Consider the following 225,867-nt stretch of genomic DNA (forward strand, 5'->3'; position numbering starts at 1 on the left):
AAGGGAGCCAGGCGCGCCATCTGCGCGTCGGTCAGCCAGAAGAGATCGCTCATGTCACCGCTCCGTTTTCGGAGGCGTGAATCACGAAGCGCAACAGAAATCAATGCATCCTGACCCTAGGGTGCTGGCCTGCGCCGCGTGTGCCCACAGGGGGCATGGGCACCCCGGTTTCTATCGGGCCGTGCTTCGGCATCACACGGCACCCCGGATCGGCACGACATTTTCGGCGGGTTCTTTGCCGTGGCAGAATGCGGCCCAATCCGCCATCATGGCGCGGCGGCGTTCTACCATGTCGCTACGTTGGTAAGCACGTTCGACCGCCGACCCAACGCAGTGGGCAAGGGCCATTTCTGCCATGTCGCGGTCGTAGCCCCGTTCTGCCGTCCAAACGCGGAAGGTCGAACGCAGCCCGTGGGGCACCGCAGGACGCCCGCTATCGGGGTCAAGCCACCCTTTCCGCCCCGCCTTCACTTCGGCTTCCTGCATCCGCCGCATAGTCGCTGACAGGGCCATATCGGACAGGGCACCGCCCCGAACGGCGGGGAACACATAGGGCGACCCGGACACGCGCGGAACCGCCTTCAACAATGCAACGGCGGCGTCGGACAACGGCACGCGGTGGTCGCGCTCCATCTTCATGCGTGCGCCCGGTATCTTCCACATGCGGGCTTCAAGGTCGATTTCATCCCAAGTTGCGCCGCGCACTTCCCCCGACCGCGACGCACACAGCACGGCGAATTCTAGGCACCGCGTCGCCATGCCGTCGCGCTTGCGCATTTCGGCAAACCACTTCGGGAAATCGGCTTGCGTGAGCGCGGGCTGTTTCGTGACCTTCGATACCTTGGAAGGCTTCGGCAGAAGTTCTTTCAGGTTGCCAGCCCAACGCGCCGGGTTGTCGCCCGTCCGGTAGCCCGACACGGTTGCCCATGACAGGACGCTTTCAATACGACCGCGAAGGCGTGTTGCGGTATCGGTCTTCGTTTCCCACAGCGTGCCGCCCGCTTCGTTCACCGCCTGATTGAGAACGCGAAGCACGTCTTGGTGCGTGATGTGGGCAACGTCCATATCGCCGATCTTCGGCACGGCGTAGGTGTCCAAACTGCTACGCCAATCCTTGCGGTGCTTTTCGTTGCTGAATTCGCTTTCCTTGCGGGCGTGGGCTTTGGCGATTGCATCCTTGAACAACATGGTTTTGCCGCCGTCGTCGTATTTCTCTTTCAGCTTGCGGCGCTGTTCGGCGCGTTCTTCGATGGGGTCGCGGCCTTCGCGCACCATGACGCGCAACCGTTCGACTTCTTCGCGTGCCTTCTTCAACGAAAGTTCGTCTATCGGGCCAAGCCCCATGCCACGGGTCCGACCGCCAAGCGTGAACTTGAACACCCATGATTTCGTGCCCCACTTCGACACTTGCAGGTATAGCCCCTTGCCGTCGGCATAGTGCCCCGGCTTCGCCAATGCAGCGACCTGTTTTGCGTTCAAGCGCCCCTTGTCGTATGCCATGCCGCCACAATCCTACTCAATTTCTACTAATGAAATATCGTAGAACCATCGGGCTTTCGCAAGAGTCACCGGGAAGATTTCTTCCGTTAACCCATTGACTCTAAATGTTAACACGGGGAAACGCGGGAACCATCAAGAGGCCAGCATGGCCGCTACCGCCGGAGCCATAAATCCCTGAAACGTCTGGGATTAAAAAGGCAAGCCCCCGCAAGGGGGCTTCTTTTTTTGGCACAAACCAAATGCAGGCGAACAACTTGGCTCGCCCTGTTTGACTGCATTTTCCAACCCAGCCCTGGCTTTACGTTTCCTTCCTTCGCAGCACTTCAGGAAGCCTCCACCCGTGTCGCGGCGAAGCGGTTTACATGCTGCCTGCCGCGACGAAACCCACGCAGCCGACCGAGAAGCGCCGGCTCTGGGGCTGGTCGCCCTGCCGCCGCAGTGGGGTGGCGGGCGACCGGTGGCAGTAATCTAGTCCGGCAACTTGACCGGGCCGAGTTCCGGCCACAAGTCGCCCGGGCCGGGATTCGCGTCATGGCTGGTTCCGCCCAGATGCGTCATCACCCCCCAGACCGCGTTCAGCGCCGTTTGCACAGCCCCCTCGACCCATGCCGGGGTCCAGCTGATACCGTCGCCCGCCATGAAGATACCGCGCTGCTCGGCCGGCATGTCGGCCTGCATGAAATGCCCGTACATGCGGTGATTGTAACGGTAATGCCCCGGCAGCGCGCCCTTGAACGCGCCGAGGAAATTCTCGTCGCTTTCCCAACTGACGCAGATCGGGTTGCCGCGGATATGGCTGCGGATATCGGCACCGGGATAGACCTTGTCCAAAGCCTCCAGCGCCAGTTCGACCCGCTTTTCTGGGTTCAGCGGCAGCACCTTCAGCGCGTCCGTCATCCAAGAGTAGCTGAGGCATATCACGCCGGGTTTGTCGGGGCCATTGTCGAAGAAATAGGTGCCGCGCGTCAGCCGGTCGGTCAGCGTCATCGACAGGACCGGACGGCCAGTTTCGGGGTCGACATCGTTCCAGAACGGCCGGTCGACCATCACGAACGTCTTGGCCGCCTGCATATAGCGGGTCCGATCCAGCGCCATCCACAGCTTCTGATCGAAAACCGCCTCGTCCACCGCGACCGAGGTGGTCAGCAGGTGGCTTTGGCAGGTCACCAGCACCGCGGGATAGCTGCGCTGCACACCCCATTGGTCGGTGACGGTGAAGCCCTCGCCTTCGCGCGCGATGCGGGCCGCGCGCCCCAGCGTCGCGCCGCCGTTCAGGCTGGCGAGCGTCGTGCCTTCGGGCCAATGCGCTGATACGGCAGGCTGACGCCACAACCGGTGCAGCACGTTTTCGACCCCGCCAACGATGAAGCGCTGGTGGTCGTCCAGTTCCAGCAGGTTGACGCGCAGGATCTCCAGCATGGAATTCGGGAAATCGCTGTCCCAGCCGCCGGTGCCGAAACCGACCTGACCGAAGACCTCGCGATGCCGGAAGCTCAGCTTCTGGAACGCTTTCGAGGAGACGACGAAATCATAGAAGGTGCGTTCGTCCCATTTCTCGACCAGCGGATCCCAGATCTGCTTCAGCCGCGCCGCGTCGCGATCGCGCACGGCCTGTTGCAGCGCTGCGAAATCGACATGTTCCTGCAATGCGTCGCGATAGGCGGCGGCGACCTCGTGATACAGCTGCGGCAGATCGTCCAGCGTGCGGGCAAAGCGGGTGTCACCTTCCAGGTCGATCACCGTGGATCCGGCGGCCTCGGTCAGCGGGTTCGGAAACGGCTGGCTGTCCATGCCGACAAGGTCGACATAGTGGTAGAAGCTGGTGGAGGAGACGGGGAACCGCATGCCGCCCAGTTCGGCCACGACATCCTCGGTTCCTTCGAAGGTTTCGGACCGCAGCCGGCCGCCGAACTTGGCCGATTCGTAGATGATCGGGCGCAGGCCCATCTTCATCAGTTCATACCCGGCAATGATCCCAGCAGCCCCCGCGCCGATGATCGCCACCTCGGTGCCATGATGCGCGGAAGGGATCTGGCCCAACCCGTCCGGGTGTCGCAGCCAATCGTCATAAGCGAATGGAAAATCTGGTCCAAAGGCGGTGACTGGTCTGCTATTGCTCATGACATGCTTTCTCCCTGACGGCCGCAGTCTTAGCGCGCCCGAGGCGAGAGGATAAGACCGGATGGTGAAATTGGGGGCAGGACGTGAAGCTTGCATTGTGGCAAACCGCGCCAACAGATGGCCGGATCGAACAGGCATTCAACGCATTATCGGCACAGCTGAAGGCAGCGGCAGCGGCGGGCGCCACGCTGCTGGTCGCGCCAGAGCTGTTCCTGCCCGGCTATGACCGCCCCGACCTGCACCGCGATCTGGCCCAACCCCGCGACGGCGACTGGATGAAGCGGCTGTCAGAAATGGCGCGCGAGACCGCTTGCGGCATCTGCCTTGGCTGGGCCGAACGCGACGGCGAGGCCGTCTATAACGCCGCCACCCTGATCGGCCCGGATGGCGAGGTGCTGTCACATTACCGCAAGATCCAGCTTTACGGCCCGATGGAAGCGCAGAGTTTTCAGCGCGGCGACCAGCTTGGTCCCGTGGTCAAGCTGGCGGAATGGCCGGTGGCGACCCTGGTTTGCTATGACATCGAATTTCCGGGCCACGCGGCGGCGCTGGCGGCAGCGGGGACGCGGCTGATCCTGGTGCCAACAGCCAATCCGCTGGGTTATGAGCATGTCCAGCGGTTGCTGGTGCCGGCTCGTGCCCATGAAAACCGTGCTGTGGTGGCCTACGCGAATTATTATGGCGCGGAAGGAAACACCGTCTTCGGCGGCCTTTCGGTAATCGCCGGGCCGGACGGTCAGCCATTGGCCACGGCCGGCGCGCGGGGCGAGGCGCTGCTGATCGTGGACCTGGCGGCAGTCGACGCCATCCCGGCCGACAACTGGTCGGCCCTTGCGCAGGAATATCGGGACGTCACCCAAAGTTGATTGGGACGGCTGCGCGGATGACGGGCGGCCCAATCGCCGGGCCTGCGGCAGGACCGCCCCGGATGATCTCTGCCACGCCCCCAAACAATGCCGAAAGAAAGCTGCCGGCGACCGCATGTCACGCCGCGAAGGGTGTTGAAAAAACCGGCAATCCCCCGGATCATGCCCGCAACAAGGCAAATCATATTCAAGGGGGCCCAGATGCCGACCAGCATGAGCGGGAAACGGGACAAGCGAATCGACAGCGCGCGCAAGATTGCCGCCGCAGGTGGGGCGTCGCTCGACCCGGAAGTCCTGCTCAAAAGGGCCAGCAAGGACGATCTGGAACAATACAGCCCCGAGATGCTGGCCCTGACCGCCGCACATGCCCAAAGCGAGATCGCCAAATGGGACGGCGGCAAGCCTCGCGTCAGCATCGAAACCCTGCCTGGGGTCGAGCCGGGCGGCAACAGCGTTTCGGCCATCGCCATCACCGAAAGCAACGTACCGTTTCTTTTCGATTCGATCATGGGCGAGGTGACCAGCACCCATCGCGATATCCATCTGGCTGTGCACCCGATTCTGGTCGCTGCGCCGGGCCAGCCGATGACGCTGTTCGATCCCGACGAGGAAAGCGACCCCGCCCACCGCGTCAGCCATATCCAGATCCATCTGTCCGAACTGACACCGGCAGAAGCCACCGCGCTGAAGGCCCGCATCGACGAGGTGCTGGAACAGGTGCATCAGGCGGTGCAGGACTGGCCAGAGATGACCGCGCTTCTGGATCAGGCCATGCGCGAGATGGAGGCCCATGACGCCGGCCGCCGCAAGGCCGAACAGGACGAGGCCCTGGCCTTCCTGCGCTGGCTGCGCGACAATAACTTCACCTTCCTCGGCATGCGCGAATTCACCTATTCCGGCAAGGGCGACAAGGCCCGGGTCGAGCGTGGCAAGGGCAAGGGTCTGGGGATCCTGTCGAACCCCGATGTGCGGGTGCTGCGGCAGGGCAAGGACAGCGTTCTGACCACACCAGAGATCCTGGCCTTCCTCGACGGGCCGGAATTCCTGCTGGTGACCAAGGCCAATGTGAAATCGGTCGTCCATCGCCGCGCCTATATGGATTATATCGGCGTCAAGCGCTTCGATGCGGATGGCAATGTGACGGGCGAGCTGCGCGTCGTCGGGCTGTTCACCTCGACCGCCTATACCCGACAGGCGGCAGATATTCCGCTGCTGCGCGACAAGCTGGCCAAGGTGATCGACCATTTCGGATATGATCCGCAGAGCCATTCCGGCAAGATGCTGGCCAATACGCTGGAATCTTATCCGCGCGACGACCTGTTCCAGATCGATTCAGGGCTGCTGGCGCGGTTCAGCGAACAGATCAACGATCTCGGCGATCGCCCGAGGGTGCGGGTTCTGGCGCGCGCCGATCAGTTCGACCGCTTCGTCTCGGTCATCGTCTTCGTCCCGCGCGAGCAGTATAATTCCGACGTGCGTGAACGCATCGGCGAATATCTGAAGACCGTCTATGACGGGCGCGTCTCGGCCTATTACCCGGCCTTCCCCGAAGGCGGGCTGGCGCGGGTGCATTTCATCATCGGGCGTTCTGGCGGCAAGACCCCGCGCATCCCGCAAGCCAAGCACGAGGCGGCCGTGCGCAGCATCGTCACCCGCTGGGAGGACCGCTTCGATCTGCTGGCCCGCAAGGATGGGGTCGAGCTGGACACCAGCACTGCCTTTCAGTCGGTCTTCCCCCCGTCAGAGGCCTATGCCGATCTGCCCGATATCGTCGCCGTCCGCCCCGAGGACCCGATCCGCATCGCCTTCTATCATCTGCCACGCGAGGTCGAGCGCCCCGGCTCGGTCGAGTTGAAGATCTTCCATGCCGGCAGCCCGGTTTCCCTGTCGCGGCGGGTGCCCGTGCTGGAAAATCTGGGTTTCCGCGTCATCAGCGAACAGACCCATGACCTGACCGTGCGCGAAGACGGACAGCCGCCGCGCCCGGTGGTGCTGCACGATATGGAGCTGGTGACCCGAGACGGCCGACCGATCGAGCTGGACAAGATCGGTGCCCGGCTGGAGGAAGCCTTTCTGGGCGTCTGGAACGGCGTCATCGAGGACGGCACCTTCAACCGGCTGATCGTGCTCGCCGGACTGACGGCGCGCGAGGTCAACGTGCTGCGCGCCTATGCCCGCTATCTGCGGCAGGCCGGTATCACCTATTCGCAGGATTATATCTCCGACACGCTGAACAAATATCCGGCCATCGCCGCCGACCTGTTCCGTCTGTTCAAGGCCCGGATGGACCCGACGCTGGCCGAACGCACCCGTGACCGCAAATGCCAGACCCTTATGGCCGCCATCGAGGATGCGCTGGCATCGGTGCCCAGCCTCGATGACGACCGCATCCTGCGCCGCTATGCCAATGTCATCCAGTCGACGCTGCGCACCAACTATTTCCAGCAAGACGCCGCCGGCAATCCGCCGCCTGTGCTGGCATTCAAGCTGGACCCCCAAGCGCTGGAAGGCCTGCCCGAACCCCGCCCCTACCGCGAGATTTTCGTCTATGGCACCCAGGTCGAGGGCGTTCATCTGCGCTTTGGCCCGATTGCGCGTGGCGGGCTTCGCTGGTCCGACCGCGCACAGGATTATCGGACCGAGGTGCTGGGTCTGGTCAAGGCCCAGCAGGTCAAGAACGCCGTCATCGTCCCGGTCGGCGCCAAGGGCGGTTTCTATCCCAAACAACTGCCCGAAGGCGGCAGCCGGGACGAGATCTTCAACGCCGGCAAGGATGCCTACAAGACCTTCATCCGCACGCTGCTGTCGGTGACCGACAACATCGTCGGCCCCGATATCGTGCCGCCGCCCGACACCCTGCGCATCGACGGTGACGACCCCTATTTCGTGGTCGCCGCCGACAAGGGTACGGCGACCTTTTCCGACACCGCAAACGGCCTTGCGCAGGAAGCCGGGTTCTGGCTGGACGACGCCTTTGCCTCGGGCGGGTCGGCTGGCTATGACCACAAGAAAATGGGCATTACCGCACGCGGCGCTTGGGAAGCGGTGAAGCGCCATTTCCGCGAAATGGACATCGACATCCAGACGACCCCCTTCACCGTCGCAGGTGTGGGCGACATGTCGGGCGACGTCTTTGGCAACGGCATGTTGCTGTCGGAACAGATCCGGTTGATCGCGGCCTTCGATCACCGCGACATCTTCATCGATCCCGATCCCGACACCGCAAAATCCTTCGCCGAACGCAAGCGCATGTTCGATCTGCCGCGATCCAGCTGGCAGGACTATGACCGCAAGGCGATGTCACCGGGCGGCATGATCATCTCGCGCGCGGAAAAGCTGGTTACGCTGACGCCCGAGGCGCAGGCCGCCATCGGTCTGGACAAGGCGCAGGCCACGCCGTTCGAGATCATGACCGCGATCCTGAAGGCACCGGTCGATCTGCTGTGGTTCGGCGGCATCGGCACCTATCTGCGCGGCAGCCTTGAGACCGATGCCGAGGTCGGCGACCGCGCCAATGACCCGATCCGCATCACCGCCACCGAGGCCGGCGCCCGCGTCATCGGCGAAGGCGCAAACCTTGGCGTGACGCAAAAGGGGCGGATCGAATTCGGGCTGAATGGCGGGCGCTGCAACTCGGACGCGATCGACAACTCGGCCGGGGTGAACTCCTCGGATGTCGAGGTGAACATCAAGATCGCGCTGGCGCCGGCGATGCATGAAGGCCGCCTGCCGCGCCCGAAACGCAACAAGCTGCTGGCCTCGATGACCGATCAGGTTGCCGATCTGGTGCTGCGCAACAACTACCAGCAGACGCTGGCGCTGTCGCTGACCGAAATGCGCGGCGCGGCCAACCGCACCCTGCTGGGCCGGCTGATGACCCGACTGGAAGAACAGGGCCACCTGAACCGTAAGGTCGAAACGCTGCCCAACGATCAGCTTCTGGGCGAACGCTATCAGGTCGGCAAGCCGCTGACGCGGGCCGAGATCGGCGTGCTGCTGTCCTATGCCAAGCTGGTGCTGTTCGACGAGCTGGTGGCCAGCGACCTGCCCGACGATCCCTATTTCGTCGCCACGCTGGAAAATTACTTTCCGGCGAAGATGCGCAAGGCCTATGCCGGCGACATTCACGACCACCGGCTGCGCCGCGAAATCATTGCAACCGTGCTGGCGAACGAGGCGATCAATCGCGGCGGCCCGGATTTCGTTGCCACACTGACCGATGCGACGGGCCATATCGCCGCCGATGTCGTCAAGGCGGCGGTTGTTGCGCTGGAGGGGCTGGGCCTGCCCCGTGTCTATGCCGAGATCGACGCGCTCGACAACAAGATCCCCGGCGCGTTGCAGAACCGGCTGTATCAGGAGGTCGGGCGTGCTTTCGCCCAGGTCACCGAACGCCTGCTGCGCACCGGCCTGACCGATGCGCCCGTTGCCGATGCCGTGGCCCGGCTGCGCGATGGCATGACCAAGCTGCGCAGCCGCCTGCGGGCCGCCCTGCCCCCGCATGTCGCCGACGAGATCCAGACCGAGATCACCGAGTTCGTCGAGGGTGGCGTCCCCGCGACCCTGACGGGCGAGCTTGCCGATCTGATGCTGACCCCGCTGGTCCCCGAGATCATGGAAATCTCGGCCGAAACCGGCATCGCGCTTGATCGCACAGCGCAGGCCTATTTCGCGGTGACCGAGGCGCTGCGGATCGACCGCCTGCTGATGGCGGCCGAGCGGATCCAGACCACCGAACAGTTCGAGGCGATGGCCCTGTCGCGCGGTCTTTCCCAGATCAGCAACGCGCAACGCGCGCTGACCGCTGCCCTGCTGCGCGGACAGAAGGGCGGTCGCGGGGCGGCGTCGTCGTCGTGGCAGGACAGCGATACCCGCATCGCCAGCGCTGGCGCGCAGCTTGAACTGCTGGTCGAAAAAGGCGAGCCGAACGTGGCCCGGATCACCGTCGCCGCCGGCCTGCTGGAGGATCTGGCAAAGCTCTATGCGGCTGCAAGCTAGGACGGTGAAAACAACAGGACCGGCGCTGACGCGCCGGTCCATCTGGTTGTCTTTCGCCCCGGTATCGGGGTTCGCGTGTCAGACCGCGCCGCTGCGCGGGCGGATCGTCAGGTCCTCATCCGGCGGATCCGTTTCCAGCCGGGCAAGGATCGGGCAATCGGCACGTTGATCGCCCCGGCAGGACGCAACCAGATCGGTCAGCGTCGCCACCATGTCCTGCATGTCGCGGATCTTTTCTTGCAGCGTGCCGATATGGTCGCTGGCAATCCGCTTGACCTCGGCGCTCTGACGGGACTTGTCGCGCCACAACCCCAGCAGGTCCGAGATCTCGGCCACGGAAAAGCCCAGATCGCGCGCCCGGCGGATGAAGCGCAGCATATGCACCTCGGTTTCAGCATAGTCGCGATAGCCAGAGCTGCGGCGCGCGGCGGGCGGGATCAATCCGATCTGTTCGTAATAGCGGATCATCTTGGCGGAAACGCCCGAGGAACTGGCGGCCTGACCGATATTCATGCGTGATCTCCTTGCTGGTGCCGCCCGCGCGCCTTGCAGCGGGCGGCCGGGTCTTCATTCGGGGGCGCGAAAGCGGCGCAGGCGCAGGGCATTGCCCAGCACGAAGACCGATGACAGCGCCATCGCCCCGGCCGCAAAGACCGGCGAAAGCAGGATGCCAAGGGCCGGATACAGCACGCCGGCAGCGACCGGAATCAGCGCCACGTTATAGGCGAAGGCCCAGAACAGGTTCTGCCGGATATTGCCAATGGTTGCCCGCGACAGCGCGATGGCGGTGGGCACGCCCGTCAGGCTGCCCGACATCAGCACCACATCGGCGGCCTCGATGGCGATGTCGGTGCCGGTACCGATGGCAAGGCCGACATCGGCCTCGGCAAGTGCCGGGGCGTCGTTGATGCCGTCACCGACGAAGGCGACCTTGCCATATTGGTCCTTCAGGCGGCGAATGGCGTCAACCTTGCCATCGGGCAGCACCTCGGCCACCACCTCGTCAATGCCAAGCCGGGCGGCGATGGCCTGCGCGGTGCGGGCATTGTCGCCGGTAATCATCACCACTTTCAGGCCCAGATCGTGCAGCGCCCGGATCGCGGCGGGGGTGCTGTCCTTGATCGGGTCGGCCACGGCAACAATCGCCGCCAATCGGCCGCCGATGGCGGCGTAGAGCGGCGATTTTCCTTCAGCCGCCAGCCGTTCGGCAGTGCCGGCGAAGGGCGCCACATCATGGCCCAGCTGCACCATGAAACGATCTGCACCGATCTCAACCGGCTGATCGCCCACAATGGCCGTCACCCCGAAACCGGTCACGGATTCGAAGCCTGAAACCGGCGGCAGGGCGATGCCCTCGGCCTCGGCCGCTTCGACGATGGCGCGGGCGATGGGATGTTCGGACTTCGCCTCGACCGCGGCCAACCGGCCCAGCACTTCGGCGCGGTCGAAACCGGTCGCGAGGTCGAGATCGGTCAGCGCAGGCCGCCCTTCGGTCAGGGTGCCGGTCTTGTCCAAGGCCACGACGCGCGCATCCTTCAGCAGTTGCAGCGCCTCGCCCCGGCGGAACAGCACACCCAACTCGGCCCCCCGCCCCGTGCCGACCATGATCGAGGTCGGCGTCGCCAGCCCCATCGCACAGGGGCACGCGATGATCAGCACAGCGACCGCATTGACCAGTGCAAAGCCAAGCGCCGGCGACGGCCCGAATACCAGCCACACCACGAAGGTCAGCGCGGCCACCACCATGACGGCGGGCACGAACCACATCGTCACCCGGTCAACCAGGGCCTGGATCGGCAGTTTCGAACCCTGCGCCTCCTCGACCATGCGGATGATCTGGGCCAGCACCGTGTCGCCGCCGACCGCCGTCGCGCGGAAGGCGAAGGCACCCTTCTGGTTCACCGTGCCGCCCGTCACCTGCGCACCGGGGGCTTTGGCGACCGGCACCGGCTCTCCGGTAATCATCGATTCATCGACATAGCTTTCGCCCTCGACCAGCTCGCCATCCACGGGGATACGCTCGCCCGGGCGGACTTCGATGATGTCGCCCGCGTGCACTTCGGCGATATCCACATCCACGCCCCTGCCGTCGCGGCGGACACGCGCGGTCCGGGCCTGCAGACCCACCAGCCGCTTGATCGCCTCGGACGTGCGGCCCTTGGCGCGCGCCTCCAGCAGGCGGCCCAGCAGGATCAGCGTGACGATGACGGCGGCGGCCTCGAAATAGACATTGACGGTGCCGGGCGGCAGCAGGCCGGGCGCGAAGGTCGCGACCAGCGAATAGCCATAGGCAGCCAGCGAACCTACCGCGACCAGCGAATTCATGTCGGGCGTGCCGCGCAACAGCGCCGGCAGACCCTTCTTGTAGAAGCGGATGCCCGGGCCGAACATGACCAGCGTGGTCAGCGCGAATTGCAGGTACCAGCTGTTCTGGATGCCGATGGTCGTGGCGACAAGACGGTGCATTCCGGGGATCAGATGCGAACCCATCTCCAGCACGAAGACCGGCAGGGTCAGCACCAGCGCCGTGATGAAATCGCGTTTCAGCGCGCGTTCCTCGGCATCCTTTCGCGCGGCGGCCTCGGCCCGTTCAGCCTCGCCCTGATCGGCGATGGGGGCGGCTTCATAGCCGGCCTTCCGGATCGCCGCGATCAGGCTGGCCGCATCGGCCGTGCCGTGCACTGTCGCGCGTTCCGTCGCCAGATTGACCACCGCATCACTGACGCCCGGCACCTCTTTCAGCGCGCGTTCGACGCGACCCACGCAGGACGCGCAGGTCATCCCCCCCACCGAAAGCTCGATCGCCCCCAAGGAGGCCGGCACCGAATAACCGGCGTTTTCGATGGCGGCGACGAGTTGCGGGCGATCCAGCGCCGGGCCGGAAATCGCCGCGCGTTCGGTCGCGAGGTTGACCACCGCGTTACTGACACCCGGAAGGTCTTTCAGCGCACGCTCGACACGGCCCACGCAGGATGCGCAGGTCATGCCTTCGATCGGCAGGGATATGGTGGCAAGTTGGTTGCCGGCGGTTCGGGCGGGCGCATTCATGGCCGCTTCCTTTCCTTCAAATACAAGGTCCGCACTGGGATATGGGGCTTCCAACGATGGGAAGGTCAAGACTGAAAAGGGGCGGAAGGCAAAAAACATTCCCATGACTGGAACATTGCTTGCCCTTCATATGGGACGGCGGTGTCAAAATGAAAAGGCCGGTGTGAGCCGGCCTTTTCGTGCAGTTATGGGCAGCGCCCCTTCAATCGGGGCCGCGCAACAAGTGTAAGCCCGCCGATCAGGACTGTGTGGCGGGGAAGCCCGCCGCATCCAGCGCCTTCAGCACGGCTTCCGGCGCCGCGGACGTCTCGACCGAGACGCTGCGGTTTGCTGGATCGGTCGCGATCCGCGCGTTTTCGTCCAGCGTCGTGATCGTCGCGCTGACCGCACGGGCGCAGCCGCCGCAGGTCATTTTCTCGATATGCAGTTTCATCGAATTCTCCTGATTCCAGTTCAGGCAGCCGATATGGGGCTTCCCACCGTTGGAAGGTCAAGAGCCAGAGCGAGGATTTGTGTCACGCCCATGGGCAATGCAAAGCCGGCGCCGCAGAACGCGGCGCCGGCAATAGTTAGCCGATAACGGCATCTGCAATCAGCAGCGCGGACGAAACGCCCCGCTCAGTGACTGTGCCCGGACGGCGCCGCGGGCTGCATGAAGCTGCAGACCTCCTCGCCCGTCCAGTCGATGCCAACGGTCGGGTGTTCGATCCCATAAGTGTCCTTCAGGATCGCTTCGACCTGCGCCACCATCGCGCCCAGATCGGCGCCCGCCTGCGGTTGAATTTTCAAGGTCGCCAGCGTCCGGCCCGAGGTGATCTGCCAGATATGGACATGGCTCACGGCCTCGACCCCCGGAACATTGTTCAGCAGATGCGTGGTGATCTTGTCCGTATCAGCATTGGCGGGCGCGCCTTCCAGCAGAATATCAAGGGTGTTCTTCAAAAGAGCCCAGCCACTGCGCAGGATCAGCAGCGAAACGAAGACCGACAGGATCGGGTCGATCGGCGTCCAGCCGGTAAACCAGATCACCACAGCTGCCACGATCGCGCCGACCGAGCCGAGCAGGTCGCCCATGACATGCAGCACGGCACCCTTGACGTTCACATGTTCGCTGTCGCCGCGCGTCAGCAGCCACAGGACGAACAGATTCACCAGCATGCCGATGAAAGCAATCACGAACATCGAACCGGCAAGGACCGGCTGCGGCTCGCGGAAGCGCTCGACAGCTTCGAACAGGATGAAGCCCACGATTCCGAACAGGGTCAGCGCGTTGATCAGGCCGGCGATCACCTCGAACCGGGCATAGCCGAAGCTGCGCCGGCGATCTGCGGGGCGCCGGCCAATGCGGAATGCCGCATAGGCCAGCCCGAGCGCGAAGGCATCGGTCAGCATATGCCCCGCATCCGCCAGCAGCGCCAGCGAGCCCGAGATAATGCCCCCCGCCGCCTCGACCAGCATGAAGCCGAAGATGATGAAGAACGAGATCAGGATCTTCTTCTCGTTTGCCGCAGTGACCTCTGGCACATGCGAATGATCGTGATCATGGTCGTGGTTATGGCCGTGCGCATGATTATGCCCGGCATGGGCCGCGTGATCGTGGTCGTCATGTGCAGAATTCTGGGTCATGTCGTATTTCCTGTCGCCAATTTAACAGTTGAATAGCTATTCAACTGTTTTCTGTCAACACGCCCGCCGACATGGCTGCGCGGAAAGGGGGCCGTCAGTCGCCGTGGTGGTCCTCGACGATGTGATTAGCCATGTCGATCAGCACATGGCTGACATGGTGGTCGGCGATTCCATAGAAAATCTGCTTTGATTGCCGGACGCCGTTCACCAGCCGTGCGGCGCGCAGAAGCCGCAGATGGTGGCTGACCAGCGACAGCGACAGGTCCAGCCGCTCGGCGATCTCGCTGACCGGGATCGGGCCGTCCAGACAGCACAGCACGATCCGAAGGCGCGAGGGATCGCCCAGCAGGCGGAAGGTCTCGGCCAGAATCGCGATCTGGTTCTGGGACAGGTCGGGGGCATCTCCATGCAGGATCTCGTTATCGTCAGGCATGCTTTAAAGTCCCATGGTCGCAGGTTGTGGACGGCTTGGCTGGGCGCGCCGCCGGGCCGATCAAAGCTATCAATGCGACACACCGATGACAACGACGCAGCGCGGAAGGCGGGGGCTATAACACCGGTCGGCCTATCCGCGTCGGTGGCGGATTGATGCGCGGCCGGGTTGAACAGCGCGTCAATGCGGACGCGTCCGGTGAACCAGTCTGCTGGCCCTTCGCCGTCGATGCAACGCGCTGCTCAGACCAGCCGGGGGCGCAGCAGGATAGGCGCGTCGGGGCGCAGGGTGATCTGCGGCCGCAGTCGAGGCGCGGCACCATCCGGCGCATCCAGTCGAAAAAGCGCGTAAACATTGCTGATGACGCGGCTGGCGATCAGGTTGGCCAGATGCAGACCGATGCAGCGATGCGGGCCAAGACCGAATGGCAGATAGGCGTGGCGCGGGCGCGTCTCGACCCGCTCGGGCAGGAAACGGGCGGGATCAAAGCGTTCGGGATCGGGCCAATAGGCCGGGTTGCGGTGCAGCAGCCAGGGCGAGACCAGCACCGTGCCGCCAGCAGGGACGCGGTAAGGGCCAATCTGGTCCGCCGCAACAGCCCGCCGCTCGATGACCCAGATCGAGGGGTAGAGCCGCAGCGCCTCGGCAAACAGGTGCTGCGGCTCGGAAGCCTCGAACCCCTGCCCGGCGTTACTGGCGACCAACCAGAACATCCAGGCAAGTGCATTGGCCGTGGTTTCGTGCCCTGCCAGCAGCAGGGTGACGGCGGCATCGCGCAATTCGGTATCGGTCAGCGCCTTGGCACCCTCGGCCTCATGCGCGGCCAGCAGACGCGACAGCACGTCATCAGGACGGTCGGAAGACTGGCGACGGGCCCGGATCATCTCGGTCACGATGGCGTCTATCAGATTCCGTGCTGCCTTGAAATCGCGCCGGTGGAAGGCAGCCGAGATCATTGAGGGATCGAATGGCGCCTGCAGCCGGCGCCAGGTGTCGTTCAGCAGCACCGACAGCGCAGACTCGACCCGCGTCGCGTCGATCTCGGTCGAGAACAGCAGCCGGACGGCCATCGCGATGACCAGATCCATCATCTCGGCCACGATGTCGATCTGGCCGCCACCCTCCACAACCTGCCCCCAGCGGGTCAGCATCGGCTGGATATGAGCGTCGATCAGTGCACTGTAATCGGCGACAGCGCGAGGCTGGAAGACCGGCGCCAACAGCTTGCGGTGACGCGCCCAGGCCTCGCTGTTCCCCGACATCAGGCTGTCGCCGCATGTGGCCGCGATCAGCGCGGCGCTGCGCGTGTTCTTGTGGTAATTGGCCGCCTGCCTCGACAGGACATGCTCGATTGCCTCGGGCTGGTTCAGCAGGTGGGCCGTGATATGGGCAAAGCGAAACCGGACGATGTCGCCATGCGCCCGCACCGCATCCGTCATCAGCGCCAGCGGGTCACGCTGAAATGCCGCCAGCGATCCGGTCAGCAGCCGGCCGCGCGGACCGGGGGCGCGGCTCATGTCGGATAGCCCCAGGTCTCGAAACTGCGCCGCCAGCGGCTGGCGACCAGGGCGCGGCTGGAGGCGTCCAGTTCGACAAAGCTGTTCTTTTCATAGCCGCGCAACCCGGCAAGATAAGCCTCCAGATCAGGCCGCATCCGGTCAAACCCGTCCAGCCCCAACCGGTGGTAGACAGTGCGGATCTGCCCCACCGGATCGGCCTCCAGCGCATCAAAGCGCAGCTCGCAGAAGCGGCCTTCGGGGATCAGGGGCAGATCCTCGAAATAGGCGTCATACATGGTTTCGTGACGGGTCAGGATGCCCTCGTCTATGGCGTCCAGATCGGGGCGCTGCAGATAGGTGTACCAGCCCGCGGTGTCGAAGAAATGCCGCTGCGACTGGAAAACCCGGTAGGGGTCGCGGTGGATGTGGACAAAGCGGGCATCGGGGAAGATTTCCAGAATGGTGCGGATGCGCGCCGTATGGGGCGGCGATTTCAGCAGCAGCGCCCGACCGTCGTTCAGCGAAAGCTTCTTGCAGAATGTCAGGAAGGCATCTTTCCAGGCGGCGACCTCGGCCGGGTCGACGCCGCGAAAGCTAAGCTGGCGTTCGTAATGATCCTGCCGGGCCGGAAAGCTGATGCCCAGATACAGCGAACACAGGCTCATCAGCAGGGGCGCGAATTCGTCCTCCTGCGGCGAGGCGAAGCTGAGCGCCATGTTGTCCATCGGGCGCTTGGGCGGGACCAGCCAGGAAAACAGCCGCGTCATCAGGTTTTCGGTGGTCAGGAAGGTCAGCGGGTTCACCACCCTATAGGTATTTGCAAACTGGAACTGCGCCCGGTCGCAGGCCAGCAGGTCATGCAGATGCGTGGTGCCGCTGCGCCAATGGCCGAGGATGAACAAGGGCGGCTGCGCGATCTGCACTCTGTCCACGGCGCGACCATGGCGCAGCTTCTCGATCGCGGCAAATGCGGAATTGGGCAGGCTGGCGGCGGTGATGAACGCGGCGCGGTGCAGATAGGCGGGCGAGACGCGGAACCCGTTCTGGGCCAGTAGCGTCATCCATTTCCCGAAAGTGATGCCGGTCAGGTAATTGTGCCCAACGCTCCACCGATGCTTGAGTTTTGCACTCATTACTGTTCTTTCTCGACAAAACCCGCCTTTCGATCACGTGCTATCACCAGTCCGCCGAGTTACGAAACCGCCAAATGACCATTCCCTCGCATGTCCAGGAAATGCTGCGCCGCGTCCGCGCACGCTTTCAGAGCGAACCGCTGGAACAGCGCATGTTGCCCAGCGACGAGGAATTCACCACCCTGCGCCCGGTCCGCCAGGCCAGTGCCGCCTCTGTCGCGCGGTATTGGGCGCGGCTGACGGGCACGGCCTCGGCGGCCGATCAAGCGGTTCTGGCCGATCCCGACACCATGGCCGCACCCGAGGTTTATTCGGCCAATATCGAAAACTTCATCGGCACCGTGAAACTGCCGGTCGGCATCATCGGCCCGATGCGGGTGAACGGGCTGAACGCCAAGGGCGATTTCCATGTGCCCATGGCCACGACCGAGGCCGCGCTGGTGGCCTCTTATGCGCGGGGGGCTTACGTCGCCACCAAGGCCGGCGGCATCAGCACCGCGCTGCTGTATGAAGGCGTGATCCGCAGCCCGGCCTTCGTCTTCGGCGGGCTGTTCGATGCAGGCCGCTTCGTCGAATGGGTGGTCTGCCATATCGAGGAATTGAAGCGCGCCGCCGAGGCGACCACCCGCCACGGCAAGCTGACCGCGCTGGAACCGATCATCGACAATGACGTGGTTTTCCTGATCTGCCGCTATTCCACCGGCGACGCGGCTGGGCAAAACATGGTCACCATCGCCACCAATGCGCTGTGCGAGGCGATCCTTGCCGATTGCCCGGTCAAGGTCCGCGCCTGGTATATCGAAGGCAATTTCTCGGGCGACAAGAAGGCCTCTTTCCTTGGCATGATCACCGGGCGGGGCCGCAAGATCAGCGCCTCGGTCACGCTGCCGGGTTCGGTGGTGGAAAAGCACCTGGGAACCAGCGTTCAGGCGATGCTGGATTATGGCCGTGTCGCCAATCTGGGCGCGCATCTGTCGGGTCAGATCGGCGCGCAGGCACATTTCGCCAACGGGCTTGCGGCGCTGTATCTGGCGACCGGGCAGGATGCAGCCTGCGTGGCCGAAAGCGCGGTCGGCATCACCCGGATGGAGCCAAGGGGCGAGGATCTGTTCGTCAGCGTGACGATGCCCAATATCCTTGTCGGTTCGGTCGGCGGCGGCACCGGCCTGCCCAGCCAAAGCGCCGGGCTGAACATCCTTGGCCTGAAGGGCGCGGGTAAGGCCGCCGCCCTGGCCGAGGTCGCCGCCGCCACCTGCCTGTGCGGCGAAATCTCCATCGTCGCGGCCATTGCGGCGGGGGATTTCACCCGCGCCCATGAAAACCTGGCACGCCACAGATGAACCTTGGCGCCCTTTGGACCTATCAGGCAGAGCGTTTCCCGCTGGCCAAGACCGCGCCGCTGCTGGGGGTTTTCTCCGCCGCCAGCATCTCTGCCTCGGCCCAGATGGCGGGGCGCGCGCTGCCGCATTGGACCGCCTTTCTGGCCGGTTTCGTGATCGCCATGACACTGTTCTTCCAGATGCGCGCCTGCGACGAATGGAAGGATCTGGAGGACGACCGCCTCTATCGCCCCGACCGACCAATCCCGCGCGGGCTGGTGTCCTTGCGGCTGATCCTGACGCTCGGCGTGGCCAGCATGGCGCTGACGGCACTGGCGGCGGGGCTGTGGCATCCGCCGGTTTTGTGGATGCTGGTGCTGGTCTGGGTGTGGCTGGCGGCAATGACGCTGGAATTCGGCGTACCCACATGGCTGAAGGCGCGGCCGGTGCTGTATCTGCTCAGCCATATGGCGATCATGCCGCTGATCGACCTGCTGCTGACCGCGCTGGAATGGATGCCGCACGGGCGCGCGCCGTCCGGGCTGTGGCTGTTTCTGGCGCTGTCCTTCGTCAATGGCTGCGTGCTGGAGATCGGCCGAAAGCTGTGGGCAGCGGAACATGAAATCGAGGGCGTCGACAGCTATTCCCGCCTGTGGGGCCCCGCCCGCGCGGCGGCGATCTGGGTGCTTGCGGTCGCACTGTCGGCGCTGTTGCTGCTGGGCGTCGGTGCGCGCACCGGGGCACCGGGGATTAGCGCCCTCGTCGCGATGACGGGCCTTGCCGCCTGTGCATGGGCCGCGCGGCGCTATGCCGTCGCACCCAGTCCGGCGGCGCAAAGCCGGGTCGATATGCTGGCGGGGCTGTGGGTGTTTCTGTGCTATGCCACGGCAGGCTTCGCCCCCTTCCTTGCCCGGGCACTGACATGAGCTTCATCATCCCACAGAACGCGGCCAGCGATGCCGCCCTGGTCGGCGGCAAGGCCGCCAGCCTGCACCGGCTGGCCGCTGCCGGCTTCGCGCCGCCCGATTTCTTCGTGATCCGGCCAGCGGCCTTTTCCAAAGGCGCACCCGACCCCGCCCTTGCGCAAGCGCTCGCCCCAGCATTGGCAGCGCTCGGCCCCGGCCCTTATGCCGTGCGCAGCTCCGCGCGGGCCGAGGATGGCGCCGAATACAGCCATGCCGGCCAGTTCGACACCTGCCTGAATGTCGCCGCCCCTGAGGTGATCGCCGCCGCCGCGCAGGTCTGGGCCTCGGGCTTTGCCGACAGCGTCCAGACCTATCGCGACCGCCACGCGGGCGGCGCGGCCGAGGCGCCCGCCATCATCGTTCAGCGCATGATCGACGCGCAGGCGGCGGGGGTGGCATTTTCGGCCAATCCGGTTTCGGGCCTGCGGGGCGAGGTGGTGATCTCGGCCGTCGCGGGTCTGGGCGAAAAGCTGGTCGCGGGCGAGGTCGATGGCGAAAGCTGGGTCATCGGCGCCACCCCAACTGCCCCCGACGTGCCAACCGTGCTGACACCCAAGCAAGCGGCGGCGATTGCCGACCTCGCCCGCCGAGCCGAGGCGACATTCGGCGCGCCGCAAGACATCGAATGGGCAATCGACGCGGACGGTCTGCACATCCTGCAAAGCCGACCGATCACCACCCCCCTGCGCCCCCTGCCCGCCCCCGACGACCACCTGACGATCTTCGACAATTCTAATATCGTCGAAAGCTATCCCGGCATGGTCAGCCCGCTGACCTACAGCTTTGCCATGCATGTCTATGACCGGGTTTATCGCGCCTTCGTGGACCTGCTGGGCGTGCCTGCGGCCACCGTTGCGGGCCATGCCGACATCTTCGCCAACATGCTGGGACGGGTCGACGGGCGGGTCTATTACAACCTCGGCAACTGGTATCGGGCGCTGGCGCTGCTGCCGGGGTTTGCGCTGAACCGGGGTTATATGGAAACCATGATGGGCCTGTCGGAACCTCTGCCGCAGGCGCTGACGGCCAGTATCGGGCCGCCGCCCGCCAAGGGTCTTGCGCGGGCGCTGGAATATCTGCGGGTGGCGCGGGTCGGGGCTGGGCTGATCTGGCAGGCGCTACGTCTGCCGCGCACTCGGGCGCGATTTTACACCCGGCTGAATGCAGCGCTTGGCAGCGATCTGGACCTTGAAACTGCCGGTCCGACCGCACTTGCCGCCCAGTATCGCCGGATCGAGGGCGATCTGCTGGACCGCTGGGACGCCCCACTGGTCAATGACTTCCTGTGCATGATCGGGTTCGGGGCATCGCGCAAGCTGCTGGAAAAATGGCTGGGGCCGCAAGGGCTGGTGCTGCATAATGACGTGATGATCGGCCAAGGTGACATCATCTCGGCCGAGCCGGCGCGGCGTATTGCCGAAATGGGCGCGATGGTGCGCGACGCCGGACTGACCGAGGCCTTAGCTGCTGAGGGGGCGCAGGCGCTGGATGGCCACCCCCGGATCGCCGCCGAGTTGGAGGCCTATCTGCAAAAATTCGGCGACCGCTGCACCGAAGAGCTGAAGCTGGAAAGCATCCCGCTGATGCAGGAGCCCGCCTCGCTGCTGGCCGCAATCGCCGCCAGCGCCGCACAAGTCCCTCGCGCCCGTCACGCGGCCGCCGATCCTGACTGGCCGGCGCTGTTCCCGAATAACCCGCTGCGCCGCCGGGTGGCGCGCGGGTTGACCAACTGGACCAAAGCCCGCGTCCGCGACCGCGAAAACCTGCGCTTCGAACGGACCCGCATTTTTGGCTATGCTAGGCGGGTGTTTCTGGCGCTAGGCCGCGAATTCCACGCCCGCGGCCTGCTGGACGATCCGCGCGACATCTTCTGGCTGACCACGCCCGAGGTGCTGGGCGCCATTGAAGGTTTTGGCTTGTCTTCCGACCTTCGCGCCATCGCGGCGATGCGCAAGGCCGAAGACGCGGCCTCGGCCCGGCGTCCCGACCCGCCCGAACGGATCGAGATGCGCGGCCCCGCCATCGCGCCCGTCTGGTCGGGGACCGCCTCACCCACCAGCGAGGCGCGGGTCCAGACCGGCACCGGCTGCTCGGCCGGGCAAGCGACCGCCAAGGCGCGCATCATCCGCGACCCGCGCCGCGAAACTCTTGCCCCCGGCGATATTCTGGTCGCGCGGCACACCGATCCGGGCTGGATCGCGGTGTTTTCCAACGCCTCAGCCATCGTCGTCGAACGCGGATCGCTGCTGTCGCATTCGGCCATCGTCGCGCGGGAACTCGGCATCCCCTGCGTCGTCGGGCTGAAAGGCGCGACCGACTGGATCACCGATGGCGAGCACATCACCGTCGACGGCGCGACCGGCAAGGTGGAGCGGGTTGATGCCTAGATCCGATATTGAGGCGCGGGCGAAGTTCGACCACATCCGCTATGCCCAGCTTTGGGAAGATGCCGATGTGCTGACCGAAGCGCTTGGCGATTGTCGGGGCGGCACGCTGGTGTCGATCTGCTCCGCCGGGGACAATGCACTGGCGATGCTGGTGCTGGACCCCGCCCGCGTCGTCGTGGTCGACCTGTCGCCAGCCCAGATCGCCTGCCTGCATCTGCGCATCGGCGCCTTTCGGGCGCTGGATCACGCCAAGTTTCTGGAACTGATGGGCGCCCGCCCCAGTCAGCGCCGCAAGGCGCTTCTGGCGCGCGCAACCGCCGATCTCGACCCCGAGACCCGCGCCTTCTGGGCCGCCCTGTCGGATGAGGTCGCAGCCCACGGCGCCGGCGGTATCGGCAAGTTCGAGCGTTATTTCCGCATCTTCCGCACACGGCTGCTGCCGCTGGTCCATTCGCGCCGCACCATCGAAGACACCTTTGTCTCACGCCCCCGCCCGGAACGCGAGGCGTTCCTTGACCGACGCTTCAACAACTGGCGCTGGCGGCTGCTGGTCAAACTGTTCTTCTCGCGCTTCGTGATGGGCCGGATGGGCCGCGACAAGGCGTTTTTCGATCATGTCGACGGCAGCCCCGCCCAGCATGTCGCCCGCCGCATCCGTCATGCCGGCGTCGATCTGGATCCGGCCCAAAACCCCTATCTGCACTGGATCCTGAAGGGCACCCATGGCGATGCCCTGCCAATGACGTGGCGGGCCGAGCATTATCAGACCATCCGCGACCGGCTGGACCGGATCGAGATCCGGCCCGGTTCGCTGGAGGCCTTCGTTTCAACCGGAGAGCGTGCGGACGGCTATAACCTCTCGGACATTTTCGAATACATGCCGCCGCAGGTTTTCACGCAGGTTTATGGCAGCATCCTGAACGCTTCGGCGCCCGGCGCTCGGCTGGTCTATTGGAACATGATGGCGCCGCGCCGGGTGCCGCCCGAATACGCCCATCGGGTGCGGACCCTGCACGAGATCGAGGATCGGTTGAAGGCACAGGACAAGGCCTTCTTCTATTCCGATTTCGTCGTCGAGGAGGTCCGGGGGTGAGCGCGCCCCTGCAGATCGCCATCGCGCTCGGCTCTGTCGTGGTGCTGCTGGCGCTGATGGCACTGGTGCGCCGCATCGCCGCCGCCCATGACATCGGCCCCGAGATGCAGCGCAAGCTGGTCCATATCGGCACCGGCCTTTATGCACTGACGCTGCCCTGGCTGTTTCCCGACCGCTGGCCGGTCTATCTGCTGGTCGCGGTGACGCTGGTGGTGATGCTGGTGCTGCGGCTGCCAAAACTGGCGACCGCCGGCATCGGCGCGACGCTGCACGGGGTCGAACGCCAGTCCTACGGCGATCTCATGCTGGCCATCGCGGTCGGCATGTGCCTGTTCCTGTCGGGCGAACAGCCCTGGCTTTACGTCCTGCCCATCGCCATCCTGACACTGGCCGATGCGGCCGCGGCGCTGGCGGGCAGCAGCTATGGCCGCAAGTTCTTTGTCGTCGAGGATGGCCGCAAAAGCATCGAGGGCAGCGTGGTCTTCTTCACGCTCAGCTTCCTGATCTCGCTGGTCTGCCTGATGCTGATGACGCCCCTGCCGCCGGTGAACATGCTGCTGCTGTCAGCCATGGTCGCGGGCTTTGGCACCATGGTCGAGGCGACCAGCTGGCAGGGTTTCGACAACCTGTTCCTGCCGGTCGGGCTGCTGATCTTTCTGTTCACCCATGGCCACAAAGACCCGCTGTCGCTGGCAGTGCTGGCGGCGGGGTTTGCGCTGTCGGTGATCGCCTTCCTGACAGTCGCCGGTCGACTTGGGCTGACGCGGCACAGCGCACGGGTCTATGTGATCGCGCTGTTCCTGCTGGTCGCGGCCACGGCTTTCCACAATGCAGTGATCCCGCTGCTGGTGCTGTTCATCCATGCCTGGGCGCGCAGCACCAACCCCGGCACCGCCCGCTTCCCCGATCTGGACGTGGTGGCGGCGGTGGCGCTGATCAGTTTCGGCTCGCTGGTGCTCGGGCAGGCTTTGGGCTGGAATGCGGTGTCCTTCTACGGCATCGCGATGATGGGGCTGGCGACCGGGCTGGCAGCGCTGGCGCTGACACCGCAGCCGGTCTGGGCGCGCGTGGCTGGGCTGGCCGCGATTATCGCAGTGTTGTGCCTGCTGCGCCTGTGGGCGATGGCGGCAAATCCGCCCGCCGCAAACTGGTCCGGCCCGCTGAGGGGCGTGGTGCTGGCCAGTCTCGCGCTGTGCGCATTTGTTCCCAGCCTGTGGCCCCAGCTTTTCCGCGACCGCCGGATGGCGAAACTGTCGATGCTGGCGCTGATCCTGCCGCTGAGCGCCTATCTCTACGCCATTGCCAAAGCCGGAGGCTGACATGGACCCGATCATCATCCGGGCCGAAGGCGCGCGCGTCACCCTTTATCCCGACGGCCCCGACTGGCAGGGCGCGCCAGCGGCCACTTTGGGCAATTTCTCCAGCAAGGACGCCGCCGGCGGTCGCGTTGTGCTGGCACAGGCGCTGACGCAGGCGCGCGCGCTTGGCATCCGCCAGCTGATCGGCCCGATGGAGGGCGACACATGGCACAGCTATCGCTTCATCACCGAAAGCGACGACAGCCCGCCCTTCCTGCTGGAACCCACCAACAAACCGCATGAGCCTGCACTGTTCACCGAGGCGGGCTTTCAGCCCATCGGCCGCTATTTCTCGGCCCGGGTGGCGCTGAACCAGACCGCCGATAACCCGCCACCCGCGCCGGAAGGCTTCACCATCACCCCATGGTCGGGCGCCGATCCCGAAGCGCTGTTCGGGCAGGTCTTCGACCTGTCGGTCGAGGCCTTCAGCCGCAATGCCTTCTACAAGCCGATCTCTCGGCAGGCCTTCCTTGCGATGTATATGCCCGTGGTCCCGCTGATGAAGCGAGAGCTGATCTTCTTCGCCACCACGCCAAAGGGTCGGCTTATGGGCTTCCTGTTCGGTATCCCCAACTATGCCGAGGGGCCGCAGACGAAGACCGTGATCCTGAAAACCTATGCCAGCCTGATGCCCGGCGCGGGCCGGCATCTGGCCCATGCTTTTCACAGCGCCGCAAGAGCGCTGGGTTACGACACAGCGATTCACGCGCTGATCCATGAAGACAACCTCTCGGCGCTGCGCAGCGCGGTCGAGGGGGCGCAGGTCTTCCGGCGCTATACCCTGTTCGGCCTGCGACTGGCATGACCGGCCTGCTGGATCATTTTGCCCGGGCCGCCGCCCGCTTTCCCGACCGGATCGCCATCGTCGACGGGCGCGGCCACGAGACCAGCTTCGCCGAATTGAAGGCCCGTGCCGATAGCTTTGCGGCGCGCTGGCGGGATCAGGGCATCGGACCCGGCCACCGGGTGCTGATCGCGCGCGCGGTCGATGCCGATCTTTATGCCAGCCTCGCGGCGCTCTGGGCATTGGGCGCGGTGGCGGTGCTGCCGGAACCCGCGATGGGGCTGGCCGGGCTGCGCCACGCCGCCCGTGTCACCCGGCCCAAGGCCTTCTGCACCGGCGGCTGGTACCGCGCGCTTGGCCTGCTGCTGTCCGAGCTGTGGCGCGTGCCGACCCTCGCATCCCGGCCCGGCTCCGCCGCCATCAGCCATGGGCCGGCATCGCCGGGCGACATCGCGCTGATCTCCTTCACCTCGGGCAGCACCGGCCAGCCCAAGGCGATCCCCCGCAGCCACGGCTTTCTGATGGCGCAGTACGACGCCATCGCGCCCCTGCTGCGCAGCGAAAGGGCCGAGCGTGATCTGGTCGCCTTTCCTGTTTTCACCCTGATCAATATCGCCGCCGGCCAGACCTCGATCCTGCCGAACTGGAAAATGTCGCGTCTGGCCACCCTGCCCCCGCACGCCCTGCGCGACTGGATGGTTCGCCAGCGCGTCACCCGCGCACTGATCCCGCCCGCGCTGTGCGAAAGGCTGGCCGAGGCCGGGCTGTCCGGCGGTCTGCACCAGATCTTCACCGGCGGCGGCCCGGTCTTTCCCGACCTGCTGGCCCGCCTTCAACGCCCGGACGGCCCCCGGATCACCTGCGTCTACGGCTCGACCGAGGCTGAACCCATCGCCCATCTGGACGCGGCCGAGATCACTACCGCCGATCATGCCGCCATGTCGCAGGGGCAAGGCCTGCTGGTCGGCCGCCCGGTCCCCAACCTGCAACTGCGCATCCGCGACCACGAAATCCAGGTCGCCGGTGCTCATGTCAATCCGGGCTATCTGGACCCCACCCACGACGCCGGCAACAAGCTGCGAGAGGGCGACACCATCTGGCACCGCACCGGCGATGCCGGGCGGCTGGACGATCAGGGACGGCTGTGGCTGCTTGGCAGGATCGGGTCGCAGGTGACAATCGCGGGCGCGCCGCGCTTCCCCTTTCAGATCGAGACCGCGGCCCGGCAATGGCCCGGTGTCACTCAGGCCGCGCTGCTGGACCACGGCGGCACGCCGGTGCTGGCGCTTTCCGGTCAACGGGACCGGCTGCCGCAATGGCGAGATGCGGCCAGCGGGATAGGCATCGGCGATATACGGCATTTCGACCGGCTGCCAATGGATCGCCGGCACGCATCGAAGATCGACCTGCAGGCTCTGCGCGAGATGCTTAACGGGCGCTGAACCGCCGCCGAAAATCTGCTCTGGAACTTGGCCACGCGGCCCGCCACTATCGGCCCGATCACCCGACCGCGCCTCGGTCCGGAAAGGTCATTTCTGTTGTCCGCCCTGCGCGAAAGGAACGCCCATGCCCATCCGCGTCACCGTCTGGAACGAGAATATCCACGAACAGGAAAACAAGGTCGTCGCCGACAACTATCCTCTGGGCATCCATGGCACCATCGCCGCCGTCCTGAACGCCGATCCGGCCTTTGCCGCCACCACCGCAACGCTTCAGGAACCCGAACACGGGCTGACAGCCGAACGGCTTGCCCAGACCGATGTGTTGTTCTGGTGGGGGCATGCCGCGCATGGCGATGTCGATGACGCCGTGGTCGAACGTGTCTGCGAAGCGGTCTGGTCAGGCATGGGCATGGTCTTCCTGCATTCGGCGCATTTTTCCAAGCCGTTCAAGAGGTTGATGGGCACAGCCTGCAACCTGACCTGGCGCGAGGCGGGCGAGCGTGAACGGCTGTGGCTGACCTCGGTCAGCCACCCCATCGCCGCCGGCCTGCCCGACCATTTCGAGCTGGAAAACGAGGAAATGTATGGCGAGCCCTTCGGCGTGCCCGAACCGCTGGAAACCGTCTTCATCAGCTGGTTCTCGGGCGGCGAGGTCTTCCGTTCCGGCCTCACCTACAAGCGCGGAGCGGGCAATGTCTTCTATTTCCGCCCCGGCCACGAAACCTATCCGACCTATCACGACGCCAATGTCCAGACGGTGCTGAAGAATGCCGCGAAATGGGCCTTTAACCCGGCGGCCCGCATCGCCGATCCGGGCGCCGCCCCGAACGTCCCCGTGACCGAAGCACTGGAGCCGATCGAGGAACGCGGCCCGCGCCTGCATCACGACGGCGAGGAGGGTTACCGCTGATGAAGAAGGTCCGGCTTCTGATCCTCGGCACCGGCGGCATGGCGCGCAACCACGCCGAAGGTTTCGGCCAGATCCCCGGCGTCGAAATCGTCGGCGGCGTCGATACCCGCTCGGCCCAGCTTGACGCCTTCCGCGGCGATTTCGGCATCCCGAACGGCTTTGCCTCGGTGGACGAGGCCCTTGATTGGGGGCAGTTCGATGCCGTCACCAACGTGACCCCCGACGCCGCCCATCATTCGACGACGATGCCGCTGCTGGCGGCGGGCAAGCATGTGCTTTGCGAAAAGCCGCTGGCCACCAATGCGCCCGATGCCCGCGACATGGCCGAAGCCGCGCAGGCGGCGGGCGTGGTGAACATGGTTCATCTCAGCTATCGCAACATCCCGGCGCTGCAAAAAGCCGCCGCCATGGTGCGCGACGGGGCCATCGGCACCGTCCGGCATTTCGAGGCCTCTTATCTGCAAAGCTGGCTGACCCAGCCCGCCTGGGGTGAATGGCGCAGCGAAAGCCAATGGCTCTGGCGGCTGTCGACCGCGCATGGTTCCAAAGGTGTGCTGGGCGATGTCGGCATCCATATCCTCGATTTCGCGACCTTTATCGCCGGGCAGGACGCGGCCGAGGTCTCTTGCAGGCTGGCGACCTTCGACAAGGCACCGGGCGGGCGGATCGGGGAATATGTGCTGGACGCCAACGATTCCGCCACCATGCAGATCCGGCTGACCAACGGCGCGATTGGCACTGTCGCCGCCACCCGCTTTGCCAGCGGCCATCTGAACGACCTGCGGCTGCGGATCTATGGCGATCTGGGCGGGTTAGAGGTCGGGTTCGAAGCCGGCCAAAGCCGTTTGCGCGCCTGCCTGGCACCCGATCTGCAAACCGCCGAATGGCACGAGGTCGAGACCCCGCCGGTGATCCCCATCTATGCGCGCTTCATCGCCGCCATTCGCGGCGAAGGCCCGGCCGAGCCCGATTTCGCCCGTGGCGCTGCGCTGCAAAACCTGCTGGACCGGGCCGAGGAATCAGACCGCGAGGGCGGCCGCAGCCTGTCGGTTATCGGCTGAATTGCCCCGCATCGGCATGCGTGGTGTTCGAAAGGCTTGCGGATCTGCCCCGCGCAACATCCAAGGCGGCGCGAAATGGCGGCACTCGCGGCTTATTCAAACAGAGGCAAACTGGCGCGCGATGGCCATCACCGCCATCGCCGGCAGGGTCAGAATGTCATGGACCTGCGCAACCCGTTCAGGCGTGTAATAGCCCTCCTCGTGCAGGATATTGACGGTCGCGACCATGGTGCCGCCCAGGATGATCGGCAGGTTTACCACCGAACCGCAGCCAAGCCGCCCGATCAATTCCGCATCGGGAAAAACCGTGGCGATCTCGGCCAGCGTATTGGCGACGAAGCTTTCATGGCGACCATGGACCTGTTCGAACCAGCGGTCGATCTCGATCGGCTTGGTGCCCGAGGTCGGATAGTTCACCGGATCGTCGGTATAGGCGCGCCGCGCCAGCATGGCCTGCATATCCGCCGTCATCACGGTAAACAGCTTGGCGCCCACCACATCCTTGGTCAGGACACAAAGCGCGTCGAAAGCCTGCGCTTCGGTCGTGGCGGCCGACAGGCTGCGTTCGAATTGGTGCAGGGCGTGCTGTGCGTCGGTCATGGCTGGTCCTTGCGGTCGGGGTTACCGCCCGAGGCGGCGTAAAGGGATTGGCTGTAAGGGTCGGTGAAGCTGCCATCATGCAGCGCGGTTGCAGGCGCGATTTCGACCACCCGGCCCTTCTGCATGATCGCCATCCGGTCGCACATGAAACTGACCACCGGCAGGTTATGGGTGACCATCAGATAGGTCAGCCCCTGCTGGCGGCGCAGCTTTTTCAGCAGGTTCAGGATCTCTGCCTGCACCGACACATCCAGCGCCGAGGTCGGTTCATCCAGCAGCATCACCTTGGGTTCCAGCATCAGCGCGCGGGCAATGGCCACACGCTGGCGCTGTCCGCCAGAAAGCTGGTGCGGAAAGCGGAACCGGAACCGCTGGTCAAGCCCGACGGCGGCCAGCATCTCGGCCACCCGCGCGCTACGATTGCCAAACCCGTGGACCAGCAGCGGCTCGGACAGCACGGCATCGACGGTTTTGCGCGGGTGAAGCGAACCGTAGGGGTCCTGGAACACCATCTGGCAACGGGTGGCGAAATCGCGGTCGACCTGATGGCCGCGCGCGGCGCCCAGGACCGAAATCGCCCCGGTCCAATCCGGTGCCAGCCCGGCAATCGCACGCAGGATCGTCGACTTGCCAGAGCCGCTCTCGCCCACCAGCGCAAAGCTTTCGCCCTCGGCAACCTCGATATTGACGCCCTGGACGACTTTGGTCGTGCCATAGGATACGTCAAGATTTTGCAGGGAAATCGCGGTCACGCTCATGTTCCACCCCATGCGCTGCGGTCCAGAACCGGAAGCTCTTCGCGGGTTTCCTCCATCCGGGGGACTGCGGCCAGAAGGCCGCGCGTATAGGGATGGCTGGCCTTGTGTAGGTCGCGGGCGGCGCAGGCCCCAACCACCTCGCCGGCATGCATGACCAGAATGCGATCGCAATAGCGCGCCACCAGATCCAGATCATGCGAGATCAGGATCAGCGCCATTCCCTTTTCGCGCACCAATTCGTCGATCAGATCCAGCACCTGCGCCTGCACCGACACGTCCAAGGCCGAGGTCGGTTCATCCGCGATCAGCAGATCGGGGCGTGGGATCAGCATCATGGCGATCATGATGCGCTGCCCCATGCCGCCAGAAACCTCGTGCGGGTACAGGTCCATCACCCGCTCGGGGTCATGGATGCGCACCGAATGCAGCATCTCGATCACGCGCGCGCGGACATCGCGACGCGGCAGGCGTTCGTGGGTGACAAGCGCCTCGGCGATCTGGTCGCCGACGGTCATCACCGGGTTCAACGAGAATTTCGGATCCTGCATGATCATCGAGATGCGGGCACCGCGCAATTGCCGCATCCCGCGTTCGGTCCGGGCCTGCAGGTCGATCCCGTCAAAGACCATGCGGTCGGCCTGCTGGCGGCCCGGTCGGCGGATCAGGCGCAGGATGGCGCGGCCGGTCATGGACTTGCCCGACCCGCTTTCGCCAACGATACCCAACCGCTCGCGTCCCAGCGAAAGCGACAGCCCTTTGACCACCTCGACCCGGCCCGAGGCAGTCGGGAAGCTGACGCGCAGGTTTTCGATTTCCAGAAGCGCGGTCATGACTTGCCTCCTTGCTTCGGATCAAGAACGTCGCGCAGCCCGTCGCCGAGGAAACAGAAACCCAGCGAGACGATGATGATCGCAAAGCCCGGCATCGTCGCCACCCACCATTGATCCAGAATGAAAGTCCGCCCGCGCGAGATCATCGCCCCCCATTCCGGAAGGGGCGGCTGCGCGCCAAGACCCAGAAAGCCCAGACCGGCGGCGGTCAGGATGATCCCGGCCATGTCCAGCGTCACCCGCACGATCATCGACGAGGTGCACAGCGGCAGCACATGCCGGACGATGATCCGCCCATGCGATGCCCCCAGCAGCCGGGTGGCGGCGATGAATTCGGCATTGCGGAAGGTCAGCGTCTCGGCCCGTGCGATCCGCGCATAGGCCGGCCAAGAGGTAATGGCGATGGCGATGATGGCATTTTCGATCCCCGGCCCAAGGGCGGCCACGAATGCCAGCGCCAGGATCAGCTTGGGCATCGACAGGAATACGTCGGTCAGCCCCATCAACAGCCGGTCGACCCAGCCGCCGAAATAGCCGGCGATCGCCCCTATCAGCAGCCCCAGCGGGGCGGCGATCACCGCCACCAGCACCACGATCATCAGCGTGATCCGGGCGCCATAGACGACGCGGCTGAAGATATCGCGCCCCAGCTCGTCCGTGCCCATCCAATGCGCCGCCGAAGGCGGCAGCAGCCGCGCGCCCAGATCCTGCCCCAGCGGGCTGTAAGGCGCGATCCACGGCGCGAAGGCCGCCGTCACCAGCAGCGTCAGCAGGATCAGCGCGCCCACCACCGCCAGCGGATTGCGCATCAGCATCCGCGCCATGCGATAGCTGCGCCCAAGGCTCGCCTGAAGACGCGAAGCCGGAGAATCGTCCAGAAGCCAGCTTTTTGCCGTGCCCATCGTCGCCCCCTATCGGCTGCGCGGATCAAGGATGCGATACAGCACATCCGAGAACCGGTTGATCAGAATGAAGACCGCGCCGATGACCAGCGTCGCGCCCAGAACGGCGTTCATATCGGCATTCAGCAGCGCCACGGTCAGGTAATTGCCGATGCCGGGCCAGCTGAAGACCGTCTCGATCATCACCGAACCTTCCAGCAGTGCAGCGTAGGACAGCCCGATCACGGTGATCAGCGGAACCCGGATCGGCCGGAAGGCGTGGGTCCAGATCACCCGCCATTCGGGCACACCCTTGACGCGGGCGGTGGTGACGTATTCCTGCCCCAGCTGGTCCAGCATGAAGCTGCGCGTCATCCGCGCGATATAGGCCAGCGAGAAGAAGCCCAGAATCGCCGCCGGCAGGAGCAGGTGATCCAGCGCATTGAAAAACACCTCCCAGTCGCCGGCAAGCGCCGCGTCGACCAGCATCAACCCGGTGCGCGGCTCGACCAGGCCCTCATAGAAGATGTCGACCCGGCCCGGCCCCGCGACCCAGCCAAGCCCGGCATAGAAGACCGCCAGCCCGACCAGCCCCAGCCAGAATGCCGGCACCGAATAGCCCAGCAGCGCCACAACCCGGATCACCTGATCGATCCAGGTGCCCTGCCGGGCCGCCGCCCAGACCCCCAGCGGCACGCCAATCGCCACACCGATGATGATGCCAAGCGTGGCCATTTCCAGCGTCGCCGGAAAGACCACGGCCAGATCCTCGGCCACCGGGCGATTGGTCGAGACGGAACGGCCCAGATCGCCCCGGAATACGTCGCCGATATAGTGCAGGAATTGAACCGGCAGCGACTGGTCCAGCCCCATGGCCGCCCGCGCTGCGTCATATTGTTCCTGCGTGGCGCGGTCGCCTACCACCGCCAGCACAGGGTCGATCGGGATCACGCGACCGATGAAAAAGGTGATGGCCATCAGGCCGATGAATGTCAGCAAGGTGATGACGACAAAGCCGCCAATCGCGCCTGCGCCGCGCCAAATCCGGGTCGTCCCCGTGGCCATGCTGTCTACCTCCTGTTCGTCGCGCGCCTCCTCGGGCCGCACCTGCATAGAGCAATTTCTGAATTATACAAAAATTTTTTTTTGCTATGTAAAAATTTTTTTGTATGCTGCTGATAGCAATCGGGGGGGGGGGACGACGATGCCAGCCGCAAGATCCAAGGCAGAGCCACGGCTTGGCCATGTCATCCGCAAACGGCGAAAGCAGTTGCAGATGACGCTTCAGGCGCTCAGCGACGGCTCGGGCGTTTCCATCGGCTATCTTAGCCAGGTGGAACGCGACAATGCGACCCCGACACTGGGCACGCTGGCCCAGATCGCCGACGCCCTTGGGGTGGGGCTGGAATATTTCATCGCCGCGCCAAAGCCTGCGGACGGGCTGACGCGCGCCGGACAGCGACCTCGCTTCGCGCTGCCCAACTCGACGCTCAGCTATGAAACTCTCGTCGCCGGTTTTCCGGGGGCAGAGCTTTCCGGCTATGTGCTGACCGTGCCGCCGGGCTATGCGTCTGAAACCGTCAGCCACGAGGGCGAGGAGCTGGTCTTCGTCCTAGAAGGAGAGATCGACCAGGTCCTTGATGGGCAGAGCTTCCGCCTGAGGCCGGGTGACAGCCTGCATTACAGCGGCCAGACCCCGCATTCATGGGCCAATCCGACTGATCGGACTGCCCGCATCCTGTGGACCGGCACGCTGGAGGTTCTGGCCCGCGCCGGCGTCGTGCCTGAGCAGGCCGAATAAAACAATCACACGCCCAACCTTTCCGCACAAAAAAGGGAGACAGACATGAAGCACTTCACGAGTTCCGTCCTCGCCAGTTTTCTGGCACTGCCATTGGCCAGTGCCGGGCTGGCCGCCACGCCCGACGGCGTTCTGGTGGTGGCGCAGAATATCGACGATATCGTCGCCATCGACCCGGCGCAGGCCTATGAGTTCACGTCCGGGGAACTGGTAACCAACCTTTATGACCGGCTGGTCCAGTATGACGCGGCCGATACCACGGTCCTGGCGGGCGGTCTGGCTTCGGAATGGCAGGCCGACGCGGAAGCGAAAACCATCACCTTCACGCTGCGCGACGGCGCGACCTTCGCCTCGGGCAACCCGGTGACCGCCGATGACGTGATCTATTCCTTCACGCGGGTGATCCAGCTGAACCTGACGCCGGCCTTTATCCTGACGCAGCTGGGCTGGACCCCCGACAATATCGCCCAGATGGTCACCGGCAGCGGCAATACCGTCACCGTGAAATACGAAGGCGATTTCTCGCCCGCCTTCGTGCTGAACGTGCTGGCCTCGCGCCCGGCGTCGATCGTCGACAGTGTTCTGGTCAAAGAACACGAATCGGACGGCGATATGGGCAATGCCTGGCTGAACGAAAATGCCGCCGGCTCCGGCCCGTTCATGCTGGACCGTTACACGCCCGCACAGATGGTGCGGATGACCGCGAACAAGGAATATTTCAACGGTGCGCCCGCCATCGACAGCGTCATCATCCGCCATGTCGCCGAAGCCGCGACCCAGCAATTGCTGCTGGAAAAGGGTGACATCGACCTCGCCCGCAACCTGACGCCCGATCAGATCGCCTCGATCAGCAGCGATGAGATCAAGGTCGAGACCTATCCTCAGGCCGCTGTCCATTTCCTGTCCTTCAACCAGAAGACCGAAAGCCTGACGCCCCCCGCCGTCTGGGAGGCCGCGCGTTATCTGGTGAATTATCAAGGCATGGCCGATACCATCCTGAAAGGGCAGATGGAGGTGCATCAGGCCTTCTGGCCCAAGGGCTTCCCCGGCTCGTTCGACGAAACGCCCTTCACCTATGATCCAGAAAAGGCGCGCCAGATCCTGGCCGATGCCGGTGTCGAGACCCCGATCACGGTGACACTGGACGTTATCAACGCGGCCCCCTTCACCGATATGGCGCAGTCGCTTCAGGCCAGCTTTGCCGATGCCGGCATCAATTTCGAGATCCTGCCCGGCACCGGCAGCCAGGTCATCACCAAGTATCGCGAGCGCAGCCATCAGGCGATGCTGCTGTATTGGGGGCCGGACTTCATGGACCCGCATTCGAATGCCAAGGCCTTCGCCTATAACTCGAACAATGCCGATGACGCCTATGCCGCCACGACCACCTGGCGCAATGCCTGGGCGGTGCCCGAGGACATGAACGCCGAAACCATGGCCGCCCTGTCCGAGGCCGACCCGGACAAGCGCCTGGCCACCTATCAGGACCTGCAGAAGAAGGTGCAGGAATCCTCGCCCATCGTCATCATGTTCCAGGCCGCCTATCAGGTGGCGATGAACAGCGCCGTCACAGGTTATGTGAACGGCGCGACCTCGGATTTTGTCTATTATCGCCTCGTCGAGAAAAACTGATCCGAGCCTCGGGCCGCCGTCCTCCCCCGGCGGCCCGACCCTTTTTTCCCTGCAGCGGAGCCACCATGCCCGACTTCCCCCGCACCACCCGCCGCCTTGCCGCACTGCGCGACCGCATGGCTGCAACCGGCACCGATCTTGTCGTCCTCGGCCCGTCCAGCCATATGGGCTGGGCCTCGGGCGTGCATCCTCATGGCGACGAACGCCCGGTCATGCTGCTGATCAGCCGGGACCATGCCGGCTTCCTGATGCCGTCGCTGAATGCCGACGCGGCCCGGAAGGACACCGACCTGCCCTTCTACGCATGGCGTGATGACGAGGGGCCAGAGGCCGCGCTTGCAGCGCTGCTGGCCGATTGCGGCGCGACCGGTCCCGGCCTGTCGGTGGTGCTGGACGAAACCATGCGCGCCGATTTCGCGCTGCGCCTGCTGGACGCGCTGGATACGCCCCGCCGCCGCTTTACCGACGACACCGTGGGCCTGTTGCGCGCGGCGAAGGATGCCGAGGAATACGCCGCGATCAAGGCCGCGCACCAATTGAACGACGCCGCCGTCACCGCCGCCTTCGCCGCACTGAAAGAAGGCGTGACCGAGCGCGAGATCCAGGCGCTGATCGAGGCATTTTACACCGATCACGGCGCGCAGCTTGAATTCTGCTCGATCTGTTTCGGGGCGTCTTCGGCCTTCCCGCATCACTATTCCGGCGACACCCGTCTGACCGCCGACACGGCGGTGATGATTGACACCGGCTGCCGGCTGGACGGCTACCCCTCGGACATGACGCGTTCAGGATTTTTCGGCACACCTTCAGAAACTTACGAGGAAGTCTTCGCGACGGTCGAGCGTGCTGTGCAGGCCGCCCTTGCAGCAGCAAAGCCCGGCACCCCCGCCCGCGATGTCGACAAGGCTGCCCGCGACGTGATCGCCGCTGCGGGTTACGGCGACAGGTTCCTGCACCGCACCGGCCACGGGCTTGGCATCGACATCCACGAGCCGCCTTACATCGCCGCCAGTTCCGACGCCGTGCTGGCCGAAGGCAATGTCTTCTCGATCGAGCCGGGCATCTACCTGCAAGGTGCGTTCGGTGTCCGGCTGGAGGAAATCGTCATCCTGCGCGCCGACGGTCCAGAGATCTTTTCGGACCTGCCGCGCGACATGATCCGCGCCTGACAGCCGCCTGCCATGACAGATCAGGCCGGCCCCCTGATCCGGGGCCGGCTTTTGTCATTCCGCTGCCCTCAACGGCGCGGATGCAGACCGCACATGAAAAAGGGCGGGGTTGCCCCGCCCTTTCAATGCCTTGCCGGTCGGCTGCGATCAGACGACGCGATCCAGCCAGTGGCGCGGATCGGGGGCGCGGCCGAACTGGATGTCTGTCAGCGCCTTCTTCAGGCGTGCGGTGACCGGGCCGGGTTCACCGCCGCGCACGGTCAGGTCAAAGCCCTTGCCCTTTACCTTGCCGATCGGCGCGACAGCGGCCGCGGTGCCGCAGGCGAAGACCTCGACCAACCGACCCGAGGCCGCGTCGGCCTTCCACTGGTCGATGCCGTAACGCTCCTCGCGCACGGTCAGGCCCATGTCATTCGCCAGCGAAATCAGCGAATTACGGGTAATACCCGGCAAAATCGTGCCCGACAGAGGCGGGGTTTGCAGGCTGCCGTCTTCAAAGACGAAGAAGATATTCATGCCCGCCAATTCCTCGACCCAACGGCGTTCAACTGCGTCCAGGAAGACCACCTGCTCGCAACCCTCACGGGCCGCCTCGGCCTGCGCGGCCAGGGCACCGGCATAGTTGCCGCCGCATTTCGCCGCCCCCGTGCCGCCCGGTGCGGCGCGGGTGTAGTTTTCGGACACCCACAGCGACACGCCCGCCGCGTCGCCCTTGAAATAGGACGCCACCGGCGAGGCGATCACGCTGAACAGGAAGCTGTTGGACGGATGGGTGCCAATTGCCATTTCGGTGCCGATCATGAAGGGCCGCAGATACAGCGAGGCCCCTTCCTGAGAGGGCACCCAGTCCTGATCCGCATGAACCAGCGCGCGGACGGCATTGACGAACAGGTCTTCGGGGATCTGCGCCATGGCCAAACGCTCGGCCGAGGCGTTGAACCGGCTGGCATTGGCGCCAGGGCGAAACAGGGTGACGCCGCCGTCGGGCAGCCGGTAAGCCTTCATGCCTTCGAAGATCTCGCCGGCATAATGCAGAACCATGGTGCCCGGGCTCAAGCCCAGATCCTGCAAGGGCGAGACGCGCGCGTCATGCCAGCCCTTGTCTTGCGTATAGCGGATCGTGACCATGTGGTCGGTCAGGTATTTGCCGAAGCCCGGATTGGCCAGGATCGCCTTGCGGTCCTGTTCGCTGACCGGCTTGTCCGTCCGCTGAACGGCGATTTCGGTTTGCTGAAGCGTGTCCATTCTTGCCATCCCATTCCCAGCGCGATGCGGGACCGCAGCGCGCCTAGTGTTTCCTCTGCAGATGTTGCCGCCGCAGGTTCATCCGCCCCCGGCACCGCCTGCCCGGCACGCCCCTCGCGCACCGCCTGCATATCCGTCTTAGCACCATGAAAGACGCTTCGCATCAGCAGAAGCGATCTATTCACGCATGGCGAGCGACCGCCTACCGAGGGGCCTCCATTCAAATTCATGGCAACGAATTCCGTTGCGCAGCGTTGACCCCCGACCTGCCAACCCAAGGAGGAAGACATGTCCATTGCACGCGTCACCGAAATCTCTGCCACGTCGGAAAAAGGGTTCGAGGATGCCATCCGCCAAGGCCTGACCCGCGCCAACGAGACCCTGCGCAACGTCAAAAGCGCCTGGGTCAAGGAACAAAGCGTCGATTGCCAGGGCGGCAATATTTCGGCTTATCGGGTCAATATGATGGTCACCTTTGTGCTTGACGACTGACCACAGCAGCCCGGGCTGGCACTATTCCCCGGCCCGGGCGGCCCCGCGCGACAATATGTCTTTATATATACAATTCATGTTGTTATGATCAATATATAGAATTCTGCGTAAACTCTGCACCGCACAAGCTGGGCTTGAATGGCTCGTCAGGCTACATCGCGACCGACGTTCTTGCCGAGGCTTTCCATGTCCCTACCGGCTCTTCTGCTGCTGACCCTCATGTCCGATGGCGACACCCGCCTGACGCTAAGCCCGGCGGACTCGGCTCAGGCCTGCGCGGCCACGCGCGAGGTTCTGGTGCAAGTCCTGATCGAGGCGGGCAAGCCGCCGCTTCTGGCCCTGTGCGGTACCAGCGCCCTGCAGCTTTCGCCATATGTCCACGGCGTCCCGCCCGAGGCCGAGACCCATCGCTACCGCGTCGAGATCCCAAGCAGTGGCGGCTTCAGCGTCACCCCATTGGCGGCACAGACGCCATGCGCGCCCGTCCCCGACGCTGACCCAGTCGTCCATTGCACCCGTTCGTCACAGCGGGTGCTGTCGGACGATTAACCAGTCCTTTGCGCTTCCGGCATTTCGGAAGTAGGCTTTCACCGCGCACAGGCCCCTGTTCCGGAAACTGACCATGACCCCAAAGATCATTTCTGCGGCGAAAGCCTCGGTAATGCTGCGCTACCTGCCCGATGCAGTGCTGGAACGCCTGCTGGAGGGTGCGACGCCCCGCCAGTTCGACGCGGGCGAGACCATCTTTCTGCAGGGTGAGCCGGCGAATTCGGTCTATCTCATTGTCGACGGCTGGGTGAAGCTGTACCGCATCTCGCGCAGCGGGGCCGAGGCGGTGGTCTCGATCCTGAAAAGCGGCCAGAGTTTCGCCGAAGCGGTCGCACTGCGTGATGAGCACTACCCGGTCTCGTCCGAGGCGATCACGGGCAGTACGCTGGTCCAGATCGATGGCAACCGGATACGACGACAGATCGCGGAAGACCCGCAATTGGCGCTGAGCCTGCTTGCCGCAAGCTATGTCCACCTGCACGGGTTGGTCGAACAGGTTGAACAGCTTAAGGCGCGTTCGGGCGTGCAACGGCTGGCGGAATTTCTGGTCGATCTGGCGGGCGGGCATGACAACGGCGCCCGCGTGGCGTTGCCGTATAACAAGACCCTCATCGCGGGCCATCTGGGCATCCAGCCCGAAAGCCTGTCGCGGGCCTTTGCCCGCCTGCGCGACCATGGCGTGCGCATCGATGGCAACCACGCCATAATCGAAGACCTCGACAAGCTGCGCGAGTTGTCCAGTCAGGACAAGGGCCAGCCCTGGACCCGCTAGGCCGCTAGGTAAAGCCCGGCCGCGGCCAGAAGAAACAGCGACAGCGCGAAGGCCAAGCCGCGCAAAATCTGTGGGGCCTCGGCCAGTTCCAGATAGTCCTTCAGGATGATCCGCGCCTTCAGTCCGGCAATCGCCAGCACCATCAGGCCGGCCAGCCAGGTGGCACCGTTCGGCAGCAGCGGCTGGCCAAGCGCCACTGCGGTTGCAGCCAGGCTCAGCCCCATCAGCCAGATCCATGCGCGTTCCAGCATGCTCGCCCTCATTGCAGCAGGTAGATGATCGGGAACAGCAGCACCCAGACCAGATCCACCATGTGCCAGAACTGCGCCCCCGCCTGTACGCCGTCGGGCTGCGGTCGGATTGCCACCAGCAGCAGGATCACCATCCCGGCGGCAACATGGGCAGCGTGAAAACCTGTCAGCAGAAAATAGAAGGTGAAGAAGGCGTTCGTCTCAACCCCGATACCCTTGCTGATCGCGTCGGCATATTCGACGGACTTCAGTCCAAGGAAAATCACCCCGAGACCCGCAGCCCCCAGCAGCCAGCGCCGCGCCGGAGCCTCCGCCCCCTGCCGGATCGCCGCCACCGCCCGCGCAGCGCCATAGCCCGAACTGACCAGCACCACGGTGTTGATCCCTGCCGCCGCGCGATGCAACTGGTCCTGAGATTGCGCGAACAGCGCGGGATCGCCCAGCCGCAGCACCAGCAGGATCAGCAGGCAGACGCAGAAAACCGCCAACTCGCTGACGATCAGCACCCACATGATCAGCTCACCCGGCAGGTCCGCCAGCGGGGATCGCGGCTGGCTCATGCGCCGACCAGTTGGCGATAGATGCGGGGCAGCGCCTCGATCAGCTTGTCGGGATGGGGGATCAGCGCGTAGCCCCCCTGCCCGAAAATGCGCGGGAACCAGCTTTTGCCGTCTCGATCGACGGTAATGCCGAACACCGCCGCGCCCGCGCGCCGGGCTTCGCGCACGGCGCGGGCGCTGTCTTCGATCCCGTGCCGGCCTTCGTAATGATCCAGGTCATTGGGCTTGCCATCGGTGACAATCAGCAGCAACCGCCGCTGCCGCGCCTGCCGCGCCAGCCCGGCCGAGGCATGCCGGATCCCCGCCCCCAACCGGGTATAGAATTGCGGCCGAAGCGCACATAGGCGGCGCTCGACCGCCGCGCCCATCGGCTCGTCGAAACGCTTGCAGTCGGTGACGAAAACCCGGTCCCGCTTCAGCGAGGAAAAGGCCTGCACCGCGAAATCGTCACCGCAGGCATCCAGCCCCCAGGCAAGGGCCGCCAATGCCTCGCGTTCAATGTCGATCACCGACCGCCCTGTCACCGCGCTTTCGGTCGAGCGCGACACGTCAAGCAGGATCGAGACGGCAAGGTCGCGCGCAACCGGCCGCGACTGCCGCCAGATCCGGTCGCTGCCCTGCCCTGTCGCATGCAGGTCGACCCGCGCGCGAACCGCAAGATCGTCGTCCAGATCGTCGCCATCGCGGTGACCAGAGGTGACGACCCGACCCGGCCGCAGGGCTTCGAACTGGCGGCGAACGGCACGGATGCGCGCGCGCGCAGGCGGGTCGTCCAACGGCGCGGTATCCTCGGCCTCGACACCCGGGTTGACCAGAACCCGAACGTGATCGGGCAGATAGGTGCCGCGCCGGGCATCCCATTCGGGATAGGTGAACGCCCCCGCCAGCGCCTCTCGATCGGCATCTTCGGGCGACAGGTCCAGATGCAGCTTCAGCCGCGTGGCCGGCGCCTTGCTGATCTGACCCAGCCCCAACTCCTCCTGATCGTCCGCGGCCTTCTTGGCATCATCATTGTCGTCGTCCTCGATCCGGCGGTTGAGGTTCAGGAACTCGGCCCAGGACAGGATCGCTTCGAACTTGTGCAGGATCAGGCTGTCATTGCGCCGCGCCTGATCGGTCGCGCGCCGGCGGGCGCGGATAACGCGATCACCATGGCTTTCCTCGGGCGCGCCCTCGGCGTCGCGGCTTTCGACCCGGTCGGCGGCCGAGGTGCCTGCAACCTCGATCTCGGGCCAAAGGACCACCGGCCGGAAGGGACGATAGTCGCGGGGCGCGCGCAGCGCCGAAGGATCATCCATCACTGCCGCCAGCTCGGACGCGCGCGGCGACAGCGGCGCATCCGCCCCCAACTGCCGGCGCACCAATTCCTCCATCGCCGCCTCGTCGGGCGGCAAACGGGGCGCGGGACGCTGCGCCAACACCACCGAGGCCAGGTCGTCATAAAGCCCGCGCAAACCCGGCGCATCAGCCAATGTTGCATCCACCATGCGGCGCGCGCCCGCCAGCCGCGCCAAGTCGGCGCGCAACGGATCCTCATGGGCAGAAATGCCCAAGGCGTGGGCCGCGCAGGCGGCCAGCCACAGATACAGTACCCCATTCGCCTCGGTCGTCGGGAAGACCGCCAGCGATTGCGGCAGGCGCAAGGCCTCGCCGTCGAAACTGGCGCGCGGCAACGCCTCGGCCTCGGTCCCCAGCCGGCGACGCCAGCCGATCCGGTGCTTGCTGACCCGGTCAGCCGCCCCCCGCAGCTCTACCGAGGGATCACCGCCGAGCCCACGGAACAGAACCGAAATCCTGCCCGCCACATCGGCCAACGCGACCCGCGCCTCGGGATATTCAGGGGCGGCATCCAGCCGGCTGGCATAGGCATGCCACAGCTTGCCGACCGATTCCTCCGGCTCCCACGGCTCGATCTCGCGCCATTCCTGCGCCATCGCGGCACCTTTCATTCTGGCGAAAATATCCTGGGGGTCCGGGGGCAAAGCCCCCGGGCTGCCCGCCACTCTCATCCCGTCAACCGAAAACGGCGACGACCAGATCCAGCAATCCCCGTTTTACATCGGCATCATCGGTCAGGGGCTCTATCATCGCCGCTTCGATGGCACGATTGACCGGCATGCCGCCCGCGATCAGGGTCGCCGCATAGACCACCAATCGGGTCGAGACGCCCTCTTCCAGATCCTGCCCCTTCAGCGCGCGCAGCTTGCCCGCCAACCGGACAAGCGCCGCGCTGCGGTCGCGGTCCAGACCGGATTCGCGGGTGACGATCTCGATCTCCTGCGCGGGCGGCGGAAAATCGAACTCCATCGCCACGAAGCGCTGCCGGGTCGAGGGTTTCAGCGTCTTCAGGATATTCTGGTAGCCAGGGTTATAGCTGGCAACCAGCATGAAGCCCGGCGCGGCGGCCAGTTCCTCGCCAGTGCGGTCGATGGGCAGGATGCGGCGGTCGTCGGTCAGTGGGTGCAAAACGACGGTGACGTCCTTGCGCGCCTCGACCACCTCGTCGAGGTAACAGATCGCACCCTCACGCACGGCGCGGGTCAGCGGGCCATCGACCCAGACAGTTTCGCCACCCTTCAGCAGATAGCGCCCGATCAGGTCAGCCGCAGACAGGTCGTCATGGCAGGCCACGGTGTACAGCCTGCGCCCCAGCCGTGCCGCCATATGGCTGACGAAACGCGTCTTGCCGCTGCCCGTCGGGCCTTTCAGCAGCACCGGCATATCGGCGCGCGCGGCGGCCTCGAAGACGGCGATCTCGTCGGATTGGGGAAGGTAGAAGGGGGCGTCCGCCCCCTCCATGCTCAATTGGTTGGTGATGGCGTTCATGGCTTACTCTGCCGCCTCGATATGACCATCCTTGTGGCTCTGGACCGGACCGGCCGTGACCACTTCGCGGCGTGGGACCATGACCGACCAGATGAACAGCACCGCCCCCAACACCACCGCGACACCGGCACCGAAGCGCATCCAGTAGAACAGCGGCAGCGCGTCCTGGACATCCATGTAATAGTTGCCCTCGACCCGCTGCAGATGGGTCTGGATGGTGCCGGCAAAGGTCAGCACGAAGGTCATGAACAGCATCCCCCCCGACATCAGCCAGAACGAGGCCATGTTCAGCACCTGGTTATAGGGGTCGCGATTGCGCATGATCGGCATCGCATAGGTGATGATGGCGAGGATCAGGCAGACATAGGCACCATAGAAAGCCAGGTGGCCATGCGCCGCGGTGATCTGGGTGCCGTGAGTATAGTAATTCACCCCGTGCAGCGTGTGCAGGAAGCCCCAGACACCACCGCCGAAGAACGCCAGCACCGAGCAGCCCAGCGACCACAGCAGCGCCGCCTTGTTGGGGTGATCGCGCCGTCCCTTCCAGACCATGACGAAGGCAAAGGACATCATGGCAAAGAAGGGTACGATCTCGAAGCTGGAAAAGATCGAGCCGATCCACTGCCAATAGGCCGGCAGACCAATCCAGTAGTAATGGTGCCCGGTCCCGAGGATCCCCGAGAACAGCGCCGTGGCGACGATGACATACAGCCATTTTTCCACCACCTCACGGTCAACGCCGGTCAGTTTCAGCATCAGGAAGGCCAGGATCGAGGCCATGATCAACTCCCAAACGCCTTCCACCCACAGGTGAACGACCCACCACCAGTATTGCTTGTCCAGCACCAGGTTCGAGGGGTTGTAGAAGGCGAACAGCCACAGCAGCGCCAGCGCCCAAAGCCCCAGCAGCAGCACGTTGGAAATCGCCGTCTTGCGGCCCTGCAACACGGTCATGGTGACGTTGTACAGGAAGATCAGCGCAGCAACCGTGATGCCGATCTTGACCCAGGTCGGCTGTTCCAGAAACTCGCGTCCCTGCTTGCCCAGCAACCAGTTGCCCTGGAACAGATCGAACAGATAGGTCACCACGACGCCCGCGGTGCCAAGGATCAGGATCCCCAGCTGCAGATAGGCCAGCTTGGGCGAATAGATCTCGCGCTCGGCCTCTTCCGGGATCATGTAATAGGCCGAGCCGAAGAAGCCCAGCAGCAGCCAGACGATCAGGCTGTTGGAATGCAGCATCCGGGCGATGTTGAAGGGCAAAAGCTCGGACAGGAAATTCGGGCTGACATAGATCCAGCCCATGATCAGCCCCATCGTGACCTGAACGGCGAACAAGGCCATGGCGGTCACGAAGTAAGCCATGGCAATGCGTTGCGTGTGATATTTCATGTCAGCGCTCCTCAGCCCGCCTCATTGGGCGGCCAGCCCTGGGTGTTGATCTTGCTGGTCCAGATCAGGAAATTCGCAAGATCCTGATATTCCTCATCGCTCAGGTTGAACTGCGGCATCTGGCGGCGGCCTTCGATGCCGGTGGGCATGGCGTCCATCCAGGACTTCAGTGCCTCGGTCGCGGCGGCGGGATCATCCTGTACGCCCCAGCGGACCATCACATTGCCCACCTCTGGCGCGAAATAGGCGCCTTCGCCCAGAATGGTGTGACAGTTCACGCAGGCATGTTTTTCCCAGATATGCTTGCCCGCTGCGACACTTTCGTTCAGCCCGGCTTTGTCGATTGCGGTGTTGGCGGCGTAAAGGTGGCTGTGCACATTCAGGACGCCGAAGATCGCGATGAAGAACAGCGACCCACCGTAAAAGACATTTCGGGCCATGCTCTTGGTCATGATGTCGCTCATGCCGACGGTCCCTTCGTTGAAATTGCGGATAAAACGGGAATGGACCCGCGCGCCTCACGAAACCTTGAGGGAAGTCAACTGTGGCGTGTTTCGCGTCTCAGCCGTGCAGGATTTCCAGTTGGCAGCCGTGAAAGCGCGTCAGCGCCAGTCGGATAGCGGCCGGGTCCATCACGCAGAACGCCGTGGAAAGCCCATCTGCCAAGGCCGCGCGTGGCGCGCTGACAGCGACAGTGCCATGCGGCAACCGCGCCCCCCGGGGGTCGAGGATATGGGACCGCTCCCCCCTTGGCCCGATTCGCGTGCCCATGGCCGAGGAGGTCGCCAGCGCGCGGTCACGCAGCACCATCCGGCGCAGCAGTACCCCGTCGGGACCGGCAACGCCGGCCTGCCAGCTGCGCGCGCCAAGGGCGCGCTGCTCGCCGCTGTCGATCAGCAGATCGGCCAGATCATGCGCTGCGGCAATCTGCGCCAGTCGGTCGGCAGCCCAACCCTGCGCGACACCGTTGAATGTCAGCGCCATACCCCGGCGACCAAGCCGGACACGCGCCTTGTCCCAGGACACCTGCCGCCAGTCCACCAAGCCCCGCGCGGTATCCTCGGGCTGGCCCTGCGCCCGCGCCAGCCAAAGCGGCTGGACCGAGGGATCGAACGCCCCCCCGGTCGCCACATACAGCCGGTCCGACAGATCCAGCAGCGCCAGCATGGCGGCGCCCGGATGTCGCAACAGCCCGGTCCGATTCAGGCGCGCCAGCTCGGATTCGCGATGCAGCGAGAATGCGGCCTCTGTCTGGCGCAAGGCGCGTTCGGCCTCGGCGAAGAAGGAACGCGCCTGAACGGGGCCCGCGCCCTCAAGCCGCAGGGTGATCGCCGCGCCCATTGCGGTGCCGCGCCATATCTGCGCAGGGGCGGCGGCCAAGGCCGGCCAGGCCAGGGCGGAAGCCGAAAGGGTCAGAAAGCGGCGGCGGGTGGTCGTCATGCCTCAGCCCTGCCATCGCCGCGCGGCCCGAAAAAGATCGGCCACAGCGCCGACACGTAAAGCGCGAAGGCCACGACCCAGATCCCGCCCGAGGCGATGACCCCGAACAGCCACATCCCATCCCAGGCCGAGGCCCCCCAACGCAGCGCCACCGCCAGCGGCAACAGCGCATAGCCAAGCGCCACCGCTGCGGGCGCGATCAGCGGCCGCCCGGAATGGCCGATGCTGGCGCGGCTCATCACCGCCAGCGTCATCCCCCCGATGGCGCCGATCCCGAGGATATGCAGCGCCCCGATCTCGGACCCGATCCCCAGCAGTGACAGCCCCCAGGTAAACAGTCCCAGCGCCAGCATGGCATAGCCCGCATGCAGCGCCCAGACGATCGGCTGGTGCCGCATCGACCAGCCGCGCCAACCGATCAGCCGCGCCGCCACCACCGGCCCGGCCAGCACCGCAAGCGCCCCGACAAGCGCATCGGGCAGGCCGATCACAACCGCAATCGCCGTCGCCAGCGGCAGTGCAACGCCCGCGATTTCCAACGGCTTTCGGGTGATGGGCAACACATCCTCGCGCCCCTCACGAAGCAAGGCGTTGCGGGTGAAGGCCGGCGTCACCCGCCCGCCCAGCACCGCGATCATGGCGCTGATGGTCAACAGTCCGCCGCGCAGGCCCTGCCACTCGGTCCCGGTCAGACCCATCCATTGCAGATGCACCATCAGGTTCGAGACCCAGACGAGACTTAGCAGCAGCAGGAACATCATGTTCTGCGGTTTTGGTCGCGCCATCAACTGGGTCAGCACCTTCGCCGCCAGCACCGGCAGGAACGCCAGATCGACCACAGCCACCAGCCAGGCGGGAAGGATCCCCGACAGACAGACCACGACCCGGCCCGCCAGCCACAGCCCGAAGACCATGGCGATGAAGCGTTCCGGCGCGGCCTTGGCGCCGGTCCAGTTCGGCACCGCGGTCAGAAAGAAGCCGCCAAGCGCCGCCGTCGCATAGCCGAAGACCATCTCATGCGCGTGCCACATCTGCGGCGGCATGGTCAGGCCCAGCTGCCCCGGATCGCCGCCCGCGCCGCCGATCGCCAGCCACAGCACCCAGACCAGCATGGACAGCACCGCCCACAGCCCCGCCGCCCAGAAGAACACCCGCCAGCCGGCGCGGAACAGCAATTGAGGTTTCATGTCGGGGCCTCCTCGGCGGGTTTCGGGGCAGCGCCCCGTGCGCGGCGCCTCAGCACCGGGCAGGTATGATCGTCATTCATGATGACCTGACAGCGCAGGCACAGCACACATTCATTGGGATTGATCCGCCCCAGCGGGTCGATGGCGCCGACGGTGCATTTCGTCTCGCACAGGCGGCATTCGCGGCCGCATTGGGGGCGGCGCTTAAGCCAGTCAAAGACCTTCAGCTTGGCTGGAATCGCCAGCCCCGCCCCCAGCGGACAAAGATAGCGGCAATAGAACCGCTCGATGAACAGACCCGCGAACAGGATCGCGGCCACGAACAGAAGGAATGGCCACGCGCGCATGAAGCGCATGGAAATCGCGGTCTTGAACGGCTCGACCTCGGCCGCGATCAGCGCCCTTTCCATGCTGTAGAAGCTGAGCGCGATCAGCCCCACGAACAGCGTATACTTGATGACCCAAAGCCGTTCATGCAGCGCCTGCGGCACCGCGATCTGGCGAACGCCCAACCGGATGGCGAGGTTATTGGTCAGTTCCTGCAAGGCGCCAAAGGGGCACAGCCAACCGCAATAGACGCCGCGTCCCCAGAACAGCAGACCAAGCGCCACGGCAGACCACAGCATGAAGATCACCGGCGCGATCAGGAATGTTTCCCACTGGAAACCGGACAGCAGCGCATTCAGGAAGGCCATGACCTGCACCACCGACAGCTGGCCATTCAGCCCCCAGCCCAGCACAAACAGCGTCGTCAGCAGATAAGAGATGCGCACCCGCCGCCACAGCTTCGGCCTGCGGACCAGCCATTCCTGCCCCAGCAGGATCAGCCCCAGCACCCCCAGCATCGCCGCCACGATGCCGATGGCGAGTTTCTTTTGCAGCCAGAACTCCAGCCAAAGCGGCTCCTCTGCCGGCTGGGCAATCTGGAACACCTGCGGCAAGGTGATGCGCGCCACGATGGGCAGTTGCAGATCAGCGCCCGCCGCAGCGGGCCGCGCAGCCGTCACCACCAGATCGAAGGGTTGGCGCGGATCGATGCCGCCAGCCGCCGGATCAGCATTGACCCTGAACAGGCTGATCTCCCTGAACTCCGGCGCGCCTTCTATGGCCAGCCCCTCAATCAGGGTGAAATCAGCGTCAGTCGGGCGCAGGCGGGTGTTGCCCTGCGCCAGCTCGATCCGCTCGAACTCTCCGGTGCGCCGCCACTCGGTCCCGCGCGGCGAAAACAGCCCCCGCGACATCACCGCCAGCAGCGCCTGTCCCGGCTGAACGCTGGCGGCGGCGGTGTTGAAATCAGCCGCACCCAGCAGGTTACGCCCAACCGTGGGCGTGTCGATCAGGCCCGCATAAAGATCAAGAAAAGGCTGATCCGAGGGTGTGACCGGCTGTCTGGCACCGGCGAAGGCCTCGGCGGCGTCGGCCATGGTCACGGTGACGTGGCCGAACGCACCCATACCCAGCAGGGCCGTCCAATCGGCAGGCTGAAAACTGACCCGGTCGATGGCCCCCTGTCCCAGCCCCTGCGCCTGCGCCAGCAGCCGACCGCTGCGCAGGATGCCGTCGCGGATCACCCCGGTCGAGACCGTCGCGCGGGCGATCACGTCCGGGAAATCCGGGTCGCGCCCGGTCGTCCCGGCTTGGGCTTGCGTCAGATCGGCACCGGCGAAACCGTTGACATAGGCGCTGATATCGGCCTCGGAAATGCCCAATGTCAGCACCGGCTCGCTTTGGCGCATCAGGCGCGCACCTGCGATGCGGCCCTCGGGCGTGACAGCCACCAGCACATCCAATGGCCGACCCGAATAGCCGGTCGAACTGACCATTTCCCAAGTCGAGCCGATCATGCCGATGGCCTGCGCACCCTGACTTGCGCGCCAGCCCGGCACCGGCGCATCCTGTCGTTCCAGCCGCGGCATCTTGTCGCCCAGCCCGAACAGATCAGCCGCAAGGCCGGGATCCGGCGCGGCGGCGACAATCGCCTCGGCACCATCTGCATGATGCTGAGGGGCGGCCTGCGCCCCAGCAATCACTGGCGGCACAGCGAAAGCAAGCGCGATTGTCAGGCCATGCAGGAAGGCGCGAATTCGGGGCAACATCGGGGCATCCGTCCAAAGTCTCATCCGTTCTGCCGGTTTGGGCGCCCGCGCTCCTTAACAACAGTCAAGGCGGGGTTTCGGCGGCTCACCTAGTCGTGATGGCGGAACGACAAACGCGCGAAATCAGGTCTGGATTTACATTTGGAGAAGGCCAGCATGACACGTCAGCATATTCCGATCCGCTCGTCGCTTCTTGCGTCGGCAGCGCTTGCGCTGATCCTCGGCGTGAGCACCGGCATCGCGCAGGAGGCAGCACCCGCCGCCCCCGCGGATCAGGCAGCCCCCGCCGACCCCGCCAATATCGAAGATCACACCAGCCAGCCGCAGGATCAGTACGAGCCCTCGCTGACCGTTCTGGCGGAAGAACAGCTGCCCGCCCCCGGCGCCCCCGAAGGCGTCGAGGCCCTGACACAGGCCGAGTTCGACGAGGCGAACAAGATCTATTTCGAACGCTGCGCCGGTTGCCACGGGGTGCTGCGCAAGGGTGCGACGGGCAAGGCCCTGACGCCTGACATCACCCGCGAACTGGGCTTCGATTATCTGCAAAGCTTCATCACCTACGGCTCGCCCGCCGGGATGCCGAACTGGGGCACCTCGGGCGATCTGTCGCCGGAACAGGTTGATATGATGGCGAAATACATCATGCTCGACCCGGCCGCGCCGCCGGAATGGGGCATGGACAAGATGCAGGAAAGCTGGAAGGTCGTGGTTGCGCCCGAAGATCGCCCGACCGAGAAGCTGAACGACTGGGATCTCGACAACCTGTTCAGCGTCACCCTGCGCGATGCCGGCCAGATCGCCCTGATCGACGGCGCCACCTATGAAATCAAGAAGGTGATCGACACCGGTTATGCGGTCCATATCAGCCGGCTGTCCGCATCGGGGCGCTATCTGTTCGTCATCGGGCGCGATGCCAAGGTCGACATGATCGACCTGTGGATGGAAGATCCGTCGGTCGTGGCCACCATCAAGATCGGGGCCGAGGCGCGCAGCGTCGAGACCTCGAAAATGGAAGGCTGGGAAGACAAATACGCCATCGCAGGCGCCTATTGGCCGCCGCAATACGTCATCATGGACGGCGCCACGCTGGAGCCGCTGAAGATCGTTTCGACCCGTGGCATGATCTATGACGAACAGACCTATCACCCCGAACCGCGGGTGGCGGCGATCCTGGCCAGCCATTACCGGCCGGAGTTCATCGTCAACGTCAAGGAAACCGGGAAGATCCAACTGGTCGACTATACCGACCTGGAAAACCTGAAGATCACCGAGATCGAGGCAGAGCGCTTCCTGCATGACGGTGGCCTGGACAGCACGCGCCGCTACTTCATCACGGCGGCAAATGCGCGCGGCAAGCTGGTCGTCATCGACACCAAGGAAGGCACGCTGGAAGCCGTCACCGAAACCGGCGGCGAAACGCCGCATCCGGGCCGGGGCGCCAACTTCGTGCATCCCGCATTCGGACCGGTTTGGGCGACCTCTCACCTTGGCGACGACTCGGTCGCGCTGATCGGGACCGACCCCGAAGGTCACGCCGATCAGGCCTGGAAGATTGTCGACAGCTTCCCGGCACTTGGCGGCGGTTCGCTGTTCGTCAAGACCTATCCGGGTTCAAACCATCTTTACATCGACGCCACCCTGAACCCCGAGGCCGAAATCTCTGGCTCGGTCGCGGTGTTCGACATCGACAAGATGACCTCGGATACCGAAACAGATCCCGAATTCACCACCCTGCCGATCACCGAATGGGCGGAAATCACCGACGGCCAGCCGCGCGTGGTGCAGGGCGAATTCAACAAGGACGGGACCGAGGTCTGGTTCTCGGTCTGGAATGCCAAGGACAAGGAATCCGCCATTGTCGTCGTCGATGACCAGACGCTGGAGCTGAAACACGTCATCAAGGACCCGCGCCTGATCACGCCAACCGGCAAGTTCAACGTCAAGAACACCATGGGCGACATCTACTGATCCATTCGTCCCTCGGGGGCGCGTCCGACCGGCGCGCCCCTTTTTTCCGTTCACGGAACCCTCGCACATGACGGCAAAACCGCACCCGCTTCCCCAGACAGAAGGCGCCCCCTGGCCGCTGTGGCGGTTGGGGTTGCTGCTTTATCCCTTCGTGGCGATGGCGGTCTGGCTGAACCTGTTCATGCTGGGGCTGATGGCGACCTGGATGGGCTGGCCGAACCTCTCGCCCATCGCCGCGCTGTTTGCGGCGCTGGCGGTGGCGCTTCCGGTCGACTATCTGGCCGCGCTTTGGCTGCGCCGCCTGCTGGACCGCGCCAACGCCCCCTAAACCGCGACGGGGCCGTGTTTTTCCAGCTTTCCCCTGCACGCGCGCCATGCCAGCCTGCGCGGCATGGCTGACCTGATTCTGATCCTTGTGGCCGGGTTTCTCGGCGGGCTTCTGAACGCGATTGCGGGCGGGGGCACTTTCATCACCTTCCCGGCGCTTGTTTTCATCGGCATCCCCGAGATTGCCGCCAACGCGACCTCGACCGTGGCCGCCATGCCGGGCTATCTGTCGGCAGCCATCGGTTTTCGAAAGGACATAGCGGAGCTGGACCGCAAGCTGCTGATCCGCCTGACCCTGTGGTCGATGCTGGGCGGCGCGGTCGGGTCGGGGCTGCTGCTGATGTCGTCGAACGAGGCCTTCGCGGTGCTGATCCCCTTTCTGCTGCTGGGGGCGACGCTGGTGTTTCTGCGGGGCGCGCAGATCCGCGAATGGGCAGCGCGCCAGCGCGGCGCGGTCAAGGCATTTGGTGCCGGAACCATGATCCCGGTGGCGATCTATGGCGGGTTCTTCAATGGCGGATTGGGGATCGTGCTGCTGGCGCTGTTTTCGCTGTGGGGGATGACCAACCTGCACGCGATGAACGGGTTGAAATGCTGGCTCAGCTTCGCGCTGTCGGTGATTTCCTTCGTGATCTTCGCCATGGGCGGCAAGATCGTCTGGATCCCGGCGCTGGTGATGGGGGTCGGCACCATCCTTGGCGGGCTGGCGGGCGCACCGGTCGCGCGCCGTATCCCCATGCCCATGCTGCGCGCCCTGATCGCGGCGGTCGGCTTTGGGATGACCGCCGTCTTTCTGTTCCGGCTGCTTTAGGCCGCCGCCGCCGCGTGGTCGCGGATCCGCGCCACCATGGCGCGCAACCCGTTCGAACGCTGCGCCGAGAGGTGTTCCTCCAGCCCCAGCCGGCGCAATTCAGCCGTCGCGTCGACGCGCCCGACCTCGGCCGCGGGCAGGCCGGCGAACAGCGCATGGACCACCGCGACCAGCCCGCGCACGATCAGCGCGTCGCTGTCGCCGATGAAATCGAAGCGCCCGCCTTCGACCTTCGGCACGATCCAGACCTGGCTGGCGCAACCCTCGACCTTGCTGGCCGGCGTCTGCAGCGCCGGGTCCATCGCGGGCATGGCCTTGCCGATCTCGATCAGGTGGCGATAGCGATCCTCCCAGTCATCCAGGAACTCGAACGTCTCGACGATATCTTCGAAGGCAGCAGTGCTCATTCATCCGCCCTCCTTGGCGGTGCCTTCTGCTAGCGCGCCGCGCCGCCAAGGTCAAAGAGCCTTTGCGCCCCGCCCGCCGATCGCCTATCACTGTGCCGAGACTTAAGGTGGAGAAAACATGCGCGTAGCGACCCTTGCCCTGACCCTTGGCGCGGTGCTGGCCGCGGCCGGATGCTCGCGTTTTGGAAGCGACAGTGGCCTGAATCCGCTTGGCTGGATGGGCGGCGGATCGAGGCAGCCCACCACGCTGGAACCGGAAGGCGGCTGGAAAAGCGAACAGGAGGACGGCCGCCAGCTGGTGCCGCAGATCCTGTCAGCCGGCTTCCAGCCCCTGAACGAGGGCAAGCTTTTGATGGTGCAAGCCTTCGCGCCGGTCAAGGGTTGGTGGAACCTCGAGCTGATCAGCGCCCGCGTCCAGCCCGCCGGCCAGATGCGCCCCGATGATGACGGCATCCTGCGTCTGCGGCTGGTCGGCAACCCGCCTTTGGCCGACAGCCCCGAATCGCGAATGCCTGCCAACCCGCAGGTCGACGTGCTGAATGTGGCCCTGCCGCTGTCGACCATCCAACTGTCGCGGCTGCGCGGGATCGAGATCCAGGCCGCACAGGGCGGCGTGTCGATCAGACCCTAAAGCGGTTTCTTGAAACCGATATGGCTGGGCGCATAGCCCAGCCGTTCATAAAAGCGATGGGCATCGCTGCGGCTGGCATTGCTGGTCAGTTGCATCAGCGTGGCCCCCTGCGCGCGAGCCCGTGCCTCGGCATCGGCCATCAGCGCCGCCCCCGCCCCCTGCCCGCGCAATGACGCATCGACCCGCACCGCTTCGACCTGCGCACGCCGCGCCGCCGACAGCGACAGGCCCGACATGACCGTCAGCTGATACGTGGCGAGCACCTGCCCCCCGGCCTCGCCCACGATCAGCTGGTTGCCGCCCTCGGCCTGCATGGCGTCAAAGGCCGCCAGATAGGGATCAAGCTGCCCGGTCTCGCGCCCCCGACCCAGAACGTCATCGGCCAGCAGAGCCACCACGGCCGGCACATCGGCACGCGTCGCAGGGCGGAAGGTCAGCGCCGCGCTCATGCCAGGCGCGGAACGTCGGCGGCGGCCGCGACGAAGGCCCGGATCAGGTCGGCATCCTTCTGGCCCGGCGCGCTTTCCACGCCCGAAGACACATCGACGACGCGCGCGCCGGTCAGGCGCACAGCCTCGGCCACATTGTCGGGGGTCAATCCGCCGGCCAGCATCCAGGGCGTCAGGAACTTGCGCCCGACCAGCAGCCGCCAGTCAAAGGCCAGCCCGTTCCCGCCCGGCAGCGCCGCGCCCTTGGGGGCCTTCGCATCGACCAGCAGCATATCGGCCGCCAGACCATAATCCCAAAGCGCGTCCAGATCCTCGGGGCCGGCAACGCCCACCGCCTTCATCACCGGCAGGCCAGTACGGGCCTTGATCTCGGCCACGCGGTCGGGGCTTTCGCTGCCGTGAAGTTGCAGGATGTCCAGCGGCACGACCGCCAGAACCGCATCCAGCAGCGCGTCATCGGGATTCACGAACAGGCCGACGCGGGCCACACCCGGCGGCACTTCCAACGCCAGCGAGGCAGCGGCTTCGGGCGTCAGGTTGCGCGGCGATTTGGGGAAGAAGACAAAGCCCACAAAGGCCGCCCCGGCTTCGACCGCCGCGGCGACATGTTCGGGCCGCGTCAGCCCGCAGATCTTGACTTGGGCCATGTTCAGCGCGGCGCTGGCAGCGTCGTCCCCGATGTTGCGGGCCTGGCGTTGTCGAGAATCGCCAGCACCTCGTCGCGCGGCGCCTTATGCTGATCGCGCAGTGCGCCGACTTCACGTTCCAAGCGCGCCACCTCGGCTGTGCGGCGCGAGGCCTCGCTGCGGATATGGGCCTCTCGCAGCCATTCCCAGATGAAGCCGATGATGATGCCGAAGACGATGGCCACAAAGATCACCAGGAACAGCGGCAGGGTGATTTGCCAGCTGCCGCCGAAATACTGGTCAAGGCTGGCCGGGAAGGCCTTCAACGTCACCGTGCCGCGATTGGCAAGTGCGATGACCAGAAGGATGACGGCAAGGGCCAGGACGAATAGAAGGCGGATGAAGCGCATGGGGTTCCCTCGGATGGAGATACCTTGATGTGCCAGATCAGGCGTCGCCGTTCAACCTGTCGCGCAGCAGCTTGCCGGTCTTGAAGAAGGGAACGTGCTTTTCCTCGACCGGAACGGATTCGCCGGTGCGTGGATTTCGGCCTGTTCGCGCGTCGCGCCTTTTCACCGAAAATGCGCCGAAACCGCGCAGCTCGACCCGCTCACCGCGGGCCATTGCATCGATAACTTCGTCAAAGATCGTCGAAACGATGCGGTCCACGTCTCGTTGAATGAGATGCGGATTTTCCTCGGCGATCTTCTGGATGAGTTCAGAACGGATCATGTTACCCCCAAAGAGATGCGCGTCCATGGAGGATAAATCCAACAGGACGGGCTGTGAAAGGGGAAACGCGAAAATTTTCATTTAGTTGCAGGGAAACCGCCATGTTTCGTAATCGACATGAAAAAACCCGCCCCCGGTCGTGCCGGGGGCGGGTCGTCGAAATCGGCCTAGGGCTTATTCGCGGCTTTTCAGCGCAGCGCCCAGAATGTCGCCCAGCGAGGCGCCCGAATCAGAGCTGCCATACTGTTCGACGGCCTCTTTTTCCTCGGCGATTTCGCGGGCCTTGATCGACAGGCCCAGACGGCGCGACTTGGCGTCGACATTGGTCACGCGCACATCGACGCTGTCGCCAACACCGAAACGCTCGGGACGCTGGTCCTGACGGTCACGGGCCAGATCGCTGCGGCGGATAAACGACTTGGCGCCGTTATATTCCACCTCGATCCCACCGTCTTCGATGGCGGTCACGGTCACGGTGATCACGTCGCCGCGCTTCACGCCTTCAACGGCTTCGGCCATGGCTTCGTTTTCCAGCGCCTTGATCGACAGCGAGATACGCTCTTTCTCGACGTCGACTTCCTGCACGACCGCCTTGACGACGTCGCCCTTGCGGAAGTCCTGGATGGCGTCCTCGCCACGGGCATCCCACGAGATGTCCGACAGGTGCACCATGCCGTCGATATCGCCTTCGAGGCCGACGAACAGACCGAATTCGGTGATGTTCTTGACTTCGCCTTCGATGACGGTGCCGGTCGGGTGGGTCTCGGCGAAGACTTCCCACGGGTTGCGCTGCGTCTGTTTCAGACCCAGCGACACGCGGCGCTTGGCTTCGTCGATTTCCAGCACCATGACGTCGACTTCCTGCGAGGTCGAGACGATCTTGCCGGGGTGGACGTTCTTCTTGGTCCAGCTCATTTCCGAAACGTGGACCAGACCCTCGATGCCGGCTTCCAGTTCAACGAACGCGCCGTAATCGGTGATGTTGGTCACGCGGCCCTGATGGACCGAGCCGATCGGGAACTTGTCGGCGACGGTATCCCACGGATCGGCCTGCAGCTGCTTCATGCCCAGGCTGATGCGGTGGCTGTCGCGGTTGATCTTGATGACCTGAACCTTGACGGTCTCGCCGATCGACAGGATTTCCGAGGGGTGGTTGACGCGGCGCCAGGCCATGTCGGTGACGTGCAGCAGGCCGTCGACACCGCCCAGATCCACGAAAGCACCGTATTCGGTGATGTTCTTGACCACGCCGTCGACCACTTGGCCTTCGGTCAGGTTCGAGATCACCTCGGCGCGCTGTTCGGCGCGGCTTTCTTCCAGGATGGCGCGGCGCGAGACAACGATGTTGCCACGGCGGCGGTCCATTTTCAGGATCTGGAAGGGCTGCTTCAGACCCATCAGCGGGCCAGCGTCGCGCACGGGGCGGACATCAACCTGCGAACCGGGCAGGAACGCAACAGCACCGCCCAGATCGACGGTGAAGCCACCCTTGACGCGGCCGAAGATGGCGCCATCAACGCGCTCTTCTGCTGCATAGGCTTTTTCCAGACGATCCCAGGCTTCTTCGCGGCGAGCTTTCTCGCGCGAGATCGAGGCCTCGCCACGGGCGTTCTCGACGCGGTCCAGATAGACCTCGACTTCGTCGCCGACGGCCAGTTTGGCGTCTTCACCGGGATTTGCGAATTCTTTCAGATCGACGCGGCCTTCCATTTTGTAGCCGACATCGATGATGGCCTGGCCCGCCTCGATGGCGATAACCCGGCCTTTGACGACAGAACCCTCATCGGGGGTGTCGATTTCGAGGCTTTCGTTCAGCAGCGCCTCGAATTCTTCCATGCTTGTGCGTTCAGCCATAAGCTTTTGGTTTCCTTTTGGTTGATATACTGGCCTGACGGTTGGCTCCGCCGGTCTTTATGGTGCCTTTCGGAACGACAAAGGGTCGCAGCACGTGCCCGACCCGAAGAAAAGCGGCCTGTTCTGGCCATGTCATCCGATTGACTTGGTCGCCGCTATAATCCCAGACGGCACAAATCACAAGCCCGCAAACCGTTCCGGCCCAGCAAATACCGGCCGGATTCGCTGGTACATTCTAGACGTGGAAAATCGAGAGAGGGCGGCCACGCTGCGGTTCGGCCCTTACCTGCGCCGGGTCTGCACCTCGACAATGGCGCGCGACACCGCCTCGGTGATGCTCATGTCGGTGGTATCAAGGATCACCGCGTCATCCGCCGGGCGCAGCGGCGCTGTCGCGCGGGCGGAATCGCGGGCGTCGCGTTCGCGCAGCGCCGCCAGCGTTTCCGCCGGATCGGCCCCCAGTTCGGTCGCGCGCCGGCCGGCCCGCACCTCGTCCGAGGCGATGACATACAGCTTCAGCTCTGCCTCGGGACAGATCACCGTGCCGATGTCACGCCCGTCCAGCACCGCGCCGGGTTCCAGAACGGCAAAGCGACGCTGAAATTCGATCAGGGCGGCGCGAACTTCGGGGATCGCGGCGACCCGGCTGGCCGCCTGCCCGGCCTCGTTCGTGCGCAGGTCGGAACGCGCCAGATCCTCGGCGCTCAGCCCTTCTGCGGCAAGGATCGGATCCCCGCCTTTCGCGCCGACCGCACGGTACAGCAGCCCGGTATCCAGATGATGAAACCCGAAACGGCGCGAGATCGCCCGCGCGATCGTCCCCTTGCCAGAGGCCGCGGGTCCGTCGATGGCGATGGTGAAGGGCATATGGTCCTCGCTGCTGTTCGGGGCTGATGTGCCATGCGGGCAAAGGGCCGCGCAATGAAAAACGCCGACCCAAAGGGCCGGCGTTTCATGCGGATCAGGAAGGGATCAGTTCCCGCCCAGGGTCTTGGCGACCTCGGCGGCGAAATCTTCCTCTTTCTTCTCGATGCCGTCACCGACCATCACGCGGGCATAGCCGGTGATCTCGACGCCGGCGTCCTTCGCCGCCTCCTCGACGGTCAGGTCGGGGTTGATGACGAAGGGCTGACCCAGCAAGGTGTTTTCAGCCACGAACTTCTTCATCCGACCGGGGATGATGTTGTTCTGGATCACGGCCTCGGGCTTCGGCTTGGCGGAAGATGCGTTTTCTTCCAGCGCCTTGGCGGTCTGAACCTGCAGCTCACGCTCCAGCACTTCGGGGTCGAGCGTCGCTTCCGACAGCGAAACCGGGTTGGTCGCAGCAATGTGCATGGCGAATTGCTTGCCGATTTCCTGCGCCTTTTCGGTCGGGCCGTTCAGCGCAACCAGCACGCCGATCTTACCCATGCCGTCCGCAGCAGCGTTGTGGACGTAGGACACAACGGTATCGCCTTCCAGCACGTGCATCCGGCGCAGGGTCATGTTCTCGCCAATGCGGGCGATGGCGTCGGTGAGCACTTCCGAAACGGGCTTGCCGTTCAGATGCGTTGCGCGCAGCACTTCGACATCATTCGCGGTTTCCAGCGCAACTTCGCTGATCTCGCGGACAAGCTGCTGGAAATCGGCGTTTTTCGCCACAAAGTCGGTTTCCGAGTTGATCTCGATGGCGACACCTTTGCCACCCGAAACCTGCACGCCCACCAGCCCTTCGGCTGCGACGCGATCCGCTTTCTTGGCGGCCTTGGCCAGGCCCTTGGTGCGCAGCCAGTCGATGGCGGCTTCCATGTTGCCGTCATTCTCGGTCAGCGCTTTTTTCGCGTCCATCATGCCTGCGCCGGTCGATTCGCGCAGTTCCTTCACCATCTGAGCGGTGACAGCCATCTGGCCTCTCCTTTTATAGGGATCGGACGGGACATAGTCCCGCCCGGTGACATTTCAATGACGCGCGCAGATCAGGCGTCGGATTCGGCGGCGACGGTTTCTTCCGCCTCCAGATCCTCGGCCGGGGTCTCGGCCAGGGCGCCCAGGTCGACGCCGGCGGCGCCCATCTGTGCGGTCATACCATCCAGCGCGGCGCGGCTGGCCAGATCGCAATACAGCGAGATGGCACGAGCGGCGTCGTCATTGCCCGGAATGATATAATCTACGCCTTCGGGCGAGGTATTGGTGTCGACCACGGCCACGACCGGGATGCCCAGTTTCTTGGCTTCCAGGATGGCGAGGTCTTCCTTGTTGACGTCGATCACGAACAGCAGGTCCGGCAGACCGCCCATTTCGCGGATCCCACCCAGCGAGGCCTGCAGTTTGGCCTGCTCGCGTTCCAGCTGCAGACGCTCTTTCTTGGTCAGACCTTCTGCGCCATGCGCCATCGTCTCGTCGATCGCCTTCAGGCGGTTGATCGACTGCGAAACGGTCTTCCAGTTGGTCAGCGTGCCGCCCAGCCAGCGGTGGTTCATGTAGAACTGCGCCGATTTTTCAGCCGCATCAGCGACAGATTTCTGCGCCTGACGCTTGGTGCCCACGAACAGAACGCGGCCGCCCTTGGCAACGGTGTCGCGGATGACCTTCAGCGCCTGTTCCAGCATCGGAACGGTCTGGGTCAGGTCGACGATGTGGATGCCGTTGCGGTCGCCATAGATATAGGGCGCCATGCGCGGGTTCCAGCGTTGGGTCTGGTGGCCGTAGTGAACGCCAGCTTCAAGCAGCTGACGCATGGTAAAATCAGGAAGCGCCATGTCCATTTCCTTTCCGGTTTGCGCCTTGGCAGAGGATCTCAGGGTTGCCCCCAACCGGTGGACCGATCCGGGATTTCTCCCCGGCTGGCCCGCCTCTGCCTGTGAAGTGGGGTGCCCATAGGCCATTTCGGGACACATGACAAGCCCCACCTGCATCGGCGCATGTCAATTCCGCACGGCCGAAGCCAATGGATCAAGTTTTACCTTTATCTCGCCACAGAGGGGCCCGTCGGCGGCATGTGTTCGGCAAGGCATCAACCGAACCTTAACCCGGCTGTGCCTAGAACGGATGAAACGGACTGACACGAGGACGCAACAATGCGCTATTTCCATTTCGCCCGCAATGCGGGGGACGCCTGACATGGCAGCGCAGCTGACACTTCCGGCACGGTTGGACCTGACAGCCGCGAAACCGCTTGCGCGCGAGATATCGGCTCTTGTCGGCGATGTGGAGCTGGATGCCTCGGGGGTAACGCATCTGGGCGGACTATGCCTTCAAGTGCTGCTGGCGGCTGCGCAATCCTTTCAGATCAGCGGGCGCAGCTTCGCGATCAGTTCCGCATCCGAAGAATTTCAGGCTGCCCTGTCGATGTTCGGCGTCGATCCCGCGCAATTGCCAAGGAAGGCCACCGCATGAGCCTGAACATCCTCGCCGTCGACGACAGCCGAACCATGCGGGACATGCTGCGTATTTCGCTGACCGGCGCCGGCATGATCGTGACCACCGCCGATGACGGCATCCACGGGCTGGAGATACTGGAGCATTTGCACCCCGACGCCATCATCTCGGATGTGAATATGCCACGTCTGGACGGCTTCGCCTTCATCGAGGCTGTGCGCAAGGTCGAACGGCTGCGCGCCACGCCGATCCTGATGCTGACATCTGAAAGCGCGCCAGAGCTGAAGGCGCGCGCCCGCAATGCCGGGGCGACCGGCTGGATCGTGAAGCCCTTCGACCCGCAAAAGCTGGTCAGCTCGCTTCACATGGTTACCGGATAAGGAGGAACGGCATGTCAAATGATCCCATGGCCGAAATTCGGTCGTCCTTCTTTGTCGAATGCGAGGAACTGCTGGAATCCCTGCAAGACGCGCTGAACATCATGGATGAAGGTGCGCATGACTGCGAAACCATCAACGTGGCCTTCCGCGCGGTCCATTCGATCAAGGGTGGCGCCGGCGCCTTCGGGTTCGACAACCTGGTGGCCTTCTCGCATCGCTTCGAAACCATGATGGAGGAGATTCGCGCAGGCCGCCTCGCTCTCATACCCGACACGATCAAGCTGCTCTTTATCACAGCAGATCTGCTGCAGGATGTCATCCGCGCGACCCGCGACGGCGCCGCGGAACCCGCCGGCACGCAAGAGGTGTTGATCGCGCTGGAAGCGCTGTTGGGCGAGAACGGGCCTCCCGCAGAGGAGGAGGTCGACTTCACCCCCATGGGCCTGTCCTTCGATTTCGGCGACACGACCGAAGACACCACCTATCTGACTGACGGCGCAACGGGCTGGTCCATTGCCTTCACCCCCGAAAGCGGCCTGTACACGAGCGGCAACGAAGCTCTGCTGATTTTGCGCAGCCTGTCACAGCTGGGGGCGACCAAGGTGACTTGTGTGGTGCCGACCGATTTGCCCGCGCCGACGGAAGAGAATGCCGAAACCCCATTTCTGTCCTGGCTAGTCCACTTGCGCGGTGACGTGATAGAGGACGATATTCGTCAGGTCTTCGACTTCGTTGCCGATGTCTGCCAACTTGAGATCGAACAGATCCAAGGCGGTATCGACCTTGGCACCGATCCGCCATCGACAGCCGTCGAAGAAGAAAAGCCTCGCCCTGCGCCGGTCACGGACACGGTCGCCGCGTCGCGACCAGAGCCTGCCGTAACATGCGCGGAGGTCAGCGTCCCCGAACAAGCCGATCCGCCACCACCTGCAAACGCCTCGCTCACCCCGACGCGGCCGCTTAATCCCAGCACCGCCCCCAGCGAGCCCTTGGCAACCGTCCGGGTCGACCTGGAAAAGATCGATCAGCTGGTGAACCTTGTCGGCGAACTTGTCATCAATCAGGCGATGCTAACGCAAAGTGTCGAAAAGGCCGGGGTCGGGCATCAGCCCGACGTGATGAGCGGCCTTGAATCCTTCATGACGCTGACCCGGGACATTCAGGAAAGCGTGATGATGATCCGCGCTCAACCGGTCAAGCCGTTATTCCAGCGCATGGCCCGCATCGTCCGAGAGACGTCTGCCAGCGTCGGCAAGGAGGTCCGCCTGCGTACCGAAGGCGACAACACCGAGGTCGACAAGACTGTCATCGAACGCCTGGCCGATCCACTCACGCATATGATCCGCAATGCGGTCGACCATGGCCTGGAGCTTCCGGATAAGCGTCGCGAGGAAGGAAAGCCGGCGGAGGGGGTCATCCTTCTTTCGGCCAGCCATCGGGCGGGCCGCGTGCTGATTGAAATCGAGGATGACGGTGCGGGGATCAATCGCCCGAAGGTTCGCGAAACCGCCATTCGCAAAGGCTTGATTGCACCAGATGCACAGCTGACGGAAAACGAGATCGACAACTTGTTGTTCGTGCCGGGCTTCTCGACTGCCTCAAAGATTTCGGCCTTGTCGGGTCGCGGCGTGGGTATGGATGTCGTCAAAGCGGCGATCACCGGCCTCGGTGGCCGGATCACACTCACCAGCGCGCCGGGTGTGGGCACCAAGCTCTCGATCTCTCTTCCACTGACGCTTGCTGTCCTTGACGGGATGGTCGTCCAGGCTGCCGGCCAAACCCTGGTGGTCCCACTTTCGGCAATCATCGAGACCGCCAAGCTTGAAGCCGACAAAATCCATCACCTCGCACCGTCAGCTGAGATGATGCAGATCCGCAGTGAGTTCGTACCGCTGTTCGATCTCGGCCAGCAGCTGGGCTTTCGCGATGCCCGGATCGAGTCCGCGTCAGGCATCGTCCTGCTGATCTCACAAGAGGATGGGCGCCGCGCCGCGCTGATCGTTGACGCGATCATGGAGCAGCGCCAGGTCGTCATCAAAGGCCTTGGCCAGAGCTATGGAAACATACCCGGTGTCGCGGCCGCGACCATACTTGGCGATGGGCAAATTGCACTCATCCTCGACCCGGCGGACCTCGTGCGCGACGGCAATCTCTCCTCTCCCCGCGATCTGAAAGCAGCAGTGTAAAATCATGGCCGACCTCCCTAATACGACACCCGAAAATGACGTCGAGCTTTTGTCTTTCCGCATCAGCGAACAGGAATACTGCGTCGACATCATGTCGGTGCGCGAGATCCGCGGCTGGACCCGGGCGACGCCACTGCCCTATTCACCGCCACACGTGAAGGGCGTCATCAACTTGCGCGGCACGGTACTGCCTGTGATCGACCTGTCGGCCCGATTGGGTATGGAGCCGATCGACGGAATTGATCAAAATGTGATTGTCGTGGTCAGCGTCGGCGGCACGACCGCGGGCTTGCTGGTTGACGCCGTTTCCGACATTCTCACGGTCTCACAGGACGAGATCCAGCCTCCGCCGGACATCGGCGCCGATCCATCGGCATGCTGCATCGAGTCGCTCTTGCTGGTTGAAGGCAAGCTGATCCGCGTCCTCGACTTGAAGGTCCTGCTGCCAAACGCCCCCCGAGACGCAGCATGACAAGCGCCTCTTTCTCGCCACGAGAGGTTGCGCTGAATGATCACGATTTCGATCAGCTACGCCAGATCATCTACACTTATGCGGGCATCGTCATCGGCCCGGAAAAGCGAAGCATGATGCGCGCCCGTCTGCAAAAACGGGTTGCCGCGCTTGGGCTCGGCTCCATGGCCGAATATCTCAAGCTGGTCAGCGGTGCACGCGGCGTCGCCGAACGCGAGAAGTTCATCTCATCGCTGACCACCAACGTGACGAGCTTCTTCCGCGAAAACCATCACTTTGGCCTTCTGAAGGAAGCCATCCTGCCGCCGCTGGTCGCCGAAGACCGCCAGATCAGCATCTGGTCGGCCGGATGCAGCAGCGGCCAGGAGCCTTATTCGATCGCTATGACCATTCACGATTTCATGCCGTCTCTGGCGCCGCTTGTGCATATCACTGCGTCTGATATCGACATGCAGATCTTGGAAAAGGCCAAGCGCGCGACCTACAAGCCCGCCGAGATGGCGGGCGTTCGGCCCGGTCAACGTGCGAAATACTTCCAGCCTGCCGCAAATTCCACCACGCCTGACGACATGCAGGTCGTTTCCAGCCTCAAATCAATGATCGAGTTTCGACAGATCAACCTCAACACGCACTGGCCGATCATTCAGCACTATGACGTGATTTTCTTCAGGAACGTCGCGATCTACTTCGATGCCGATACGCAACGAACGCTGTGGCGCAAGTTTCACGGCGCCCTGCGTCCGGGTGGCTGGATGCTCATCGGGCATTCTGAGCGTGTTCCAAACGACCAGCACGACATTCTCCGTCCCAGCGGGATCACCGCATATCGCAGACCGAACTGAACCTGCAAGAGAGCGAAATGAGCCTCAAAGACCAGCTCCGAATTCTCGTCGTCGATGACATGTCGACCAGCCGCGGGATTATTATCCAAGCGCTTGAAGCCATAGGCATCAGGAATATCCAATACGCTGCAAGCGGCGCCGAGGCGCTGGCAATCATGGCGCGGCAACCTGTGCATCTGGTCCTGTCGGATTACCACATGCCGGGCATGGATGGAATCCAACTGCTTAGAGAAATCCGCACTGATGCGAAGACAAGGGCCGCGGGCTTTATCCTGATCACTGGCAAGGCGGACAAGGGAATCATCGACAGCGGCAAGGCGCTAGGATTGAACAACTTCATCAAGAAACCGTTCGGCCCCCAAGATCTGAAATCCTGCCTTGAGGCAGTGGTCGGCCGGCTATGACGAACACACCCAAGCAACTGCCACTCACGCATTTTCTACGCAATGCATCCGAACTGCTCGATGAAACTGCGAAGAACGCACTCGACCTTCAGACCCATCTTGCCAGCTTCATGGCGGCAGGACCCGACGGTCATGGCCAATCGCTGGATCTGGTCATCATGCAATCGCTTGACATGATGACGCAGACACTGGCTGATCTTTCCACGGCATTCCTTGCCACCTCGCAGCGGACAGAGGACGTGCCAGTCAGCGAGTGGGAGCAGGTGGTGGAGGGGCTGAAACTGGAATATGTCGGCCGCGCACTCACATACGGCGGCAGAGAGAACAATCCGCAGCCCAGCAATATCGAGCTTTTCTAAAAGTTCCTCATGGGTCGTGGTCGGGCGTGACAACGCGGAAAGCTGGTGCGGCGCGAACCCAGAAAGGGCGCGGCGGGGCTAAGGTTATTGCGCTGTGCAGTGTTCCGTCGATCCGATGTCAGGTGCGGATTGTGACGGCAGCGCGAAGCAGGGATGCCATATTGACGCCGCCTTGCGAGGGTGCGTCAATATGGCCCCGCAGGAAGGTCAATTCATGCAGCGGGACGCAAGCCTATCCGGCCTTGCTTATCGTTCAAGTACGGCGATTTCGCGAGGCAGTCGGCCATAGATGGCCTGCATCGTAGATCCAGACCTTGCAAGGAAGGATGGCCTTTGCCTCGGCTCTTGCCGGGGTAGGTAAAGCACGGGCCAGTTGGCACGAATTTCCAGCTAGGCTGCACCCGTACCATCGACCGCCTGCGCATCGACGGAAATCGCCACTACGTCGCTACGCGCATAGGATTCGTAATAATCGAATGGCGTCCCGGACATGTCGCGCGACATCGATTTGATCAGCAGCACGGGAAAGTTCCTGGACACTTGCAGATACCGCGCCGCCTCGGGCGGGGGGATCACGGCGGCGACTTCCCGGCGCGCCTGACAAATCAGATAGCCGGCCGAACGTAGCGTCGCGTTCAAGGATTGCGTGCCCTGCAGCACCGGCTTGCCAATCAGTGTCCTGCCCACTTCAAGCGGCATCCAGTTGGTTGAATAGACAGCCGGCAGCCCGTCCAGAAAGCGCAGCCGCTCCAGGCCAAAGCCGATCGTGCCCAACGCGAGGCCCAATGCGCTGGCGGCCGGGTCCGGCAGTGGCCCCTCGCGCCACTCCAGCACGCTGGTGGTGATGGCCACATCAGGGGCATGGGCGGCCGTTTCCAAGAAACCCTCGGTCACTTGCAGCTTCCAGCGATTGTCGGACTGATCGCTGACAAAGGCCCCGCGGCGCGGCACGATGCGGATCAATCGCCGCTGTTCCAGCACCCTGAAGGTATCGCGGACGGTGGATCGGGCGAGGTCATAGCTGCGGCACAGTTCGGACTCGCCCGGAATCCGCTCACCGCTTTTCAGGGCGCCGGACTTGATCCGCTGCTCGATGATATCCGCCAGTTGAAGGTAATAAGGCTCGGTTGAGGTACGGTCGATGATCGGCATGATTGTTATCCGTTTGTCCGAACGTACCGTACAGACAAAATCGGCGCAATGCATCCATGATAGGCAGATCCGAATTGACTCGTGCGTTTTTGTACGTACAGTACGTTCATCATATCGCAAAAAGGGTGCGGATCGGCACCCTGCATTACCCCGGACCGACATCCAAGGAGGCGCAATTGGCCAATCGTTATTCCACCAGCTATCGCATGAACCGCGTTCTGCGCGACGACCGCGCTGCATTGATCGTCCCGATTGACCACGGTCTGGTCTGGGGCCGGGTCGAGGCGCTGGAAGCGCCCGTTCAGGTGATGCGCCGCTATATTCCCATGGACATCACCGGCTTCATGGTCTCGACCGGGATCGTCAAGCAGTCCGAGGTCGAGATGGCGAAGAACTCGCATCTGGCCCGCGTTCTGGCCATCGACGCCTTCTGGCCCACCAGCGCGCCCGAAACCGGCACCGGCTGCATGGCCGCAAGCGTCGAGGATGCCGCCCGCCTTGGCGTCGATTGCGTCAAGATGCTGATGCCTTGGAACGTACCCGACGATGAAAAGATCAACTATTGCAAGCGCATCGGCAAGGTTATCGCCGATGCCGACCGCTGGGGCATCCCCACCATGCTGGAGCCGGTCTTCCTGAACACGCCGCGCAGCCCCGAGATCATCACCGCCGAGATGGAGGTGGCGCGCGTCTGCTATGACCTGGGCGCCGATATCATCAAGATCACCTTCCCCGGCCCGGACGCCACGCATGCACTATGCGAAGAATTGGACATTCCGATCGTCGTTGCCGGCGGCCCGCTCAGCGGGGATGCGGCCTCGACGGTCGATGACATCCGGCTGGCGATCGAGGCGGGCGCGCAGGGCGTGGTCGTCGGTCGCAAGATCTGGCAGCGTCCGCAGGAAGAAGCAGCCGACATGATGGCGCAGATCGCCGAAATTTCCCGCGGCAGCTTCACGCGCCGCTGGTAGGGTCGCTGGGGAAACGGGGGGCACGGATGCTGGTCTGCGGGATCGACATCGGTTCGACCAATCTGAAGGTTGGGCTGGCGGATGGCGCGGGCAGGCTGCTGCAGACTGCGACCATGCCAACGCCCCGCACGCGCGACGCAATCGGCATCGTCACCGACCCCGCCCAGCTTCTCGACGAGGTCGAGCGGCTGGTGCTGGACGTCTGGCGAAAGGCGGGGATCGGCATGCCCATCAGTGCTTTCTGCACAACCGGGATTGGCGAGGACGGGCTGCTGTTGGGCGATGACCTGACCCCGCTGAGCGCCGCCATTCCCTGGTTCGATCGCCGCGCCAGCGCGGATGCAGCCCAGGTTGCCGCCAGCGATGCCGCCACGTCGCGCGCGGGGATCGTCATGGACCCGACCCGGACCGGGGCGAAATGGCGCTGGCTGGCCCGGCACCACCCCGAAACGATGGCGCGGGCAAGATACTGGGCCGCGCTGACCGATTTTCCGCTGATCGCCTGGGGGGCCACGCCTTTCATCAGCGAGACGCTGGCGGCGCGGACCGGCTGCTATGACCCGTTCGTGCTGGGCTGGCTGGCCGATCTGCTGCGCGCCTGCGCCGCCCCGCCCTTGCCTTCGGTTGTCGCGGCCGGGCATGTCTGCGGGCGGTTGAACAATCCGCGGCTGATCGCGGCCGGGGCGGCAACAGCCGACACGCTGTTGGTCTCGGGGGGCCACGATCACGCGATTGCGGCCTCGGCGATCCTGCGCAGCGATCCCTCTGCCTGCGTCGACAGCCTCGGCACCGCCAGCGTGCTGTATGCCGAAATCCCCACCATCCCACCGCCACCATTAGACCCGCTGATCGCCCTTGCCGCACCGGTCCGGGGCGGCGCGGGTCTGGCCTGTATCGGCGTTCTGGAATTTTCCGAGGCGCTCAACGCTGCAGGAAGCCCTAACGAGGTCCGCAACTTTCTGGCGGCTTCCCCCCTGCCCGGCCAGCCTGGCCAACCACACCCCATCATCGCCGGCCATCCTGATGCGCGCAGCATCCGCGCCGTTGTCGAGGCCGCGGCGATGACCACCCGCGCCATGCTGGGCAAGGTCCCTAGCGCCGGTCCCATCTACGCGACCGGCGGATGGAGCCGCTCATCCGGCTTGTTGCAACTGCGCGCCAGCGTGCTGGGTCGGACGATCCTGACTGCGGATGAGCCGGAACTGGCCCTTGTCGGCGCGGCCCTGCTGGCCGCCGAGGCGACCGGAAGCCCCCTCGCCTATCAACCCGATCTGCGCGCCATCGAGCCGCTGCCGGCATGGCAGCGCGCATATGACGCCGCCTATCCGGTTTTTCTGGACCGCCTGCATGCGGCACACGACAATGCCGTCGCAACAATCCCGCGCAGCCCCCGAGGAACCGCATGAAGAAACTGATCAACGCCCCCGCCGATGTGGTGACGGAAATGCTTGAAGGCTTTGTGGCCGCGACACCGGACACCGCGCTGCTGGCGGACGAAACCGTCGTCGTCCGCACCGATCTGCCCGACCGCGCCGCGCGTGGCGTGGCGGTGATCTCGGGCGGGGGCAGCGGGCACGAGCCGGCCCATGCCGGCTATGTCGGGCGCGGCATGTTGACGGCGGCGGTGGCGGGGGATGTGTTCACCTCGCCCAGCACCGATGCCGTGCTGGCGGCGATCCGGCATGTCGCGGGGCCGGCGGGGGCGCTGCTGGTGGTGAAGAACTATACCGGCGACCGGCTGAATTTCGGCCTCGCGGCCGAGTTGGCCCGCGCCGAAGGCATCCCGGTCGAGGTGGTGATCGTCGCCGATGACGTGGCGCTGAAAGATACCGTTCCGCCCGACCGGCGGCGTGGCATCGCGGGCACCGTGCTGGTCCACAAGGTCGCCGGTGCCGCCGCCGAAGACGGCCGCCCGCTGGCCGAGGTGGCAGAGCTGGCACGCCGGGTGGCGGGGGCCGTCGGCTCGATGGGGGTGGCGCTTGGTGCCTGCACCTTGCCCGCCGTGGGCAAGCCGGGCTTTGAGCTCGGCCCTGACGAAATCGAGATGGGCCTTGGCATCCATGGAGAGCCGGGCGTGCGCCGGGCGAAGATCGCCGGCGCCGATGCGCTGGTAGGCGCGGTGCTGGATGTCATCGCCGAGGATCGCGGGCTGGACCCGGCGCAGCCGGTGGCGCTGCTGGTCAACGGGCTTGGCGCGACCCCGCCGATGGAGCTTTCTGTCATCCAGCGCGCCGCCCTGAACGATCTGCGCGCGCGGGGGCTGGAGGTCGCGCGGCAATGGTCCGGTACGCTGCTGAGCGCGCTGGATATGCCAGGATTCTCGCTGTCGGTGCTGCCGCTGGATGCACAACTTCTGACCTGGCTGGATGCGCCGACGACCGCGCCCGCATGGCCCGGCGCGGGGCTTCTGAATGCTGGGCAGCTGCGCCTGCCCGCCCCGCCCGCAGCCGATCCGTCCCCCGCTGACACGCCAGCCGACGCGACCGGAGCCGCCTTGCACGCCGCCGTCCTGCGCGCCACGGAGGCCCTGATCGCAGCGGAACCGGAACTGACCCGGCTCGACAGCCTCGCGGGCGATGGCGATCTGGGCCAGAGCATGCAGCGCGGATCAGAGGCAGTGCGCGCCCTGCCCGCCAGCGCATTCGCCAGCGCCGAAACCGGACTTACGGCCATCGCCGCCGCTCTGCGCAAGGCCATTGGCGGCAGTTCCGGCCCGTTTTACGCCACCGCACTGTTACGCGCGGCCCGCAGCCTGTCGGGCAAGTCCGCGCCTTCGCCCACCAATTGGGCCACCGCGTTCGACGTTGCTGTCACCGCCATCAGCGATCTGGGCGGCGCGCGTCCGGGCGACCGGACCATGGTCGATGCGCTGCGCCCCGCCGCCGAGGCGTTCAGCGCCGCCATCGCAGGCGGCGCACCGGTCGCACAGGCCTGGCATGCCGCCATCGCCGCTGCAGATCAGGGGCTGGAGGCAACTAAGGCGATGCAGCCCCGCGCCGGGCGCGCCAGCTATCTGGGTGATCGCGCCACCGGCATCCCCGATGGCGGTGCGGCCGCTGTCACCTACTGGATGAAGGCACTACCGCCCGCGCAACCCTGACAGAGGGGCGCGGCAACATGACCGGGCCGGGAATGAGGGAAACGGTTGACTCGTACCCGGCCCATAATAAAGTCCGTATTGTACGGACAAAAATGTACAGGGCGGTCTTCTGATGGAGGTCAGGAAAGCCGCCCCATCCCCGGAGGAGGATCCACGATGAAGAATACTCTTGCCCTGCATATGGCGGTGATCGCGCTGACCGGCTCGGTCGCGACCATGGCCACCGCCCAGACCCTGCCCGAACGCGTCGGCATCACCGTCGGCACGCTTGGTAACCCGTTCTTCGTGCCGCTGGTCAAGGGCGCCGAGGACGCCGTCAAAGCCGCGGCGCCGGATGCCGAGGTGACCGTGGTCAGCGCCGATTACGACCTGAACAAGCAAAGCTCGCAGATCGACAGCTTCATCGCCTCGGGCGTGACGTTGCTGGTGCTGAACGCCGTAGACAGCGAGGCTGTCGGCCCCGCCGCCAAGCGCGCCAAGGATGCCGGCATGACGGTGGTGGCGGTTGACGTCACCGCCTCGGGCGCGGATCTGGCGGTGCGGACCGACAACACCCAGGCCGGGCGCATTACCTGCGAATATCTGGCCGAAGCGATCGGGGGCGAGGGCGACTTCATCATCATCAACGGCCCGCCAGTCAGTTCCATCATCGACCGCGTCACCGGCTGCAAGGAGGCGCTTGCCAACTATCCCGACATCAACCTGCTGTCCGACAATCAGGACGGCAAGGCCAGCCGCGACGGCGGGTTCGAGGTGATGCAGGGCCTGCTGACCCGCTTCCCCGAAATCGACGCGGTGTTCGGCGCAAATGACCCGACCGCCATCGGGGCCGAGCTTGCCGCCAAGCAATTCAACCGGACCGAGATGATCATCGGCGGCGTCGACGGCTCGCCCGATTTCGTCGATGCCCTGCAGAAGGAAGGCACGCTGCTGGTCGCCTCTGCCTCGCAGGATCCTTACGGCATGTCGAAACAGGCGGCAGAGCTGGGCCTGCAGCTGATGGCTGGCGAGGCCCCAGCCGAGACCGAGATCCTGCTGGAAACCGAACTGGTCACGCGCGACAACGCCACCGGCTGGACCCCCTGGGCCACCGAATAGGGCGATGATCCGGGCGGGGGCGACTGCCGTCCCCGCCCAACCTGCATTTCGGGGACAAAGCCATGACTGCAACGGCCGCGATGACACAGCCAGCGACGCCGCGACTGGTCATGCACAACATCTCAAAGACCTTCGGGCCGATCCGGGCCCTGCAGGACGTCTCGCTGACGGTGATGCCGGGCGAGGTTCATGCGCTGATGGGCGAAAACGGCGCTGGCAAGTCAACGCTGATGCGCATACTTGCCGGGGCGATCCATGCCGATGCCGATGGCCGGATCGAGATCGACGGCCGCCCTGCACAGATCGCCGGCCCTCGCGACGCCCGCGATCTCGGCATCGCGGTGATCTATCAGGAACTGTCGCAATCGCCGAACCTGACCGTGGCCGAGAACATGTTTCTGGGCCGCGAGCGCCGCCGCGGCCCCTTCATGACCGACCGCGCCCGGCAGCGCCGCGAATGCGCGCCGGTGCTGGCGCGGCTGGGGGCCGACTTCGGGCCGGATACGCTGGTGATGAACCTTTCGCTTGGCCAACGCCAGCTGGTCGAGATCGCCCGCGCCCTGTTGCAGGACGCCCGCCTGATCGTCATGGACGAACCCACCACCGCGCTGAGCGAGCGCGAAAGCGAACACCTGTTCACCCTGATCGACGGCCTGCGCGCCGAGGGGATCGCCATCATCTATATCTCGCACCGGATGGAGGAGGTCTACCGGCTGGCCGACAGCGTCAGCGTGTTGCGCGATGGCCGCTATGTCGGCGGTCTGAGCCGGGCGGAGCTGGATGCAGAGCGGCTCGTCTCGATGATGGTCGGGCGCGAGATTTCGGGATTTTACCAGAAGCAGCACCGCCCCGCCCCGCACGAGGCCGCCGTGCTGGAGGTGCGCGACCTGACTGATGGTGACGGCATCGGCCCGGTCAGCTTCGACCTGTTCGCAGGTGAGGTGGTCGGGATTTCCGGCCTTGTCGGCTCGGGCCGAACCGAGGTGGCGCGGCTGATCTATGGCGCGGATCCCGCACGCGGCGGCAGCGTCAGCCTGGGCGGCACTGAACTGGACCACCGTCGGCCGCGCAGTTCGCTGGATGCCGGACTGGCCTATCTGACCGAGGACCGGAAGGGCAACGGCCTGTTCCTGGACATGACCGTGGCCGAAAACACCGCCATCAGCGTCCTGCATCGGCGCGGCGGTCCGGGCGGCGTCCTGCCGCCGGCCACCGTCACCGACATGGGGCGCGCACGTATCGCCGAACTGGACGTGCGCGGCGCGGGCCCGGCCACGCGGGTCGGCAACCTGTCGGGCGGCAACCAGCAGAAGGTGCTGCTGGGCCGGTTGCTGGAAACCGCCCCGCAGGTGCTGATCCTGGACGAACCAACCCGCGGCGTCGATATCGGCGCGAAATCGGAAATCTACAGCCTGATCGACCGGCTGACCGCCAGCGGAATGGCGGTGCTGATGATTTCCAGCGAACTGACCGAGCTTCTGGGCACCGCCGACCGCATCCTGGTCATGCGCGACGGCCGCATTGCGGGCGAGGTCCCCAACACCGCCACGAACCCCGCCACGCAAGAGGCGATCATGCGTCTGTCGGCCGGCACCGGCGCCCAGACCAAGAACGGAGGACAAGCATGACCACCCCCGCCCAAACCGCCGCATCCCGGCGCGAGACGATGCGAACATGGCTGCGCCTGTCGGGCATGCTGCCGGTGCTGGTGCTGCTGTGCATCGGATTCGAGCTGGCCAGCGGCCGCTTTTTGTCGGTCAACAACCTGTCGATCGTGATGCAGCAAGCCTCGATCAACGCCGTTCTGGCGGCGGGGATGACCTTCGTCATCCTGACCGGCGGGATTGACCTGTCCGTCGGTTCCATCCTGGCGCTGGCGGCGGTGGTGGCGGTGGCTGCCACGATCACGCCGGGCCTTGCCTGGGCCGCGATACCGCTGGCGCTGATGGCGGGGGCGGCCTGCGGGCTGGTCAACGGTTCACTGATCGCCTGGCTGGGGCTGCCACCTTTCATCGTCACCCTGGGGGCGCTGACCGCCGTGCGCGGGGTGGCGCGGCTGGCGGCTGGAGATTCCACGGTTTTCAACTCTGACCTTCCCTTCAGCGTCATCGGCAACGGTAACCTGTTCGGCGTGCCCTGGCTGGTGGTCATCGCCTTTCTGGTGATCCTGCTGTCCTGGGTGATCCTGCGCCGCACGGTGCTGGGGACCTGGATCTATGCCGTCGGCGGCAATGCCGAAGCCGCCGCCCTAGCCGGCATCAAGGTGCCGCTGGTGTTGCTGTTCGTCTATGCCGTCTCGGGCCTGCTGGCGGGGCTGGGCGGGGTGATGTCGGCGGCACGGCTTTACGCCGCCAACGGGCTGCAGCTTGGCCAGGCGTACGAGCTGGACGCCATCGCCGCGGTGATCCTGGGCGGGACCAGCTTTGTCGGCGGTATCGGCTCGGTCTGGGGGACGCTGATCGGGGCGCTGATTATCGCCGTGCTGTCGAACGGGCTGATCCTGCTGGGTGTGTCGGATATCTGGCAATACATCATCAAGGGCGGCGTCATCATCCTGGCTGTGGCCATCGACAAGCTGCGCACCCGCTAGGTCTGGACCATGCACGCGTCTTCCGACGGGCAGGCGACATGTGCCGCTTGCGTAAATCCCGCTGGCAGTTGACAAATAGGCAAGTCAGAACCCAAGGGAGAACGTGCATGGCGATCCGCAGCATCCTGACCAGCTATACCGGAACCGGGGGCGGCGCGGCCGCGCTGCACATGTCGGTTCTGATGGCCAAGAAATACGACGCCCGCATCACCGGCGCCGTCTGGCAGCCGCCGAATCCGCTGCGCAAACGCTCTGCCGCGTTCCTGACCCGCGACATCGACACCATCATCGACCAGATGGAGACAGAGTTCGTCGACGAACGCCGCCGCGCCTTCGAGGCCACAGTGTCCGAAGCTGGGCTGTCCGGGCGCGCCGATTTCGTCGCACTCAGCAGCACCGGGCGTACGCTGGTCGAACTGTCCCGCGCCCATGACGTCGTGGTGATGGGTGGTGCGGCTGAAGGTGGTCGGTCCGAGGATTTCTCGATCCGGCCTGACGTGATCGCGCTGCGATCAGGCCGCCCGACCATCATCGTTCCGGCAAGCTATAACGCGCCGGCGATCAACGAAACCGCGGTGGTGGCCTGGGACGGCAAGCGCGCCTCGGCACGTGCGCTGGCGGACGCGATGCATATTCTGGCGACCAAGGACAAGGTAACGCTGCTGGTCATCGGCGAAGGCCCGGTCAAGGATCGCGAGCAGATCGACGATGTCCTGCGGCTGCTGGAGCTGCACGGGATCGACGCAGCGTTCGAACAGCGCCCGGCGGCGACCGGCGGCATCGGGCGCACCATTCTGGACACCTGCACCGATCTGGGTGCGGGCATCTTGGTCATGGGCGCATACGAGCACAGCAAGTTTTCAGAAGACCTGCTGGGCGGCGTCACCCGCGACATTCTGGAAAATGCCGACCTGCCCCTGCTGATGTCGCACTAGCCGCCGGTAGAGATCAGCGTTGTCTGGGCGAGCTCCTGACACTCCGCCGGGGCCGCGCCCTCGATCCGGCGCAGCAGCAGATCGGCCAGACGCGCGCCCGCCATGCGACGCGAAAAATGCGCCGAATGGACAGGGGCGGCGATATAATCACCAAGGCGCGTACCGGACCTTTGGGCGAAACCGACCGCGCCCGCCTTTGCGCCCAGCCGGTCGCGCGTGCCGGCTTGCGCACCCAGTAGTGCCAGTTCATTCGCGCATAGAAAGGCATCCGCGCCCGCGTCCAGCAGCGGGCCGGCCGCGCGGCGGGCGGTATCAGGGGCCAGTTCGCCCAGATGGCGGAGTGCCGGGTCGGGTGCGATGCCATGATCGCGCAGCGCCTGCTCATAGCCGCGCAGCCGCTGCCGCACGAAGGTGAAGCGCGGTTCACCGTCAATCAGCGCAATGCGCCGGAACCCGTCGCGCAGCAATGCCTCGGTCCCCTGATGGGCGGCCTGTTCATTGTCGATGTCGAACCATGGATGCTCGGACAGAAGCTCGGTTCGGCCGAAGGTGACAAAGGGAAAATCGGCCTCCAGCAGATACTTCACACGCGCATCCAGCAGTTCCGTGTGGTCGAGGATGATACCATCGGCCTGCCGCGCCCGCACGACCTGACGCACCGCATCAAGCCCCGCTGCGCCCTGACCGACCGGCACCGCACGCAGTGCATATTCGGTCCCGACGAGCCGCTGATGAATGCCGTTCAGCAGCCCGACTGCACCGGAATCGCCGACCTCCTCCTCGGGCTGAAAGCCCAGGAAGGCCATGATGACAAAGGTGCGCCCGGTCCGCAGCCGCGCCCCGTCGAGGTTGCGGACATAGCCCATCCGGGCGGCGGTTTCGCGTACCTTCAGCACCATTTCGGGGCTGATCTTGTGACCGTCCTTCAGCGCCCGCGCGACCGTGGTGACCGAAACGCCCATCTCGGCGGCGATGGTTTTCAGCGTCACCGGGCCGTCGCTGTCCTTGGTCATGGTCATCCTTTCAGCCAGTCCAGCCGGGGCGCGGTCGCCGGCAGATGCGATGCACGCGCGCGTTCAGCCACGAGCACCCTCGGCCGTCCGGGCAGCAGCGTCACGCCGTTATCCGACCACACCCGGTCGCCGCCATGATCCCAGCTGACCCACAGCGCCGGGCGGTCCGTGGTCAGGGTTACCGTCGCCCGGCCATGTTCGTCCACCCCTTCGACAGCGTTGATCCGGGGGCGGCCCAGATCATATTCCTTCGGCCGCCGCGGTAAATAGTCGTTTTCTCCCAGATGCTTACCCCCATCCGTCCAGTCCATATGCAGGAAGGCGTCATCAGCCAGCGGCGCCAACCGGGCAACCTCGACCGCGCCGGCTTCGGGGATGGTCGCCTGCCAGCTGCCGACTTCCTCCACTTCGCCCGCAAACCTCGCCGCCCGGGCCGAGGCCGTCAGCTGCACCGGCGCGGGCGTATCGTTGACGGCCCAGATCACCACCTCTCCGGTCGCCGGATCGGGTTGGGCAGTCAGCATCACCGGCAGATAAAAGCGCCGCGCCAGATAGTGCAGCAGCTTCCAGCCGCCGCCATATTCCAGGCTCGACCAGCTGGCGACCGGCCAGGTGTCGTTCAGCTGCCAATACAGCACCCCCATGCAGCGGGGCTTGTTCACGCGCCAGAACTCGATTGCGGTCTTCATCGCCATGGCCTGCGCGATCTGGCTGAGAAAGCCCATCTCCTCGAACCCGTCGGGAAAGCGAAAATAGCGGGCCAGCGTTTCCACGATGCGGCCATTACCGCCGGGATTGCGCTGATGGACATCCATGACGCGGGACGACACATTGCGGTCGCGCGCCTCGGTGAAGCTGTCGATCACCCGGGCCGAGGGGAAGGACTGAAAGCCGAATTCCGAACAGAAGCGGGGGCGCACGCTTCGGTAATGTTCAAAATCCTTGGCCGAGTGCCAGACATCCCAGAAATGCATGTCGCCCGAGGCGTCGTCATGCCAGCCATCGCCGAAATTCAATGGCCCGACCGAAGGCGAGGACGGCCACCACGGCACGTCCGGGGCCTCGTCCTGAATGGCTTCTTCCAGTGCATGATTCAGCCGGTCATACATGGCCAGATAGCGGTCGCGATCGGCCTTGCTTTCGTCGAACCATCCCAGCGCCCCGACCAGCTCGTTATCGCCGCACCACAAGGCGAGGCAGGGGTGAGCGGACAGGCGACGGATCTGCTGGCGTGCCTCAACCCGAACATCGTCCAGCCAGGCGCGATCCGCCGCGGGATACAGGTTGCAGGCGAACATGAAATCCTGCCAGACCAGAAGGCCCCGTTCCGAACACATTTCATAGAACCAGTCAGGTTCGTAAGCACCGCCGCCCCAGACGCGCAGCATGTTCATATTGGCTTGAACGGCACTGTCCAGCAGGTCGGCCACGGCGTCCCGCGTGGCGCGCGAGGGCAGCGCATCGGCGGGGATCCAGTTCGCGCCGCGCATGAAGATCTCGCGACCGTTGATGCGGAAGGCAAAGCGGTGGCCGATCTCGTCGCGGTCGGTCAGTAATTCGATCTGGCGCAGGCCGATGCGCAGGGTTCGCTGCTGATCGCCAAGCCTGACCGCCAGATCATACATCTCTTGCGCGCCATGACCCGCTGGCCACCAAAGGCGCGGCTGGTCGATCTGCGCGGCAAGGGTGACGCGGTTTTGGCCGGGCCAAAGCTGCACCTCGGCGGTGACGGTCTGGCCGCCGATCATCATCGCTGCCTGCGTAGTCACGGGCCGGGCGGCATCGGCAATCAGTTCGACCTCGACCCGGACCTTTCCGTCCTGATGGTGCTGGCGGATCATCACATCGTCCAGCCGCAGGGGGTCACTGCGGCGCAGCCGGATACCCCCGTAAACCCCCAGCGGCGACAGCGCGATGTTCCAGTCCCAACCGGCATCGCATTGCGGCTTGCGCAGGAAATTGTAGTGCGCCAGCCGGTTGTTCCAGAAGATATAGGGCACCGCGAAAGGGAAAGCCGCCGCCTTTTCCGCCGCCACGGCAGAGTTCGACAGAAAGCGGATCTGCAACCGGTTCCGCCCCGCTACCAGCGCCCCGGTCACGTCCAGATCATGCCGCAGAAACCGGTTACCCGGCCGCCCGATCTCGACCCCGTTCAGCGTCACCACCGCATGACAATCCACCCCGTCGAGCACCAGCGTATGACGCCCCTCAACCGGTCCGGACAGGTCAAACTCGCGCTCGGCCAGCCATTCGCTTTCGTGGATCCAGTCGAGGCTGGCCTCGCGGTCGCGCCAATAGGGATCCTCGATCTGCCCGGCGGCCAGCAGCGCCGAATGCACATCGCCGGGAAAGTCGATGGTCAGCGGCTGATCCCCGCCATCGCGGCAAAGCTGCCAGCTTCCATTCAGCACCAGATCATCAGTCGCGAGGCTTTGATCATCCATGACGCGGGATCCATTCAGGGGCTCGTCAGGCGAGCGGAGGTTTAACGATATACCTGCCAAGGTCCGTCCTTAGCTTTAAAAAGTCAATTCAGAAGATATAACGATACACCCACCCATATGCAGCGGATTTCACGGCCTTTTCCGTCGTCTTGGGTTGTCCGCGGCAGTGAGCCGTTGACCCCCGGCTGATTCGGCGCAGCTTCACTCGGGAAAGCACACGTCCAGCAGATCGCCGCTCTGACCAGCCGGCAGCGCACCGAAGAACCGACCCCTGCCCGGCGTCAGGCGGCTGGCGGCGTAGCCCTCGGCCAGTGCGGGCGGTGCATGGCGCAGCAGCACAGAGGCCGTCAGCAACAGCGCCGCGCTTTCGACAAACCAGCGCGCCTCGGCTTCGGATACCGTGCCGGCCCATCGGTCGCGATGGGTGCGCAGCGCGGCATCAAAGGCGGGGTGTAACCCGCGCGCGGCCAGAAGCTCTGCCTCCAGCACCTCGGAGGCCAGCGGGTCCTTTGCCAGCGTGCGCAGCGCATCCAGGCAGATGACATTGGCCGAGCCTTCCCAGATTCCGTTCAGCGGTGCCTCTCGGTACAGCATCGGCAGCGGCGTATCCTCGACATATCCCATGCCGCCCAGAACCTCCATCGCCTCGGTCACGACCAGCGGGCACAGCTTGTTGGCCAGGTATTTCGCCAGCGCCACACCAATCCGGGCGAAGGCGCGATCCTGCGCCGAAGTGCCGTCGAAATGCGCCGCCACATGCAAGCCCAGCATCAGGCTGCCCGCCCAGTCCAGCGTTACATCCGCCAGCACCGCCCGCATCAGAGGCTGGTCGATCAGCCGGCGCTGAAAGGCCGAGCGATGGCGAACCCAGTGATAGGCCTGATCCAGCGCGGCGCGCATCAGGCCAGCGGGCGCAATGGCGGTGTCCAGCCGGGTGTGGTGGACCATCTTGACGATGGTGCGGATGCCGTCACCCTCCTCACCGATCCGGTGCGCCAGCGCACCCTGATATTCGATCTCGGCCGAAGCGTTGGACCGGTTTCCCAGCTTGTCCTTCAGCCGCTGGATGCGGATGGCATTGCGCCCGCCCTCCAGCCAGCGCGGGACCAGAAAGCAGGTCAGCCCCTGCCCGGTCTGCGCCAACGTCAGGAACCCGTCCGACATCGGGGCCGAGCAAAACCACTTGTGCCCGGTTAGCCGCCATGCCGCCCCATCTGCCGCCGCCCGGGTGGCATTGGCCCGCACGTCGGACCCGCCCTGCTTTTCGGTCATCGCCATGCCCAGCGTCAGCCCGGCTTTGCCGCCCGCCGCCTGTACCGAGGGATCATAGCGCCGCGACAACACGCCGGCGGCCCAATCACCCAGGCCCTCGGCCCGGCGCAGAACCGGGGTTGCGGCATAGGTCATGGTCAGCGGGCAGCAGTGACCCGGTTCAACCTGGCTGGCCAGATAGACCATGGCGGCATGGCGCAGATGGCCGTCCGCGCCGCCCTCCCAGGCAACGGAATGGTAACCCGCCGCAACCGAGGCTTCCATGAAACGGTGATAGGCGGGGTGGAAATGCACCTCGTCCAACCGGCGGCCACCGGCATCGAACAGCTCCAGTTCAGGCGCGTGACGATTGGCGTTACGCGCCGCCGCACGCATCTGCTGGCTGCCCAGCAGCGCGCCGTAGCCAGCCAGATCACCCGCATTCGTGAAATGTCCCCGCAACAACGGATCGCCCTGCCAAAGGTCGCGATCCCCCTGCGGTTCTGGCTGGTTGGCAACGTCATGTGTTCCCAGATCCGACCGCCCTTCAAGCATCATTCCCCCCTAATGCTGCCCCGCATTGTTATAGCGCCAAACGCTGCGGCCGGGGCTGCGACGTGGCGGCAGCTAGGATTGCGGCGGGTTCTCTAGCCAGTCGCCCGGCCAGTCCTCTGGCCATGCCGGCCCGGGTATGCCACGCTGACGCTCGGCCTCGGCCAGTTGCGCCTCGGCCTGGGCCAGATAGTCGCGGGTGATCGGCACCGCATCGACGCGATGCGCCAGCTGGATCTGCCAGACTACCATCCCACCTTCGCGAAACGAGGCCTCGCAACCCGCAAGATAGAACTCCCACATTCGACAGAAGGTCTCATCATACAGCGCTTTCGCCGCGCTGCGCCTCGCCATGAAGGCCTGCCGCCAGGCGCGCAGGGTTTCGGCATAATGCAGGCGCAGAACCTCGATATCGGTGACCAGCAGGCCGGATTTCTCGATCGCCTGCATCACCTCGGACAGGGCGGGGATATAGCCACCGGGAAAGATATAGCGGCGCAGGAAGGGGTTGGTCGCGCCGGGCGGGTCGACGCGCCCGATACTGTGCAGAAGCATCACCCCATCGGGGCGCAGCATGGATGCCGTCTTGCGGAAGAACCCTTCATAGTGGTTGACGCCCACATGTTCGAACATCCCGACCGAGACGATGCGGTCATAGTCGCGCCCGATCTCGCGGTAATCCTGCAGGCGAAAATCGACCTCCAGCCGCTCTGTCTCGGCACGCCGCCGGGAAACGGCCAGCTGCTCCTCCGACAGGGTGACGCCATCGACGCACGCCCCTGCGACACGCGCCAGATACAGCCCCATCCCGCCCCAGCCGCTGCCGATATCCAGCACCTCCATTCCCGGCTTCAGCCGCAGCTTGGCAGCGATGTGGCGCTTCTTCAGCAGCTGCGCCCGCGCCAGTGAGATATCGGGCCGCGGGTAATAGGCGCAGGAATATTGCATATCCGGGTCAAGAAACAGCCGGTAAAGGTCCGCCGAAAGATCATAGTGGCGCTGCACATTGCCGCGCGCCCGAATACGCGTGTTGATCTGGTGCAGACGCCGCGCGACGATGCGCATCTTCTCGAAGGCTTTCATCCAGACCGCCGGCATCAGCGGCCGTCCGGCATTGGCATAGCTCAGCATGATGAGGTCGTAGATCGAGCCCTCAACCATGTCGATCTCGCCGTCCATAAAACACTCCCCCAGCTTCAGCGCCGGGTTCGCGGCCACCGACCGTTCCGCCCGGGCAGAGTTGAAGCGCACCGTCACCGGCGGCCCCTGCCCGTCGCCGAACCGCATCTCATCGCCCTGGGCGGAAATGACAGTCAGCTGCCCCTGCCGCATGTATTTTTCCAGGAATTTGCGTAGAAGCGTGTTCATCTGGCCCCGCGATCCCGGCCCCGATGCAGGGGCCAGACTGCTTTTCCAGCCGGCATGACACAACGCCCCGCCCCCGAAGTCCAGTCCCGCGCCCGGCGCGCGCTGCGCACCCGCGAAACTCCGCTTGGTTCATTCTGGCCCAAATATCCCGGGGTGACTGGCCGCAGGCCAGGAGGGGCAGCGCCCCTGCCCCATATCCGCCCGCTAGCCACGCTAGTGGCTGGTGCCGTCCTCGAAGGTGATCTTGTTCCAGACGTTATACTTGCCCGAAGGCTTCTTCATCGGCAGACGCTTCACCTCCTGCAGCGTCTTGGCGTCATAGATGACTACCGCGCCCTCATCTTCCCACAGGGACACCAGAACCTGGCTGCCGTCCCGAGTGAATTCGGCATGGGCGAAGGTCCGGCCGGGGAAAGGCGCCAGCGTTTGCACGATTTCCAGCGTCTGCTTGTCGATGATGTGCATCTCGTCCTTGTGGGGACCGAAAAAGACATCGGCCCAGACATAGGGGCTGCTGTCATGGCTGCGCAGGAAGAATCCGGGGCCGTCGGTCTTGATCTGGCTGACCAGCGACCAGTCTTCCATGTCGATGACCGACAGCACGCCTTCGTTCAGATGCGGCGTGGCCATAACGCGGCGGCCATCCCGTTCCCAGGTGATCCCCGATCCCAGATGCGGCATGCCGGGCAAGGGCAGTTCCGCAATCTCGCGGCCCACGTCAAGATTGACGACCACGCCCTTGTCGCCTTCGCGATTGGTGCCGATCAGATGGCGGTAATCGGGGGTGAAAAAGAAATCGTCCAGCGGCTCCTCGATCTGGATGCGGCGGCGGGCGAACAGGCCCTTTTCGGCGCCCAGCGATTCCTCCATGTCCTTTTCATAGCTGTGGACGAAGCCGTCATGGAATGGCCCGGCATCCGGGTCGGTGGCGATTTCCCAGATCTCGGGCGCGTCCTTCAGCGCCAGCACGAAGGATTTGCGCGGGGGCGCCTGATAGACCGCCGAGACGCGGCTTTCCGTGCCATTCCTTGCAGTGACGGGGATTTCCTTTGCCACCGACAGGTCGGCGGTGGACAGCACGGTCAGGCTGGCGGGCAGGTAATTGGCGACGGCCAGCCATCTGCCGTCATGGCTCATGGCAATGTTGCGGCTGTTCAACCCGGCGCGGATGCGGCCGACCTCTTGCAAGGACCAGATGTCGTATTTCTGCACCCAGCCATCGCGCGACATGATGAAGACAAAACGCCCGTCGGGGCTGAATTTCGGTCCGCCGTGGACGGCAAAGGGGGTGGCGAAGCGGTCGAGAACCGCGAAGCTGTCGCCGTCCAATACGCTGACGTGATGGTCGCCGGTTTCCACGACCAGCGTGATGTTCATCGGATCGCCCGCAAAGACCGGCGCGTCTGCCGGCTTGTAATCGGGGTTCATCTGCCGGCTTTCGGCCATCTGCGCTGCCGTCCAATCCGGGACCTGCGAAAGCGGCGTCTTGAGATAATCCACCAGCGTCGCGATCTGCGCGCCCGAAAGCTGATCGGCAAAGCCCGCCATCTGGGTCGCGGGCCGGCCATCCGCAATGATCGCGTCGATCCCCTTCAGCCGCCCCAGCGTTTCCGGGATCAGCGCCGGTCCGGTGCCGCCCAGCCGGTCCTCGGCGTGGCAGGAGGCGCAGTTGTCAGCGTAATCGGCGGCGGCATCGGCCTGCGCCATCAGCGGGAATGCGGCAATAAGGCTAAAGGAAACGATGCGCCGGATCATGGCTTTTGCCCTTGAACGGAGTGACAGAGACGCGGTTCAGATCGGCACCGGTGACGCCGATCTCGGCCGCGTTCAGATAACAGGCGGGATCCTCGGCCCAGGGGTCGCCGGTCAGTTGCAGCGCGCGGATGCGGGTATTGCCGCCGCAGACCGCCTGATAAGCGCAGGCCCCGCAACGCCCCTTCAGCGGGCGCGGCCGCGTGCGCAGCGTGGCCAGGATCGGGTCGTCCCCGGTCCAGATTTCCGAGAATGGCCGTTCCTTGACAGATCCAGCGGTATAGTCGGACCAGTACGTATCCGGGTGGACCTTGCCCTGCGGGTCGATATTGCCGACGCCGAGCCCCGAGGAATTGCCGCCCCATGCCTCCAGATGGCTGCGCAGGTGGGCGACGGTTGCCGCATCAAACCGCGCCTCGGCCCAACGCAGGAAATAAACCGCATCGGCATCGTTATTGCCGGTGACGACCTCGAAGGCCTCGCCCGCTTTCACGGCGGCCCAGGCGCGATCCATCAGCAGATCCATGGCGCGGCGGGTGTGGCCGTGATCGGCATCCTCGCCCCGGTGCTTGTCGCCGCGCCCCGCATAGACAAGGTGCGACAGATAGAACTTGTCGACGCCCTCATCCCTGCACAGGTCCAGCATCGCCGGCAGGTGATGGGCATTGCCGTCGGTGATGGTGAAGCGCAGGCCCACCTTGACGCCGCGCGCCTTGCAGGCCCGTACGCCTTCCAACGCCTGAGCATAGGCCCCTTCGACGCCACGGAACCAGTCATTCACCGCACCGATCCCGTCCAGCGAGATGCCCACATAGTCAAAACCCAGATCGGCCAGCCGGTCGACATTGCCGGCATTGATCTTCGTGCCGTTGGTCGACAGCGACAAGTGGCGGAAATTCAGCCGACGCGCCTCCTCGGCCAGTTCCCAGAAGTCGAAGCGCGACATCGGCTCGCCCCCCGACAGGATCAGCGCGGGGATGCGGAAATCGGACAGATCGTGCAGCACGCCCATGGCCTGTTCGTGGGTCAGTTCGCCCGGAAAGGGACGGTCGGCCGACACGGTATAGCAATGGCGGCATTTCAGGTTGCAGCTGCGGGTCAGGTTCCAGATCACCACCGGCTTGACCGGACCGCTGCGGCGGCGCGGCGGGGTCGGGTTCAGGATCTGCTGCATGTATTGGGTCAGACGGAACATCGGGGCCTCCTTTATCAGCCGTCCTGCAGGCGCAGGCCGGTCTTTTTCAGGATCCGGGTGGAATAAAGGACATCATCGGCGCGCAGCGCATCGCCCAGAATGGTGCGCACCTGGGCGCGCTTTTCCTCGACCTCGGCGCGGCTGGCACCGTGCAGCATGGCGAACAGGTTATAGCGCCAGACCGGCGCGCGCGGACGCAGATAGCAATGGGTGACGAAATCCAATTGCCCGACCTGCGCGCCAAGGGCCGCAGCGTGGTCGTCATGGACGTCCCACACGCTCATCCCGTTGGCGGTCATGCCCAGCGCATAGTGGTTCGGCGCGACCGCAATACGGCGGATGATGCCGCGGTCCTGAAGCGCCGCAAGGCGGGCGATCACCTCGTCCTCGCTTAGCATCAGCCATGTGGCGATCTGCGCATAGGGGCGCGCGGTCAATGGCAATCCGGCCTGCGTCGCCTTGATGAGGCTGCGGTCGATGGGGTCAAGTTTGCTCATGCCATCACCCGGAAGCCGATGAAGAATTCCTGAAGTTTGGGGAATTGCCAGACGGTCAGGCCGGTCTCGGCCTCGATCCGGGTGGCGGTCTCGGCGATGCCTTCGGGCGTCGGCGTGGCCAGCACAAACCACATGTTCAGCGCGTGGTCGCGGGCATAGTTATGGGCGACCTCGGGGTGCACGTTGACCAGCCCGGCGATGCGGTCAAAATCCTCCTCGGGGGCGGACAGCGCGCAAAGGCAGAACGCCCCGCCCATCGCCGCCGCGTCGAAGAAGGGACCAAAGCGGGTGATTGCACCGATGTCGCGCAGCCGAGTCAGCCGGGCGATCAGTTCTGCCCCATCAAGGCCAAGCGCTGCCCCCGCATCCTCGAATGGCTGCGGGGTCAGCGGAAAGCCCTCCTGCAAGGCATTCAGGATGGCGCGGTCAGTGGCATCCAGCGCGTTTTCAGGCAATGTCTGACGCAGGCGACTCATGCGGCGGCCTCGGCGATCGTCGCTCCGCGTTGGCGGAAGCAGCGGGTGGAAAACAGGATGCGATGGGGGGCGCCCACCAGTTCCGGCAGCGCGCGGGCCTGATCCAGCACCGCCATCGCTTCGGGACGGGAGCGGGCATGGATCATGCAGAACAGCGGCCAATCCCAAACCCCCGGCACCCGGCGGCGCTGATAGCATAAGGTGACGCCCGGAACCGCCGCCAGCGCTGCGCCAGCTGCGGGGATGGCCGCGTCCGGCAGCTGCCAGACCACCATGGCGTTTTCGCGCCACCCCAAGGCCCGGTGCTTCACGATGACGCCGACACGGGTCAGCAGCCGGGCATTCGCCAAAGCGGCGATGCGGGACAGAACCTCGGCCTCGGTCCGGTTCAGGCTGCGGGCAAGCACCGCGAAAGGATGGGTATCCAGCGCCAGACCCAAAGACAGCGCCTGCATCAGCGCTGCATCGCCCGGCTCCATCGCCGCCAGATCGGCCGGGCGGTCGAGGCCCATGCTTTGCCGCGGCCCCTGCAATGGAAAGCCGAGATCGATGTTGAAGGCCCGCACCAGAGGCAACGACAGGACCGGCAGACCAGATGTATCCTCGATCCGGCCAAGGCTTGCGTTCAACCGCTCGGCATCAGGGGCAGTGGCCACAAACCACAGGTTCCAATCACCCTCGCGCAGATAGGAATGGTTTACGCCCGGCTCGGCGCTGACCACTGCGGCCACTTCCTCGATCCTGTGCGGCGGCACCTGCAGCGCCGCCAGTGTCGAGGCCCCCGCCGTATTTGGCCTGCAGGTCGCCCCCACCCGCGCGATCCGGCCGGTGTGCTGCAAGCGGCGCAGGCGGGCGATTACGTCGGGTTCGGTGATGCCAAGCCGGTCGGCCATGGCGGCAAAGGGACGAGAGACCAGCGGCAGATCGCGCTGGAACTCATCAAGCAGGCGCAGATCCAGATCATCCATTCTCACAACCCCGTCCGATGGGCGCGGTCGGTGAAGAAGATGCCAGACGGCGCCTTGGCCGGGATCTCTGCCAGCACTTCGCGGCTGCGTGCGTCGCGGATCTCGACCCGGTTTTCGTCGCGGACGGACAGCCAGACCTCACGTCCGCGCGGTGAGAACTCCATATGCAGCACGCCTTTGCCGGGGGTCAGCGTGTCCGTGACCTGATGGGTCAGCACATCGACGACTTGCAATTTGTCGTTGTCGGGGGGGGCGAAATTCACCCAGACCTCGCGCCGGTCAGGACGGGCAACGGCAAAGACGGGCTGGCCGGCCAGATCGGTGCGGGCGATTTCGGACAGGCTCGCGGCATCGACCCACAAAAGCTGATGCAGCCCGACAGCAGGCAGCGCAAAGACGCCATCGGCCAGCGTCCAGCCCTGCAGATGTGGCATCTTGTAAACCGGCAGGTCGGGCTGATCCTTGCCGTAATCGGGCAGGAAACGGGTAACCTCGGGCGGATCCCGCCACAGGTCGATGGCGGTAAGCCCCTTTTCGCCGAACAACCCGACGATATAGGTCCGCCCGTCGCCGGTCAGCAGCGCGTCGTAAGGGTTGGCGCCGATGCCCTCCAGCTTTGTGATCACAGGATTCGCCGGGTCGGCCGAATGGTCCAGCATCCAGACCTGGCCCGTGTCCCAGGTGGCGACGGCAAAGCGGCTGCCGGGCACATCGGCAATGCCCACGGTCTTCGAGCCCATGGGGATGTCGGCGACCAGCTCCAGCGTGGCCGTGTCAAAGACCTTGACCCCGCCGGGTTCGTAATTCGACACCGCGACCAGCCTGCCGTCGTCCGAAATCGCGCCGCCGATGGAATTGCCCCCCTGTACCACCCGCTTGACCACCGTTCGGGTGAGAAGATCCACCTTCGTCAGCCCCCCATCGCGACCGAAGACAAAGGCGAAACGTTCGTCGGGGGAATAGACCAGACTGGCATGGGACAGGTCGCCCAGCCCCTCGATCCGGCCGATGGCGGCGCGTTCGCTGCGGTCGACCACAAGCAGCGATCCCGCCTCTCGTTCCACCACAAGGCCCAGATCGCCGGTGCCGCGCAATTCGTCTGCCCAGGCCGGCAAGGCCAGCGTGAGCGCTGCACATATCGCGGCCAGACTGTTGAGCTTCATGGCTTTTCCTTTTGCAGCAGATAGTCGGCGATCCAGCGCGCCTCGTCCTCGTTCAGCAATGGACGCCAGCCGGGCATGGCACTGCCGGGCAAACCGTCGAGGATGAGCGCAGTCAAGTCATCCGGGTCGCGCCCCGCCAGCGCCGTCGGCGTGATCGGGCTGCCGAGGCCCCCGGTCAGGTGCAACCCGTGGCACGACCCGCAATCCTGCCGGACCATGTGGCGCAGTTCTTCGGCCCGTTGGGGCGGCACCGCGCCCACCTGGGCGGGCAGTGTCAGCGCCAGCAGGATTGCCACCAGCCTAGCCATGAGAGACCAGCTTTTCGGTCGGCGGCATGGTCGGGATCGGCAGGGCCGCATCTTCGGCCAGGGCGGCGACATGGCCGATCAGGAACAGCACGGGCGCGGGCATCGGATTGTCCCGGAATGCCCCGGCAATGCCGCGAAGATCGCCGCGCAGCCGACGCTCGCGCGGGGTCGATGCCTGCGACACCGCCAGCACCGGCAGATCGGAGGGCATACCGTGGGCGATCAGCCGGCGGGCGATCTCCTCCATATTGGCGGCGCCCATATAGACGGCCAGCGTAGTCTGCGGATCGGCCAACGATGCCCAGTCAAGATCAAGCGCCGCGTCCCGCGCCCGGTGCCCGGTGACAAAGCGCAGTCCCGTCGCCAGCCCGCGATGGGTCAGCGGCAGGCGCAGAGAGGCCGCAGCCCCCTGCGCGGCAGTGATGCCGGGGACATAATCGCAGGGGATGCCGGCGGCGTTCAGCGCCTCGTATTCCTCGCCGCCGCGCCCGAAGATGGTGGGATCGCCGCCTTTCAGCCGGGCAACGGTCAGACCCGCTTGGCCCAGTTCGACCAGAATCGCGTTGATGCGATCCTGCGGCACGGGGTGAAAGCCCGCAGCCTTGCCGACCGCGATGCGGCGGGTATGGGCGGGGATGCAGGCAAGGATCTCGTCCGAGACCAGCCGATCATGGACCACCACGTCGGCCGATTGGATCAACCGCAGGGCGCGCAGGGTCAGCAACTCAGGATCGCCCGGCCCGGCGCCGATCAGGTGGACATGGCCGGTTGTGCGACTGCCAGCGCTGCCCGGCCTCGAATGCGTCGCCTGCTGCATGTTCTTCATCCCCGACTCCCTGCTGAATGCTGCCGGACGGGGAACCGCAGGCCCCGCACGGATTGCGCGCCCCGGATCACCAGAACCGGCAGGCGACAACGTCGCCGTCAGACGGGGCGGTACTTGTGGGCGGGGGCGAGGCTTCGGGGCCGGATCTTGCGTGTGGTGACCGATCACTCATCGGGCAATCCTGTCTTGCTGGATCATCTCTGCCCGTTCATGCGCGAATTTCGGCATCACCGCTTTGAGTTTGGTCAACAGGTTCGAGGAAATCCCACAGCATCAGCACGATCCACACCGCAGGCGCCGACTGTTCAGCCTTACGAGGCGGCACCTTCCATGCTGAACATTGCTTATGCGCGGCATCACACGGCCCAAGCAGCCCCATATGCCGCCGATCCAGCCGTGCTGACCGGAGTATTCGCGTCGGACCGGGCCGGTGCTTTTCGGCCACCGTCGCAACAGCCTGCGCGCCCGGCAAGATCCCGGATCCTGCTGGATGGCGGCCTTGATCTGAACGAAGCTGACTAACGCGCGATCCGGGCGCGGCGCGGTTCAGTCGCGCTGGCTGCGCTCTGCCCCCATCAGGCGCGGCAGGTTTCCGAACCGGCCGATCAGCCCGAAGATCAGCGCCGACATCGCCACGAATATGACCGAGACCACCGCCAGAATCGGCGTATAGCCATAGCGCAGCGCGTTGAAGATCTTGACCGGCAAGGTCTCGACCGTGAAACCCGCAACCATATAGGCGATGATGTATTCGTTCAGGCTCAGCACGAAGGCGAAGGCATAGCCCGAGACGATATAGGGCAGCAGCAGCGGCAGGATCACGCTGCGAAACACCACCCAGCGGTTCGCCCCCATCACCCGCGCCGATTCGATCAGCGCATGGTCGATCCCGCGCAGCCCCAGCGAGATCGTCACCAACGGCAGCGTCACCAGAAAGATCCCGTGCGAGATGATGGTGGCCCAGATCTGCCCGTAACCGCCGAAGGTCATCCAGAAGATCATGAACCCAAGTGCCGAGATCACCGGCGGCAGCGCGAAGGGCGCAAGCCCCATCCCCGTCAGCAGCCGCGCCGCCAATCCCTGCCGCCCCCAGGCATACAGCGCCAGCGGCAGCGCGATCAGCACCGCCACCGCCGCCGCCAGCAGCGCGATCACCAGCGAATGGCGCAGCGGCACCAGCCACTCGCTTTGCGCGAACAGCTCGGCATACCAGCGCAGCGACAGGTCGCTGGGCGGAAAGCGCAGCGATTGCGGGCCATTCAGTGACACCGCCGCGACCACCACCAGCGGCGCCAGAAGCAGCGCGAGGATGGCGAAGATATAGGTGATTTTCAGCGTCTTGCTCATTACGCGGCCCCCTTGTCGCGCCCGGCAAGCGAGGCAAGCCCCACCAGCGCCAGCGCCACCAGCATCAGGAAGACCGACATGGCGGCGGCAAAGGGCAGGTTCGACTGATAGACGGCCTGGTCGGTGATGTGGACCGACAGCGTCCAATGTTCGGACCGGCCCAAAAGCTGCGGCAGCAGATAGGACCCCAGCGTGAAGACGAAGACCAGAATGAAGGCCCCCATGATCGCCCCCCGCAGGTTCGGCACGATCACCCCGAAAAAGGCGCTTGGCCCGGATGCACCCATGACGCGGGCGGCCTCGACGATTTCGGGGTCAAGGCGCGAGACCGGCGGGTACAGCACCAGTACCGCGAAGGGAAAACCGATATAGCACAACCCGGTGATCAGCGCGAAAAGCGACGGGGTATAGGCGCGCGGCGCGTCGATCAGGCCCAGCCAGTGGAACAGGTTGCCAATCCCCGCCGTCTGCGACAGCAACGTCGACAGCGAAAAACCGATGATGACCTCGGACAGGGCCAGCACCGACAGCAGCACGACCAGAACCAGCGTCTGCATCCTATGCCCCAGCGAGGCGAGGAAGACGGTGAAAGGGAAAGCCAGCGCCACGCAGATCGCCGCCGCCGCCAGCGACACCGACAGTGACACCGCCATCACCTTGGCGAAGAATGCCGACATGAAGCGCGCATAGCTGCCCGGATCGAAGCCCCATTCGTAAAACCCGCTGGCGTCGCGTTTCGCGACCGAAACCGCCAGCATGATCCCGAATGGGGCGAGGAAGAACAGCGTCAGCATCACCGCCGGCCACAGGCCCAGCCAGCGCGGCGCGACAGTATGCGAGGGCGCGCCGCTCATGCCACCACCACGCGTTGGCCGGGGCGGAAGGACAGCCCGACGCGGTCGCCGGGACGCAGCGCCGCCGCGCCCGTGCCGGGCGGCATCTGCGCGGTGATTTCGTGGCCGTCCACCAGCATCAGCACGTGGCGGCTTTCGCCCAGATCGCGGACAAAATTGACTTCGGCGGGGATGCCCTCTGCCTCTGAAGTCAGGATGACATGTTCGGGGCGGACCGACAGGTGGGCCGGGCCGGATGCCACACCGATCCGGTCGCCCTCGGTCACCGGGATCCGCTGGCCCAGCACCTGAATCGCGCCATCTGCGACGGTGCAGGGCATCAGGTTGGTGGTGCCGATGAAACCGGCGACGAAGGCGTTGGCGGGGTTGTGATAAACCTCCATCGGGGCGCCGGCCTGCTGGATCACGCCGTCCTTCATCACGATGACCAGATCGGCCATGGTCAGCGCCTCTTGCTGGTCATGGGTCACGACGATGGTGGTGACGCCCAGGCTTTGCTGGATCTGGCGCAGCTCGATCTGCATATGTTCGCGCAGGCTGGCATCCAGTGCTGACAGCGGTTCGTCCAGTAGGAAGACCTTGGGGTTGATCGACAGGCCGCGCGCGATTGCAACGCGCTGGCGCTGACCGCCCGAAAGCTGATGGATGCGGCGCGCGCCCATGCCGGGCAGGCGCACCAGATCCAGCAATTCCGCCGCGCGGGCGGCACGGGTCGCCTTGTCACCGCCGCGAATGGCCAGCGGATAGGCGATGTTTTCGGCCACATCCAAATGCGGGAACAGCGCCAGCGACTGAAAGACCATGCCCATTCCGCGCTTGTGGGTGGGCACGCGGGTCTGATCCTGACCGCCGACCAGCACGCGGCCGGCGCTGGGTTCCTCCAACCCCGCGATCAGCCGCAAGAGCGTGGTCTTGCCGCAGCCCGAAGGGCCCAGCAGGCAGACGAACTTGCCGCTGGGAATGTCCAGCGACACGTTGTCGAGCGCCTTGAAGCTGCCGAAATTCTTGGTCAGGCCGTCGATGCGCAGTTCGGTCATCCGGGCAATTCTCCGAAATAAGAAGCGCGCGCCGCAGCGACCGGGCCGCGGCGCGCTGAAATGGGCTTAGCCGGTGATCTTTTCCGACCACATCTGGCTGACCCAGTCGCTGCGATCGACATAGTTTTCATACAGCGGCAGGATCGGTGCCTTGTCCGAAGACACCGCCATGAATTCCTCATCCGTCAGGTCGGTCAGCTCACGCGGGACTGTTGGCGCGGTGCCGACCATGCGCGACAGCTTGGCCTGAATGGCCGGCTGAGCCATGTAGTCGATGAAGATCTGCGACTGTTCGACCGCCTGCGAGGCCTTCGACACCACCCAGGACCCACTGTCCAGAACCGCGCCTTCCTCGGGGAAGGTCGAACGCACAGGCTTGCCCTGCCCGGCCGCCAGCCCGGTTACGTCGTGGTAATACTGGCCCATCGGGATCTCGCCGGTTTCCAGTGACTGCTGGAACTGGCCCTCGTCGCGATACCACAGGCGGACATTCGGCTTCACTTCGGCCAGTTTGTCCATGACCTGCAGGATGCCTTCCTCGGTCTTCAGGATATCGGTGCCGTCGAAGAAGGTGGTGGCGGTGATTTCCAGCAGGAAGGAGTTCGTCGCCAGCGACATCAGCCCCAGCTTGTCAGCGTTGGCCGGATCCCACAGGGCCTGCCACGAGGCCGGTGCCTCGGGATAGGTTTCGGTATTGGTTACGAGCGTGATGTACCAGCTCACCGCGCCGGTGCCATACAGCGCCCCATCGGGATAGCGGTGCAGGAAATGGTCGGGCAGGTTCTCGACGTTGGGCATCGCGGCCTCGTCCAGCTTGGCCCACAACTCGGCGCGTTCGCCCTTGATCCGGGTCAGCTGCGCCATCATCGACACATCGGCCGGGGCCTGACGGGCACGCGCGGCCTGTTGCAGCTGAACCAGCCACGCCTCGCCCGTGGGTTCGGCGATGCTTTCGACGGCGATCCCGGTCGCGGCTGTGAAATCGGGATAGATATGCTTGTCGAAGCTTTCCTGGAAATAGCCGCCATAGGTGCCGACCTTCAGCGCCGTGCCCTGCGCGCGCAGGATAGAGGGAGCAGACAGCACCGCGAAACCGGCGGCAGAGGCTTTCAGAAGCTGACGTCTTTGCATTTTTTCATCTCTCTGTTGGGGGTCTTGTTATCGGCCCTGCGGCACGCCCGGAAGCGCGCAGAGCATCTCATACAGGAAATTCGCGGCAATCACAGCGGTGTTGCCGGCCGGATCGTATGGGGGCGAGACCTCGACCAGATCGCAGCCGACCAGCTTCAGCCCGGCAGTACCGCGGATGATTTCCAGCCCCTGCATGGTGGTCAGGCCACCGACTTCGACCGTCCCGGTGCCCGGCGCGAAGGCCGGATCGAGACTGTCGATATCATAGGACAGATAAACCGGCGTGTCCCCGATCTTGCTGCGGATCTGGGTCATCAGGGGCGCCAGAGACTTGTGCCAGCACTCCTCGGCCTGAATGCAGGTCCAGCCCTTGTCGCGGCCCCAGTCGAAATCCTCGGCGCTGTAACCAGTGCCGCGCAGACCGATCTGGAAGACCTTGTCATTCTGTAACAACCCCTCTTCCCAGGCGCGGCGGAAGGGGCAGCCATGGGCCGCCTTTTCGCCGAACATCTCGTCATTGGTGTCCGAATGGGCATCAACATGTATCAGCGCGACGGGGCCGTGCTTTTCGGCCATGGCGCGCAGGATCGGCCAGGTCAGCGTGTGATCGCCCCCCAGCGTCAGCGGGATCGCGCCATCGGCCAGAACGCGGCGATAATGGTCGGCGATGATCTCGACCGATTTCTTCAGATCAAACAGGTTGATCGGCACATCGCCGATATCGGCGACCTGAAGGTGGTCGAAAGGTGCCGCGCCGGTGGCCATGTTATAGGGCCGGATCATCCGGCTTTCGTCACGGATCTGGCGCGGCCCCAGCCTTGTGCCGGGCCGGTTCGAGGTGCCGATATCCATCGGGATGCCGATGAAACAGGCGTCTAGCCCCTTGGCCGTTTCAGCGGCAGGCAGGCGCATCATCGTCGCCGGGCCGCCCGTGCGGGGCATGGTATTGCCGCCGAGGGGCTGGTTGAAACGCGGATTGTTCATGTCTTCTCCTGCTGGCGGCGGCCGGTTACTGCCCTGTTTATCAGACAGTTTTCATCGCCATGAAAGACATGATGCAAAAATGGCGACTGTCAGCGGAGGGTTGCCGCAGGAAGCGACCAGCGTGGGCCGCTCTGCCCCGGTTCAGGCGGCTGTCAGGCCAGCCGCGCCGCCTCCAGCACCTGCGCGAGGACCGAGGCCGCCAGCGTGCGCGGATCGCGGACAGAGGGGATCAACCCGAAAGGCGCGGCCAGCCGGACCGCGGCCTCGGCCGGCACCCCCCGCGCCGCGAGTTCGGCGCAACGGGCGCGATGGGCGCGCAAGCTGCCCTGCGCGCCCACGTAAAGCGCGGGCGATTCCAGCGCTGCTTGCAGCAACGCCGGCTCCCAATCGTGGTCGTGGAAAAACAACGTCACTGCCGTACGCGCATCCGCCTTCAGCCCGGCCGGCCATTCCTTGCCGGACAGGATCTGTGCGCCCTCAAGCCCCGCCAGCGTCTCTGCATCGGGCGAGAAGCTTTCGACAGGATAGCCGGCAGCGGCGGCGAGCGCGGAAAACAGGCGCAATTCGGGGCCTTTGCCAAAGGCCAGAACCCGCAGCTGCGGCTGGATGTCCAGAACCAGCGGCCCCAGTTCCAGCAGCGCCGGGCGTCGCGCCTGAAGGGCGGCCCGCGCCTCGGCCAGTTTGGCGCGATCAGGCGCGGGCAGGATCGCGATGTCCAGCCCACCGCCACAGGGCAGCACCAGATCACGGAAGGGCGAACCCGCACCGTAACGCAGCGTCCGCGCGGCCCCGTCCTGCAAGGCCGCGCGGGCGTGGATCACCACGTCACGTTCGATGCAGCCAGAGGACAGGCTGCCCCAGTGCTCTCCCTCTGCGCTGATCGCCATCGCGGCACCGACGGGGCGATAGGACGGCCCCTCGACCCCGGTGATCAGCGCTAGCGCGACCCGATCCCCAGCCAACACAGGCGCCAGCGGCAACTCGGTTTCGCAGATGCTGACCAGGCGGGTGGCGCCGCCGGGCCGGGTCAGGTGAGGGGCCGGTCGGGTCATCGCGTCAGCTCGGGCAGACGGCACCGGTGTCGATCCAGGCGCGGGTCAACTGACCCAGAACGTCCTGCGTACCGGGTGCCGGGGTGCGACCCTCGCCGGGATCCCAGGCCCAGCCGACCAGACCGTCTGTCGCCATATGTTCGTAAATGGCTTCCAGATCGCGGTCACCATTGCGTGCGGGATCCTTTATCTGGGTGCAGATCTCGTTCAGCGACTTGCCATTCCACCCCATCGAGACCGGCGCGATCATCCACGGCTCATGCCCAGGGATGCTGCCCTGACCAGAGGTCAGCGCAACGTTCTGCGGGCCGTGGCAGGTGTTGCAGGTCATGCCGGGCGCGCCGAAATCGGCATCGCCCCGAACCAGAGGCGGCGAATGCGCCTGCATGTCGTCGCCCTGGGTCGGAGTGTCGCCGACGGGATGGCAGTTCACGCAACGCGGATGCGTCAGCACCTTGCCCATCTCCGTAAACATCGCCGCAGAACGTTCCGCTTCGTCAGAAATGTCCGCAAAAGCATCAGGCCCGGAAAGGCTGTCCTGCGCAAAGACCGGGGCAGCCGCGATCAGCCCCGTCGCAAGGGCGAGTGTCAGTTTGGTCATGCAATCGCTCCACTGAAGGGCAGTTGATACTGCTTGTTGCCGGTCAGGGCGCGCCAGGCGTTGCCCAAGGCGGGCGCCAGCGGCGGCACGCCCGGCTCTCCCACTCCACTCGGGTCGGCGCTGCTGGCGATGATGGCGACCTCAACCGCCGGCATCTCACCTATGCGCAGCATCGGGTAGTCGTGGAAGTTCGACTGCTCGACCTCGCCGCCTGCCCCCAGGGTGATGCGGTCATGCAGCGCGGTTCCCAGCGCATAGCCGATGCCGCCCTCCATCTGCGCGCGGATCACGTTGGGATTGACCGCGATGCCGCAATCGACCGCGCACCAGACGCGGCTGACATGGGGCACGCCGCCCCGGTCCTCGACCTCGACCACCTCGGCGACATAGGTGCCGAAGCTTTTGACATAGGCCACGCCATAGCCCCTGCCGTCACGCTGCGGACCGGTCCAGCCTGAAATCTCTTTCACCTTTTCCAGTACTCCACGTTCGCGCGTGGCCTCGGGCGGCAGCAGGTCCAGCCGGCCTTGCAGCGGATCCTTGCCAGCGGCCTGCAGAACCTCATCAAGGAACGTTTCGACCGCATAGGCAGTATGGGTGTGCCCGACCGAGCGCCACCACAGCACCGGCACCGGGCTTTCCATCCTTGCCCAGCCAATCCGCTTGGCACCCAGCACGTAAGGCAACCCGCTGGAGCCTTCAAACGAAGTCGCGTCAGGACCGCCTTGCAGCATCCCCTCCATCGGGGTGCCCATCAGGATGGACTGGTTGACGACGACATTTTCCCACCCGAGGATATTGCCTTCAGCGTCCAGCCCGGCGCGCAGCCGGTGCAGTGTCATGGGCCGGTAATAGCCGCCCTTCAGATCATCCTCGCGCGTCCAGACCAGCTTGAACGTGCCATCGCGACCGGCGGCCTTGGCGATTTCGGCGGCCTCGGCGGCAATGTGGGCAGAGCCCTGCGCCCGCCGCCCAAAGGAACCCCCGGCAAGCAGCACATTGATCGTCAGGTCTTCTTCCGGCACGCCCAGCACTGCCGCGGCCGTGCTGCGGTCAAAGCCCGGGAACTGGCTGCCGAACCACATCTCGGCCTTGCCGTCGGCCAGTTCGATCACCGCATCCAGCGGCTCCATCGGTGCATGGGCGAGGAAGGGAAAGCGGTATTCGGCCTCCAGCACCTGCGCGGCACCGTCGAACGCAGCCAGATCGCCGTCTTCTTCGACTGTCACGCCGCCTTCTTCCGCGGCGGTGACGTATTCGGCGAACAGTTCGTCGCTGCTGCGCCGTTCGGCGGCGCTGTCATCCCATTCAACGACAAGTGCGTCCCGCCCCTTCAGCGCCGCATAAGTGTTGCGGGCATAGACCGCCACGCCCGAGGGGATCTGGCGCACCATCTCGACCCCCGGCACGGCAAGCGCTTCCGCATCGTCAACGCTGGTGACGGTGGCGCCAAAACGCGGGGGATGGGCGACCACCACGGTCAACATGCCGTCGCGGTAAACATCCATGGTGAAGATGGCGGTGCCGTTCGATTTGGCCACCGTATCCAGCTTGGGCCGGTCGGTGCCGATCAGAACGAAATCCTTGGCATCCTTGACCGGAGGATCCTCGGGCAGGGGCTGGCTTGCCGCAGCTTCGCTGAGCGCGCCGAAACCCGAGGACTTGCCCGATCCGGCATGCGAGATCTGCCCGGCGGAGACCGTGATTTCAGCAGCCGGAACGCCCCATTCCTGTGCCGCAGCCGCGACCAGCATGGCCCGCGCCGCGGCGCCGGCTTTGCGCATCTGCATGAAGCTGTTGGCGATCGCAGTCGAGCCGCCGGTCCCCTGCATGCCAAAGAACAGATTGGCGTACAGCCCGTTATCGGCGGGCGCGCCCTCGGCCCGCATTTGCGCCCAATCGGCGTCCAGTTCCTCGGCCACCAGTGTGGCGAGGCCGGTATAGGGCCCCTGCCCCATTTCCAGATGCTTGATCATCACCGTTACGGTGTCGTCGGTGCCGATGCGGATAAAGGCGTTGGGCACAAACGGCCCGGTCGCAGCGGTTTGCGCGCGCGCCCGGCCCAGCGGCAGCGTCAGGCTGAGCATCAGCCCCGCGCCCGCCGCCAGAAAGCCCCGCCGAGAGGTTTGGAATGCAGTCATGGCCTAGCCCTCCAGCGTTTTCGCGGCGTCGTGGATGGCCTGCCGGATGCGCACATATGTGGCGCAACGGCAGACATTCCCGGCCATGGCGTTGTTGATATCCTCGTCCGAGGGGCTGGCGACCTGCTGCAACAGCGCCGTGGCCGACATGATCTGGCCCGACTGGCACCAGCCGCATTGGGGCACGTCGATCGCCTCCCACGCGGATTGCACGGCGGCGATTTCGGGGCCTTCCATGCCCTCGATGGTGGTGACCTCGCTGCCCTCGACCATCGAGATCGGGGTGACGCAGGACCGGCGCGGCATCCCGTCCAGCATCACCGTGCAGGCACCGCATTGGGCGATGCCGCAGCCAAACTTAGTGCCGGTAAGGCGCAATTCGTCGCGCAATGCCCAGAGAAGTGGCGTGTCTGGGTCAATGTCGAGATCGACCTCACGCCCATTAACGATAAATTTTGTCATGACCTGGCCTCAAAAAGCTGGGTGAGCATCCATGATGGGCCAGTGACAGCCACCGTCAAGGGCAGCCGCGCGCATTTGCCGCATCTGTATTGCGACTTTTGGGTTGACCGGCCACTCTCAGCGGAAATCAGCCGCCCAGAAAGGCCCGCATCAGCGGGTGGTCGGGGTCCTTCAGCCCGTCCAACACGTCAAAATGGTTTCGCCCGGCTTCCGCGATCAGCTGGATCTGCTGGCCCTTGCGGCCCCAGGCCTCGGCCAGCAGCGCCGACTGGCGCAGGAACTCCGGCCGCTCGGCAGCGCCGACCCATGCGGTGACAGGGACGCCGGGCAGCGGGTCCAGCAGCGCCGGGCTTTCGGCGGCGGCTTCCTCGGCATCCAGCCGCAACCCTTTGTTCATGGAATGGAATTGCAACGGCCGCAGGTCGTGCAACCCGCTGAGCGTGACCACATGCGCGATCCGGCTGGCGACTTCGCCCGGCAAGGGTGTATCGCCACAGACCAGCCGCGTCGCCACCTGCCCACCTGCAGAGTGTCCACAAAGCCGGATCGGGCCAGCGACCAGTCCCGCCGCCGCCACGATGGCACGCCCGACCTGCCGCGCGATGGCGCCGATCCGCGCTTCTGGTGCAAGGGTATAACCGGGGAATGCCACCGCCCAACCCTGCGCCAGCGCACCGGTCGCCAGATCGGACCAGACCGATTTGTCGAAGGCCAGCCAGAAACCGCCATGGATGATGACGGCCAGCCCTTTCGGGCGACCTTCGGGCATGAACAGATCGAATCGCTCCCGCTCATGGGGGCCATAGGGGATATCCAACTGCGCCTTGGCGTTGGCGCGAAACTCTGCCGCGCGGGCCTGCCAGCGGCCCGGATAGCTGGCGCCATCGGGAATATAGACGGAGTTCAGGAACGCATCTTCCCAGTCAATTCCCGCCGCGTCTGCCATTTTTCCCCCTGTCACTACCGGCACATCCGGCTGCTGAAAATAAGCTTCAAGTATGAAATTTCAAAATTGAAATTTTCATGCGGTTGAGCAAATATGGTTCCTGACCAAAGATCGCCGGTCAGGGGCAAAAGGCAAGCCCGCGCGGGGGAGCGCGTGTGCCGGCGGTTCATTCCTGGGAGGGAACAAGATGACGCTTCGCGCCAGCGGGCATACGGACACATTCACCCGCGACAACCTGCCGGCCCCGGACAGCTGGCCTGACCTGTTGCTGGACGGCTTCACCTATCCTGACCGGCTGAACGCGGGCGTGGAACTGACCGACGCCATGGTCGCCAAGGGCCTGGGCGATCATACCGCGCTGATCGGAAACGGTCGCCGGCGCACCTATAAGGAACTGGCCGACTGGACCAACCGCCTGGCCCACGCGCTTGTCGAGGATCTTGGCGTAAAGCCTGGAAACCGCGTATTGATCCGTTCCGCCAACAACCCCGCCATGGTTGCCTGCTGGCTGGCCGCGACCAAGGTTGGCGCGGTGGTCATCAACACCATGCCGATGCTGCGCACGGGCGAGTTGACCAAATATGTCGACAAGGCCGAGGTCGAATTCGCGCTGTGCGACACCCGCCTGATGGACGAGATGATCGCCTGCGCCAAGACCAGCAGCTTCCTGAAAAAAGTCGTGGGCTTTGACGGCACGTCGAACCACGACGCGGAACTGGACCGGCTGGCTTTGGAAAAGCCGGTGCATTTCGACGCCGCCAACACTGCGCAGGACGATGTGGCGCTGCTAGCATTCACCTCTGGTTCGACCGGGGAACCCAAGGCCACGATGCATTTCCACCGCGACCTGCTGATCATCGCCGACGCCTATGCGCGCGAGGTGCTGGCCGTCACCCCCGATGACATCTTTATCGGCTCGCCGCCTTTGGCCTTTACCTTCGGGCTGGGCGGGCTGGCGATCTTTCCCCTGCGCTTCGGGGCGGCGGCAACGCTGCTGGAAACCGCCTCGCCGCCCAACATGATCGAGATCATCGAGAAATACCGCGCCACCGTCTGCTTCACCGCCCCTACCGCCTACCGCGCCATGCTGCAGGCGATGGAAGAGGGCGCGGACCTGTCCAGCCTTCGGGCCGCCGTTTCTGCCGGGGAAACCCTGCCCGGCCCCATCTATGACGCCTGGAAGGAAAAGACCGGCAAGCCGATGCTGGACGGAATCGGGGCGACCGAGATGCTGCATATCTTCATCTCGAACCGCTTCGACGACCACCGCCCAGGCTGCACCGGCAAGCCCGTCACCGGATACGAGGCCCGCGTGCTGGCGGATGACGGCACCGAGGCCCCGCGTGGCCAGATCGGCCGGTTGGCGGTGCGCGGCCCGACCGGCTGCCGCTATCTGCGCGGCGAGAGGCAGGGCGAATATGTCCAGAACGGCTGGAACGTCACCGGCGACAGCTTCATCCAGGACGAAGACGGCTTTTTCCACTTTGCCGCCCGCAGCGACGACATCATCCTGTCCTCGGGCTACAACATCGCCGGCCCCGAGGTCGAAGCCGCCCTGCTGTCCCATGACGCGGTGTCGGAATGCGCGGTGATCGGCGCCGCCGACGAGGCCCGCGGCCAGATCGTCGAGGCCCATATCGTCCTGACCCCAGGCGCAGAAGCCGGCGAATTGCTGGTCAAACTGTTGCAGGACCACGTCAAGGCGACCATCGCACCCTATAAATACCCGCGTCGGGTGGTCTTCGTGAGCGAACTGCCAAAGACCTCGACCGGCAAGATCCAACGCTTCCGGTTGCGGCAAGACAGCTGACACGTCATCGTGGCCACAAGACAATAAAAACGGGAGGAAACACCAATGAAGAAACTGCTATCGGCTGCCGCGATTCTGGCGCTTTCGGCGGGGCTTGCCTCGGCCGAGGTCAAGGTCGGCATGATCACCACGCTGTCGGGTGGCGGCGCGGGTCTGGGGATCGACGTACGCGACGGCTTCATGCTGGCGCTGAAACAGTCGGGCCGTGACGATATCGAGGTGCTGATCGAGGATGACCAGCAAAAGCCCGATATCGCCGTGCAACTCGCCGACAAGATGATCCAGTCCGAGAAGGTCGAGGTGATGACCGGCATCATCTGGTCGAACCTCGCCATGGCGGTCGTGCCGGGCGCGGTGGCGCAGGGCGTCTTCTACCTGTCGCCCAATGCCGGGCCGTCGCAACTTGCGGGCCCGGGCTGCAACCAGAATTACTTCAACGTCGCCTGGCAGAACGACAACCTGCACGAAGGCGCGGGCGCATGGGCCAACCAGACCGGCTACAAGAACAGCTTCATCCTCGCCCCGAACTATCCGGCCGGCAAGGACGCGCTGACCGGATACAAGCGCACCTATCAGGGTGAGCTGGCGGGCGAGATTTATACCGAGCTGGGCCAGACCGATTACGCCGCCGAGATCGCCCAGATCCGCGCCAGCGATGCCGACAGCGTATTCCTGTTCCTGCCGGGTGGGATGGGGATATCGTTCCTGAAGCAATATGCCGACAGCGGCGTCGGCAAGCCGGTGATCGGGCCGGGCTTTTCCTTCGATCAGGACATTCTGGGCGCGGTCGGCGATGCGGCACTTGGCGCGGTCAACACCTCGCAATGGTCAAAGGATATCGACAACCCGACCAACGCGGCCTTCGTCGAAAGCTTCCAGGCCGAATATGACCGCCTGCCCTCGCTTTACGCCAGCCAGGGTTTTGACACCGCGAACCTGCTGATCTCTGCACTGGACAAGGCCCAGCCCTCGGATGCTGACGCCTTCCGGGCAGCGCTGAAAGCGGCGGAATTCGACAGCACGCGGGGCGAGTTCAAGTTCGGACCGAACAACCACCCGGTCCAGACCATCTATGCGCGAGAGGTGGTCAAGGAAGGCGACGTGCTGACCAACAAGATCATCGGCACCGCGATCGAAGACCACGCCGACGCCTACGCGGCCGAGTGCAAGATGTGATCTGAACGCTTCGCGGGCCGGCAGTAACCGGCCCGCGATGGCGGCATGCGAACATGTCCACAATTCTCATCATCGAGCAGATCCTGAACGGGCTGCAATTCGGCATCATGCTGTTCCTGATGGCGGCGGGCCTGACCCTGATCTTTGGGGTTATGGGGCTGATCAACCTCGCCCACGGCTCGCTTTACATGATCGGGGCCTTTGCCGCCGCCGCGGTGGCGGGCGCCACCGGATCCTTCCTTCTGGCGCTGGCGGCAGCGATGGCCGCCGCCGCCCTGATCGGGGCCATTGTCGAAATGACGGTGATCCGCCGCCTTTACGCCACCGACCATCTGGATCAGGTGCTGGCGACCTTCGCGCTGATCCTGATCTTTTCCGAAGGCACGCGCTGGATCTTTGGCTCGCTGCCGCTGTACCTGAACATCCCCAGCTGGCTGGCCGGCCCCGTCACCCTGCCCGGCGGCATCCAGTATCCGTTGTACCGGCTGACGCTGATCGCCGTCGGCCTGCTGGTCTGGCTGGGCCTGTGGTGGCTGATCGAACGCACCCGGCTTGGCATCCAGATCCGCGCCGGCGAAAACGACCGAGAGATGATCGCCGCATTGGGCATCAATATTTCAAAGCTTTACACGCTGGTCTTCGCCCTTGGCGCGGCGCTGGCGGGACTGGCCGGCGCTTTGGTGGGCACCATACAGTCGGTGCAGGTCGGCATGGGAGAGCCGGTGCTGATCCTCGCTTTCGTGGTCATCGTCATCGGCGGCATCGGGTCCATAAAGGGCGCATTCGTGGGCGCGCTGCTGGTCGGGCTGACCAGCACGCTAGGCGGGGTCTTCCTGCCTGAACTGTTCAAGCTGTTCACCGACCCCGCGACCGCACAATCGGCGGGCGCCTCGCTGGCATCCATGTCGATCTATATCCTGATGAGCCTGGTGCTGATCTGGCGCCCGACGGGCCTGTTCGGGGCGCGCGCATGATCCGGGAACGCTATCTGAACCTCGCCGTGCTGGCCGGGCTGCTGGCATTGGCGCTGTGGGCACTGGCGGGCGATCAGCCTTTCACGATCACCCTGCTGACCAAGGTGGTCATTCTGGGGCTGGCAGCCGCCGGGCTGAACATCGCGCTTGGCATTGGTGGGCTGGTCAGTCTTGGCCATGCGGTGTTTTTCGGCCTCGGCGGTTATGCGATGGGGATCCTCGCCTTCCACGCACAGAATTTCGCACCCCTGGAACTCGGCCCGCTGAGCATTGCAGGCACCAAGTCGATGCCGGTGATCTGGCTGGCGGCCATCGCCGTCTCTGCGGCTGTCGCGGTGGTGATCGGGCTTCTGTCGCTGCGCACCAGCGGGGTCTATTTCATCATGATTACATTGGCTTTCGGGCAGATGTTCTATTACTTCGCCATCTCGTGGAGCGTGTATGGCGGCGAGGACGGGCTGTCGATCTATGTCCGCAACGGCTTTCCGGGGCTGAACACGCTGGACCCGATCCAGTTCTTCGGCATCTGTCTGGCGATCCTGTGCCTTGTGCTGCTGCTCAGCGACCGGCTGGCGCGGTCGCCATTTGGGTTGGCGCTGAACGCGGCGCGTCAGGTGCCGGTGCGGGTGGAAACCGTCGGGCTGTCGCCGACGCGGCTGAAGCTGCTGGCCTTCGTGATTTCCGGCGCGATCACCGGGCTGGCGGGGGCGCTTTATGCCGATCTCAACCGTTTCGTCAGCCCCACCATGTTCAGCTGGCAACTTTCGGGAGAGCTGATGGTGCTGGTCATCCTTGGTGGCGTCGGGCGGCTGATCGGGCCGGTCGTGGGCGCGGCGATCTTCGTGGCGCTGGAACATCTGCTGGGCGGGCTGACCGAGTTCTGGCACATCTGGCTGGGCGTCATCCTGCTGCTGATCGTGCTGTTCGCGCGCGGCGGCGTGGTCGGGCTGATCTCGCCCAGAAGGGTTGGCCATGACTGAACCTGTCCTTGCCACCCGTGACCTGACCAAAAGCTTCGGCGCGCTAAAGGCCAGCGACGGCATCTCGATCGACCTGCGCCCGGGCGAGATCCACGCCATCATTGGCCCCAACGGCGCCGGGAAATCGACGCTGATTCACCAGATCTGCGGCGGCCTGCGCCCCGACAGCGGCACCGTTCACCTGCTGGGCCGCGATGTGACGGCCGAGGGCATCGCCGCCCGTGCCCGCTTGGGCCTTGGCCGGACCTTCCAGATCTCGGCGCTGGCGATGGAGGATTCGGTCCTGCAGAATGCCATGCTGGGCGCGCTTGGCCATTCCGGCCGGCCCTGGCGCTTCTGGCGCCCGGCGCTGCGCGATCCCGACCTGCGCGCGCGCGCCGAAGACAGCCTGCACCGAGTCGGCCTTGCCGATCACATGCACAAGCGAACTGCCAACCTCAGCCACGGCCAACGCCGCCAGCTGGAGGTCGCTGTGGCGCTGACGCTGGATCCCAAGGCATTCATCATGGACGAACCCATGGCCGGGCTGGGGGCGGAAGGCTCTGCCCTGCTGACCCGTTTCCTCGACGAGTTGCGCGCGCAGGCCCCGATCCTGCTGGTCGAACATGACATGGACGCGGTCTTTGCGCTGGCGGACCGGATCAGCGTGCTGGTTTATGGCCGCGTCATCGCCACCGGCACCGTCGACGAGATTCGCGCCAGCGCCGAGGTGCGCGAGGCCTATCTGGGCGAGGAGGCATGACATGCTAGACGTCGCGAACCTGACCGCCTCCTACGGGGTCAGCCGGGCGCTGTTCGGTGTCGATCTGCGCATCGGCGAAGGCGAGGTGCTGGCGCTGATGGGCCGCAACGGCATGGGCAAGACCACCACCGTCAAGGCGATCTGCCGGATGATTGCCTCGGCCGGAGACTTGCGCTTTGACGGTCAGGACCTGCACCGGCTGACCAGCGACGCCGCCGCCAGGCTGGGGATCGGTCTGGTCCCCGAAGGCCGGCGCTGCTTCCGCGACCTCAGCGTGCGCGAAAACCTGATCGTCGCCGCCCGCCCCGGCCCCTGGGACATGGACCGTGTCACCGCGCTGTTCCCCCGGCTGGGCGAACGGCAGGGCCAGAACGCGGCCTCTTTGTCGGGGGGCGAACAGCAGATGCTGGCCATCGGCCGGGCGCTGATGACCAATCCGCGCCTGCTGATCCTGGACGAGGCGACCGAGGGGCTGGCCCCCATCATCCGGCAGGAAATCTGGGCCGCCATCGCCCGGCTGAAATCAGAAACCGGCATGGCGATCTTGCTGATCGACAAATCGCTGAAGGAGTTGTCCGGCATTTCCGACCGCGCCGTGATCCTGCAACGGGGCAGCACCGTCTGGTCGGGCCCGATGGCCGAGCTGACCCCTGATATTTCCGAGAAACTGATTGGTGTATGATGAGACTGCGCGCGACGCCCACCCATTCACAGGGTTCCTGCCATGAGTGACGCCTACGATCCCGCCCGCGAGGGCGCGAAAATGTCCTTCGAAAAGGACATGAGCTATATCGACTATCTCGCGCTCGACCAGATCCTCGGCGCGCAGCACCGGCTGTCCTCGGCCCATGACGAGATGCTGTTCATCATCCAGCACCAGACCTCGGAACTGTGGATGCGGCTGGCGTTGTTCGAACTATCCGCCGCCCGGCGCGAATTGCAGCAGGGCCATTTCCGCCCCGCTTTCAAGATGCTGACCCGCGTGGCCCGGATCTTCGAACAGCTGAATAACGCTTGGGACGTGCTGCGCACCATGACGCCCAGCGAATATACGGCGTTGCGCGACGATCTAGGTGCCTCGTCCGGGTTTCAGTCACATCAATATCGGCTGATCGAGTTCATTCTGGGCAATCGCAACCGGGCGATGATGAAGGTCCATGAACACCGGCCCGAACTGCACCAGATGCTGGAAGCTGAGATCGCCGCGCCCTCGCTGTACCGGGTCGCACTGGATGCGCTTGCCGAACAGACCGGGCTTTCCTTCGATCTGTCGGACCAACCGCTTGACCAGCCCCATACCGCCGACGCCGGGGTGCTGGCGGCATGGAAGCGCGTCTATCAGCACCCGCACGACTATTGGGAGCTTTACGAACTGGCCGAAAAGCTGGTGGATCTGGAAGATTACTTCCGCCGCTGGCGTTTTAACCATGTCACCACCGTGGAACGCATCATCGGCATGAAGCGTGGCACCGGCGGCACCAGCGGCGTCGCCTATCTGCGCCGCATGCTGGAGGTCGAGCTTTTCCCCGAACTCTGGCAAGTGCGAGGTCAGCTATGACGACCCTTCCCCGCAAGCATCTGTTCGATCTGCCCGAGGGCGTGATCTATCTTGACGGCAATTCACTGGGACCGCTGCCCCGCGCCGTCGCCCCGCATCTGGCGCAGGTGGTCGGCACCCAATGGGGCCAGCACCTGATTACCGGCTGGAATGTGGACGGCTGGATGGAACAGCCCCTGCGTGTCGGCAACCTGATCGCGCCGCTGATCGGCGCGCCCGAAGGGTCCGTGATCATGGGCGATACCCTGTCGATCAAGGTCTATCAGGCGCTGTCGGCGGCGCTGGCGATGCGCCCCGACCGGCGGGTGATCCTGTCCGACAGCGGCAACTTCCCCACCGATCTTTACATGGCCGAAGGACTGATCCGTCAGTTGGATCACGGCCATGAATTGCGCGTCGTCGCCCCCGAGGCGGTCGAGGACGCCATCACCGAAGACATCGCCGCCGTGATGATCACTCAGGTCGATTACCGCAGCGGTCGCATGCACGACATGACCCGGATCACCGCCCGCGCCCAGGCAGCCGGCGCAGTGACGATCTGGGATCTGGCCCATAGCGCCGGCGCGGTGCCAGTGGATCTGGATGGATCGGGCTGCGAGTTTGCCGTCGGCTGCACCTATAAATACCTCAATGGCGGCCCCGGCGCGCCGGCTTTCATCTATATCCGCCCCGACCTGGCGGATCAGGCGCAGCCTGCCCTATCGGGCTGGATGGGCCATGACGCGCCCTTTGCCTTCGAACTGGGCTATCGCCCCGCCACCGGGATCGAGAGGATGCGCGTCGGCACGCCGCCGGTCCTGCAAATGTCGGCGCTGGAGGTCGCACTGCGGGCTTGGGAAGGCGTCGACATGGCCGATCTGCGCGCCACCCAGATCGCGCTGTCGGAACTGTTCATCGCCGAGGTTGAGGCGAAATGCCCGGGCCTGACCCTCGCCAGCCCGCGCGATCCGCAGGCGCGCGGCAGTCAGGTTTCCTTCGCTTTCGAACATGGCTATGCAGCGATGCAGGCGCTGATCGCGCGCGGCGTCATCGGCGATTTCCGCGCCCCCGATATCATGCGCTTTGGCTTCACTCCGCTGTATCTGGACGAGCACGACATCCGCCGCGCCACTGCCATCATGGCCGAGGTCATGGAGGGCAAGCTGTGGGATGACCCCGCCTATCAAAAGCGGGGCCGGGTGACCTGAACGCCCCTTGCGCTGTGCTGTCCAAGCCGGCGCAAGACGGTTTCAAACGGGCTTTCGGAAGGCCAGCCCCTAAAAGAAGCTGGCCTCGGCGGCCTCGGGGTCCAGATGGAAGGGCTGCGGATCGAACTGGGTCGCATAGGCGATGATCTGCTCGGCATCCAGCGCATGGGTGCCGCTTTGAAACGACTGCCCCACCGCGAGATCGTCCAGATACAGCGGGCCCTGCGGCGCGTTCCCGTCCATCGCGCGCCCTCAGCCCAGCTGATAGCCCGGGGTCGAGGCCGACAGCTCCTTTTCCGCCTCGTCCATGCCCTCGGCGATATCCTCGAATAGCGGCGTCGACAGATAGCGTTCGCCGGTATCGGGCAGCATCGCCAGAATTACCGTCCCCGGCTCGGCCTTTTCGGCGATCTGGATTGCGGTGGCGAAGGTCGCGCCACCGGAAATCCCGGTCAGGATGCCTTCCTGTGCCGCCAGCTTCTTCGCCCAGGCGATCGCCTCGGGGCCGGGAACAGAGGTCAGCGTGTCATAACCCGAATTGTCCAGAGCCTCCTGCAACACATAGGGGATGAAATCGGGGGTCCAGCCCTGGATCGGATGCGGCTCGAATGCGGGGTGGCTGACCGCCGGGCCGTGATCCGCGCCGCGTTCCTGCGCGACACCGCTGGCGACAAGGGCGGCGTTCGCGGGTTCGGTCAGGACCAGCTTCGTTTCGGGGCGCTCGCGGCGCAGGACGCGCGACAGCCCGGTCGCGGTGCCGCCCGTGCCGTAGCCGGTCACCACATAATCCAGCCGCTGATCCTTGAAATCGCCAAGGATTTCCTGCGCGGTCGTGGATTCGTGGATGTCGGCATTGGCCGAGGTCTCGAACTGGCGGGCCAGAAACCAGCCGTGTTTCTCGGCAAGTTCGACCGCCTTGTTATACATGCCGGTGCCCTTTTCGGCCTTGGGCGTCAGCACCACCTTGGCCCCCAGCATCCGCATCAGCCGCCGCCGCTCGACCGAGAAACTCTCGGCCATGGTCACCACCAGCGGATAACCCTTCTGCGCGCACACCAGCGCGAGGCCAATGCCGGTGTTGCCGCTGGTCGCCTCGACCACGGTTTGGCCGGGCTTCAGCGCGCCGGAACGTTCGGCGGCCTCGATGATGTTCAGCGCCAGCCGGTCCTTGACCGAGGCGCCGGGGTTGAAGAACTCGGCCTTCACATAAAGCCGCACCCCTTCGGGGCCGAGATTGTTGACGCGCACCACGGGCGTATCGCCCACTGTGTCAAGGATGCTGTCATAAAGGCGGCCGCGCCCGCTGGTCGTCCTGATGCCTTGCTGTGCCATCTGAGCTCCTTCCGATTGGGCCATATCCAGCGCAATACTTCCGCCCGCAACGGGTTCTGACAAGCAAAATCCACCGCGACCACGCGGCAGGACCGCGAGCCCCCGGCAGAGGCCAAGGAAATTCCGCCAACGGTCAAAAAGGCGGGAAATCCGACCGGAAAGGCGCAGCGGCGGCCGGCGTGGAAGGGGATTCGGAATGGCGTCCGTCCCCGTCGGACAGGCCATGATTCAATCTGCGGGCGATATATTGACCGAGAATATTGCGGTCAGGTGATCAAAGTCGAACCCGAGCCCCGCAACATCCGCCGGCCCCGCCGCGGTGCACCGCATTCATCCCGACCTGATGCACAGCGCGCTGATCGGCGAGATCCAACCCGGCATAATGAGCGGTATTTTTCTAGCGCTCCGTTATGTGGCCGAACGCTGTAAAGCCAAGGTGAAGCGCCACGTCATCAGCACCATGCGGAAGGTCTGATCCTCGCACCGCCGGAGCATCGAAGATCGCCCGCTTAAGGCTTCAGCGTTCCCGATTGTTCCTGACATGCGGCCGCTCGGGCCAGCCCGTCGACCACCGCGGTAAAGACATCGGCCTTGCGCAACCGGGCCTGCGGAAACAGCACACTGATATCCGCAGCAACGAACTGCATCAGGCTGGAACCGCCCACCAGAACCACCTCGCCAATCGCAGCGGGGGCGACCTGCGCCGAGGCGATGGTGTCGGCCATCGCCTGCCGCACCCCGTCTCGATAAGCTGCCAGCGCCTCGTCAAGGCTGGCGGCGGTGACCAGTGCCGAAAGGCCCGGCTCGACCGTTTCCAAGAGAATGCGCCCCTTGCCTTCGGGGCCGTTGGCCGCGATCTTCCCACGCTCGACCGCGAAGGCCAAATCATGGCCGGTCTCATCCTCGATCACCGCCCGGAACCGAGACATCGCAGGGCGGTCCACCGCCATGCGGGCCATGTCGGCCGCCAGCCGGCGCGTCTCTTGCGTGTACAGGAACGGGATGCGTGCCCAGGTGGCAAGATCGACATAGGGCGCACGCGGGACCGGCAGAAGTTCATCACCCATGACCCGGCGCAATTGGCCGCCAAGGCCCAGAAGGGGCATGGCATGGGTCAACGAAACAGACTGGTCGAAATCGGTCCCACCCAGCCTGATGCCGTGGCTGGCGAGGATATCCAGCTGACCCGCCCGGCTGCGGAAAACCGAGAAGTCCGAGGTGCCGCCGCCGATATCGACCACCAGCCCCAGAGCCTCGCCGGGAACAGGGCGATGACTGGCAAGCGCCGCCGCCTCGGGCTCTGCCATGAAGGCGACTTCCTCGAAACCTGCGTCCAAGTAGCAGGCGCGTAGGTCGGCCTCGGCCTGTGCGTCCTTGGAGGGGTCATTGGTGTGAAAATGAACGGGCCGTCCCGACAGGACGCGCCGCAGCGGCATGCCGGCTGTGGCCTCTGCCCTTTCGCGCAACTCTGCCAGAAAGGCCGCGATGATATCGGCCAGCGTGCGCCTGCGCCCGCCGATCAGCCGGGATTCACTCATCAACGGCAGACCAAGCGCGCTTTTCAGCGCCCGCATGTATCGCCCCTCTTGGCCGGCAATCAAGGCATCAGCGGCGGCAGCACCGATCAGCATGTCGCCCCTACCCGCGGGAAAGAACACTGCTGTGGGCAGCGTGTCGCCGCCGTCTTCCATGGGAAGCCTGGAAGCTCTGCCCGGCCAGGACAGCGCCACCGCCGAATTCGAGGTGCCAAAGTCAATTGCCAGCGTCTGCATCCCGAACCCACCTTTCGTCAAAGCCCGATCCGATAGTCGAGCCCGCCTTTGATCGCAAGACGGTCAGGCCGCAGCTTGTTCGCGCCAGCTGCATTGAGAAACGCCAAGAGCCGCCGCCCGTCCTTCGGGCAGAGGCTCTCCGCCAGATGCCACATGACGACCCCATGGAATCCCTGCCCGAAAAGCGTGGGTTTCGGGCAACCCGACCAATGCGACAGGAAGCGTGGCAGCAGCACTGGCAGGGCGCCGGCCACCGGAGGCAGCCTGCCGTCAGCGGGTCGGCCAATCAGATGTCAGATACGACCTCCTCTCCATGCCCGGGGCCTTCTCAGCAAGCCTCAAAACCGGGCCGCGCGCCCGCCAACGAAGGTTGTCTGCTCGCATCGCATCGCATCGCATCGCATCGCATCGCATCGCGGACCCGACGTTCATCCCGACACGGGGCAACAGGCATTATTTTCCAAATCCCGGCGAAGCTTTCATCCCCAAATGGGCAGCCCGAAATTATGCCTCATCGAACTGAATGCCCGTGATCTGATTTCGGCCCTCATTCTTGCTGTCGTAAAGCATCCTATCGGCGGTTTCGAACCACGCTTTCATTCGCAAGTCGGGTGCGCAGCGCCGGACCGCAACGCCGATGCTGATGGTGACCACGGGCGCACAAGACGATCCCGCATGCGGGATCGCCAATGCCTCAACCTGGCTGCGCAGCAACTCGGCCAGATGCATGGCGCCATCATAGCCCGTTCGCGGCAAGACGCAGGCAAACTCCTCGCCACCGTAACGCACGCACATGTCACCGCCGCGCCGCATCGCTGCCCCAAGCGCCTCGGCCACTGCGGCGATGCAACGATCACCTTCAAGGTGCCCATACATATCATTGAATTGCTTGAAGTAATCGATATCCATAAGAAGAATGGATAACTCTTCCCGTGACCGCGCGAGCCGTGTCATTTCCTCGGCCAGCAGGGCTTCCAGCATGCGGCGGTTGCCGAGGCCCGTCAGCGGGTCGATCAGCGCCTGATTGGCAAGTTGATCCCGCATTCGCTTCAGGCTCACGTGATTACTTACTCGGCAGCGCAGGGAAACAGGCTGGACGGGCTTGGTGACATAGTCGATCGCACCAACGGACAATCCCCTGATCTCGCATTCAACGGAATCGAGCCCGGTCGTAAAGATAACCGGAACGTTGGCCAAATCAGGGTCGAGTTTGATACGCCGGCAGGTTTCGTACCCGTCCATACCCTGCATGACCACGTCGAGGAGGATCAGATCAAGCTGCGAACACTGCGCAATTCCGATCGCTTGCTCGCCCGATCGGGCAAACAGGATTTCGTAATCATCTTCGAGTATGGCGCCGATCATCTCGATATTGGCGATCTCGTCGTCGACAATCATAATCACAGGCTTGCTGTTCATGCAGACAGACCCCTGAGGCCCTCCTCAGGGGGCGGATATGCTGCATCCAGCAGGCTCAGCGCTTCGTCATATTCAAGCCGCATGATCGCCGCACCAAGCGGATCAGCGTCCTGTTCGCGGGATGTCATCCCTATCGCCTCTGCATAGCGGACGAAGCCTTTTCTGGCTGAGAGACTTCGCCGGCAAATCTGATCGCGAAGCGCATCGCGCGCGCTGGCGGTCGCTACCGGATCAGTCGTGCACCCCATTCCAATCTGCGCACGGAGGCGACGGTCTTCTTCTGCGATCCCGTCCAGCCGGTCCACTGCCGCAATGGCAGCCCGCACAGCATCATCCAGATCAAGCAGCAGATCGGCAATCTGTGCTTCTCGCCCCGAGCGGGCAAGTTCTTCCAACTGGCGCGCGATGCTGCTGACATCGCCCAACCCCAGCGAGGCCGCCACTCCCCTCAGCCCATGGGCGAGATGCATCGCCTCATCTGTACGGCCAGCTTCAAGCTGCCCCGACAAGCGCCCGCAGATATCGGCATAGTTGTCCCTGAACCCCAGGATAAGGCGACGCAGCAGGTCGCGCTTACCATTGACCCTTACCAGGGCTGTCGAAATGTCGAATGGCCGCAGGTCATCAGGCAAATCTGGCGCGGTACCGCTCTCGAAGCTTGGAATCGCCGGTCCAGCGGTGGCCGTTCCCAGCCAGCGCTCCAATGCCTGGATAAGAACGGGCGGATCGATCGGCTTGGAGACGTGGTCATTCATCCCGGCGTCAAGGCAGCGCCTGCGATCCTCCTCATAGGCATGAGCGGTCATGGCGATGATTGGCAAGCGTTCCTTCGACCAATTCTGGCGGATCCGGCGGGTCGCGCTGACCCCGTCCATCACAGGCATCTGCACGTCCATCAGCACTGCCGCATAGCCGGTACTATCCGCTTCGAGCATTTCGCAGGCGATGCGGCCATTCTCGGCGCAATCCACCACAAGCCCTGCGGCATGAAGCAGCTCAACGGCGATTTCCCGGTTGATTTCATTGTCCTCGGCCAGCAGCACGCGGTTTCCCTGCAGGTCAAGGGGAAGCTGTGCGGCACTTGCATCCGGCCCCGCATCCATACTGGCTTGACTGTTCGCGGTCGCGAACAGCTCGCCCAACGTCATTTCCAGCCGCTCCGCATCGACCGGCTTGCTTAGGAAAGCACCAACATTTTCGCCCTCCCCTTGATGAATACATTCATCGAGATCATGTGCCGTCATCATCACAATTGCGGGCTCAGGCATGCCTGCGCAATCCCGGCGCAGGCGCCGCAGGGTATCGAACCCATTCAGATCAGGCATCTTCCAGTCGATCATCAAAAGGTCGTAGGGACGACCGGCCTCGGCCGCGCGCTGCAGCATCTCGATCGCCTTCGGGCCAGAACTCGCCAGATCGGCCTGCATGTGCATCCGCGCAAACAATTCCTGAATGATCTGGCGCGCCGCCGGATTGTCGTCGGTCACCAGAATGCGCAGCTGTCCCAGTGTAGAAATCGTGCTGGGGACGGCGGCGGCGCGGGTCCGGGCCACGCGCATCCGCACCAGAAATGTAAAGGTGCTGCCGGTGTCAGGCGTGCTTTCGACGCCGATCCAGCCCGCCATTTGTTCCACGATCTGCCGGCAGATCGCCAGCCCCAGCCCTGTCCCGCCAAAACGTCGCGTCGTCGATGCATCCGCCTGAGCGAAGGAATTGAATAGCATTCCTTGCTGTGCCTCGGTCAGGCCGATACCGGTATCCTGCACCGTACAGCGTATTCCGGCGATGCCGTCATTCAGTTCGACCATCTCGGCGGTCAGCGTGATGCGCCCTTCCTGCGTGAACTTGATCGCATTGCTGAGCAGGTTCAGGATGACCTGATTGAAACGCATGTCGTCACCGATCAGGGCCGGAGGGATATTGCTATCGATATGCACCGCGACCCTCAGCCCCTTCGCATGGGCGGATTCAGACACCATCTGCAGCTGGCTTCCGATTGCCGCGCGAAGATCGAATTCACGTTCGTCGAATTCCAGCTTGCCAGCCTCGATCTTCGAAAAATCCAGGACATCGTTGATCAACCGCAGCAACGAGACGCCAGCGCTGTTGATCTTGCCGACCTGATCCTTGTGGCGCCGTTCCAGCGGGGCGCGCTGCAGCAGATGAGAGAAGCCCAGGATGGCATTGATCGGCGTGCGGATTTCGTGGCTGATATTGGCCAGGAACATGCTTTTGGCACGGCTTGCGGCTTCTGCCTCGCGGGTGCGCTCCTCCAGCGCTGCACCTTTCTGAACAAGCTCGTCACGCAGGCCCGCCATCCGCGCAAAGGTCTGCTGCACCATGTTCACGACCCATAGCAGCACCAACATCTGAAAGACGACGATAACCGCATGCAGCAAGACCCGAGCGAGGTCACCCGAACCCGGAAAAACCGCAAACGGCAGCAGGTAGAGCAGCACCAGGTGATGCGTGGCGGTCAGCAGCGCCCCGAAAAAGATCTGGCCGCGATCGAACCACGCAATGTTAAGCGCCAGAACCGCGAAAAAGTACATATGCATGTCCATCTGCCACGGATGGCCGGTAAACAGCAGCAAAAGCAGCGCCGGCTCGGCGATCAGGGCTACAGTCGCGACATTGCGGACGGCTGGACTGATGCCAAGGCGCAGGAACATCACCTGATAGGTCACGGCAATCAGGGCCGCGCTCGCCATGGCCGCGGGTACTGACAGCGCCTTGTTCCACAGCGCGGCAAGTCCCATCAGCGGAACATGCGCCCAAAGCAGCCACACCAGAAGCGCGCCATATCGTTCGCGCAGCCTGTCCAGTTCTGCGATCATGGCAGTTTCCCTTTCGCGTCGCCCGAACAGCCCAGCAGGGCCGGCGCGGGAAGCACCAGCCAGGCCCCCTGTTTTCGCATCTCCACACCGAAATCAGGTCGGGCCGCCATGGCGACGGCAAGAAACGGCACTGCGCCAAAGCCGACCACCCCGCCATCGGCCCGAAAGACCATTTCCATCATTTCTGCGCGCCCGCTCCACGGGGCGGACAGGACGAGGTATTGCCCACCGGCACCCTTGACGAGAAAAGTCGCGACGATCAGCGCGATAAAGCCGGACGCCGCAAGAAACAGGGCGGGCAAAAACGCCTTCAGACCGCCATCATTCGTCCTGGCGATCTCGCTTCGCGATGAGATGTTGCGGAAGATGGCCGTCTCCTTCCATGCCGTTCGTTTCCGTGTTTGTTCCCAGACTCCTACTAAGAATATGTAATTGAAACGTTAGCGAGCCAACGCAAAGCCACCACGATTTTATTACGGTTTGATCTATTAACTCTTTCCGCTAACCCTATATTCCTGCCTCGATCCGGGTCGCTAGAAGGTCGTTCTCGCAACCCGCCAGCAGCCACCGGGCGCTTCGCCCAGGCTGCTATGGTTGCGCTTGCAAACCGCCCCGCAAGGTGGCGAAATATTGGTCGAGCACCGGACAGGATGACCTTTATGACTGCCCAATCCCAGACTTGGACCAGCCGCGCATCGCGCACCGAAATTTCGACGAGCTTGGGAATTATCCCGATGGTCGTGGCGTCGGCGACGAATGCGGCGCACGGTACGGTGCTGCTGGTTCATGGCCGTAACGGTGCGCCGGGGCAGGACCAGATCGCGGAAATTGCAGAAGCCTATCTGGCGCGCGGCTGGCGCGTCGCCGCGCCAGAGCTGCCCAACTCGATCGCGCTTCCCAATTCTGGCCCGCCCGAGCAGGTCACCTTCAGCCGCCACAGCCGGGCGACCGCCGAGGCCTGGGCCTGGCTGGCCGGCAAATGGCCCGACGCGCCGCGCGCGCTTGCCGGTCACAGCATAGGCGCTTTTGCCATAGCGCAGCTGGCGGGCGACGCGCCCGAGGCGCATCACCTGCTGGCTGTCTCCCCACCTGTTTCCGGCATGGTACTGCTGTCGGCGCGTGAAGCCATGGGCCCCGCCGCGATCGAGGCCGTGCAGCGCGAGGCGCCGTTATTTCTGGCCGAAATGCCCGTCGCCGATGCTTCTGCTTCGTTGGCGCGCAGCCCAGCACCGCTTGCCGTCGTGACCGGGGCCGAGGATGGGCTGGTGCGCTTGGCGGACGCCCGCGCCTATTTCAACACCGCCCCCAATGGCCGCTTTTTCGGGGCCTTGCCAAACGAACATCACTGCCCCGCCGGTCCCGCCTGCGCCCAGATGCTGCAAGCGGCACTGGCGGCGCTCGGGGCCTGAGCGTCAGGCGATTGCCGGATCCAGCCAGGGCGCGGTGAACCCCAGCGCGCGCAGGCCGCGCTGAACCTCTGCCCGGCCCGAAACGAGCCGCCACAGCAGGCCCGAGCGGTAATTCTCCAGCCCGATGACGATGGGGGCCTGGTCGATGGCCAGCCGGCTTTCCGCGACCCAGTCATGGGTCAGGTTGAAGGCGTCTACAAAACCCGCCTCGCCCCAGATGCGCCCGCCCAGATCGTCGTGCAAATAGCGCAGCACCACCATCGCCTCGGCTGGGGCAAAGGGCAGCGAGGACAGCGCTGCGGTCGGTGTAATAGTGCCGGTATCCTCGGTCGGAGAATGGGCGACATAGCCGCGCGGATCGTAGCTGGCGGTCAGGCCCCAGCAATCCGGCCCATAGCCGGCCCAGCCATGGGGGTTCAGCAGGCAGTGGTGGCGGTTGACCAAGGCGTGGGCGCGCGCCTGGATGCCGTAATCGGCATAGGCGTCGCGCAGCCCGCGCGGGTCGATGCCCAGAAACGGGTATTGCGACAAAAACAGCGGCCCGCCCCAATCGGGACCAAGCGGCAGCACTGTGCCGCCATAGTCGCGCCCGTTTCGAAAGGCGGGCGCGGTGGCCCAGCTTTGGTGATAGGACGCCGCCGGGATCGGGTGGCTGCGCGATCCGGCGGCAAGGACGAAGACCGGAAGGGCCTCGTTCCAGCCCCGGACCGGCAGGGCATTGGCAGGCCAAGGCCGGTCGGGGTGGTGGTGCCACATGAGTGCGCCGTCCTCGCGCAGATGGGCGGCCCAGTTGACACTGTCATAAAGGGCTGCGATCCGCCGGCCAAGCTCGGGTTCTTCATGGAAATAGGCGGCGGCGCCCAGCAGGCCCAGCATCAGGAAGGCAGTCTCGACCAGATCGCCGCCATCGTCACCCGGCGAGAAAGGCTGAACGCGCCCGGTGGTGCCGTTCAGGAAATGCGGAAACACGCCGTCGAAACGGTCGGCACCTTCCAGAAATCCGGTCAGCCGCGCCACCCGGTCAAGGATCTGTTGCCGGGGACGCCAGCCGCGCTCGGCGGCGACGATCTGGGCCAGCAGGCCAAAGCCGGTGCCGCCGGTGGTAACGGTTTCGTGGATGTCATAACCGTGGCTGCCGCCGCTACGCTCTCGCGCCATGCCGCTGACAGGGTGGCTCCAATCCAGAAAATACAGCGCCGTCGCTTGCGCCACGCGGTCACGCAGGGCGGCGTCATCAAGACCGCGGATCAGCTGAGCCATGTCAGCTCTGCCATCTGGGTGTCGCGGCTGTTCGGGCCGATATGCAGCTGGATCAGGCCGGGGTCGCGGACCCACTCCGCACCCTCCAGCGACGGTGCGATGGGGTAGCTGAACTGGTCGGAGGTGACGCGAAAGCGCAGCTCTCGACTTGTGCCGGGCGGCAGCGTCACCTGTTGGAAATCGATCAACCAGCGGCCCGGCCGGGTGATCCGCGCAACCGGGTCGCTGGCATAAAGCTGCACCGTCTCGACCACCTCGCACGGGCCGGAATTCGTGACATTGATCCGCAGCGTGACAGGCCGATCGGCAAGGGCACGGGGCCGCGACAGTTGCGGCATCCCGTATTCGACCTGCCCATAACTCAGCCCGAAACCGAAGGGAAAGCGCGGCGCATCGTCAGGCATATCCAGCCACCCGGTGCGGAACTTGGCAAAATGACCGGGGAAGGGCCGGCCTGTCGGCTCATGAGCGTAAGATAGTGGCACTTCGCCCGGATGGGCGGGCAGCGCCATCGCTAGCCGGCCCGAGGGATTGGCCGCACCGAACAGCAGGTCCGCCACCCCTTCCGGCCCGGCCACCCCGCCATGCCAAGCGTAAAGCAGTGCATCGGCCTGTTCGGCAACCGCGCCAAGCGCCAGCGGACGCCCGGCAAACAACACCACCACCAGCGGCTTGCCGGTCGCCGCCAGCGCCGCAATCAGCCGCCGTTGCGGCGCAGGCAAGTCCGGTGATAGCCGCGAGGAGGACTCGCCCGCATGTTCCTTGGCCTCGCCCACTGCGGCGATGATGACCTCTGCCTGCCCGGCTGTCGCCAGCGCCTCGGCCATGATCTCGGCTTCGGGGCGCGGGTCCTGCCGTACCGTTACGCCGTGGACGTTCAGGCGCTGTACCAGCCAATCCTCGTCGACGATATTCGCGCCCCAGGCAATGGCGGGCACCTGGCCGGTCAACGCCGTCACCGCCTCGCCCAGCGGCGTCACATCCTCGGCCCGGCCCGAGACGGCCCAGGTCCCCAGCATATTCGCCCGATCCGCCGCGAAAGGCCCGATCAACGCAACACGCGTTTCGGCGGCCAGCGGCAGTACACCGTCATTCTTCAACAGCACCGCCGCACTTGCGGCGGCCTTGCGGGCAAGCGCGCGCCCCCTGCCCCGTGCCGGCGGGCGCGCCGTTTTCGCCATGCCCCGGAAAGGATCGTCAAGAAGCCCCAGCCGCTGCTTGAAATCCAGCACCCGGCGGCAGGCCCGATCGACCAGCGCCGTGACCTGAGCACCCGTCAGCGAGATCCCGGCATCGGGGGCATCAACGCCGGATTTCGCCAGGGCGGGCAACTCGCGCAGATAATCTTCGCCCACCATGTCCATATCAACGCCGGCATGGATCGCGCGGGCCACGGCGACCGGCGCAGGCCCCAGCCCATGCGCCACCAGCTCTGCCACGCCGGTATAGTCCGAAACGACCAGCCCGTCGAAACCTGTCCCGGCGCGCAGCCAGCCTTCGATCAGGGGGCCGTTGGCATGCATGGGCAGCTTGTTGACGGCATTAAAGGCGACCATGACGCTGGCCGCACCGGCCTCTACCCCCGCGCTGAAAGGGGGCAGATAGGTGGCCAGCAGATCCTCCCATGCGAGCGAGACGTTGTCGTAGTCGCGCCCGCTTTCGGGGGCACCGTAAGCCACGAAATGCTTCAGGCAGGCAGCCACCCGGCCCTTGCCCGCGGGATCCTTGCCCTGAAAGCCACGCACAGCCGCCGCGGCGATGCGCGCGGCCAACAGCGGCTCCTCGCCCGGGCCTTCGGCAACGCGGCCCCAACGGGCATCACGGCTGATGTCGACCATCGGCGCATAGACCTGATGAAGGCCTTCGGCAGCAGCCTCGGCGGCGGCGAAGCGCGAAGTTGCCGCGATCAGGTCCATGTCCCAACTACAGGCGAGGCCGATATTCAGCGGGAAGACGGTGCGGTGGCCGTGGATCACATCCTCGGCGAAGAACAGCGGGATGCGCAGCCGAGACCCCGCCAGCGCGCGTTCCTGCATGGCGCGAGCGGTGGCCAGCGACTTGGTGCCAAAGATCGCGCCCACCTGGCCCGTATCCAGCCGTCCGGCCAGCGAGGTCGGCTGCCGCGCCCCGGTCATCAGCCCCTCGCCCGCGGCCATCAGGTTCAGCTGACCGATCTTTTCAGCCAGCGTCATCTGCGCCATCAGGCGCGCGACATGATCGTGGTCTTTCAATGCGCTGCCCCTTGCTGACGGTTATTCAGCCGCGTGGCGCGCGGCAAGAAATTCGGGCCGGAGAATGGGGGAAAGCTGCCCCAATCCGTCGCGGATATCCAGCGCCGCCGTATAGAAGGGCTGCCCGTCGGGGTCGCTGGGCGCGGCTTCGCCATGCAGGACCGCCAGCACCGCCGTTTGCGGCAAGTCCTCGCGCAGGACCAGGTGAAAGCGCATCACGCCTTCAATATCCAGCGCCGCCGTGGCCTCGTCCAGCAGCAGGATATCGGGCTTGGCCAGCAGGATCCGCGCCAGAACCAGCCGCTGCTTCTGCCCGCCCGACAGCGTGTTGCGCCAGTTGCGCCCCTGATAAAGGACCTGATCGAGGCAGTTGATGAATTCGCCAAGGTCCACCCGCGCCATGGCGGCGGCGACAGCAATATCAGAATGCTGTTCGGGGTGGTCGGGATAGGTCACCAGCGCCTTCAGCGACATGCGGTCGGGGATGTCGGGATCCTGCCCGGCAAAGAACATTCGCGCCCCCTCGCGCATCGCGACCCGGCCCGAGCCATAGGGCCAGATCCCCGCCACCGTCTTCAGCAGGCTGCTTTTGCCGCAACCATTCTGCCCGCGCAGACAGATCCAGTCGCCCAGATACAGCCGCAGCTGCGGCACCGACAGGAAGGCCGGCGTGTCATGGCCACGGTGATGCAAGCGCAGACCTTCCAGCGCCAGCAGCGGGCCTGCGGGCCGTTGGGTGCGTTCGAAATCGCTGATACCGGTCTCGGCATAGAAGTCCTGGCGGCGGCGGACACGCTCGACCGCCTCGGCCAGTTCGGTCAACCGTCCGGCATTGGCCTTGAGCGTGGCGATGGCGGGCATGACGTTGATGAACCACGACACGTCGCCGATCAGTTCGGCCGTCAGCTCCCCACTGGCGGCGAAATCACGAAAATTCAGGTTGCCCGCCATATAGGACGGCAGCGCCGGCAGATAGGCCAGAAGCCGCGAGGACAGGAAGTTGTAGACGCTGGTGAACATCATGACGAAGGCGCCCAGCCAGTTCTGCTTGCCCCAGGTCTGGTCGAGTTGTGCATAAAGCTGGCCGTTGATGCGGCTCTGCGCCCGCTCGCCCCGTGCCGCCGCCATCCGACCGACGCGACCCAGCATGGTGCCCCACTCGCCCCGCCACGCGCCGTCGCGACGCTGGCGCTGCACGCTCAGCCGTCCCAGCACCCGACCCAGCTTCCAGGCGACGTAAGTGATGCAGGGCACATAGATCGCGACCAGCAGCAGCGCCAGCACGGCAGAGCCGTATTCCCCCGGCGCAAGGTCGATCCGCCCGGCAAGACCGGGGCCTACCCAAGCCTCCAGCGTCTGGTTGGCCCCTGCCCCCCAGAGGTCAAGGAAAGGCACCGGCTGGCTGCGTTCCAGCAATGCGGCCGAGACGAAATAGATAGAGGTCACCGCCCCCCACAGCCCCATCGCCAGCCCGATGATGCCGCCATACAGCCCGCCCGAGCATTCATCGACACGCTGGTCGATGGCATCGGGCATGCGCGGCGTGCCATGCGGGGCCGAGCGGTCGCTGGTCAGATCCAGCGCGATCCGCCCATCGGCAAGGATCGCGTCGTTGAACTGGCCGACCAGCCAACCGCGCGCACGCCGATGCAGCGTGGTAGAGACAAAGTGGCGCAGCGCGATCCCCGCCGCCCGGGCAAGAAACAGGCCCAGATAAGCGCCGGCCGCCAACAGGATGACGCGGGCGGGATCGACCTCTGGCGCTGCATTGTGGAAATTCGCCAGCGAGGCGAGGAAATCAGCGCTCGCCACCGCAACCCAGACGCTGGCCTTGCTGAGCAGGGTAGTGATCGCAAAGACGATCACAGTCAGCAACCATGCCTCGCGCCAGCGCTCTGACACCCAATACGCCGACAGAAGACCCCAGAACCCAGTTAACCGTTGCACACACGCTGCCTTTTTTTATCGCCAGGCATAACCGCGCATCCCACAGCGACACATATTCGCCTGCGGGCCGTTCCCGGCTTATTTTCTTGTAAATTACAGCCGCTTCGCGCGATTCTGCCGCGTTACGGCCCTGCTGTAAAATCAAGCATAACAAACAAACCTATCGGCGGTAAACCGCCGATGCACGTTTTGCTTTCTGAAATGTTAATCACCTGTCAACTGTCGCAGGATGGCAACGGTGCGGTTCGCAGATTGTCGCGTCCCGACGAAATCGAAGAATCCTCGCCAGTTCCATGATCCGCATATGATGGATGTCGTGAAGATCCCTAAAGTCGGCGTGTCGAGGCGCTGGCACAGTTCAGTCCCCCAAAGGGTGCAGCCACAAATGTAATCTGGGAGATCGAACTTGCTGTTCAGCAGCTCCATCACGATCCTGACTGCCGCGTCACACCTGAACTGTGAACAATAAAGCCACGAAAAATCCGTATCTCCCTGAAGAAGGGCCAAATCTATGTAGCGTTTCAGACGATACTGTGGCCCCTTAGCAGGGAATATCCAGTTGTAATACCTGCGACATTCACGCCGAAATCTCGGTGAGGATCAAGCTGTTCAGCTGCACCTGCTAGCGCCTGCCCAAGATCAACCTTGCCATTGCTTCGTGCAGATCTATCCTTCCAAAGCGATTGAATGATGCGACGGTTACAAGCGTGACAATCACCAGATGAAAAGGTTTACAACAGCCTTTCTTTCGCTAGGATTCAAGCAAAAGCACAGCAGCGCAGGACCTCGTGACGACGCCCCCAAAACCGCCCCGGATTCATGATGTTGCGCGCCTTGCGGGGGTCTCGGTGGCGACCGTCAGCCGGGCGATGTCGAACCCTTCCATCGTCAGCGACAGCACCCTGCGCGCGGTCGAGGCCGCCATTGCAGAAACCGGCTATACGCTGAATGTGGCGGCGCGGAACCTGCGTCAACAGCAGGTCGGCGGCGTGCTGGCGCTGGTGCCGAAGCTGGCCAATCCGTTCTTCTCGGTGATTCTGTCCGGCATTGCCGACGTGCTGCGCGGCAACGGGCTGAACCTTTTGGTGCTGGATACCACGATCCAGAGTGGCATCGGCCGGCGCGAGGCGATCGGCGCCTATCTGAACCGCTCGCGTTCGGATGGGGTGATCGTGCTGGACGGGGGGCTGGACGCGGATCTGTTCCGCCAGCCGAATTGTCCGCCGGTGGTGCAGGCCTGCGAATGGATCGAAGGGTTGGAGGCCCCGCGTGTACTGGCCGACAATGCCGAAGGTGGCCGGCTGGCGATCACCCATCTGTCGGGACTCGGGCATCGCCGCATCCTGCATCTGGCCGGGCCCGAAGGCAATTCCCTGACTCGCGCCCGCCGCGACGGCGTGCTGGCGGGGTTGGCCGAGGCGGGGCTGCCCCCCGACCAGACGGTGCTGCTGAACGGCGATTTCTCATTGCAATCGGGTCGCGCCGCGGCAGCACAGATCCTGGCTTTGGCCAAACGCCCAACCGCCGTTTTCTGCGACAATGACGAAATGGCGATCGGGCTGATCAACGGATTGTCGCAGGCCGGGCTGCGGGTACCGCAGGACATCTCGGTCATAGGTTTCGACAATATCGAGATGTCGGCCTATACGCTGCCGCCGCTGACCACGATCCGCCAGCACCGTGACCGCCTGGGCCGCCACGCGGCCACGGCGCTGCTGGCGCGGATCAACGGCCAGACAGGCCCGGATGAAGAGGTTCTGCCGGTCGAGCTGCTGCTGCGATCAAGCACGGCCGCACCCGCCAGTTGACCGCCACGCCCAAGGCGCAGGTCACGTCCCCGACAGCATCCGCGAGATCCGCAGCGCATAGCGATCCGTCATCCCCGAGGTAAAATCGGCCAGCCCATGCAGCGCCTGTTCGGCGTTGCCGATGTCGCGCAGATCAAGGCCAAGCGCTCGGGCAAGCTGCTTCGAATAGGGTTCCAGCCGCTCACGGTCCCAGCCCTTCCGCGCCAGATCTTCATAGACCGGCAGGACCCCCGTCATCACATTGTCGATGACCCGGCGGCCTGAGACCTCAAGTTCGGTCTTGCGCGGCGCGGTGAAGATGCGGTCAACGGCCAGATCGGAGATGCGCCGGAAAATCGGCCCGACCGTGCTGCGTTCGATCAGACCGCCGGACATGTGCCCGGCCATGATCGCGGCATGGTTCTGCTGGAACACCTCGACGCAGCTGCGAATGGCCGCCCCGATCGCCATGGCCCGCAACACCTCGATATGCTCGGCCTCGGTCCGGTCGCCGCGCGAACGGGGCGCGGTGCCGGTCACCTCTTGCAGAAGGTCGCGTACCTGCTCATAGGGCAGCTCGCCCGTGGTAAAGGCGTCCTCCAGATCGACAATGCGGTAACAGATATCGTCGGCGGCCTCGACCGCGAAGACCAGCGGGTGGCGACGATACCAGTGCCCGCCCGCGTAGGTTTCGCGGGGAAGACCCAGGGTCGCGGCGACCTCATCAAAAAGCGCCGCTTCAGCGTTGAAGATGCCAAACTTCTTATAGGGCAACAGCGCCGGGCCAGCCGCCGCCAAGGCTTGCTGGGTGGCCGCGGTCAGCGGGTATTTGGTGAAGGCGCCCAGCGTCGCCTTGGACAGCCGCATGCCGCCGTCATTGCGATACATTTCCAGCCGCGCGATGATACGGAAACCTTGGGCGTTGCCTTCGAACTTCTCGAATTGCCGCTGCAGCACCGGGTCGAGATCGGCCAGCAACCCCTGCGGCTGGACAAAGCGCGCCGCGAACCATGCGCCGATGGCCTCTTCGCCGGAATGGCCGAATGGCGGGTTGCCGATGTCATGGGCGGCGCAGGCGGCCTGCACGATATCGGCAAGGTCATATTCCTGACCCCGCACCAGATGCCCCTCGGACACCAGCCATTGCCCGATCTCCATCCCCAAGGTGCGGCCGACGCTGCCCACCTCGACCGAATGGATCAGCCGGTGGTGGACATGATCGTTTTCGTAAAGCGGCTGGACCTGGGTCTTGTTGGCCAACCGCCGGAACGGGGCCGAGAAGATGACCCGGTCATAATCCTGCACGAAATTCGACCGGCTGGGTTTCCCTGCCGCGCCAGGGCCGTGAAGCCGCGCGTTCGACAGTAACTGGTTCCATTCCATGACATGCCTCCGCCTATTGGGCCCGCAACGGTCAAAGGCGGGCGGCCCGCCTGTGCTAAACAACCACCCACTGTGATGGAAGCCCCCCTATCAGGTTGTCACCTTAGCCACGAAGAAAATTATTTACGCCTGATTGGTAATTTTTTGCCATTTCAGATTGTGATAGGCTAAAATCTAACCGAACATGAAAATAAATTGCGTAAGGACATATCCCATGACCGACTCTCGCCTGATCCGCTATGACACCGCCGACCCGCAGGCCGGCGGCCAGAAGCGCCCCTTCGCCAAGGCGGTGCGGGCCGGGGATTACGTGCATGTCTCGGGCCAGGTGCCGACAGTTGGGGGCGAAGTCGTGGCTGGCGGCATCGTCGCCCAGACCGAACAGGTGATCGAGAATATCAAGGCTGTGCTGGCAATGGCCGGCTGTGGGCTGGAAGACGTGATCAAGGTCAACTGCTGGCTGGATGATCCGCGCGATTTTTCAAGCTTCAACGCTGTGTTTGAGAAGCACTTCATCGATAACCCGCCAGCACGCTCGACGGTGGAATCGCGGCTGATGGTGGATGCCAAGGTCGAGATCGACGCCATCGCCTGGAAGCCGCTGTGAAGGTTCTGATTCATGCCGATCCGGCCCGTGCGCTTGACTGCACGGCCGGGCTGCTGGCTGCCCGGCTGCAACGGCAGCCCGACGCGGTTCTGGGATTGGCCACAGGCGGCACGATGGAGGCCGTCTATGCCCGGCTGATCGCCGCATATAAGCGCGGCGAGGTTAGCTTTGGCCAAGCCCGCAGCTTCAACCTGGACGAATATGTCGGTGTGGCGCCGGATCACCCGGCCTCTTACTGGCACTACATGCGCGAACATCTGCTCGATCATGTCGACATCGCGCCGGGTGCGGCGCTGCTGCCGCGCGGCGATACCCCTAACCCCGAGGCCGAGGCCGCCACCTATGAACGCGCCATTGTGGAGGCCGGCGATATCGGGCTGCAATTGCTGGGGCTGGGCGCGAATGGGCATATCGGTTTCAACGAACCGACCTCCAGCCTTGCCTCGCTGACGCGGGTGAAGACGCTGACCCGCTCCACCCGCGAGGCGAATGCGCGCTTCTTCGAAGATCCCGCGCAAGTGCCCCGGCTGGCGATCACCATGGGCATCGGCACGATCCTTCGCGCGGATGAGGTGCTGCTGCTTGCTTATGGCGAGGGCAAGGCCGACGCCGCCCGCGCCATGATCGAAGGGCCGCTTTCGGCCGCCTGCCCGGCATCGGCACTGCAACTGCATCGAAAGGCAACAGTAGTGCTGGATGCCGCCGCTGCCAGCAAGCTGGCGCTGCGGGATTACTACGAAGAAGTTCACCCCGACGGGCGAGACGTCCCGATCTGATCCAGCGCCTGACGCAAGGCGCGGACTGCGCCCTGATCGGTCGCCCGCGCGCCGGGCGGCTGAAAACCGAACTCGGCGATCTGCGAAAGCGTCGGAGCAGGCTGGGGCGCAGAACCCGAGGCATGGATTTCGCTGAGCGGAAGCGCCGCCGCAAAGCGCGCCGCATTCGCCGCCGAAACGCCACCGCCCGGCATCACGGTCACCTCTGGCGCTGCATCGGCCATGGCGCGCAGCCGCGCCAGACCTTCCAGCGCCGTGCGCGCACCGCCCGAGGACAGCACACGCCGAATCCCCAGCCGCGCAGTCGCCCGCATCGCTGCAACTGGACCCGGGGTCAGGTCGATGGCGCGGTGCAGGGTCACATCCATGCCCTCTGCCGCTGCAACCTGTTCAGCCAGCACCTCCTCGTCCAGCCGGCCATCCGGCAGCGAGGCGCCGATGACGACGCCGGCAAGACCGGCGGCGCGGGCGGCGGCGATTTCGGCGCGCATAGCGGCGCGTTCCTCGGGCGACCAGACGAAATCGCCGGCACGCGGTCGGATCATCGCCAGAACCGGCAATCCGCAATCCCCCGCCAGCGCCATCAGGCCAGCCGACGGCGTCAGCCCGCCCAGGCCAAGCGCGGCGCACAGCTCGATCCGGTCGGCACCACCCGCACGGGCGGCCGCCAGGCCAGCCGCATCATCGACGCAGATTTCCAGCAGGATCCGGCTCATATCTTCCGCCTTTCAAGAAAAATCAGCAGCCACGCGCCCGTGATCCCCGCCAGCCCGCTGAGGATCGCTGCGGCAGGATAGCCCTGCAGCGCCGCCCCAAATGCGAAAATACTGGCACCAATAGCCCCGCCAGCAAACATGTTTACCGCGATCAGCGAGGCCGACAGCCCCGGCCGGTCGGCGATCAAGTCCAGCAGATAGGAAATCGGGATCGAGATGATCCCCGCTGCCCCCACCCCGGCCAAAACGCTGGCGGCATAGACATGCCAGGGCTCGGACGCGAAGGCGATGCCCAAGCAATAGCCCAAATAGATCGTGGTCGAAATCGCCAGCGCCGTGGTCAGGTGCAGAAAGCGCAGCGACCATGTCCACAGGAACATAAAGACTACCTCTAACGCCGCGACCATGCCCACGACGATGCCGACATCTTCCGACGTGCCGCCCGCCTGCCCCAGCGTGATCAGCGGCAGCACTGTCGAGTTGACGTGCAGCACCTGCGAGATCAGCGCCACCCCCAGAACCGAGGCCATAAGCCGCGGCCGCAAGATCTGCGCCATGTCGGCCAGAACCGAAACCGGCAGCCGCGACTGCGCCGGCCGGTCACTGCGCCCCGCACTCGGGGCCACTTGCGCAGTGCCGGTGCCCCCCTGCGGGATCCGTTGCAGCCGGGTGTCGGTGGGCGGCGGCGTGTCGGGTTCCAGCCACAGCACGATGGTCGCCAGACACGCGGCGGCCAGAAGCGCGGCGATCAGATAGGCCCCGATCATGCTGTCACGCCCCGCCAACGCCAGCCCCACGGCCCCCGGAACCAACACCCAGGACAGCGAAATCGCCATCCGCATCAAGGCGTTGACGATGCCGGCCTCGGCGGGATCAAAGCGGTCGGACTGGGCGCGGACATTGCCGAACAGCATCGAATTGGTGGCGTGGAACAACGCCAGCGGCCCCACTGTCGCCAGCGCGAAAACCAGCGCCGAGGGTGCCGACCAGATCGCGCCGTAACCGATGATGCCGAAGCTGGCGACGAAAATCAGCGGCTTGCGATAGCTGCGAAAGCGGTCGGACAGTGCCCCGATGGCGATGGCCATGATGACATTGGCGATGGATGCGGCAAGCGCGATGGCGGCATAGGCATTGTTGCTCAGCCCAAGCTCGCGGATACCAATGACCGATTGATAGGGCGAGGTCGCGGCCCCGGCCACACCATAAAGAAAAATTGCCGCCGCCGAGGCGCGTACCACCCGGTGACGGCGCAGGATGTCCAGCCACAAGCGCATCTGCCTAGCCCCGGAAACGGATCGAGGCCCGCGCCTCGGGGGTGAAGGCGTCGCGCGGATCGAATGGCCAGGTGCCGGCGGGGCGGTGCAGGTTTTCCAGCCGGGAAATGTCCTGATTGACCGCCCCATCGGTCAGCGCCATCAGGTTCGGGTTGGCGATGGGGGCAAGTTCCGGCGACAGATAGCCGGATTTCACCACCACCAGCCCGGCCCGTTGCGGATCAAGGCCCAGCCGGGTGAAATCGGCGATATTGTGATAGGGGCGGCGGCGCGCGGCCAGCACGGCGCGGATGCCGCCGATCTGGATAACCGCCTGACGCTCCGCCGGTGCCTCGCCCGCATCCAACCGCACGACCCGCGCCCGCACCGGCAATACCGCGCTGGAAGGATCGAGGCTGGCGCCGATGGTCAGGTCCAGTTCGGCCCCCTCGCCCGCGGCAAAGCACGCCTCGGTCGCAGGGGCGTCAGCGATACCGGCCAGAATGGCATCCTGCCAGTCCCGCGCGATCAGCGCCGCAAGTACATCGGCGCGGTCACCCACACCGCCGCCTGTCGGATTGTCGCCGCTGTCGGCGAGAATGACGGGCTGCGTCTCCGCCACCGCCGCCAAATCCAGCATCCGGTCCAGCGGGCCGGTGACGGGGCCAAAGGCAAAGCGGTGACGCGCATCCCAGAAATCGCTGGCGATGCGCAGCGCGGCCTCGCCTGTTGCCTGCAGATCTGTGCCGGTCACGATGGCGCAGGCGGTGGCGCGCGGCTCGTCCGCCCAGACATAGCCGATCATTAGATCCGTGCGCCAGATGCCCGACCCTTCCAACCCCGGCAGGGCGGCATAGAGACTGCGGGCGGGCTCATCCTCGGTCGAGGATTTCTCGCCCGGCAGCAGCAGCGGCACCGGCACACGGACGACACCGGGCCGCGCCCCGGTTTCCAGCGCTCGGATCAGCATGGCAAATGCGGACTCCATCGTCTCCGCCACGTCGATATGAGGGGCGGTGCGATAGGCGGCGAAGATGTCGATGGCGTCGACCACATTCTGCGAGACATTGCCGTGCAGGTCATAGCTGACCGCGATCGGCAGGTCCGGCCCGACAAGCGCGCGAACGGCGCCGATCCAGTCGGCCTCTGCGTCCCACATGCCTTCGACCTTCATCGCCCCGTGCATGGCCAGATAGATCCCGTCGACCGGCAGCGCGGCGACCAACCGTTGCAGAAACTCCGCCTTCAGCGCCTGATAGGCCGCGTTCGAGACCGGCCCGCCCGGAACCGCGCGCGCATGCAGCAGCGGCAGTACCTGGGCCTGATGCCGATGCAAGAAGGCAAAGTAATCATGCGCCACCAGATCCGCACCGCGCAGAACGCGGAAATCATCCACCTCCATAAGCGCCGGCGAATAGGTCGAGCATTCGGTGTGGATCCCGCCCACGGCAATACGCATCTGTGGCGTCCTTTACAGTTTGGGGTGCTGCCGAACTTGTGCCGCAAAGCGCAGCCAGTCCTTGCCGGCTTTTTGCGTCCAGGCCGCTTCGGCCACGGCCGGCAGGCGCGGGAAGACCATATCGTTGAACCAATCCACGGTGGTGAAATGTTCGCACCAGATGCAGGATTGGATACCACGCATCTGGTCGCGCAGATCTTCGGGGAAGTCGCCCTCGGCCTCGTACCCATAGGTCTGTTCCGGCGGCACTGGCCCGGCCCAGCCGGCGCCGTTTTCCAGCCAGTCAGGACCCTGCACCATATCCATGTAATAAGCCTGACCGGGCGTCATCACCACGTCATAGCCCATCCGCGCCAACTCGATCCCGACCTCGGGGTTTTCCCATGCCATCAGCAGGGTGTTTTCAGGTTCGACCCCGCCGCCATGGGCCAGTTCGTTCCAGCCGACCAGCACCTTGCCGTGCCGGTTGAGGATCTGCTTGATCCGGCGGGCAAACCAGCTTTGCAGCTCGAACGTGCCGGCCAGCCCCTCACGCTGCATCAGGACGCGGGCGCGGGGCGATTCCAGCCAGGCGTTTTTCGCCACCTCGTCGCCGCCGATATGGAAATGCTTTGAAGGGAAGATTTCGACCAACTCGCCGATGATGGTTTCCAGCACCTCGAAGGTCTCAGGGATGCCAGGATTCCACGAATTGTTGGGATAGCCCTGGACCGGCTGATAGCTGTCCGGCGTTTCGTCGGGATCGACCAGGAAGGGCAGCGCGGCCAGCACGCAGGCGGCATGGCCGGGGGTCTCGATCTCGGGCATGACCTCGATGCCCAGGGCGTCGGCGCGGGCGACGACCGCGCGCATCTGATCCTGAGTATAGAAGCCGCCGCGATCCTCTGGCCCGTCGCCAAGCTGGGGCAACATGCCGGGCCGGGCGTAACCACGCGTGGCGCCGGCATCGGTCAGTTCCGGATAGGCGCGGATCTGGGCGCGCCAGCCCTCGTCATCGGTCAGGTGCCAGTGGAAGACGTTCATCTTATACCAGGCGAGGAGGTCGACCACCCGCAGCACCTGATCGAAGGTCCAGAAATGGCGCGAGCAATCCAGATGGCTGCCGCGCCAGCCGTAACGCGGCGCGTCCTCGATGCGGCCGGTTTCGGGGAAGCGCAGCTCATGGTCGTGGAAGGCGCCGTGCAGCATCTGCGCCAGCGTGATCAGCCCGAACCGCCGACCGGCCTCGGCGCTGGCGGTGAGAGTGATGCGGTCGGGCGCGAAATCGAGGCGGTAGCCTTCGGCCGGAATGCTGGCATCCTCGGCAAAGGTCAGTTCCCGGCTGCCGGGTGCGGGGCTGATCTGAAACAGTTTTCGCGATGCAGGGAACAGGCGGGCATGCAGCGCATCGACCGACAGCATCAACCGTTGATCTGCGCGCGAGGCATCCCCGGCATGGATCAGCACCGGCGCCGGTCCGGGCTGGCCGTCGATCGCATTGGGCCAGGGGATCGCGGCAAAAGGCAATGTCAGGCGACCTTCGGGCAGGCGCGGCGGCGGCAGGACTGGCACATCGGCGCCGTGGACCAGATCGCCCACCTGCACCGGCAGGTGCTGGCCGGTTTTCAGCGTCACCCAGGCGGTCTTGGCCGCATCATTGCGGTGGAAGGGTGAACGGTTCAGCCCCTCTGCCTGAAAGCGCCAGCGCGCGCCGGGGGCCAGGCGCAGCCCCTCGGGCGGGGCGAATTCATGGAAGTTCGCGACCCGGCGGACCAGCCGCGCGCCGTCCAGCCGGTGCTCTGGCATGATCCGGGTGATCGTGGTCAGCGACAGGGTGAAATCCGCCAGTTCTTCCTCGGACAGGTTGATGAGGGTGACGGTCCAGCGGCCATCGGGCTCGGGGAGTGGGCCCCAGGCATTTTCCAGAAACAGGGTCATTGCAGGCTCTCAATAATCGTCGGATTGGCTGAAGGTGCGCGCCAGCGCAGGGATGCCGGCGGTCAGCCCACAATCAACCGGCAGCACCACGCCGGTGATTGCTGCTGCCAGCGGTGAGGCCAGAAAGCCCACTGCCTCGGCCACGTCTTCAGGGGCCACGATGCGGCCAAGCGCATAATGTTCGGCGGCCTGATCGAAGACGGCGGGATTGGCGGCAGCGCGCGATTCCCAGGCGCGGGTGCGGACGGTGCCGGGGGCGACCGCATTGGCGCGGATGCCCTTGCCGCCATATTCGACTGCGATCATCCGCGTCAGGTGGATCATCCCGGCCTTGGCCGCCGAATAGGCGGGATGGCCGAACACCCCCATGCCGTTGACCGACACGATATTGACCACCGATCCACGGTTTTCCGCCAGCTGATCCGCCAGCGCCGAGAAGACATAATAGGCCGCGTCGAGGTTCAGCGCCCGGTCGGCCTGCCAGCTGGCCGGATCGGTCGCCTGCAGGCTGACCCCTGCCGCCGCACCGGCATTGTTGACCAGCGTGCTGATGCCGCCTGCGGCCGCTGCCGCCTGTGCCAGCGCCGTGCAGCTGGCCGGCTCGGTCACGTCCACCGCCACCGCTGTGCAGGCCGGGCCGATCTCGGCCGCAACTGCCGATGCCGCCGCCAGATCGCGGTCAGCCAGCATCACCCCATCGTGATCACGCAGCAGCCGCCGCACAATGGCCTGCCCGATATCGCCCGCCGCACCGGTCACCAGTGCCAATCTTGTCGTCATGACCTTCTCCCGTTTACCCGCGGCCAATTCTGTCATGCGCCGGGGCGGCCACGAGGCCCCGGCCCCCGATCAATCCCCCAGCAACTGACGATCGTCGCCGTCGCGATGCCGGATGAGCTGTTCCTTGATCCCCCGCAGAAGCTTGGCCGAACGGCTGCGGTCCTCGTAGGCCACGAGGTTCGCCAGAATGTCGACCGCCGCCAGGAAGGCATAGCGCGTCGACGAGGCGCGGAAGATGTTCTGCCCTTCAGGCAGGTTGACACCGATCACCACATCGGCGGCCTCGGCCACGGGGGAACCGCGCTGAGTCAGCGCGATGGTGGTTACGCCACGCTCGCGCAGCAGCGAAAAGCAGCGCACCAGTTCCATGTTGCGACCGGTCAGGGACGATCCGAATACCACCGCCCCCTGCTCTGCCGCCGCGGCCAGCATCAGGTTCATGCCGTGATCGTTCGAGGCGGTGATCCGGCAGCCCAGTCGAAACAGCCTGTTATGCAGCTCGTTCACGATCATCGTCGAATTGCCACCGGCCCCGAAGGCATAGATCATCGGCGCATGCACCAGCAGTCCGGCTGCTTTCGACAGCGCCTGAAGGTCCAGGCCGCGATGCATCTCGAACAGGGCGTTCTGCGCCTTGGTCACGATATCCTCGGCCACTTCCGCCGGAGTCGAGGTGACCGATTCCGGCCGCAGGTAGCGCAGGCCGACATAAGCACTTTTGGCCAGCTGCACCTTGAAATCCGAAAACGAGGCGCAGCCCAGCCGGCGGCAGAACCGCGTCACCGTTGGCGGCGACACGCCGGCCCGGGCGGCGATTTCGGTGATCGAGGCATTGGTGGCGAAGCTTACATCTTCCAGGATCGAGGCCGCCAATTTGCGTTCCAGCGCCGATACCAGCCCCGATTCGTCGCTGAGCGCCGCGATCAGGTCCGGCGGGCCCATCGCGGCCGGTGTGTCCCCCGTAACGTCCGGTCTCTCGCTCATGCGGACCTCCCCCTTGTCATCGCGGTGACGGTGGCCAATCAGCCGAAGCGCCAATCGACAGAAATTTATTTTCGTCTACGCTTGACATCAAGCCGGATTCATCGCGAATATTCCAGAACTTTCGCAACATGACTGAAAAAATTTTCACGAAGGTACCCGATGCCCAGTGATCGTGACCCATTCAAGAACCCGTTCCCGCCGACCGATACAGATCGGCGCGCGATCTGGCAGATGCTGGTGCCGCGCGACATCGACGCCTTTGTCAGCGCCGACTGGGACGCCGTAGCCGGGGATTTCGTCACCGCGAACTTCACCGGAATCAGCGGCAATTTCCAGCCCGATCCGCAGGGCTATACGCTGGCTTTCCCGACGCTGGACGCATACCGCCGCGAATGGCTACGTCAGGCGCAGGACTTCGTGGCCGAACGCGACGCCGGCGCCTTTGCCGGCGATCCGCGCGACGGGATATTCGCCGCCACCCGGCTGGAGGAAATCGAAATCGACGGCGACGCCGCCATGGTGCGCAAGAAGTTCGACGGCCAATTGGCAAAATCCGACGGCAGTTTCGAACGGATGAACTGGCAGACCCTGTATATCTGCCGGCGCGAGGACGGGCGGTGGAAAATCGCCGGCTTTGTCGGCTATCTGCCCTACCGCACGGAATGACGATGCGTATCTTCACCGCCGCCCTGGCGACCGAGACCAACACCTTCTCGCCCATCGTCATCGACCGGCGCGGCTTCGAGGATTCGCTTTACGCCCCGCCGGGCCATCACCCTGAAACGCCCACGCTCTGCACCGCGCCGATCACTGTAGGGCGCAAGGTCTGCGCCGAAAAGGGCTGGGAACTGATCGAGGGCACAGCCGCCTGGGCCGACCCGGCCGGGCTGGTGTCGCGCGGCGCCTACGAAGGCCTGCGCGACGAGATCCTGGATCAGCTGCGCGCCGCCATGCCGGTCAATGCGGTGGTACTGGGCCTGCATGGTGCGATGGTGGCGCAGGGCTATCTCGACCCCGAAGGCGACATGCTGACCCGCATTCGCGAGATCGTCGGCCCCGACATCCTGCTTTGCGCCGAACTCGACCCGCACAGCCACCTGACCGCGAAGCGGGTCGAAGCGGCGGATTTCTTCGTCGTCTTCAAGGAGTTTCCGCATACCGACTTCGTCGACCGGGCCGAGGATCTGTGGCGCATCGCCGTCGACACGCTGGAAGGGCGTGTACGCCCGGTGATGTCGGTTTATGATTGCCGGATGATCGACGTCTTCCCGACCTCTCGTGAACCGATGCGCAGCTTTGTCAACCACATGATCGAACTGGAACAGGCCGATCCGCGCATTCTATCGCTGTCGGCCATCCATGGCTTCATGGCCGGCGACGTGCCGGAAATGGGCACGAAGACAATCGCCGTGACCGATGGCGATGCGGCTCTCGGGGCGGAACTGGCGGCGGATCTGGGCCAACGGCTTTACGCCAATCGTGGACGCCACCTGATGCCGGTTCTGGACGAACAGGCGGCCGTGGCGCAGGCCATGGCGGCGCCTGCCGGGCCGGTGGTAATTGCCGATATGTGGGACAATCCCGGCGGCGGCACGGCGGGCGATGCGACGGTGGTGCTGCACGAGTTGCTGGCGCGGGGTGCGACCAGTGTGGCCATCGGCACCATCTGGGATCCAATCGCCGTTCAATTGTGCATGGCCGCCGGCGAAGGCGCTGAAATGCCGCTTCGCTTCGGCGCAAAATCCGCGCCCCATACTGGCGCACCGGTTGATGCGCTTGTCCGCGTGCAGCGGGTGAACCCCTCGGCAGAGATGCGCTTTGGTGACAGCCTCGTGCCCTTCGGCCCCGCCGTACGCATCGCCATCCTGACCGAAACCGGCGCCGAAACCGGGATCGAGGTGATCCTGAACACCGTCCGGGCGCAAAGCTATGACCCCTCGCTGTTCACCGCGCTTGGGATCGACCCGCTGGCCCGCCGCATTCTGGTCATCAAGTCGACCAACCATTTCTACGCCGCATTCCAGCCCATCGCGACCGAGATCATCTATTGCTCGGCCGGCCGCCCCTATCCCAACGATCCCGCCACCACGCCCTACCGGCTGGTGCGCAAGGACATCTGGCCGCGCAGCCAGAACCCTTTCGGAGACGCGACATGACCTTTCCCTGGCCTGCCCCCGGCACCCCCCTTTCCGAGGTCCCGACCCCCATGCCGGTCATTGACGAGGACCGGCTGGCCGCAAATATCGCCCGTGCTCAGACCTACATGGCCGAACACGGCCTGTCCTTCCGCCCGCATATCAAGACCCACAAGCTCGCTTCGGTCGCGCAGGTGCAGCTGGATGCGGGCGCGGTCGGGATCAACTGCCAGAAATTGACCGAGGCAGAGGCCTTCGCCGATGCCGGTTTCGATGACATCCTGATCACCTATAACATCCTCGGCCCGGCGCGGCTGGCGGGCCTGCGGGCGTTGAACGACCGGGTGGCGCGGCTGACCGTCTGTGCAGACAGCGCGTTCACGGTCGAGGGCTATGCCGAAGCCTTTTCCTCGACCGCCAAACCGCTGGCGGTGATGATCGAATGCGATACCGGCGGCGGTCGGGTCGGCGTCCAGACCCCGCAGGCGGCAGCCGATCTGGCGGCCATGATCGTCGCCCAGCCCGGTATGCGCTTTCAAGGCCTGCTGACCTATCCGGCAGTGGGGGGCGCGCAGGCGGTCGAGGCCTTCCTGGCCGAGGCGATGGCCCTGCTGGACGCGCAGGGCATTGCCTGCCCGGTTCGGTCGAACGGGGGCAGCCCAGATCTGTGGAAGGCGCATCTGGTGCCCTCGGCCACGGAACATCGTGCCGGCACCTATGTCTATAATGATCGTTCGATGGCGCGTGCCGGCGAATGCGGCACGGATGATCTGGCCATGCATGTACTGGCCACGGTCGTCGCCCGCCCGACGCCCACCCGCGCGGTGCTGGATGCAGGGTCGAAAGCGCTGACCTCGGACCTGCTGGGTTTTGCCGAATTTGGCGAAATCGAGGGGCTGCCCGGCGCCCGCATCGTCTCTCTGTCCGAAGAACATGCTGTGGTCGATCTGTCGGACTGCACCGGCACGCTGCCACAGATCGGCCAGCAGGTGCGGGTGATCCCGAACCACACCTGTGTCGTCTCAAACCTGTTCGACCGCATGGTATTTCACCGCGGCGGCGTGGTCACCCGGGTCGAGCCGCTGCTGGCCCGCGGCACCGTCTGGTGAGGCCCGGCATGACGCTTTCCATCATCCGCGCCGAGCGGATTTTCGACGGCCATCGCTGGCACGAGGACGCAGCCCTGCATCTGGACGCGGGCCGCGTCACGGACATCACCCCCGCAGCCGCCGCGCCGGATGCACCACGCGCGCCCGGCTGGATCGTGCCGGGGCTCGTTGACCTGCAGGTGAACGGCGGCGGCGGCACCATGCTGAACGACGCTCCGACGCCGGAAGGCATCGCCCGGATTTGCGCCGCCCATGCCGGGTTCGGCACCACCGCGACCATGGTCACGCTGATCACCGACCAGCCCGAAGTGACGCGCAGCGCCATCGCGGCCGCGCGCGAGGCCGCAGGCCAGCCCGGCCTGCTGGGCCTGCATCTTGAAGGCCCGCATTTCGACCTCCGCCGCAAGGGCACCCACGAACCGGCACTGATCCGGCCCATGAGCGAAGACGACCTGATCACCCTGATCGAGGCCGCGCGCGCCCTTCCCCATCTGATCTGCACGCTCGCCCCTGAGGCGGCCACCACCGACCAGATCGCCGCGCTGGCTGCGGCCGGTGCGGTCGTCAGCCTCGGCCACAGCGATTGCAGCCATGAACAGGCGCGGGCGAGCTTTGACGCCGGCGCGCGCATGGCCACGCATCTGTTCAACGCCATGAGCCCGCTGACCCATCGCGCCCCCGGCCTGACCGGTGCGGCGCTGGATGATGGGCGCGTCTGGGCCGGGCTGATCGCCGATGGCATCCATGTCGACGACGCGGCGCTGCGCATCGCGCTGCGCGCCAAGGCCGGACCCGGCCGGATGTTCCTGGTCTCGGACGCGATGTCGACGATCGGCACCGACCTGCCCGGATTTCAGCTGAACGGACGGCAGATCTTCCGCCGCGACGGGCGGCTGACGCTGGCCGACGGGACGCTTGCCGGGGCGGATATCGCGCTGATCGACGCGCTCCGCCACATCCACCTGAGCCTCGGCCTGCCGCTGGAAGACGCATTGCAACTGGCGGCGCTGTTCCCCGCCCAGGCGGTGGGCGCCGGTGACATCGGGCACCTCGCCCCCGGGGCTCGCGCCGATTTCGTGGCACTGACGCCAGAGATCACCGCCGCCGCGACCTGGATCGGCGGCAGGCAGGTTGCCGCCGCATGATCCTGTGTTTCGACATTGGCGGCAGCGCCATCAAATCCGCCTATGCCTATAGCCCCGACGACGTTCGCCCGCAGGACCGGGTGCCGACGCCGGGAACCGACTTCGACGCATTCATCAGGGTGCTGAACGACGCCATCGCCGCCGCGCCGGTTTTGCCTGAACGGGTTGCCATCTCTATCGCGGGGGTGGTCGATCCTGACACCGGCGCCGCGCGGGTGGCCAATATCCCCTGCCTCAACGGACGAAAGCTGCACGCCGATCTGGAACAAGCGCTTGGCCTGCCGGTCGATCTGGCCAATGACGCCGATTGCTTTGCCCTGGCAGAGGCCACAGTCGGGGCCGGGCGCGGGCATGAGGTCGTCATGGGCGTGATCCTTGGCACCGGCATCGGCGGCGGCGTGGTGGTGCGCGGCCAATTGCTGAATCTCGCAGGGCTTTCTGGCGAATGGGGCCACGGCCCGGTCGCCCAACGCGTGCTGGGCAACCCCGAGATCACCCTGCCCGCCTTTCCCTGCGGCTGCGGTATCACCGGCTGTCTTGATGCCGTATGCGGCGCCCGTGGGCTGGAAATGCTGCACAGCCACCTGCACCCTGCCGAGAGCCGCGACACCCACGCCATCATCGCGGGTTGGCAGGCCGGAGATGCGCCCGCGGCGCGCACCATTGCGATCTGGATCGAACTGCTGGCCGGCCCCCTTGCCATGGTTCAGAACCTGTTGGGCGCTGGCGCCATGCCGGTCGGGGGCGGCCTGTCAAACGCGACCGGGCTGGTCGCCGCGCTGGATCAGGCCGTGCGCGCGCAGACCTTGCGCCGAATCGACCGCCCGCTACTGGTTCCGGCGCAGTGCCGGATCGAGCCCGGACTGGTCGGCGCAGCCGTTCTGGGGCTGTCCCGCAGCGCCGCAGAGCCCGCCGAGTGACGGCAAGCACCTCGGATATGAAAATTAATTACATCAAACCTTGCGTCAATGCGCAGAAAATCTTGACGAGACCGGGTAAAACGGTCAGTCTAGTGAAAATGAATTTCTTTGGGGTGGGAGGCTCTGAATGAAGGTCGCCATTATCGGGCTTGGGTACCGGCTGGGTTATCTGGGTCATGTTTTCACCGAGATGGACCCTGATTTTCAGATCGTGGGCTATTACGATCCTGCCCCCGCCGGACTGGCGACACTTCAGGAACATGGCATCTCGCCCGGCATCAGCCACGATTCGCCCGAGGCACTGATCAAGGCCGGTGGCTTCGATCTGCTGATGATCGGCTCGCCCAACCACCTGCACCTGGACCATATCCGCATGGGTCTGGAAGCGGGCGCGAAGATCTTTTCGGAAAAACCAATCGTCGCCAGCATCGAACAGACCTATGCACTGGCGGAGCTGATGGGCCGTTACGGACATGACCGGCTGTTGGTCGGGCTGGTGCTGCGCTATGCGCCGCTTTACCGCGACCTGCTGGCCGCGCGCGATTCGGGGCAGCTGGGCCAGATCGTCTCGGTCGAGGCGGCAGAGCATATCTTCCCCTATCACGGCGCGTTTTTCATGCGCGACTGGCGGCGTTATGAAAAATGGTCCGGCAGCTTCATGTTGGAAAAATGCTGCCACGACCTGGACCTGTATAACGGTCTGATCGGCGCGCGGCCCCACCGCGTGGCCAGCTTCGGCGGGCGCAAGACCTTCGTGCCGGCCAATGATCCGCGCCGCGACGGCATCAACGATATGAGCCTGTATCACCGCAAGCCCTCGGGCTGGAACGGGTCGGACAAGGTCTTCGACACCGATGCCGACATCATCGACTATCAAGTGGCCATCGTCGAATATGAGAACGGCGTCGGCATGAACTTCCACACCAACCTGAACGCCCCCGACCAGTTCCGCCGCTTTGCCGTCTTCGGCACCCGCGGCCAGGCTGAGGGCGATTTTATCCGCGGCTTCCTGAACGTCACCGACGTACTGTCGGAAAAACGCATCGACGAACGCCGCTATGAAGCGACTGCCCTGTCCCAGCATTACGGCGCCGACGAACAGATGGCGGCCGAGGTGGTCGACCATGTGATGAAGGACGGCCCCCTGCCCGTGTCGACCCTGCAAGCGCTGGAAGCCGGCCTGCTGGCGCTGACCATGGACGAGGCCCGCCGCAGCGGTCGGGTCATCGACATGAGCCCGATCTGGGACCGCTACGACAACGCCCTGATCCGAAAGGCTGCCTGAGCAATGACCACTTCCCGATCCGCCATGATCTTCGCCTGGGCGCTGTTGGCGCCGGCGATCCTGTATGTGCTGATCATCGTCGCTTGGCCTCTGTTCGAGACCTTCCGGCTATCGTTCACGGACGCCTCGCTGCGTAAGATCACCAATTACGTCGGCTGGCGAAACTACGAGAAGATCTTCAACGAGACCTTTCTGACTGTCATCGGGCGGACCTTCATCTGGACCTTCTTCTCGGTCCTGCTGAAAATGGTCATCGGGATGTGCGGCGCCGTGCTGCTGAACGCGGCAGTGCCGGGGCGCAACCTGTTCCGCATCCTGACCATGCCGCCATGGATCGTGCCCATGGCCATCGGCATCTTCATGTGGGGCTGGATGTATAACGGCCAGTTCGGGATGATTTCAGGCCTGCTGCAACGCTTTGGCCTGACCGATGGGCCGGTCGCCTTCCTGGCCTATGGCAACACCGCCTTCTGGGCCACGATCGTGACCGATGTCTGGATCGGGGTGCCGATGGTGACCATCTACTTCCTGGCCGCCATGCAGGCGATCCCCAAGGATCTTTACGAGGCCGCCTGGACCGATGGCGCCAGCCGCTGGACGCGCTTTCGCCGCATCACCCTGCCGCTGATGTCGCCTGCGATCATCACCATGTCGATGCTGTCGCTGATCGCCACGTTCAACAGTTTCGACATCATCTGGATCCTCACCCAGGGCGGTCCTTCGGGGCAGACCACGACCATGATCATCGACACCTATCAGGTCGCCATCGGATCCAAGAAGTACGGCGAGGGCGCGGCGCGTGCGGTGGTGATCTGCATCTTCCTGTCGCTGTTCTGCATCGCTTATTTCCGCATCACCCGGCGCCTGCACGCCACCGAGAAAGCATAAGGGGGCGATTATGGCCATGTTCCGCAACGACAACACCCCCATGATCGACCGCTATCGCTGGTGGGAGATCGCACTGATCTACTGCGGCATCTTTGCCTTCCTGTTCTTCCTGCTGTCCCCCTTCATTGAAGGTTTCCTGGTCAGCCTGAAGCCGCTGTCGCAGCTGTTTTCCTCGCCCTACCGGTTCTGGCCGGAAAACGGGTCATTCGCGGCCTATTTCTCGATGTGGGAAACCGTGCCGGGATTTGCGCGCTATATTTTCAACTCCTTCCTGATCTCGACCGTGGCCACGGTGATCGTGCTGCTGTTGGTGGTGCCGGCCTCCTATGCCTTCGCGCGCTTCCGCTTTCGCGGCATGGGGCTGGTTCTGGCGGCCTTTCTGGCGGTCAGCATGTTCTCGGGCGCGGTGCTGCTGATCCCGCTGTTCCGGCTGATGCGGACGCTGGGGCTGCTGAACACCTATTGGGCGATGATCGTTCCGGGCGCGGCCTTCCTGATCCCCTCGGCGATCTGGCTGCTGCGCACCTATATGATGCGCATCCCGCCCGAGCTGAACGAGGCGGCCTATATGGACGGTGCCAGCCAGTTCTACACCTTCCGCCGGGTGATCCTGCCGATTGCGCGCCCGGGCATCATCGTTGTCGCCATCGTCACCTTCATCGGCGCCTATTCGCAGCAGTTCATCTTTGCGCTGACCTTCAACTCCAAGACCGAATACATGCCGCTGCCGATCGGGCTTTACGCCTTCTTCGGCAAGCAAGACGTCGTCTGGAACGAGCTGATGGCCGCCAGCTTCGTGGGCATTCTGCCCGCTCTGGTCATCATCTTCTTCCTGCAACGCTATCTCGTCGGCGGGCTGACCGCAGGCGCGGTGAAACAATAAACCACTAACCAACCGGGAGTCTGCAACGTGAATAACAACCTCAAACGTAGTCTGATCGGGCTGGCTTTGGCCGGCACCACCGCTCTGCCGGCAATGGCCGCCGATATCAGCTGGATCTATTGCGGCGACCGGCTGGACGCGGCGCATGAAAAATACATCGCTGAATGGAACGCCGCCAATCCCGACGATCAGGTCAAGCCCGAGGTCGTCGGCTGGGCGCAGTGCCAGGACAAGGCCACCACGCTGGCCGCGGCCGGAAGCCCCGCCGCCATCGCCTATGTCGGCTCTCGCACGCTGAAGGAATTCGCGCTGAGCGACCTGATCGTGCCGGTGCCCATGACGGACGAGGAAAAGGCCAGCTACTATCCGAATATCGTCGACACCGTGACCTTCGACGACACGCAGTGGGGCGTGCCGATCGCGTTTTCGACCAAGGCGCTGTACTGGAACAAGGACCTGTTCACCGAAGCCGGCCTTGACCCGGAAAAGCCGCCGACCACCTGGGCCGAAGAAATCGAATTCGCCAAGACCATCAAGGAAAAGACCGGCAAGGCCGGCTATGGTCTGTCGGCCAAGACCTTCGATAACACCATGCACCAGTTCCTGCATTGGGTGTACACGAATGACGGCAAGATCACCGATGCCGAAGGCAATATCGCAATCGACAACCCGCAGGTACTGGCCGCGCTTCAGGCCTATAAGGACATCACCCCCTATTCGGTCGAAGGCCCCACGGCTTACGAACAGAACGAGATGCGGGCGATCTTCCTCGACGGTCAGGTCGGCATGTTGCAGGCCGCTGTCAGCACCGCGTTCCTTGCCAATGACACCGATATCAACTGGGGCGTCGCCGATCTGCCGCTTGGTCCCGACGCCAAGGGCAAGGGCACGCTGATGATCACCGACAGCCTGGCCGTGTTCAAGGATTCGGGCGTCGAGGACAAGGCAATCGAATTTGCCAAATACATCACTCAGCCGAAGATCCAGGAAGAATACGAAGCCGCTGGCGCCGCCGGCCTGACGCCGCTGCGCCCCGGCCCTGCGGTCGACAAGCTGCTGGCCGACGCGCCTTACTGGAAGCCCTTCGTGGACGGTATCGAATTCGGCGGCCCCGAGCCGCTGTTTACCGACTACAAAGGTCTGCAGAACGTGATGATCGAGATGGTGCAATCCGTCGTCACCGGCTCGGCCGAACCGCAGGAAGCGCTGACCAAGGCGGCCGGCGCGCTGGAAGAATATAAGTAAGGCAACCTACGGCCCGGTCGCATCTGCGGTCGGGCCATTGGTAGCGACATGGAAGGAAAATAGCTTGGGCCAGCTGACGCTTAAGAACATCGTGAAAAAATTCGGCACCATCGAGGTTGTCAAAAGCGTCTCGCTCGAGGTCGAAGACGGCGAATTCATGGTCTTCGTCGGCCCCTCGGGCTGCGGCAAGTCCACGCTGCTGCGCATGATTGCGGGGCTGGAACATACCAGCGGTGGCGACATCGTCATCGATGGCAAGCGGGTGAACGATCTCGCCCCGGTCAAGCGCGGCATTGCGATGGTGTTCCAGAGCTATGCGCTCTACCCGCATATGTCGGTCTATGAAAACATCGCCTTCCCGCTGCGGGTGGAGCGAGCACCCGAGGCCACCATCCGCGACAAGGTCGAGGAAGCGGCAAAGATCCTGCATCTCGATCAGCGGTTGGAACAGAAGCCGGGGATGCTGTCGGGCGGGCAGCGCCAGCGCGTCGCCATCGGCCGCGCCATCGTTCGCGATCCCGAGATTTTCCTGTTCGACGAACCGCTGTCGAACCTTGACGCGGCTTTGCGCGCCGACATGCGTATCGAGCTGACGCGCCTGCACAAGCAGCTGGGCGCGACGATGATCTATGTGACCCACGACCAGGTCGAGGCGATGACCATGGCCGACCGGATTGTGGTGCTGAACGCCGGCTATATCGCGCAGGTGGGCGCGCCGCTGGAACTGTATCACAAGCCCCAAAACACCTTTGTTGCAGGCTTTATCGGCAATCCGCGCATGAACATGTTGCCGGTCACCGGCACCAAGGTCTCGGCCGAAGGGGTCGAAGTGGACTTTCAGGGTCAGCGCCTGCTGATCCCCGTCGCAGGCCACAAGGCCGTGGAAGGTGCCCCCCTGACGCTGGGGATCCGGCCCGAACATATCCAGATCGGCCGGGGCGAGGCCAACATGACCGTCACGCCCAATGTTGTCGAACAGCTGGGCGCGCAAACCATCGGTTATGCCCCCCTGCCCGATCGCGAGGAGACATTCTGCTTCGTGCTGCCCGGCACGCAGACGGCGGCGGATGACAAGCCCGTCGAGGTCAGCTTCCGCGCCGCCGACTGCCACCTGTTCGACGCCGACGGCCAGGCACTGGAACGGACTGGCAGCTTCAGCTGAAGCCGCTGGTCAGGCTGATCCTGACAACACTGCGCCGGGGCGGGAATGGTCACCCCGGCCCGGCGCGGTCAGTTGTAAAATTTGTGATCGGTTTCGGCCACGGTGCTCATCATGCTGAACATGCTGATGACGGCGCTGAAGTTCTGATGATCGATCATCCCCGGTTCCAGCGTGAACCTGGCCATGCGTCCGGCGATCAGGTCCGGCTCGGCGATGGCGTTATTGCGCGCGTAGACGGGACGACTGGTATAGTCGTCGAACAGCACCACCGTCTTGCGGCGAATGCCCAGAGCCACCGCTGCAAGACAACCAAGCCGCAGCCTGCCGTCGATCAGTACCACGTCGGGGTGGCGGAAATGCGGCTCTGACCAGATCGCGGTTGCATAGCGGCTGAACTGCCGCCAATTGGCCGCATCCAGCGGCCGCCCCCATTTTCCCGTCGGGCCGACATCGACATGATAGACGACGGCCGGCGAGGGAAGCTTGCGAGCATAAATCTCCTGCTGAAGACGCAGCGCCCAGTCCTGATCGCTTTCGACGCTGAAGATCAGCTTGCTGGGCAGTGCAGATGCCTGGGCCGTGCTGCTGCCGGAGCCATATTCAACAATGACATCCGCATTCCGGTAACATTCGGTCAGAAGATTATTCTCTTCGACTGGCATGGTCGGCGCGAGCCAGTCAGCTTTCTCCATCCGAATTACGGTTCCTCCTCCTAGAACCGCCGGGTTGCGGCGAATACTGGATTTGGCATGTAACCCAGAGTATACGCAAGCAGAACCTTCATCGCGTGGGACGCCGACCATGATCTGCTCACCGCGTCACCGACAAGAACAACAAGCAGTAATCGGAAGCAGCGCCATGGCCCAGGAAAATCCACTTGCTCACTCGCTTGGTGCCGGCGCGCGTGCGGTTGATCCGGATTTCCTGAACTGGAATCTGCCCGACGGGGATGTCGGTCCGTGGCTGCATCATGCGCCGCTGCTGTTCACGCTGCTGCATCAGTTAGAGCCGGCGAATGTACTGGCGATATGCGAAGCGGATTCTGCGCTGCCGCAATTGCTGCGCGCCTTGCCGAACACACTGGACGACAGAACCCCGGTCGCCACGATCCAATTGGACCCGGCAACAGCAGAGGATGACGCCGAGCCCGACAGCGAAGTACAGGCGGACAGTGAAGGCCAGGCGAACAGGCTGAAGGCGGAACTGGAAAACCTGCCAGACAATATCTTCAATCTCATCCTGATCGACCTGCCACTCACTGCCCCCTTGATTACTGTCATACAGGGAGAGCCCCTTGCCCGCGTATCCAGCCAAGGCGCAATAATGGGCCTGCACGGTGGCGACCGCACGCCCGAGGGAAAACAGCTGGCGGTCAATATCCGGCTGACCCAACCGCACCTGACCATAGCCGACGGCGTGGGTCTGGTCGTCTTTCCGACCGCCGATGATATCCAACCCCTGCAAGCCGCCAACAGCCAATTGGGGATGCTGCGCAGCTTGGGGCGCGCCTATAGCCTGATCGGGGCAGAGCGCCGCAAGAACCAGGCCGACACTGATAACCACAAGGAAATGCTGGCCAGTTCTCGCAAGCGGCAAACGCAACTTGAGGATACCAACAAGAAGCAGACAGAGCGTCTGCTGGAACAATCCGCCAAGCTCAGCGATGCCAATCGCGCCATTAACGCACTGCCCGCCCAGCTGGATACCGCGACCGTGCAATCGGCACGCGCCAGAATCGAAAAGCTGGGCGACAAGGCGGCTGGCGGGATCGACGTACCCGCAACCGTCATCCGCCTTCTCGACGCGATTGACGCCCTGCGCGGCCAGACGGATCAGGCAACCGCCGAGCGGGACGAAACGGTGAAAGAGGCGCAGGCCGTCATCGCCCAGTTGCGGATCAAGGAAGCCGAACTGCTGAAAAGCAGCCACGCCGTCGGACGCATGACGCAAGAGCTGGCCGGGCTGGCGCTGGTTGTGGAATCCTCCACCTCGGATATGGCTGAACTGCGCAGCATCGCCGCCCGCAAGGTCGAGCTGGAGACCGAGAACCGCAAGCTGCAAACGCAGCTGGCCGAAGCCGGCACCCGGCAACGCAAACTGGAAAAGCAGGTCAACGACTTCGCTAACAGCACGTCATGGCGGATCTCTGCGCCGATCAGGGCCGTCGGAAAGATTTTGCGCCGACGCTGATCCGGTTGACGCCGGCGCGCGGGGAGTTTTTTCGCACGCCTGACCTTTCAAGATCCGCGGCGCGGCGTCAGGCAGCGCCCTCCAGATCGGTCGGGTGATCGGCCGCCAGTGCCCGGACGGTCTGGCGCATCCATGCCTCGAACCCGGTCGCGCGGGCGGGAAAGCTGTCGCGAGACTGGGTCGCGGGGTCGGCCTCGATCGCAGCGCTGATGCCGCCGCCCATCCCGTCCGCCAGGAACGAGATATTGAACCCATCCCCCGGACCCGCCGCCAGTACATGGCGCGTTGCGACCAGACCCGGAAAGCGCGGCGACGCGAAGGGCATCACGTTGATCAGCGGCGTAAAATGGAAGCGGTGGCCGGCGCCCAGCCCGCAATCGCGGGCCATTTCCTCGATCCGGTAACGGCCATGCCGGCGGTGGCGGCGCAGATCCTTGGCCAGTCGTGCCAGCAGCGCCTCCAGCGGCTCATCCGGTTGCGGGGTCACAATCAAAGGCAGGATGTTCACCACCATCGCTGGAATATTGGCGCTGACACTGCCCATACGGCTCATATAGGGCAGCCAGATCGGCAGCGGCGTCTGCGATGCCGCGCGGTCGGGATCGTGCAGCGCCAGCCAGGCGGCCGAAAGCAGCGTCAGCGTATCGGCCCAATTCAGCCGCAGCAGTGCCGCTGCCGCCTGAAGATTGCCTTCAAATTCCGCGCCGGGAATGAAGGCGGCGCGCATGGGCGGAATGCCATAATCCTCGGCCCCCTTGCGCAATACCGGCAGATCGGCGCGCAACGGAAAAAGCTGCTCCTGCCAATAGGCGCGGTCCTTCGCGCAGGCGGCGCCGGCGTGATATTCCGCATCTTCAGCCAGAAACGCCGACAGCCGGCCGAACGGAGCGCCGGGATCGTCGCCGCCGATGGCTGCCGCATACAGCCGGGCGACGCGCCCCTCAATCAGCGACATCCCGAAACCGTCAAGGATCATGTGATGGCCGCGAAAATACCAAAGCCAGCGGTCATCGCCCAGCCGCAGCAGCATCTGCGCTGCCAGCGGCTGGCGGCGCAGGTCCAGCACGGCATCGATATCTGCGCGCATGATCCGGCGCGCCTCGGCCCATGGGTCAGCCGCGCTGCGCAGGTCATGGCATGCCAACAGCGGAATGCGTGCCGGATCGACGCATTGCCGGACGCTGCCATCCGCGGCCTCTTCAAAGCGCAGCGCCAGCGTATCGGCCTCGGCCACGGTCTGATCCAGCGCGGCGATCAGTGCGCCTTCGTCCAGCTGGCCCTGTAATTCCAGACAATGGGCGACGGTGGAAACGGGCTGATCGGGGTGAAAAACAAATTCTTCCCAGAAATCCATCTGCCCCGCGGTCAGCGGGTGCCAGTCAACTTGTTCTTCACGCATTTCCAATAGCCTGTTCTGCGGAGGTGGGCGCGCTCGGCGCCAATCTGCCTACCTTGCTTGACAATTGCCTAGAAAATTACTCAGTTATTTGCGCCAGTCAATTCGATGCCTGCCCCGCCAGACCGCACCGGCAAGATTTTGCAACAATGCCTTGAGGACTTCGTGCCAATCGAATTCACCCCATTCCCGCCACAGCTGGCGGCCCATTACCGTGCGCGCGGCTATTGGATCGACCAGCCGCTGACCCGCGCGCTGGATACGCAGGCCGCCGCCCGCCCCGAGGCAATTGCCATGATCGACGGTCCGCACCAGCTGACCTATGCCGAAGTCGCGCGTCAGGCTGCCGCCATGGCCGACCGGCTGCGGCAGCAAGGGTTTGGTCCGGGCGACCGGGCGGTGGTACAGCTGCCCAATTGCACCGAATTCGTCATCGTCTTCCACGCCCTGCTGCGCGCCGGAATCGCGCCCGTGAACGCCATTTTCAGCCATCGCCAGCTGGAAATGACCAGCTATATCGACCAGTTGCGTCCTGCTTTGCTGATCGGCGACCGCGGCCACGAACTGTTTGCCGATGATCGTTTTCTGACCGCCATTGACGCCCAAGGGATCCGTCCGGCGCAGGTGATCCTGCGCGGCGAGACGCTGGCCGACTGGCTGACTGACACAACCGAACCCGCACAGCCGGCGACACCGACCGCGCCCGACGAGGTCGCCTTTTTCCAGCTTTCCGGCGGCAGCACCGGCACGCCCAAGCTGATCCCGCGCACACATAACGATTATGACTACAGCATCCGCGCCAGCGCCGAGATCTGCGGCCTGACGCCCCAGACGCGCTTTCTGTGTGCGCTGCCGGCGGCGCATAACTTTACCCTCAGCTCGCCCGGTATTCTGGGGGTGTTTCACGCCGGCGGCTGCATTGTCATGGCGCCCAGCCCGGAACCCGCCGCCTGTTTCGAGTTGATTGCCCGGTACCGGATCGACCTCGCGGCGTTGGTGCCCTCGGCGGTGCAGCTTTGGCTGACCCATGCCGAAAGCCATGGCGCGCCTGCGCCGCTGCGGCAGCTGCTGGTCGGCGGCGCAAGCTTTGCCCCCACCACTGCCGCACGCGTCCCGCCGGTACTGGGCGCGGCGCTGCAACAGGTCTTTGGCATGGCCGAGGGGCTGGTGAACTATACCCGCCTCGGCGACGATCCTGATACAACCTTCACCACCCAGGGCCGCCCGATCAGCCCCGATGACGAGATCCGCGTCCTGGATCCCGAAACGGGCCAGCCCGCCCCCGATGGCCAACCCGGCGCATTGGCGGTGCGCGGCCCCTATACCTTCCGGGGCTACTATCGCAGCCCGGCGCATAACGTACAGGCCTTTGATGCGGATGGGTTCTACCATTCGGGCGATTTGGTGGTCCGGCGCCCCGACGGCTATCTGCGCGTCGTCGGGCGGATCAAGGACCAGATCAATCGCGGTGGCGAGAAGATCGCCGCCGAGGAGGTCGAGGCCCTGCTGCTGCGCCATCCCGCCATCCGGCAGGCTGCGCTGATCGCCCTGCCCGACGCCACCATGGGCGAGCGCAGCGTGGCCTTCATCGTCAGCGCCGAGCCGCTGAAACCCACGGCGCTGCGCCGCCATCTCAGCGGCTTGGGGCTGGCCAGCTATAAGCTGCCCGACCATTTCCGCAGCCTCGACGCGCTGCCCCTTACACCCATCGGCAAGACCGACAAGCGCCGGCTGCGCGCCCTGCTGACCGAAGAAGACCACAATGAAGGAGCCCTGACATGACCCAATCGCTGGACCGCGCCTGGCTGGACGCCCAGATCGCCCTGATGGTCGAAGATGACGACGAGGTTGGCCCCGATGAAAGTCTGGTCCTGTTCGGGCTCGATTCGATCCGGGTGATGGAATTCGCCAGCCTGCTGAAGACCCACGGCATCACCGTCAGCTTCGAGGATCTGATCCGCCTGCCCACCCCCAACGCCTGGTGGACCCTGATCGAGAGCCGCCGCCCCGTCGCCGCGTGAATCTGTCTGCGCCGCGCCCACCGCGTGAGGCATGGCCGTGCCTGCAGAACGCAGTGCTGGCCCGTGCGTGTCATGCCGAGGTGTCGGCCGATCCGCCGGGTGCGGGAAAGCCTGCGCCCGGCGCGCGGCAGCGCCGCGCCCGCGATCATCTGGCGGGCCGGTTGGCCGCATCGCGCGCCTTGCGGGCGCTGACCGGCCACGCACCCGAAATTGGGCGAGGAACGGACGGCGCACCGATGTGGCCTGCAGATGTGGTCGGCGCGATCAGCCATTCGGGTGGTCGCGCGGTCGCACTGGTGGGCAGCGCATCGGATCACGCCGGGTTAGGGATCGACCTAGAAACCATCGCGCCGCACGACGGGATCGCAGCGCTTGTGCTTGGCCCTGACGAGATGGCGCGGTTGGGGGCGGTGCCGGACGCGCCGACGCTCACACTGGCCTTTTCAGCCAAGGAATCACTGTTCAAGGCACTGTATCCGCGTGTCGGGCGGATCTTCGGCTTCGATGCTGCTGCACTTCTGTCCATCGGCGAAGGCACGGGTCAGATGCGCCTGCGCCACGCGCTCGGCCCTTGGGCGGCGGGCGCGATCTTTCGCTTTCGCTGGACCGAGACGGACGGCCAGGTGTTGACCGCCCTGTCCGCGCCGGCGCTGCCTCAGGCCCGCAGCGTCGCGCCGCCATCGACGTAAAGGTCCGCCATGGTGACGTGGCCCGCCTGATCGGACAGCAGGAACATCGCCGCCTGCGCGATATCCTGCGGCGTCGCCAGCTTGCCCAGAGGAATGCCGGTGCGGAACTGCGCCGCATCACCGGCAATCACCTCGGCCGCGCCGGCCTGCGGATCGGCCCACATCCCCGTCTGCATCGGCGTGAGCGTGGAGCCCGGCGCCACCAGATTGCAGCGGATCCCTTCGGTTGCCAGTTCCAGCCCGGCGGCTCGGGTCAGCATGGCGGCAGCAGCTTTCGACGCCCCGTAGGCGCCGATCCCCAGCCTCGGCACCCCGCCAGCATTGGAGCCGATAACCACGATCGCCCCGCGCCGCTGCGGCCGCATGGCCTGCCCGAAAGACTGAAGCATGTTCAGCGTGCCGCCGGCATTGATGTCGATCAGGCGCTGCCATTCCTCGGCCGCCATCTCCAGCACCGGCGTCACGGCGAGAATGCCTGCCGCGTGGACGCCCAGCGACAGCGGGCCGTGCAGCGATGCGGCCTCGGCCGCCAGCTCAGCGGCGCGGGCGGCGTCGCGGACATCGAGCCCGCGCCAGACGACGCCCTCGGGGCCTACATCCATGGCTGCCAGCGCGGCTTCGGTATCGGTGGCCATGACGCGGGCGCCGGCAGCGACCAGTTCCGCCACCAGCGCCCGACCAATCCCGCCCGCCGCGCCGGTCACGAAGGCGCTGGCGCCGTCAAATCCGGTCAGCCTCATGCCGGCGTCCCACGGATCACCTGCAACAGCGCATCCGTTCCCAGCGGCACCCCGCAGCATGCCGCAATCCAGTCCATCGCCATATCCTGACGGGCGCGGTCGAAATCGGCCTGTGCGTCAAAGACCGGGAAGGGCTGGATGTCGCGCTGAAACGCCTCGACTGCGGTGGCGAGGCAGCCGATATGCGCGTAGATCCCGGTAATCACCAGTTGATCGCGACCGCGCGCGCGCATCAACTCGGCCAGGTTCGAGCGCTGAAACGCACTGTAGCGATGCTTGACCAGCACCTCGTCATCGGGCTGCGGGGTCAGTGCCGGCACGATCTCTTCGTGTTCGGGGATGGCGCGCATGCCCGGCCCCCAAAGATCGGCCTGAAGCCCGCGATCAGGCCGGAACTGGTTGCCCTTCTGGGCGGTGTAGAAGACCGGAATGCCGGCCGCCCGCGCCGCCCCGGCAATCGCGGCGATGTTGCGGATCACCTGCCCCAGCGGCAAGTCACCGTCACCGTAAGGGGCGCAGAAATAGCGCTGCATGTCATGGATCAGCAGCGCCATCCGCGCCGGTTCGGGCTGCCATGGCGCGCGCGGGGCGGCGATCTCGGCGGCGAGGGGCAAGGGATAGGCGGGGATGGTCGGAAGGGCCATTCGTTCCTCAGAATTCGCAGGAGGCGGGGGGCATGCCGGAATCGCCGGGCAGGCCCAGAACTTGCAGCATGGCGCCGAATTTTGCGCCGGTCTCGGCGGCCTCGGCGGCGGGATCAGATCCGGGAACGATGCCCGCGCCTGCGTAAAGCCGCGCATAGGGGCCGCAGATATCGGCGCAGCGTATGGCAACGTACCAGCTGCCATCACCCTGCGCGCCGAGGTCACACCAGCCGACGGCGCCGGCATAGAACTGGCGGTCGACGGGTTCCAGTTGCTGGATCAGCCCGGCGGCGCGGGCACAGGGCAGACCGCAGACCGGGGGGGTCGGATGCAGCATCCCCGCCAGCAGGACCGAGGGGGTTTCAGGGTCGCGCAGCACCCCTTCGATCCGGGTGCCAAGGTGCCACATGCTGCGGGTGCTGGTGATGGTCGTGCCCTCGGGACAGCCAAGATCGCGGCACAGCGGGGTCAGCGTATCAAGGATATATTCAACGACGATCGCATGTTCGCGCCGGTCCTTGTCCGAGGCCGCAAGCCCCTCGCGCGCCGCCCGGTCCTGTTCGGGGTCGGCCATGCGCCGCGCCGATCCGGCCAGCGGATGCGAAGAAATGCGCGCACCAGCCTTGTCGATCAGCAGCTCGGGCGTGGCGCCGATCAGCGCGCGGCCGGTCCATGCGCCATGTCGAGGATCGTCGGGCAGCATCACCCGGAATGCGGTGACGGTCTGGTCCTGCGCGATGCGGCGAAAGATGTCGTCCTGCGGGATCGGGCTGTCGGCCTCGACCGCGAGAGTGCGCGCCAGAACCACCTTCGACAGCGCTGCCGCATCGCGGTCCATCAACCGCAGGGCATGTGCGACCGACGCGGCGTAAAGCGTGGGCGAGGGCTCTGCCCGCATGTCGCGAAAGCCCGGCCCGCGCGGCGGCGCGACAGCGCGGGGCGGAGTGCGGCGGCTGACCTTGCGCGCCTGCCACAGGTAATCGTCGTCCTGCCGGCTGAAGGGCAGCGCGCCACCGATAACGCCCCGCCCGCCGCCTGCGCGTATCGCCCCCAGCCGGTCTGCCAGCGTATCGGCAGGCCCCCGCGGTACCGGCTGTGCAGCCCCGCCGCCGTGGATCTGGCCATGAGGGCCGGTAAAGGAAAATATCATTGGCTCACTGTGCTGCGCACAGGTCATGTCATCAAAATACTGGGTCATGGAATCTCGCGACCGCTTCCGCCCTTGGCGTCGGCTTGCGCCGAAAGTTGCAGGGAAAAGGTCGCGAGGCGGGCAAAATTCCCTGCCGAGGCTGCCGATAACAGCGTCATCTTATGCGACTGGGGTAAAGTCAACGGGTGGACAATCCGGTCGGCCGAACGGCGCCGATAAGGCGCAACAATCAGGCTCTGGCCTGCCCTGTCGCAACTGCCCAAGGATGCGGCAGCACAGCCCAGGAAGTCGGCCGGTGCAAATTTTACCAATTGATAAAAATCGAACCCGTGGCATGCTGATCCCAGCCACCGCATAACGGGAGCCAGAATCGTGACCAACTCGCCTCTGACACCAGGACTTGCCGCCGCGCGATTGCCTGCGGACACCATCCTTGCAGGTTTCGCCAATTACGACCCCGCCCTGCAGCCGCACGAGGCCGCCGTCGCCGCAGACCGCTGTTATTTCTGTTATGATGCGCCCTGCGTGACCGCCTGCCCGACCGGCATCGACATTCCCCTGTTCATCCGCCAGATCGCCACCGGCACCCCGGAAGCGGCGGCAGAGACGATCCTGTCGTCGAACATTCTGGGCGGCATGTGCGCCCGCGTCTGCCCCACCGAAACCCTGTGTGAGGGCGCCTGCGTCCGTGAAACCGCCGAAGGTAAGCCGGTCGAGATCGGCCGCCTGCAACGTTATGCCACCGATGTGGCCATGCAGGCCCCGCAACCCTTCGCGCGTGCTGCGGCTACCGGCAAGCGGGTGGCAGTGGTCGGCGCCGGCCCGGCGGGGCTGGCGGCCGCGCATCGGCTGGCCATGCTGGGCCATGACGTAACCATCATCGAGGCACGCCCCAAGCCCGGCGGGCTGAACGAATTCGGCATCGCCGCCTATAAGGCCACCGAACAATTCGCCGCGCGCGAGATCGATTGGCTGCTGGGGATCGGCGGCATCACGCTGGAATGCGGCAAGGCACTTGGCCGCAATGTGACGCTGACAGATCTGCGCGACAGTTTCGATGCCGTCTTTCTGGGCATCGGCCTGGGGGGTGTGAACGATGCCGGGCTCGGCCCCGCGAACGGGGTTCTGCGCGATGCGGTCGATTTCATCGCCGAGCTACGCCAGACCACCGATCTGGCCAGCCTGCCTGTCGGTCGCGACGTGGTCGTCATCGGCGGCGGAATGACGGCGGTGGATGCCGCCGTCCAGTCGCGCCTGCTGGGGGCCGAAAACGTCACCATCGTCTATCGGCGCGGGCAGGACCGGATGTCTGCCTCGGGCTATGAACAGGTCCACGCGACTGCCTCGGGCGTGCGGATCCGCACCAACGCCGCGCCGGTGGCGCTGCACAAGAACGGATCGGCGGCCGAAATCGAGTTCGCCTATACCGAAGACGGCCCCGCAGGCTTGCAGCACCTGGCCGAGACGTTCCGACTGCGCGCCGATCAGGTTCTATCGGCCATCGGCCAACGGCTGGCGGTCATGCCCGACGGGCTGGTCGTGGCGGGTGGCAAGCTGGCCGTAACTGGTCCCGGACGCAGCGCGCTGCCGGGCGTCTGGGCAGGCGGCGACTGCACCGAGGCGGGCGAGGATCTGACCGTCAGCGCCGTGGCACAGGGCCGCGACGCCGCCGAAGACATGCACATCTACCTGATGGGAGGGGAAAATGGCTGACCTGCGTTCGAATTTCGTGGGGATCAAGTCCCCGAACCCGTTCTGGCTGGCCTCTGCCCCGCCCACCGACAAGGAATATAACGTCCGCCGCGCTTACGAAGCCGGTTGGGGTGGTGTGGTCTGGAAGACGCTCGGCGCCGAAGGTCCGCCGGTGGTGAACGTCAACGGCCCGCGTTACGGCGTCGTCCATGGCGCTGACCGCCGGGTGCTTGGGCTAAACAATATCGAACTTATCACCGACCGCCCGCTGGAGGTGAACCTGCGCGAGATCAAGCAGGTCAAGCGCGACTGGCCCGACCGCGCGCTTGTTATCAGCCTGATGGTGCCTTGCGAGGAAGAAAGCTGGAAATCCATCCTCGCCGCTATCGAAGACACCGGCGCCGACGGGGTCGAGCTCAACTTCGGCTGCCCCCACGGGATGAGCGAGCGCGGCATGGGCAGCGCCGTCGGTCAGGTGCCGGAATATATCGAGATGGTGACGCGTTGGGTGAAGCAATACAGCCGCATGCCCTGCATCGTAAAGCTGACACCAAACATTACCGATGTACGCAAGCCCGCCGAGGCGGCGAAGCGTGGCGGGGCCGATGCGGTCAGCCTGATCAACACGATCAACAGCATTACCTCGGTCGATCTGGACCTTTTCGCGCCTGAACCGACCATTGACGGCAAGGGTGCACATGGCGGCTATTGCGGACCTGCGGTGAAGCCGATCGCGCTGAACATGGTCGCGGAAATCGCGCGTTCAGCCGAAACGCGGGGCCTGCCGATCAGCGGCATCGGCGGCGTGACGACATGGCGCGACGCGGCAGAGTTTCTGGCGCTCGGGGCAGGCAATGTGCAGGTCTGCACGGCGGCGATGACCTACGGCTTCAAGGTCGTGCAGGAAATGATCTCGGGCCTCGGCCAGTACCTTGATGAAAAGGAGATCACGCTGAACGATCTGATCGGGCGGGCAGTGCCGAATGTCACCGACTGGCAATATCTGAACCTCAATTACGTCACCAAGGCGCAGATCGATCAGGACATGTGTATCAAATGCGGCCGCTGCTATGCCGCCTGCGAGGATACCAGTCATCAGGCCATCGCCATGCTGCCGGGCCGCGTGTTCGAGGTGAAGGATGACGAATGCGTCGCCTGCAACCTGTGCGTAGATGTCTGCCCGGTCGAGGATTGCATCACCATGCGCGAACTGCCCTTGGGCGAGGTCGACCCGCGCACCGGCAGCAAGGTCGCGGCCTTCGCGAACTGGACCACGCATCCCAACAACCCGCTGGCCAAGGCCGCCGAATGACGGAAGGGCCGCGATCAGGGGGTCAGCATGCGCCGGAACAGCGTTTCCGCAAAGCTCTGCCCCTCGGCAATCGGGTCGCGGCCGTCGCCCAGCACAGCCTGCACCTGAGGGGCAAAATCGGCGTAATGCTGGGTCAGCGCCCAGATCGAGAAGATCAGGTGATGGGGATCACTTGGCGCCAGCCGCCCCGCCGCCATCCATCCCGCGATCAGCGCTGCTTTTTCATCGACCAGTTCGCGCAACGGACCATGCAGAACCTCGTGGATATGGGGGGCGCCGCGCAGCACCTCGCCGGCGAACAGCCGACTTTCGCGGGCATGGCTGCGGCTCATCGCCAGCTTGGCGCGGATATAGGCCAGCATTTCGGCAACCGGCTCTCCGCCGGGGTCGATGGCACGCAAGGGGTCCAGCCACTCCTCCAGCGCGGATCCCAGAAGCGCCAGATACACCGCCTCTTTCGAGGGGAAGTAATACAGCAGGTTCGGCTTCGACAGCGCCGCCGCCTCGGCGATCTGGTCCAGCGTCGCGCCGCGGAACCCCTCGGTCGAAAACACGTCCAAAGCCGCGGCCAGGATTGCCTTCGTATTACGCTTTCGGATGCGACTTGGCGGGGCTGCTGCAGTCATCTGGCCGGGAATGTTGACATGTATCCTCGCGCAGTTAGCGTGAATATGCGGGCAAGGTCAAAGCCCTGACCGCCAAGGACAGAGAGGACCGGATGGAAGGCTACAATATCAGGATCGACGGCGCACGGCTGTGGGACAGCCTGATGGAGATGGCGAAGATCGGCCCCGGCGTGGCGGGCGGCAATAACCGCCAGACCCTGACCGATGCCGATGCCGAAGGCCGCCGCTTGTTCAAAAGCTGGTGCGAAGATGCGGGCATGACCATGTCCGTCGACCGCATGGGCAACATGTTCATGCGCCACGAAGGCACCGAGGCGGACGCCGACCCGGTCTATATCGGCAGTCATCTGGATACCCAGCCGACGGGCGGCAAATATGACGGCGTGCTGGGCGTTTTGTCGGGTTTGGAGGTCATCCGCGCCATCCGCGACATGGGCCTGAAGACCCGGCGCCCCATCGTCGTCACCAACTGGACGAATGAGGAAGGCACGCGCTTTGCGCCCGCCATGCTGGCCTCCGGTGTCTACGCCGGCGTGCATGACGAGGATTTCGCCAACACCCGCGAGGATGCGGATGGCCAGAAATTCGGCGATGAACTGGACCGCATCGGCTGGCGCGGCGAGGAACCCGTTGGTGGTCGCCCCATGCATGCGATGTTCGAATATCACATCGAACAGGGCCCTATTCTAGAGGCAGAGGGCAAGCAGATCGGCGTCGTCACCCACGGGCAGGGCCTGTGGTGGTTGCAGGTCACGCTGACCGGGAAGGATGCGCATACGGGCAGCACGCCCATGAACATGCGGGTGAATGCGGGCCTCGGCATGGCGCGGATCATCGAGATGGTGCATCGGGTGGCGATGGATCACCAGCCGGATGCCGTGGGTGCGATAGGACAGGCCAATGTCTATCCGAACAGCCGCAACGTGATCCCCGGCAAGGCGGTGTTCACCATCGACATCCGCTCACCCCAGCTTGAGAAACTGAATGCCATGCGCGCCGAGATCGAGGCGCAAGCCCCGCAGATCGCCGCTGAATTGGGTCTTGGCATCGAGACCGAGCCGGTCGGCCATTTCGACCCGGTCACCTTCGATGAAGGGCTGGTGAATATGGTGCGCGGTGCTGCCGAACATCTGGGTTATTCCCACATGAACATCGTCAGTGGCGCGGGCCACGACGCCTGCTGGATCAACCGCGTTGCGCCGACCGTGATGATCATGTGCCCCTGCGTGGATGGGTTGTCCCATAACGAGGCTGAGGAGATCAGCCCGGAATGGGCATCCGCGGGGGCCGATGTGCTGCTGCATGCGGTGCTGGAAGCGGCAGAGGTGGTGCGGTGAGTCTTGAGAAAAAGCTAAACACGTCGCTGGAGGGTCTCTATCGAAGGACGCTGAAAGAGGCGAGGTATAATGGAAGTTACTTCCTCAAGATGCTGCATGAGCGAGGCGGCCTGGCAGCAGCCAAGGCACTGATTAACAAGACCGATCCTTCTGAGGGATTCGCGAGGCTATGGGAAATCGGCAGGCTCGACCTTACCGTCGAGGCATTTGTCCTGGAAAATCCCGAATTCCACTCCTTGTTCACAAGTGAAGAACTTGGAAAAGCACGGAAGCGGCTGACAGATCTCAAGTATACAAGGAAGGCAGACGAGGCATGACCACAGTCATCAAGAACGGAACCATCGTCACCGCCGACTTGACCTATAAGGCGGATGTGCTGGTCGAGGGCGGCAAGATCGCGGCGATTGGCGAGAACCTGTCGGGCAACACCGAACTCGACGCAACCGGTTGTTACATCATGCCGGGCGGGATCGATCCTCATACGCACTTGGAAATGCCTTTCATGGGCACCTATTCCGCCGATGATTTCGAAAGCGGCACCCGCGCGGCGCTGGCGGGGGGAACGACGATGGTGGTGGATTTCGCGCTGCCGTCACCGCAGCAGGGGCTGCTGGACGCCCTGCAGATGTGGGACAACAAATCGGGCCGCGCGCATTGCGACTACAGCTATCACATGGCGATCACATGGTGGGGCGAACAGGTCTTCAATGAGATGGAAGAGGTGGTGAAGCGCGGCATCACCAGCTTCAAGCATTTCATGGCCTACAAGGGCGCGCTGATGGTGAATGATGACGAGCTTTTCGCCAGCTTCCGCCGGGTGGGCGATCTGGGCGGGATTGCTCTGGTTCACGCAGAGAATGGCGATGTGGTGGCGGAACTCTCGGCCCGGCTGCTGGCCGATGGCAATACCGGCCCCGAGGCCCACGCCTACTCCCGCCCGGCGCAGGTCGAGGGCGAGGCCACCAACCGCGCCATCATGGTCGCCGACATGGCTGGCGTGCCGCTCTATGTCGTTCATACCAGCTGCGAGGACAGCCACGAGGCCATCCGCCGCGCACGCCAGCAGGGCAAGCGCGTTTGGGGAGAGCCGCTGATCCAGCACCTGACGCTGGATGAAAGCGAATATTTTAACACGGACTGGGACCATGCCGCGCGGCGCGTCATGTCGCCGCCCTTCCGCAACAAGCTGCATCAGGACAGCCTTTGGGCGGGGCTGCAATCGGGCAGTCTGTCGGTTGTGGCGACGGATCACTGCGCCTTCACCACCGACCAAAAGCGCACCGGCATCGGCGATTTCACCAAGATCCCGAACGGCACCGGCGGGCTGGAGGACCGGATGCCGATGCTGTGGACGCATGGGGTGAATACCGGGCGGCTGACGCCGAATGAATTTGTCGCAGTCACCTCGACCAATATCGCAAAGATCCTGAACATGTATCCGAAGAAGGGCGCCGTGCTGGTGGGCAGCGACGCCGATCTGGTCGTCTGGGACCCCGAGGCGGAAAAGACGATCAGCGCGGGGGCCCAGCAATCTTCTATTGATTACAACGTATTCGAGGGACAGCGCGTCAAGGGCCTGCCGCGTTACACGCTGACCAGAGGCGTCCTTGCCGTGACCGAAGGAAAGGTGGACAGCCGCGAAGGCCATGGCAAATTCGTCGCCCGAGAGCCGCGCGGCACGGTGAACCGGGCGCTGAGCGCGTGGAAGGAACTGACCGCGCCGAGGCCGGTGGAACGGTCTGGAATACCGGCGACGGGGGTCTGAAAATGCCGCCCATGCTTGGGGTTCTGGAAGCCGCGCTCTATGCCGATGATCTCGACGCCGCGCGCGGCTTTTATGGCGATGTGATCGGGCTCGAGTTGGTTACGGCCAAGGAAGGGCGGCATATTTTCTTCCGCTGCGACACGACTGTCGTGCTGATCTTTCGCGCTGAGGCCACCCGCGAGCCACCTGCGCCTGACACCCTGCCAGTGCCACCTCATGGTGCCATTGGGCCGGGGCATCTGTGCTTTTCGGTGCCCATGGCAGCGCTGGATGACTGGGTGGCCCGGCTGACCGGCGCGGGCGTGGCCATCGAAAGCGACTTCTTCTGGCCGAACGGCGCGCGTTCGGTTTATGTCCGCGATCCCGCCGGAAACTCGATAGAATTTGCCTCACCCAAACTATGGGATATGCCGGAATGACCACGCCCTCCGCCGCCGATCCGGTCGTTGAAGCGCGCGGGATCGACCTGACGTTCCAGACTGCTGATGGCCCGGTCCACGCTCTGAAGGGCGTCGATCTGACCATCAACCGGCGCGATTTTGTCAGCTTCATCGGGCCTTCGGGCTGCGGAAAGACGACTTTGCTGCGGACAATTGCGGCGCTGGAGACGCCGACGGGCGGAAGCTTGACCGTGAATGGGATGACGCCGGATGAGGCGCGGAAGGCGCGGGCTTATGGGTATGTCTTTCAGGCGCCGGGGCTTTATCCGTGGCGGACGATTGCGCAGAATATCTCTCTTCCCCTTGAAATCATGGGATATTCCAAGGCGGATCGGGCCGAACGTGTTGCCCGCGTGCTGGAGCTGGTCGACCTGTCGGGATTTGGCGGGAAATATCCGTGGCAGCTTTCGGGCGGGATGCAGCAAAGGGCCAGTATTGCGCGGGCGTTGTCGTTTGACGCCGACATTCTGCTGATGGATGAACCCTTTGGGGCGCTGGATGAAATCGTGCGCGACAGGTTGAACGAGGCCTTGCTGGACCTTTGGGCGCGGACCGGGAAAACCATTGTATTCGTTACACATTCCATCCCGGAGGCGGTGTATCTTTCGACGAAGATCGTGGTCATGTCGCCACGTCCGGGGCGGATTACGAGGGTCATTGACAGCCCTCTGCCACGGACCCGACCGCTGGAAATCCGCGACTCGTCCGACTTCATCGCCGTCGCGCAAGACGTCCGTGAGGGGCTGCGCGAGGGGCACAGCTATGACTAAGCCGACCCGCCGCACAATGCGTACACCGGGCGTACACCGCGCGTACACACCCTGTAGCTACGCCAATCAGGCGCGGACGGGGGCAATATGACGCTGGCCTCGGCTTCGATTATCCGCCCTGCCCGGTTGGAGGATATGGACGCTTGCGCCGCCATTCACAGCGATTGGATCGACGCGACCGACTGGATGCCGCCGCGCAGCCGGACGACCGAGGAGATGGCGCGGCACTATCGCGAGGGGGCTTTCGTCAAACGCCGCATTCTGGTCGCGGAACTGGACGAGGCAGTCGCGGGCTATCTGTCGGTGGACGCGGCGAGCGAGGAGATTACCGCGCTTTTCGTCGGGCCGCGCGGGGGCGGCATCGGCACCGCGCTGATGCAGGAAGCGCAGGCGGAACATGCGCAGCTTTGGCTGTGGACCTTTCAGCAGAACGACGGTGCACGGCGCTTCTATGCCCGGCAGGGATTTGCCGAGTTGGAGCGAAGCGAGGGCGAGAACGAGGAAGCCCTGCCCGATGTCCGGCTTGGCTGGCGCAGGGGAGAGGCCGCATGAACCGCATCCTGCCGGTGCTGACGGTTCTTCTGGCGATCATCGCGGTCTGGTATGTCGCGGCCTATTTCCTGAACCTCAACTGGGCCAACCAGCAAATTGCGCGCGAGGGGATCGAGCCGACATTTTCCGCACTGTTCCAGAACACCATGGCGCAGGAAAGGCCGGTGCTGCCCGCGCCGCATCAGGTGGCCGTCGGACTGTGGGAGGGGATTGCGGGGCAGAAGATCACCTCGAAACGCAGTCTGGTCTGGCATGGCTGGGTGACGCTTTCGGCGACGCTGGCGGGCTTTGCCATCGGCAGCCTGACCGGGATCTTGCTGGCCGCCGGGATCGTGCATAACCGCGCCATGGACCAGTCGGTGATGCCCTGGGCCATCGCCAGCCAGACGGTGCCGATCCTGGCCATTGCGCCGATGGTGATCGTGGTCATGGCCAGCGTGGGCGTGACCGGGCTGCTGCCCAAGGCGATCATCTCTGCCTGGTTGTCGTTCTTTCCGGTGCTGGTCGGCACGGTGAAGGGGCTGCGCACGCCCGATGCGATGCAACTGGACCTGATGCGGTCGTGGAACGCGTCCGCCAATCAGGTGTTCTGGCGGCTGCGGCTGCCCTCGGCCATGCCCTATCTGTTTGCCAGCCTGAAGGTCGCGATTGCGGCCAGCCTTGTGGGTGCCATCGTGGGCGAGTTGCCTGCGGGGGCGACCGCGGGGCTGGGTGCGCGGCTGCTGTCGGGCAGCTATTACGGGCAGACGGTGCAGATCTGGTCCGCGCTGTTCGCCGCCGCCGCATTGGCCGGGATACTGGTGCTGATCGTCGGCTGGATCGAGCGATTGACGCTGAAACGCATGGGGCTGGCGCGATGATGGCAGCGCTGCCCATTCTGGCGGTCTGGCTGGGGGCATGGGGCCTGAATGCCTGGCTGGCGCGGTTCGACACGCGGGCGACGCGGGTGCTGGTGGCGCTGATCTTTGGCGCATCCATCCTGATCCTGTGGGAGATGATCGTGCGGGCTTACAACGTGCCCTCGGTCATCCTGCCCGCGCCCAGCCAGATCGCCGCCAGCTTTGCCGCGAACACGCGGACGCTGTGGATCGACTTTGTTCAGACCATCCTGAAAGGCGCGCTGTCAGGCTGGCTGATCGGGGCGGCGGCGGCCATCGCCACCGCCATTGCCATCGACCGCAGCCCGTTCCTGCAAAGGGGCCTGCTGCCCATCGGCAACTTCGTCGCGGCCCTGCCGATTGTCGGCATCGCGCCGATTCTGGTCATGTGGTTCGGCTTTGACTGGCAGTCAAAGGCCGCCGTCGTGGTGGTCATGGTGTTCTTTCCGATCCTTGTGAACACCATTGCGGGGCTTGCCGCCACCGACGCCCTGCAACGCGACCTGATCGCCACATGGAGCGCAGGCTATTGGCAGTCGCTTTGGAAGCTGCGCCTGCCCGCCGCCCTGCCCTTCATCTTCAACGGCCTTAAAATTTCCACCACGCTGGCGCTGATCGGCGCTATCGTTGCCGAGTTTTTCGGCAGTCCGACGCGCGGCATGGGGTTTCGCATCTCAACCGCGGTGGGACAGTTGGACATGCCGCTTGTCTGGGCTGAAATTGTCGTGGCCGCACTGGCGGGTTCGGCCTTTTACGGCATCGTCGCGCTGATCGAGGCGCGGCTGACCTTCTGGCATCCAAGCCAGCGGACATAACCGGGGCCATGACCCCACAAACAGGGAGCTAAAGATGAAACATCTTCTGACCGGCCTTGCAGCGGCGCTGTTGCCTGCAACGGCGTTTGCGGCCGATGACGTGACCCTGCAATTGAAATGGGTGACGCAGGCGCAGTTTGCCGGCTATTACGTCGCGCTCGACAAGGGGTTCTATGAGGCGCAGGACCTGAACGTCACCATCAAGCCGGGTGGCCCGGACATTGCGCCGCCGCAGGTGATGGCGGGGGGCGGCGCCGATGTCATGGTCGACTGGATGCCGTCCGCACTTGCCGCGCGCGAAAAGGGGCTGGCGCTGGTAAATATCGCCCAACCCTTCAAGGCTTCGGGGATGATGCTGACTTGCCGCAAGGATAGCGGCGTCGCGACCCCGGAAGATTTCAAGGGCAAGACGCTTGGGGTCTGGTTCGGCGGCAACGAATATCCCTTCCTCAGCTGGATGGGGACGTTGGGCCTGCCGACGGAAGGCGGGGCGGACGGGGTCGAGGTTCTGAAGCAGGGCTTCAACGTCGATCCGCTGCTGCAAAGTCAGGCCGCCTGCATCAGCACCATGACCTATAACGAATATTGGCAGCTGATCGATGCCGGGATGACGCCTGAGGAGTTGCTGACCTTCAAATACGAAGATGAGGGCGTCGCCACGCTGGAAGACGGGCTTTATGTCATGGAGGACAAGCTGGCCGATCCGGCTTTCGTCGAGAAGATGGCCCGCTTCGTCAAGGCCAGCATGGAAGGCTGGAAATATGCCGAGGAGAACCCGGACGAGGCGGCGATGATCGTGCTGGACCATGACGAGACCGGCGCCCAGACCGAGGAGCATCAGAAGCGCATGATGTCCGAGGTTGCAAAGCTGACAGCCGGCTCGGATGGCAGTCTGGATCCGGCCGATTACGACCGCACGGTGAAGATCCTGATGGCCGGCGGCTCGGATCCGGTGATTTCAGCAGAACCCGAGGGCGCGTGGAGCCATGCCGTCACCGACGAGGCGCTGAAGCCCTGACAGGGACCGCGCGCCCCCTGCCTTGGCGCGGCATGGGGCGCGTCGTCACATTGGCGCCGCTGGCGGGTCCAGCGAGAATGCACAATGCACCGCGCGGTTCACGGCGACCGGCAGGACCGACATATGGGTCTCATCCGCATAAAGCTCGAACGAGGCGTTCAGGCCCAGATCGGACAGATGCGCCGCCATCTCACGCGCGGCTGATACGGTGCGGGTCCGCTTTTTCTGCGCCAGCCGGTCCGCTGCGCTCGCGCGGTCGCGCTGGAAGGGCGCGAGGTCACAGCCTTCCCATTCGCCCGCCGACAGATGTACCACCAGCGCCCGGCCTGTCGGATCGAAGGCTTTCAGGTGGTCCAGCAGAAAGCTGTCCTCCCATGTGATCGCGGGGCTGGCGGCGATCCAGTTGCGGAAGGCGTCGGGGCGGGTGAACATCAGCCAAAGCGCGAACAACCCGCCAAAGGAATGGCCGAAAAGCGATTGCCGTTCCCCGTCCAGCTGGACATGGGCGGCCAGAAACGGGCGGACATCTTCAAGGATGAAGCGCGCCATCTCGGCCCCGCCGCCGGTGCGGACCTCGGCGCCGCCGTCATGGAATGGCGGATAGGTCCGGCCCGGAGGCGGGCCAAGATCCCAGCTGCGGCGGAAGCTGTCATAGGCGTCATCGGTCGGATAGCCCACGGCGATCAGCGCGCCCCAGCCGACATTGGTGCCCTCGGGCCAGAAGGCCTGCGCGCGCATGATGTCGACCGCCGTGCCGATGACCGCATTGCCGTCCAGCAGCCACAGCGCTGGCCAGCCCGAAGGCGGGGCCTCGCCCGGCGGCAGCCACAGGAAGATGCGGCGGACAGCGCCGGTCACGCTGTCCGCCAGATCGAACCAACGGGTGCCGCCGCAATTGGCGACACCCTGATTGACCAGTTCCACCATGCTAGAACTGGCGGCTCAGCGTCAGGCTGGCCCGGCGACCTTCACCATAGGCGCAGCCGAGATTGTCATAGCAGAGGCCGTAATACTCCTTGTCGAAGACATTGGTGACGCCCAGATCCAGCGCGTATTGATCGGCCTCGTAACGCACGGCCAGATCGGCGGTGGTGTGCGAAGGCGTTTCGCGGCCGTTGAACTGCGTCGCATAGGCGTCCGACTGATAGCGGATCCCGCCGCCGATGGTCAGCCCCGGCAGCACCCGCGCCGCGTCCCAGTCCAGCCAGATCGAGATCTGATGATGCGGCGCCATGGCGTTTTCATTGCCCTTATTGCGCGCATCGGCAGATTCGGTGATTTCGGTGTCCAGATAGGTATATCCCAACACGCCCTGCAATTCGCCGGTCAGGCGGCCGCGCGCCTCCAGTTCCACGCCGCGCGAGCGGATCTCGCCCACCTGGGTCGCATGGGTATAGTCGATATTGCCGTTCTCGTCGAAATAGTAGTCCTTCACGTTCGTCTTGCGCAGATCGAACGCCGCCGCGCTGAGCAGCAGATCGCCCGACGCTGGCATATAGCGGACGCCGATCTCAAACTGATTGTTACGCGACGGTTTCAACGGATCGCCATCGATAGTCACCCCGGAGTTCTGGATGAAGCCCTGCGAGTAATTGACATAAGGGGCGACACCGTTGGCGAAGCGATGCGTCGCGCCGATCATACCTGTGGTCGCGGAATCCTTGCGCCGAGAGAAGGTCTTGGTCAGCCGGTTCTCGGCCTCGTTTTCCAGCCAGCTGCGGCGCAGGCCCGCCGTGATGGTCGTGCCCTGCCCCAGTTTCAGGTGGTTCTGAAGGTAGACCCCACTTTCGTTATAGGTCGTTTTGTTGCGTCCAGACAAAGCCGGGTCTGCCACGTCGAAGTCATAGGACATATCGCCCCACGGCATCGTATAGGCGCCGGTCTTGTAGTACTGCTCGGCGTCGCGCCTTGCGTGCTGATAATCCACCCCGACGGTCAGGCTGTTTTCGGCGGCACCGAAGGCGCGGCGCCATTCCAGATTGACATCGGCGCCGATGGTGCGGGCCTCCTCGACCTGACGGAAGGCGGTATAGCTGATGCCGGCCGCGCCCAGGCCGTCACGATAAAGGTGGCGATAATCGGTGTCCTGATGGGCATAGCGAAGGCGCGAATTCAGCACCAGCTCGGGCGAGAATTCATGCGTGATCTCCAGCCCCAGGGATTGCTGATCGGTCTTGAAATCGTTGTAGGGCGACCCGCGGTAGCCGAAATCATCGGGCAGCGTGCCAAGGGCGCTGTCGTAATCCTCGCCCGCAATGGGGAAGATAATGGCGGGCGTGCGGTCATCCTTCTGCACTTGCGCAAGCAGCGTAACCGAGGTGAAATCGCTGGGTGCCCAGGTCAACCCGCCCGCCAGGAAGGCCGGGTCCTGATCGGAATTGTCGACCTCGGTCGAGCCGTCGCGCCACAGCCCGGTGATACGCCCCGCCAGCGTGTTGCTGGCGTTCAGCACATTGCCGTAATCGAAGCCAACCTCGACCGAATCGTGGCTGCCATAGCCAAGCCGTGCCTCGGCCTTGCGTTCAAAAATGGGGCGCTTGGTGACCAGATTGACCATGCCGCCTGCGTCGTTCGACCCATACAGCACCCCCGCCGGACCACGCAGCACGTCGATCCGTTCCAGCATATAGGGATGCGAGGAAAACGCCGTGAAGCCGACCACCTTCTGCGGCAATCCGTCGCGATACAGCGCGCCCGATCCCAGATCGAAACCCCGGATCGAGAACTGGTCAAAGCGGTCATCCATCCCCCAGGTCGAGGCATTGACGCCGACCGTATATTTGATCGCATCCTCGACCTGCTCGGGGGCACGCCGGTCAAGCTCGGTCGAGGTGACGACGGAAATCGACTGCGGAACTTCCTCCAGCGGGACGCCGGACTTGACGCCGGTTTCGGTGCCGGGGGCCAGATAGCCGTCGATCTCGCCGGTGAAGGGCAGCGCCTGCAGGACGATTTCGGGCAGGACGATGGCATCGCCTGCCTGCTGTTCCTGCGAAAGCGCCTGCGCGGGCAGCACCACCAGCGGGATCAACGCAGTCGTGTAGCGCAACGAGCGCGAAAGCCCATGCTTGGCTGCGCGTGTGGATGATTTACGGGGCATAAGCGGGACTCCCAAGGCAAGAAATGGCAAGATCGGCGCGAGCCGGTCGATGAGTGCCTGGGGAAAGCCTTGGTGCCCGTGTCTATTGTTCATGCTCACAAAAAAGTCAACGCCGGGGCCTCGGGGGTTTCCGTTTGACTGCGTTTTCCCCCGCACGTAAATCTGCCCCGCCAGCCCCTTGCCAGCCAGATGACGAAATTTGACCAGGCGGGTGCGGCAATTCCGATCGGACGGGCAACTCTGTTGGCGATGACCATGCTGGGCGCGGCTGTGATGGCCTCGCTGGCGCTTGGCGCGCGTGAACTGGCCCTGTCCGAGGTCTGGGCGGCGCTGATGGGCGGCGGCAGCACCGAAACCGGCGCCATCGTGATGGAGATGCGGCTGTCGCGCAGCCTGACCGGGATCGCCGCCGGCGCCGCGCTGGCGGCCGCCGGGTTGGTGATGCAACAGATCACCCGGAACCCGCTGGCCGATCCGGGGATTCTGGGCGTCAATGCCGGCGCGGCGCTGGCGGTGGTACTGGCGATCTGGCTGCTGGATCTGACCCATCCGCTGACGCTGTCGGCCATCGCGGTGCTGGGCGCCGGGTTTGCGGCGCTGTCGGTCTTTATTCTGGGACGCGGCACGAAAGCCGGGGACCGCGCGGGCATCCTGCGGCTGACGCTGGCGGGCGTTGCAATCTCGGCCCTGTGCATGGCCTTCGTGTCGGCCATCGTGCTGCTGGATCAGGACACCCGCAATCTTTACCGCTTCTGGACCATCGGGTCGCTGGCGGGCGACGACGCGGGCCGGCTGGTATGGCTGTGGCCGCCGGTCGCGGCGGGGCTGATGCTTGCCGCATTGCTGGCGCGGCGCATCGACGCGCTGGCGCTTGGCGCAGAGACCGCCCGCAGCTTCGGCGTCCGCCCCGAGGCGACGGCAGCCCTTGCCCTGCTGGCGGTCGCGTTGCTGGCGGGGGGCAGCGTCGCACTGGCCGGGCCGATCGGATTTGTCGGGCTGATCGTGCCGCATCTGGCGCGCAGGCTGGTCGGGCCGTCGATCCTGCCGGGGCTGCTGACCGCTTGCCCCATGGGGGCGGCGCTTTTGCTGGGTTGCGACAGTATCGGGCGCATCGTCGCCCGCCCGGCCGAGATCCAGACCGGCATCATTCTTGCGCTGATCGGCGGCCCCGCCTTTCTGGCCCTGATCGGACGGGTGGCGCGATGAGGCGCGCGCCGGTCATCGCCGCCCTGCTGCTGGTGTTTCTGGCGGCGCTTTGCCTTGGCCGCAATCTGGTGACCATCCGTGACCTCTGGGAGGTGCTGCATCAGGGGCCAGAGGCGAAAGCGTGGTTTCTGGTCTGGGAGCTGCGCCTGCCCCGGCTGCTGACTGCCATCGGTGCGGGTGCTGCCTTCGGCATTGCAGGCGCGATCAGCCAGTCGCTGTTTCGCAACCCCCTTGCCGCGCCAGAGATGATGGGGGTGACGGCGGGCGCCTCGCTGGGTGCCGTCGCTGTGCTGCTGGCGGGGGCGAACGGCTTCGCTGTCGCCTCTGGCGCGGTCGGTGGCGCAGTGGCGGCGCCCGTCCTGCTGCTGGCGCTGGCGGGGCGTCAGCCCGAGGTCAGCCGCCTGATCCTGACCGGCATCGGCATTTCGCTGACCGCCAGCGCGATGACCGGGCTGCTGCTCAGCCGGGCCAGCGATACGGTTGCCGGCGATGCAATGCTGTGGCTGACCGGGTCGCTGAACGGGCGGCACTGGCAGCATGCGCGGCTGATATGGGCGGTCCTGCCGGTCCTGCTGCTGGTGGCGGCACTGATCGCGCGCCCGCTGGACAGGATGGAGATGGGCGACGATCTGGCGCAAAGCCTGGGTATCCCCGTCCACCTGACGCGGCCGGTTCTGGTGCTGCTGATTGCCGCGCTGATCGCGGCGGGCGTGGCGGTGGTCGGGCCGGTCGGGTTTGTTGGGCTGATGGCCGGGCCGATTGCGCGCAGGCTGGCGAATGGCGCGGGCCCTGATCTGATCGGCGCCGCGATGATCGGGGCGCTGATCATGCTGCTGGCCGATCTGATGGTCACGCTGTCTGCACCCTATGCCCTGCTGCCGGCGGGGGTCTTTACCGGGTTGATGGGCGCGCCCTGGCTGATCTGGCTGCTATGGCGCGGCGATATCGAAAGGAAAACGGCATGAGCCTTGCGGCCAGAAACCTGACACTCGGCTATGGCGGGCAACCGATCCTGCGCGATCTGGACCTGAACCTGCCGCAAGGACAGGTCACCGCCATCATCGGCCGAAATGGCTGCGGAAAATCGACCCTGCTGCGGGGCCTGGGTGGTCTGACCCGCGCCCAAGCCGGGCAGGTTCTGCTGGATGGCGACGATATTGCGACCCTGCGTCCCAAAGCCATCGCCCAGCGGATGACGCTGCTGCCCCAATCCCCCATCGCGCCCGAAGGCATTCGCGTGGCCGAACTGGTCGCCCGGGGCCGGACGCCATGGCTGCGCCCCTTTCGGCCGCCTGGACCAGAGGACCGCGCCGCCGTCACCCGCGCGATGGAGGCCGCCGCTGTCACCGATCTGCGCGATGCCCGCGTCAGCGATCTGTCCGGCGGGCAGCGTCAGCGCGTCTGGATCGCCATGGCGCTGGCGCAGGAAACCGGCTGGCTGCTGCTGGATGAGCCGACGACATTTCTTGACCTGCGCCACCAGCTCGATCTGCTGAAGCTGCTGCGGGCACTGAACCGACAGGACGGGCGCAGCGTCGTCATGGTTCTACATGACATCTCGCTTGCGGCGCGCTTTGCCGATCATGTGGTGGCGATGCGCGACGGTCTTGTGTTGGCGCAGGGCACGCCGCAATCGGTCATCGCGGACGAGATCTTGAGGCAGGTCTTCGGGCTGGAAACCAAGGTGATCGCCGACCCGCTGCACGGCGCGCCGCTGGTCCTGCCGCTTTGAGGGAGAAACGATGACACAGAACGACCTCACCCGCCGCCTGTTCCTGACACTTGCCAGCGCCGGCCTGACCCTGCCCGGCACCCTGCGCGCCGAAACCGGATGGCCGCGCCAGATCCGCCACGCGCTTGGCACCACAAAGCTGGACGAACCGCCCAAGCGCGTCGTGTCGGTCGGGTATCACGAGCAGGATTTTCTGTATGCGCTCGGCATCGCGCCTGTGGGCGTGCGTGAATGGTTCGGCGGCCACGACTTCGCGACATGGTTCTGGGCCGAGGAGACCCGCAAAACCCTGAACGCCACGCCCGAGGTCCAGAACGGATTCGAGGTGGATATCGAATGGGTCTATGCCCAGCAGCCCGATCTGATCGTCGCATCCTTCTTTAACCTGTCGCCGTCGGATTATCAGTTGCTGTCCGGCATCGCCCCGGTCATCGGCCCGCCCGAAGGCTTCCCCGTCTGGAGCGCGCCCTGGCAAGCCGAATTGCGCCTGATCGCCGAGGCCACCGGAACCGAGGCCAAGGCTCGCACGGTCATCGCCGGGATCGAACAGCAGATCAGCCAGCTGGCCGCCGCCAACCCCGAATTCGCCGGAAAGACGGCAACGATCGGCTTTTTCACCGATGGCCAATTCGTCGGATATCGCAGCGATGCCGGGGCCAATCTGCTGCTGAAACAGCTGGGGATGCACACCCCGCCAGAGTTCGACCGGCTGGTGCAGCCGAACGGGCAATTCTCGGTCAGCCCGGAGCGGATCGACCTGTTCGATATCGACGCCGTGCTGTGGCTGGTGGACCCGGAAACTGCGGCGCGCATTCAGGACATGCCGGTCTATCGACAGACGCGGCTGGCGCGCGAAAACCGCGCGATCTGGGCCGACCCGGAACTGACCGGCGCGCTTAGCTTCATGTCGCCCTTGTCGCTGCGCTATGCACTGGACCGGCTGGTTCCGCTGCTGCAAGACGCATTCGCCCGTCCCGCCCGGCCGGGTCCGACCGCGCCCGACGCCGGCTAGCTGAAACGCCAAAAGGCGCGCCGCACGCCCCAGGCGACGGCGCCGTGAAACCCCAGCGCGATCAGCGTGACCAGCGTCAGCGCCGCAAATGTCAGGTCGATGCGCATGCGGCCATTGGCGTGGATCATCACCGCGCCCAAGCCCTCGGACCCGCCGACCCATTCGCCGATCACAGCCCCAATCGGGGCATAGACCGCCGCCAGCTTCAGCCCGCTGCCCAGCATCGGCAGCGCCATGGGAATGCGGATGTGCCACATCTCGCGCCCGGCGCTGGCGCCCATGGTCCGCGCCAGATCCAGACAGGCCGGCGGGCTGCGCTGCAACCCGTCCAGAAAGGCCGAGGCGACGGGGAAAAAGCAGATCAGCGCCGTCACCGCGACCTTGGGCGCCATGCCATAGCCCAGCCACAGGGTCAGGATCGGCGCCAGCGCAAAAATCGGGATCACCTGCGAGATCAGCAGCACCGGCCGCAGCGCCGCAGCAAGGCGCGGCCAATAGGCCATCGCCACGGCCAGCCCCGCACCAAGGCCCGCGCCAAGCGCAAAGCCGGCGAGAATTTCGGCCAGCGTGGTCAGCGCCGCACTTGCCAGCACATCGCGATGGCTGAACAGCGCGCCGACGACCGCCACAGGCCCCGGCAGCAGAAAGGGTGGCAGGATCAGCCCCTGCCACAGCGCCAGCAGGCCGATGGCGACCGGGATCGCGGCGGGGATCTGGCGCGCCTTCATGCCGGCTCTCGGGCCAGCAGCCGGGCGATTAACGCCGCCTGGCAGGCCATCACCTGGGGATCGGTGGCCGGGCGCGGCGCGGGCATGTCCGGGGTTTCGGCCGGGAAAAGCCCCGCCGGTGTCAGCAGGGCGATGTGGTCGGCCAGCCGCGCGGCCTCGGCGGGGTCATGCGTGACCATCAGCACCGTGCGCCCGCCCAGCAGTTCCGCCGCGAGATCCTGCATCGCCAGCCGCATCCGCATGTCGAGCGCCGAAAAAGGCTCGTCCAACAGGACCAGCGGACGATCCTCCATTAGGGTGCGTGCCAGTGCCACGCGCTGCCGCTGGCCGCCGGACAGTTGAGCGGGGCGCTTGGCGGCGTGGTCCTGCAACCCGGTCCGGGTCAGGATGTCGTCAAGGCGGTCCGCATCGGCGCGCGTGCCCCGCAGCCGCGACCCGAGCGCCGCGTTCTGCCGCACGGTCAGCCAGGGCAGCAGCCCCGGATCCTGCGCCATCAGAGCAGCTGGCAGGGGGGTGTCGATCCGGCCGTCGAAACAGCCGTCGATGGGCAGCCCGGCGATCAGCCGCAGCAGCGTCGATTTGCCGACACCGGAATCGCCCAGAAGCGCGGTCCATCTGCCCGGTGCCAGATCCAGCCGGATCGGCGGAAACAGCGCCTGCCCCCCGATCCGCACCTGCCCGGACAAGCTGACGATGCCAACTGCGGCTGGCCCGTTCATGGCTGGCCGAGTTCCCAGAATGCCGCCTCCAGCCGGGTTGCGGTGGCGAAGCGGCCGGCAAGCTGGTTCCAGCGCGGCAGGGTTTCGGGCGCCGGACCCAGCCGGTCGGCCACCGCGCGGTCGATCAGCGCGCCAGTATCGCGGCACAGCTGCTGGTATTCGTCGCCGCCATAGGTCTCGATCCAGTCGCGATAGGGGGTGTCGGCGGCCTGCCCGAGCAGCCGCGCCCCGATTTCGCCATAGCCCAGCACGCAGGGCGCCAGCGCCGCGAGCAGGTCGAGGAAATCGCCTGAATAGCCGGCCTCGAGCACGAAGCGGGTATAGGCGAGGTTTTGGGGCGCTTCCTCGGTCGCGGCAAGCGCGGCGCGGGATATGCCCGCCGCCTCGCAGATGCTGACATGCAGCGCCATTTCGTGATGCAGCAGCGCGTGGACGGTGGCACTGGCGGCCTGCATTTCCGCCAAGGTGTCGGCCTTGACCACGGCCAGAGACCAGGCGCGAGAAAAATGCATCAGGAAAACATAATCCTGACGCAGATAGTTCAAAAACCCGGCGCGCGGCAGGCTGCCGTCACCCAGCCCTTCGACGAAGGGGTGCCGGGTATAGGCCTGCCACGGCGCCGCGCAGGCTTCGCGCCATGACGCGAAGCTGCGGCCATAGTCGGGTGCGTTCATTCCGCAGCCCCCGGATCCAGTGCCAGCGCCGAAACCGGCAGCTGGCTGTCGATCAGACCGGCCTCATGCAGGAACGCCTCGAACCGGGCATAGCGGCCGTGATCCAGCGCCGCCGGGCTGTGGGCAAAGCGCGGCAGCGTATCGCCCCAGGCCTGGGTGTTCAGCTCGTCCGAGAGATCGGGCGCCGTCGCCGCGAAGACCGCCTGCGCGTCCTTCGGGTGGTTCAGCATGTATTCGTTGCCGCGCTCGATCGCGGCGAGGAAGCGGCTGACGCGGTCGCGGTCGAGGGTTTCGGAATTGGCGATAAAGATCAGCTCATCATAGCTGGGGAGGCCTTCTTCCTCGGGGTAGAAGCAACGGCCTTCGCCGCCGGCCAGCCGCATCTGCGTCAACTCGAAGTTACGAAAGGCGCCGATGACCGCGTCGACCTGTCCGGTCAGCAATGCGGGGACCAGCGACCAGTTCACGTTCACCATTTCAATGTCTGTCAGCCCAAGATCGGCGGGCCGCAACATGGCGGCCATCACCGCCTCCTCGACACCGGCGACGGAATAGCCGACTTTGCGACCTTTCAGGTCCGCCACGGTCTGCACGGGGCCATCGGCCTTGACCAGCAGGCAGTTCAGCGGCGTCGCCACCAGCGTGCCGACACGGACCACTGGCAGGCCTTCATGGACCTGCAGATGCAGCTGCGGCTGATAGCTGACGGCCAGATCGGCCTTGCCGGCGGCGACCAGTTTGGGCGGCTCGGCCGGATCGGCGGGGGCGACGATTTCGACTTCCAACCCCTGATCGGCGAAGAAGCCCTTTTCCTGCGCCAGCACAATCGGGGCGTGATCGGGATTCACATACCAGTCGAGGATCAGCGTCAGCTTGTCCTGCGCCATGGCGGGCAGCGCGAAATTCAGACCGGCGGCCAGTACGGTCGCAAAGCGGGTGAGGGTCATCAGGTGTCTCCTTCAACGATATCGGGTGTGTCGGCCAGCAGGGCGATCTCGCCCGGCCAGACGGTGCGCAGGCGGTCGGCGGCGCGCCAGGCGCGCAGGCCGGAACGGCAGGCCAGAACGGCGCGCTGACCCGGCGCGGGCAGCGGACCGCCGGGGCCGAAATCGGCGACTGTCAGGCGGTGGGCATGGGCGGCGGCGGGGCGCGGGGCCTCTGTCTCGTCGCGCAGATCGGCCACGAAATCGTAGGGGGCGATATCGGAACTGGCGATAAAGCGATAGGCCGCCTGCGGTTCCGCAGTGCCGTCGAAACGAAAGCTGGCGCTGCGATAGTCGCGCAAGTCATGGCGCATGAGTTGCCCCAGCGGCGAGGGCGTCAGCCCCAGCACCTGCGCCAGCGCCATCTGCGCCTGAAGCGCCCCCAGCATGCCCACAACCGGCCCCAGCACCCCGGCGCTGGCGCAGGTGGCAAGGTTGTCGGGCAGATCGGGAAACACCGCGCGCAGCGACGGCGCGCCGCCGCAGAAGCCGCCGACATAGCCCGACATTCCCAGCGCCGAGGCCGAAATCAGCGGCTTGCCCATCGCAAAACACAGATCCGAGAGCATATAGCTGACGGCGAAACTGTCGGCGCAATCCAGCACCAGATCGGTCCCCGCCACCAGCGCCGGGGCATTCGCAGGCGTGACCCAGGCCACATGCGGCGTGACATGCACCTGCGGGTTCAGGGACTGCAGGAAGGCGGCGGCTGCAACGGCCTTGGGCCGGCCCAGTGCGGCGCCATAAATCGGCTGGCGGTGGAGGTTGGTCTCCTCGACGCGGTCGGGATCGACAAGCGTGATCCGCCCTATTCCGGCCCCGGCAAGATACTGGATCGCCGGCACGCCAAGCCCACCCGCGCCGATGACCAGCACATGCGCAGCCATGATCCGGGCCTGCCCTTCATTGCCCACCTCGGGCAGGATCTGCTGGCGGGCATAGCGGCTCATCCCGCCACCCGCAGCCAGTCGCGGACCCGCGCCTCGGGGTCAGGGTTCAGGGTGATATCGGTCACGGCAGCGGCGATATCGGCCCCCGCAGCAAAGGCCAGCTGCGCGCGTTCGGGCGTCATCCCGCCAATGGCAACCAGCGGCACATCACCAATCCGGGCCTTCCATTCCGTCAGCTTTTCAACGCCTTGCTGGTGCCATTTCATCTTCTTCAGGATCGTCGGCCATACCGGACCCAGCGCGATGTAATCAGGCCGCAGCGCCAGCGCGCGGTCCAGTTCGGCCTCGTCATGTGTCGAGATGCCCAGCCGCAGCCCGCCGTCGCGGATCGCCGCCAGATCGGCAAGGTCCAGATCCTCCTGCCCCAGATGGACCCAGTCGCAGCCCTCCTCCAGCGCGATCTGCCAATGGTCGTTGACCACCAGAACCGCACCCGCCGTCCGGCACAGATCGTGGGACCGGCGGATCTGGTCGCGGAGGTCCGGCAAGGGGCGATCCTTCAGGCGCAGCTGCACCAATCGCACGCCGAGCGGCAGCATCCGGGCCAGCCAGTCTGCATCGTCAAAGATCGGGTAGAAACGCGGCAGGTTCATTCGAGAAAGGCCTTTCCGATGACGGGGGTCGAGGGGGCGGCCATGTCGCGGGCATCCATCGGGTCGGCGGTGAAGGCGGCGCGCCCAGCCTCGACCGCCAGCGCCATGGCGCGGGCCATGGCGGCAGGATCGCCCGCGCGGGCCACGGCGCTGTTCAAAAGCACGGCGTCAAAGCCCATCTCCATCGCCTGCGCCGCGTGCGAGGGCAGCCCGATCCCCGCGTCGACGACCAGCGGCACATCGGGGAAATGCGCCCGCAGGCTGCGCAGACCATACGCATTGTTGATCCCCCGGCCCGAGCCGATGGGCGCGCCCCAGGGCATCAGCACCTGGCAACCGGCATCCAGCAGCCGGGCGCAGACGGTCAAGTCTTCGGTGCAATAGGGGAAGACCTCGAAACCGTCGGCCGACAGAATCGTGGCGGCTTCGATCAGGGCCACGACGTCGGGCTGCAAGGTGTCGGCATGGCCGATCACCTCCAGCTTGATCCAGCTTGTGCCGAACAGTTCACGCGCCATTTGGGCGGTGGTGACGGCTTCCTTGACGGTGTGGCAGCCGGCGGTATTGGGCAGGATGCGGGCGCCCAGACCGGAAACGAGATCCCAGAACCCCTGCCCGCCCCCCGCCTCGCGGCGCAGGCTGACGGTGGCGATGCCGGGACGGGCGGCGCGGAAGGCATCCGCCAAAATCGACGGCGAGGGATACTGCGCCGTCCCCAGCATCAGCGCGCTATCAATTTCGGTGCCATAGAAGACCGGCATCGCCTAGCCCCCCTGCATGGGGGCAAGGACCTCGATCCGGTCGCCCTCGGTGATCGGGGTGTCGGGGCGCATGGGCGCGGGCACGAAGTCGCCGTTGCGGGCGGTCGCGACCTTTGGGCCGAAGCCCTGTTCGACCAGCAGCGCGGCCATGGTCGCCGCTGCGGTCTGGCAGGGCGCACCGTTGAGGGTGATGTTCATTGCGCAACCTCGTCCATGAATTCGGGGATGGCGCCGGTTTCCAGATGCTCGGCGGCCATGGCGGCAACTGCGGGCGCCAGAAGAAACCCGTGCCGATACAGACCGTTGGCGAACAAAGTTCCACCCTGATGGCGCAGCCGGGGCAGATTGTCAGGGAAGGCCGGGCGTGCATCGGCGCCGGTTTCCAGCACCTCTGCCTCGCCAAAGGCCGGCAGCAGCGCATAGGCGGCGCTGAGCAGTTCCAGCACCGAGCGCACTGTGACCACGCCCCGCCGGTCGCTTTCGATCATCGTCGCGCCCAGCATGAAGATGCCATCGCCGCGTGGCACGATATACAGCGGGATGCGCGGATGCAGCAGCCGCACCGGGCGCGACAGCGTGACCTCGGGGCAGCGCAGGACCATCATCTCGCCGCGCACGCCGCGCAGATCGGGCAGTTGGTCGCGGGCCGCCAGACCGCGCGCGTCGATGATGTGGTCGGGTTCTGTGTCGGGCGGGGTCGCGTGCAGGGTCACACCCCGCGCCTGCAGGTTCTGGCGCAACGCCCCCAGCGCGTCACGCGGGGACAGATGCGCCTCGTCTGCATAGAACAGGCCACTGGCAAAGCGCCCGGACAGATCCGGTTCCAACGCTGCAATCTCATCAGCGTCCACCAGGCGATGGCCCCGGCTGCGCCGGGCAAAGCGGTCCAGTTCGGCCCGGTCGCGGGTTTGGGCCAGTACCAGCGTACCCCGGTGTTGCACGCCGCCGGCATGACGATCCCACCAGCCGATGGCATCAAGGCCCAAGCGCTCGACCGGCTCCTCGGCCGATTCGCCTTCGCAATAGGGCGCGAGCATGCCACCCGCCCACCAGGAACAGCCATGCGGGCCGGGGCCGATTTCGGGATCGACCAATTCGACCTGATGACCGCGTGCGGAAAGTTCGGTGGCGATGGCAAGGCCCATGACGCCGGCCCCCAGGATGCGAGTCATACTCATGTCAGTTCCTTCCATACGGCGTGAAAATGATGCACCGGGCCATGTCCGGCACCGATCCGAAGGCCGTCAGCGGCGGAAATGGCAGCGTGTACATAGGCATGGGCGCGGGCCACCGCCTGCGGCAGCCCCATGCCCTGCGCCAGCCCTGCGGCGATGGCCGCCGACAGGGTGCAGCCGGTGCCGTGGGTGTTGTGGGTGGCGATCCGGGGGGCGCGAAAGACCTCTTCCTCTGGACCGATCAAATGGTCGGTGCAGACCCTGCCTGCGGCATGACCGCCCTTCATCAGCACCCATTCCGGCCCCAAAGCCAGCAGCGCCCTGCCCTGCGCCTTGACGGCCACAGGAACCGCATGAGGGGTGCCCTTCAGCAGTGCTGCGGCCTCGGGCAGGTTCGGGGTCAGCAGCGTGGCCAGCGGCAAAAGCTCCTCGCGCAGTGCCGCGACCGCCTCGGCCGCAAGCAGCCGGTCGCCCGATTTCGCCACCATGACCGGGTCCAGTACGACCGGCAGGCCGCTGCCGCGCAGACCATCGGCCACGGCGCGGATCACCTGCGGATCGCCCAGCATGCCGATCTTGATCGCGCCAACCGCAAGATCGTCCAGCACCGCCGCGATCTGCGCCCTTACCAGTCGGGGTGATACGAGTTCGAACGCAGTCACTGCGCGCGTATTTTGCGCCGTCACCGCCGTCAGCACACTCGCCCCATAAACGCCGAGCGCCGAGAATGTCTTCAGGTCTGCCTGGATCCCGGCACCGCCGCCGCTATCGGATCCTGCGATGGTCAATGCTATCGCGGTCACGTCGCCCCCATTTGTCGACCGGCGAATGGGCTCTGGGGGAATCACGATACCGCGCGCAATCGGCAGGCGTCGCCAAGCTACCCGTTCCCTCCGCCGGTATTAACCGGATCAGGTTCGATGGGTTGGCTATTGCCTCTCAGCCCAGACCGCAGCCCGGGCACCCCAACGAGTAAGTGGCGCGCAGGCTAGGCGGAAACTTCCGCCACGGCAAGGGGTGTTTGACAGCACCGCCAGATCCTGAGCTTGGACCGCAGGGCACAAAGCACTGAAACGAAGCCCTGCTGATCGGGGCCGTTCAGCAAGGCGCGCCGGCCCGCTCAGGTCTTGGCGTTGTCAATCGCGGCTTTCGAGGTCAGCCGGCGCACGAACCGCACCCCGGTCTGTTCTCGCAGCATACGTTGGGACGCACGTCTCAGGCCGACCTCTTCCAGGATCACCTCTGCCCGGTAATGGACAGTATAGATGTCACGTCCTTCGGGCAGCGGCTTGTTGCGCAGCTTGCCGCCCAGAATGAAATGCTGGTCCTCGGGCAGCTCGTTCCAGTCCAGCCCGGCGCGGCGTATCGCCACAGGCAATGACAACTGGTCCAGATAGGGCCGCCGCTTGGGGATCGCCTCGACCCGGTCCAATTGGCGGGCAGTGTCATACCAGACATCGGCAAAGCGCCCCTGCGCGCCGGCCTGTTCTGGAAACACCACCAGACCAGAACTGAAATAGGGGATCGAGCGGTGATTCTGGCGCATCAGCCGCACGCGTTCGGTCGGGACTGGCATGTCGAACGCGCCATAAACATCGTTCCAGATGGTCTGCTTGGCCCAGACCATCGACGCCGCGACGGAACAGCTTACCGCACCGCCGCAGACGAGGTTATCCGGCGAATTGGCACGCAGGAACAAAACGTCACTGTCGACAAAGGCCGAAAACTCGCTGTCGCGAGGTTGCAGCGCCGAGATGATCTTGTTGCCATGCGGATAGGGCTCGTCCCACATGCCCTCGGTCTTCATCGGCCGGATCTCGGCCCCCATCAGCTCATGCGCCTTGAAAACCGCAGGGTGCAGTTCGTCCATCCGGTGTTCCGGGCAATAGCCGATGGCGGCGACATCATCGCCGAAGTTGGTGCGGATCGAGGCCAGCAACGTGCAGGCCATGATCTGATATTCCGGCGGCTCGACGATATAGAAGAAGGTCAGTCTGGGCATGGGATCCATGAATACGGCAAGTCTCTGAACACTTTAGGCCTTCCCGGCGACCGCACTGTCAACCGCAGGCAGGACAATAGCGTTAAAAATCCTGACGCTACATGTCGTGACGACGCACATGCAGCGCACAAAATGACAGCAATGTCTGGAAAATTTGCGCCCCGGCCCCAAGGGGTCGTTCGGGCTTGGAATGGTAGCGGAGGAGGGATTTGAACCCCCGACACAAGGATTATGATTCCTCTGCTCTAACCAGCTGAGCTACTCCGCCCCAAGCAACCCGCTTCGGGTGTGGGCGATGTATGGGAGGGCAGCGGAGGCGTCAAGAGGATTTTGGCGTTTTCTTGTCAGTTTCCATGCTTCCCGAAGGGCAGCGCGCGAAGCCGTGTCCGGTGTCCTGGCCGAAGTAGATTTAGCCTTCACCCTGCAGACCACCTGCCAGCAGCACGCCCTGTCCCGGCGAGCCGCCCCGTCCCTTCCCCGCGAGATTGCCGAATACTGCCTATTCCGGCCAGACCTGCCGCATCGCGCCTGAAGCGATCAGCGCGCCGGGGGTGATGATCGCGACCGCGCCCATATGGTTCCAGCAATCCTCGGCAGAGGTCGCATGGCGACACAGCCGGTTATCGCTCCAGTTCTCCAACAGCTTTTCGCGCAGCGCCGAATTGGCCGCACCCAGATCGCGCAGCTTGACCGGCTGGCCCAGCAACACGCCGAACTTCTTCGCGGCTTCAAAGGGCAATTCGGCATTGTAATATGCGGCATTACCGAAGGTGCGCCGCTCGTCAAAGGGCGCGCCATAGGCGGAGAGCAGGGCAAAACTGGCGACCGGCCCCATCTCCATCTGCTTGCCCGGTGCATTCACATCCAGCGCGTCGATGCGGTAGACGGCATATTCGTCCGGGGCCAGACCGTCGATATATTCGTACAGCATCCGCTCGGTCACGCCTTCGTTCCTGTCAACGATGACCACGCGCGGATCGCCGCTGGCCGTGCGCAGGATCCCGACCGAGGACCAGTTGGCCCCCTCGGCCTGCCGGATCATCTCGTCGAGATCGTCAAGTCCATTACGGAAGATCAGATCGCCCGGTCGCCAGTCCCATTCGGCTTCGCGCATGACCTCGGCCCAGTCGACCGTCTGCGCCGTCGCGCAAATGGGAAATACCAGGAACGGAAAGACACGCAGGATCGCAGGCATCGGACGCCCCCTTTTTGACTGGTCGGCCCTTACCTTAGGCACCCCAGCCCGGCGGGCAACCGCCGGGGCAGCAACACACGGGCGCGTCAGCCGCGCGCCTTCACCACCTGCAACAGCGGCATCACATCGGCCATTTCCGGCCCCGACGCCTGCCCGGTCAGCGCCTTGCGCAGCGGCATGAACAGGCCCTTGCCCTTGCGGCCGGTCTCCTGCTTCACTGCGGCGGTCCATTCGCCCCAGGTCGCATCCGTATAGGGCGGCGGCGGCAGCAGGGTCATCGCCTGGGCGATGAAATCCGCGTCCTCGGGGGCGATTTCGGGTTCGGCGCCCTTGCTGAAAATCTCCCACCACGGGCCGAGATCGTCCAGCTTGGTGATGTTATGGCTGGCCACGCGCCAGAAGCGCTCGGCCAGATCGTCCGGCACGCCCAGCGCCTTGATGCGGTCTTGCACGGCATCGAAGGGCAGCGACTGGTTGCGGTGGCGTGTCAGCGGCCACAGGTCCTCGGCATCGAATTTCGTCGGCGAGGCGCCGAAATGGGACAGGTCGAAGCTGGCGGCGATTTCGTCCATCGACAGCAGCTCAACCGGCTGCGACGACCCCAGCCGCGACATCATCGACACCAGCGCCTCGGGCGCGACGCCGGCATCGCGCAGGTCCTTGATCGCCAGCGAGCCAAGACGCTTGGACAGTTCTTCACCCTGCGCGCCGGTCAACAGGCTGTGATGGGCGAAATTCGGCACCTTGCCGCCCAGTGCCTGAATGATCTGGATCTGGGTCGCGGTATTAGTCACATGGTCCGAGCCGCGCACGATATCCGTCACGCCCATATCGCTGTCATCGACGGACGACGCGAAGGTATAAAGGACCGTCCCATCGGTGCGGATCAGCACCGGGTCGCTGACCGAGGCCGCGTCGATGGAAATATCGCCCAGAATGCCGTCCGTCCACTCGATCCGGTTCTGATCCAGCTTGAAACGCCAGTAGCCGTCGCGCCCCTCGGCACGCAGTTTTTCCTTATCGACGTCCGACAGCGCCAGCCCCGCGCGGTCATAGACCGGGGGCTTGCCCATGTTCAGCTGCTTCTTGCGTTTCAGGTCCAGCTCTGTCGGGGTTTCGAACACCTCATAAAGTTTGCCATCCGCACGAAGCTGTTCTTTCGCTTCCTCGTACCGGTCCAGCCGCTTCGACTGCTGCTCGATCCGGTCCCAGCTGATCCCCAGCCATTCCAGATCGCGCTTGATCCCGTCCATGTATTCCTGCTTGGACCGTTCGGTATCGGTATCATCAAAGCGCAGGATAAAGGTGCCGCCGGCCTTCTTCGCGATCAGATAATTGAAAAGCGCCGCGCGCAGGTTGCCGACATGGATATGCCCCGTGGGCGAGGGCGCAAAACGGGTGGTGGTCATGGCTGTGTTCCTTTGGACCCGCTTCCTCTTTCACATGGGGTCGATTTTGTCCATATCAGGGGCAGTATTCGGGGGAAGAAGATGACCGACTGGACAGACGCCACCGCACCATCAGATGACGACATCGAAGCGATTGCCCGTCAGGTGATCGAAACCCTGCCCGCAGCCTTCGCGCCCCATGCCAAGGATGTCGTCCTGCGCGTCGAGGAATTCGCCGATGACGCCATGCTGGACGAGCTGGAGATCGATGACCCGTTGGAGCTGACCGGCATCTATGACGGCATCCCGATGACCGAGAAGGCGGCGTCCTCGCCCCAGCATTTCCCCGACACGATCTGGCTGTTCCGGCGTGCCATCATCGACGAATGGGCGGAACGCGGCGATGTCACGCTGGCCGATCTGGTCGCCCATGTGACGGTCCACGAACTGGCCCATCATTTCGGCTGGTCGGATGACGATATCGCGAAAATCGACCGGTGGTGGGAATGACTCAGGCGCCCATCCTGACGGTGACGCTGAACCCGGCGCTGGATATTTCCACCGGTGCCGAAAAGGTCGTGCCGGATGTGAAGCTGCGCTGCGACGCGCCGGTCGTCGATCCGGGCGGCGGCGGCATCAATGTCAGCCGCGCGATCCGGATCGTGGGCGGGCAATCGACCGCCTTCGTGGCGCTTGGCGGCACCACCGGGCGCCGTCTGGCCGAACTGCTGGAAGCCGCGGGCCTCGACTGGCGCGAAATGCGCGCCCCGGGCGAAACCCGCCAGTCGCTGGCCGTCATGGACCGCGACGCCGCCCTGCAATACCGCTTCGTGATGCCGGGGCCGGAATGGCAATCGGGCGATGTCGGCAAGTCCATCGCCCATATCATTCAGGCCGCGCAGCCCGGCGGGCTGGTGGTGCTGTCGGGGTCGAACCCGCCCGGCGTGCCCGATGACTACGCCGCGCTTCTGGCCGCGAAGCTGGCCGATGGCGATGCCGGGCTTGTCGTCGATACATCCGGCAAGGCCCTGCGCGCCGTGGCCGATGGCGGCCACAACTTCGCACTGCTGCGCATGGACCGCGAAGAGGCCGAGGGGCTGGCCGGCCAACCCCTGCCCGAACGCGCCGATACCGCGCGCTTTGCCGCCTCGCTGGTCGAGGCCGGGGCGGCGCAGGCGGTGATCGTGGCGCGCGGCGGTGATGGCAATATCATCGCCACGCCCAAAGGCGCGTGGCACGCCGAAGCGGCGAAGGTCGATATTGTCAGCAAAGTGGGCGCGGGCGACAGTTTCGTCGCTGGCTTCACCTTGGGGCTGGCGCGCGGCCTGCCCCCCGATCAGGCGCTCGGGCTTGGGGCGGCGATGGCCTCGGCCACCTGCATGACACCTGCGACCGAACTGTGCCGGGCCGAGGATGTCGAACGGCTGTTCGCCGCCCGCGTCGTAACGGCGCTATGACGCGCGCGCCTCGTGCCTTCATCGCAGACACCACGGCGCTTGTCCTGTTCTTCACCGCGACCGGCATCCTGAACGAGCGCTTCATCGCCGGTATGAGTTGGTCAGAGGTCGCACAGGCCAGAATCCTCGGCGCGGCCCTTATGCTGCCCGTCGCACGCCCCTATGGCATCTGGCGCGACTGGGTGATGCGGCGCGCCGGACCCGGCCGGCTGTCGCGCCTGCTTTGGGACAGCGTCGCGCTTGTCAGCTTTCAGGTGCCGATCTATGGCGCGATCATCTGGATCAGCGGCGCATCCGGCGCAGGCTTCTGGCGCGGTGTGCTGGGGGCCGCCGTGATGATGCTGGCACTTGGCCGCCCCTATGGCGCGTTTCTGAACTGGATCCGCCGCCTGTTCGGCCTGCCCCCCGGCGGCAAAAAGCCGATGAGCCTCAACAGCGACTGACAGCCCGCCCAACCAAACGCCCGGCCCCAACGAACAGGGCCGGGCGGTTTCGTTAAGCGCAGCGCTGCGTTTATCCGGCGGCTTTCAGCAACTCTCGTGCCGCCAGCTTTCCAAGCGCATTGCCCGCCAGCGGACTGTCGCCGGTCAGCATCTTGCGATCCTGATGCACCTCGCCCGAAATATCGTCATTCACGATCTCGAACCCCATGCCCTTCAGCCTCTCACCGAATTTCCACGTCAGATGACCGGGCATATAACCCATGTCAGGCGTCTGCGCGTCCAGCGAATCCGGGAAAGCGCAGATCCGGTAGCCATCATACAGACCCGCGCCCTCTGCCGCGAGAAACGCCGCCGGCCCGTGGCACAGTGAGATGACGTGCTTGTCAGCACCCGCCGCCCATTCCAGCACGGCTTTCACATCCTCGCTTTCAGGCAGGCCGATCAGCGCACCGTGGCCGCCCGGGATGAAGACCGCGATATAATCCGAATCCGGTCCCAGCCTATCCGCCACCGCATCCGCGAGCTTCAACGGCTGCTTGAAGGCCCCGGCATGTTTGCGGAAGAAGCCTTTGACCTCTTCATCTTCGGACGGCATGGCCCAATGCTCGAACTTCACCGGGTTGCCGGACACCGTCGCGATGTCAAAGTCAAAGCCCGCCTTGTCCATGTGGTACATCGGCAGCAGCGTTTCGACCGGATGATTGCCGGTTGAAAACATGGTGCCGTTATCGGTCAGCAAATAACGTTCATCCGCGCCGATCACCAGAACCTTCCAGCGCCCCCCATTGTAAGGCGTCTCATAATCTGCGCCGCTCAGATCCGACTTTGGCGCGGTAAATTCGCCCAGCGAATATTCGGAGGGGAAGAACGCGTTATCCTCTGCCGGGTCTGGTTGCGGCTTCTTGCTCTTGTCGTCGGAGTTGGCCATGGCAGCCTCCTTCATCTCTGATCCGCGGTAAAACGGTCAACTCTGGGGGAATGTTCCAATCCGATTGCCGCAGCCTTGGGTTTCGTGGCATCGGTTCCGGGCACCACATGGGAAAGAACAATGCGCGCCCTGATCCAACGAGTTTCCGACGCCTCTGTCACCGTAGACGGGCGCGTTACCGGCAAGATCGGTCCGGGCCTTCTGGTGCTTGTCTGCGCCATGCAGGGCGACGATGTGCAAGCGGCGGAAAAGCTGGCGGCGCGGGTGGCCAAGCTTCGGATCTTCCGGGACGAGAACGACAAGATGAACCGCTCGCTTCTTGATACCGGCGGCGCGGCGCTGGTTGTCAGTCAGTTCACGCTGGCCGCCGATACCCGTTCAGGCAACCGTCCCGGCTTTTCGACCGCCGCAGCGCCTGAGCAAGGCGAAAGGCTGTATCTGCACTTCGCCCAGTCGCTTCGCAGCATGGGAATCGCCGTCGAGACGGGCGAATTCGGTGCCGACATGCAGGTGGCCCTGACCAATAGCGGGCCGGTCACGATCTGGATGGACACGGCCGACCGCGCCTGAAAAGCGATGCGCGACTGCGAAATACCTTTGATTGCGCCGCGAGCGATTTCCGCATAAGCCGCGCGACATGAAGAGAAAAACGGCAGAGCTGCTTCGGATCACCGCCTTTTGCGCGGTGCTTTTGCCGTTCCTGCTGTCCTCGCTGATCGCCAGCGGGTTCATGCCCACCAGGTCCGCAGATGGCGCGATCACGCTGGTGATCTGCACCGGAGGCGGCCCGGCCGAAATACTGGTCGATCCCGTCACCATGCAGCCCGTGGACCCGGCCGGCAAAGACCCACATGACGAGCACAAGCCGACCTGCGCATGGGCCGCAAGTCAAGCCGCTTTTGACGCCCCGCTGCTGCCCGTGCTGGCCCGACCGCTGCGCCGGTCATATGCGTTAAACGCCCCCTTCACTGCCACAACCCTGATCGGCGCCCGCGGCACCGGATTGCCCCCGGCCACCGGGCCACCGCTTTCCGCCTGACGGTTATTTTCCCAATACCTTCAGACTGGATCTAAAACATGACTGACCTGACCAACGGGGCCGCTGCCCCGCAATCTGCCACGCCCGCATCGGGCGGCGTGGCCAACCTTTACCGTGCCGTCTGGCGCTGGCATTTCTATGCCGGGCTGCTGGTGCTGCCCTTCATGATCTCGCTGGCGGTGACCGGTGCGATCTATCTGTATCACAACGAAATCGACCGCTGGTTCCACGCCGATTTCATGCAGGTGACGCCGGGCGACCAAGCCCTGCCGCCGACCGAGCTGGTCGCAGCCGCGTTGTCCGCCCAACCCGGCACAGCGGTCAAATACACCGACCCCGCCCGCGACGATCTGTCGACCCAGATCACCATTCAGCCCGAGACAGGCCCCCGCATGGCCGCCTATGTAAACCAGTACAACGGTGAGGTGCTGGAGGTGCGCGAGGACCGCACCACCATCGGATGGACGGTGCGTCTTCTGCATTCGTTCCGCCTGTTGGGTGCCACGCCCCGCATGATCATCGAGATCGTCGCCGGCTGGTCGATCCTGCTGGTCGCAACGGGGATCTGGCTGTGGTGGCCGCGCGGACAGAAGGGCGGCGTCGTCTCGGTCCGCGGGACGCCCCGGCGCCGTGTCTTCTGGCGCGACCTGCACGCGGTGACCGGTATTGGCATCGGTGGCTTTATCGTCTTTCTGACGCTGACAGGGCTGCCCTGGTCCTCGGTCCTGGGGGCGAAAGTGAACCAATGGGCGAACGGCCACAATTTTGGCTATCCTGCCGGGTTGCGGATCGATGTGCCGATGTCGGACGAGCATCTGGATCACGTGGCGAAAACCTCGTGGACGCTGGAACAGGCGCAGATCCCCGAGGCGACGCAACCGCACGGCGCAGCACCGATCAGCATCGACGCGGCTGTCGAGACCTTCGATCGTCTTGGCATGCATCGGGGCTATTCGGTGGCACTGCCGACCAAGCCCAGCGGCGTCTATTCCGCCTCGGTCTATCCCGATGACCTCGACCAGCAGCGCGTTGTCCACCTGGATCAGTACAGCAACGAGCCTCTGATCGACATGAGCTATGCCGATTACGGCCCGCTGGGTCGCGGCTTGGAATGGGGGATCGGCACCCATATGGGTCAGACCTTCGGGGTGGTGAACCAGATCGTCCTGCTGATTGCCTGCGCGGGCATCGTGCTGCTGTCGGTCAGCGCCGGGGTGATGTGGTGGAAGCGGCGGCCCTCGGGCAGCCTTGGCGTGCCGCCTCTGCCCGCGGACCGGCGGGTGTTCATCGGGCTGTTCGCCCTGCTGGCCATCGGCGGGGTGTTGTTCCCGCTGACCGGCCTGTCGCTGGTGGTGATGATCGGGCTGGACCTGATCTGGCAGCGGCTGAGCACGCCCGGACGGTCTGCACCGCAGGCATAGCGCCCCTTGGCCGCCCGTGTGAGGGCGGCCATTCCCACGGGCAGGCTTGACTTTTCGGGGCGCCGCCCTCATCTAGCGCCAAACCCGTGTCGCGTGCTGCCGCGTGTGCAGCCAGTCGCGCCGGGTCTACCACAGGGTCCCACCGACACGCAGGGGCACCGCCGGGCCGCCGTATCATGGTCCGCACCCCTTTAGCGGCAATTGCCGCCACGCCGCGCCCGATACGGGCGCGCGGCCGTAATGCAAGTGTTTGAATATGGATAATGAATATCGTCGCCCGCGCCGCGGGCAGAAACCGCGCCCTGGCGCCCCCCGCTCGGCCCGTCCGGCCGATGTGCAGGCGCGCCGTGCGCCCGCCCGTGAACCCGTCGCCGCAGGCCCCTTCTTCGACATGGGGATCGACGCGCGGATCAATGCCAACCTGGCCCCGATGGGCCTGACCGAGCCCACGCCCATTCAGGCGCAGGCCGTTCCGCATATCGTCGCCGGCAAGGACCTGCTGGGCCTGGCCCAGACCGGGACCGGCAAGACCGCGGCTTTCTCGCTGCCGATGCTGACCCGGCTGATCGCCCATGGCCGCAAGCCCGACCCGCGCAGCTGCCGGGCGCTGATTCTGGCGCCGACGCGCGAACTGGCCACCCAGATCGCCCAATCGGTCGAAAGCTTCGCCGAGGGTACGCCCATCCGCGCCTTCCGCGTGGTTGGCGGGGCCTCGATCAATGTGCAGATCACCCGTCTGGAACGCGGCGTCGACGTGCTGATCGCCACGCCGGGCCGGCTGATCGACCTGCTGGACCGCAATGCGGTCGACCTGTCCAAGACCGAGTATCTGGTGCTGGACGAGGCAGATCAGATGCTGGACATCGGCTTTATCCACGCGCTGCGCCGGATCGCGCGGACGCTGCCGCGCACGCGCCAGACGCTGCTGTTTTCGGCCACCATGCCGAAGCTGATGGAAGAACTGGCCGGCACCTATCTGACCGATCCGGTCCGCGTTCAGGCCAACCCGCCCGGACGCCCGGCCGACAAGATCGAACAGGGGGTGCATTTCGTCAATCAGGGCGACAAGGCCTCGCTTCTGGCGGAATACATGTCCAAGCATCCGGGCGAGCTGGCCATCGTCTTCGGCCGCACCAAATACGGGTCGGAAAAGCTGGCCAAGCTGCTGGAAAAATGGGGCTTCTCGGTCGCCGCGATCCACGGGAACAAGTCGCAGGGTCAGCGCGAGCGTGCTTTGGCCGCGTTCCGTGAAGGCAAGACCCAGGTGCTGGTCGCCACCGATGTGGCCGCGCGCGGGTTGGATATCCCCGAGGTTGCGCATGTCTATAACTTCGACCTGCCGAACGTGGCGGAAAACTATGTGCACCGCATCGGGCGCACTGCGCGTGCCGGTCGCGATGGCCGCGCCGTGGCCTTCTGCGCCCCCGGCGAGATCGGCGAATTGCGTGACATCGAAAAGGCGATCAAGGCCCAGATCCCGGTGATCGGCGGCGAGCCCCCGATCGAGCGCAAGGCACCCCCGCAGGGTCGCGGTCGCGGTGCGCCGAAGCCCCGTCAGGGTGGCGGCGATGCGCCGCAGAAGCGCGCTGCGCGTCGCCCCTCGCGCCGGCCCAAGGCCGAGCAGAAGGGCTGAGGCCTTCGGACAAATAAAAGCGCCGCCGGATCATCCCCGGCGGCGTTCTTCGTTCAAGCAAGCCGCAGGCGCAGCCGGGGCAGTGACAGCGCCGCTGCACCCCAGGCCAGCAACGCACAAAGCGCAATCGCCGGCACCATCGTGGCCGATGTGTTGTCCATGAACGGCCCCACCAGCGCGATCATCACGCCACCGGTCAGCATCTGGAAAGTCCCCCCCAGCGACGAGGCCAGCCCGGCGATATCGGGATGCGGATCAAGCGACATGACCATGGCCGTAGGCAGCACCAGCCCCAGGAAGGCATTGGCGACAAACAGCCCCGCCATGACCACCGGCAACTGGTCGATTCCCAGCCACACCACCACCGTCAGCGCCGATGCCACGACTGCAAAGCCGGTGATGGCGACCGAGATCACCCGCTCCATCCCGAAGCGTTCGGCCAGACGCGCGGCGAATTGCGAGGCGCTGAAAAAGCCGATCGCATTGGCCGCGAAGGCCAGCGAAAAGCCCGTCGGGCCAAGGCCGTATTGCGTGGTATAGACAAAGCTGGCGGTGGACAGGAACACGAAGAAGCTGGCCATGCCGAAGCCGCCGATCATCGTCAGCCCCATAAAGCGGCGATCCGTCAACAGCCTGCGCGCGCCCGCGATCATGGGCGCGATGCGGACCGGCTGACGGTTTTCCTTGGGCAGTGTTTCGGGCAGGACGAACAGGATCAGCGCCAGACTGACAACAGCCGCGCCCGCCAGAACGGCGAAGATCTCTCGCCAGCCGCCCCATGTCATCACCAGCGATCCGGTCAGCGGCGCCAGCATCGGCGAGATCGAGATGACGATCATCACCGCCGCCATCATCCGCGCCGCACCCGGACCGGTGGACACGTCACGAATGACGGCACGCGGCACCACCATCAACGTGGCCGCGCCAAGACCCTGCAACCCGCGCGCCGCGATCAGCCAGCCGATGGTAGGCGCGCGTGCGGCGGCGATGGTGGCGATCAGAAAGATCACCACGCCGATCACCAGCGGACGCTTGCGCCCGATGGCGTCGGCCATGGGGCCATAGATCATCTGGGCAATACCGAAGACGATGAAATATGAGGTCAGCGTCTGCGCGGCGCGGGCCTCGGTCGTGTTCAATTGCGCCGCCACCTCGGGCAGCGCGGGAAGATACATGTCGATCGCGAAGGGACCGACGGCGGAAAGAAGGCCCAGCACAAGGGCCATGCGAAACAGCGGGTCACGCATCGTGATCACCTGAATGTAGCAGATATGGAAAAAGACGGCGCGGAATCGCGCATGAAAGGTGAAGCCACCGCCGCCGGAATGCCCTTTTGCCCGATGCGGCATTCTGACGCAAGCCCGTTCCGGGCCGGTTTCGGTCAGGCGTGCGAATTGGGTGACAGGCCGCAGCGGGGGCTGTCTGCCCCCGCGCCCCCGAGGATATTTGCGCCAGAATGAAAGCAGCGTTGCCGCCACCTGTGCGGATTGCTATCGGGCGGGCATGGCCAAGCTTTACTTTCACTATTCGACCATGAATGCCGGCAAGAGCACGCTTCTTTTGCAGGCAAGCTATAACTATCGCGAGCGGGGTATGCAGACCTTACTGCTGATCGCCTCGCTGGACGATCGGGCCGGGCACGGGCTGATCGGGTCGCGGATCGGCATTGCGGCCGAGGCCACGGCCTTTGATTCCCACGAGGACCTGTTTGCGTTGATTGCGGGCGACGGGCGTGAACTGGCATGCGTTTTCGTGGATGAGGCCCAGTTCCTGACCCCCGATCAGGTCTGGCAACTGGCAAGGGTCGCCGATGATCTGGGTATCCCAGTCATGGCTTACGGGTTGCGGGTCGATTTCCGGGGCGAGCTGTTCCCCGGATCGGCTGCGCTGCTGGCGCTAGCCGACGACCTGCGCGAGGTGCGCACGATCTGCCATTGCGGACGCAAGGCCACGATGGTGATCCGGCGCGGCCCCGATGGCCGGGTGTTGACCGATGGCGATCAGGTTCAGGTCGGCGGCAACGAGACTTATCTGTCGCTGTGCCGCCGCCATTGGCGCGAGGCCGTCGGCGCCTGAGCCGTAAGCCTAATCACTACCGCTGGTTCTTGTCCGCATCCTGACTATCTTGTTTCTGAAGCAGGAAGCGCGGCAGGCCAACGCGGTTGGTCGCCCCATCCATCACCTCAGCATGTGAGGGCGATCGAGCGCCGTCGCCGTCGCGGCCCCCTCGGGTATGGGCTGAAAGGTCAGCGGAACATCCCGGGCCGGCTGGCGATGCCGTGGTCAAGCCAGGTCCGCATCGTCGCCAGCATATAGCTCCATCCCATCACGTTTCCGTAAGCAGATTGCAGATCTGCAGGCGTGGGCTGCCATCCGGTTTCGGTCACCTCGACCTGAGTTCGGCCGGGCGAGATTTCGGCAAATGTGAAGGTGACCCGGTTTGCGCCCTTGCCTGAGGGATGGGGCCAGTCGAAAATGATCCGTTCACTCGGCACCGCCTCGATCACGTGAACGTCGAAAGCCCCTGGAAAATCGGCAAATTCCCAGGAGACAGTGGCGCCGTCCTGCATGTCGCCGCTGGCGCCGCCCATGGTGAAATGGGCCGAGAGTTTCGTCGGGTCGGCGACCGCGTCGAAGACATCAAGGGGCGGGTGATCGAAGATCAAGAAGACGGTAAAGTCCATATCGTCTGCGGCTATCGTCATGGCGCTTCCTTTCTGTGCTGCACGTCAAAGGCGAATGGCATCGTTGCGACAGACTGCGTCATGCGATATTCCTTCGGGAAAATCCGGCCATCAAGCCCAAGAACAGGCATCCCTCATGCGCGCAGCCCTGACCGCCCTTCTGCTTTCCGCCCTGCCCCTTCAGGCGCTCGCCTTCGATACCACGGCGCGTTCCGCCTGGGTCTACGATGTGGGCACCGGCACGGTGCTGCTGGAAAAGAATGCCGATCAGGCGCTGCCGCCCGCGTCGATGTCGAAGCTGATGACGGTTTACATGCTGTTCGAGGCGGTGCGCGATGGCCGCTTGCAGATGGATACCCGCCTGCCGGTTTCGACCAAGGCGCGGCAAATGCAGGGCTCGACCATGTTCCTGAACGAACGTGACCGCCCCACTGTCGAGGAACTGGTCAAGGGCATCATCGTGCTGTCGGGCAATGATGCCTGCGTTGTCGTCGCCGAAGGCTTGGCCGGGACTGAGGAAGCCTTTGCCCGGCAGATGAACGACCGCGCTAAATCGCTGGGCATGACGCAGTCGCATTTCGCCAATTCCTCGGGCTGGCCGGATCCGAACCATGTAATGTCGGCGCATGATCTGGGCATTCTGGCCGAACATCTGGTCAATGATTTCCCGGAACTTTACAAATATTTCGCCCTGACCGAGTTCCCCTATGACGACCGCGCGCCGGCCAACCGCTTTAACCGCAACCCGCTGCTGAAGCTGGGAATCGGGGCGGACGGGCTGAAAACCGGGCACACGCAGGAAGCGGGCTACGGTCTGGTCGGGTCGGCCGTTCAGGGTGACCGCCGGGTGATCTTTGTCGTCACCGGGCTGGAAACCGAAAAGGCACGTGCCGAGGAGGCAGAGCGGATCACCGCATGGGCCTTTCGCGACTTCACCATGAAAGAGGTCGTGCCGCAGGGTGAGACCGTCGCCACGGTTCCGGTATGGCTGGGGTCGAAATCGCAGGTGGCGCTGACCACGCAGAACGGGCTGAACGTGCTGATGCCCATTGGCGCGGAATCAGGCGTGACGGCCGAGGCGGTCTTTACCGGCCCGATCGAGGCCCCCGTCGCCAAGGGCGCGCGGCTGGGCACGCTGCAGATCCAGATCCCCGGCGTTGGCCCCGCAAACGTGCCGCTGGTCGCAGCCGAAGAAATCGCCGCCGCGGGCTTTGTCGGCCGGATGAAAGGCGCCGCGATGCGCCTTGGCGGCGAGGCGTGGAACGCCGCGCGGAACTGACGGGCGCATGTTCATCAGCTTCGAAGGCATAGACGGAAGCGGAAAGTCGACGCAGGCGCGCCTGCTGGCCGAAGCCCTGCGCGCCGAGGGCCGCGAGGTGGTGCTGACACGCGAACCCGGCGGATCCGACGGAGCCGAGGCGATCCGGCGCCTGCTGGTCGAAGGCGGCACCGACCGCTGGTCGGCGGAAACCGAAATTCTGCTGTTCAACGCCGCCCGCCGCGACCACCTGGAACGCACCATCCGCCCGGCACTGCAACGCGGCGCCACCGTAATCACCGACCGCTTCGCTGATTCGACGCGGGTCTATCAGGGTGTGACGCGGGGCGATCTGACCGAAACCGTCGAGGCCCTGCACAAGCTGATGATCGGGATCGAGCCGGACCGGACTTTCGTGATCGACATCGCCCCTGTCGAAGGCTTGGCGCGCGGCGCGGCGCGCGGTGGCAGTGAAGACCGTTTCGAATCCATGGGGCTCGGCTTTCAGGAAAAGCTGCGGGCGGGCTTTGCCGAACTTGCCGCCGCTCAGCCCGCGCGCGTCCGCATCATCGACGGCAGCGGCGCGCCCGAGGACGTCGCCGCCCGCGTCCGGGCCGCACTATGAGCGACGATACACCCGAATCCGACCGCGTCCCCGGCGCCCCGCATCCGCGCCACGCCGGCGCGGTGATCGGGCACGACCACGCGGCGGAGGATTTTCTGGCCTCGGCCGATGCGCATCGGCTGCACCATGCCTGGCTGATTACCGGGCCGCGCGGGGTGGGCAAGGCGACGCTGGCCTGGCAGATCGCGCGTTGGCTGCTGGCCGATGGCGGGCCGGGCAGCCTGGCCATTCCGTCCGACGATCCGGTCACGCGTCGTGTAGCCGCCCTGTCTGAACCGCGCCTGCACCTGGTGCGGCGTGGCTTTGACGAAAAGACCGGGCGGTTGAAGGCCGAAATCGGCGTCGATGACATCCGCGCGCTGCTGTCCTTCTTCCACATGAGCGCGGCCGAGGGCGGGCGTCGTGTGGCCATTGTCGATGCCGCCGACGACATGAACGGCGCGGCTGCCAATGCGCTGCTGAAGATGCTGGAGGAACCGCCGAAGGGCGGCGTCATTCTGCTGATCGCCCACCAGCCGGCGCGGCTGCTGCCGACCATCCGTTCCCGCTGCCGCGAACTGCGGCTGGCGCCGCTCTCGCCCGAAAACATGGCCCGCGTGCTTGCCCCCCTCGGCGTCGATGCCGGGGCCGAGGCGCTGGCGGCGCTGTCGGGCGGCTCGGTGGGCGAGGCGCTGCGGCTGGATGGTCAGGACGGGCTGAAGGTCTATGCCCGGATCGTCGAGCTGTTCGCCACCCTGCCCCGCTTTGACCGCCAGAAAGCCCGCGATCTGGCCGAAGGTGCGGCCGGGCGCGCGACTGCCGACGGCGATCCCTTCGATCTGCGCATCACCCTGCTGGACCGCTTTCTGACCCGGCTCGCGCGCGCGGGCCTGATGGGCGCGCCGATACCAGAGGCCGCCAAGGGGGAGGCGGCACTGATGGCGCGGCTTTGCCCCGATGACCACGCCGCACGCATCTGGGCGGGTGCGCAGGCGGAACTGTCGGCGCGGGCGCGGACGGGCCGGGCGGTCAACCTTGACCCTGCGGCGCTGGTGATGGATATGCTGATCCAACTGGCCGGGTTGGCCCCGGCGCATGCGAAAGCCTGACCGATGCCCTATCCCGATGCCGGCAAGGCGGTCCCTGTCGTGGACAGCCATTGCCATCTCGATTTTCCCGATTTCGATGGCGAGCGTGACGCGCTGATCGACCGCGCCCGCGCCGCCGGCGTGGGTCGCATGGTCACCATCTGCACCCGGCTGCGCAGTGAGCCGACCGTTCGCGCCATTGCCGAGGCCCATGACGAGGTCTTCTATGCCGCCGGCACCCATCCGATGAGCGTGGCCGAGGAGCCCATGGCCCGCGTCGAGGAACTGGTGGCGCTTGCCGCCCATCCGAAATTCGTCGGCATCGGCGAAACCGGGCTCGATTACCACTACACCGCCGAAAGCGCCGCCGCCCAGCAGGACAGCCTGCGCATCCATATCGAGGCCGCGCGCCAAACGCGCCTGCCGCTGATCATCCATGCGCGCGACGCCGATGAAGACATGGCCCGCATCCTGACCGAGGAGTACCGCGCCGGGGCTTATACTTGCGTCATGCACTGCTTCAGCTCTGGCCCGGCGCTGGCGCAGGCGGCGCTGGATCTGGGCTTTTACCTGTCCATGTCTGGCATCGCAGCCTTCCCGCGTTCGACCAAGCTGCGGGACATTTTCAAGGCCGCCCCCGTCGACCGGATTCTGGTGGAAACCGACGCCCCCTATCTGGCGCCGCCGCCCCATCGCGGCAGGCGCAACGAACCTGCCTTCGTCACCCGTACCGCCGCCGTGGGCGCAGAGCTTTACGGGCTGAGCTATCAGGATTTCGCGGCCCAGACCTCGGCCAATTTCGACCGGTTGTTCTGGAAGGCCGCCGCATGATCCGTGTCACCATCCTGGGCAGCGGATCGTCCGGGGGGGTGCCGCGCATCGGTGGGAATTGGGGCGCCTGTGACCCCAGCAACCCCAAGAACCGCCGTCGCCGCTGCGCGATCCTGATCGACCGGATCGGCGATGAGGGCATGACGCGGGTGCTGGTCGATACCGGCCCCGATCTGGTGCCGCAGATGCTGGATGCGGGGGTGTCGACCGTTGACGCCGTGATCTGGACCCATTCCCATGCCGATCATGTGCATGGCATCGACGATCTGCGCCAGATCGCCTATAACGCCCGGGCCCGCGTGCAGGGCTATGCCGATGTGGCGACGACCGCGCAGTTGCGCAAACGCTTCAACTATATTTTTGAAACGGCGACGGGGTCGAACTATCCGCCCATCGTCGACCTGCACCTGCTTGATGGCCCGATCACCATTGATGGCGCTGGCGGCCCGATCGAAATTACCCCCTTCACCGTACCCCATGGCGAAATCGACGCGCTTGGCCTGAAGGTCGCGACCTTGGGTGGCGGCGTCGTCTATCTGCCCGATGTGCAAACCATCCCCGAGGACGCGTGGCCGATCATCGGCACGCCCGAAATCTTCATCTGCGACGCCCTGCGCCACGACCCTCATCCCAGCCACGCCCATCTGGCGCTGACGCTGGAATGGTTCCTGCGCTCCGGCACACCGCGCGGGGTGCTGACGAATATGCATATCGATCTGGATTACGCGAAGACGGATGCCGAAACGCCGGATCACGTGGTGCCGGCCTATGACGGCATGGTGCTGGAGGTGACGGATTGAGCGCGCTTTTCGATGTGGTCCTGCCGGTCTTTCTGGTTCTCGGCTTTGGCTATGTCGTTGCCTGGCGCAAATTGTTCGGGGACAGCGCCGTCGATGGCGTCATGCGCTTCGCGCAGAATTTCGCCGTGCCGGTGCTGCTGTTCCAGTCGGTGGCGAAACTGGACCTGTCGGCAGATTTCAACATCCCCATGCTGGCGGCTTTCTATGCCGGGGCTTTTGCTGCCTTCGGGCTTGGCGCGTTCGGCGCCCGCCGCCTTGGCCGCCCGCCCGAGGATGCGGTGGCCATTGGCTTCATCTGCCTGTTCTCGAACTCGCTGCTGCTGGGCGTGCCGATCACCGAACGCGCTTATGGGCCTGACGCGTTGGCGGGAAACTGGGCGATCATCTCGATCCATTCGCCGCTGCTTTACACGTTCGGCATCACCGTGATGGAGTTTACCCGCGCCCGAGGCCAGAACCTGTCGGTCGGGCGCGTGGCACTGCGGGCGCTGACCGGGGTACTGCGGACGCCTCTGGTCATCGGCATCGTCTGCGGGCTGGTGATGAATATCGCGCTTCAGGCCGGCTTGGTGCTGCCGGGCGGGTTCTGGGACGGGGTCGGCATGATGGCCAAGGCAGCACTGCCGACGGCGTTGTTCGCGCTTGGCGGTATCCTGTATCGTTACAAGCCCGAGGGCGACAGCCGCGCGATCATCCTGTGCTGCTTTGCCTCGCTGATCCTGCATCCGCTGGTGACGTTCGGCCTTGGTCACATCTTTGCGCTGGATCTGGCTGCGACGCGGTCCTCTGTGCTGACGGCCTCGATGGCGCCGGGGGTGAATGCCTATCTGTTTGCCTCGATCTATGGCGTCGCCAAACGGGTCGCAGCATCAACAGTGCTGGTGGCGACGGCGCTGTCGATCCTGACCATCTCGGGCTGGCTGATGCTGCTTCCCTAGGCGGGGGTGACTCCGCGGATCCGTTCTGACCGGCGGCGCAGCAGTTCCACCGTTACCAGCAGCGCGATGGAAAAGACCACCAGCAGCGTCGCCACCGCAAGGATCGCGGGGCTGAGCTGTTCGCGGATACCAATCCACATCTGGCGCGGGATGGTCATTTGATCGGGGCCGGCGATGAACAGGACCGCGACGACCTCGTCGAATGAGGTGACAAAGGCGAACAGCGCGCCCGAGATCACGCCGGGCAGGATCAGCGGCATCGTCACCCGGAAAAAGGTCGTACGCGGGTTTGCCCCAAGGCTTGCGGCGGCGCGGTTCAGCGACTGGTCAAAGCCCACCAGCGTCGCCGTCACGGTGATGATGACGAAGGGAATCCCCAGCGTCGCATGGGCCAGGATAACGCCAAGATAGGTATTGGCCAGACAGCCCGATTTCGACAGGACCGGCGAAAGCAGCGTATGCGCCCAAGATCCCTGCGGCACGCAGGCCGAGGAATAGAAGAAGAAAAGCCCTGTCGCGGTGATGATCAGCGGCACGATCATGGGCGAGATCAGCAGCGCCATGATCAACCGGCGAAACGGCATTTCCGGCCGCGACAGCCCAAGGGCTGCCAGCGTCCCCAGCACCGTCGCCAGCACTGTCGAGCAAACCCCGATGATGATCGAGTTCTTGGCCGCATTCACCCATTTCGCATTCGCCCACATATCGGCGAACCACGACGCGCCACGCGGGCCCTCGGGCTGGGCCATGCCGAAGGTCATCAGGCTGTCATACCAGCGCATCGAATAGCCCGCCGGATCGAAGGCAAGCATCTCGTCGGTGAAGGTGAAGAAGCGGTCTGCATTGAAGCTGAGCGGGATGATGACCACGATGGGCGCGATCAGGAAAAAGAAGATCAGCGCGCAGATGACCAGATAGGTCCAGTGCCAGACGCGCTCCAATGGGGTTGCGTATTTCGGAAGCGCCATGATCTCAGCCCAGTTTCAGATTGTCGATGCCGACCAGCCGGTCATAGATCCAGTAAAGGATCAGCACCCCCGCCAGCAGGATCGCGGCAAGCGCCGCAGCCATGGACCAGTTCAGTGTGCCGGTCATATGCTCGGCGATCATGTTGGAAATCAGCTGACCCGAGGCACCGCCGACAAGCGCCGGCGTGATGTAATAGCCAACGGCCAGAATGAAGACCAACAGCGCCCCTGCCCCCAGCCCGGGCAGCGTTTGCGGGAAATAGATGCGCCGGAAGGCGGTCCAGCTGGTCGCGCCAAGGCTTTTGGCGGCGCGGACATAGCTGGGATTGATCGTCCGCATCACCGAATAAAGCGGCAGGATCATGAAGGGCAGCAGGATATGCGTCATCGCGATGATGCTGCCAATCTGGTTATACATCATCTTCAATCGCCCGGATTCGTCGATCGCACCCATCCAGATCAGCAGGTCATTGACCACGCCCTGCTGCTGCAACAGGACCATCCAGCTGGTGGTGCGCACCAAAAGCGAGGTCCAGAACGGCAGCAGCACAAGGATCATCAGCAGGTTCGAGCGGCGCAGCGGCAGCGTGGCCAGCAGATGCGCGATCGGGAACCCCAGCAGAAAGGTCATCACCGTCACCAGCGCCGACAGCCACAGGGTGCGCATGAACAGCATGATATAGACGCGGCGGTTTTCATTGACCTGAACGATGTCACCATTCGTGTCCCTCGTCCGATCCAGCGAGGCCAGATAGAAGCTGCCCGTATAGGCGGTCGAGGAGTTGCGCATCGAGGCCCAGAGCTCTGGCTCGCCCCATTTCCCGTCAATCTCCAGCAGCGCCTCGCGGTAAGGCGGCTCGACCCCGCCGCGGACCTTGCGCCCGGTCGAGGTGAAAAGCGACCGCGTGCCCGGCATCTCGTAATTGATTCGGGTGCCGACGATGCCGATCGTCCGCGCCTCGGCAGCGGCCTGCAGATCGGCTGACAGGGCGGCAAAGGCTGCGTCATCCGGGACGGTGCCCGGCTCGGTTTCGGCAAACCAGCCCGAGATCTGCGGCATATTCGCCGCGAAGCCGTCATTATAGACGGAACGATGCAGCATCTGCCCGATTGGCACCACGAAGGTGATGACGATGAAGGCCAGCAGCGGCAGCACCAGCAGGAACGCCCGCCAGCGCGACTTGCGCGAAGCCCGCGCCAAGGCACGTTTCAGGGGCGTGCCGTCGGCGGTGGTCAGGGTGGCGTCAAGGCCACCCGCTTCGGTGACGATGGCCGCATGAGGATCAAGGGGTGATGCCATTCCAGAAATCCGAAAGGCCCGGCCGCGCGATGACGCGACCGGGCCGGGTTATCAGCCGGCGAGCCAGGCGTTGAAACGCTCGTTCAGTTCCGAATCATGATCGACCCAGAAATCGAGGTTCGAGCCGAGCGCGTTGCCCATATTCGATTCGGTCGTCGGCAGGTGCGGGGCCATCGGCTCCTCGGTGCCTTCGATATTGCCGACGGCGGCGGCAGCCGATTTGCGCGGCGGGCCATAGCTGATGAACTCAGCGGCGCGGGCCTGCGGGGCGGTGCCGGTGGAATAGGTGATGAACTGCAGCGCCTCTTCCATGTTGGGCGCGCCTTTCGGGATCACCCAACCTTCCATTTCATAGATCTGACCGTCCCAGATGATCTTGAAAGGCTTGTCGTCATTCATCGCCGCGTCGAAGATCCGGCCGTTGAAGGCATAGGCCATGGTCACTTCACCATCGGCCAGATATTGCGGCGGCTGCGCGCCGGCATCCCACCAGATCACGTCGTTCTTGATGGTGTCCAGCTTGGCGAAGGCGCGATCAACACCTTCAGGGGTGCCAAGCACGTCATAGACCTCTGCCGCAGGCACACCGTCCGCCATCAGCGCGAATTCCAGGTTGAACTTCGCGCCCTTACGCATGGTGCGCTTGCCGGGGAACTTCTCCAGATCGAAGAAATCGGCCGGGCCAGCGGGCTTGGCATCGGCAAATTTCGAATCATCATAGACCTGCACCATCGAATAGACATCGGTGGCCACGAAGCAATCGGTCACCCCACCTTCGATGAAGTCGTCGGTCGCGGCGGTCCCGTCCTCGGCTGCGGCAAGGGTCGAGGCGTCGATGGTTTCCAGCAGGCCTTCGTCGCACAGGCGCACGGCGTCGGCATATTCGACCGAAGCCACGTCGCTTGTGACGTTGCCGGCCTCGACCATGGCCTTGATCGGCGTGGCGGGGTTGTCGGCATCAGCGATGTTCACGGCAATGCCGGTTTCGGCGGTGAACGGCTTCGCATAGGCTTCCAGATGCGAGTTGCCGTAAGCGCCGCCCCAGCTGAGCAGGTTCACTTCCTGCGCCGAAGCGCCGAAGGCCATGCCGCACAGTGCCGTGGTCAGAATCAGGGTCTTTTTCATCGAAATCTCCTGTTGGGGTGAGTCGGCGCATTGGCCGTTATCATTGGGCGCGAGGATGCGCCGGGACCGGTTCCTGTCATACCGGATCGAGCGCGCGGGCATCTTGCGGATGCCAGCCCACCCGGATCTGTTCGCCGGGATTCAGACGGGTCTGCCCCAGCGTATTGCGGAATTTCATCACGAAATCGTCCTGACCGGCGACCTTCAGCCGCGCCCGCAGGATGTCGCCCATATAGACGACATCCATCACCTCTGCCGGCAGGGTATGGGCACCGTCAGGCATCATCTCGGGTTTGAACTCGATGCGTTCCGGCCGGATCGAGACGGTGGTCTGCTGGCCCACCTCGCGCACGTTCACCGCCGTGGCGTCGATCACGTCGCCATTGAACAGCCGTACGGTCGCCTTGTCGCCCTGAAGGCTGGCAATGGTGCCGCCAAGCGCGTTGTTTTCGCCGATGAAGCTGGCAACAAAGCTGTTATCCGGCCGCTCATACAGGGCAGCGGGTGGGGCCAGCTGCTGGATGCGGCCATCGTTGAAGACGGCGATCCGGTCGGACATGGTCAGCGCCTCGCCCTGATCGTGGGTCACGTAAACCACCGTGATTCCAAGACGTTCGTGCAGGGCCTTGATTTCAAACTGCATATGTTCGCGCAGTTGTTTGTCGAGCGCACCCAGAGGTTCGTCCATCAGCACCAGCTTGGGATCGAACACCAGTGCCCGCGCCAATGCGATGCGCTGCTGTTGGCCGCCTGAAAGCTGTGCCGGGCGACGACTGGCGAATGCGCCCATCTGGACCATATCCAGCGCCCGCGCGATCCGTTCCTCGCGTTCGGCCTTGGTCATGCCGCGCACTTCCAGCGGAAAGGCCAGATTCTCGCCCACGGTCATATGGGGGAACAGCGCATAGCTTTGGAACACCATGCCGATGCCGCGCTTGTGGGGCGGCATGTCGTTGATGTTGCGCCCGTCCAGCAGGATCTGCCCGCTGGTTGCCGTTTCAAATCCCGCCAGCATCATCAGGCAGGTGGTTTTGCCCGAACCGGACGGCCCGAGCATGGTCAGGAACTCTCCCCTGCCGATGGAAAGGTTCAGATCTTTGACGACAAGTGTCTGTCCGTCATAGCTTTTCTGCACGCGATCAAAGACGACATAGCCGTCGTCGCGGGTCGTGGTCGTCAAGTGCGGGCCCCCTGTCGTGGCTTGTGTTGTTATATCCGCTGTCGGCAGGTTAAGCGGGGCCGCAGCGCGATTGCAACAGCCCGCTTCATGTCGCGGGCGAGCCTTCCCGATTTTCGGGCATGACGAATCCCCCTTTTCAACCGCCGCCGAAGCGGTTATCTGCGCCACTGTCGCGATGCGGTCGTGGCGGAATTGGTAGACGCGCAGCGTTGAGGTCGCTGTTCCTTAACCGGAGTGGAAGTTCGAGTCTTCTCGACCGCACCAAAGACACCCCAATGCCCCAAGGGCAGACCGGTGTCCTTGACCCGAAATCCTCACAGAACCCGAATCGATGGCGTTAGCGCTTCGTTAACCCTTTTGGCCTAGCGTCCGCCAAGGTCCAGAATGGAGAAACGGATGCGCATTTTCCTTACCGCCATCGCACTTGCCGGCGGCATTGCCCTTGCCGGCTGCGTGAATGTGAATGACACGCCGGTGAACACCCGCCCCACGCCGGTGACCGCACAGGATCGCGGCGTGATACAGTCGGCGATCATCGACGGGCTGAAGGATCCTGGCGCGGCGCAGTTGCGCAATCTGGTGGCTTACGACCTCAGCGACGGTCAGGGCCGGGCCATCTGTGGCGAGCTGAATGGGAAGAACTCCTTTGGTGCTTACGTGGGTTACCGGCCTTTCTTCCTGCGGGTAAAGAATGGTGCGGTGGTCTCAAACTATTCGGGCGGCAGCGATCCGAATGATCTGGACACTTTCATGGCCCAAAAGGGCTGCCGCGAAGCCGCCACGGGGCAGATGATGGTTGCCGGCGCGAAGGGCGCGACGTAGGCGGGCTTCCATTTCGGGCCCTGCGCCATTACCTCGGCCTCAAAGCGCCCGAACCAGAGGTCCGCCATGTCCCTGCCCCCGCCCGAATGGGTGATCTCACCCGGCCTGACCCCCTATGCCGAGGCCGTCGCCAAGATGGAGGCGCATGTCGCCGACGTGGCCGCAGGTCGCGCCGGCGAACGGCTGTGGCTGGTCGAACATCCGCCGCTGTACACGGCGGGGACATCCGCACAGCAGGCAGACCTGCTGGACGCGCGTTTTCCGGTCCATGTGACCGGGCGCGGCGGGCAATATACCTATCACGGCCCCGGCCAGAGGGTCGTCTATACGATGCTGAACCTGAACCAGCGCGGCCGCGACGTCCGCGCATTCGTGCAGTCGCTGGAGGGCTGGGTGATCGACACGCTGGCCGAGTTCGGCGTGATGGGCGAGATGCGCTGCGGTCGCGTGGGCGTCTGGGTCTCGCGTCCCGACAAGGCGCCGCTGCTGGACGGCAGCCCGCATGAGGACAAGATCGCCGCCATCGGCATCAAGCTGCGCCGCTGGATCAGCTTCCACGGTCTGGCCATCAATGTCGAACCGGATCTGAGCCATTACGGCGGCATCGTACCCTGCGGGATCAGCGGGCATGGGGTAACCAGCCTGGTCGACCTCGGCCTGCCGGTGACGATGGACGACCTGGACAACGCACTTCAAGCGCGCTTCGCGCAGCGCTTTGACGGTTGAACGCCACAAGATCGGCCATTTCCTGAACATCCTCGCAAACCCGGACGGTTGCCGGCCAGACTGCAATGGCAGCCGGTGATCTGGCAGTGCTGCCGATGAACAGCCCGCGGCAAACCGTCTCACGCACATCCGGCGGTTCAGCCTTCCGGGCGAGGCCCGGCACTGGCCAGCAGGCCGCGGTTCAGCCCTGATTTTCGCCAGCCGGCTACCTGAGGAGCCGAGCCGGGCTTTTGATTTGACCTTCGTCATGTGAGTCATGCAATCTTGCTGCTAGTGGTCCCAGCGACCTCCCTAGGAAAGGAAGACACGATGAAAGCCAGCCTGATTGCCACGTTGACCGTGTGCGCGCTCGCCTCGCCCTCGCTCGCCCAAGACGCCGCCAAGGGCGAAAAGGAATTCAACAAGTGCAAGGCGTGCCACATGATTCAGGATGATGCCGGCACCGACATCATCAAGGGCGGCAAGACCGGCCCGAACCTTTATGGCATCGTCGGTCGTCCGATCGCGAACCAGGAAGGCTACAAATACGGCGACGGCATCCTGAAACTGGCCGAGAACAACCCCGGCGCGGTCTGGGACATCCATTCGCTGAAAGCCTATGTCACCGATCCGACCGGCTATCTGGACCAGTATTCGGGCGACGAGAAGGCGAAGTCGAAGATGACCTTCAAGCTGACCAAGAATCAGGACGACCTGCTGGCCTATCTGGTGACCGTCTCGCCCGACGCGCCCGAACAGGCTGCCGAGGGTGACGGAGCACCTGCCGCCCCGGCCCAGTAACGCGGACGATCATCCGAACAACCGCAACGCATTGCGACATTCTGTCGCAGAACCTGCCCGAGCCCCCGTGATCACGGTCGCGGGGGCTTTGTCATGCCGCGAAAAACTGCATCATTCCTGACAGTTTCCCCGCCGAGGCACATTGCCGCATCCGGCGCCCTTGTCTATGGTACGCACATCTGCCGGCCCTGCCGGCTGCCTCAGGATCAACCCAGGGAGATCGCGCAATGGCCGATGCAGCCGTTCACGAATCCGGCGGACATCATGACACGCGGGGGTTCTTTACCCGTTGGTTCATGTCCACCAATCATAAGGATATTGGTATCCTTTATCTGTTCACGGCCGGCATCGTCGGCCTGATCTCGGTTTCTTTCACCGTATACATGCGGATGGAACTGCAACACCCCGGCGTGCAGTACATGTGCGTCGAGGGCGCGCGCTTCATCGCCGATGCCAGCCGCGAATGTACCCCGGACGGCCATCTGTGGAACGTCATGATCACCTATCATGGCATCCTGATGATGTTCTTCGTCGTGATTCCGGCGCTGTTCGGCGGTTTCGGCAACTATTTTATGCCGCTGCAGCTCGGTGCGCCGGACATGGCTTTCCCGCGTCTGAACAACCTCAGCTATTGGCTGTATGTCTGCGGCGTGGCACTTGGCGTTTCGTCGCTGCTGGCCCCTGTGGGCGAAGGCTTCGGGTCGGGCGTGGGCTGGGTTCTTTACCCGCCGCTGTCGACCGTCGAGGACGGCTATTCGATGGATCTGGCGATCTTCGCCGTCCACGTCTCGGGTGCGTCGTCGATTCTGGGTGCGATCAACATCATCACCACCTTCCTGAACATGCGCGCCCCCGGCATGACACTGTTCAAGGTGCCGCTGTTCGCCTGGTCGGTCTTCATCACTGCGTGGCTGATCCTTCTGGCGCTGCCGGTTCTGGCCGGTGCCATCACCATGCTGCTGATGGACCGCAACTTCGGGACCAACTTCTTCAACCCGGCTGGCGGCGGTGACCCGATCCTGTACCAGCACATCCTGTGGTTCTTCGGTCACCCGGAAGTCTACATCATCATCCTGCCCGGCTTCGGCATCATTAGCCATGTGATTGCCACCTTCTCGCGCAAGCCGGTCTTTGGCTATCTGCCGATGGTTCTTGCGATGGCCGCAATCGGCATCCTGGGCTTCGTCGTCTGGGCCCACCACATGTACACGGTCGGCATGTCGCTGACCCAGCAAAGCTATTTCATGCTGGCCACCATGACCATCGCGGTGCCCACCGGCATCAAGGTGTTCTCTTGGATCGCGACGATGTGGGGCGGCTCGATCGAGTTCAAGACGCCAATGCTCTGGGCGTTCGGCTTCCTGTTCCTGTTCACCGTCGGCGGCGTGACCGGCGTCGTGCTGAGCCAGGCGCCGCTGGACCGGGTCTATCACGACACCTATTACGTGGTCGCCCACTTCCACTATGTGATGTCGCTGGGTGCGGTCTTCGCGATCTTCGCCGGGATCTATTACTGGATGGGCAAGATGTCGGGCCGCCATTACCCGGAATGGGCTGGCAAGCTGCATTTCTGGATGATGTTCATCGGTGCGAACCTGACCTTCTTCCCGCAGCACTTCCTGGGCCGTCAGGGCATGCCGCGTCGTTACATCGACTATCCGGACGCCTTCGCCTACTGGAACAATCTCTCGTCGATGGGCGCATACCTGTCCTTTGCCTCGTTCCTGTTCTTCATCGGCATCGTCTTCTACACGTTGTTCGCCGGCAAGCGCGTGACCGAGAACAACTATTGGAACGAGTACGCCGACACGCTGGAATGGACCCTGCCCTCGCCGCCGCCCGAACACACGTTCGAGCAGCTGCCCAAGCGCGAAGACTGGGATCACAGCCACGCCCATTGATGCGGGGCTGAGCCAGAAACCAAGCGGCCCCGGAGCGATCCGGGGCCGTTTTCATATGAGGTCCGATATTGCTGGCCCCCTTGCAGAACGTCACCGATACTCCGTCATCTTTCGTCACAACGCTGGGTAATTCCGATGCCTTATGAATGGCAGGACCGGGACGGCATGCGGGTTCTGCGCGCCTGGCCGTATCGCTCGTTGCCGCGCAAGGGGTTCGTCTGGTTCATCGGGGTGACGGCGGGGCTGTCTGCGCTGCCGCTGATCGCGCTGCTGGGTCGCCCGGTATTGTGGGGGCTGCTGCCGTTCATGCTTGCCGCCATCGCAGGTATCTGGTGGGCGATCAGCAGAAGTTATCGCAGCGGCACGACACTGGAAGTTCTTGAACTGAGGCAAGACATATTACGGCTGACCCGCAGCGATCCGGGGCGTGCGGACCGGGTTTGGCAGACAAACCCCTACTGGATCCGTGCGGTGCTGCGCCCCGGCCCGGTTGAATCCTATCTGGTGCTGACGGGAGATCATGAAACGGGGCGCGAGGTAGAACTGGGTGCGTTCCTCTCGCCCGAAGAACGCCAGGCGCTACTGCACGAGGTCAACCGCACCATCGCCGACCAGAACTCGCACCAAGCCTAGCCCGCGCTTGTCGCACGGCAGCGTCACCCCGTTACAGAGGGATGCAAGCGAGCTTCGTCAGCCGTTCACCCGAACCATCGCCCGTCGCCGCGTCGCCGGCAGAGGTGATTCGGGCTGGGGCTTTGCGCGCCCGGCCCGACCGTCTTACAGCAGCTTTTCTTTGACCATCTGCCCGACGGCACCGAAATCCATCTGGCCGGTGTAACGCGCCTTCAGCTCTGCCATCACGCGGCCCATGTCGCGCACTGATGTTGCACCCAACGAGGTCACCACCTCGTCCAGTGCGGCGCTCGTTTCCTCGGCGCTCATCTTGCGCGGCAGAAATTCCTCGATCACCTGGATCTCGGCGTTTTCCTTTTCAGCCAATTCCAGCCGCCCGCCTTCTTCATAGGCACGCGCCGATTCCTGGCGCTGTTTCACCATCTTGGCCAGAATCGCCAGCAGATCCGCATCCGACAGCCCCGCGCTCTCGCCCTCGCCGCTGCGGGCGGCGATCTCGCGGTCCTTGATGGCGGCCGAAATCAGGCGCAACGTCGACAGACGCGGGGCGTCCTTGGCCTTCATCGCGTCCTTGGTCGCGGACTGGATTTTCGTCTTCAGGTCCATGGCAATCCCCACACATTCAGAAGCTGCATCATCTAGGCTGCCGACACCGCCCGATCAAGCCCGGCTTTGCTTGACCAACCAGCGCGGTTTCACTAGGTTCCGCGCGATTACCAGATGGAGCCAGCCCATGACCGCGCCTGCCGCGAAGCCAACCGCCTGCCTTGCCCTTGCAGACGGAACGATTTTTACTGGCCGGGGCTTTGGTGCCACGGGCGAAGTCGTGGCAGAACTGGTCTTCAACACCGCCATGACCGGCTATCAGGAGATCATGACCGATCCCAGCTATGCCAGCCAGGTCGTGACCTTCACCTTCCCCCATATCGGCAATACCGGCGTCACCGAACAGGATGACGAGGCAGGCGATCCGGTCGCCAGCGGCATCGTCGTGAAATGGGACCCGACCGAGCCGTCAAACTGGCGCGCCACGGCCGAGCTGCAGGACTGGATGGCCCGCCGCGGCCGCATCGGGATTGGTGGCATCGACACGCGCCGCCTGACCCGCGCGATTCGCCAGCAGGGCAGCCCCCATGTGGTGCTGGCCCACGACCCGGACGGCAATTTCGACATTCAGGCCATGATCGCTCAGGCGCGGGCGTGGAAGGGCCTTGTCGGGCTCGATCTCGCGAAAGAGGTCACCACCCGGCAAAGCTATCGCTGGGACGCAGGGCTGTGGGAATGGCCGGGTGAATTCGCGCCGCAGGCGCAGGCGCAGCCCTTCAAGGTGGTGGCGCTGGATTACGGTGCCAAGCGCAACATCCTGCGCTCGCTGGTCGCGGTCGGTGCCGATGTGACCGTCCTGCCCGCGACCGCCACGGCCGAAGAGGTGCTGGCCCATGAACCCGAAGGCGTGTTCCTGTCGAACGGTCCCGGCGATCCCGCCGCAACTGGCGCTTATGCAGTGCCGATGATCCGCGAGCTGCTGGATCGCGACCTGCCGGTTTTCGGTATCTGCCTTGGCCACCAGATGCTGGCGCTGGCGCTTGGGGCGAAGACCGTCAAGATGGGCCATGGCCATCACGGCGCCAACCATCCCGTCCGCGATGTCGATACCGGCAAGGTCGAGATCACCTCGATGAACCACGGTTTCGCGGTCGATGCACAGACCCTGCCGGACGGCGTGCGCGAAACCCATGTCAGCCTGTTCGACGGCTCCAACTGCGGGCTAGCGGTCGATGGGCGGCCGGTCTTTTCGGTGCAATATCACCCCGAGGCCAGCCCCGGACCGCAGGATTCAGCTTATCTTTTCGAACGATTTGCCGAACAGATGCGGAACCGTCGGGCGGGCTAATCCCCAATTAACGTTAAATTAAACTCGACATGGCAGTGATGGCGAAACCAAGGGGGAATCGCCATGACTTCCACGCCTGCTGCAACCAACACCCTGGTGCCGATTCGGGCCGGTATCAAGGTTCCGCAGGCGGCAGATGTCGCCGCTGCGCTGGCGCAGCGCGATCTGCGCCCTCTGGGTCAAATCCTTCTGGAAGACGGTGCCGTCAGCCATGGGAACCTGCTCAAGGCCACGGTGATGCGGCGGCGCCAGAATGTGCGGCTGGGTCAAATCCTGCTGTCCCAAGGCTGGGTGACCGAGGCCGCGTTGACCCACGCGCTGACCCGGCAATGGCGGACCTCGGCGGTCGATCCGGTGGCGATGCCCCCCGATGCCCGGCTGATCGACCAGTTGAGCGCCAGTTTCTGCCTGAAACATGCGGTGCTGCCGTGGCGTCGCGTCGGCGGGGTCACCTTCGTGGCCACCTCACAGCCCGAGGATTTCGACAAGCTGCGCGCCAAGCTGCCCGCAGATTTTGGCCCGGTACGGATGCTTCTGGCCAGCGAAAGCGGCATCCATGCGGCGATCATCGCGTTACGGACGACCTCGTTGACGCGACAGGCCGAAACCAGTGTCCCCGCTGAAGAAAGCTGCCGCACCCGTAATGCAACGCGCGTGTCGCAGATCTCGCTGGCGCTGCTGGCAGTCATTGCGGCGGGTTCGATCCTTGCACCGGTCTGGCTGCTGGGGGCGCTGACGGTCTGGACGGCACTGACGCTGCTGGCGGGGACGGCGCTTAAGCTGGCCTCGTTCCACGCCGTCCTCCGCCGTCGGACGGAAGAAGCCGCCGATACCCGTCTGATCGCTGCCGGACTGAAACCTGCACCGCAGATGCAGGACCGGTTGCCGGTGATCTCGGTCATGGTGCCGCTGTTTCACGAAAGCGACGTTGCCGGCAAACTGGTCGGCAGGTTGTCGCGCCTGGATTACCCACGCGAACTGACCGATATCCTGCTGGTGGTCGAGGCGACCGACCCGATCACCCGCGCCGCGCTTGACGGTGCCACCCTGCCCCATTGGATCCGCGTCGTCACCGTGCCCCCTGGTCCGGTGCAGACCAAGCCGCGCGCATTGAACTATGCGCTGAACTTCTGCCGCGGCGATATCGTCGGCGTCTGGGATGCCGAGGATCGCCCCGATCCTGACCAGCTGCACAAGGTCGCCCGTGGCTTCGCCGCCGCCGCGCCCGATGTCGCCTGCCTTCAGGGTCAGCTGGACTATTTCAATCCGCGCACCAACTGGCTGGCCCGGTGTTTCACCATCGAATATGCCAGCTGGTTCCGCGCCAACCTGCCGGGGATTGCCCGGATGGGGCTGGTGGTGCCGTTGGGTGGCACCACGCTGTTCTTCCGCCGCGAAATTCTGGAAACACTGGGCGGCTGGGACGCCTGGAACGTGACCGAGGACGCCGATCTCGGCGTCCGCCTGACGCGCCACGGCTGGCGGACCGAGCTGATCGACACCACCACCGACGAGGAGGCCAATTGCCGCGCCCTGCCCTGGGTCAAGCAGCGCTCTCGCTGGCTGAAGGGCTATGCGATGACCTGGAGCGTGCATATGCGAGACCCGCTGGCCCTGTGGCGCGATCTGGGACCAAGGCGCTTCCTGGCCTTTCAGATTCAGTTTCTCGGCACCATGTCGCAATATCTGCTTGCCCCGGTTCTGTGGAGCTTCTGGCTGCTCGCCCTTGGCCTGCCCCATCCCCTGCGCGAACCGCTGGGCCAGCTCTGGGGCGGCAATGCGGTGCCGGCGCTGTTCACGCTGTTCGTGGCGTCCGAACTGATCGGCATGGCGGTGAACCTCTGGGCCGTCCGCGGGGCCAAGCATCGCCATCTGCGGATCTGGGTGCCGTTGATGCATTTTTACTATCCGCTGGGTTGCCTGGCTGGTTGGAAGGCCATCTATGAAGTGGTCGTCAACCCGTTCTACTGGGACAAGACCGCGCATGGCGTCTTCGACGAAACCGAAGACGCGACGGCCGTCCCGGTCGCCGAAGGTGTCGTCCGGGTGCCGTTGCTGGGTCAGATTGACAGCGCCCATGTACCTGCCGGGCCGCGTCCCGCGACCTTCGCCTTCGGCGATGCGCAGAACGAGGTGCCCGACCATCCAGAGGCACAACCCGCGCCGGCCCTGACTATGGTGCAGCGGCCAGCGGAGCGGCGGCGTCAGTCGGGCTAAAAGCGATTATCGCGGGGCAGTCCGCAACCTGACCTGACGCCGCCGGGGCTGATATCCTGCGCTGGCGGCAGGACCGCAAGTGCAGCAATTCAGCTGAATCGTTGCGGGCCGCTTGCGCAACCTGTCGTGATGATCGGCTCGGCCCGTTTCTCTCGGCCACCCGTCCGTTAGGGCGAGAGCCAAGCTTGCAGGCTACGCAGCAGGCGAAGGCGGGCCCGGCTTAGGCGTCGGGACCGGGCTCTGCCGCAAGCGCGGCGTCGACGATTGCACCAGACGATCTGATGATTTCGGCCAGCCGCGAGCCCAATTCAGGCAGATCGGCGCAGCCAGTTTCGCGCAGCAGGAATTCCTGCCCGCCGGCACCTAGTTCCTCCATGTTCAGTGCCTTCTCGCTTAGCAATCGGCCTGCCGCCTGCAACCGCCACAGGAAACGCTGCGCAGACGTCAGCGTCTCGATTTCGGGCTTTGGCAGCAGGCCGTGGCGGGCACCGGCACGCAGCTGCGCCTCGGGGCCGCGGGCCGGATCTGCGCCACGTAGCGCAAAGCTCTGGGCCAGCAATTCGATATCCTGCAGGCGGCCACGGCCGATCTTGGCTTCCCAGGCACCATCCGGGGCTTTGGCGGCAAAGATGCGGGCGCGCATCTCGGCCAGATCGGGCAGCACCCGCGCATCGCTGCCCCGTGCGGCCAGCACCGTCACCCGCAGCGCTTCAACTTCGTCGGCGAGCGCGGGACCATCTTCGCCGCAGGAGGCAATGACGCGGGCACGGGTCAGCGCCAGATGCTCCCAAGTCCAGGCCTCGGTCATCTGATAGTCGCGGAAGGACTGAACCGAAGTCGCCACCGGCCCCTGCCGCCCCGAGGGGCGCAGCCGCATGTCGACCTCGTAAAGCCGCCCGGTGGAGGTTTGGGCCGACAGTGCCGTGATCAGCGCTTGCGTCAGTTTTGCGTACCAGGCACGTGGCGCCAGCGGCTTGCGGCCATCAGATTCCTCGACCCCGGCCGCATCATAGATCACCAGCAGATCCAGGTCCGAGGCCGCGTTCAACCGCCGCGCCCCCAGCGAGCCCATGCCCATCACCACCGCCCCGCGCCCCGGTGGCGAGCCGTGGCGCTCTGCCAGTTGCGCCACGACCAGCGGCAGCAGCGCCGCGATGGCCGCGTCGGCGATATCGGCATATTCCTGCCCCACCTGCGCCGCGTCGGACAGCCCGCGCAGATGATGGACGCCGACCCGGAACTGCCATTCATGCGCCCAACGCCGCGCCTCGTCCAACGCGCGTTCATAGCCGCCGTCACGGGCCTGCATCCGCTGCTGCAAGCGCTGCGAAAGGTCCGCGCGCAGCCCGGCCTCGCCCGGCCAGGGGGCGAAGAAGGTGCCGCCCAGCACGGCGTCCAGCACCTCGGGGTGGCGGCCCAGATAGGCGGCAAGGCCGGGCGCGGTGGCGCAGATGTCGACAATCAGGTCGATCAGCGAAGGGTTCGCCTCGAACAGCGAAAACAGCTGCACCCCGGCGGGCAAGCCCTGCAGGAAACCGTCAAAACGCGACAGCGCTTCTTCGGGGTGCGCGGCGCGGGCCATGCGGCCCAGCAGATCGGGCTTGATGCGCTTGAAGATCTGCCGCGCCCGGTCGGTGCGCAGCGCCGCGTATGCGTCCCAGCGGTCGATAATGGCCTGCGATGCCTCGGAAATTTCCGGCATGGCGGCGCTGTCCTGGGGCGCGAAAAAGGCGTCGGTCAGGGTTTCGACCCGTTCCAGCCGCTCGCGCAAGCGTTCGGTCCAGGCGTCAAGGTCGCCCTCGCCCGTCATCTGGGCGATGTTCAGCAAGCCCTGGGGATCCTTCGGCAGATCATGGGTCTGAGTGTCATTCACCATCTGCACGCGGTGTTCGATATCGCGGTGCTGGCGGTAATGGTCGGCCAGCTCATCGGCGATCGCGGGCGGTATCCAGCCGGCCTGCGCCAGCGCCGCCAGCGCTGCCACGGTGCCTCGCTGGCGCAGGCCGGGGTCGCGGCCGCCGGCGATCAACTGCCGGGTCTGGGTGAAGAACTCGATCTCGCGGATGCCGCCCTGGCCCAGCTTCATATTGTGGCCGGGGATGGTCAGCCGCCCGCCCAGCCCCTTGTGGTCACGGATACGCAGCCGCATGTCATGGGCGTCCTGAATGGCAGCAAAGTCCAGATGCTTGCGCCAGACAAAGGGGCGCAGATCGGCAAGGAACCGTTCCCCCGCGGCAATATTGCCCGCGCAGGGCCGGGCTTTGATATAGGCGGCGCGTTCCCAGGTGCGGCCTTCGGCCTCGTAATAAGCCAGCGCGGCAGAGGCCGAGATGCAGACCGGCGTAACCGAGGCATCGGGACGCAGCCGAAGATCGGTGCGGAAAACATAGCCGTGATCGGTATTGTCCGACAGCGTCGCCGCCATCTTGCGGGTAACGCGGATCAGCGCGGCGCGGGCCTCGTGCTGGTCATCGGGTGCAAAGGCTGCGTCATCGTACAGCACGATCAGGTCGATGTCGGAGCTGTAATTCAGCTCTGCCGCGCCCATCTTGCCCATGGCCATGGCGAAGACGCCGCCGGCATCGGCATCCGTCTGCGGCAGCTTGCCCTTGGCGATTTCCGTACGCAGATGCGCGCGCAGCGCCAGATCGGTCGCACGGTCGGCCAGCTCGGTCAGTGCGCCGGTCACCTGTTCCAGCTGCCAGACTCCGCCGAGATCGGCCAGCCCCGCCAGCAGCGCCACGCGTCGCTTGGCACGGCGCAGGGCCGGACCCAGGGCATCTGCGTCCAGATCCTCGAACCCCGTGGTTTCGCGCGCAACCAATCCGGCATCGGCCTGCGCCAAGGCCCCGAGCAGCCAATCAGCCTCTTTCTGCATCAGCGACCACAGATAGGGGCTGCAGCCGGCGGAGCCGGCGATCAGATCGGGGATTCGCCCCGGCAGGTCCGCAAATGCAGCGCGCGCCTCGGCGCTGCGGTCGGGGTCATGGGGGATCGGCATGCGGGTGATGGCGGCGTTGAATTCCATGGCGTGAGTTAGGGCCATCGCCCGCGCCGCGTCAATTGGCGCAGCGGCGGCGTAAACCAACTTCTGCGCTTGGACTTTGCCGGTTCTGTTGCTACCGTTCCCTGAAGGAGCGTCATCGGCGGGAATGCATGACTGCAACCATTGGCGAAGCATCGCGCACCGCACGTCCCGGAGCGCGCAGGAATAGGGTCCGCTGATGCGGCATACGCTGACGCATGCGCCGCAGTTCTATGTCACGGCTCCGCAGCCCTGCCCCTACCTGCATGGCCGGGCGGAACGCAAACTGTTCACCGCGCTGCATCCCGGTAATGCGCAAGAGCTGAACAACGCCCTGTCGCGACAGGGCTTCCGGCGGTCGCAGAACGTGCTGTACCGGCCAAGCTGCGAAAGCTGCGTCGCCTGCATGTCGGCGCGGATCCGGGTGCGCGATTTCGCCCCCAACCGCACCCAACGCCGCGTGCGCAACCGCAATGCAGATCTGAACCGCGTCGCCACCAGCGCCTGGGCGACCGAAGAGCAGTTCGAGCTGTTCCGCCGCTATCTGGACGGTCGCCATGCCGATGGCGGTATGGCCGACATGGATATCTTCGAATTCGCCGCGATGATCGAGGAAACGCCCGTCCGCACCCGCGTCATCGAGTATCGCGGCAAAGGTATTCTGCCCGGCGATCCCATGACCGATCCCGACCTGGCCGCCGTCTGCCTGACCGACGTGTTGGATGACGGACTGTCGCTGGTCTACAGCTTCTTCGACCCGCGGCTGGAGGCGCGCAGTCTGGGAACGCATATCATCCTCGATCATATCGAGCTCGCCCGCGAGACAGGTCTGCCTTACGTCTATCTGGGCTATTGGGTGCCGGGCAGCCGCAAGATGGATTATAAGGCGCGCTTTGGGGCACTGGAAATCTACAAGGGCGGCGTCTGGCAGGATATCGGCAACCCCGCCGATCATTCGGATGAGGCCCATCCGCTGGCCGTCGATCCCATCGTCGAACAGGTTGCCCGTATCGACCTGCCCTAAGCGCGAAATATTATTGCGTCTTTCGAGAACTTTCCGTCATTTTCGATAAATTCGCCCATTGACGCTGCCGGCGCCCGCCAATAGTTTGCGGCGGCGCGGCACGCTCTGCGCTGTTATTCCTGCGCTGCGGCATAGCTGCACGATCGATAGAAGGATGGTCCGATGTCCCGAAAGATGACGGGTGCGAAAATGATCGTTGAAGCCCTGAAGGATCAGGGCGTCGATACGGTATTCGGCTATCCGGGCGGCGCGGTACTACCGATCTATGATGAGATTTTCCAGCAGAACGACATCAAGCACATTCTGGTCCGCCACGAACAGGGCGCGGTTCACATGGCCGAAGGTTATGCCCGCTCGACCGGGAAGCCCGGGGTTGTGCTGGTCACATCGGGGCCGGGCGCCACGAATGCCGTCACCGGGCTGACCGATGCATTGCTGGATTCGATCCCGCTGATCGTGCTGTCGGGGCAGGTTCCGACCTTCCTGGTGGGCACTGACGGCTTCCAGGAGGCCGATACCGTCGGCATCACGCGCCCCTGCACCAAGCATAACTGGCTGGTAAAGGATACCGAGAAGCTGGCGCAGACCATTCATCAGGCCTTCCATGTCGCCACCACGGGCCGGCCGGGTCCGGTGCTGGTCGACATCCCCAAGGATGTCCAATTCGCCGAGGCCGAATATGTCGGCCCCAAGCAGATCCCCGCCAGCCCCTATCAGCCCAAGAAGAAGGGCGATCTCGATGCGATCACCCAGCTGGTCGAGCTGATGGAGAGGGCCGAGCGCCCGATCTTCTATACCGGCGGCGGCGTCATCAATTCCGGCCCCGCCGCCAGCCAGTTGTTGCGCGAGATCGTGGATGCCACAGGCTTCCCGATCACCTCGACACTGATGGGTCTGGGCGCATACCCGGCATCCGGCAAGAACTGGCTGGGCATGCTGGGGATGCACGGCATGTACGAGGCGAACCTGGCCATGCATGGCTGCGACCTGATGATCGCGGTGGGGGCGCGTTTTGACGACCGCATCACCGGGCGGGTGGCCGACTTCAGCCCCGGATCGATCAAGGTGCAGATCGACATCGACCCCAGCAGCATCAACAAGGTCATCCATGTCGATCTGCCCATTCAGGCCGACGTCGGGCATGTGCTTGAAGACATGCTGAAGATCTGGAAGTCGCGCGGGCGCAAGACCAACAGCGCCGCCGTTCAGAAATGGTGGGCGCAGATCGAGCAGTGGAAGGCGACAAACTGCCTTGCCTATACGAACTCGGACACGATCATCAAACCGCAGCACGCCTTGCAACGGCTGGAGGCGCTGACCAAGGACCGCGACCGCTATATCGCGACCGAGGTCGGCCAGCATCAGATGTGGGCCGCGCAGTTCCTGCATTTCGAGGACCCGAACCGCTGGATGACCTCGGGCGGGCTGGGAACGATGGGCTACGGGCTGCCTGCCTCCGTCGGCGTTCAGGTCGCACATCCGGATGCGCTGGTGATCAACGTGGCGGGCGATGCCAGCTGGCTTATGAACATGCAGGAAATGGGCACCGCCGTGCAATTCCGCGCGCCAGTCAAGCAGTTCATCCTGAACAACGAACGCCTTGGCATGGTGCGCCAGTGGCAGCAGCTTCTGCATGGCGAACGTTATAGCCAGTCGTGGTCGGACAGCCTGCCCGATTTCGTCAAACTGGCCGAGGCCTTCGGCTGCAAGGGCCGGCAGGTCAGCGACCCGGCGGAATTGGACGATGCGATCCGCGAGATGATCGAATATGACGGCCCGTTCATTCTGGACGTGCTGGTCGAGAAACATGAAAACTGCTTCCCGATGATCCCATCAGGCAAGCCGCATAACGAAATGCTGCTATCGCCCGAGGCCGGTGCCTTCACCGGCGGCGGCGCGCTGGTGTAAGAGGGGGCATGAAGATGGTTCTGAATATCAAGCAAGGCGCATCCAGCCATTCAGCCTATGATCTGCGCGACCCCAATGCCCAGATCGAGGAACGCCACACGCTGGCGGTGCTGGTCGAAAACGAACCCGGCGTACTGGCCCGCGTCATCGGTCTGTTTTCGGGTCGCGGCTATAATATCGACAGCCTGACGGTTGCGGAAACCGACCACGAGGGGCACCGCTCGCGTATCACCATCGTGACGCGCGGCACGCCTTCGGTGATCGAACAGATCAAGGCACAGCTGGGCCGGATCGTGCCGGTACACGACGTGCATGACCTGACGGCGGAGGGGCCCAGCGTGGAACGCGAACTGGGCCTGTTCAAGGTTGGCGGCACCGGCGAACATCGCGTCGAGGCCCTGCGCATTGCCGAGATCTTCCGCGCCAATGTCGTCGATTCGACCCTGAAAAGCTTTGTCTTTGAAATCACCGGCACACCAGAGAAACTGGACGCCTTTGCCGATCTGATGCGGCCGCTGGGACTCAGCGATCAGGCACGGACGGGTGTGGCAGCGCTGGCGCGCGGGGCTTGATTGCCCCGGTGCTAGGTCCGGCAGGCTAGCAGGATATAATCAGTGATTGATTGCCGGCGAGTAAACCTCGTCGGCAGCGCCATCTGCCGGGACACTGCGCAAAGGCCGCGCATCGCTGCGCGAGATAACATGCAGATGCGACGCCGGGCGATTGGTTTGCCCCATCAGGGCGTCCGGCAGTTGCGGGCAGGCTTTTGGGGCGATGATGCTGACCGAGTGGGCGTGGCGCAGGTTGCCGACCGTTTCGCATTCCAGCCGCAGCAAGTCGCCCGGGACTGGCCAGTCGATCTGTTCCAGCAAGCCATCGCAGCCGCGCAAATAGGCCAGTGGCCCCTGATCTTCGCACCAGATCACCGCCTTCTGGCTGGATTCACTGCTCCAGATCACCACTCCGATCATTCCTGCCTCCTGCCGGTGAACCGTTGTTGCCTGAGCCACCGTTCAAATCTCGATTATTAGTAACTACCCTGAGCCGCTGTCGGAAGTCGGTTTTTGTTAGTTCTAACTTGGTTCCCCAAAGTGACGCGACGTCATAACAAAAAACTGTGTACAACCTACGGTCGTGCAAATGAACCCCTTTTCTGTCAGACATGTCAAGCAAACCTGCGCGGGCATCGTAGATATATGCGATAACATAGCTGAAAAGCGGCAATATTTGCGTGCTGAGCCAAGCTTGACGGCCACCGCTCCCGTGCCACTGCGCAGCTCCGACCGTATAAGTGCAGACTAAAGCGCACCGCTACAGGTCGGAGCCGCCTGCGCGACAGCGATTAACGGGTGCGCCCGGCGCGCACGTCGGCGACCGCCTTCTGAACCTGCGCCATGCGCGACGCGCGAGAGGGATGGGAACCCAGAATTTGGTTGCCAGGATCAGGCATGCGGCGGAAGAACTCTGCCCCATTCACCGGGTCGTATCCGGCATTCATGGTCACAATCGCACCCATGTAGTCGGCCTGAAGCTCCCATTCCTTGGAATAGACGCGCGAGCCGACACTTGCCCCCATCTGCTGAATGCTGCTGACCGTGCTGGAATCTGCCCCTGCGGCAGCGGCCAGCCCGCCCAGGATGATCGCCCCGGCGGTGGCCGAACTCGACTTGCGCGCCAGGTGGTTCAGGATGTGGTGGCTGGCCTCGTGGCCGACGACAAAGGCGAGCTCATCGGCATTCTGCGCCGCCGCGATCAACGAGACGGTGAAGCCGATGATCGGCCGCCCGGAATCGTCCAGGGTCTGAAACGCGTTCGGCTCCATCTGCGGGCGGTCATCGACCACGAACTGATAGTCGCAATTGATATTGGTGGTCCGCCGCGCGACGCATTCGCGTTCAACCGCCGGCTCCATCTTGCGAATCACGCTGAGGAAATTGTTCGCCGCCTGCCGGGGCGACAGCGGCGTCGTGCGCGACGGAGCCGCGACCGTGGTTTCGGCGGTGCGCTGCGTGGGCGCGGGCACTGTCGGCGTATCCGACACCACCACCGGCGCACAGGCCGACAGGGCGGCCGCAGCGGTTGCAAAGACAAGGGCAAGGCGGGCGCGGTTGCGGATCATGTTCACTCTCGACTGACGGACCGAAGCGCAGAATAGACAAGCCCCCCTTGCGAGGCAAACCACTTCGGGCCACGTTGGCCATAAGTTCACGACAGGGGATGCCATGTTCACCATCGAGCACGATTTCGACGCCACCATCATCACCCTGATCGACGAACCAGAAAGCGCGCCCTTGCAGGGCGATATCGTCATCACCGCATTTGATGACCGCGTGGTAGTCCGTCAGGACGAACCCGATACCGACCGCTACAGCGAAATCACGCTGAGCCTGCGCCAATTGGATGAATTGCGCGCGGCGCTGAACCTGCCCGAGGGCGGTTATCGGCTGGATCGCCGGAAATAGTCAGGCGACGACGCGAAAGGACTTCTCGCGCGAGGTCTCGCCCCGCACCAGTTCCAGCCGCGATTTCGGGATACCGATCGCCTTGGCCAGCAGCGCGATTACGGCGGCCGTGGCCTTGCCGCCTTCGGGAACGGTGGTGACATAGACACGGATCAAGCCGTCATCACCAATGGTGATGCGGTTCGCCGCAGCCTTGGGCGTGACCCGCACGTCGAAGCGGGTCTCGGGCACGGCCAGATGGCGAAGATCGGCGGCAGCTTTCGGCATGATGCCGTTGAAACGCGCCGGCGCGACCGCGTCAAGGCTTGGCGGCAGCGTCCCGGTTGATTAGATCACCGCCAAAAGGAGACGCCGATGACATCCGCCCCCCTGCCCGCCGCCAACTCCGCCGCGCTCGATTTCCTGCGCAGCCGCCGCTCTCATCCGCCGGCGCTGCTGACCGGGCCCGGACCCGACGACGCGGCCCTGACCGAGCTGCTGACGCTCGCCGCCCGCGCACCGGATCATGGCAAGTTGGAGCCCTGGCGTTTCATCATCCTGCGTGACGCTGCATTGGCACGGCTTGCCCCGCTGGTCGAGGCCGCCTCGGCGCGGGCGGGCAACATGCCCGAAAAGGCGAAGAAACATGGCGATGCCTTCCGCGTCCCGGTGGTGGTGGCGGTCGTCTTCACCCCGGCTGCAAGCGACAAGGTGCCGGAATGGGAACAGTTCCTGTCGACCGGAGCCGTCTGCCTGGGCCTGGTCAATGCCGCGCTGGCATCTGGTTACGGCGCAAGCTGGCTGACCGGCGTGGCCGCCGCCCCTGATTTCGCACAGGCCCAGCTGGACCTGACCGAGGGCGAACGCATCGCCGGCTTTATCCATATCGGCGCCCGCCGCGACGCCCCGCCGCCGGACCGCCCGCGCCCCGACATCGCCGCCAAGACCACGGTGCTGAAATGATCGCACTGCGCGCCCTGTTCCTGGGCATGGCCGACATGGCGCGCCCGCGCATTTTCGGATTGGTGGCGATGGGCATCGCCCTGACCATCCTGCTGTTCGTGGCGCTTCAGGCTGGGATCTTCTGGGCGCTGCGGCTGTTCGGCCCAGACAGCATCACCCTGCCCTTCTGGGGAGAGCTGACCTTCGGCTCGGCGCTCAGCTGGGGCAGTCTGGCACTGTTTCCGATCCTCGGTTTCTTCCTGATGGCCCCGGTGGCTGCCGCCTTTGCGGGGCTGTTTTCCGAACAGGTCGCCACCCGTGTCGAAGAAATCCACTATCCTGCAGCCCGCGGGGCCGAGCCAGATTTCTGGGACGGCTTGCTGGAATCGCTGGCGGTAATGGGGCTCGTGCTGCTGGTTGGCCTGGCCAGCTTGGTGCTGACGCCGTTTCTGGGGCCGCTGGCGCCGGTGCTGTTCTATGGCGCGAATGGCTGGCTTTTGGGGCGCGAGTTCTTCCATTTGGCCGCGCGCCGCCATCTTCCGGAACCCGAGGCCGGCCGACTGCGCAAGGCCCGCAGCGTCACGGTCACGGCACTGGGAATGATGATTGCCTTCGCGCTGACCATTCCGGTGGTGAATATCGCCGTGCCGGTGCTGGCGGTGGCTTCATTCACACATCTTTACCATCTGCTCAGCGCACCAGCTGGTCGAGCTGCATGATATCCTCGCGCGAGATCAGCCCGCCCAGGATGACATAGGCACAAGCCCCCCAAAGCACCGCCGAAATCAGCGTGGCCCAGGCCATCTTGCGGCCCAGTCGTGGATTTGCGGGCGCACCTGACGGTGTGCCCGGGACCACCTCGCCGGCGTCGGCCTGACTGACCTGCCCGATCGGCAGCAGCACGAACAGAGTCAGAAACCACAGGACCGCATAAAGGACGATGCCGCCAGTCAGGTTCATCGGGTCAACTCCTTCTATGGGTCCGGTGCGGGGCGCGTCTGCCACTCGCGGGCCTTTTAGGCGTCAGCGAGGGCAATTCCAAGGAAAACCGGCCGGGCATTAACCAGCCCTTAGGCATTTCCCGCCTAGTCTTGGATCATCAGGTGATTCCATGAGGGGATGGAAAATGCAGACTGAACCAAATTCGCTTCGGGCAACGGCACCACTGTGGCAAGCGAAGCTGCCCGGGCGGCCGCTTTCCGGGCTGACGGTGCTGGTGGTCGAAGATTCCCGCTTTGCCTCGGAAGCCATGCGGCTGCTGTGCCTGCGCTCCGGCGCACGGATCCGGCGGGCTGACAGCCTGCGCGCGGCGATGCGACATCTCCAGACCTATCGCCCGGCCGTGGTGATCGTCGATATGGGCCTGCCCGACGGCTGCGGGACCGAACTGATCGCGCAGGTCCGCGCGCTCGGCGCGGGCGCACCGACCATTCTGGCGATTTCTGGTGATCCCGATAAGCGCGATCAGGCCATGCGGGCCGGTGCGGCGGAGTTCATGGAAAAGCCGATTGAGAGCCTTGCATTGTTCCAGCAGGTAATCCTATCGACGCTCCCGGCAGATCTCGGCCCGCGCGGTCCGCGCTTATTGCCCGACGATGTCATTATCCCTGACGACAGCGCGCTGCGAGACGATCTCGCCCACGTGGCCGAGGTACTGGCCGGCGCGAGCGACGAAGCGGCGATCGACTATATCGCGCGCTTTCTGGCCGGGGTTGCCCGGTCGGCGCATGACGCGCCCCTGGCCGAAGCGGCGGCAGCGCTCGCCCGCGACCATCAGGCCGGCCGTGCGGTGGCAACCGATTTGACGCGGATTCGCGGCCTTGTTCATGAACGGCTTACGGCGGCGGGCACTGCCTGAACGCCGCATCCGGGCGATCCGTCATGGAATGCTCCACCATGACGGATCGCCCGGCCTCTGTTGCCCCTAAAGAGGCACCAGTTGCACACAATTTTCGTCAGTGCAGAACGACTTCAACCCGCCCGAACGGCAGCCTCTGCCCGGGCGACAACGGCCTTCGTTGCCGCAGAAAGGCTGGTTGTCTGCAGCCCATCCCCGGTAAAATTCGCCGGGTCCAGCCACGCCTGATAGGCTGCCCGGATCTCCGACCAATCCGCATCGGTCATGGCGAACCAGGCGGTATCACGGCTGCGGGACTTGATGATCATGTGGTTGCGAAAAAGGCCTTCGAAGGCAAAGCCGTAACGCCGCGCAGCGCGGCGTGAGGCCACGTTCAGTGCATTGCATTTCCATTCGATACGGCGAAAGCCGGCCTCGAAGGCCCAATCGACCATCGCCATAAGCGCTTCAGAAGCCGCCCTGCTGCGCTGCGCCGCGCGCGAGATGACGACATTGCCAATCTCGACCACACCATTCCCGGCGTCGATGCGCATGAACGAGGCATAGCCGAAGGCTTCCCCCCCGTCGGCGGGCAGAAAGGCATAGAACACGGCGTCCGAGGCCACAGCCCCTTCCATCCAACCGCGCAGTTCGTCGGCGGTGCGGAAGGGGCCATTGCTCATGTAATCCCAGATCGTCGGGTCATCTTGCGTCGCCGAATGTATGGCCGACGCATGGCGCAAGGGATCCAGCCGCGCCAGTTGGACGTAGCGACCGGGTATGATGTCAGGCCCCGGCCGCATGGGCGGGTGCCAGTCGGGTAAGAAGGAACCAAGCGGGCGGCGAAGCGCATCGGATTTCATTGTCGCAGGTTATCAATGGCGTTTTCGCCGGCAACCCCCTTGGTGTTGTAGAAAAATGCACGCGCTGGAATGAGGGCGGCTAGGAACAATCTGCCAGCCCCGCCCTGCAAGGCTTAGTAATCTTCATCCGCTGATGGTGCCGGCTGCTTCGTCGCATGCGGGAACGCCATGACCGATCATGCCGCCACTTTGTTCCCTTGGCAGTCTAGCGTTGGCTGTTCCTGCCACGTCCGGGAAAGGCAGACGACCACCACGCGCTCGGACAGGCTTTCCCAGGCTAAGGACAAGCGACACACATCAGTCGCCGCCCGCGAGGCCCGGTTTTCGGAAGCTTGGGAAAGGCGCGCCTCGGGTTACCAACCCCCGATGGCGATCGGATCGAACGATCTTGCTGCCGCATATTGCATGGCGCGTAAGGATGGCTGCATCAATTGCTTCAAACGAAAACCGCCGCCCGGCATCTGCACGGGCGGCGGTTGTGTCGGGTCACGACTGGTGGCTTATTCCTTCGGCAGCGCACGCAGGCGCAGGTCGCGAAGCTGTTCGTTGGTCGGTTCCGAAGGCGCGCCCATCATCAGATCCTCGGCGCGCTGGTTCATCGGGAACATGATGACCTCGCGGATGTTTTGTTCATCCGCCAGCAGCATGACGATGCGGTCGATACCGGCCGCGCAGCCGCCGTGCGGGGGGGCGCCGTATTTGAACGCCTTGACCATGCCGCCGAAACGCTTTTCGACCTCGTCCGCGCCGTAACCGGCCAGCTCGAAGGCCTTGAACATGATTTCCGGCTTGTGGTTGCGGATCGCACCCGAGACCAGCTCATAGCCGTTACAGGCCAGATCGTATTGATAGCCCTTCACCGCCAGCGGATCGCCGTTCAGCGCCTCCAGCCCCCCTTGCGGCATCGAGAAGGGGTTATGGCTGAAGTCGATCTTGCCCTCGTCGGTCTTCTCATACATCGGGAAATCGACGATCCAGGCGAATTTGAACTGGTCCTCAACCGTCAGGCCCAACTCGCGCCCGATCTCGTTGCGGGCGCGACCGGCGACGGCTTCGAAAGCCTCCGGCTTGCCGCCGAGGAAGAAGGCGGCGTCGCCCTCGCCCAAACCAAGCTGCACGCGGAGCGCTTCGGTCTTTTCGAGGCCGATGGCCTTGGCGATGGGGCCTGCGGCCTCGGTCGAGCCGTCTTCGGCCTTGCGCCAGAAGATATAGCCCATACCCGGCAGGCCCTGCCCCTGTGCAAATGCGTTCATGCGGTCGGCGAATTTGCGGCTGCCGCCTGTCGGCGCGGGGATGGCGCGGACCTCTGTCCCGTCCTGTTCCAGCAGTTTCGCGAAGATCGCAAAGCCGCTGTTGCGGAAGTGGTCGCTGACGACCTGCATCTCGATCGGGTTGCGCAGGTCGGGCTTGTCGCTGCCGTATTTCAGCATCGATTCCGCATAAGGGATGCGCGGCCAGTCGGCATCGACCGGGCGGCCACCGCCAAATTCCTCGAACAGACCTTGGATGACCGGCTGGACGGTGTTGAACACGTCTTCCTGATCGACAAACGACATTTCGACGTCCAGCTGATAGAAGTCCGTGGGCGAGCGGTCGGCGCGCGGGTCTTCGTCGCGGAAGCAGGGGGCGATCTGGAAATAGCGGTCAAAGCCCGCGACCATGATCAACTGCTTGAACTGCTGCGGTGCCTGCGGCAGCGCATAGAATTTGCCCGGATGCAGACGCGAAGGCACTAGGAAGTCGCGCGCGCCTTCGGGGCTGGAGGCGGTGATGATAGGGGTCTGGAACTCGGTAAATCCCTCGTCCCACATGCGGTTGCGCAGCGACCGCACGACCTTCGAACGCAGCATGATGTTGTTGTGCAGCGACTCGCGGCGCAGATCGAGGAAGCGGTAAGTCAGGCGCGTTTCCTCGGGGTAATCTTGATCGCCGAAGACCGGCAGCGGCAGCTCGTCGGCGGCACCTAGGACCTCGATCTCGGTCGCGTAGACCTCGATCTCGCCGGTGGGCAGTTTCGGGTTCACCAGCGAGGCATCGCGCAGCTTTACCCGGCCATCGACGCGGATGACGGTTTCGGCACGCAGCTTTTCCATGTCCTTGAAGGCCGGGCTGTCGCTATCGGCCAGCACCTGCGTCATGCCATAATGATCGCGCAAATCGACGAACAGCACGCCCCCATGGTCACGGACGCGATGAACCCAGCCCGACAGGCGGACGGTTTCCCCGGCATTCTTGGCGTTCAGATCGGCGCAGGTGTGGCTGCGATAGGCGTGCATGGCGGACCTCTTTCGTTCAGCCTCCGCATGAACAGCCACGGCGGCGGGAAGTCAAGGCGATGCTGGCCCCGGATGCGTCAGAACGGGCGCTGAACTGCGCCGGAGTAGAAATAGACGCCCATGCCGACGGCGAACAGGATGTTTCCGGCGATGGCGTGCAGGAACCATGCATAGGGAAAGCCGCGCCGCAGATAGCCCACGGCGAAGGCCAACCCGCCCGCGAAGGTGAAGATGGCGACGATCCAGCTCCAATACATCAGATGTGCCAGGCTGAAGATCGCGGCATTGGCCAGCACCGCCTGTTTGGGGCCGCTGAACAGGCGGCCGAAGCGGTGAAAGAACAGCACCCGGAAGATCAGTTCCTGCGGCAGCGCCGACAGGATCGGGTAGAAGACCCAGATCACCAGCATGAATCGCCAGTTCCTTCGCAGGAACCGGAACATGGCCTGTGGCTCTGTCAGGTACAGCACCACCACCGAGGCCGTGAAGGTGATCGCCGCAAAGCCCGCGACCA

Annotated in this window: 217 protein-coding genes, 2 tRNA genes and 1 riboswitch (1 of these 220 only partly in view); of the genes, 106 read left to right on the forward strand and 113 right to left on the reverse strand. The window is 64.7% G+C overall.

Annotation, left to right across the window (positions count from 1 at the left end):
• Positions 1-192 precede the first annotated feature (192 nt).
• The gene (locus G7044_RS08465; protein WP_166327985.1) at positions 193-1,500 is read right to left on the reverse strand and encodes a tyrosine-type recombinase/integrase; all 1,308 of its coding nucleotides are present in this window, start codon (positions 1,498-1,500) and stop codon (positions 193-195) included.
• A 468-nt stretch (positions 1,501-1,968) separates the two neighbouring features.
• The gene (locus tag G7044_RS08470) at positions 1,969-3,621 is read right to left on the reverse strand and encodes a flavin monoamine oxidase family protein (RefSeq protein WP_166327986.1); all 1,653 of its coding nucleotides are present in this window, start codon (positions 3,619-3,621) and stop codon (positions 1,969-1,971) included.
• A gap of 83 nt (positions 3,622-3,704) precedes the next feature.
• Here G7044_RS08470 and G7044_RS08475 point away from each other — a divergent pair, with 83 nt between their 5' ends.
• Together G7044_RS08475 and G7044_RS08480 are read left to right on the forward strand one after the other, a co-directional pair.
• Entirely contained in the window at positions 3,705-4,487 is a 783-nt protein-coding gene (locus G7044_RS08475; protein WP_166327987.1) for a nitrilase-related carbon-nitrogen hydrolase, read from the forward strand.
• Between the two features lie 201 nt (positions 4,488-4,688).
• The gene (locus G7044_RS08480; RefSeq protein WP_166327988.1) at positions 4,689-9,485 is read left to right on the forward strand and encodes an NAD-glutamate dehydrogenase; all 4,797 of its coding nucleotides are present in this window, start codon (positions 4,689-4,691) and stop codon (positions 9,483-9,485) included.
• 78 nt (positions 9,486-9,563) lie between these two features.
• Here G7044_RS08480 and cueR read toward each other — a convergent pair whose 3' ends face one another.
• The 7 genes from cueR to G7044_RS08515 form a co-directional block, all read right to left on the reverse strand.
• Positions 9,564-9,998 carry a Cu(I)-responsive transcriptional regulator gene (gene cueR / locus G7044_RS08485; protein WP_166327989.1) on the reverse strand — a complete coding sequence of 145 codons (435 nt, stop codon included), beginning with the start codon at positions 9,996-9,998 and terminating at the stop codon, positions 9,564-9,566.
• Between the two features lie 54 nt (positions 9,999-10,052).
• The gene (locus tag G7044_RS08490; protein WP_166327990.1) at positions 10,053-12,533 is read right to left on the reverse strand and encodes a heavy metal translocating P-type ATPase; all 2,481 of its coding nucleotides are present in this window, start codon (positions 12,531-12,533) and stop codon (positions 10,053-10,055) included.
• A gap of 238 nt (positions 12,534-12,771) precedes the next feature.
• Complete coding sequence (locus G7044_RS08495; protein WP_166327991.1) at positions 12,772-12,966, reverse strand: heavy-metal-associated domain-containing protein; 195 nt, start codon at positions 12,964-12,966, stop codon at positions 12,772-12,774.
• Positions 12,967-13,151: 185 nt separating this feature from the next.
• Positions 13,152-14,159, reverse strand: coding sequence for a cation diffusion facilitator family transporter (locus G7044_RS08500; RefSeq protein WP_166327992.1), 1,008 nt, complete (start codon positions 14,157-14,159; stop codon positions 13,152-13,154).
• Between the two features lie 94 nt (positions 14,160-14,253).
• Positions 14,254-14,592: an ArsR/SmtB family transcription factor gene (locus G7044_RS08505; protein ID WP_166327993.1), complete on the reverse strand. Its 339-nt coding sequence runs from the start codon at positions 14,590-14,592 to the stop codon at positions 14,254-14,256.
• 242 nt (positions 14,593-14,834) lie between these two features.
• Positions 14,835-16,109 (reverse strand): cytochrome P450, encoded by a 1,275-nt coding sequence (locus G7044_RS08510; protein WP_166327994.1) that lies wholly within the window; start codon positions 16,107-16,109, stop codon positions 14,835-14,837.
• Positions 16,106-17,224, reverse strand: a complete 1,119-nt coding sequence (locus G7044_RS08515; RefSeq protein WP_166327995.1) for a sulfotransferase family protein — start codon at positions 17,222-17,224, stop codon at positions 16,106-16,108. The genes G7044_RS08510 and G7044_RS08515 overlap by 4 nt, the downstream gene beginning before the upstream one ends.
• 74 nt (positions 17,225-17,298) lie before the next feature.
• Between G7044_RS08515 and G7044_RS08520 the strand changes: the two genes are divergently transcribed.
• The 9 genes from G7044_RS08520 (at position 17,299) to G7044_RS08560 (ending at position 28,543) form a co-directional block, all read left to right on the forward strand.
• Positions 17,299-18,564 carry a hydroxymethylglutaryl-CoA reductase gene (locus G7044_RS08520; RefSeq protein WP_166327996.1) on the forward strand — a complete coding sequence of 422 codons (1,266 nt, stop codon included), beginning with the start codon at positions 17,299-17,301 and terminating at the stop codon, positions 18,562-18,564.
• A complete protein-coding gene (locus tag G7044_RS08525; protein WP_166327997.1) occupies positions 18,561-19,469 on the forward strand; it encodes a UbiA family prenyltransferase in 909 nt (302 codons plus the stop codon). Before G7044_RS08520 ends, G7044_RS08525 begins: the two co-directional genes overlap by 4 nt.
• Positions 19,466-21,895: a PEP/pyruvate-binding domain-containing protein gene (locus G7044_RS08530; protein WP_166327998.1), complete on the forward strand. Its 2,430-nt coding sequence runs from the start codon at positions 19,466-19,468 to the stop codon at positions 21,893-21,895. Before G7044_RS08525 ends, G7044_RS08530 begins: the two co-directional genes overlap by 4 nt.
• Positions 21,888-22,988, forward strand: a complete 1,101-nt coding sequence (locus tag G7044_RS08535) for a DUF3419 family protein (protein WP_166327999.1) — start codon at positions 21,888-21,890, stop codon at positions 22,986-22,988. The genes G7044_RS08530 and G7044_RS08535 overlap by 8 nt, the downstream gene beginning before the upstream one ends.
• Complete coding sequence (locus G7044_RS08540) at positions 22,985-24,307, forward strand: hypothetical protein (RefSeq protein WP_166328000.1); 1,323 nt, start codon at positions 22,985-22,987, stop codon at positions 24,305-24,307. Before G7044_RS08535 ends, G7044_RS08540 begins: the two co-directional genes overlap by 4 nt.
• Before the next feature lies 1 nt (position 24,308).
• Positions 24,309-25,151 (forward strand): hypothetical protein, encoded by an 843-nt coding sequence (locus tag G7044_RS08545; RefSeq protein WP_166328001.1) that lies wholly within the window; start codon positions 24,309-24,311, stop codon positions 25,149-25,151.
• Positions 25,148-26,572: an AMP-binding protein gene (locus G7044_RS08550; protein WP_166328002.1), complete on the forward strand. Its 1,425-nt coding sequence runs from the start codon at positions 25,148-25,150 to the stop codon at positions 26,570-26,572. The genes G7044_RS08545 and G7044_RS08550 overlap by 4 nt, the downstream gene beginning before the upstream one ends.
• Positions 26,573-26,696: 124 nt before the next feature.
• The gene (locus tag G7044_RS08555) at positions 26,697-27,482 is read left to right on the forward strand and encodes a ThuA domain-containing protein (protein ID WP_166328003.1); all 786 of its coding nucleotides are present in this window, start codon (positions 26,697-26,699) and stop codon (positions 27,480-27,482) included.
• A complete protein-coding gene (locus tag G7044_RS08560) occupies positions 27,482-28,543 on the forward strand; it encodes a Gfo/Idh/MocA family protein (protein ID WP_166328004.1) in 1,062 nt (353 codons plus the stop codon). The genes G7044_RS08555 and G7044_RS08560 overlap by 1 nt, the downstream gene beginning before the upstream one ends.
• 96 nt (positions 28,544-28,639) lie before the next feature.
• On the opposite strand, the gene G7044_RS08565 is transcribed toward G7044_RS08560, so the two are convergent.
• Genes G7044_RS08565 through G7044_RS08585 form a run of 5 tightly spaced genes read right to left on the reverse strand, consistent with a single transcriptional unit; the run spans position 28,640 to position 32,677 of the window.
• Positions 28,640-29,143, reverse strand: coding sequence for a GAF domain-containing protein (locus G7044_RS08565; protein WP_166328005.1), 504 nt, complete (start codon positions 29,141-29,143; stop codon positions 28,640-28,642).
• Positions 29,140-29,895: an ABC transporter ATP-binding protein gene (locus tag G7044_RS08570; protein ID WP_166328480.1), complete on the reverse strand. Its 756-nt coding sequence runs from the start codon at positions 29,893-29,895 to the stop codon at positions 29,140-29,142. Before G7044_RS08570 ends, G7044_RS08565 begins: the two co-directional genes overlap by 4 nt.
• Before the next feature lie 2 nt (positions 29,896-29,897).
• On the reverse strand, positions 29,898-30,731 hold the full coding sequence (locus tag G7044_RS08575; RefSeq protein WP_166328006.1) for an ABC transporter ATP-binding protein: 834 nt from the start codon (positions 30,729-30,731) through the stop codon (positions 29,898-29,900).
• Positions 30,728-31,633 carry an ABC transporter permease gene (locus G7044_RS08580; RefSeq protein WP_166328007.1) on the reverse strand — a complete coding sequence of 302 codons (906 nt, stop codon included), beginning with the start codon at positions 31,631-31,633 and terminating at the stop codon, positions 30,728-30,730. The genes G7044_RS08575 and G7044_RS08580 overlap by 4 nt, the downstream gene beginning before the upstream one ends.
• A 9-nt stretch (positions 31,634-31,642) precedes the next feature.
• Positions 31,643-32,677 (reverse strand): ABC transporter permease, encoded by a 1,035-nt coding sequence (locus G7044_RS08585; protein ID WP_166328008.1) that lies wholly within the window; start codon positions 32,675-32,677, stop codon positions 31,643-31,645.
• A 139-nt stretch (positions 32,678-32,816) separates the two neighbouring features.
• Here G7044_RS08585 and G7044_RS08590 point away from each other — a divergent pair, with 139 nt between their 5' ends.
• The 3 genes from G7044_RS08590 (at position 32,817) to G7044_RS08600 (ending at position 36,214) form a co-directional block, all read left to right on the forward strand.
• Positions 32,817-33,413 carry a helix-turn-helix domain-containing protein gene (locus G7044_RS08590; protein WP_166328009.1) on the forward strand — a complete coding sequence of 199 codons (597 nt, stop codon included), beginning with the start codon at positions 32,817-32,819 and terminating at the stop codon, positions 33,411-33,413.
• Between the two features lie 45 nt (positions 33,414-33,458).
• Positions 33,459-35,045, forward strand: coding sequence for an ABC transporter substrate-binding protein (locus G7044_RS08595; RefSeq protein ID WP_166328010.1), 1,587 nt, complete (start codon positions 33,459-33,461; stop codon positions 35,043-35,045).
• Positions 35,046-35,110: 65 nt separating this feature from the next.
• Positions 35,111-36,214 (forward strand): M24 family metallopeptidase, encoded by a 1,104-nt coding sequence (locus tag G7044_RS08600; protein ID WP_166328011.1) that lies wholly within the window; start codon positions 35,111-35,113, stop codon positions 36,212-36,214.
• 147 nt (positions 36,215-36,361) lie between these two features.
• On the opposite strand, the gene G7044_RS08605 is transcribed toward G7044_RS08600, so the two are convergent.
• Positions 36,362-37,459, reverse strand: a complete 1,098-nt coding sequence (locus G7044_RS08605; RefSeq protein ID WP_166328012.1) for a branched-chain amino acid aminotransferase — start codon at positions 37,457-37,459, stop codon at positions 36,362-36,364.
• 288 nt (positions 37,460-37,747) lie between these two features.
• Between G7044_RS08605 and G7044_RS08610 the strand changes: the two genes are divergently transcribed.
• The 3 genes from G7044_RS08610 (at position 37,748) to G7044_RS08620 (ending at position 39,272) form a co-directional block, all read left to right on the forward strand.
• The gene (locus G7044_RS08610) at positions 37,748-37,951 is read left to right on the forward strand and encodes a dodecin family protein (RefSeq protein WP_166328013.1); all 204 of its coding nucleotides are present in this window, start codon (positions 37,748-37,750) and stop codon (positions 37,949-37,951) included.
• Positions 37,952-38,137: 186 nt separating this feature from the next.
• Positions 38,138-38,500 (forward strand): hypothetical protein, encoded by a 363-nt coding sequence (locus G7044_RS08615; protein ID WP_166328014.1) that lies wholly within the window; start codon positions 38,138-38,140, stop codon positions 38,498-38,500.
• A 73-nt stretch (positions 38,501-38,573) separates the two neighbouring features.
• Positions 38,574-39,272: a Crp/Fnr family transcriptional regulator gene (locus G7044_RS08620; RefSeq protein WP_166328015.1), complete on the forward strand. Its 699-nt coding sequence runs from the start codon at positions 38,574-38,576 to the stop codon at positions 39,270-39,272.
• On the opposite strand, the gene G7044_RS08625 is transcribed toward G7044_RS08620, so the two are convergent.
• The 9 genes from G7044_RS08625 to G7044_RS08665 form a co-directional block, all read right to left on the reverse strand.
• A complete protein-coding gene (locus G7044_RS08625) occupies positions 39,269-39,523 on the reverse strand; it encodes a cytochrome C oxidase subunit IV family protein (RefSeq protein WP_166328016.1) in 255 nt (84 codons plus the stop codon). The two genes, G7044_RS08620 and G7044_RS08625, sit on opposite strands and share 4 nt — an antisense overlap.
• An 8-nt stretch (positions 39,524-39,531) precedes the next feature.
• Complete coding sequence (locus tag G7044_RS08630; RefSeq protein ID WP_235931228.1) at positions 39,532-40,083, reverse strand: cytochrome c oxidase subunit 3; 552 nt, start codon at positions 40,081-40,083, stop codon at positions 39,532-39,534.
• Positions 40,080-42,017, reverse strand: a complete 1,938-nt coding sequence (locus G7044_RS08635; RefSeq protein WP_166328017.1) for a nitric oxide reductase activation protein NorD — start codon at positions 42,015-42,017, stop codon at positions 40,080-40,082. Before G7044_RS08635 ends, G7044_RS08630 begins: the two co-directional genes overlap by 4 nt.
• A gap of 79 nt (positions 42,018-42,096) precedes the next feature.
• Complete coding sequence (locus tag G7044_RS08640; protein WP_166328018.1) at positions 42,097-42,909, reverse strand: CbbQ/NirQ/NorQ/GpvN family protein; 813 nt, start codon at positions 42,907-42,909, stop codon at positions 42,097-42,099.
• A gap of 3 nt (positions 42,910-42,912) precedes the next feature.
• Entirely contained in the window at positions 42,913-44,301 is a 1,389-nt protein-coding gene (locus G7044_RS08645; RefSeq protein ID WP_166328019.1) for a cbb3-type cytochrome c oxidase subunit I, read from the reverse strand.
• Positions 44,302-44,312: 11 nt separating this feature from the next.
• The gene (locus G7044_RS08650; RefSeq protein WP_166328020.1) at positions 44,313-44,765 is read right to left on the reverse strand and encodes a c-type cytochrome; all 453 of its coding nucleotides are present in this window, start codon (positions 44,763-44,765) and stop codon (positions 44,313-44,315) included.
• Between the two features lie 97 nt (positions 44,766-44,862).
• A complete protein-coding gene (locus G7044_RS08655; protein ID WP_166328021.1) occupies positions 44,863-45,741 on the reverse strand; it encodes an FAD:protein FMN transferase in 879 nt (292 codons plus the stop codon).
• Positions 45,738-46,928, reverse strand: coding sequence for an NnrS family protein (locus G7044_RS08660; RefSeq protein WP_166328022.1), 1,191 nt, complete (start codon positions 46,926-46,928; stop codon positions 45,738-45,740). The genes G7044_RS08655 and G7044_RS08660 overlap by 4 nt, the downstream gene beginning before the upstream one ends.
• Positions 46,925-49,024 carry a NosR/NirI family protein gene (locus tag G7044_RS08665; RefSeq protein WP_166328023.1) on the reverse strand — a complete coding sequence of 700 codons (2,100 nt, stop codon included), beginning with the start codon at positions 49,022-49,024 and terminating at the stop codon, positions 46,925-46,927. The genes G7044_RS08660 and G7044_RS08665 overlap by 4 nt, the downstream gene beginning before the upstream one ends.
• Before the next feature lie 156 nt (positions 49,025-49,180).
• Between G7044_RS08665 and G7044_RS08670 the strand changes: the two genes are divergently transcribed.
• The 3 genes from G7044_RS08670 (at position 49,181) to G7044_RS08680 (ending at position 52,130) form a co-directional block, all read left to right on the forward strand.
• A complete protein-coding gene (locus G7044_RS08670) occupies positions 49,181-50,992 on the forward strand; it encodes a nitrite reductase (protein ID WP_166328024.1) in 1,812 nt (603 codons plus the stop codon).
• Between the two features lie 67 nt (positions 50,993-51,059).
• Positions 51,060-51,320 (forward strand): hypothetical protein, encoded by a 261-nt coding sequence (locus G7044_RS08675; RefSeq protein ID WP_166328025.1) that lies wholly within the window; start codon positions 51,060-51,062, stop codon positions 51,318-51,320.
• A 63-nt stretch (positions 51,321-51,383) separates the two neighbouring features.
• Positions 51,384-52,130 (forward strand): sulfite exporter TauE/SafE family protein, encoded by a 747-nt coding sequence (locus tag G7044_RS08680; RefSeq protein WP_166328026.1) that lies wholly within the window; start codon positions 51,384-51,386, stop codon positions 52,128-52,130.
• Here the strand turns inward: G7044_RS08680 and G7044_RS08685 are convergent.
• Positions 52,127-52,537 (reverse strand): SufE family protein, encoded by a 411-nt coding sequence (locus tag G7044_RS08685; protein ID WP_166328027.1) that lies wholly within the window; start codon positions 52,535-52,537, stop codon positions 52,127-52,129. The two genes, G7044_RS08680 and G7044_RS08685, sit on opposite strands and share 4 nt — an antisense overlap.
• 118 nt (positions 52,538-52,655) lie before the next feature.
• Between G7044_RS08685 and G7044_RS08690 the strand changes: the two genes are divergently transcribed.
• Positions 52,656-53,168 carry a hypothetical protein gene (locus G7044_RS08690; protein ID WP_166328028.1) on the forward strand — a complete coding sequence of 171 codons (513 nt, stop codon included), beginning with the start codon at positions 52,656-52,658 and terminating at the stop codon, positions 53,166-53,168.
• Here the strand turns inward: G7044_RS08690 and G7044_RS08695 are convergent.
• The 8 genes from G7044_RS08695 to rpsB form a co-directional block, all read right to left on the reverse strand.
• The gene (locus tag G7044_RS08695; RefSeq protein WP_166328029.1) at positions 53,165-53,617 is read right to left on the reverse strand and encodes a GNAT family N-acetyltransferase; all 453 of its coding nucleotides are present in this window, start codon (positions 53,615-53,617) and stop codon (positions 53,165-53,167) included. The two genes, G7044_RS08690 and G7044_RS08695, sit on opposite strands and share 4 nt — an antisense overlap.
• Positions 53,614-54,264 carry a phosphoribosylanthranilate isomerase gene (locus G7044_RS08700; protein WP_166328030.1) on the reverse strand — a complete coding sequence of 217 codons (651 nt, stop codon included), beginning with the start codon at positions 54,262-54,264 and terminating at the stop codon, positions 53,614-53,616. Before G7044_RS08700 ends, G7044_RS08695 begins: the two co-directional genes overlap by 4 nt.
• 2 nt (positions 54,265-54,266) lie before the next feature.
• Positions 54,267-54,653, reverse strand: coding sequence for a lipopolysaccharide assembly protein LapA domain-containing protein (locus G7044_RS08705; protein WP_166328031.1), 387 nt, complete (start codon positions 54,651-54,653; stop codon positions 54,267-54,269).
• Between the two features lie 37 nt (positions 54,654-54,690).
• Positions 54,691-54,975, reverse strand: coding sequence for an integration host factor subunit beta (gene ihfB, locus G7044_RS08710; RefSeq protein WP_166328484.1), 285 nt, complete (start codon positions 54,973-54,975; stop codon positions 54,691-54,693).
• Between the two features lie 174 nt (positions 54,976-55,149).
• Positions 55,150-56,829: a 30S ribosomal protein S1 gene (gene rpsA, locus G7044_RS08715; protein ID WP_166328032.1), complete on the reverse strand. Its 1,680-nt coding sequence runs from the start codon at positions 56,827-56,829 to the stop codon at positions 55,150-55,152.
• Between the two features lie 282 nt (positions 56,830-57,111).
• Positions 57,112-57,696 carry a (d)CMP kinase gene (locus G7044_RS08720; RefSeq protein WP_166328033.1) on the reverse strand — a complete coding sequence of 195 codons (585 nt, stop codon included), beginning with the start codon at positions 57,694-57,696 and terminating at the stop codon, positions 57,112-57,114.
• A gap of 105 nt (positions 57,697-57,801) precedes the next feature.
• Entirely contained in the window at positions 57,802-58,713 is a 912-nt protein-coding gene (gene tsf, locus G7044_RS08725; RefSeq protein ID WP_166328034.1) for a translation elongation factor Ts, read from the reverse strand.
• A gap of 71 nt (positions 58,714-58,784) precedes the next feature.
• Positions 58,785-59,573 (reverse strand): 30S ribosomal protein S2, encoded by a 789-nt coding sequence (rpsB, locus tag G7044_RS08730; protein WP_207630238.1) that lies wholly within the window; start codon positions 59,571-59,573, stop codon positions 58,785-58,787.
• A gap of 355 nt (positions 59,574-59,928) precedes the next feature.
• Here rpsB and G7044_RS08735 point away from each other — a divergent pair, with 355 nt between their 5' ends.
• Genes G7044_RS08735 through G7044_RS08765 form a run of 7 tightly spaced genes read left to right on the forward strand, consistent with a single transcriptional unit; the run spans position 59,929 to position 64,829 of the window.
• Entirely contained in the window at positions 59,929-60,204 is a 276-nt protein-coding gene (locus tag G7044_RS08735; protein WP_166328036.1) for an STAS domain-containing protein, read from the forward strand.
• A complete protein-coding gene (locus G7044_RS08740; RefSeq protein WP_166328037.1) occupies positions 60,201-60,566 on the forward strand; it encodes a response regulator in 366 nt (121 codons plus the stop codon). The genes G7044_RS08735 and G7044_RS08740 overlap by 4 nt, the downstream gene beginning before the upstream one ends.
• A gap of 11 nt (positions 60,567-60,577) precedes the next feature.
• Entirely contained in the window at positions 60,578-62,752 is a 2,175-nt protein-coding gene (locus tag G7044_RS08745; RefSeq protein ID WP_166328038.1) for a chemotaxis protein CheA, read from the forward strand.
• Positions 62,753-62,756: 4 nt separating this feature from the next.
• Positions 62,757-63,224 (forward strand): chemotaxis protein CheW, encoded by a 468-nt coding sequence (locus G7044_RS08750; protein WP_166328039.1) that lies wholly within the window; start codon positions 62,757-62,759, stop codon positions 63,222-63,224.
• On the forward strand, positions 63,221-64,066 hold the full coding sequence (locus tag G7044_RS08755) for a CheR family methyltransferase (protein WP_166328040.1): 846 nt from the start codon (positions 63,221-63,223) through the stop codon (positions 64,064-64,066). Before G7044_RS08750 ends, G7044_RS08755 begins: the two co-directional genes overlap by 4 nt.
• Positions 64,067-64,083: 17 nt before the next feature.
• A complete protein-coding gene (locus tag G7044_RS08760; RefSeq protein WP_166328041.1) occupies positions 64,084-64,470 on the forward strand; it encodes a response regulator in 387 nt (128 codons plus the stop codon).
• A complete protein-coding gene (locus G7044_RS08765) occupies positions 64,467-64,829 on the forward strand; it encodes a hypothetical protein (RefSeq protein ID WP_166328042.1) in 363 nt (120 codons plus the stop codon). Before G7044_RS08760 ends, G7044_RS08765 begins: the two co-directional genes overlap by 4 nt.
• A 390-nt stretch (positions 64,830-65,219) precedes the next feature.
• Here G7044_RS08765 and G7044_RS08770 read toward each other — a convergent pair whose 3' ends face one another.
• Positions 65,220-65,981, reverse strand: coding sequence for a GntR family transcriptional regulator (locus G7044_RS08770; protein ID WP_166328043.1), 762 nt, complete (start codon positions 65,979-65,981; stop codon positions 65,220-65,222).
• 176 nt (positions 65,982-66,157) lie between these two features.
• Between G7044_RS08770 and G7044_RS08775 the strand changes: the two genes are divergently transcribed.
• The 7 genes from G7044_RS08775 (at position 66,158) to G7044_RS08805 (ending at position 74,675) form a co-directional block, all read left to right on the forward strand.
• Complete coding sequence (locus tag G7044_RS08775) at positions 66,158-66,952, forward strand: class I fructose-bisphosphate aldolase (RefSeq protein WP_207630239.1); 795 nt, start codon at positions 66,158-66,160, stop codon at positions 66,950-66,952.
• A gap of 26 nt (positions 66,953-66,978) precedes the next feature.
• Complete coding sequence (locus G7044_RS08780) at positions 66,979-68,358, forward strand: FGGY family carbohydrate kinase (protein ID WP_166328044.1); 1,380 nt, start codon at positions 66,979-66,981, stop codon at positions 68,356-68,358.
• Positions 68,355-70,052: a dihydroxyacetone kinase family protein gene (locus tag G7044_RS08785; RefSeq protein WP_166328045.1), complete on the forward strand. Its 1,698-nt coding sequence runs from the start codon at positions 68,355-68,357 to the stop codon at positions 70,050-70,052. Before G7044_RS08780 ends, G7044_RS08785 begins: the two co-directional genes overlap by 4 nt.
• Positions 70,053-70,208: 156 nt before the next feature.
• The gene (locus G7044_RS08790; protein WP_207630240.1) at positions 70,209-71,150 is read left to right on the forward strand and encodes an ABC transporter substrate-binding protein; all 942 of its coding nucleotides are present in this window, start codon (positions 70,209-70,211) and stop codon (positions 71,148-71,150) included.
• Positions 71,151-71,212: 62 nt separating this feature from the next.
• Positions 71,213-72,778 carry a sugar ABC transporter ATP-binding protein gene (locus tag G7044_RS08795; protein ID WP_207630241.1) on the forward strand — a complete coding sequence of 522 codons (1,566 nt, stop codon included), beginning with the start codon at positions 71,213-71,215 and terminating at the stop codon, positions 72,776-72,778.
• The gene (locus G7044_RS08800) at positions 72,775-73,740 is read left to right on the forward strand and encodes an ABC transporter permease subunit (RefSeq protein WP_166328046.1); all 966 of its coding nucleotides are present in this window, start codon (positions 72,775-72,777) and stop codon (positions 73,738-73,740) included. The genes G7044_RS08795 and G7044_RS08800 overlap by 4 nt, the downstream gene beginning before the upstream one ends.
• A 107-nt stretch (positions 73,741-73,847) precedes the next feature.
• Complete coding sequence (locus tag G7044_RS08805) at positions 73,848-74,675, forward strand: universal stress protein (protein ID WP_166328047.1); 828 nt, start codon at positions 73,848-73,850, stop codon at positions 74,673-74,675.
• Here G7044_RS08805 and G7044_RS08810 read toward each other — a convergent pair.
• From G7044_RS08810 to cobA, 12 genes are all read right to left on the reverse strand, one after another.
• Positions 74,672-75,688 (reverse strand): LacI family DNA-binding transcriptional regulator, encoded by a 1,017-nt coding sequence (locus tag G7044_RS08810; protein WP_166328048.1) that lies wholly within the window; start codon positions 75,686-75,688, stop codon positions 74,672-74,674. The genes G7044_RS08805 and G7044_RS08810 overlap by 4 nt on opposite strands.
• A 2-nt stretch (positions 75,689-75,690) precedes the next feature.
• On the reverse strand, positions 75,691-78,132 hold the full coding sequence (locus G7044_RS08815; protein WP_166328049.1) for a beta-mannosidase: 2,442 nt from the start codon (positions 78,130-78,132) through the stop codon (positions 75,691-75,693).
• Positions 78,133-78,333: 201 nt separating this feature from the next.
• Positions 78,334-79,941 (reverse strand): acyl-CoA dehydrogenase family protein, encoded by a 1,608-nt coding sequence (locus tag G7044_RS08820; protein ID WP_166328050.1) that lies wholly within the window; start codon positions 79,939-79,941, stop codon positions 78,334-78,336.
• Between the two features lie 69 nt (positions 79,942-80,010).
• On the reverse strand, positions 80,011-81,303 hold the full coding sequence (locus G7044_RS08825) for an SAM-dependent methyltransferase (protein ID WP_166328051.1): 1,293 nt from the start codon (positions 81,301-81,303) through the stop codon (positions 80,011-80,013).
• Between the two features lie 213 nt (positions 81,304-81,516).
• Complete coding sequence (locus G7044_RS08830; RefSeq protein ID WP_166328052.1) at positions 81,517-83,058, reverse strand: nitrite reductase; 1,542 nt, start codon at positions 83,056-83,058, stop codon at positions 81,517-81,519.
• Positions 83,033-84,250, reverse strand: a complete 1,218-nt coding sequence (gene nirJ, locus G7044_RS08835) for a heme d1 biosynthesis radical SAM protein NirJ (RefSeq protein ID WP_166328053.1) — start codon at positions 84,248-84,250, stop codon at positions 83,033-83,035. Before nirJ ends, G7044_RS08830 begins: the two co-directional genes overlap by 26 nt.
• Before the next feature lie 14 nt (positions 84,251-84,264).
• Complete coding sequence (ahbB, locus tag G7044_RS08840; RefSeq protein WP_166328054.1) at positions 84,265-84,747, reverse strand: siroheme decarboxylase subunit beta; 483 nt, start codon at positions 84,745-84,747, stop codon at positions 84,265-84,267.
• Positions 84,744-85,223, reverse strand: a complete 480-nt coding sequence (locus tag G7044_RS08845) for an Lrp/AsnC family transcriptional regulator (RefSeq protein ID WP_166328055.1) — start codon at positions 85,221-85,223, stop codon at positions 84,744-84,746. The genes ahbB (G7044_RS08840) and G7044_RS08845 overlap by 4 nt, the downstream gene beginning before the upstream one ends.
• Positions 85,220-86,191 carry a siroheme decarboxylase subunit beta gene (gene ahbB / locus G7044_RS08850; RefSeq protein ID WP_166328056.1) on the reverse strand — a complete coding sequence of 324 codons (972 nt, stop codon included), beginning with the start codon at positions 86,189-86,191 and terminating at the stop codon, positions 85,220-85,222. Before ahbB (G7044_RS08850) ends, G7044_RS08845 begins: the two co-directional genes overlap by 4 nt.
• Positions 86,192-86,193: 2 nt before the next feature.
• Positions 86,194-87,354 (reverse strand): cytochrome D1 domain-containing protein, encoded by a 1,161-nt coding sequence (locus tag G7044_RS08855; protein WP_166328057.1) that lies wholly within the window; start codon positions 87,352-87,354, stop codon positions 86,194-86,196.
• The gene (locus G7044_RS08860; RefSeq protein WP_166328058.1) at positions 87,351-87,662 is read right to left on the reverse strand and encodes a c-type cytochrome; all 312 of its coding nucleotides are present in this window, start codon (positions 87,660-87,662) and stop codon (positions 87,351-87,353) included. Before G7044_RS08860 ends, G7044_RS08855 begins: the two co-directional genes overlap by 4 nt.
• Positions 87,655-88,488, reverse strand: a complete 834-nt coding sequence (cobA, locus tag G7044_RS08865; protein ID WP_166328059.1) for a uroporphyrinogen-III C-methyltransferase — start codon at positions 88,486-88,488, stop codon at positions 87,655-87,657. Before cobA ends, G7044_RS08860 begins: the two co-directional genes overlap by 8 nt.
• A gap of 147 nt (positions 88,489-88,635) precedes the next feature.
• On the opposite strand from cobA, the gene G7044_RS08870 reads away from it, so the two are divergent.
• On the forward strand, positions 88,636-89,010 hold the full coding sequence (locus G7044_RS08870; protein WP_166328060.1) for a hypothetical protein: 375 nt from the start codon (positions 88,636-88,638) through the stop codon (positions 89,008-89,010).
• Positions 89,011-89,034: 24 nt separating this feature from the next.
• Here G7044_RS08870 and G7044_RS08875 read toward each other — a convergent pair whose 3' ends face one another.
• From G7044_RS08875 to G7044_RS08920, 10 genes are all read right to left on the reverse strand, one after another.
• Positions 89,035-89,835: an ABC transporter permease gene (locus G7044_RS08875; RefSeq protein ID WP_166328061.1), complete on the reverse strand. Its 801-nt coding sequence runs from the start codon at positions 89,833-89,835 to the stop codon at positions 89,035-89,037.
• The gene (locus tag G7044_RS08880) at positions 89,835-90,689 is read right to left on the reverse strand and encodes an ABC transporter permease (RefSeq protein WP_166328062.1); all 855 of its coding nucleotides are present in this window, start codon (positions 90,687-90,689) and stop codon (positions 89,835-89,837) included. Before G7044_RS08880 ends, G7044_RS08875 begins: the two co-directional genes overlap by 1 nt.
• The gene (locus G7044_RS08885; protein WP_166328063.1) at positions 90,686-91,726 is read right to left on the reverse strand and encodes an ABC transporter ATP-binding protein; all 1,041 of its coding nucleotides are present in this window, start codon (positions 91,724-91,726) and stop codon (positions 90,686-90,688) included. The genes G7044_RS08880 and G7044_RS08885 overlap by 4 nt, the downstream gene beginning before the upstream one ends.
• A gap of 66 nt (positions 91,727-91,792) precedes the next feature.
• Complete coding sequence (locus G7044_RS08890; RefSeq protein WP_166328064.1) at positions 91,793-92,857, reverse strand: ABC transporter substrate-binding protein; 1,065 nt, start codon at positions 92,855-92,857, stop codon at positions 91,793-91,795.
• Positions 92,858-92,884: 27 nt separating this feature from the next.
• Positions 92,885-93,841: an agmatinase gene (speB, locus tag G7044_RS08895; protein WP_166328065.1), complete on the reverse strand. Its 957-nt coding sequence runs from the start codon at positions 93,839-93,841 to the stop codon at positions 92,885-92,887.
• Between the two features lie 152 nt (positions 93,842-93,993).
• On the reverse strand, positions 93,994-94,893 hold the full coding sequence (locus G7044_RS08900) for an XdhC family protein (RefSeq protein WP_166328067.1): 900 nt from the start codon (positions 94,891-94,893) through the stop codon (positions 93,994-93,996).
• A 4-nt stretch (positions 94,894-94,897) separates the two neighbouring features.
• On the reverse strand, positions 94,898-95,494 hold the full coding sequence (locus tag G7044_RS08905) for an Isoquinoline 1-oxidoreductase subunit (RefSeq protein WP_407947395.1): 597 nt from the start codon (positions 95,492-95,494) through the stop codon (positions 94,898-94,900).
• The gene (locus G7044_RS08910) at positions 95,491-97,635 is read right to left on the reverse strand and encodes a xanthine dehydrogenase family protein molybdopterin-binding subunit (RefSeq protein WP_166328069.1); all 2,145 of its coding nucleotides are present in this window, start codon (positions 97,633-97,635) and stop codon (positions 95,491-95,493) included. The genes G7044_RS08905 and G7044_RS08910 overlap by 4 nt, the downstream gene beginning before the upstream one ends.
• A 3-nt stretch (positions 97,636-97,638) precedes the next feature.
• Entirely contained in the window at positions 97,639-98,097 is a 459-nt protein-coding gene (locus G7044_RS08915; RefSeq protein WP_166328071.1) for a (2Fe-2S)-binding protein, read from the reverse strand.
• Between the two features lie 127 nt (positions 98,098-98,224).
• Positions 98,225-99,043, reverse strand: coding sequence for an alpha/beta hydrolase (locus G7044_RS08920; protein WP_166328073.1), 819 nt, complete (start codon positions 99,041-99,043; stop codon positions 98,225-98,227).
• A gap of 187 nt (positions 99,044-99,230) precedes the next feature.
• Here G7044_RS08920 and G7044_RS08925 point away from each other — a divergent pair, with 187 nt between their 5' ends.
• The 8 genes from G7044_RS08925 to kynU are packed head-to-tail and all read left to right on the forward strand — an operon-like array spanning position 99,231 to position 107,470.
• Positions 99,231-100,853 (forward strand): AMP-binding protein, encoded by a 1,623-nt coding sequence (locus G7044_RS08925; protein ID WP_166328075.1) that lies wholly within the window; start codon positions 99,231-99,233, stop codon positions 100,851-100,853.
• A gap of 45 nt (positions 100,854-100,898) precedes the next feature.
• Positions 100,899-102,029: an ABC transporter substrate-binding protein gene (locus G7044_RS08930; RefSeq protein ID WP_166328077.1), complete on the forward strand. Its 1,131-nt coding sequence runs from the start codon at positions 100,899-100,901 to the stop codon at positions 102,027-102,029.
• A 53-nt stretch (positions 102,030-102,082) separates the two neighbouring features.
• Entirely contained in the window at positions 102,083-103,003 is a 921-nt protein-coding gene (locus G7044_RS08935) for a branched-chain amino acid ABC transporter permease (protein ID WP_166328079.1), read from the forward strand.
• Positions 103,000-103,983, forward strand: a complete 984-nt coding sequence (locus G7044_RS08940; protein WP_166328081.1) for a branched-chain amino acid ABC transporter permease — start codon at positions 103,000-103,002, stop codon at positions 103,981-103,983. Before G7044_RS08935 ends, G7044_RS08940 begins: the two co-directional genes overlap by 4 nt.
• On the forward strand, positions 103,976-104,725 hold the full coding sequence (locus tag G7044_RS08945) for an ABC transporter ATP-binding protein (protein WP_166328083.1): 750 nt from the start codon (positions 103,976-103,978) through the stop codon (positions 104,723-104,725). The genes G7044_RS08940 and G7044_RS08945 overlap by 8 nt, the downstream gene beginning before the upstream one ends.
• A gap of 1 nt (position 104,726) precedes the next feature.
• Positions 104,727-105,407 (forward strand): ABC transporter ATP-binding protein, encoded by a 681-nt coding sequence (locus tag G7044_RS08950; protein ID WP_166328085.1) that lies wholly within the window; start codon positions 104,727-104,729, stop codon positions 105,405-105,407.
• Between the two features lie 42 nt (positions 105,408-105,449).
• Positions 105,450-106,283: a tryptophan 2,3-dioxygenase gene (locus G7044_RS08955; RefSeq protein ID WP_166328087.1), complete on the forward strand. Its 834-nt coding sequence runs from the start codon at positions 105,450-105,452 to the stop codon at positions 106,281-106,283.
• Positions 106,280-107,470, forward strand: a complete 1,191-nt coding sequence (gene kynU / locus G7044_RS08960; protein ID WP_166328089.1) for a kynureninase — start codon at positions 106,280-106,282, stop codon at positions 107,468-107,470. The genes G7044_RS08955 and kynU overlap by 4 nt, the downstream gene beginning before the upstream one ends.
• A gap of 69 nt (positions 107,471-107,539) precedes the next feature.
• Here kynU and G7044_RS08965 read toward each other — a convergent pair whose 3' ends face one another.
• The 7 genes from G7044_RS08965 to G7044_RS08995 form a co-directional block, all read right to left on the reverse strand.
• The gene (locus G7044_RS08965) at positions 107,540-107,713 is read right to left on the reverse strand and encodes a hotdog family protein (RefSeq protein ID WP_166328091.1); all 174 of its coding nucleotides are present in this window, start codon (positions 107,711-107,713) and stop codon (positions 107,540-107,542) included.
• A gap of 9 nt (positions 107,714-107,722) precedes the next feature.
• On the reverse strand, positions 107,723-108,802 hold the full coding sequence (locus G7044_RS08970) for a PLP-dependent cysteine synthase family protein (protein ID WP_166328093.1): 1,080 nt from the start codon (positions 108,800-108,802) through the stop codon (positions 107,723-107,725).
• A 509-nt stretch (positions 108,803-109,311) separates the two neighbouring features.
• Positions 109,312-110,574, reverse strand: a complete 1,263-nt coding sequence (locus G7044_RS08975) for an Hsp70 family protein (RefSeq protein ID WP_166328095.1) — start codon at positions 110,572-110,574, stop codon at positions 109,312-109,314.
• Positions 110,575-110,591: 17 nt separating this feature from the next.
• Entirely contained in the window at positions 110,592-110,828 is a 237-nt protein-coding gene (locus G7044_RS08980) for a hypothetical protein (RefSeq protein ID WP_166328097.1), read from the reverse strand.
• 250 nt (positions 110,829-111,078) lie between these two features.
• Positions 111,079-111,993: a diguanylate cyclase gene (locus G7044_RS08985; RefSeq protein ID WP_166328099.1), complete on the reverse strand. Its 915-nt coding sequence runs from the start codon at positions 111,991-111,993 to the stop codon at positions 111,079-111,081.
• On the reverse strand, positions 111,990-114,587 hold the full coding sequence (locus G7044_RS08990) for a response regulator (RefSeq protein ID WP_207630242.1): 2,598 nt from the start codon (positions 114,585-114,587) through the stop codon (positions 111,990-111,992). Before G7044_RS08990 ends, G7044_RS08985 begins: the two co-directional genes overlap by 4 nt.
• A 239-nt stretch (positions 114,588-114,826) precedes the next feature.
• Positions 114,827-115,132 (reverse strand): hypothetical protein, encoded by a 306-nt coding sequence (locus G7044_RS08995; RefSeq protein ID WP_166328103.1) that lies wholly within the window; start codon positions 115,130-115,132, stop codon positions 114,827-114,829.
• Between the two features lie 357 nt (positions 115,133-115,489).
• Between G7044_RS08995 and G7044_RS09000 the strand changes: the two genes are divergently transcribed.
• Positions 115,490-116,239: an alpha/beta hydrolase gene (locus G7044_RS09000; protein ID WP_166328105.1), complete on the forward strand. Its 750-nt coding sequence runs from the start codon at positions 115,490-115,492 to the stop codon at positions 116,237-116,239.
• A 3-nt stretch (positions 116,240-116,242) separates the two neighbouring features.
• On the opposite strand, the gene G7044_RS09005 is transcribed toward G7044_RS09000, so the two are convergent.
• The 4 genes from G7044_RS09005 to G7044_RS09020 all read right to left on the reverse strand — a co-directional run bounded on the left by G7044_RS09005 (position 116,243) and on the right by G7044_RS09020 (position 122,103).
• Positions 116,243-117,499 (reverse strand): glucoamylase family protein, encoded by a 1,257-nt coding sequence (locus tag G7044_RS09005; RefSeq protein ID WP_166328107.1) that lies wholly within the window; start codon positions 117,497-117,499, stop codon positions 116,243-116,245.
• Positions 117,487-119,730 carry a glycoside hydrolase family 3 N-terminal domain-containing protein gene (locus G7044_RS09010; protein WP_166328109.1) on the reverse strand — a complete coding sequence of 748 codons (2,244 nt, stop codon included), beginning with the start codon at positions 119,728-119,730 and terminating at the stop codon, positions 117,487-117,489. Before G7044_RS09010 ends, G7044_RS09005 begins: the two co-directional genes overlap by 13 nt.
• Before the next feature lie 21 nt (positions 119,731-119,751).
• The gene (locus tag G7044_RS18200; protein WP_166328111.1) at positions 119,752-121,632 is read right to left on the reverse strand and encodes an ATP-binding cassette domain-containing protein; all 1,881 of its coding nucleotides are present in this window, start codon (positions 121,630-121,632) and stop codon (positions 119,752-119,754) included.
• A 249-nt stretch (positions 121,633-121,881) separates the two neighbouring features.
• Entirely contained in the window at positions 121,882-122,103 is a 222-nt protein-coding gene (locus G7044_RS09020; RefSeq protein WP_166328113.1) for a hypothetical protein, read from the reverse strand.
• Positions 122,104-122,465: 362 nt separating this feature from the next.
• Between G7044_RS09020 and G7044_RS09025 the strand changes: the two genes are divergently transcribed.
• Entirely contained in the window at positions 122,466-123,485 is a 1,020-nt protein-coding gene (locus G7044_RS09025) for a LacI family DNA-binding transcriptional regulator (RefSeq protein ID WP_166328115.1), read from the forward strand.
• A 21-nt stretch (positions 123,486-123,506) separates the two neighbouring features.
• Here G7044_RS09025 and dgt read toward each other — a convergent pair whose 3' ends face one another.
• Entirely contained in the window at positions 123,507-124,847 is a 1,341-nt protein-coding gene (gene dgt / locus G7044_RS09030; RefSeq protein WP_166328117.1) for a dGTP triphosphohydrolase, read from the reverse strand.
• Positions 124,848-125,061: 214 nt separating this feature from the next.
• Here dgt and G7044_RS09035 point away from each other — a divergent pair, with 214 nt between their 5' ends.
• Complete coding sequence (locus G7044_RS09035) at positions 125,062-125,454, forward strand: RidA family protein (RefSeq protein WP_166328119.1); 393 nt, start codon at positions 125,062-125,064, stop codon at positions 125,452-125,454.
• Positions 125,451-126,230 carry a glucosamine-6-phosphate deaminase gene (gene nagB, locus G7044_RS09040; RefSeq protein ID WP_166328121.1) on the forward strand — a complete coding sequence of 260 codons (780 nt, stop codon included), beginning with the start codon at positions 125,451-125,453 and terminating at the stop codon, positions 126,228-126,230. The genes G7044_RS09035 and nagB overlap by 4 nt, the downstream gene beginning before the upstream one ends.
• On the opposite strand, the gene G7044_RS09045 is transcribed toward nagB, so the two are convergent.
• The 6 genes from G7044_RS09045 to G7044_RS09070 all read right to left on the reverse strand — a co-directional run bounded on the left by G7044_RS09045 (position 126,200) and on the right by G7044_RS09070 (position 133,342).
• On the reverse strand, positions 126,200-126,946 hold the full coding sequence (locus G7044_RS09045) for a copper homeostasis protein CutC (protein WP_166328123.1): 747 nt from the start codon (positions 126,944-126,946) through the stop codon (positions 126,200-126,202). The two genes, nagB and G7044_RS09045, sit on opposite strands and share 31 nt — an antisense overlap.
• The gene (locus G7044_RS09050) at positions 126,943-128,223 is read right to left on the reverse strand and encodes an MFS transporter (protein WP_166328125.1); all 1,281 of its coding nucleotides are present in this window, start codon (positions 128,221-128,223) and stop codon (positions 126,943-126,945) included. The genes G7044_RS09045 and G7044_RS09050 overlap by 4 nt, the downstream gene beginning before the upstream one ends.
• 4 nt (positions 128,224-128,227) lie before the next feature.
• Positions 128,228-129,661 carry a M81 family metallopeptidase gene (locus G7044_RS09055; RefSeq protein WP_166328127.1) on the reverse strand — a complete coding sequence of 478 codons (1,434 nt, stop codon included), beginning with the start codon at positions 129,659-129,661 and terminating at the stop codon, positions 128,228-128,230.
• Between the two features lie 12 nt (positions 129,662-129,673).
• The gene (locus G7044_RS09060) at positions 129,674-131,578 is read right to left on the reverse strand and encodes a beta-N-acetylhexosaminidase (protein WP_166328129.1); all 1,905 of its coding nucleotides are present in this window, start codon (positions 131,576-131,578) and stop codon (positions 129,674-129,676) included.
• 9 nt (positions 131,579-131,587) lie between these two features.
• The gene (locus G7044_RS09065; RefSeq protein ID WP_166328131.1) at positions 131,588-132,358 is read right to left on the reverse strand and encodes an SDR family oxidoreductase; all 771 of its coding nucleotides are present in this window, start codon (positions 132,356-132,358) and stop codon (positions 131,588-131,590) included.
• Positions 132,359-132,427: 69 nt separating this feature from the next.
• Positions 132,428-133,342 (reverse strand): MurR/RpiR family transcriptional regulator, encoded by a 915-nt coding sequence (locus G7044_RS09070; protein WP_235931229.1) that lies wholly within the window; start codon positions 133,340-133,342, stop codon positions 132,428-132,430.
• A gap of 159 nt (positions 133,343-133,501) precedes the next feature.
• On the opposite strand from G7044_RS09070, the gene G7044_RS09075 reads away from it, so the two are divergent.
• The 10 genes from G7044_RS09075 (at position 133,502) to G7044_RS09120 (ending at position 144,114) form a co-directional block, all read left to right on the forward strand.
• Positions 133,502-134,008 carry a hypothetical protein gene (locus G7044_RS09075; protein ID WP_166328133.1) on the forward strand — a complete coding sequence of 169 codons (507 nt, stop codon included), beginning with the start codon at positions 133,502-133,504 and terminating at the stop codon, positions 134,006-134,008.
• Between the two features lie 2 nt (positions 134,009-134,010).
• The gene (locus G7044_RS09080; RefSeq protein ID WP_166328135.1) at positions 134,011-135,498 is read left to right on the forward strand and encodes a M81 family metallopeptidase; all 1,488 of its coding nucleotides are present in this window, start codon (positions 134,011-134,013) and stop codon (positions 135,496-135,498) included.
• Positions 135,495-136,586: a D-TA family PLP-dependent enzyme gene (locus tag G7044_RS09085; protein WP_166328137.1), complete on the forward strand. Its 1,092-nt coding sequence runs from the start codon at positions 135,495-135,497 to the stop codon at positions 136,584-136,586. The genes G7044_RS09080 and G7044_RS09085 overlap by 4 nt, the downstream gene beginning before the upstream one ends.
• A gap of 8 nt (positions 136,587-136,594) precedes the next feature.
• On the forward strand, positions 136,595-137,731 hold the full coding sequence (gene nagA / locus G7044_RS09090; protein ID WP_166328139.1) for an N-acetylglucosamine-6-phosphate deacetylase: 1,137 nt from the start codon (positions 136,595-136,597) through the stop codon (positions 137,729-137,731).
• Positions 137,728-138,651, forward strand: a complete 924-nt coding sequence (locus tag G7044_RS09095; RefSeq protein WP_166328141.1) for an ROK family protein — start codon at positions 137,728-137,730, stop codon at positions 138,649-138,651. Before nagA ends, G7044_RS09095 begins: the two co-directional genes overlap by 4 nt.
• A 127-nt stretch (positions 138,652-138,778) precedes the next feature.
• The gene (locus tag G7044_RS09100) at positions 138,779-139,936 is read left to right on the forward strand and encodes a Gfo/Idh/MocA family protein (protein WP_166328143.1); all 1,158 of its coding nucleotides are present in this window, start codon (positions 138,779-138,781) and stop codon (positions 139,934-139,936) included.
• Between the two features lie 3 nt (positions 139,937-139,939).
• Positions 139,940-140,824: a carbohydrate ABC transporter permease gene (locus G7044_RS09105; RefSeq protein WP_166328145.1), complete on the forward strand. Its 885-nt coding sequence runs from the start codon at positions 139,940-139,942 to the stop codon at positions 140,822-140,824.
• A 10-nt stretch (positions 140,825-140,834) separates the two neighbouring features.
• Positions 140,835-141,707: a carbohydrate ABC transporter permease gene (locus tag G7044_RS09110; RefSeq protein ID WP_235931230.1), complete on the forward strand. Its 873-nt coding sequence runs from the start codon at positions 140,835-140,837 to the stop codon at positions 141,705-141,707.
• Between the two features lie 27 nt (positions 141,708-141,734).
• Positions 141,735-142,952, forward strand: a complete 1,218-nt coding sequence (locus G7044_RS09115; RefSeq protein WP_328803833.1) for an extracellular solute-binding protein — start codon at positions 141,735-141,737, stop codon at positions 142,950-142,952.
• Positions 142,953-143,016: 64 nt separating this feature from the next.
• Positions 143,017-144,114: an ABC transporter ATP-binding protein gene (locus tag G7044_RS09120; protein ID WP_166328147.1), complete on the forward strand. Its 1,098-nt coding sequence runs from the start codon at positions 143,017-143,019 to the stop codon at positions 144,112-144,114.
• A gap of 68 nt (positions 144,115-144,182) precedes the next feature.
• On the opposite strand, the gene G7044_RS09125 is transcribed toward G7044_RS09120, so the two are convergent.
• Positions 144,183-144,917 (reverse strand): hypothetical protein, encoded by a 735-nt coding sequence (locus G7044_RS09125; RefSeq protein WP_166328149.1) that lies wholly within the window; start codon positions 144,915-144,917, stop codon positions 144,183-144,185.
• A 55-nt stretch (positions 144,918-144,972) separates the two neighbouring features.
• Between G7044_RS09125 and G7044_RS09130 the strand changes: the two genes are divergently transcribed.
• Positions 144,973-146,304, forward strand: coding sequence for a hypothetical protein (locus G7044_RS09130; protein ID WP_166328151.1), 1,332 nt, complete (start codon positions 144,973-144,975; stop codon positions 146,302-146,304).
• Positions 146,305-146,371: 67 nt separating this feature from the next.
• Here the strand turns inward: G7044_RS09130 and G7044_RS09135 are convergent, their stop codons facing one another.
• Positions 146,372-147,703, reverse strand: coding sequence for a condensation domain-containing protein (locus G7044_RS09135; RefSeq protein WP_166328153.1), 1,332 nt, complete (start codon positions 147,701-147,703; stop codon positions 146,372-146,374).
• A 162-nt stretch (positions 147,704-147,865) separates the two neighbouring features.
• On the opposite strand from G7044_RS09135, the gene G7044_RS09140 reads away from it, so the two are divergent.
• The 3 genes from G7044_RS09140 to G7044_RS09150 are packed head-to-tail and all read left to right on the forward strand — an operon-like array spanning position 147,866 to position 150,410.
• The gene (locus G7044_RS09140; protein WP_328803834.1) at positions 147,866-149,482 is read left to right on the forward strand and encodes a (2,3-dihydroxybenzoyl)adenylate synthase; all 1,617 of its coding nucleotides are present in this window, start codon (positions 147,866-147,868) and stop codon (positions 149,480-149,482) included.
• Positions 149,479-149,721 (forward strand): phosphopantetheine-binding protein, encoded by a 243-nt coding sequence (locus G7044_RS09145; RefSeq protein ID WP_166328157.1) that lies wholly within the window; start codon positions 149,479-149,481, stop codon positions 149,719-149,721. Before G7044_RS09140 ends, G7044_RS09145 begins: the two co-directional genes overlap by 4 nt.
• Positions 149,722-149,774: 53 nt before the next feature.
• A complete protein-coding gene (locus G7044_RS09150; RefSeq protein WP_166328159.1) occupies positions 149,775-150,410 on the forward strand; it encodes a 4'-phosphopantetheinyl transferase family protein in 636 nt (211 codons plus the stop codon).
• On the opposite strand, the gene G7044_RS09155 is transcribed toward G7044_RS09150, so the two are convergent.
• Genes G7044_RS09155 through G7044_RS09170 form a run of 4 tightly spaced genes read right to left on the reverse strand, consistent with a single transcriptional unit; the run spans position 150,377 to position 153,324 of the window.
• On the reverse strand, positions 150,377-151,150 hold the full coding sequence (locus tag G7044_RS09155; protein WP_166328161.1) for an SDR family oxidoreductase: 774 nt from the start codon (positions 151,148-151,150) through the stop codon (positions 150,377-150,379). The genes G7044_RS09150 and G7044_RS09155 overlap by 34 nt on opposite strands.
• Positions 151,147-151,794 (reverse strand): isochorismatase family protein, encoded by a 648-nt coding sequence (locus tag G7044_RS09160; RefSeq protein WP_166328163.1) that lies wholly within the window; start codon positions 151,792-151,794, stop codon positions 151,147-151,149. The genes G7044_RS09155 and G7044_RS09160 overlap by 4 nt, the downstream gene beginning before the upstream one ends.
• A gap of 7 nt (positions 151,795-151,801) precedes the next feature.
• Entirely contained in the window at positions 151,802-152,992 is a 1,191-nt protein-coding gene (locus tag G7044_RS09165) for an isochorismate synthase (RefSeq protein ID WP_166328165.1), read from the reverse strand.
• Positions 152,989-153,324, reverse strand: coding sequence for a hypothetical protein (locus tag G7044_RS09170; RefSeq protein WP_166328167.1), 336 nt, complete (start codon positions 153,322-153,324; stop codon positions 152,989-152,991). Before G7044_RS09170 ends, G7044_RS09165 begins: the two co-directional genes overlap by 4 nt.
• On the opposite strand from G7044_RS09170, the gene G7044_RS09175 reads away from it, so the two are divergent.
• Complete coding sequence (locus G7044_RS09175) at positions 153,317-154,657, forward strand: NAD(P)-dependent oxidoreductase (RefSeq protein ID WP_166328169.1); 1,341 nt, start codon at positions 153,317-153,319, stop codon at positions 154,655-154,657. The genes G7044_RS09170 and G7044_RS09175 overlap by 8 nt on opposite strands.
• Positions 154,650-155,948 (forward strand): NAD-dependent dihydropyrimidine dehydrogenase subunit PreA, encoded by a 1,299-nt coding sequence (preA, locus tag G7044_RS09180; RefSeq protein WP_166328171.1) that lies wholly within the window; start codon positions 154,650-154,652, stop codon positions 155,946-155,948. Before G7044_RS09175 ends, preA begins: the two co-directional genes overlap by 8 nt.
• A 14-nt stretch (positions 155,949-155,962) precedes the next feature.
• On the opposite strand, the gene G7044_RS09185 is transcribed toward preA, so the two are convergent.
• Complete coding sequence (locus G7044_RS09185) at positions 155,963-156,574, reverse strand: TetR family transcriptional regulator C-terminal domain-containing protein (RefSeq protein WP_166328173.1); 612 nt, start codon at positions 156,572-156,574, stop codon at positions 155,963-155,965.
• A gap of 92 nt (positions 156,575-156,666) precedes the next feature.
• Here G7044_RS09185 and G7044_RS09190 point away from each other — a divergent pair, with 92 nt between their 5' ends.
• From G7044_RS09190 to G7044_RS09230, 9 genes are all read left to right on the forward strand, one after another.
• Positions 156,667-157,911, forward strand: coding sequence for a Zn-dependent hydrolase (locus G7044_RS09190; protein WP_166328175.1), 1,245 nt, complete (start codon positions 156,667-156,669; stop codon positions 157,909-157,911).
• The gene (locus G7044_RS09195) at positions 157,908-158,228 is read left to right on the forward strand and encodes a hypothetical protein (protein WP_166328177.1); all 321 of its coding nucleotides are present in this window, start codon (positions 157,908-157,910) and stop codon (positions 158,226-158,228) included. The genes G7044_RS09190 and G7044_RS09195 overlap by 4 nt, the downstream gene beginning before the upstream one ends.
• The gene (gene hydA, locus G7044_RS09200; protein WP_166328179.1) at positions 158,225-159,676 is read left to right on the forward strand and encodes a dihydropyrimidinase; all 1,452 of its coding nucleotides are present in this window, start codon (positions 158,225-158,227) and stop codon (positions 159,674-159,676) included. Before G7044_RS09195 ends, hydA begins: the two co-directional genes overlap by 4 nt.
• 2 nt (positions 159,677-159,678) lie before the next feature.
• The gene (locus tag G7044_RS09205; RefSeq protein ID WP_166328181.1) at positions 159,679-160,095 is read left to right on the forward strand and encodes a VOC family protein; all 417 of its coding nucleotides are present in this window, start codon (positions 159,679-159,681) and stop codon (positions 160,093-160,095) included.
• Positions 160,092-160,886 carry an ABC transporter ATP-binding protein gene (locus G7044_RS09210; protein ID WP_166328183.1) on the forward strand — a complete coding sequence of 265 codons (795 nt, stop codon included), beginning with the start codon at positions 160,092-160,094 and terminating at the stop codon, positions 160,884-160,886. Before G7044_RS09205 ends, G7044_RS09210 begins: the two co-directional genes overlap by 4 nt.
• Before the next feature lie 87 nt (positions 160,887-160,973).
• The gene (locus G7044_RS09215; RefSeq protein ID WP_166328185.1) at positions 160,974-161,438 is read left to right on the forward strand and encodes a GNAT family N-acetyltransferase; all 465 of its coding nucleotides are present in this window, start codon (positions 160,974-160,976) and stop codon (positions 161,436-161,438) included.
• Positions 161,435-162,298: an ABC transporter permease gene (locus G7044_RS09220; protein ID WP_166328187.1), complete on the forward strand. Its 864-nt coding sequence runs from the start codon at positions 161,435-161,437 to the stop codon at positions 162,296-162,298. Before G7044_RS09215 ends, G7044_RS09220 begins: the two co-directional genes overlap by 4 nt.
• Positions 162,295-163,131, forward strand: a complete 837-nt coding sequence (locus G7044_RS09225) for an ABC transporter permease (RefSeq protein WP_407947396.1) — start codon at positions 162,295-162,297, stop codon at positions 163,129-163,131. Before G7044_RS09220 ends, G7044_RS09225 begins: the two co-directional genes overlap by 4 nt.
• A 34-nt stretch (positions 163,132-163,165) precedes the next feature.
• Positions 163,166-164,149 (forward strand): ABC transporter substrate-binding protein, encoded by a 984-nt coding sequence (locus G7044_RS09230; protein WP_166328189.1) that lies wholly within the window; start codon positions 163,166-163,168, stop codon positions 164,147-164,149.
• A gap of 45 nt (positions 164,150-164,194) precedes the next feature.
• Here the strand turns inward: G7044_RS09230 and G7044_RS09235 are convergent, their stop codons facing one another.
• Both G7044_RS09235 and G7044_RS09240 read right to left on the reverse strand, forming a co-directional pair.
• A complete protein-coding gene (locus G7044_RS09235) occupies positions 164,195-165,076 on the reverse strand; it encodes an alpha/beta hydrolase (protein ID WP_166328191.1) in 882 nt (293 codons plus the stop codon).
• A 1-nt stretch (position 165,077) separates the two neighbouring features.
• A complete protein-coding gene (locus G7044_RS09240; protein ID WP_166328193.1) occupies positions 165,078-167,249 on the reverse strand; it encodes a TonB-dependent siderophore receptor in 2,172 nt (723 codons plus the stop codon).
• A 189-nt stretch (positions 167,250-167,438) separates the two neighbouring features.
• On the opposite strand from G7044_RS09240, the gene G7044_RS09245 reads away from it, so the two are divergent.
• Genes G7044_RS09245 through G7044_RS09260 form a run of 4 tightly spaced genes read left to right on the forward strand, consistent with a single transcriptional unit; the run spans position 167,439 to position 171,199 of the window.
• Positions 167,439-168,455 (forward strand): FecCD family ABC transporter permease, encoded by a 1,017-nt coding sequence (locus tag G7044_RS09245; protein ID WP_166328195.1) that lies wholly within the window; start codon positions 167,439-167,441, stop codon positions 168,453-168,455.
• Positions 168,452-169,420: a FecCD family ABC transporter permease gene (locus G7044_RS09250; protein WP_166328197.1), complete on the forward strand. Its 969-nt coding sequence runs from the start codon at positions 168,452-168,454 to the stop codon at positions 169,418-169,420. Before G7044_RS09245 ends, G7044_RS09250 begins: the two co-directional genes overlap by 4 nt.
• Positions 169,417-170,187 (forward strand): ABC transporter ATP-binding protein, encoded by a 771-nt coding sequence (locus G7044_RS09255; RefSeq protein ID WP_166328199.1) that lies wholly within the window; start codon positions 169,417-169,419, stop codon positions 170,185-170,187. Before G7044_RS09250 ends, G7044_RS09255 begins: the two co-directional genes overlap by 4 nt.
• A gap of 10 nt (positions 170,188-170,197) precedes the next feature.
• Positions 170,198-171,199 carry an ABC transporter substrate-binding protein gene (locus tag G7044_RS09260; RefSeq protein WP_166328201.1) on the forward strand — a complete coding sequence of 334 codons (1,002 nt, stop codon included), beginning with the start codon at positions 170,198-170,200 and terminating at the stop codon, positions 171,197-171,199.
• Here the strand turns inward: G7044_RS09260 and G7044_RS09265 are convergent.
• The 14 genes from G7044_RS09265 to gltX all read right to left on the reverse strand — a co-directional run bounded on the left by G7044_RS09265 (position 171,196) and on the right by gltX (position 182,388).
• Positions 171,196-171,927, reverse strand: a complete 732-nt coding sequence (locus G7044_RS09265; protein ID WP_207630243.1) for an ABC transporter permease — start codon at positions 171,925-171,927, stop codon at positions 171,196-171,198. The genes G7044_RS09260 and G7044_RS09265 overlap by 4 nt on opposite strands.
• Positions 171,924-172,646, reverse strand: coding sequence for an ABC transporter ATP-binding protein (locus tag G7044_RS09270; protein WP_166328203.1), 723 nt, complete (start codon positions 172,644-172,646; stop codon positions 171,924-171,926). Before G7044_RS09270 ends, G7044_RS09265 begins: the two co-directional genes overlap by 4 nt.
• Positions 172,643-173,320 carry a TenA family protein gene (locus G7044_RS09275; RefSeq protein ID WP_166328205.1) on the reverse strand — a complete coding sequence of 226 codons (678 nt, stop codon included), beginning with the start codon at positions 173,318-173,320 and terminating at the stop codon, positions 172,643-172,645. The genes G7044_RS09270 and G7044_RS09275 overlap by 4 nt, the downstream gene beginning before the upstream one ends.
• Positions 173,317-174,267 (reverse strand): ABC transporter substrate-binding protein, encoded by a 951-nt coding sequence (locus G7044_RS09280; protein ID WP_166328207.1) that lies wholly within the window; start codon positions 174,265-174,267, stop codon positions 173,317-173,319. Before G7044_RS09280 ends, G7044_RS09275 begins: the two co-directional genes overlap by 4 nt.
• Positions 174,267-175,253, reverse strand: coding sequence for a HesA/MoeB/ThiF family protein (locus tag G7044_RS09285; RefSeq protein ID WP_166328209.1), 987 nt, complete (start codon positions 175,251-175,253; stop codon positions 174,267-174,269). The genes G7044_RS09280 and G7044_RS09285 overlap by 1 nt, the downstream gene beginning before the upstream one ends.
• Positions 175,250-175,846, reverse strand: coding sequence for a thiamine phosphate synthase (locus tag G7044_RS09290; protein WP_166328211.1), 597 nt, complete (start codon positions 175,844-175,846; stop codon positions 175,250-175,252). Before G7044_RS09290 ends, G7044_RS09285 begins: the two co-directional genes overlap by 4 nt.
• The gene (locus G7044_RS09295) at positions 175,843-176,607 is read right to left on the reverse strand and encodes a thiazole synthase (protein ID WP_166328213.1); all 765 of its coding nucleotides are present in this window, start codon (positions 176,605-176,607) and stop codon (positions 175,843-175,845) included. Before G7044_RS09295 ends, G7044_RS09290 begins: the two co-directional genes overlap by 4 nt.
• Before the next feature lie 3 nt (positions 176,608-176,610).
• Positions 176,611-176,805: a sulfur carrier protein ThiS gene (gene thiS / locus G7044_RS09300; protein WP_166328215.1), complete on the reverse strand. Its 195-nt coding sequence runs from the start codon at positions 176,803-176,805 to the stop codon at positions 176,611-176,613.
• The gene (gene thiO, locus G7044_RS09305; RefSeq protein ID WP_166328217.1) at positions 176,802-177,785 is read right to left on the reverse strand and encodes a glycine oxidase ThiO; all 984 of its coding nucleotides are present in this window, start codon (positions 177,783-177,785) and stop codon (positions 176,802-176,804) included. Before thiO ends, thiS begins: the two co-directional genes overlap by 4 nt.
• Positions 177,782-178,585 carry a bifunctional hydroxymethylpyrimidine kinase/phosphomethylpyrimidine kinase gene (thiD, locus tag G7044_RS09310; protein WP_166328219.1) on the reverse strand — a complete coding sequence of 268 codons (804 nt, stop codon included), beginning with the start codon at positions 178,583-178,585 and terminating at the stop codon, positions 177,782-177,784. The genes thiO and thiD overlap by 4 nt, the downstream gene beginning before the upstream one ends.
• Before the next feature lie 68 nt (positions 178,586-178,653).
• A riboswitch (TPP riboswitch) is annotated at positions 178,654-178,760 on the reverse strand.
• 142 nt (positions 178,761-178,902) lie between these two features.
• Positions 178,903-179,784, reverse strand: a complete 882-nt coding sequence (locus G7044_RS09315; RefSeq protein WP_166328221.1) for a hypothetical protein — start codon at positions 179,782-179,784, stop codon at positions 178,903-178,905.
• 191 nt (positions 179,785-179,975) lie between these two features.
• Positions 179,976-180,052: transfer RNA gene (locus G7044_RS09320), tRNA-Met, on the reverse strand.
• Between the two features lie 231 nt (positions 180,053-180,283).
• Positions 180,284-180,979, reverse strand: a complete 696-nt coding sequence (locus tag G7044_RS09325) for a C40 family peptidase (RefSeq protein WP_166328223.1) — start codon at positions 180,977-180,979, stop codon at positions 180,284-180,286.
• Between the two features lie 86 nt (positions 180,980-181,065).
• Complete coding sequence (gltX, locus tag G7044_RS09330; protein WP_166328225.1) at positions 181,066-182,388, reverse strand: glutamate--tRNA ligase; 1,323 nt, start codon at positions 182,386-182,388, stop codon at positions 181,066-181,068.
• 81 nt (positions 182,389-182,469) lie between these two features.
• Here gltX and G7044_RS09335 point away from each other — a divergent pair, with 81 nt between their 5' ends.
• From G7044_RS09335 to alaE, 3 genes are read left to right on the forward strand one after another with little or no spacing between them, the layout of a single operon-like run.
• A complete protein-coding gene (locus G7044_RS09335) occupies positions 182,470-182,877 on the forward strand; it encodes a metallopeptidase family protein (protein ID WP_166328227.1) in 408 nt (135 codons plus the stop codon).
• Positions 182,874-183,824: a 1-phosphofructokinase family hexose kinase gene (locus G7044_RS09340; protein WP_166328229.1), complete on the forward strand. Its 951-nt coding sequence runs from the start codon at positions 182,874-182,876 to the stop codon at positions 183,822-183,824. The genes G7044_RS09335 and G7044_RS09340 overlap by 4 nt, the downstream gene beginning before the upstream one ends.
• Positions 183,821-184,267 (forward strand): L-alanine exporter AlaE, encoded by a 447-nt coding sequence (gene alaE / locus G7044_RS09345; protein ID WP_166328231.1) that lies wholly within the window; start codon positions 183,821-183,823, stop codon positions 184,265-184,267. The genes G7044_RS09340 and alaE overlap by 4 nt, the downstream gene beginning before the upstream one ends.
• A gap of 70 nt (positions 184,268-184,337) precedes the next feature.
• Here alaE and hchA read toward each other — a convergent pair whose 3' ends face one another.
• Complete coding sequence (gene hchA / locus G7044_RS09350; RefSeq protein WP_166328233.1) at positions 184,338-185,195, reverse strand: glyoxalase III HchA; 858 nt, start codon at positions 185,193-185,195, stop codon at positions 184,338-184,340.
• 120 nt (positions 185,196-185,315) lie between these two features.
• Between hchA and dtd the strand changes: the two genes are divergently transcribed.
• The 4 genes from dtd (at position 185,316) to G7044_RS09370 (ending at position 189,288) form a co-directional block, all read left to right on the forward strand.
• Positions 185,316-185,765 carry a D-aminoacyl-tRNA deacylase gene (gene dtd, locus G7044_RS09355; protein WP_166328235.1) on the forward strand — a complete coding sequence of 150 codons (450 nt, stop codon included), beginning with the start codon at positions 185,316-185,318 and terminating at the stop codon, positions 185,763-185,765.
• 67 nt (positions 185,766-185,832) lie between these two features.
• Entirely contained in the window at positions 185,833-186,234 is a 402-nt protein-coding gene (locus G7044_RS09360; RefSeq protein WP_166328237.1) for a DUF2946 family protein, read from the forward strand.
• A 38-nt stretch (positions 186,235-186,272) separates the two neighbouring features.
• Positions 186,273-187,655 (forward strand): PepSY-associated TM helix domain-containing protein, encoded by a 1,383-nt coding sequence (locus tag G7044_RS09365; protein ID WP_166328239.1) that lies wholly within the window; start codon positions 186,273-186,275, stop codon positions 187,653-187,655.
• Positions 187,656-188,046: 391 nt separating this feature from the next.
• Positions 188,047-189,288, forward strand: coding sequence for a DEAD/DEAH box helicase (locus tag G7044_RS09370; protein ID WP_235931242.1), 1,242 nt, complete (start codon positions 188,047-188,049; stop codon positions 189,286-189,288).
• Positions 189,289-189,341: 53 nt separating this feature from the next.
• On the opposite strand, the gene G7044_RS09375 is transcribed toward G7044_RS09370, so the two are convergent.
• Positions 189,342-190,535 (reverse strand): multidrug effflux MFS transporter, encoded by a 1,194-nt coding sequence (locus G7044_RS09375; protein ID WP_166328243.1) that lies wholly within the window; start codon positions 190,533-190,535, stop codon positions 189,342-189,344.
• A 256-nt stretch (positions 190,536-190,791) separates the two neighbouring features.
• Between G7044_RS09375 and G7044_RS09380 the strand changes: the two genes are divergently transcribed.
• Entirely contained in the window at positions 190,792-191,364 is a 573-nt protein-coding gene (locus G7044_RS09380) for a thymidine kinase (RefSeq protein ID WP_166328245.1), read from the forward strand.
• A 170-nt stretch (positions 191,365-191,534) separates the two neighbouring features.
• Here the strand turns inward: G7044_RS09380 and G7044_RS09385 are convergent, their stop codons facing one another.
• Positions 191,535-191,993, reverse strand: coding sequence for an SRPBCC domain-containing protein (locus tag G7044_RS09385; protein WP_207630244.1), 459 nt, complete (start codon positions 191,991-191,993; stop codon positions 191,535-191,537).
• 115 nt (positions 191,994-192,108) lie between these two features.
• On the opposite strand from G7044_RS09385, the gene G7044_RS09390 reads away from it, so the two are divergent.
• From G7044_RS09390 to G7044_RS09415, 6 genes are read left to right on the forward strand one after another with little or no spacing between them, the layout of a single operon-like run.
• Positions 192,109-193,251: a D-alanyl-D-alanine carboxypeptidase family protein gene (locus G7044_RS09390; RefSeq protein WP_166328247.1), complete on the forward strand. Its 1,143-nt coding sequence runs from the start codon at positions 192,109-192,111 to the stop codon at positions 193,249-193,251.
• Between the two features lie 7 nt (positions 193,252-193,258).
• Positions 193,259-193,855 carry a dTMP kinase gene (tmk, locus tag G7044_RS09395; RefSeq protein ID WP_166328249.1) on the forward strand — a complete coding sequence of 199 codons (597 nt, stop codon included), beginning with the start codon at positions 193,259-193,261 and terminating at the stop codon, positions 193,853-193,855.
• Positions 193,852-194,943 (forward strand): DNA polymerase III subunit delta', encoded by a 1,092-nt coding sequence (locus G7044_RS09400; protein ID WP_166328251.1) that lies wholly within the window; start codon positions 193,852-193,854, stop codon positions 194,941-194,943. The genes tmk and G7044_RS09400 overlap by 4 nt, the downstream gene beginning before the upstream one ends.
• 3 nt (positions 194,944-194,946) lie before the next feature.
• Positions 194,947-195,753, forward strand: coding sequence for a TatD family hydrolase (locus G7044_RS09405; RefSeq protein ID WP_166328253.1), 807 nt, complete (start codon positions 194,947-194,949; stop codon positions 195,751-195,753).
• On the forward strand, positions 195,750-196,553 hold the full coding sequence (locus tag G7044_RS09410) for an MBL fold metallo-hydrolase (RefSeq protein ID WP_166328255.1): 804 nt from the start codon (positions 195,750-195,752) through the stop codon (positions 196,551-196,553). Before G7044_RS09405 ends, G7044_RS09410 begins: the two co-directional genes overlap by 4 nt.
• Positions 196,550-197,491 carry an AEC family transporter gene (locus G7044_RS09415; protein WP_166328257.1) on the forward strand — a complete coding sequence of 314 codons (942 nt, stop codon included), beginning with the start codon at positions 196,550-196,552 and terminating at the stop codon, positions 197,489-197,491. The genes G7044_RS09410 and G7044_RS09415 overlap by 4 nt, the downstream gene beginning before the upstream one ends.
• Here the strand turns inward: G7044_RS09415 and G7044_RS09420 are convergent.
• From G7044_RS09420 to G7044_RS09435, 4 genes are all read right to left on the reverse strand, one after another.
• Entirely contained in the window at positions 197,488-198,459 is a 972-nt protein-coding gene (locus G7044_RS09420) for an ABC transporter permease (protein ID WP_166328259.1), read from the reverse strand. The two genes, G7044_RS09415 and G7044_RS09420, sit on opposite strands and share 4 nt — an antisense overlap.
• A 4-nt stretch (positions 198,460-198,463) precedes the next feature.
• Entirely contained in the window at positions 198,464-199,759 is a 1,296-nt protein-coding gene (locus tag G7044_RS09425; protein WP_166328261.1) for an ABC transporter permease, read from the reverse strand.
• A 51-nt stretch (positions 199,760-199,810) separates the two neighbouring features.
• Positions 199,811-200,884, reverse strand: coding sequence for an ABC transporter substrate-binding protein (locus G7044_RS09430; RefSeq protein ID WP_166328263.1), 1,074 nt, complete (start codon positions 200,882-200,884; stop codon positions 199,811-199,813).
• 76 nt (positions 200,885-200,960) lie between these two features.
• Positions 200,961-202,064 carry an ABC transporter ATP-binding protein gene (locus G7044_RS09435; RefSeq protein WP_166328265.1) on the reverse strand — a complete coding sequence of 368 codons (1,104 nt, stop codon included), beginning with the start codon at positions 202,062-202,064 and terminating at the stop codon, positions 200,961-200,963.
• Positions 202,065-202,241: 177 nt separating this feature from the next.
• On the opposite strand from G7044_RS09435, the gene G7044_RS09440 reads away from it, so the two are divergent.
• The 6 genes from G7044_RS09440 to G7044_RS09465 all read left to right on the forward strand — a co-directional run bounded on the left by G7044_RS09440 (position 202,242) and on the right by G7044_RS09465 (position 206,926).
• A tRNA-Leu gene (locus tag G7044_RS09440) sits at positions 202,242-202,328 on the forward strand.
• Between the two features lie 132 nt (positions 202,329-202,460).
• Positions 202,461-202,886 carry a hypothetical protein gene (locus tag G7044_RS09445; protein ID WP_166328266.1) on the forward strand — a complete coding sequence of 142 codons (426 nt, stop codon included), beginning with the start codon at positions 202,461-202,463 and terminating at the stop codon, positions 202,884-202,886.
• Positions 202,887-202,952: 66 nt separating this feature from the next.
• Complete coding sequence (gene lipB, locus G7044_RS09450; protein WP_166328268.1) at positions 202,953-203,612, forward strand: lipoyl(octanoyl) transferase LipB; 660 nt, start codon at positions 202,953-202,955, stop codon at positions 203,610-203,612.
• Positions 203,613-203,921: 309 nt separating this feature from the next.
• On the forward strand, positions 203,922-204,392 hold the full coding sequence (locus G7044_RS09455) for a c-type cytochrome (protein ID WP_166328270.1): 471 nt from the start codon (positions 203,922-203,924) through the stop codon (positions 204,390-204,392).
• Between the two features lie 227 nt (positions 204,393-204,619).
• The gene (gene ctaD / locus G7044_RS09460; RefSeq protein WP_166328272.1) at positions 204,620-206,293 is read left to right on the forward strand and encodes a cytochrome c oxidase subunit I; all 1,674 of its coding nucleotides are present in this window, start codon (positions 204,620-204,622) and stop codon (positions 206,291-206,293) included.
• A 165-nt stretch (positions 206,294-206,458) separates the two neighbouring features.
• A complete protein-coding gene (locus G7044_RS09465) occupies positions 206,459-206,926 on the forward strand; it encodes a DUF2244 domain-containing protein (RefSeq protein WP_235931231.1) in 468 nt (155 codons plus the stop codon).
• A 144-nt stretch (positions 206,927-207,070) separates the two neighbouring features.
• Here G7044_RS09465 and G7044_RS09470 read toward each other — a convergent pair whose 3' ends face one another.
• Positions 207,071-207,532 (reverse strand): GatB/YqeY domain-containing protein, encoded by a 462-nt coding sequence (locus G7044_RS09470; RefSeq protein ID WP_166328276.1) that lies wholly within the window; start codon positions 207,530-207,532, stop codon positions 207,071-207,073.
• Between the two features lie 127 nt (positions 207,533-207,659).
• Here G7044_RS09470 and carA point away from each other — a divergent pair, with 127 nt between their 5' ends.
• A complete protein-coding gene (gene carA, locus G7044_RS09475) occupies positions 207,660-208,820 on the forward strand; it encodes a glutamine-hydrolyzing carbamoyl-phosphate synthase small subunit (RefSeq protein WP_166328278.1) in 1,161 nt (386 codons plus the stop codon).
• 63 nt (positions 208,821-208,883) lie between these two features.
• The gene (locus G7044_RS09480) at positions 208,884-211,037 is read left to right on the forward strand and encodes a glycosyltransferase (protein ID WP_166328280.1); all 2,154 of its coding nucleotides are present in this window, start codon (positions 208,884-208,886) and stop codon (positions 211,035-211,037) included.
• Positions 211,038-211,257: 220 nt separating this feature from the next.
• On the opposite strand, the gene G7044_RS09485 is transcribed toward G7044_RS09480, so the two are convergent.
• Entirely contained in the window at positions 211,258-214,065 is a 2,808-nt protein-coding gene (locus tag G7044_RS09485; RefSeq protein WP_166328506.1) for a [protein-PII] uridylyltransferase family protein, read from the reverse strand.
• A 196-nt stretch (positions 214,066-214,261) separates the two neighbouring features.
• Here G7044_RS09485 and G7044_RS09490 point away from each other — a divergent pair, with 196 nt between their 5' ends.
• The 3 genes from G7044_RS09490 to ilvN all read left to right on the forward strand — a co-directional run bounded on the left by G7044_RS09490 (position 214,262) and on the right by ilvN (position 217,566).
• Positions 214,262-215,086 (forward strand): arginyltransferase, encoded by an 825-nt coding sequence (locus G7044_RS09490; RefSeq protein WP_166328283.1) that lies wholly within the window; start codon positions 214,262-214,264, stop codon positions 215,084-215,086.
• 162 nt (positions 215,087-215,248) lie between these two features.
• Positions 215,249-216,994 carry an acetolactate synthase 3 large subunit gene (locus G7044_RS09495; protein WP_166328285.1) on the forward strand — a complete coding sequence of 582 codons (1,746 nt, stop codon included), beginning with the start codon at positions 215,249-215,251 and terminating at the stop codon, positions 216,992-216,994.
• A 14-nt stretch (positions 216,995-217,008) separates the two neighbouring features.
• A complete protein-coding gene (gene ilvN, locus G7044_RS09500; RefSeq protein WP_166328508.1) occupies positions 217,009-217,566 on the forward strand; it encodes an acetolactate synthase small subunit in 558 nt (185 codons plus the stop codon).
• A gap of 39 nt (positions 217,567-217,605) precedes the next feature.
• Here the strand turns inward: ilvN and G7044_RS09505 are convergent, their stop codons facing one another.
• Positions 217,606-217,965: a hypothetical protein gene (locus tag G7044_RS09505; protein WP_166328287.1), complete on the reverse strand. Its 360-nt coding sequence runs from the start codon at positions 217,963-217,965 to the stop codon at positions 217,606-217,608.
• A gap of 371 nt (positions 217,966-218,336) precedes the next feature.
• Positions 218,337-219,113, reverse strand: a complete 777-nt coding sequence (locus tag G7044_RS09510; protein ID WP_166328289.1) for a M48 family metalloprotease — start codon at positions 219,111-219,113, stop codon at positions 218,337-218,339.
• Between the two features lie 103 nt (positions 219,114-219,216).
• On the opposite strand from G7044_RS09510, the gene G7044_RS09515 reads away from it, so the two are divergent.
• A complete protein-coding gene (locus G7044_RS09515) occupies positions 219,217-219,456 on the forward strand; it encodes a hypothetical protein (RefSeq protein WP_166328291.1) in 240 nt (79 codons plus the stop codon).
• On the opposite strand, the gene G7044_RS09520 is transcribed toward G7044_RS09515, so the two are convergent.
• Positions 219,457-219,723, reverse strand: coding sequence for a DUF167 domain-containing protein (locus G7044_RS09520; RefSeq protein ID WP_166328293.1), 267 nt, complete (start codon positions 219,721-219,723; stop codon positions 219,457-219,459). It abuts the gene before it with no gap.
• Positions 219,724-219,810: 87 nt separating this feature from the next.
• Here G7044_RS09520 and G7044_RS09525 point away from each other — a divergent pair, with 87 nt between their 5' ends.
• Together G7044_RS09525 and G7044_RS09530 are read left to right on the forward strand one after the other, a co-directional pair.
• A complete protein-coding gene (locus tag G7044_RS09525) occupies positions 219,811-220,398 on the forward strand; it encodes a nitroreductase family protein (RefSeq protein WP_166328295.1) in 588 nt (195 codons plus the stop codon).
• Complete coding sequence (locus G7044_RS09530) at positions 220,395-221,096, forward strand: EI24 domain-containing protein (RefSeq protein ID WP_207630245.1); 702 nt, start codon at positions 220,395-220,397, stop codon at positions 221,094-221,096. Before G7044_RS09525 ends, G7044_RS09530 begins: the two co-directional genes overlap by 4 nt.
• Here the strand turns inward: G7044_RS09530 and G7044_RS09535 are convergent.
• The gene (locus tag G7044_RS09535; protein ID WP_166328297.1) at positions 221,068-221,337 is read right to left on the reverse strand and encodes a DUF1467 family protein; all 270 of its coding nucleotides are present in this window, start codon (positions 221,335-221,337) and stop codon (positions 221,068-221,070) included. The genes G7044_RS09530 and G7044_RS09535 overlap by 29 nt on opposite strands.
• Positions 221,338-221,503: 166 nt before the next feature.
• Here G7044_RS09535 and G7044_RS09540 point away from each other — a divergent pair, with 166 nt between their 5' ends.
• Complete coding sequence (locus G7044_RS09540) at positions 221,504-222,235, forward strand: response regulator (protein ID WP_166328299.1); 732 nt, start codon at positions 221,504-221,506, stop codon at positions 222,233-222,235.
• A gap of 113 nt (positions 222,236-222,348) precedes the next feature.
• On the opposite strand, the gene G7044_RS09545 is transcribed toward G7044_RS09540, so the two are convergent.
• The 3 genes from G7044_RS09545 to G7044_RS09555 form a co-directional block, all read right to left on the reverse strand.
• The gene (locus G7044_RS09545) at positions 222,349-223,017 is read right to left on the reverse strand and encodes a GNAT family N-acetyltransferase (protein ID WP_235931232.1); all 669 of its coding nucleotides are present in this window, start codon (positions 223,015-223,017) and stop codon (positions 222,349-222,351) included.
• Positions 223,018-223,577: 560 nt separating this feature from the next.
• A complete protein-coding gene (gene aspS, locus G7044_RS09550; protein ID WP_166328303.1) occupies positions 223,578-225,353 on the reverse strand; it encodes an aspartate--tRNA ligase in 1,776 nt (591 codons plus the stop codon).
• Positions 225,354-225,430: 77 nt separating this feature from the next.
• Positions 225,431-225,867: the 3' portion of a CPBP family intramembrane glutamic endopeptidase gene (locus G7044_RS09555; protein ID WP_166328305.1), read on the reverse strand. The gene runs 259 nt beyond the window's last position; 437 of the gene's 696 nt are visible here — the last part of the coding sequence; its start codon lies beyond the right edge, outside the window; the stop codon is at positions 225,431-225,433.

The sequence above is a fragment of the Paracoccus xiamenensis genome, from assembly GCF_011308835.1.
In the GTDB taxonomy this organism is placed as follows: Bacteria; Pseudomonadota; Alphaproteobacteria; order Rhodobacterales; family Rhodobacteraceae; genus Paracoccus; species Paracoccus xiamenensis.

Coding starts and splice junctions, on each gene's coding strand:
- G7044_RS08465 (WP_166327985.1), bottom strand. CDS start 1,500: ATGGCATACGACAAGGGGCGCTTGAACGCAAAACAGGTCGCTGCATTG.
- G7044_RS08470 (WP_166327986.1), bottom strand. CDS start 3,621: ATGAGCAATAGCAGACCAGTCACCGCCTTTGGACCAGATTTTCCATTC.
- G7044_RS08480 (WP_166327988.1), top strand. CDS start 4,689: ATGCCGACCAGCATGAGCGGGAAACGGGACAAGCGAATCGACAGCGCG.
- cueR (WP_166327989.1), bottom strand. CDS start 9,998: ATGAATATCGGTCAGGCCGCCAGTTCCTCGGGCGTTTCCGCCAAGATG.
- G7044_RS08490 (WP_166327990.1), bottom strand. CDS start 12,533: ATGAATGCGCCCGCCCGAACCGCCGGCAACCAACTTGCCACCATATCC.
- G7044_RS08495 (WP_166327991.1), bottom strand. CDS start 12,966: ATGAAACTGCATATCGAGAAAATGACCTGCGGCGGCTGCGCCCGTGCG.
- G7044_RS08500 (WP_166327992.1), bottom strand. CDS start 14,159: ATGACCCAGAATTCTGCACATGACGACCACGATCACGCGGCCCATGCC.
- G7044_RS08505 (WP_166327993.1), bottom strand. CDS start 14,592: ATGCCTGACGATAACGAGATCCTGCATGGAGATGCCCCCGACCTGTCC.
- G7044_RS08510 (WP_166327994.1), bottom strand. CDS start 16,109: ATGAGCCGCGCCCCCGGTCCGCGCGGCCGGCTGCTGACCGGATCGCTG.
- G7044_RS08515 (WP_166327995.1), bottom strand. CDS start 17,224: ATGAGTGCAAAACTCAAGCATCGGTGGAGCGTTGGGCACAATTACCTG.
- G7044_RS08520 (WP_166327996.1), top strand. CDS start 17,299: ATGACCATTCCCTCGCATGTCCAGGAAATGCTGCGCCGCGTCCGCGCA.
- G7044_RS08525 (WP_166327997.1), top strand. CDS start 18,561: ATGAACCTTGGCGCCCTTTGGACCTATCAGGCAGAGCGTTTCCCGCTG.
- G7044_RS08530 (WP_166327998.1), top strand. CDS start 19,466: ATGAGCTTCATCATCCCACAGAACGCGGCCAGCGATGCCGCCCTGGTC.
- G7044_RS08535 (WP_166327999.1), top strand. CDS start 21,888: ATGCCTAGATCCGATATTGAGGCGCGGGCGAAGTTCGACCACATCCGC.
- G7044_RS08545 (WP_166328001.1), top strand. CDS start 24,309: ATGGACCCGATCATCATCCGGGCCGAAGGCGCGCGCGTCACCCTTTAT.
- G7044_RS08550 (WP_166328002.1), top strand. CDS start 25,148: ATGACCGGCCTGCTGGATCATTTTGCCCGGGCCGCCGCCCGCTTTCCC.
- G7044_RS08555 (WP_166328003.1), top strand. CDS start 26,697: ATGCCCATCCGCGTCACCGTCTGGAACGAGAATATCCACGAACAGGAA.
- G7044_RS08560 (WP_166328004.1), top strand. CDS start 27,482: ATGAAGAAGGTCCGGCTTCTGATCCTCGGCACCGGCGGCATGGCGCGC.
- G7044_RS08565 (WP_166328005.1), bottom strand. CDS start 29,143: ATGACCGACGCACAGCACGCCCTGCACCAATTCGAACGCAGCCTGTCG.
- G7044_RS08575 (WP_166328006.1), bottom strand. CDS start 30,731: ATGACCGCGCTTCTGGAAATCGAAAACCTGCGCGTCAGCTTCCCGACT.
- G7044_RS08580 (WP_166328007.1), bottom strand. CDS start 31,633: ATGGGCACGGCAAAAAGCTGGCTTCTGGACGATTCTCCGGCTTCGCGT.
- G7044_RS08585 (WP_166328008.1), bottom strand. CDS start 32,677: ATGGCCACGGGGACGACCCGGATTTGGCGCGGCGCAGGCGCGATTGGC.
- G7044_RS08590 (WP_166328009.1), top strand. CDS start 32,817: ATGCCAGCCGCAAGATCCAAGGCAGAGCCACGGCTTGGCCATGTCATC.
- G7044_RS08595 (WP_166328010.1), top strand. CDS start 33,459: ATGAAGCACTTCACGAGTTCCGTCCTCGCCAGTTTTCTGGCACTGCCA.
- G7044_RS08600 (WP_166328011.1), top strand. CDS start 35,111: ATGCCCGACTTCCCCCGCACCACCCGCCGCCTTGCCGCACTGCGCGAC.
- G7044_RS08605 (WP_166328012.1), bottom strand. CDS start 37,459: ATGGACACGCTTCAGCAAACCGAAATCGCCGTTCAGCGGACGGACAAG.
- G7044_RS08610 (WP_166328013.1), top strand. CDS start 37,748: ATGTCCATTGCACGCGTCACCGAAATCTCTGCCACGTCGGAAAAAGGG.
- G7044_RS08615 (WP_166328014.1), top strand. CDS start 38,138: ATGTCCCTACCGGCTCTTCTGCTGCTGACCCTCATGTCCGATGGCGAC.
- G7044_RS08620 (WP_166328015.1), top strand. CDS start 38,574: ATGACCCCAAAGATCATTTCTGCGGCGAAAGCCTCGGTAATGCTGCGC.
- G7044_RS08625 (WP_166328016.1), bottom strand. CDS start 39,523: ATGCTGGAACGCGCATGGATCTGGCTGATGGGGCTGAGCCTGGCTGCA.
- G7044_RS08630 (WP_235931228.1), bottom strand. CDS start 40,083: ATGAGCCAGCCGCGATCCCCGCTGGCGGACCTGCCGGGTGAGCTGATC.
- G7044_RS08635 (WP_166328017.1), bottom strand. CDS start 42,017: ATGGCGCAGGAATGGCGCGAGATCGAGCCGTGGGAGCCGGAGGAATCG.
- G7044_RS08640 (WP_166328018.1), bottom strand. CDS start 42,909: ATGAACGCCATCACCAACCAATTGAGCATGGAGGGGGCGGACGCCCCC.
- G7044_RS08645 (WP_166328019.1), bottom strand. CDS start 44,301: ATGAAATATCACACGCAACGCATTGCCATGGCTTACTTCGTGACCGCC.
- G7044_RS08650 (WP_166328020.1), bottom strand. CDS start 44,765: ATGAGCGACATCATGACCAAGAGCATGGCCCGAAATGTCTTTTACGGT.
- G7044_RS08655 (WP_166328021.1), bottom strand. CDS start 45,741: ATGACGACCACCCGCCGCCGCTTTCTGACCCTTTCGGCTTCCGCCCTG.
- G7044_RS08660 (WP_166328022.1), bottom strand. CDS start 46,928: ATGAAACCTCAATTGCTGTTCCGCGCCGGCTGGCGGGTGTTCTTCTGG.
- G7044_RS08665 (WP_166328023.1), bottom strand. CDS start 49,024: ATGTTGCCCCGAATTCGCGCCTTCCTGCATGGCCTGACAATCGCGCTT.
- G7044_RS08670 (WP_166328024.1), top strand. CDS start 49,181: ATGACACGTCAGCATATTCCGATCCGCTCGTCGCTTCTTGCGTCGGCA.
- G7044_RS08675 (WP_166328025.1), top strand. CDS start 51,060: ATGACGGCAAAACCGCACCCGCTTCCCCAGACAGAAGGCGCCCCCTGG.
- G7044_RS08680 (WP_166328026.1), top strand. CDS start 51,384: ATGGCTGACCTGATTCTGATCCTTGTGGCCGGGTTTCTCGGCGGGCTT.
- G7044_RS08685 (WP_166328027.1), bottom strand. CDS start 52,537: ATGAGCACTGCTGCCTTCGAAGATATCGTCGAGACGTTCGAGTTCCTG.
- G7044_RS08690 (WP_166328028.1), top strand. CDS start 52,656: ATGCGCGTAGCGACCCTTGCCCTGACCCTTGGCGCGGTGCTGGCCGCG.
- G7044_RS08695 (WP_166328029.1), bottom strand. CDS start 53,617: ATGAGCGCGGCGCTGACCTTCCGCCCTGCGACGCGTGCCGATGTGCCG.
- G7044_RS08700 (WP_166328030.1), bottom strand. CDS start 54,264: ATGGCCCAAGTCAAGATCTGCGGGCTGACGCGGCCCGAACATGTCGCC.
- G7044_RS08705 (WP_166328031.1), bottom strand. CDS start 54,653: ATGCGCTTCATCCGCCTTCTATTCGTCCTGGCCCTTGCCGTCATCCTT.
- ihfB (WP_166328484.1), bottom strand. CDS start 54,975: ATGATCCGTTCTGAACTCATCCAGAAGATCGCCGAGGAAAATCCGCAT.
- rpsA (WP_166328032.1), bottom strand. CDS start 56,829: ATGGCTGAACGCACAAGCATGGAAGAATTCGAGGCGCTGCTGAACGAA.
- G7044_RS08720 (WP_166328033.1), bottom strand. CDS start 57,696: ATGCCCTTCACCATCGCCATCGACGGACCCGCGGCCTCTGGCAAGGGG.
- tsf (WP_166328034.1), bottom strand. CDS start 58,713: ATGGCTGTCACCGCTCAGATGGTGAAGGAACTGCGCGAATCGACCGGC.
- rpsB (WP_207630238.1), bottom strand. CDS start 59,573: ATGGACATGGCGCTTCCTGATTTTACCATGCGTCAGCTGCTTGAAGCT.
- G7044_RS08735 (WP_166328036.1), top strand. CDS start 59,929: ATGGCAGCGCAGCTGACACTTCCGGCACGGTTGGACCTGACAGCCGCG.
- G7044_RS08740 (WP_166328037.1), top strand. CDS start 60,201: ATGAGCCTGAACATCCTCGCCGTCGACGACAGCCGAACCATGCGGGAC.
- G7044_RS08745 (WP_166328038.1), top strand. CDS start 60,578: ATGTCAAATGATCCCATGGCCGAAATTCGGTCGTCCTTCTTTGTCGAA.
- G7044_RS08750 (WP_166328039.1), top strand. CDS start 62,757: ATGGCCGACCTCCCTAATACGACACCCGAAAATGACGTCGAGCTTTTG.
- G7044_RS08755 (WP_166328040.1), top strand. CDS start 63,221: ATGACAAGCGCCTCTTTCTCGCCACGAGAGGTTGCGCTGAATGATCAC.
- G7044_RS08760 (WP_166328041.1), top strand. CDS start 64,084: ATGAGCCTCAAAGACCAGCTCCGAATTCTCGTCGTCGATGACATGTCG.
- G7044_RS08765 (WP_166328042.1), top strand. CDS start 64,467: ATGACGAACACACCCAAGCAACTGCCACTCACGCATTTTCTACGCAAT.
- G7044_RS08770 (WP_166328043.1), bottom strand. CDS start 65,981: ATGCCGATCATCGACCGTACCTCAACCGAGCCTTATTACCTTCAACTG.
- G7044_RS08780 (WP_166328044.1), top strand. CDS start 66,979: ATGCTGGTCTGCGGGATCGACATCGGTTCGACCAATCTGAAGGTTGGG.
- G7044_RS08785 (WP_166328045.1), top strand. CDS start 68,355: ATGAAGAAACTGATCAACGCCCCCGCCGATGTGGTGACGGAAATGCTT.
- G7044_RS08790 (WP_207630240.1), top strand. CDS start 70,209: ATGAAGAATACTCTTGCCCTGCATATGGCGGTGATCGCGCTGACCGGC.
- G7044_RS08795 (WP_207630241.1), top strand. CDS start 71,213: ATGACTGCAACGGCCGCGATGACACAGCCAGCGACGCCGCGACTGGTC.
- G7044_RS08800 (WP_166328046.1), top strand. CDS start 72,775: ATGACCACCCCCGCCCAAACCGCCGCATCCCGGCGCGAGACGATGCGA.
- G7044_RS08805 (WP_166328047.1), top strand. CDS start 73,848: ATGGCGATCCGCAGCATCCTGACCAGCTATACCGGAACCGGGGGCGGC.
- G7044_RS08810 (WP_166328048.1), bottom strand. CDS start 75,688: ATGACCAAGGACAGCGACGGCCCGGTGACGCTGAAAACCATCGCCGCC.
- G7044_RS08815 (WP_166328049.1), bottom strand. CDS start 78,132: ATGGATGATCAAAGCCTCGCGACTGATGATCTGGTGCTGAATGGAAGC.
- G7044_RS08820 (WP_166328050.1), bottom strand. CDS start 79,941: ATGATGCTTGAAGGGCGGTCGGATCTGGGAACACATGACGTTGCCAAC.
- G7044_RS08825 (WP_166328051.1), bottom strand. CDS start 81,303: ATGAACACGCTTCTACGCAAATTCCTGGAAAAATACATGCGGCAGGGG.
- G7044_RS08830 (WP_166328052.1), bottom strand. CDS start 83,058: ATGATCCGGCGCATCGTTTCCTTTAGCCTTATTGCCGCATTCCCGCTG.
- nirJ (WP_166328053.1), bottom strand. CDS start 84,250: ATGTTCCGTCTGACCCAATACATGCAGCAGATCCTGAACCCGACCCCG.
- ahbB (WP_166328054.1), bottom strand. CDS start 84,747: ATGAGCAAACTTGACCCCATCGACCGCAGCCTCATCAAGGCGACGCAG.
- G7044_RS08845 (WP_166328055.1), bottom strand. CDS start 85,223: ATGAGTCGCCTGCGTCAGACATTGCCTGAAAACGCGCTGGATGCCACT.
- ahbB (WP_166328056.1), bottom strand. CDS start 86,191: ATGGATGATCTGGATCTGCGCCTGCTTGATGAGTTCCAGCGCGATCTG.
- G7044_RS08855 (WP_166328057.1), bottom strand. CDS start 87,354: ATGAAGCTCAACAGTCTGGCCGCGATATGTGCAGCGCTCACGCTGGCC.
- G7044_RS08860 (WP_166328058.1), bottom strand. CDS start 87,662: ATGGCTAGGCTGGTGGCAATCCTGCTGGCGCTGACACTGCCCGCCCAG.
- cobA (WP_166328059.1), bottom strand. CDS start 88,488: ATGAAGAACATGCAGCAGGCGACGCATTCGAGGCCGGGCAGCGCTGGC.
- G7044_RS08875 (WP_166328061.1), bottom strand. CDS start 89,835: ATGAGCAAGACGCTGAAAATCACCTATATCTTCGCCATCCTCGCGCTG.
- G7044_RS08880 (WP_166328062.1), bottom strand. CDS start 90,689: ATGAGCGGCGCGCCCTCGCATACTGTCGCGCCGCGCTGGCTGGGCCTG.
- G7044_RS08885 (WP_166328063.1), bottom strand. CDS start 91,726: ATGACCGAACTGCGCATCGACGGCCTGACCAAGAATTTCGGCAGCTTC.
- G7044_RS08890 (WP_166328064.1), bottom strand. CDS start 92,857: ATGCAAAGACGTCAGCTTCTGAAAGCCTCTGCCGCCGGTTTCGCGGTG.
- speB (WP_166328065.1), bottom strand. CDS start 93,841: ATGAACAATCCGCGTTTCAACCAGCCCCTCGGCGGCAATACCATGCCC.
- G7044_RS08900 (WP_166328067.1), bottom strand. CDS start 94,893: ATGACCCGACCGGCCCCTCACCTGACCCGGCCCGGCGGCGCCACCCGC.
- G7044_RS08905 (WP_407947395.1), bottom strand. CDS start 95,494: ATGACCAAACTGACACTCGCCCTTGCGACGGGGCTGATCGCGGCTGCC.
- G7044_RS08910 (WP_166328069.1), bottom strand. CDS start 97,635: ATGACTGCATTCCAAACCTCTCGGCGGGGCTTTCTGGCGGCGGGCGCG.
- G7044_RS08915 (WP_166328071.1), bottom strand. CDS start 98,097: ATGACAAAATTTATCGTTAATGGGCGTGAGGTCGATCTCGACATTGAC.
- G7044_RS08920 (WP_166328073.1), bottom strand. CDS start 99,043: ATGGCAGACGCGGCGGGAATTGACTGGGAAGATGCGTTCCTGAACTCC.
- G7044_RS08925 (WP_166328075.1), top strand. CDS start 99,231: ATGACGCTTCGCGCCAGCGGGCATACGGACACATTCACCCGCGACAAC.
- G7044_RS08930 (WP_166328077.1), top strand. CDS start 100,899: ATGAAGAAACTGCTATCGGCTGCCGCGATTCTGGCGCTTTCGGCGGGG.
- G7044_RS08935 (WP_166328079.1), top strand. CDS start 102,083: ATGTCCACAATTCTCATCATCGAGCAGATCCTGAACGGGCTGCAATTC.
- G7044_RS08940 (WP_166328081.1), top strand. CDS start 103,000: ATGATCCGGGAACGCTATCTGAACCTCGCCGTGCTGGCCGGGCTGCTG.
- G7044_RS08945 (WP_166328083.1), top strand. CDS start 103,976: ATGACTGAACCTGTCCTTGCCACCCGTGACCTGACCAAAAGCTTCGGC.
- G7044_RS08950 (WP_166328085.1), top strand. CDS start 104,727: ATGCTAGACGTCGCGAACCTGACCGCCTCCTACGGGGTCAGCCGGGCG.
- G7044_RS08955 (WP_166328087.1), top strand. CDS start 105,450: ATGAGTGACGCCTACGATCCCGCCCGCGAGGGCGCGAAAATGTCCTTC.
- kynU (WP_166328089.1), top strand. CDS start 106,280: ATGACGACCCTTCCCCGCAAGCATCTGTTCGATCTGCCCGAGGGCGTG.
- G7044_RS08965 (WP_166328091.1), bottom strand. CDS start 107,713: ATGGACGGGAACGCGCCGCAGGGCCCGCTGTATCTGGACGATCTCGCG.
- G7044_RS08970 (WP_166328093.1), bottom strand. CDS start 108,802: ATGGCACAGCAAGGCATCAGGACGACCAGCGGGCGCGGCCGCCTTTAT.
- G7044_RS08975 (WP_166328095.1), bottom strand. CDS start 110,574: ATGCAGACGCTGGCAATTGACTTTGGCACCTCGAATTCGGCGGTGGCG.
- G7044_RS08985 (WP_166328099.1), bottom strand. CDS start 111,993: ATGAACAGCAAGCCTGTGATTATGATTGTCGACGACGAGATCGCCAAT.
- G7044_RS09000 (WP_166328105.1), top strand. CDS start 115,490: ATGACTGCCCAATCCCAGACTTGGACCAGCCGCGCATCGCGCACCGAA.
- G7044_RS09005 (WP_166328107.1), bottom strand. CDS start 117,499: ATGGCTCAGCTGATCCGCGGTCTTGATGACGCCGCCCTGCGTGACCGC.
- G7044_RS09020 (WP_166328113.1), bottom strand. CDS start 122,103: ATGGAGCTGCTGAACAGCAAGTTCGATCTCCCAGATTACATTTGTGGC.
- dgt (WP_166328117.1), bottom strand. CDS start 124,847: ATGGAATGGAACCAGTTACTGTCGAACGCGCGGCTTCACGGCCCTGGC.
- G7044_RS09035 (WP_166328119.1), top strand. CDS start 125,062: ATGACCGACTCTCGCCTGATCCGCTATGACACCGCCGACCCGCAGGCC.
- G7044_RS09045 (WP_166328123.1), bottom strand. CDS start 126,946: ATGAGCCGGATCCTGCTGGAAATCTGCGTCGATGATGCGGCTGGCCTG.
- G7044_RS09050 (WP_166328125.1), bottom strand. CDS start 128,223: ATGCGCTTGTGGCTGGACATCCTGCGCCGTCACCGGGTGGTACGCGCC.
- G7044_RS09055 (WP_166328127.1), bottom strand. CDS start 129,661: ATGCGTATTGCCGTGGGCGGGATCCACACCGAATGCTCGACCTATTCG.
- G7044_RS09060 (WP_166328129.1), bottom strand. CDS start 131,578: ATGACCCTGTTTCTGGAAAATGCCTGGGGCCCACTCCCCGAGCCCGAT.
- G7044_RS09065 (WP_166328131.1), bottom strand. CDS start 132,358: ATGACGACAAGATTGGCACTGGTGACCGGTGCGGCGGGCGATATCGGG.
- G7044_RS09070 (WP_235931229.1), bottom strand. CDS start 133,342: ATGAGCGAGAGACCGGACGTTACGGGGGACACACCGGCCGCGATGGGC.
- G7044_RS09075 (WP_166328133.1), top strand. CDS start 133,502: ATGCCCAGTGATCGTGACCCATTCAAGAACCCGTTCCCGCCGACCGAT.
- G7044_RS09080 (WP_166328135.1), top strand. CDS start 134,011: ATGCGTATCTTCACCGCCGCCCTGGCGACCGAGACCAACACCTTCTCG.
- G7044_RS09085 (WP_166328137.1), top strand. CDS start 135,495: ATGACCTTTCCCTGGCCTGCCCCCGGCACCCCCCTTTCCGAGGTCCCG.
- nagA (WP_166328139.1), top strand. CDS start 136,595: ATGACGCTTTCCATCATCCGCGCCGAGCGGATTTTCGACGGCCATCGC.
- G7044_RS09095 (WP_166328141.1), top strand. CDS start 137,728: ATGATCCTGTGTTTCGACATTGGCGGCAGCGCCATCAAATCCGCCTAT.
- G7044_RS09100 (WP_166328143.1), top strand. CDS start 138,779: ATGAAGGTCGCCATTATCGGGCTTGGGTACCGGCTGGGTTATCTGGGT.
- G7044_RS09105 (WP_166328145.1), top strand. CDS start 139,940: ATGACCACTTCCCGATCCGCCATGATCTTCGCCTGGGCGCTGTTGGCG.
- G7044_RS09110 (WP_235931230.1), top strand. CDS start 140,835: ATGGCCATGTTCCGCAACGACAACACCCCCATGATCGACCGCTATCGC.
- G7044_RS09125 (WP_166328149.1), bottom strand. CDS start 144,917: ATGGTCGGCGTCCCACGCGATGAAGGTTCTGCTTGCGTATACTCTGGG.
- G7044_RS09130 (WP_166328151.1), top strand. CDS start 144,973: ATGGCCCAGGAAAATCCACTTGCTCACTCGCTTGGTGCCGGCGCGCGT.
- G7044_RS09135 (WP_166328153.1), bottom strand. CDS start 147,703: ATGCGTGAAGAACAAGTTGACTGGCACCCGCTGACCGCGGGGCAGATG.
- G7044_RS09145 (WP_166328157.1), top strand. CDS start 149,479: ATGACCCAATCGCTGGACCGCGCCTGGCTGGACGCCCAGATCGCCCTG.
- G7044_RS09155 (WP_166328161.1), bottom strand. CDS start 151,150: ATGAGGCTGACCGGATTTGACGGCGCCAGCGCCTTCGTGACCGGCGCG.
- G7044_RS09160 (WP_166328163.1), bottom strand. CDS start 151,794: ATGGCCCTTCCGACCATCCCCGCCTATCCCTTGCCCCTCGCCGCCGAG.
- G7044_RS09165 (WP_166328165.1), bottom strand. CDS start 152,992: ATGACCCAGTATTTTGATGACATGACCTGTGCGCAGCACAGTGAGCCA.
- preA (WP_166328171.1), top strand. CDS start 154,650: ATGGCTGACCTGCGTTCGAATTTCGTGGGGATCAAGTCCCCGAACCCG.
- G7044_RS09185 (WP_166328173.1), bottom strand. CDS start 156,574: ATGACTGCAGCAGCCCCGCCAAGTCGCATCCGAAAGCGTAATACGAAG.
- G7044_RS09190 (WP_166328175.1), top strand. CDS start 156,667: ATGGAAGGCTACAATATCAGGATCGACGGCGCACGGCTGTGGGACAGC.
- hydA (WP_166328179.1), top strand. CDS start 158,225: ATGACCACAGTCATCAAGAACGGAACCATCGTCACCGCCGACTTGACC.
- G7044_RS09205 (WP_166328181.1), top strand. CDS start 159,679: ATGCCGCCCATGCTTGGGGTTCTGGAAGCCGCGCTCTATGCCGATGAT.
- G7044_RS09210 (WP_166328183.1), top strand. CDS start 160,092: ATGACCACGCCCTCCGCCGCCGATCCGGTCGTTGAAGCGCGCGGGATC.
- G7044_RS09215 (WP_166328185.1), top strand. CDS start 160,974: ATGACGCTGGCCTCGGCTTCGATTATCCGCCCTGCCCGGTTGGAGGAT.
- G7044_RS09220 (WP_166328187.1), top strand. CDS start 161,435: ATGAACCGCATCCTGCCGGTGCTGACGGTTCTTCTGGCGATCATCGCG.
- G7044_RS09225 (WP_407947396.1), top strand. CDS start 162,295: ATGATGGCAGCGCTGCCCATTCTGGCGGTCTGGCTGGGGGCATGGGGC.
- G7044_RS09230 (WP_166328189.1), top strand. CDS start 163,166: ATGAAACATCTTCTGACCGGCCTTGCAGCGGCGCTGTTGCCTGCAACG.
- G7044_RS09235 (WP_166328191.1), bottom strand. CDS start 165,076: ATGGTGGAACTGGTCAATCAGGGTGTCGCCAATTGCGGCGGCACCCGT.
- G7044_RS09240 (WP_166328193.1), bottom strand. CDS start 167,249: ATGCCCCGTAAATCATCCACACGCGCAGCCAAGCATGGGCTTTCGCGC.
- G7044_RS09245 (WP_166328195.1), top strand. CDS start 167,439: ATGACGAAATTTGACCAGGCGGGTGCGGCAATTCCGATCGGACGGGCA.
- G7044_RS09250 (WP_166328197.1), top strand. CDS start 168,452: ATGAGGCGCGCGCCGGTCATCGCCGCCCTGCTGCTGGTGTTTCTGGCG.
- G7044_RS09255 (WP_166328199.1), top strand. CDS start 169,417: ATGAGCCTTGCGGCCAGAAACCTGACACTCGGCTATGGCGGGCAACCG.
- G7044_RS09260 (WP_166328201.1), top strand. CDS start 170,198: ATGACACAGAACGACCTCACCCGCCGCCTGTTCCTGACACTTGCCAGC.
- G7044_RS09265 (WP_207630243.1), bottom strand. CDS start 171,927: ATGAAGGCGCGCCAGATCCCCGCCGCGATCCCGGTCGCCATCGGCCTG.
- G7044_RS09270 (WP_166328203.1), bottom strand. CDS start 172,646: ATGAACGGGCCAGCCGCAGTTGGCATCGTCAGCTTGTCCGGGCAGGTG.
- G7044_RS09275 (WP_166328205.1), bottom strand. CDS start 173,320: ATGAACGCACCCGACTATGGCCGCAGCTTCGCGTCATGGCGCGAAGCC.
- G7044_RS09280 (WP_166328207.1), bottom strand. CDS start 174,267: ATGACCCTCACCCGCTTTGCGACCGTACTGGCCGCCGGTCTGAATTTC.
- G7044_RS09285 (WP_166328209.1), bottom strand. CDS start 175,253: ATGAGCCGCTATGCCCGCCAGCAGATCCTGCCCGAGGTGGGCAATGAA.
- G7044_RS09290 (WP_166328211.1), bottom strand. CDS start 175,846: ATGAACCTGCCGCGTTTCTACCCGATCTTTGACGATGCAGACTGGCTG.
- G7044_RS09295 (WP_166328213.1), bottom strand. CDS start 176,607: ATGCCGGTCTTCTATGGCACCGAAATTGATAGCGCGCTGATGCTGGGG.
- thiS (WP_166328215.1), bottom strand. CDS start 176,805: ATGAACATCACCCTCAACGGTGCGCCCTGCCAGACCGCAGCGGCGACC.
- thiO (WP_166328217.1), bottom strand. CDS start 177,785: ATGAGTATGACTCGCATCCTGGGGGCCGGCGTCATGGGCCTTGCCATC.
- G7044_RS09315 (WP_166328221.1), bottom strand. CDS start 179,784: ATGCCCAGACTGACCTTCTTCTATATCGTCGAGCCGCCGGAATATCAG.
- G7044_RS09325 (WP_166328223.1), bottom strand. CDS start 180,979: ATGCCTGCGATCCTGCGTGTCTTTCCGTTCCTGGTATTTCCCATTTGC.
- gltX (WP_166328225.1), bottom strand. CDS start 182,388: ATGACCACCACCCGTTTTGCGCCCTCGCCCACGGGGCATATCCATGTC.
- G7044_RS09335 (WP_166328227.1), top strand. CDS start 182,470: ATGACCGACTGGACAGACGCCACCGCACCATCAGATGACGACATCGAA.
- G7044_RS09340 (WP_166328229.1), top strand. CDS start 182,874: ATGACTCAGGCGCCCATCCTGACGGTGACGCTGAACCCGGCGCTGGAT.
- alaE (WP_166328231.1), top strand. CDS start 183,821: ATGACGCGCGCGCCTCGTGCCTTCATCGCAGACACCACGGCGCTTGTC.
- hchA (WP_166328233.1), bottom strand. CDS start 185,195: ATGGCCAACTCCGACGACAAGAGCAAGAAGCCGCAACCAGACCCGGCA.
- dtd (WP_166328235.1), top strand. CDS start 185,316: ATGCGCGCCCTGATCCAACGAGTTTCCGACGCCTCTGTCACCGTAGAC.
- G7044_RS09360 (WP_166328237.1), top strand. CDS start 185,833: ATGAAGAGAAAAACGGCAGAGCTGCTTCGGATCACCGCCTTTTGCGCG.
- G7044_RS09365 (WP_166328239.1), top strand. CDS start 186,273: ATGACTGACCTGACCAACGGGGCCGCTGCCCCGCAATCTGCCACGCCC.
- G7044_RS09370 (WP_235931242.1), top strand. CDS start 188,047: ATGGGGATCGACGCGCGGATCAATGCCAACCTGGCCCCGATGGGCCTG.
- G7044_RS09375 (WP_166328243.1), bottom strand. CDS start 190,535: ATGCGTGACCCGCTGTTTCGCATGGCCCTTGTGCTGGGCCTTCTTTCC.
- G7044_RS09380 (WP_166328245.1), top strand. CDS start 190,792: ATGGCCAAGCTTTACTTTCACTATTCGACCATGAATGCCGGCAAGAGC.
- G7044_RS09385 (WP_207630244.1), bottom strand. CDS start 191,993: ATGACGATAGCCGCAGACGATATGGACTTTACCGTCTTCTTGATCTTC.
- G7044_RS09390 (WP_166328247.1), top strand. CDS start 192,109: ATGCGCGCAGCCCTGACCGCCCTTCTGCTTTCCGCCCTGCCCCTTCAG.
- tmk (WP_166328249.1), top strand. CDS start 193,259: ATGTTCATCAGCTTCGAAGGCATAGACGGAAGCGGAAAGTCGACGCAG.
- G7044_RS09400 (WP_166328251.1), top strand. CDS start 193,852: ATGAGCGACGATACACCCGAATCCGACCGCGTCCCCGGCGCCCCGCAT.
- G7044_RS09405 (WP_166328253.1), top strand. CDS start 194,947: ATGCCCTATCCCGATGCCGGCAAGGCGGTCCCTGTCGTGGACAGCCAT.
- G7044_RS09410 (WP_166328255.1), top strand. CDS start 195,750: ATGATCCGTGTCACCATCCTGGGCAGCGGATCGTCCGGGGGGGTGCCG.
- G7044_RS09420 (WP_166328259.1), bottom strand. CDS start 198,459: ATGGCGCTTCCGAAATACGCAACCCCATTGGAGCGCGTCTGGCACTGG.
- G7044_RS09425 (WP_166328261.1), bottom strand. CDS start 199,759: ATGGCATCACCCCTTGATCCTCATGCGGCCATCGTCACCGAAGCGGGT.
- G7044_RS09430 (WP_166328263.1), bottom strand. CDS start 200,884: ATGAAAAAGACCCTGATTCTGACCACGGCACTGTGCGGCATGGCCTTC.
- G7044_RS09445 (WP_166328266.1), top strand. CDS start 202,461: ATGCGCATTTTCCTTACCGCCATCGCACTTGCCGGCGGCATTGCCCTT.
- lipB (WP_166328268.1), top strand. CDS start 202,953: ATGTCCCTGCCCCCGCCCGAATGGGTGATCTCACCCGGCCTGACCCCC.
- G7044_RS09455 (WP_166328270.1), top strand. CDS start 203,922: ATGAAAGCCAGCCTGATTGCCACGTTGACCGTGTGCGCGCTCGCCTCG.
- ctaD (WP_166328272.1), top strand. CDS start 204,620: ATGGCCGATGCAGCCGTTCACGAATCCGGCGGACATCATGACACGCGG.
- G7044_RS09465 (WP_235931231.1), top strand. CDS start 206,459: ATGCGGGTTCTGCGCGCCTGGCCGTATCGCTCGTTGCCGCGCAAGGGG.
- G7044_RS09470 (WP_166328276.1), bottom strand. CDS start 207,532: ATGGACCTGAAGACGAAAATCCAGTCCGCGACCAAGGACGCGATGAAG.
- carA (WP_166328278.1), top strand. CDS start 207,660: ATGACCGCGCCTGCCGCGAAGCCAACCGCCTGCCTTGCCCTTGCAGAC.
- G7044_RS09480 (WP_166328280.1), top strand. CDS start 208,884: ATGACTTCCACGCCTGCTGCAACCAACACCCTGGTGCCGATTCGGGCC.
- G7044_RS09485 (WP_166328506.1), bottom strand. CDS start 214,065: ATGGAATTCAACGCCGCCATCACCCGCATGCCGATCCCCCATGACCCC.
- G7044_RS09490 (WP_166328283.1), top strand. CDS start 214,262: ATGCGGCATACGCTGACGCATGCGCCGCAGTTCTATGTCACGGCTCCG.
- G7044_RS09495 (WP_166328285.1), top strand. CDS start 215,249: ATGTCCCGAAAGATGACGGGTGCGAAAATGATCGTTGAAGCCCTGAAG.
- ilvN (WP_166328508.1), top strand. CDS start 217,009: ATGGTTCTGAATATCAAGCAAGGCGCATCCAGCCATTCAGCCTATGAT.
- G7044_RS09505 (WP_166328287.1), bottom strand. CDS start 217,965: ATGATCGGAGTGGTGATCTGGAGCAGTGAATCCAGCCAGAAGGCGGTG.
- G7044_RS09510 (WP_166328289.1), bottom strand. CDS start 219,113: ATGATCCGCAACCGCGCCCGCCTTGCCCTTGTCTTTGCAACCGCTGCG.
- G7044_RS09515 (WP_166328291.1), top strand. CDS start 219,217: ATGTTCACCATCGAGCACGATTTCGACGCCACCATCATCACCCTGATC.
- G7044_RS09520 (WP_166328293.1), bottom strand. CDS start 219,723: ATGCCGAAAGCTGCCGCCGATCTTCGCCATCTGGCCGTGCCCGAGACC.
- G7044_RS09525 (WP_166328295.1), top strand. CDS start 219,811: ATGACATCCGCCCCCCTGCCCGCCGCCAACTCCGCCGCGCTCGATTTC.
- G7044_RS09530 (WP_207630245.1), top strand. CDS start 220,395: ATGATCGCACTGCGCGCCCTGTTCCTGGGCATGGCCGACATGGCGCGC.
- G7044_RS09535 (WP_166328297.1), bottom strand. CDS start 221,337: ATGAACCTGACTGGCGGCATCGTCCTTTATGCGGTCCTGTGGTTTCTG.
- G7044_RS09540 (WP_166328299.1), top strand. CDS start 221,504: ATGCAGACTGAACCAAATTCGCTTCGGGCAACGGCACCACTGTGGCAA.
- G7044_RS09545 (WP_235931232.1), bottom strand. CDS start 223,017: ATGCGGCCGGGGCCTGACATCATACCCGGTCGCTACGTCCAACTGGCG.
- aspS (WP_166328303.1), bottom strand. CDS start 225,353: ATGCACGCCTATCGCAGCCACACCTGCGCCGATCTGAACGCCAAGAAT.